General features: G+C 39.6%; 176 protein-coding genes and 1 tRNA gene (1 of these 177 running past the window's edge). 95 read left to right on the top strand and 82 right to left on the bottom strand.

The features are described from left to right. Positions 1-336: 336 nt before the first annotated feature. The 3 genes from B9Y87_RS11930 to B9Y87_RS11920 all read left to right on the top strand — a co-directional run bounded on the left by B9Y87_RS11930 (position 337) and on the right by B9Y87_RS11920 (position 5,125). Positions 337-2,052, top strand: a complete 1,716-nt coding sequence (locus B9Y87_RS11930) for an alkaline phosphatase family protein (RefSeq protein WP_085499228.1) — start codon at positions 337-339, stop codon at positions 2,050-2,052. Positions 2,053-2,145: 93 nt separating this feature from the next. After that, positions 2,146-3,510: a (R)-1-hydroxy-2-aminoethylphosphonate ammonia-lyase gene (gene pbfA, locus B9Y87_RS11925; RefSeq protein ID WP_085499227.1), complete on the top strand. Its 1,365-nt coding sequence runs from the start codon at positions 2,146-2,148 to the stop codon at positions 3,508-3,510. Positions 3,511-3,532: 22 nt separating this feature from the next. Beyond that, positions 3,533-5,125, top strand: coding sequence for a fibronectin type III domain-containing protein (locus B9Y87_RS11920; protein WP_085499226.1), 1,593 nt, complete (start codon positions 3,533-3,535; stop codon positions 5,123-5,125). Between the two features lie 585 nt (positions 5,126-5,710). On the opposite strand, the gene B9Y87_RS11910 is transcribed toward B9Y87_RS11920, so the two are convergent. Both B9Y87_RS11910 and B9Y87_RS11905 read right to left on the bottom strand, forming a co-directional pair. Beyond that, positions 5,711-7,519, bottom strand: a complete 1,809-nt coding sequence (locus tag B9Y87_RS11910; protein WP_085499224.1) for a hypothetical protein — start codon at positions 7,517-7,519, stop codon at positions 5,711-5,713. A gap of 337 nt (positions 7,520-7,856) precedes the next feature. Beyond that, the gene (locus tag B9Y87_RS11905) at positions 7,857-8,612 is read right to left on the bottom strand and encodes a sulfite exporter TauE/SafE family protein (RefSeq protein ID WP_085499223.1); all 756 of its coding nucleotides are present in this window, start codon (positions 8,610-8,612) and stop codon (positions 7,857-7,859) included. 83 nt (positions 8,613-8,695) lie between these two features. Here B9Y87_RS11905 and B9Y87_RS11900 point away from each other — a divergent pair, with 83 nt between their 5' ends. Both B9Y87_RS11900 and B9Y87_RS11895 read left to right on the top strand, forming a co-directional pair. Further along, a complete protein-coding gene (locus tag B9Y87_RS11900) occupies positions 8,696-10,507 on the top strand; it encodes a sodium:solute symporter family protein (RefSeq protein ID WP_085499222.1) in 1,812 nt (603 codons plus the stop codon). Between the two features lie 40 nt (positions 10,508-10,547). Next, positions 10,548-11,642, top strand: coding sequence for an acyltransferase family protein (locus tag B9Y87_RS11895; protein ID WP_085499221.1), 1,095 nt, complete (start codon positions 10,548-10,550; stop codon positions 11,640-11,642). Here the strand turns inward: B9Y87_RS11895 and B9Y87_RS11890 are convergent. The 3 genes from B9Y87_RS11890 to B9Y87_RS11880 form a co-directional block, all read right to left on the bottom strand. Further along, on the bottom strand, positions 11,629-11,955 hold the full coding sequence (locus tag B9Y87_RS11890; protein ID WP_139827214.1) for an alpha/beta hydrolase: 327 nt from the start codon (positions 11,953-11,955) through the stop codon (positions 11,629-11,631). The genes B9Y87_RS11895 and B9Y87_RS11890 overlap by 14 nt on opposite strands. 593 nt (positions 11,956-12,548) lie before the next feature. Further along, positions 12,549-13,277 carry a DUF3784 domain-containing protein gene (locus B9Y87_RS11885; protein ID WP_085499219.1) on the bottom strand — a complete coding sequence of 243 codons (729 nt, stop codon included), beginning with the start codon at positions 13,275-13,277 and terminating at the stop codon, positions 12,549-12,551. 101 nt (positions 13,278-13,378) lie between these two features. Further along, a complete protein-coding gene (locus B9Y87_RS11880; RefSeq protein WP_085499218.1) occupies positions 13,379-13,969 on the bottom strand; it encodes a riboflavin synthase in 591 nt (196 codons plus the stop codon). 70 nt (positions 13,970-14,039) lie between these two features. On the opposite strand from B9Y87_RS11880, the gene pdxA reads away from it, so the two are divergent. From pdxA to B9Y87_RS11835, 9 genes are all read left to right on the top strand, one after another. Next, positions 14,040-15,092 (top strand): 4-hydroxythreonine-4-phosphate dehydrogenase PdxA, encoded by a 1,053-nt coding sequence (pdxA, locus tag B9Y87_RS11875; RefSeq protein WP_085499217.1) that lies wholly within the window; start codon positions 14,040-14,042, stop codon positions 15,090-15,092. A 160-nt stretch (positions 15,093-15,252) separates the two neighbouring features. Continuing rightward, positions 15,253-15,786, top strand: coding sequence for a YceD family protein (locus tag B9Y87_RS11870; protein ID WP_085499216.1), 534 nt, complete (start codon positions 15,253-15,255; stop codon positions 15,784-15,786). A gap of 8 nt (positions 15,787-15,794) precedes the next feature. Further along, entirely contained in the window at positions 15,795-15,992 is a 198-nt protein-coding gene (gene rpmF / locus B9Y87_RS11865) for a 50S ribosomal protein L32 (RefSeq protein ID WP_031445940.1), read from the top strand. A gap of 174 nt (positions 15,993-16,166) precedes the next feature. Next, positions 16,167-17,162, top strand: a complete 996-nt coding sequence (locus B9Y87_RS11860; protein ID WP_085499215.1) for a beta-ketoacyl-ACP synthase III — start codon at positions 16,167-16,169, stop codon at positions 17,160-17,162. A 34-nt stretch (positions 17,163-17,196) separates the two neighbouring features. After that, positions 17,197-17,682 carry an acetyl-CoA carboxylase biotin carboxyl carrier protein gene (accB, locus tag B9Y87_RS11855; RefSeq protein ID WP_085499214.1) on the top strand — a complete coding sequence of 162 codons (486 nt, stop codon included), beginning with the start codon at positions 17,197-17,199 and terminating at the stop codon, positions 17,680-17,682. Positions 17,683-17,773: 91 nt separating this feature from the next. Beyond that, positions 17,774-19,126 carry an acetyl-CoA carboxylase biotin carboxylase subunit gene (gene accC / locus B9Y87_RS11850; protein ID WP_085499259.1) on the top strand — a complete coding sequence of 451 codons (1,353 nt, stop codon included), beginning with the start codon at positions 17,774-17,776 and terminating at the stop codon, positions 19,124-19,126. A 193-nt stretch (positions 19,127-19,319) separates the two neighbouring features. After that, entirely contained in the window at positions 19,320-20,435 is a 1,116-nt protein-coding gene (locus B9Y87_RS11845) for an NAD(P)/FAD-dependent oxidoreductase (RefSeq protein WP_085499213.1), read from the top strand. 44 nt (positions 20,436-20,479) lie between these two features. Then, a complete protein-coding gene (locus tag B9Y87_RS11840) occupies positions 20,480-20,935 on the top strand; it encodes a 3-oxoacyl-ACP synthase (protein WP_085499212.1) in 456 nt (151 codons plus the stop codon). 52 nt (positions 20,936-20,987) lie between these two features. Continuing rightward, a complete protein-coding gene (locus B9Y87_RS11835; protein ID WP_085499211.1) occupies positions 20,988-21,692 on the top strand; it encodes a cyclase family protein in 705 nt (234 codons plus the stop codon). Between the two features lie 15 nt (positions 21,693-21,707). Here the strand turns inward: B9Y87_RS11835 and arfB are convergent, their stop codons facing one another. From arfB to B9Y87_RS11800, 7 genes are all read right to left on the bottom strand, one after another. Beyond that, positions 21,708-22,112, bottom strand: a complete 405-nt coding sequence (gene arfB / locus B9Y87_RS11830; RefSeq protein ID WP_085499210.1) for an alternative ribosome rescue aminoacyl-tRNA hydrolase ArfB — start codon at positions 22,110-22,112, stop codon at positions 21,708-21,710. A 7-nt stretch (positions 22,113-22,119) separates the two neighbouring features. Continuing rightward, the gene (locus B9Y87_RS11825; RefSeq protein WP_085499209.1) at positions 22,120-23,094 is read right to left on the bottom strand and encodes an ABC transporter ATP-binding protein; all 975 of its coding nucleotides are present in this window, start codon (positions 23,092-23,094) and stop codon (positions 22,120-22,122) included. A 92-nt stretch (positions 23,095-23,186) separates the two neighbouring features. Beyond that, positions 23,187-25,346 carry a prolyl oligopeptidase family serine peptidase gene (locus B9Y87_RS11820; protein ID WP_085499208.1) on the bottom strand — a complete coding sequence of 720 codons (2,160 nt, stop codon included), beginning with the start codon at positions 25,344-25,346 and terminating at the stop codon, positions 23,187-23,189. A 130-nt stretch (positions 25,347-25,476) separates the two neighbouring features. Next, the gene (locus B9Y87_RS11815) at positions 25,477-26,466 is read right to left on the bottom strand and encodes an aspartate-semialdehyde dehydrogenase (RefSeq protein ID WP_085499207.1); all 990 of its coding nucleotides are present in this window, start codon (positions 26,464-26,466) and stop codon (positions 25,477-25,479) included. 228 nt (positions 26,467-26,694) lie between these two features. Then, positions 26,695-27,102, bottom strand: a complete 408-nt coding sequence (gene mscL, locus B9Y87_RS11810; protein WP_085499206.1) for a large-conductance mechanosensitive channel protein MscL — start codon at positions 27,100-27,102, stop codon at positions 26,695-26,697. Between the two features lie 146 nt (positions 27,103-27,248). Continuing rightward, positions 27,249-28,355 (bottom strand): alanine racemase, encoded by a 1,107-nt coding sequence (gene alr / locus B9Y87_RS11805; RefSeq protein WP_085499205.1) that lies wholly within the window; start codon positions 28,353-28,355, stop codon positions 27,249-27,251. Further along, entirely contained in the window at positions 28,348-28,992 is a 645-nt protein-coding gene (locus B9Y87_RS11800) for a thymidine kinase (RefSeq protein ID WP_085499204.1), read from the bottom strand. Before B9Y87_RS11800 ends, alr begins: the two co-directional genes overlap by 8 nt. A gap of 203 nt (positions 28,993-29,195) precedes the next feature. Between B9Y87_RS11800 and B9Y87_RS11795 the strand changes: the two genes are divergently transcribed. From B9Y87_RS11795 to B9Y87_RS11785, 3 genes are all read left to right on the top strand, one after another. After that, positions 29,196-29,882 (top strand): hypothetical protein, encoded by a 687-nt coding sequence (locus tag B9Y87_RS11795; RefSeq protein ID WP_072860266.1) that lies wholly within the window; start codon positions 29,196-29,198, stop codon positions 29,880-29,882. Between the two features lie 101 nt (positions 29,883-29,983). Continuing rightward, positions 29,984-30,655, top strand: coding sequence for a 16S rRNA (cytidine(1402)-2'-O)-methyltransferase (gene rsmI / locus B9Y87_RS11790; protein WP_085499203.1), 672 nt, complete (start codon positions 29,984-29,986; stop codon positions 30,653-30,655). Beyond that, complete coding sequence (locus B9Y87_RS11785; protein ID WP_085499202.1) at positions 30,655-31,245, top strand: uracil-DNA glycosylase family protein; 591 nt, start codon at positions 30,655-30,657, stop codon at positions 31,243-31,245. Before rsmI ends, B9Y87_RS11785 begins: the two co-directional genes overlap by 1 nt. 561 nt (positions 31,246-31,806) lie before the next feature. Here B9Y87_RS11785 and B9Y87_RS11780 read toward each other — a convergent pair. Beyond that, entirely contained in the window at positions 31,807-32,415 is a 609-nt protein-coding gene (locus tag B9Y87_RS11780) for a superoxide dismutase (RefSeq protein ID WP_085499201.1), read from the bottom strand. A gap of 119 nt (positions 32,416-32,534) precedes the next feature. Between B9Y87_RS11780 and B9Y87_RS11775 the strand changes: the two genes are divergently transcribed. From B9Y87_RS11775 to B9Y87_RS11760, 4 genes are all read left to right on the top strand, one after another. Then, positions 32,535-35,657, top strand: coding sequence for a UvrD-helicase domain-containing protein (locus B9Y87_RS11775; protein ID WP_085499200.1), 3,123 nt, complete (start codon positions 32,535-32,537; stop codon positions 35,655-35,657). Between the two features lie 417 nt (positions 35,658-36,074). Further along, positions 36,075-37,415, top strand: a complete 1,341-nt coding sequence (locus B9Y87_RS11770; protein ID WP_085499199.1) for an OmpA family protein — start codon at positions 36,075-36,077, stop codon at positions 37,413-37,415. Positions 37,416-37,503: 88 nt separating this feature from the next. Continuing rightward, positions 37,504-37,773, top strand: coding sequence for a hypothetical protein (locus B9Y87_RS22080; protein WP_085499198.1), 270 nt, complete (start codon positions 37,504-37,506; stop codon positions 37,771-37,773). 18 nt (positions 37,774-37,791) lie between these two features. Next, positions 37,792-40,542 (top strand): PD-(D/E)XK nuclease family protein, encoded by a 2,751-nt coding sequence (locus tag B9Y87_RS11760; RefSeq protein ID WP_085499197.1) that lies wholly within the window; start codon positions 37,792-37,794, stop codon positions 40,540-40,542. A gap of 2 nt (positions 40,543-40,544) precedes the next feature. Here the strand turns inward: B9Y87_RS11760 and B9Y87_RS11755 are convergent, their stop codons facing one another. Beyond that, positions 40,545-41,258 carry an SDR family oxidoreductase gene (locus tag B9Y87_RS11755; RefSeq protein ID WP_085499196.1) on the bottom strand — a complete coding sequence of 238 codons (714 nt, stop codon included), beginning with the start codon at positions 41,256-41,258 and terminating at the stop codon, positions 40,545-40,547. Positions 41,259-41,435: 177 nt separating this feature from the next. Next, positions 41,436-42,278 (bottom strand): universal stress protein, encoded by an 843-nt coding sequence (locus tag B9Y87_RS11750; protein ID WP_085499195.1) that lies wholly within the window; start codon positions 42,276-42,278, stop codon positions 41,436-41,438. Between the two features lie 255 nt (positions 42,279-42,533). Here B9Y87_RS11750 and B9Y87_RS11745 point away from each other — a divergent pair, with 255 nt between their 5' ends. The 3 genes from B9Y87_RS11745 (at position 42,534) to B9Y87_RS11735 (ending at position 44,052) form a co-directional block, all read left to right on the top strand. Continuing rightward, complete coding sequence (locus B9Y87_RS11745; protein WP_085499194.1) at positions 42,534-42,803, top strand: hypothetical protein; 270 nt, start codon at positions 42,534-42,536, stop codon at positions 42,801-42,803. Positions 42,804-42,947: 144 nt separating this feature from the next. Then, positions 42,948-43,400 carry a DUF2267 domain-containing protein gene (locus B9Y87_RS11740; RefSeq protein WP_085499193.1) on the top strand — a complete coding sequence of 151 codons (453 nt, stop codon included), beginning with the start codon at positions 42,948-42,950 and terminating at the stop codon, positions 43,398-43,400. Positions 43,401-43,596: 196 nt separating this feature from the next. Further along, on the top strand, positions 43,597-44,052 hold the full coding sequence (locus tag B9Y87_RS11735; RefSeq protein WP_085499192.1) for a DinB family protein: 456 nt from the start codon (positions 43,597-43,599) through the stop codon (positions 44,050-44,052). Between the two features lie 3 nt (positions 44,053-44,055). Here B9Y87_RS11735 and B9Y87_RS11730 read toward each other — a convergent pair whose 3' ends face one another. Both B9Y87_RS11730 and B9Y87_RS11725 read right to left on the bottom strand, forming a co-directional pair. Beyond that, positions 44,056-44,448, bottom strand: coding sequence for a DUF302 domain-containing protein (locus tag B9Y87_RS11730; protein WP_072860280.1), 393 nt, complete (start codon positions 44,446-44,448; stop codon positions 44,056-44,058). Between the two features lie 463 nt (positions 44,449-44,911). Next, complete coding sequence (locus tag B9Y87_RS11725; RefSeq protein ID WP_085499191.1) at positions 44,912-45,778, bottom strand: OmpA/MotB family protein; 867 nt, start codon at positions 45,776-45,778, stop codon at positions 44,912-44,914. 353 nt (positions 45,779-46,131) lie between these two features. Between B9Y87_RS11725 and B9Y87_RS11720 the strand changes: the two genes are divergently transcribed. The 3 genes from B9Y87_RS11720 to B9Y87_RS11710 are packed head-to-tail and all read left to right on the top strand — an operon-like array spanning position 46,132 to position 48,521. Further along, positions 46,132-46,641 (top strand): hypothetical protein, encoded by a 510-nt coding sequence (locus tag B9Y87_RS11720; RefSeq protein ID WP_085499190.1) that lies wholly within the window; start codon positions 46,132-46,134, stop codon positions 46,639-46,641. A 51-nt stretch (positions 46,642-46,692) separates the two neighbouring features. Next, on the top strand, positions 46,693-47,289 hold the full coding sequence (locus B9Y87_RS11715) for a CDP-alcohol phosphatidyltransferase family protein (protein ID WP_085499189.1): 597 nt from the start codon (positions 46,693-46,695) through the stop codon (positions 47,287-47,289). 14 nt (positions 47,290-47,303) lie between these two features. Beyond that, positions 47,304-48,521, top strand: coding sequence for a metallophosphoesterase (locus B9Y87_RS11710; RefSeq protein ID WP_085499188.1), 1,218 nt, complete (start codon positions 47,304-47,306; stop codon positions 48,519-48,521). 53 nt (positions 48,522-48,574) lie between these two features. On the opposite strand, the gene B9Y87_RS11705 is transcribed toward B9Y87_RS11710, so the two are convergent. Genes B9Y87_RS11705 through B9Y87_RS11695 form a run of 3 tightly spaced genes read right to left on the bottom strand, consistent with a single transcriptional unit; the run spans position 48,575 to position 51,135 of the window. Beyond that, positions 48,575-49,564, bottom strand: a complete 990-nt coding sequence (locus tag B9Y87_RS11705) for an MlaD family protein (protein ID WP_085499258.1) — start codon at positions 49,562-49,564, stop codon at positions 48,575-48,577. Positions 49,565-49,568: 4 nt separating this feature from the next. Then, a complete protein-coding gene (locus B9Y87_RS11700) occupies positions 49,569-50,351 on the bottom strand; it encodes an ABC transporter ATP-binding protein (protein ID WP_085499257.1) in 783 nt (260 codons plus the stop codon). 1 nt (position 50,352) lies between these two features. Continuing rightward, entirely contained in the window at positions 50,353-51,135 is a 783-nt protein-coding gene (locus tag B9Y87_RS11695; protein WP_072860286.1) for an MlaE family ABC transporter permease, read from the bottom strand. 157 nt (positions 51,136-51,292) lie between these two features. On the opposite strand from B9Y87_RS11695, the gene B9Y87_RS11690 reads away from it, so the two are divergent. Next, positions 51,293-52,246, top strand: coding sequence for a L,D-transpeptidase (locus B9Y87_RS11690; protein ID WP_245808696.1), 954 nt, complete (start codon positions 51,293-51,295; stop codon positions 52,244-52,246). 91 nt (positions 52,247-52,337) lie between these two features. Here B9Y87_RS11690 and B9Y87_RS11685 read toward each other — a convergent pair whose 3' ends face one another. The 5 genes from B9Y87_RS11685 to B9Y87_RS11665 all read right to left on the bottom strand — a co-directional run bounded on the left by B9Y87_RS11685 (position 52,338) and on the right by B9Y87_RS11665 (position 55,582). Continuing rightward, entirely contained in the window at positions 52,338-52,838 is a 501-nt protein-coding gene (locus tag B9Y87_RS11685; protein ID WP_085499187.1) for a hypothetical protein, read from the bottom strand. Between the two features lie 333 nt (positions 52,839-53,171). Then, positions 53,172-53,954, bottom strand: coding sequence for a patatin-like phospholipase family protein (locus tag B9Y87_RS11680; protein ID WP_085499186.1), 783 nt, complete (start codon positions 53,952-53,954; stop codon positions 53,172-53,174). 50 nt (positions 53,955-54,004) lie between these two features. Next, a complete protein-coding gene (locus B9Y87_RS11675; protein ID WP_085499185.1) occupies positions 54,005-54,238 on the bottom strand; it encodes a hypothetical protein in 234 nt (77 codons plus the stop codon). Between the two features lie 356 nt (positions 54,239-54,594). Continuing rightward, entirely contained in the window at positions 54,595-55,029 is a 435-nt protein-coding gene (locus B9Y87_RS11670; protein ID WP_085499184.1) for an Hsp20/alpha crystallin family protein, read from the bottom strand. A gap of 73 nt (positions 55,030-55,102) precedes the next feature. Then, positions 55,103-55,582 (bottom strand): Hsp20/alpha crystallin family protein, encoded by a 480-nt coding sequence (locus tag B9Y87_RS11665; protein ID WP_085499183.1) that lies wholly within the window; start codon positions 55,580-55,582, stop codon positions 55,103-55,105. Between the two features lie 405 nt (positions 55,583-55,987). Between B9Y87_RS11665 and B9Y87_RS11660 the strand changes: the two genes are divergently transcribed. Both B9Y87_RS11660 and B9Y87_RS11655 read left to right on the top strand, forming a co-directional pair. Continuing rightward, entirely contained in the window at positions 55,988-56,770 is a 783-nt protein-coding gene (locus B9Y87_RS11660) for an RNA polymerase sigma factor (protein ID WP_085499182.1), read from the top strand. 200 nt (positions 56,771-56,970) lie between these two features. Then, complete coding sequence (locus B9Y87_RS11655; RefSeq protein WP_085499181.1) at positions 56,971-57,546, top strand: peroxiredoxin-like family protein; 576 nt, start codon at positions 56,971-56,973, stop codon at positions 57,544-57,546. Positions 57,547-57,736: 190 nt separating this feature from the next. On the opposite strand, the gene B9Y87_RS11650 is transcribed toward B9Y87_RS11655, so the two are convergent. The 3 genes from B9Y87_RS11650 to B9Y87_RS11640 all read right to left on the bottom strand — a co-directional run bounded on the left by B9Y87_RS11650 (position 57,737) and on the right by B9Y87_RS11640 (position 61,580). Further along, positions 57,737-60,448, bottom strand: coding sequence for a hypothetical protein (locus B9Y87_RS11650; protein ID WP_085499180.1), 2,712 nt, complete (start codon positions 60,446-60,448; stop codon positions 57,737-57,739). Between the two features lie 185 nt (positions 60,449-60,633). After that, positions 60,634-60,710 (bottom strand) — tRNA-Ala (locus B9Y87_RS11645). Between the two features lie 72 nt (positions 60,711-60,782). Then, entirely contained in the window at positions 60,783-61,580 is a 798-nt protein-coding gene (locus B9Y87_RS11640; RefSeq protein ID WP_085499179.1) for a universal stress protein, read from the bottom strand. A gap of 245 nt (positions 61,581-61,825) precedes the next feature. Between B9Y87_RS11640 and B9Y87_RS11635 the strand changes: the two genes are divergently transcribed. The 4 genes from B9Y87_RS11635 to B9Y87_RS11620 are packed head-to-tail and all read left to right on the top strand — an operon-like array spanning position 61,826 to position 64,950. Continuing rightward, positions 61,826-62,326, top strand: a complete 501-nt coding sequence (locus B9Y87_RS11635) for a GNAT family N-acetyltransferase (protein ID WP_085499178.1) — start codon at positions 61,826-61,828, stop codon at positions 62,324-62,326. Between the two features lie 12 nt (positions 62,327-62,338). Then, on the top strand, positions 62,339-63,673 hold the full coding sequence (locus B9Y87_RS11630) for an MATE family efflux transporter (RefSeq protein WP_085499177.1): 1,335 nt from the start codon (positions 62,339-62,341) through the stop codon (positions 63,671-63,673). A gap of 26 nt (positions 63,674-63,699) precedes the next feature. Next, positions 63,700-64,470, top strand: a complete 771-nt coding sequence (locus tag B9Y87_RS11625; RefSeq protein WP_085499176.1) for an enoyl-CoA hydratase/isomerase family protein — start codon at positions 63,700-63,702, stop codon at positions 64,468-64,470. Between the two features lie 3 nt (positions 64,471-64,473). Further along, a complete protein-coding gene (locus B9Y87_RS11620; RefSeq protein ID WP_085499175.1) occupies positions 64,474-64,950 on the top strand; it encodes a DUF4199 domain-containing protein in 477 nt (158 codons plus the stop codon). A gap of 165 nt (positions 64,951-65,115) precedes the next feature. On the opposite strand, the gene B9Y87_RS11615 is transcribed toward B9Y87_RS11620, so the two are convergent. After that, a complete protein-coding gene (locus tag B9Y87_RS11615) occupies positions 65,116-65,760 on the bottom strand; it encodes a 2OG-Fe(II) oxygenase (protein WP_085499174.1) in 645 nt (214 codons plus the stop codon). 184 nt (positions 65,761-65,944) lie between these two features. Between B9Y87_RS11615 and B9Y87_RS11610 the strand changes: the two genes are divergently transcribed. From B9Y87_RS11610 to B9Y87_RS11600, 3 genes are read left to right on the top strand one after another with little or no spacing between them, the layout of a single operon-like run. After that, entirely contained in the window at positions 65,945-67,153 is a 1,209-nt protein-coding gene (locus B9Y87_RS11610; RefSeq protein ID WP_085499173.1) for a CehA/McbA family metallohydrolase domain-containing protein, read from the top strand. A gap of 40 nt (positions 67,154-67,193) precedes the next feature. After that, positions 67,194-67,643, top strand: a complete 450-nt coding sequence (locus tag B9Y87_RS11605; protein WP_085499172.1) for a 6-pyruvoyl trahydropterin synthase family protein — start codon at positions 67,194-67,196, stop codon at positions 67,641-67,643. Positions 67,644-67,663: 20 nt separating this feature from the next. Continuing rightward, entirely contained in the window at positions 67,664-68,431 is a 768-nt protein-coding gene (locus B9Y87_RS11600; RefSeq protein WP_085499255.1) for a UDP-2,3-diacylglucosamine diphosphatase, read from the top strand. 137 nt (positions 68,432-68,568) lie between these two features. On the opposite strand, the gene recJ is transcribed toward B9Y87_RS11600, so the two are convergent. From recJ to B9Y87_RS11585, 3 genes are read right to left on the bottom strand one after another with little or no spacing between them, the layout of a single operon-like run. Next, on the bottom strand, positions 68,569-70,287 hold the full coding sequence (gene recJ, locus B9Y87_RS11595; RefSeq protein WP_085499171.1) for a single-stranded-DNA-specific exonuclease RecJ: 1,719 nt from the start codon (positions 70,285-70,287) through the stop codon (positions 68,569-68,571). Positions 70,288-70,292: 5 nt separating this feature from the next. After that, positions 70,293-72,203: a peptide-N-glycosidase F-related protein gene (locus B9Y87_RS11590; RefSeq protein WP_085499170.1), complete on the bottom strand. Its 1,911-nt coding sequence runs from the start codon at positions 72,201-72,203 to the stop codon at positions 70,293-70,295. A 19-nt stretch (positions 72,204-72,222) separates the two neighbouring features. Beyond that, entirely contained in the window at positions 72,223-72,645 is a 423-nt protein-coding gene (locus B9Y87_RS11585) for an OsmC family protein (protein ID WP_085499169.1), read from the bottom strand. Positions 72,646-72,700: 55 nt separating this feature from the next. Between B9Y87_RS11585 and B9Y87_RS11580 the strand changes: the two genes are divergently transcribed. After that, on the top strand, positions 72,701-73,291 hold the full coding sequence (locus B9Y87_RS11580; protein ID WP_085499168.1) for a carboxymuconolactone decarboxylase family protein: 591 nt from the start codon (positions 72,701-72,703) through the stop codon (positions 73,289-73,291). A gap of 492 nt (positions 73,292-73,783) precedes the next feature. Here the strand turns inward: B9Y87_RS11580 and B9Y87_RS11575 are convergent, their stop codons facing one another. The 4 genes from B9Y87_RS11575 to purN all read right to left on the bottom strand — a co-directional run bounded on the left by B9Y87_RS11575 (position 73,784) and on the right by purN (position 77,945). Next, positions 73,784-75,682: an amidophosphoribosyltransferase gene (locus tag B9Y87_RS11575; protein WP_085499167.1), complete on the bottom strand. Its 1,899-nt coding sequence runs from the start codon at positions 75,680-75,682 to the stop codon at positions 73,784-73,786. A 44-nt stretch (positions 75,683-75,726) separates the two neighbouring features. Further along, positions 75,727-76,653, bottom strand: a complete 927-nt coding sequence (locus tag B9Y87_RS11570; RefSeq protein WP_085499166.1) for a PfkB family carbohydrate kinase — start codon at positions 76,651-76,653, stop codon at positions 75,727-75,729. An 87-nt stretch (positions 76,654-76,740) separates the two neighbouring features. Continuing rightward, positions 76,741-77,376: a ribonuclease H1 domain-containing protein gene (locus tag B9Y87_RS11565; RefSeq protein WP_085499165.1), complete on the bottom strand. Its 636-nt coding sequence runs from the start codon at positions 77,374-77,376 to the stop codon at positions 76,741-76,743. Further along, entirely contained in the window at positions 77,376-77,945 is a 570-nt protein-coding gene (gene purN, locus B9Y87_RS11560) for a phosphoribosylglycinamide formyltransferase (protein ID WP_085499164.1), read from the bottom strand. The genes B9Y87_RS11565 and purN overlap by 1 nt, the downstream gene beginning before the upstream one ends. Positions 77,946-78,104: 159 nt before the next feature. Between purN and B9Y87_RS11555 the strand changes: the two genes are divergently transcribed. The 5 genes from B9Y87_RS11555 to pyk all read left to right on the top strand — a co-directional run bounded on the left by B9Y87_RS11555 (position 78,105) and on the right by pyk (position 82,538). Next, positions 78,105-78,338 carry an acyl carrier protein gene (locus B9Y87_RS11555; RefSeq protein WP_008269813.1) on the top strand — a complete coding sequence of 78 codons (234 nt, stop codon included), beginning with the start codon at positions 78,105-78,107 and terminating at the stop codon, positions 78,336-78,338. A gap of 111 nt (positions 78,339-78,449) precedes the next feature. Next, positions 78,450-79,700 (top strand): beta-ketoacyl-ACP synthase II, encoded by a 1,251-nt coding sequence (gene fabF, locus B9Y87_RS11550; RefSeq protein WP_085499163.1) that lies wholly within the window; start codon positions 78,450-78,452, stop codon positions 79,698-79,700. A gap of 8 nt (positions 79,701-79,708) precedes the next feature. Beyond that, complete coding sequence (rnc, locus tag B9Y87_RS11545; RefSeq protein WP_085499162.1) at positions 79,709-80,452, top strand: ribonuclease III; 744 nt, start codon at positions 79,709-79,711, stop codon at positions 80,450-80,452. Positions 80,453-80,626: 174 nt separating this feature from the next. Further along, positions 80,627-81,091 carry an IPExxxVDY family protein gene (locus B9Y87_RS11540; RefSeq protein WP_085499161.1) on the top strand — a complete coding sequence of 155 codons (465 nt, stop codon included), beginning with the start codon at positions 80,627-80,629 and terminating at the stop codon, positions 81,089-81,091. A gap of 4 nt (positions 81,092-81,095) precedes the next feature. Then, on the top strand, positions 81,096-82,538 hold the full coding sequence (gene pyk, locus B9Y87_RS11535) for a pyruvate kinase (RefSeq protein ID WP_085499160.1): 1,443 nt from the start codon (positions 81,096-81,098) through the stop codon (positions 82,536-82,538). A 67-nt stretch (positions 82,539-82,605) separates the two neighbouring features. Here the strand turns inward: pyk and dinB are convergent, their stop codons facing one another. Continuing rightward, complete coding sequence (dinB, locus tag B9Y87_RS11530) at positions 82,606-83,703, bottom strand: DNA polymerase IV (protein ID WP_085499159.1); 1,098 nt, start codon at positions 83,701-83,703, stop codon at positions 82,606-82,608. A 60-nt stretch (positions 83,704-83,763) separates the two neighbouring features. On the opposite strand from dinB, the gene B9Y87_RS11525 reads away from it, so the two are divergent. From B9Y87_RS11525 to B9Y87_RS11515, 3 genes are read left to right on the top strand one after another with little or no spacing between them, the layout of a single operon-like run. Next, a complete protein-coding gene (locus tag B9Y87_RS11525; RefSeq protein ID WP_085499158.1) occupies positions 83,764-84,477 on the top strand; it encodes an NAD(P)H-binding protein in 714 nt (237 codons plus the stop codon). Next, positions 84,478-84,951 (top strand): CYTH domain-containing protein, encoded by a 474-nt coding sequence (locus B9Y87_RS11520; RefSeq protein WP_085499157.1) that lies wholly within the window; start codon positions 84,478-84,480, stop codon positions 84,949-84,951. Continuing rightward, entirely contained in the window at positions 84,939-85,442 is a 504-nt protein-coding gene (locus B9Y87_RS11515; RefSeq protein WP_085499156.1) for a YciI family protein, read from the top strand. Before B9Y87_RS11520 ends, B9Y87_RS11515 begins: the two co-directional genes overlap by 13 nt. On the opposite strand, the gene B9Y87_RS11510 is transcribed toward B9Y87_RS11515, so the two are convergent. The 20 genes from B9Y87_RS11510 to B9Y87_RS11415 form a co-directional block, all read right to left on the bottom strand. After that, positions 85,434-86,024 carry a TetR/AcrR family transcriptional regulator gene (locus B9Y87_RS11510; RefSeq protein ID WP_085499155.1) on the bottom strand — a complete coding sequence of 197 codons (591 nt, stop codon included), beginning with the start codon at positions 86,022-86,024 and terminating at the stop codon, positions 85,434-85,436. The genes B9Y87_RS11515 and B9Y87_RS11510 overlap by 9 nt on opposite strands. Positions 86,025-86,042: 18 nt before the next feature. Beyond that, positions 86,043-87,461: an efflux transporter outer membrane subunit gene (locus B9Y87_RS11505; RefSeq protein ID WP_085499154.1), complete on the bottom strand. Its 1,419-nt coding sequence runs from the start codon at positions 87,459-87,461 to the stop codon at positions 86,043-86,045. 5 nt (positions 87,462-87,466) lie between these two features. Further along, on the bottom strand, positions 87,467-90,604 hold the full coding sequence (locus B9Y87_RS11500; protein ID WP_085499153.1) for an efflux RND transporter permease subunit: 3,138 nt from the start codon (positions 90,602-90,604) through the stop codon (positions 87,467-87,469). 21 nt (positions 90,605-90,625) lie between these two features. Further along, positions 90,626-91,747: an efflux RND transporter periplasmic adaptor subunit gene (locus B9Y87_RS11495; RefSeq protein WP_085499152.1), complete on the bottom strand. Its 1,122-nt coding sequence runs from the start codon at positions 91,745-91,747 to the stop codon at positions 90,626-90,628. 79 nt (positions 91,748-91,826) lie between these two features. Further along, positions 91,827-92,309, bottom strand: a complete 483-nt coding sequence (locus tag B9Y87_RS11490) for a GbsR/MarR family transcriptional regulator (RefSeq protein WP_085499151.1) — start codon at positions 92,307-92,309, stop codon at positions 91,827-91,829. Positions 92,310-92,398: 89 nt separating this feature from the next. Further along, positions 92,399-92,794: a hypothetical protein gene (locus B9Y87_RS11485; RefSeq protein ID WP_085499150.1), complete on the bottom strand. Its 396-nt coding sequence runs from the start codon at positions 92,792-92,794 to the stop codon at positions 92,399-92,401. 142 nt (positions 92,795-92,936) lie between these two features. Further along, entirely contained in the window at positions 92,937-93,956 is a 1,020-nt protein-coding gene (pheS, locus tag B9Y87_RS11480; protein ID WP_085499149.1) for a phenylalanine--tRNA ligase subunit alpha, read from the bottom strand. Positions 93,957-94,034: 78 nt separating this feature from the next. Further along, positions 94,035-95,915 carry a SulP family inorganic anion transporter gene (locus B9Y87_RS11475; protein ID WP_085499148.1) on the bottom strand — a complete coding sequence of 627 codons (1,881 nt, stop codon included), beginning with the start codon at positions 95,913-95,915 and terminating at the stop codon, positions 94,035-94,037. A gap of 119 nt (positions 95,916-96,034) precedes the next feature. Further along, positions 96,035-96,664, bottom strand: a complete 630-nt coding sequence (locus B9Y87_RS11470) for a carbonic anhydrase family protein (protein WP_085499147.1) — start codon at positions 96,662-96,664, stop codon at positions 96,035-96,037. 15 nt (positions 96,665-96,679) lie between these two features. Next, positions 96,680-97,525 carry a universal stress protein gene (locus tag B9Y87_RS11465; protein WP_176225622.1) on the bottom strand — a complete coding sequence of 282 codons (846 nt, stop codon included), beginning with the start codon at positions 97,523-97,525 and terminating at the stop codon, positions 96,680-96,682. Between the two features lie 5 nt (positions 97,526-97,530). Beyond that, positions 97,531-99,123 (bottom strand): SulP family inorganic anion transporter, encoded by a 1,593-nt coding sequence (locus B9Y87_RS11460; protein WP_085499144.1) that lies wholly within the window; start codon positions 99,121-99,123, stop codon positions 97,531-97,533. Positions 99,124-99,206: 83 nt separating this feature from the next. Further along, a complete protein-coding gene (locus B9Y87_RS11455; protein ID WP_085499141.1) occupies positions 99,207-99,503 on the bottom strand; it encodes a hypothetical protein in 297 nt (98 codons plus the stop codon). Between the two features lie 58 nt (positions 99,504-99,561). Beyond that, positions 99,562-100,320, bottom strand: coding sequence for an SH3 domain-containing protein (locus B9Y87_RS11450; protein WP_085499140.1), 759 nt, complete (start codon positions 100,318-100,320; stop codon positions 99,562-99,564). Between the two features lie 3 nt (positions 100,321-100,323). Then, positions 100,324-102,102, bottom strand: coding sequence for a BatD family protein (locus tag B9Y87_RS11445; RefSeq protein WP_085499138.1), 1,779 nt, complete (start codon positions 102,100-102,102; stop codon positions 100,324-100,326). Positions 102,103-102,107: 5 nt separating this feature from the next. Then, positions 102,108-102,965, bottom strand: coding sequence for a tetratricopeptide repeat protein (locus tag B9Y87_RS11440; RefSeq protein ID WP_085499136.1), 858 nt, complete (start codon positions 102,963-102,965; stop codon positions 102,108-102,110). Positions 102,966-102,978: 13 nt separating this feature from the next. Further along, positions 102,979-104,016, bottom strand: coding sequence for a VWA domain-containing protein (locus tag B9Y87_RS11435; protein ID WP_085499134.1), 1,038 nt, complete (start codon positions 104,014-104,016; stop codon positions 102,979-102,981). 51 nt (positions 104,017-104,067) lie between these two features. After that, positions 104,068-105,066 (bottom strand): vWA domain-containing protein, encoded by a 999-nt coding sequence (locus B9Y87_RS11430; protein WP_085499132.1) that lies wholly within the window; start codon positions 105,064-105,066, stop codon positions 104,068-104,070. Then, on the bottom strand, positions 105,067-106,722 hold the full coding sequence (locus B9Y87_RS11425; protein ID WP_085499130.1) for a hypothetical protein: 1,656 nt from the start codon (positions 106,720-106,722) through the stop codon (positions 105,067-105,069). Between the two features lie 5 nt (positions 106,723-106,727). Further along, positions 106,728-107,594, bottom strand: a complete 867-nt coding sequence (locus B9Y87_RS11420; protein WP_072860347.1) for a DUF58 domain-containing protein — start codon at positions 107,592-107,594, stop codon at positions 106,728-106,730. 89 nt (positions 107,595-107,683) lie between these two features. Beyond that, a complete protein-coding gene (locus B9Y87_RS11415) occupies positions 107,684-108,685 on the bottom strand; it encodes an AAA family ATPase (RefSeq protein WP_031445757.1) in 1,002 nt (333 codons plus the stop codon). A 543-nt stretch (positions 108,686-109,228) separates the two neighbouring features. Here B9Y87_RS11415 and B9Y87_RS11410 point away from each other — a divergent pair. Continuing rightward, positions 109,229-110,002 carry an SDR family NAD(P)-dependent oxidoreductase gene (locus B9Y87_RS11410; RefSeq protein WP_085499128.1) on the top strand — a complete coding sequence of 258 codons (774 nt, stop codon included), beginning with the start codon at positions 109,229-109,231 and terminating at the stop codon, positions 110,000-110,002. Next, positions 109,999-111,135: an ATP-binding protein gene (locus B9Y87_RS11405; RefSeq protein WP_085499126.1), complete on the top strand. Its 1,137-nt coding sequence runs from the start codon at positions 109,999-110,001 to the stop codon at positions 111,133-111,135. Before B9Y87_RS11410 ends, B9Y87_RS11405 begins: the two co-directional genes overlap by 4 nt. Before the next feature lie 21 nt (positions 111,136-111,156). Here the strand turns inward: B9Y87_RS11405 and B9Y87_RS11400 are convergent, their stop codons facing one another. Both B9Y87_RS11400 and B9Y87_RS11395 read right to left on the bottom strand, forming a co-directional pair. Then, positions 111,157-112,104: a carbohydrate kinase family protein gene (locus B9Y87_RS11400; protein WP_085499123.1), complete on the bottom strand. Its 948-nt coding sequence runs from the start codon at positions 112,102-112,104 to the stop codon at positions 111,157-111,159. A 119-nt stretch (positions 112,105-112,223) separates the two neighbouring features. Next, on the bottom strand, positions 112,224-114,776 hold the full coding sequence (locus B9Y87_RS11395; protein WP_085499121.1) for an adenosylcobalamin-dependent ribonucleoside-diphosphate reductase: 2,553 nt from the start codon (positions 114,774-114,776) through the stop codon (positions 112,224-112,226). Positions 114,777-115,187: 411 nt separating this feature from the next. On the opposite strand from B9Y87_RS11395, the gene B9Y87_RS11385 reads away from it, so the two are divergent. Then, positions 115,188-115,913, top strand: coding sequence for a metallophosphoesterase (locus tag B9Y87_RS11385; RefSeq protein ID WP_085499117.1), 726 nt, complete (start codon positions 115,188-115,190; stop codon positions 115,911-115,913). Positions 115,914-115,976: 63 nt separating this feature from the next. Next, positions 115,977-116,975, top strand: a complete 999-nt coding sequence (locus B9Y87_RS11380; protein WP_085499115.1) for an acyl-ACP desaturase — start codon at positions 115,977-115,979, stop codon at positions 116,973-116,975. Between the two features lie 155 nt (positions 116,976-117,130). Here B9Y87_RS11380 and B9Y87_RS11375 read toward each other — a convergent pair whose 3' ends face one another. From B9Y87_RS11375 to B9Y87_RS11355, 5 genes are all read right to left on the bottom strand, one after another. Beyond that, on the bottom strand, positions 117,131-117,682 hold the full coding sequence (locus tag B9Y87_RS11375; RefSeq protein WP_085499113.1) for a hypothetical protein: 552 nt from the start codon (positions 117,680-117,682) through the stop codon (positions 117,131-117,133). 18 nt (positions 117,683-117,700) lie between these two features. Further along, positions 117,701-117,898 carry a hypothetical protein gene (locus tag B9Y87_RS11370; RefSeq protein ID WP_085499111.1) on the bottom strand — a complete coding sequence of 66 codons (198 nt, stop codon included), beginning with the start codon at positions 117,896-117,898 and terminating at the stop codon, positions 117,701-117,703. Positions 117,899-118,530: 632 nt separating this feature from the next. Next, positions 118,531-120,084 carry an L-piperidine-6-carboxylate dehydrogenase gene (amaB, locus tag B9Y87_RS11365; protein WP_085499109.1) on the bottom strand — a complete coding sequence of 518 codons (1,554 nt, stop codon included), beginning with the start codon at positions 120,082-120,084 and terminating at the stop codon, positions 118,531-118,533. Between the two features lie 152 nt (positions 120,085-120,236). Then, positions 120,237-120,782, bottom strand: a complete 546-nt coding sequence (locus B9Y87_RS11360) for a 3-hydroxyanthranilate 3,4-dioxygenase (RefSeq protein ID WP_085499107.1) — start codon at positions 120,780-120,782, stop codon at positions 120,237-120,239. A 94-nt stretch (positions 120,783-120,876) separates the two neighbouring features. After that, positions 120,877-121,353, bottom strand: a complete 477-nt coding sequence (locus B9Y87_RS11355) for a CAP domain-containing protein (protein ID WP_085499105.1) — start codon at positions 121,351-121,353, stop codon at positions 120,877-120,879. Between the two features lie 352 nt (positions 121,354-121,705). Between B9Y87_RS11355 and B9Y87_RS11350 the strand changes: the two genes are divergently transcribed. Together B9Y87_RS11350 and B9Y87_RS11345 are read left to right on the top strand one after the other, a co-directional pair. Then, positions 121,706-127,216, top strand: a complete 5,511-nt coding sequence (locus tag B9Y87_RS11350; protein ID WP_085499104.1) for an alpha-2-macroglobulin family protein — start codon at positions 121,706-121,708, stop codon at positions 127,214-127,216. A gap of 91 nt (positions 127,217-127,307) precedes the next feature. Then, positions 127,308-127,838, top strand: a complete 531-nt coding sequence (locus B9Y87_RS11345) for a DUF5004 domain-containing protein (protein WP_085499102.1) — start codon at positions 127,308-127,310, stop codon at positions 127,836-127,838. 70 nt (positions 127,839-127,908) lie between these two features. Here B9Y87_RS11345 and B9Y87_RS11340 read toward each other — a convergent pair whose 3' ends face one another. Continuing rightward, positions 127,909-128,457 (bottom strand): CvpA family protein, encoded by a 549-nt coding sequence (locus B9Y87_RS11340; RefSeq protein ID WP_085499101.1) that lies wholly within the window; start codon positions 128,455-128,457, stop codon positions 127,909-127,911. Positions 128,458-128,561: 104 nt separating this feature from the next. Here B9Y87_RS11340 and B9Y87_RS11335 point away from each other — a divergent pair, with 104 nt between their 5' ends. The 4 genes from B9Y87_RS11335 to B9Y87_RS11320 all read left to right on the top strand — a co-directional run bounded on the left by B9Y87_RS11335 (position 128,562) and on the right by B9Y87_RS11320 (position 133,368). Continuing rightward, on the top strand, positions 128,562-128,918 hold the full coding sequence (locus B9Y87_RS11335) for a hypothetical protein (protein WP_085499099.1): 357 nt from the start codon (positions 128,562-128,564) through the stop codon (positions 128,916-128,918). 2 nt (positions 128,919-128,920) lie between these two features. Then, entirely contained in the window at positions 128,921-129,232 is a 312-nt protein-coding gene (locus tag B9Y87_RS11330) for an antibiotic biosynthesis monooxygenase family protein (protein ID WP_085499097.1), read from the top strand. Next, a complete protein-coding gene (gene pbpC / locus B9Y87_RS11325; RefSeq protein WP_085499096.1) occupies positions 129,213-131,603 on the top strand; it encodes a penicillin-binding protein 1C in 2,391 nt (796 codons plus the stop codon). Before B9Y87_RS11330 ends, pbpC begins: the two co-directional genes overlap by 20 nt. Before the next feature lie 97 nt (positions 131,604-131,700). Next, positions 131,701-133,368, top strand: a complete 1,668-nt coding sequence (locus B9Y87_RS11320) for a glycerol-3-phosphate dehydrogenase/oxidase (RefSeq protein ID WP_085499093.1) — start codon at positions 131,701-131,703, stop codon at positions 133,366-133,368. Between the two features lie 50 nt (positions 133,369-133,418). Here B9Y87_RS11320 and B9Y87_RS11315 read toward each other — a convergent pair whose 3' ends face one another. Then, positions 133,419-134,420, bottom strand: a complete 1,002-nt coding sequence (locus B9Y87_RS11315; RefSeq protein ID WP_085499092.1) for an NAD(P)H-dependent glycerol-3-phosphate dehydrogenase — start codon at positions 134,418-134,420, stop codon at positions 133,419-133,421. A 326-nt stretch (positions 134,421-134,746) separates the two neighbouring features. Here B9Y87_RS11315 and B9Y87_RS11310 point away from each other — a divergent pair, with 326 nt between their 5' ends. The 3 genes from B9Y87_RS11310 (at position 134,747) to B9Y87_RS11300 (ending at position 138,529) form a co-directional block, all read left to right on the top strand. Continuing rightward, positions 134,747-135,673 (top strand): nicotinic acid mononucleotide adenyltransferase, encoded by a 927-nt coding sequence (locus B9Y87_RS11310; RefSeq protein ID WP_085499090.1) that lies wholly within the window; start codon positions 134,747-134,749, stop codon positions 135,671-135,673. Positions 135,674-135,896: 223 nt separating this feature from the next. Further along, the gene (locus B9Y87_RS11305; RefSeq protein ID WP_085499088.1) at positions 135,897-136,868 is read left to right on the top strand and encodes a phytanoyl-CoA dioxygenase family protein; all 972 of its coding nucleotides are present in this window, start codon (positions 135,897-135,899) and stop codon (positions 136,866-136,868) included. Between the two features lie 83 nt (positions 136,869-136,951). Then, a complete protein-coding gene (locus B9Y87_RS11300; protein ID WP_085499086.1) occupies positions 136,952-138,529 on the top strand; it encodes a SulP family inorganic anion transporter in 1,578 nt (525 codons plus the stop codon). A gap of 106 nt (positions 138,530-138,635) precedes the next feature. Here the strand turns inward: B9Y87_RS11300 and B9Y87_RS11295 are convergent, their stop codons facing one another. Then, positions 138,636-139,115 carry a c-type cytochrome gene (locus B9Y87_RS11295; RefSeq protein ID WP_072860368.1) on the bottom strand — a complete coding sequence of 160 codons (480 nt, stop codon included), beginning with the start codon at positions 139,113-139,115 and terminating at the stop codon, positions 138,636-138,638. Between the two features lie 42 nt (positions 139,116-139,157). Next, complete coding sequence (locus tag B9Y87_RS11290) at positions 139,158-140,120, bottom strand: YheT family hydrolase (protein ID WP_085499085.1); 963 nt, start codon at positions 140,118-140,120, stop codon at positions 139,158-139,160. A 251-nt stretch (positions 140,121-140,371) separates the two neighbouring features. Between B9Y87_RS11290 and B9Y87_RS11285 the strand changes: the two genes are divergently transcribed. The 5 genes from B9Y87_RS11285 to B9Y87_RS11265 all read left to right on the top strand — a co-directional run bounded on the left by B9Y87_RS11285 (position 140,372) and on the right by B9Y87_RS11265 (position 145,961). Then, entirely contained in the window at positions 140,372-141,754 is a 1,383-nt protein-coding gene (locus B9Y87_RS11285) for a 3-keto-disaccharide hydrolase (protein WP_085499083.1), read from the top strand. Positions 141,755-141,783: 29 nt separating this feature from the next. After that, a complete protein-coding gene (locus tag B9Y87_RS11280; protein ID WP_085499082.1) occupies positions 141,784-143,142 on the top strand; it encodes a Gfo/Idh/MocA family protein in 1,359 nt (452 codons plus the stop codon). Between the two features lie 18 nt (positions 143,143-143,160). Beyond that, positions 143,161-144,228 carry a DUF6807 domain-containing protein gene (locus B9Y87_RS11275; protein WP_085499080.1) on the top strand — a complete coding sequence of 356 codons (1,068 nt, stop codon included), beginning with the start codon at positions 143,161-143,163 and terminating at the stop codon, positions 144,226-144,228. Between the two features lie 7 nt (positions 144,229-144,235). After that, positions 144,236-144,841 carry a 3-keto-disaccharide hydrolase gene (locus B9Y87_RS11270; protein WP_085499079.1) on the top strand — a complete coding sequence of 202 codons (606 nt, stop codon included), beginning with the start codon at positions 144,236-144,238 and terminating at the stop codon, positions 144,839-144,841. Between the two features lie 70 nt (positions 144,842-144,911). Then, a complete protein-coding gene (locus B9Y87_RS11265; RefSeq protein ID WP_085499077.1) occupies positions 144,912-145,961 on the top strand; it encodes a substrate-binding domain-containing protein in 1,050 nt (349 codons plus the stop codon). Between the two features lie 115 nt (positions 145,962-146,076). Here B9Y87_RS11265 and B9Y87_RS11260 read toward each other — a convergent pair whose 3' ends face one another. From B9Y87_RS11260 to B9Y87_RS11250, 3 genes are all read right to left on the bottom strand, one after another. Further along, positions 146,077-147,741, bottom strand: a complete 1,665-nt coding sequence (locus B9Y87_RS11260; protein ID WP_085499254.1) for a RagB/SusD family nutrient uptake outer membrane protein — start codon at positions 147,739-147,741, stop codon at positions 146,077-146,079. A gap of 40 nt (positions 147,742-147,781) precedes the next feature. Further along, entirely contained in the window at positions 147,782-150,853 is a 3,072-nt protein-coding gene (locus tag B9Y87_RS11255) for a SusC/RagA family TonB-linked outer membrane protein (protein ID WP_085499076.1), read from the bottom strand. 429 nt (positions 150,854-151,282) lie between these two features. Continuing rightward, positions 151,283-152,257, bottom strand: a complete 975-nt coding sequence (locus tag B9Y87_RS11250) for an NAD(P)H-dependent flavin oxidoreductase (RefSeq protein WP_085499074.1) — start codon at positions 152,255-152,257, stop codon at positions 151,283-151,285. Between the two features lie 137 nt (positions 152,258-152,394). On the opposite strand from B9Y87_RS11250, the gene B9Y87_RS11245 reads away from it, so the two are divergent. Then, on the top strand, positions 152,395-152,871 hold the full coding sequence (locus B9Y87_RS11245) for an acyl-CoA thioesterase (protein ID WP_085499072.1): 477 nt from the start codon (positions 152,395-152,397) through the stop codon (positions 152,869-152,871). Here the strand turns inward: B9Y87_RS11245 and B9Y87_RS11240 are convergent. Next, on the bottom strand, positions 152,855-153,748 hold the full coding sequence (locus tag B9Y87_RS11240; protein WP_085499071.1) for a DMT family transporter: 894 nt from the start codon (positions 153,746-153,748) through the stop codon (positions 152,855-152,857). The two genes, B9Y87_RS11245 and B9Y87_RS11240, sit on opposite strands and share 17 nt — an antisense overlap. Beyond that, the gene (locus tag B9Y87_RS11235; protein WP_085499069.1) at positions 153,745-154,098 is read right to left on the bottom strand and encodes an arsenate reductase family protein; all 354 of its coding nucleotides are present in this window, start codon (positions 154,096-154,098) and stop codon (positions 153,745-153,747) included. The genes B9Y87_RS11240 and B9Y87_RS11235 overlap by 4 nt, the downstream gene beginning before the upstream one ends. Before the next feature lie 205 nt (positions 154,099-154,303). Between B9Y87_RS11235 and B9Y87_RS11230 the strand changes: the two genes are divergently transcribed. Next, complete coding sequence (locus B9Y87_RS11230; RefSeq protein WP_245808695.1) at positions 154,304-154,777, top strand: DinB family protein; 474 nt, start codon at positions 154,304-154,306, stop codon at positions 154,775-154,777. Positions 154,778-154,780: 3 nt separating this feature from the next. Here the strand turns inward: B9Y87_RS11230 and B9Y87_RS11225 are convergent, their stop codons facing one another. After that, positions 154,781-155,524, bottom strand: coding sequence for a DUF3298 and DUF4163 domain-containing protein (locus B9Y87_RS11225; protein WP_085499068.1), 744 nt, complete (start codon positions 155,522-155,524; stop codon positions 154,781-154,783). Positions 155,525-155,612: 88 nt separating this feature from the next. On the opposite strand from B9Y87_RS11225, the gene B9Y87_RS11220 reads away from it, so the two are divergent. From B9Y87_RS11220 to B9Y87_RS11205, 4 genes are all read left to right on the top strand, one after another. Next, positions 155,613-156,767, top strand: coding sequence for a cystathionine gamma-synthase (locus B9Y87_RS11220; RefSeq protein ID WP_085499252.1), 1,155 nt, complete (start codon positions 155,613-155,615; stop codon positions 156,765-156,767). Between the two features lie 104 nt (positions 156,768-156,871). After that, a complete protein-coding gene (gene gdhA / locus B9Y87_RS11215) occupies positions 156,872-158,215 on the top strand; it encodes an NADP-specific glutamate dehydrogenase (protein WP_085499066.1) in 1,344 nt (447 codons plus the stop codon). A gap of 134 nt (positions 158,216-158,349) precedes the next feature. Next, entirely contained in the window at positions 158,350-159,069 is a 720-nt protein-coding gene (gene recO, locus B9Y87_RS11210) for a DNA repair protein RecO (RefSeq protein ID WP_085499251.1), read from the top strand. 1 nt (position 159,070) lies between these two features. Further along, the gene (locus tag B9Y87_RS11205; RefSeq protein WP_085499250.1) at positions 159,071-161,479 is read left to right on the top strand and encodes a TonB-dependent receptor plug domain-containing protein; all 2,409 of its coding nucleotides are present in this window, start codon (positions 159,071-159,073) and stop codon (positions 161,477-161,479) included. Between the two features lie 55 nt (positions 161,480-161,534). On the opposite strand, the gene B9Y87_RS21920 is transcribed toward B9Y87_RS11205, so the two are convergent. Further along, positions 161,535-161,954 carry a hypothetical protein gene (locus B9Y87_RS21920; RefSeq protein WP_085499064.1) on the bottom strand — a complete coding sequence of 140 codons (420 nt, stop codon included), beginning with the start codon at positions 161,952-161,954 and terminating at the stop codon, positions 161,535-161,537. Between the two features lie 230 nt (positions 161,955-162,184). On the opposite strand from B9Y87_RS21920, the gene B9Y87_RS11195 reads away from it, so the two are divergent. From B9Y87_RS11195 to B9Y87_RS11175, 5 genes are all read left to right on the top strand, one after another. Beyond that, positions 162,185-163,132: a DUF4382 domain-containing protein gene (locus B9Y87_RS11195; protein WP_085499062.1), complete on the top strand. Its 948-nt coding sequence runs from the start codon at positions 162,185-162,187 to the stop codon at positions 163,130-163,132. Positions 163,133-163,258: 126 nt separating this feature from the next. Then, positions 163,259-166,660, top strand: a complete 3,402-nt coding sequence (gene ileS / locus B9Y87_RS11190; protein ID WP_085499059.1) for an isoleucine--tRNA ligase — start codon at positions 163,259-163,261, stop codon at positions 166,658-166,660. 4 nt (positions 166,661-166,664) lie between these two features. Further along, on the top strand, positions 166,665-167,048 hold the full coding sequence (locus tag B9Y87_RS11185) for a TraR/DksA family transcriptional regulator (protein WP_031445713.1): 384 nt from the start codon (positions 166,665-166,667) through the stop codon (positions 167,046-167,048). 33 nt (positions 167,049-167,081) lie between these two features. Continuing rightward, positions 167,082-167,702, top strand: coding sequence for a DUF4097 family beta strand repeat-containing protein (locus tag B9Y87_RS11180; RefSeq protein ID WP_085499056.1), 621 nt, complete (start codon positions 167,082-167,084; stop codon positions 167,700-167,702). Between the two features lie 33 nt (positions 167,703-167,735). Next, positions 167,736-168,386 carry a lipoprotein signal peptidase gene (locus B9Y87_RS11175; RefSeq protein WP_085499053.1) on the top strand — a complete coding sequence of 217 codons (651 nt, stop codon included), beginning with the start codon at positions 167,736-167,738 and terminating at the stop codon, positions 168,384-168,386. Here B9Y87_RS11175 and B9Y87_RS11170 read toward each other — a convergent pair. Further along, positions 168,358-168,918 carry a 5-formyltetrahydrofolate cyclo-ligase gene (locus B9Y87_RS11170; RefSeq protein WP_085499051.1) on the bottom strand — a complete coding sequence of 187 codons (561 nt, stop codon included), beginning with the start codon at positions 168,916-168,918 and terminating at the stop codon, positions 168,358-168,360. The two genes, B9Y87_RS11175 and B9Y87_RS11170, sit on opposite strands and share 29 nt — an antisense overlap. Positions 168,919-169,496: 578 nt before the next feature. On the opposite strand from B9Y87_RS11170, the gene uvrC reads away from it, so the two are divergent. The 11 genes from uvrC to B9Y87_RS11115 all read left to right on the top strand — a co-directional run bounded on the left by uvrC (position 169,497) and on the right by B9Y87_RS11115 (position 185,846). Next, positions 169,497-171,284, top strand: coding sequence for an excinuclease ABC subunit UvrC (uvrC, locus tag B9Y87_RS11165; RefSeq protein ID WP_085499049.1), 1,788 nt, complete (start codon positions 169,497-169,499; stop codon positions 171,282-171,284). Between the two features lie 17 nt (positions 171,285-171,301). After that, positions 171,302-173,557, top strand: a complete 2,256-nt coding sequence (locus tag B9Y87_RS11160) for a patatin-like phospholipase family protein (protein ID WP_085499047.1) — start codon at positions 171,302-171,304, stop codon at positions 173,555-173,557. A 249-nt stretch (positions 173,558-173,806) separates the two neighbouring features. Then, entirely contained in the window at positions 173,807-174,949 is a 1,143-nt protein-coding gene (gene hppD / locus B9Y87_RS11155; RefSeq protein ID WP_085499045.1) for a 4-hydroxyphenylpyruvate dioxygenase, read from the top strand. Positions 174,950-175,376: 427 nt separating this feature from the next. Further along, positions 175,377-176,204 carry a DUF3108 domain-containing protein gene (locus B9Y87_RS11150; protein WP_085499043.1) on the top strand — a complete coding sequence of 276 codons (828 nt, stop codon included), beginning with the start codon at positions 175,377-175,379 and terminating at the stop codon, positions 176,202-176,204. Position 176,205: 1 nt separating this feature from the next. Further along, a complete protein-coding gene (locus B9Y87_RS11145) occupies positions 176,206-177,165 on the top strand; it encodes a tryptophan 2,3-dioxygenase family protein (protein WP_085499041.1) in 960 nt (319 codons plus the stop codon). A 7-nt stretch (positions 177,166-177,172) separates the two neighbouring features. After that, positions 177,173-178,441, top strand: coding sequence for a peptidoglycan DD-metalloendopeptidase family protein (locus B9Y87_RS11140; protein WP_085499039.1), 1,269 nt, complete (start codon positions 177,173-177,175; stop codon positions 178,439-178,441). Between the two features lies 1 nt (position 178,442). Continuing rightward, positions 178,443-180,080 carry a glucose-6-phosphate isomerase gene (gene pgi, locus B9Y87_RS11135; protein ID WP_085499037.1) on the top strand — a complete coding sequence of 546 codons (1,638 nt, stop codon included), beginning with the start codon at positions 178,443-178,445 and terminating at the stop codon, positions 180,078-180,080. 171 nt (positions 180,081-180,251) lie between these two features. After that, complete coding sequence (locus tag B9Y87_RS11130) at positions 180,252-182,780, top strand: TonB-dependent receptor (protein ID WP_085499036.1); 2,529 nt, start codon at positions 180,252-180,254, stop codon at positions 182,778-182,780. Between the two features lie 10 nt (positions 182,781-182,790). Next, on the top strand, positions 182,791-184,440 hold the full coding sequence (locus B9Y87_RS11125) for a choice-of-anchor J domain-containing protein (RefSeq protein WP_085499034.1): 1,650 nt from the start codon (positions 182,791-182,793) through the stop codon (positions 184,438-184,440). Positions 184,441-184,683: 243 nt separating this feature from the next. Further along, positions 184,684-185,142 carry a hypothetical protein gene (locus B9Y87_RS11120; protein ID WP_072860394.1) on the top strand — a complete coding sequence of 153 codons (459 nt, stop codon included), beginning with the start codon at positions 184,684-184,686 and terminating at the stop codon, positions 185,140-185,142. A gap of 110 nt (positions 185,143-185,252) precedes the next feature. After that, positions 185,253-185,846, top strand: coding sequence for a 3-keto-disaccharide hydrolase (locus B9Y87_RS11115; protein ID WP_085499032.1), 594 nt, complete (start codon positions 185,253-185,255; stop codon positions 185,844-185,846). 4 nt (positions 185,847-185,850) lie between these two features. On the opposite strand, the gene B9Y87_RS11110 is transcribed toward B9Y87_RS11115, so the two are convergent. Then, positions 185,851-186,894: an endonuclease/exonuclease/phosphatase family protein gene (locus B9Y87_RS11110; protein WP_085499030.1), complete on the bottom strand. Its 1,044-nt coding sequence runs from the start codon at positions 186,892-186,894 to the stop codon at positions 185,851-185,853. 121 nt (positions 186,895-187,015) lie between these two features. Between B9Y87_RS11110 and B9Y87_RS11105 the strand changes: the two genes are divergently transcribed. After that, the gene (locus B9Y87_RS11105; protein WP_085499029.1) at positions 187,016-189,751 is read left to right on the top strand and encodes a TonB-dependent receptor; all 2,736 of its coding nucleotides are present in this window, start codon (positions 187,016-187,018) and stop codon (positions 189,749-189,751) included. A gap of 41 nt (positions 189,752-189,792) precedes the next feature. Continuing rightward, positions 189,793-191,163: a DUF5689 domain-containing protein gene (locus B9Y87_RS11100; RefSeq protein WP_085499027.1), complete on the top strand. Its 1,371-nt coding sequence runs from the start codon at positions 189,793-189,795 to the stop codon at positions 191,161-191,163. A 2-nt stretch (positions 191,164-191,165) separates the two neighbouring features. Here the strand turns inward: B9Y87_RS11100 and B9Y87_RS11095 are convergent, their stop codons facing one another. Further along, positions 191,166-191,429, bottom strand: coding sequence for a response regulator (locus B9Y87_RS11095; protein ID WP_085499025.1), 264 nt, complete (start codon positions 191,427-191,429; stop codon positions 191,166-191,168). 149 nt (positions 191,430-191,578) lie between these two features. Next, complete coding sequence (locus B9Y87_RS11090) at positions 191,579-193,774, bottom strand: PAS domain-containing sensor histidine kinase (protein WP_085499023.1); 2,196 nt, start codon at positions 193,772-193,774, stop codon at positions 191,579-191,581. 330 nt (positions 193,775-194,104) lie between these two features. Between B9Y87_RS11090 and B9Y87_RS11085 the strand changes: the two genes are divergently transcribed. Both B9Y87_RS11085 and B9Y87_RS11080 read left to right on the top strand, forming a co-directional pair. After that, the gene (locus B9Y87_RS11085; protein WP_085499021.1) at positions 194,105-194,575 is read left to right on the top strand and encodes an ankyrin repeat domain-containing protein; all 471 of its coding nucleotides are present in this window, start codon (positions 194,105-194,107) and stop codon (positions 194,573-194,575) included. Positions 194,576-194,697: 122 nt separating this feature from the next. Next, positions 194,698-195,468, top strand: coding sequence for an amidohydrolase (locus B9Y87_RS11080; RefSeq protein WP_085499019.1), 771 nt, complete (start codon positions 194,698-194,700; stop codon positions 195,466-195,468). Here B9Y87_RS11080 and B9Y87_RS11075 read toward each other — a convergent pair. Next, positions 195,452-197,089: an Ig-like domain-containing domain gene (locus B9Y87_RS11075; protein WP_317045131.1), complete on the bottom strand. Its 1,638-nt coding sequence runs from the start codon at positions 197,087-197,089 to the stop codon at positions 195,452-195,454. The genes B9Y87_RS11080 and B9Y87_RS11075 overlap by 17 nt on opposite strands. A 29-nt stretch (positions 197,090-197,118) precedes the next feature. Further along, positions 197,119-197,820, bottom strand: coding sequence for a ComF family protein (locus tag B9Y87_RS11070; RefSeq protein ID WP_085499015.1), 702 nt, complete (start codon positions 197,818-197,820; stop codon positions 197,119-197,121). Between the two features lie 43 nt (positions 197,821-197,863). On the opposite strand from B9Y87_RS11070, the gene B9Y87_RS11065 reads away from it, so the two are divergent. Beyond that, complete coding sequence (locus B9Y87_RS11065) at positions 197,864-198,760, top strand: AAA family ATPase (RefSeq protein ID WP_085499013.1); 897 nt, start codon at positions 197,864-197,866, stop codon at positions 198,758-198,760. 37 nt (positions 198,761-198,797) lie between these two features. Beyond that, positions 198,798-200,342, top strand: coding sequence for a glycine--tRNA ligase (locus tag B9Y87_RS11060; RefSeq protein ID WP_085499010.1), 1,545 nt, complete (start codon positions 198,798-198,800; stop codon positions 200,340-200,342). Between the two features lie 80 nt (positions 200,343-200,422). Here B9Y87_RS11060 and B9Y87_RS11055 read toward each other — a convergent pair whose 3' ends face one another. Further along, positions 200,423-202,504 carry a TonB-dependent receptor gene (locus B9Y87_RS11055; RefSeq protein ID WP_085499007.1) on the bottom strand — a complete coding sequence of 694 codons (2,082 nt, stop codon included), beginning with the start codon at positions 202,502-202,504 and terminating at the stop codon, positions 200,423-200,425. Between the two features lie 245 nt (positions 202,505-202,749). Here B9Y87_RS11055 and B9Y87_RS11050 point away from each other — a divergent pair, with 245 nt between their 5' ends. The 3 genes from B9Y87_RS11050 to B9Y87_RS11040 form a co-directional block, all read left to right on the top strand. After that, positions 202,750-203,511, top strand: a complete 762-nt coding sequence (locus B9Y87_RS11050; RefSeq protein WP_085499005.1) for an exodeoxyribonuclease III — start codon at positions 202,750-202,752, stop codon at positions 203,509-203,511. A 166-nt stretch (positions 203,512-203,677) separates the two neighbouring features. Then, positions 203,678-205,234, top strand: coding sequence for an FG-GAP repeat domain-containing protein (locus B9Y87_RS11045; RefSeq protein ID WP_245808694.1), 1,557 nt, complete (start codon positions 203,678-203,680; stop codon positions 205,232-205,234). Positions 205,235-205,307: 73 nt separating this feature from the next. Next, on the top strand, positions 205,308-205,865 hold the 5' portion of the coding sequence (locus B9Y87_RS11040) for an NADP(H)-dependent aldo-keto reductase (RefSeq protein WP_085499003.1). Its footprint extends 483 nt past the window's final position; only the first 558 of its 1,041 coding nucleotides appear in the window; the start codon lies at positions 205,308-205,310; its stop codon lies off the right edge, out of view.

Raw genomic sequence — 205,865 nt, 5'->3', positions numbered from 1 at the left:
AATTATCAGCAGGCCGTTACCCGTATGGGAGGAGACGACCTTAACACCAGGTTATGGTGGGATGTAACGAGTAACAATTAGCTATACAAAACCTAAGCCCATATATAATTTGCCCAAGGCCATAGCAAACTTCTGCTATGGCCTTGCCTTTTTATTTAATTAAGTAGCTGCAAGTATGCGAAGAGATAATAGGCGTTGTACGGTGTCGGCAATTCTAAACTTTTACATATAAATTATAGTTATAGTTACAAAAATTTAATATTATTAACTTTTTAACTTAACTTAGTCACATGATATTTGCACTTCTTCATTAATCAAAAATTAAAACCAATCTAAATGAACACAGCCAATTTTGTACTTAAAAACACCTTGTTTTCGGCTAATTCGGGCATTCTACAAAAAGTTTTCACTAGAGAGCTATTGCTTAAGACAATTGTATTTATGATTATTCTCGGGTCATTTTGGTCCTGTGCCGAAAACGGGCATGATAATACCCCCATTGTTAAGCATGTGGTGGTTATTGGTTTTGACGGATTGAGTCCCAATGGATTGCAAAATGCAATAACACCAACCTTCGATAAGGTAATAAGTGAAGGGGCCTACAGCATGCATGCCAGAGCGGTGCTGCCTACAAGTTCCAGTACTAATTGGGCTTCCATGATTATGGGTGCGGGTCCTGAGCAGCATGGGATTACTTCCAACAGCTGGGAGAAAGACAATTTTGTATTGCCCACGATTACCCAGAGTGAGGATTTTCTTTTTCCAAGCATCTTTCAATTGATAGATGACCAAAAGGAAAGTGCGGAAATAGGAGCTATATATCATTGGTCGGGATTTGGCAGGTTGTTTGAAAAAGGTGCGGTGGACTATGATATAAATCCAGAGTCGGAGGACGAAGCTGCAGCTTTGGCCGCTGCCTATATCAAGGAGAAAAAACCAACCTTTACCTTTATCCATTTTGATCATGTGGATCACGGCGGGCACGAATACGGTCATGGGACTCCGGAATACTATAAATCCGTGGAAAAGGCGGACGCCATGCTGGCTGAAGTCATGGCAGCTATCAAGGCATCTGGAATGGCCGATGAAACATTGGTTATCATAAGCGCAGATCATGGTGGTCTGGGAAAAGGTCATGGAGGGGAGTCCTTAGAGGAAATAGAAATTCCCTTTATCCTATGGGGAAAATCGGTCAAGAAGAACCATTTACTAAAATATCCGGTTTATCAGTACGACAATGCAGCCACTGTCGCTTTCGCTTTGGGTATAAAAACACCTATGGCTTGGATTGGCAGACCTGTAAAAAATGCCTTTGTAGGTTTTGATCTTAATGATGACTATCCAACAACTGAAAGGGTAAAGGGACCTGTTATATTACCTGCAGCGGAATTGAACAAAAGGGCCGGAGGATTATTTGATGAATCTGCGACTATTGTTATGGAAAACTTGAACAATTCAGGAGAAATAAGGTACACCATGGACGGTTCCATGCCCAATGCCAATTCTACACTATATACAAAAGCAGTGACCACTTCCGAAAATGGGGTTGTTAAAAGCGCTATTTTTAATAAGGGGAAAATAGTCAGTACCGTTTCGGAGGCTTTTTTTAGGGTAAAAAATAAGTCAATGACCGCACCCATTTCGTATGAGGTATTTTATTTGGAAAACTTGACCAGCATTCCTAGTTTGGAAAATAAAAGACCGGATGCCAAGGGAACTTGTTTTGAAATTACCTCAGATGAGGTAAAGGAAGAAATTAAGAGTAATACATTGGTAAGATTTAGGACCAACCTTCAGGTTGAAAACGAGGATAGATTTACCTTTTATACCAATTCTGACGATGGCAGTAAATTATGGGTAAATAATGAATTGGTAGTGGACAATGACGGGGACCATGGTGTCATTGAAAAGAATGGTAGTATTTCATTAAAACCAGGGACCTATCCTTTAGAGGTAATATGGTTTAATGGGGGTGGCAGTGGATGGTTAAATGTGGACTATAAAACAAAGACCATTCCAAAACAAGTGCTGCCTACATCAATATTAAAGTAATTTGTAGTGTTGGGAAGAGGATTTACAATGAAGCCCGGTATTCAACTCTTGTGGTTCCTCCCAAACGATTTATAATAGCAATATATGTACCTTATGAAGCAAGATAGTTTAAGCCTCAATGCCCAGAACAAAAAGACCGAAGGAGATATTAATTTTACTCCGGCACGTGCTGCCTGGATGGACTCACAGATAAGCGAAGAGACCAAGGAAATTTTGGAAAGGGATGCCAGATATTTTCTGCATCAGTCCATGTCCACTCCTTGTCTGGATGTTTTGCAAAGTTGTGAGGGACCCTATATTGAGAACATATCAGGAAAGAAATACCTGGATTTCCATGGCAATAATGTTCACCAAGTAGGCTACGCCAATCCGGAATTGATAGAAAAGATTATTGAACAATTAAAGGTTTTGCCTTTTTCCCCAAGACGTTATACCAACATTCCTGCCATTGATTTTGCCGAAAAACTGGCCTCTTTGATGCCATCCGACCTGAATAGGGTTCTTCTTACACCAAATGGGAGCTCTTCTATAGGGATAGCCTTAAAATTGGCTAGGGCAGTTACGGGCAAATTTAAGGTGGTTTCCTTTTGGGATTCATTTCACGGGGCCTCCTTGGATGCCATTAGCGTAGGTGGGGAAGCCGTTTTTAGGGAATCTATGGGACCTTTAATGCCTGGAGTAGAGCGCATTCCACCGCCAGTAACCTACCGCGGAATATTTGAGGACAATGAGGATAAATGTTTGGAATATTTGGAATATGTGTTTTCCAAGGAAGGTGATATTGGAGCATTTATTGCCGAAACCATCCGGAATACGGATGTACAATTGCCCTCCAAAACATTTTGGAAGAAAGCAAGGCAACTTTGCAACAAATACGGGGTATTGTTGATTTTGGATGAAATTCCGATAGCCTTGGGTAGAACCGGTAAAATGTTCGTTTTTGAACATTATGATATTGAACCGGATATATTGTGTATAGGCAAGGGATTAGGGGGCGGTATCTTTCCGCAGGCCGCAATAATTACCAGGGATGAATACAACAAATTTGGGGATATCTCCCTTGGGCACTACACCCATGAAAAGAGTCCGTTAGGCGCCGTAGCAGGGCTTGGTACCATTGCCTTTTTGGAAAATGAAAAAATATTGGACAAGGTCAAGGAAGATGAGGAATACCTTAGAACTTCCCTGGCAGCCTTACAGTTGAAATATCCTTTAATAGGTGATGTTAGGGGTATGGGTTTACTATGGGGAGTGGAATTGGTATTGGATAAAAAAACAAAGGAAAAAGCTATCAATGAGGCCGAAGTGGTCATGTACGAATGCCTAAAGAGGGGCCTTAGTTATAAGGTTTCCGCAGGCAATGTACTTCAATTATCACCGGCATTAACCATAAGTAGAAAGGAATTGGATTCGGCCCTTCATATTCTGGATGAAAGTTTGGCCATTGTACATTCTTAGTTAAAAATACATAGATTAAAAAATGAAAATTAGGATTAAAGTAGTAATGGTTTTTGCCTTGGCATTGCATTTGGTAGGAGGTGCCCAAAATGTGACGGGAGGGATTTTAATTCAACCCTATCTCCAGGATGCAGAGCCCAATTCCATAAAGATTATGTGGGAAACTTCGGTGGGGGAGGAAAGTATTGTGGAATGGGGATTGACGCCAAAACTGGGTAAAAAGACCAAGGGTATAGCCTATGATATCAATTTTAGTGAATCTAGAATTCACGAAGTTAAATTGGAAGGATTAAAACGTTTTACGGAATACTACTACCGTGTGAAGACGGGAAAGATAGTGTCGGACATATTCCAATTTAAAACCCCACCCTTTGCCAGTGACCATGAGTCCTTTAAAATTGTGGCTATGAGCGATATGCAAATTGACCATAATAATCCCAATAAGTTTTCCGAAGTAGTCAATGATGGCATATTGCAATACTTGGAAAAGGAGTTTGGGGGCAAACTTCCCAATAATTTGGCCATGGTGATGATACCTGGAGATCTGGTGGAGAATGGTACCAAATATTACCAGTGGAAAGACCATTTTTTTAATCCCGCCGAAAAATTATTTGCGGAGGTGCCGGTCTACCCCGTATTGGGGAACCACGAAAAAAATTCGGTATTTTATTTTAAGTATTTCAGTCTTCCAGAAAACGGTACGCCAGCCTATGCGGAACACTGGTGGTTTAAGGACTATGGCAATACCAGGATTATAGGGCTCAATTCCAACGATGGCTATAATAACAGTAGGGATCAGTATGAGTGGTTGCAAAAGCTATTGGATGAAACTGCACAGAACGATGAGGTAGATTTTGTTTTTGCTCAATTGCACCATCCCCACAAATCGGAACTTTGGATTCCCGGAGAAGAGGATTTTACAGGAAAGGTGGTAGCGCTTCTGGAAGCCTTTACCACTAAGACAGGGAAGCCCAGTATTCATTTTTTTGGACATACCCACGGTTATTCCAGAGGTCAGTCCAAAGATCATAAGCACTTATGGATCAACGTTGCCTCTGCAGGAGGGGCCATTGATAATTGGGGGGAATTTGAAGGCAGGGATTACGATGAATTTACGGTAACCCAGGACGAGTATGGTTTTGTGATGGTGGAAGTTGATGCCAGCCAGGAGGATCCTAAGTTTACGATAAAGAGAATTAGCCAGGGGAACGAAGAGTTGGAGCGCAAAAACGAACTTAGGGATAGCCTGGTCATTTATAAAAACGAAAGAAAGCCTGGAGCGCCCAATGTTATCTCACCCAATAACGAAACAGTTGATTTTACAGGAACTACCCTAAAAGCAGGGGATTTTAATAGCATCTTCAGCAATGCATTCCATGCGGCTTCCCATTGGCAGATTGCAGAGAGCAACGACTTTGAAAAGCCAATTTTTGACAGCTGGAAACAATTCGAAAATTGGTACTACAAGGAAAATAGGCAAAAGGATGATGACCTTACCGATGAAAATACCAATAGGTTAAAACCTAATACTACCTATTATTGGAGGGTCCGTTACAGGGATCAAAATTTAAATTGGAGCGACTGGTCCACTACCGCTACATTTGAGACTAATTAATGTTTAAACTGGATATTTTAGGACTATCCTTTTAGATCAAATTTCAAATTAAGGATAAATTAGGTCACCAACGCGGAGAAAAAAATTATTGGTATTTGCATTAATTCATAATTGCATAGTTTTTGTAACTTTATTCATACTTGAAGCAGGATTTGTATACGGCTGACAATTATGTTCAGTTATTACCATTCCAAGTGGAACTTAATAAACAATTAACTAATTCAATTTTGAAAAAAATCACGCTGATAATTATTGCCGTATTATGGATATCAAGTTTGCTTATTCTCATTATCTCACTTACTAATCTATATCCAGAAAATGTTTTTAAGGATTATCGTTCAATAGTTGGAATTTCGTTTATAGCAATAACTGGATCTTTAAAAACAGTTTATAATACAGTAATTAAAGAAAATAAATAATCGGAATGTTTACAAATGGACGATCTTTTAAACACATTTGTAAAACCAACATTTTTTGGATCCAGTTCCCTACAATAAACTTCTAGGTATTCTGCCTTACTTGGTAACTATTTAAAAGAATGTAATTGACAACTTTTATTCAATTCCCAATATTAAGTCTTCCTAGTTACACCTCCGATAAAGAAAGCGTTTCTATCTCCATTTTAAAACCTTCCAGTGTTTTTAATCCTTGTGTTAATTCTGTTAGAACAGATTCCTTTACGTTTCCAAATTGTCCTTTAAGGCTGCCAAATAATTGTTGGTAATAGACGATGCCCTCATTTAAATTATGGGTAAAGGTCAATAGGTATTTTTCCTGTTTTTTATTCATGGATTCCCTGGATTCCTCAATTTTATTTTTCAGATACTCCAAGTAAATTCCAAGTTCCTTAAGAAACATATGGGGTCTATCGGTTCTCTCAATAACATTGCCACGCCCGTAAATGTGGTCTACCATTTCCTTTAAGGTCATTATTTTGGAATAATAGGCCATATTGGGTCCGGGGCAGATAGAAACTCCACTGCCTTCTGTTTTAGTATCCAGCCCATAGGCCAATAAGGCAGAGGTGCCTAAACCTACACAGGTACATGATTTCTCTGTTATTTTATTCAATCTTCCGGTATATTCCTTTTCTGTTAAATCTTGGCCATCCAGTTCCTTAATTTTTAAATGTTGGTATTGCCTTGAGGCGGTACATAGCCCTTTTTCCGAATAATCCTTGTTCAAGGCCACGAATTTTTTTGGACAGGAGCTTCCTGGCCGATCCTTATCTATGTTTTTTTGTTTTTCCATATCCTTGGTGTTTCCACGAAGGTTGTGGAATGGCACTCCTAATGGGGATATATCGCTCAGGTACAAATCCTCTTCTCTTGCGGCTACCAATTGCTCCAAAGTGGCCTTATCTACGGTAGTAGCCTCTGGAACCAAGAGAAATGGGGTCCCCCAACCCACGGAATCCACTTTGTAATGGTCCATAAGAAATTGGTGTTCCTCAGCAGTACCAACACCTCCCTGGGCAGTAATTTTTAAGGATAGATTTAGTTTGGGTACCTCGCGACCCTTGTTGGCAAGTGCCGGAATTAAAATTTCGTGTATTTCATTGATATAGGTCTGTCTATTGTCCCTAAACTCGGCCATAATAGGTCCCATTAAATAACCATCTGTAGCAAAGGCATGTCCGCCACAATTTAGCCCAGATTCTATTCTGTACTCTGACACCCAAATTCCTTTCTTGGCCAAAAATTTGCCTTGGATCAATGCAGACCTATAATCGCTGACCTTTAAAACTATTTTCTTTTTAATATTGCCGTTTTCATCGGGGAAAAAGTCATCAAAATTTTCTAAATAACTATATAATCGGGGATTCATTCCGGCAGAGAGAATCACGGAGGAATTTAGTTCGCTCATGGCATATCCGCGTAAGGCGGCATGGGCATCATTAAATTCAGTGGGCAATTTGTCATTTTTTGTATAATTGTCCTTGTCCACTTTGGTCATAATATTGACGTCGATGCTGCCCATGGACAAATTCTCCTTTAAATATTTTTTAATTTCGGTAGATTTGAGATCGTTTATAGTAAGTTTTTCAAATTCTTCCTTTAGATGGGAAGCATTTGGCAGGAGACTTAAGTATTCCTTTATTTCTTTACCGGTGTTATGGGCAGAATTAATCAATTCCTCAAATTTTTTGTGTGCCACATCATTGATCAAGTTGAGATAACTGGTAATTCTTTTGGCTCTAAAATCCTCAAATTTATCTGAAATTTCCTGGTAGGGAAGTTCAAATTTTTCACAGTACATTTTCCTTAATTTTTCAATCAAGATGTCATCAACCAAAGAAATGACCGAATCTATTCCTAGGTGGGATACTTTTAGGGGGGTGTCTATGGTGAACCCAATTCCCATAACCGGTATATGAAAGCTATGTTTTTTCATTTTCTCAATTGTTGTTGGACCCTAAGGGTTATCCGTTCATGGGATAATTACCTAGTCATGGTATAGTCCAAATATGAATCGACAAATTTTAGGCGAAATGAGTTCTTAGAATATGATAATTATCAGGAAATGGATAAAATATACCTCTGGTGTCCAAGGGTTTGAAGGTGCGGCTTTTCGTAATGTATCGAAGCTTTTATTTTTGGTAATGTTAGCTTGAAGTTTAGTTAACCTCTGGACGGGTTATTAATACGATTTTTGTCTCGAAAAGTTTGAGTTAGTATTAGTTTGAGTTAGTCTAGTTGAAGAGCTGGTGCATTGCACCAGCTTTTTTTTATTATCTGAAAAGAATTAGGAAGGCCCCAATAGCGGTAAGGATCAAAATCATCTTACGATAGAATTGTTCTTTTATAATTTTTACCAAGCGCACGCCAACAATTAATCCCAAAACAATCCCAGGAACCAATTTTAGATTAATTATTAGGGTCTCAGGAGTAATGGTCTTCCATATAAAAATATGAAAGGGCAGTTTAAAAATATTCACTATAAAGAACAGCCAAGCCGCAGTGCCTATAAATTCGTTCTTTGGCAGCCTCATGGCCAAAAAATAAATGTTGGAAAAGGCTCCGGCCAAATTGCCTATCATGGTAGTAATACCCGCCATGGTTCCGATAAATCCGGCAAATGCCCAATGGGTAGGTACGTTTTTGGATTTTTTTCTGTCCCACCAGTACATCATTATAACCGTTCCCAAAATTATAACGGACATGCTGATCTTAAATGTGGTTTCCGGCAAATCCTTTCCTACGGCCGTGCCAATGAGTATGCCAAGGATCATCCAAGGCAAAAAGGCAACTATATACTTCCACTGGGCATGTCTGTTGTAATAAATCACGGCAAAGGCATCGCCTACAACAAGTAGGGGTACTATCAATCCCGTCGATTCCTTGGCCCCGAAGGCCAATGCCATTAAAGTAACATTGATTATAGCGATTCCCTTAATCCCAGCTTTCGAAATTCCTATCACAAATGCGGCAGTTAAGGCAAGTACCCATGCCGTTATGGTTAAATCTGGTGTTGTTAAGAGTATCATACGTTACATTTGGCGAACAAAGGGCAAAAGTATCCCAAAAAAATTTATCTTTAGATCTTAATTCTCAAACCTAAGCCAAACTGATGGAATTAAGTACCCTCGATTACAGTTTTATTGTCGTTTTTTTCTCAATTGTTTTATTTATCGGAATTTATGTATCCAAGAAATCCGGGGCCAGTTCTTCGGAATATTTTCTTTCGGGTAGAACCATGCCTTGGTGGCTGTTGGGCCTCTCTATGGTGGCCACTACCTTTTCTACCGATACACCCAATTTGGTGACGGATATTGTTCGTACCAACGGAGTTTCCGGAAACTGGGTTTGGTGGGCTTTTCTATTGACAGGTTTACTTACCGTTTTTGTATACGCCAAACTTTGGAGAAAATCCAATGTAAATACGGATTTGGAATTTTATGAACTGCGCTATGGCGGTAAACCGGCAAGCTTTTTAAGAAAATTCAGGGCCGTTTATTTAGGCGTTATATTTAATGTAATTACCATGTCTGCCGTTACCTTGGCAGCAATTAAGATAGGTGGTATTATGTTGGGATTGGAACCATGGGTAACCGTGGTGAGTGCTGGATTGATTACCGTGACCTTCAGTGCCCTGGGTGGATTTAAAGGAGTGGTTTATACAGATTTTCTACTGTTCTTTGTAGCTATGGGCGGTGCTATTGGAGCGGCCTACTATTTGGTAAATATTCCTGAAGTTGGCGGTATAACGGCATTGATGGCCAATGAACATGTTGCGGATAAACTTGCCATTGTGCCCGACTTTAGCAATACCAATGCCTTAATTACCCTATTTATAATCCCTCTGGCAGTTCAATGGTGGAGTTCTTGGTATCCAGGAGCGGAACCAGGTGGAGGTGGCTATATTGCCCAGCGTATGTTGGCGGCCAAAAATGAAAATCATGCCATAGGTGCTACTTTCTTTTTTAACATTATGCACTATGCCTTGCGTCCATGGCCATGGATTTTGGTAGCCTTGGCATCCTTGGTGGTATACCCTGACATTGCCAGTATACATGAGGCCTTCCCCAATGTTGCGGTAGATAAATTAGGTCATGATTTGGCTTATTCAGCTATGTTGACCAAATTGCCAAGTGGGTTATTGGGATTGGTATTGGCTTCCCTTATTGCAGCTTATATGAGTACCATTTCTACCCAATTAAATTGGGGATCTTCCTATATAGTTTATGACTTTTACAAACAACAGATAAACCCAAATGCTTCCGAAAAAAGATTGGTGGCCGTTGGTAGATTGTCCACGGTGGTGCTAATGGTATTCAGTGCGGCCTTGGCTTTGCTTTTGCAGAATGCCTTGCAGTTGTTTGAAGTACTCTTGGTATTTGGCGCGGGAACCGGTCTGATCTTTATTTTGAGATGGTTCTGGTGGCGCATCAACGCATGGAGTGAGATAACTGCCATGTTTGCTTCGGGAATTGTCTCTATTATCTTAAAATTAACAGCTGTGGGACCTTTCTTGTTTGCTGCTGAAACCGGTGTATTCCCGGATTGGGCGGAATATCCCTTTGTGGTTGTGGTTACTACGGTTATTTGGTTGACCGCAACCTATATGACCCAGCCAGAATCGAAACAGGTATTGCAGGATTTTTACAAAAAAATTCAGCCGGGTGGACCAGGTTGGTCCAAAGTGATCAAGGAGGCCAAAGATGAAAATGTAGAGATTGTGAACACCAAAGAAAAATGGAGTGTTCCTGCCGGTATCACTGCCATGTTGCTAGGTTGTGTGCTGATCTACTCCTGTATGTTTGCTACTGGGTATTGGATTTATGGAAAAACCACCAGTGCACTAATCTTAACAGCAGTCGCCATAGTTTCCGGACTTTTGTTGGCCCGGGCTTGGAATAAGATGAAGGATCATATTCTGTAGGTGAAGGTCTTATAAAAAGTAAGCAGGCACAAAACTAGGAATGAATATACAGAACAGAATAGTTTCCGTAGATATCTTTAGGGGACTCACCATTGTCCTTATGATTTTGGTAAATAATCCCGGTACCTGGTCCCATGTATACGCTCCTTTTTTACATGCTCCCTGGCACGGATATACCCCAACAGATCTTGTGTTTCCCTTTTTCTTGTTTATCGTGGGCTGTTCCATTGTTTTTGCGTATCAGCACAAACCAGTGGATGCCACTACCTATAAAAAAATCGCCATAAGGGCCTTGAAATTAATAGGCTTGGGTCTTTTCTTGGGGGCTTTTACCATTCACTTTCCCTTCTTTAAGGATTTTGAAAACATTCGATTTCCAGGGGTGCTACAGCGTATTGGTGTAGTGTTTTTCTTTGCCTCAATTTTATTTATCAATTTCAATTGGAAAACACTGGTTGGTATTTGTGCTTTTCTTTTGATTGGGTATTGGTTGTTAATGGGCTTTGTGCCGGTCAACGGTATGGCGCCTACCTTTGAGCGTGCACCCAACAATTTGGCCAATTATTTGGATGTCCTTGTATTTGGAACCCACAGCTATAAGGCAGATTATGATCCGGAAGGTTTGTTAAGTACTTTGCCTTCTATAGCTTCAGCATTACTGGGAATTTTTACAGGTCTTATTTTACGCTCCAAAAGAGCTAAAAAGGAAATACTGCTTATTGGAATGGGATTTTTGATGTTGGTCGTAGGTTATGTTTGGGGTCTGTTTTTCCCCATTAACAAGGCGCTGTGGAGTAGTAGTTTTGTAATGGTAACGGCTGGTTGGGCCAATATTATTTTGGGCCTGATATATTATTTTTCAGATGTAAAGGGAATTAAGTTTGGCAGTATATTTAAATATGCGGGGGCAAATGCCATTGTCCTGTATTTTCTTTCCAGTTTTATCAGTAAGATTATGGGTTTGGTAAAGGTAGATGGGGACACCTCCCTAAAGGGCTGGCTTTTTAATACTGTTTATGTACAGGATTTTTTGGCAATGGAAACCTCTTCATTGTTGTATGGGCTCTCATTGGTCTCTATATATGTGTTCCTGGGGTATATTCTTTACAGAAAAAACATATTTATAAAGGTCTAATACCGTCCTTTAGGAACGCCCATTTAATAAATTGTGGTAGGGCCGTGCCCCAAGTGGATAAATCATACTTTCCTCCTTCAATTTCTTTATAGCAAATGTCCCCGGGATAGGAATATCCTTTTAACTGCAGTTCATGAATTAGATACAGGGTGACATCTATTACATCTATAACGCCATTGTTGTTTCGGTCATTGGTTTTTTCCTCCGGACCGCACTGAAAAAAGTATTGCAGAGGCATTCGCTGCCTTAAACTTTTGATCATGTCCAAAGTAACCCTGCTCCTAACCTCCATAGCTACCAAAGGGAATCGCAAAAAACCCTACTTTACCAAAAAAAATTGGAGCAATTGAATACAATGTCAAATGCGGAAAAGCCTTTTAAGGGAAAGCCACTATACCCCTGTTGCGTACAGGAGGGGAAACCTTAAATTCCTTGCCCAAGAAGGGATTCAATTCTTCTAAAATAAATTTGGAATATTGAAGGGCCATGCTGTCCCTTCCTTAAAAATCTGCAGAAATGGTAGTGCTGTACACGTAAAGTCTATTTTGATCGGTTTCTATACCTATATAATAAACGGATTGGTTTCCTTGTCCTTATAGGCATCGGACAATATTTTTTTCTAAATTTAATCCCATATAATCCTGACCACCCTTCATTAAAAACATGGAAAATGGCATTTGGGACTCTTTTTAGTTCGGAGGTGCAACCAGTCTAAAGGCCGCCCTTCACCCTAAATTGAAAGAAAAAAAACACTACTTTATAAATTAATATAATTGTTCGTAAACTACATCAATAAAAATTCAAACCCTGTAAGTATAACGATTCTTGAAAATCAGATGGTGCGGTAAATAGGGATATTATCACGCGGGAAATGTTTAATCAGGAACCACGGATGCGATACTTCTACTATTCAAGTCGTTCTGGGTAGACATTTTTAAGCTCATTATAGAGATCAAGACTAGGTTTTTCCTTGGCCGAGAAGTAAATTTTATCTCCATTCGTTTTCGTAAAAAGGAGGTATGCTTTGCTTTCCGAGTTCAATATCAATTTCACGTTCTCCCCTTTGTTGGTTTTAAAATACCCCTTTTTGATGCTTCCCATGGCAAATCCATTGGTTTTTGATGTTATTTTAGGTAAATGGTCTACTAGGGCTACCGATTGTATTTCCGATGCATTTAGGATTTCCCCATAACTGCCCTGAAATTCAATATTATTGGTAGATATAATTACTTTGTTTTCCTTAAAACCCATGGCTAGGAGCCCAACTACAAGAATTAAGGTTGCCACAAGAACATAAAGACCAATTTTATTCCATTGGTTACTGGATCCTTTCCAGTATTTATTGCTTTCCCTCATGAAATAGATATAGGCAAGAATGGGATAAACACCTATAAAAATTCCGCTTGCGCTTTCCCCAATGGCAAAGTGCAATAAGAGGCCTATGGCAATAAAGCTAACTCCCAAAAACAGGTGGAACTTTTTAAAATAGGGGATGTACGATTTTATATCCACCTTTGTTCTTTCGGATTCACTCAAGGTGTTGTAGCCAGAAAGGAGGTATTTCGAATTGTTTTCCGTTATGAGGAACGCCATGGCTATAAATAGAAGCCCAGTTCCAATGATTATATAAAGCATAAGTTTTAAACCCTATAGTGTTCTAGTTGTTTAAATTAGCACAATTTTTATAATAATCGGTCTTGGTAGACGGGAAATTCCAAAAAACAATTACAGCATTATTAACCTCTGATCTCCAATAATCTGGAAACGTACTTACCAATTACGTCAAACTCCAGGTTAACCCGTGTTCCTATAATGTAACTTCCAAAACGGGTATGTTCATAAGTGTAGGGGATTATGGCTACACTAAAACTGTTTTTTTGGGAATCCACGACCGTTAAACTGGTTCCGTCTATGGTTATGGATCCTTTTTCTATGGTAACGTTATTTTGCTTTGGATCATAGCTAAAGGTAAAAAACCAACTACCATCCTTTTCTTTAATATCGATACATTCCCCTGTTTGGTCTACATGGCCCTGTACAATATGCCCGTCCAACCGGGCTCCAAGCACCATGGCACGTTCCAAGTTTACAAGATCTCCTTCATTAAGATCGTTTAAATTGGTTTTTTCCAAGGTTTCCTCTATGGCAGTTACGGTATACTGGTCATCGGCAATTTTTACGACTGTAAGACATACGCCATTATGTGCAACACTTTGGTCTATTTTTAGTTCTTGGGTAATCTTAGATCTTAAGGTAATATGAAGATTGCCTCCCTCTTTTTCCAATTTTTTTACTTCTCCCAAAGTTTCAATAATCCCAGTAAACATGTCTCGTTTTAATTAAGTAGTTTTGTGTTGTAAATTTAGGGGTTTATTTCCTATTAAACGAAAAGACAAAATGCAGGAAACTGGAAATATAAAATTGGGGATATCCATTGGGGATTTAAATGGGATTGGGTGCGAAGTGGTGCTTAAGACATTTGAAGATTCCCGAATGTTGGATTTCTGCACACCAGTTATTTTTGCATCCAACAAAACCATCTCCCACCAAAAATCGGAGTTGGGACTGGATATAAATTATAATGGTATCCAAGATGCCTCCAAGGCAATAGATGGCAAGATAAACGTGGTAAACGTTTGGAAGGAAACCCCGGTTGTAAGTTTTGGGGTGCCAACTCCAGAGAGTGGGAAGTATGCCATACAATCCTTAAGGGCCGCAGTAGAGGCGTTGAAGAATAATGAAGTAGACGTTTTGGTTACGGCACCGATTAATAAGAACAACATACAGGCCGAGGATTTTAAATTTCCGGGACATACAGATTATCTGGCCCAGGAATTGGAAGGGGAAAGCTTAATGTTTATGGTGACAGATGGTTTAAGGGTAGGTTTGCTTACCGATCATGTAGCGGTAAAGGATGTTGCAGCCAATATTACACCTCGATTGATACGCTCTAAAATTACCACTATTTCCAACTCCTTAAAGATGGATTTTGGAATTAGGAAACCAAAAATTGCACTTTTGGGAATTAATCCGCACAGCGGTGATAATGGTGTAATTGGAAAAGAAGATGACGATATTTTGAAGCCGGTGATCAAGGAAATGTCCGAAAAAGGTCATTTGGTTTTTGGGCCTTATTCTGCGGATAGTTTTTTTGGGTCTGACAATTACAAGAATTTCGATGCTATTTTGGCGGCCTATCATGACCAGGGACTTATACCTTTTAAAACGTTGTCCTTTGGGAAAGGGGTAAACTTTACCGCAGGCCTTAATAAGGTGCGCACTTCGCCAGACCATGGAACGGCCTATGAAATTGCAGGAAAAGGGGTTGCGGACAATAGTTCCTTTAAAGAGGCCGTATTTATGGCCCTCCATATATTTAAAAATAGAAAGGAATATAAGGAATTAACAGGGAATCCTTTAAAAAAACATAAGCTTAAAAGGCAGGGATAGCGTTTCCATAATATTAGGAAGCTACTCGGCTTTGGATCATTGAATTAAGTGAATTTTACCGGAATATATTTATTTCGTTCTATTTGTTGGCTTTTTACAAAATAATAGTATCTTTGCACCCGCCTTTATTGCGGCGGGTACGTTAAAACCAGTGTGGATCATGATGCAGCATAAGGAGTTTATTATTCCTTTTTCGGGACTGAAACAGGGAAAACACGAGTTTGAGTACACCATAGAGAATAAGTTCTTTGAGTCTTTTGAGTATGATGAGTTCAACGGTGCGAATATTAAATTGGACGTTACCTTGAATAAAATGAGTACCATGATGGAGTTGGAAATGAAGGCACGGGGAACTGTAAATGTTAATTGTGACCTCACCAGCGAACCTTATGACCAAAAAATAAAGGCCGATTTGGAATTGGTGATTAAGTTTGGTGATGAGTATAACAACGACAATGATGAGATATTGATTATTCCACACGGTGAATACCAAATCAATATTGCTCAATATGTCTATGAGATGTTGGTGTTGTCCGTACCTCTTAAAAAGGTTCACCCTGGGGTGTTGGACGGCAGCTTAAAATCAGAGGTGTTGGACAAGCTGGAAGAACTCCAACCAAAAGATACAAAGGAAAACAAAGAAGATATTGATCCCAGGTGGGACGCTTTAAAAAAATTATTAACGGATAAATAAGTTTCATAATGGCACATCCTAAAAGAAAAATTTCCAAAACCAGAAGAGACAAGAGAAGAACGCATTATAAGGCGGTAGCTCCTACAGTGGCACAAGATCCAACTACTGGAGAAATGCATTTGTTTCACAGAGCTCATTGGCATGAAGGTAAATTATACTACCGTGGAGAGGTTTTGATTGACAAAACTGAAGAAGCAGTAGCATAATTTAGGCTAGAACAATATTATTTGGACTCCCACTTCTTAAGAGTGGGAGTTTTTTTATGAAGGTGATGTAAATTTCAAAAACAAGGTATTTTTGGACTTAAAGTCATATAAAATCATTAATTTTCACAAATTTTCAATTGTTTTTGGAGGTTTATTGATAAAAATCAAATTTAGATGAGCAAAACAACAGCTGCAATTACCGCTGTAGGGTCTTATGTACCAGACTTTGTAATGACGAATAAGATTTTGGAGACTTTGGTAGATACCAATGATGAGTGGATTACGACAAGGACGGGTATCAAGGAAAGGAGAATCCTAAAGGGTGAGGGCCTGGGAACATCATATCTTGCCATAAAAGCTGCGGAACAACTTCTGGAAAAACGGAAATTGGATCCCAAGGAGATCGAATTGATTATTGTTGCAACTGCAACTCCAGATATGATGGTTGCCGCAACAGCTGCATATGTGGCTTCGGAAATTGGGGCAACTAATGCTTTCGCCTATGATTTGCAGGCTGCATGTTCCAGTTTTTTATATGGAATGTCCACCGCGGCCAGTTATATAGAATCCGGGAGATATAAAAAGGTATTGCTTATCGGGGCAGATAAAATGTCCTCTATTATAGACTATACCGATAGAACCACCTGTATAATTTTTGGGGATGGTGCCGGAGCGGCACTTTTTGAGCCAAATAACGAAGGTCTAGGTCTACAGGACGAATATTTAAGATCGGATGGTGTAGGAAGAAATTTTCTAAAAATGGACGCTGGTGGCTCCCTGCTTCCCGCCTCGGAGGAAACCGTTAAGAATAGACAACATTTTATTTATCAGGATGGGAAGTCGGTCTTTAAATTTGCGGTTACCAATATGGCCGATTCTGCCGCAAAGATAATGGAGCGAAATAATTTGTCGCATAATGATGTTAATTGGTTAGTACCCCATCAGGCCAATAAAAGAATTATCGATGCCACTTCCAATAGAATGGGGTTGGACGATTCCAAGGTAATGATGAATATACAGCGGTACGGAAACACTACTTCCGCAACCCTCCCTCTTTTGCTGAGCGACTATGAAAGCCAGCTTAGAAAAGGTGATAATTTGGTTTTTGCAGCCTTTGGTGGTGGTTTCACCTGGGGCTCCATATATTTAAAATGGGCATACAATTCTTAAATTTGAAGCAAACCTATAAACTAATACGAACTCTATGGATATTAAAGAAATTCAAAGCTTAATTAAATTTGTAGCCAAATCTGGGGCTAGTGAAGTAAAATTGGAGATGGAAGATATAAAGATCACCATCCGAACCGGTGCAGCTGGTCATACTGCAGAACCAACTTATGTACAACAAATTCCTATGGCAGGCCATATGCCACAACAGATGGCTGCTGCTCCTGCTAGTGCTCCTTCTGTTGAAGTGGAGGTAAAAAAGGAAGCTGATGAAAATTCAAAATATATTACCATAAAATCGCCAATAATTGGAACTTTTTATAGAAAACCATCACCTGATAAACCATCATTCGTTGAGGTAGGGGATACGATAGCAAAAGGTGATGTGCTTTGCGTCATAGAAGCAATGAAACTATTTAATGATATTGAATCCGAAGTATCCGGAACCATTGTGAAAGTTCTTGTAGATGATAGTTCACCTGTAGAATTCGATCAGCCATTATTTTTGGTAGATCCATCATAAGAAGTTTTAAATGCTAAATGTCGGATGACGATTTAATATGGTCATTTCGAATCATTTAAAATTTAGAATACAAAATTTAAAATTTCAAAAGATGTTTAAGAAAATACTTATTGCAAATAGGGGGGAAATAGCGCTGCGTATTATTAGGACCTGTAAGGAAATGGGTATAAAAACGGTAGCCGTATATTCCAAAGCCGATGAGGAAAGCCTACATGTGCGTTTTGCGGACGAAGCCGTTTGCATAGGTCCTGCCCCAAGTAGCGAATCCTACCTAAAAATACCAAATATTATTGCAGCGGCCGAAATTACCAATGCCGATGCCATACACCCGGGATATGGATTTCTTTCCGAAAACTCCAAGTTCTCCAGAATATGCGCCGAGCACGATATAAAATTTATTGGGGCTACAGGCGAACATATAGATAAGATGGGGGATAAGGCCACTGCCAAAGATACCATGAAAAAGGCTGGTGTACCTTGTGTGCCAGGTTCTGAAGGCTTGTTGAAGGATGTAGAGGATGCTAAAAAAGTGGCCAAGAAAATGGGTTATCCAGTTATGATCAAAGCTACTGCAGGTGGAGGTGGTAAAGGGATGCGTGCCGTTATGTCCGAGGACAAGATGGAGGAACTCTTTAACAGTGCGGTAAAAGAGGCTACAGCTGCCTTTGGTAATGGAGGCATGTACATGGAAAAGTTGATCGAGGAACCTCGCCATATAGAAATACAGATAGTTGGTGACCAGTATGGAAAGGCCTGTCACCTTTCAGAAAGGGACTGCTCTATTCAGCGTCGCCATCAAAAGTTGACCGAGGAAACCCCTTCCCCATTTATGACGGACAAGTTGAGGGACGATATGGGGAAAGCTGCAGTAAGGGCGGCCGAATTTATTAAATACGAGGGTGCAGGTACTATAGAATTTCTGGTAGATAAACACCGAAATTTCTATTTTATGGAAATGAATACCAGGATTCAGGTAGAACATCCCATAACAGAACAGGTAATAGATTATGATCTTATACGGGAGCAGATTCTAGTAGCTGGTGGAGTGCCTATTTCTGGTAAAAACTATCTTCCAAAGCTGCACTCCATTGAATGCAGAATTAATGCGGAGGATCCTTACAACGGATTTAGACCTTCTCCTGGCAAGATAACTACATTGCATACTCCAGGAGGGCATGGGATACGTTTGGATACCCACGTTTATAGTGGTTATACCATTCCGCCCAACTATGACTCCATGATCGCCAAGCTTATTACAACGGCCCAAACAAGGGAAGAAGCCATCAATAAAATGAAGCGGGCATTGGATGAGTTTGTTATTGAAGGCATAAAAACAACTATTCCCTTTCATAGACAACTTATGGATCACCCGGATTACTTGGCCGGGAACTATACCACAAAGTTTATGGAAGAATTTGTAATGGCACCACAACCAGAGGAATAGTCAGATTTTAATAATATAATTATTTCTTGGATGAGGCGGATTATACTGGTGGGCGACCAACAGTGTAATCCGCTTTTTTAGTTTAAAGGATTGTTGATTGAACCTTTCACCTTTCACCATTCACTATTCTTATCTAAATTAATAATACCTTTATTCCTCTTTTGTTATTTTGATCAAAACACAACTGCCCACTATGAACCTAAGTTATTGGGAATATAAAACCTGGTTGTCCAACATAGATTTTACTATTGTTGGCAGTGGAATCGTAGGGTTAAATTGTGCCTTATACTTAAAGAAACTGTTCCCCAAGGCAAAGATATTGATCTTGGAAAGAGGTCATCTCCCTCAAGGGGCCAGTACAAAAAATGCAGGATTTGCTTGTTTTGGCAGCATTTCAGAGGTTTTGTCCGACTTAAAGAAGCATTCCGAGGAGGAAGTCCGCCAATTGGTTCTAAAGCGTTGGGAGGGGATACAATTGCTAAGGGAGAACCTTGGCGATGAACAAATGGATTATCAAAACAACGGGGGACATGAGATTTTTTTAAAGGAACAGGCGGATCTATATGAGGATTGTCTTGATAAAATGAATAAGATTAATTCCCTATTAAAACCGGTATTTGGTGCAGACGCTTATGTAATGCATCCCAATAGTTTTAAGTTTAAGGGGGTTCAGAAAAATTATATAACCAATCCGTTCGAAGGCCAGATCAATACCGGTAGTATGATGAAAACCTTACTGGCCAAGGTACAGAACAGTGGGGTGACCATTCTGAATGCTATTGCCGTGGATGGCTACCAAGAGAATATGGATCATGTTGTTGTTAAAACCGATCAATTCGAGTTTAAGACCAACAAACTGTTTATTGCCACCAATGGTTTTGCTTCCCAATTAATCGGGGAAACGGTGAAGCCTGCCCGAGCTCAGGTGTTGATCACCAAACCTATTGAAAACCTTTCCTTAAAGGGTACTTTTCATTTGGATGAAGGCTACTATTATTTTAGGAACATAGAGAATCGAATACTATTGGGAGGAGGGCGAAATCTCGATTTTAAAGGGGAGGAAACCAGCTCCTTTGGCGAGACCACTTTGATCCAGAACAGGCTGGAGGATATTCTGCGTACTATTATTTTGCCCGATACCCCCTTTGGGATAGATTTACGCTGGAGTGGAATTATGGGGATGGGAAATCAGAAAAAACCTATTGTTAAGCAACTTGCCAATAATGTGTTCTGTGGGGTAAGGATGGGCGGTATGGGAATTGCCATTGGTAGTTTGGTAGGTAGGGAATTGGCTAATTTGGTAAAGTAGGTTTAAAGTTATAATGCCATTGAAATTTAATAATAATATTCTGAATGGATTCTTCGGTAAAACAACGGTTATACGAGTTTTGTAAATCATTTATAGAGAATAGGTTGATGCGCATTAATAGTAATATCGATTCCCTACAGGAAGCGTTGACCTCCGAGACCAAAAGTAGTGCTGGGGACAAACATGAGACTGGAAGGGCCATGATTCAATTGGAACGCGAAAAATTGGGCAATCAGTTGGCGGAAGCACAGTTGTTACAGGAGTTGTTTAAAAAGATTCCGCTACAATCAAGTTCTTCACAAGTGGGATTGGGCAGTTTAGTGCTTACCGACCAACAAAATTATTATATGGGAATCAGCGCAGGGGAATTGAAGTTGGAAGGAGTATCATATTATGCCATTGCACCCAATACACCTATAGGAAAACTGCTATTGGGGAAAGCGGTGGGGGATATGGTTGTTTTTAATTCTAGAAAAATTGTAATACGGCAGATCGAGTAGTTTTTAATGCCGCTGTATAAAGTATTTAATTTAAAAGGTATGATTTCTTATTATGGTAGAAATTATTGATCTAAGCCAAGAAATATTTTCAGGGATGCCCGTATATAAAAGCCTTCCTGAAGTGAGGATGGAGATGTATGCCTCCCATGAAGAATGGGACGGAATTACGGATAGCAATACGGTATCTCCAAGTGTCTACAAATTGGAGATGAGCGAACATTCTGGAACCCATGTGGATTCCCTAAGCCATATGGCAAGGGAATTTAGGGGGCAGTCCATAGACACTATGCCGCTCTCTATGTTCTATACAGAGGGAATTTGTTTGGACTTGTCCCACAAAGGGCTAATGGAATTAATAGAGCCGACAGATTTGGTATCGGCTTGTTCCAACGGCAATATGACTATTAAAAATGGAGATACGGTCCTGATCTACACAGACCACTATAGAAGGACCTACGGTAGTGCGGACTGGGGGCGCGGACCGGGACTTAGTGCTGCTTCGGCGCTTTGGCTGGGAGAACAGGGAATTTCCGCTTTTGGGGTTGAAATGATGTCTCCAGGAATTCCTGGGAAATCCAATAGGGAAGTACATCATGTTTGTGGGAAGATGGGCTTTACCCACTATGAAAATATGATCAATTTACAGCTCTTAATTGGTCGGGGACGCTTTAGATTTATTGCATTGCCTTTGAAAATCCGAGGTGGTACCGGATCTCCTGTTCGTGCGGTTGCCGTTTTTGGGGAAGGGAAGATTTAGGTAATTTCCGGATTATTAATCTAATTTTGGCTTACTTCGGTTTACTTTTTTAAGTGCAGCCTTTTTTTTGCTCTTTAACCGCTTTTCAATGGCCGACCTACTGGGTTTGGTCTTTCTTCTTCTTTTTGGGACCGTTAAACTGGCTTCGAGGGTATCAAGGAATTTTTTAATGACCAGTTCTTTGTTTTTGTGCTGGCTCCTGGTTTCCTCACATTGCATTATTAGTATGTTTTCCTTACTTATCTTGGTCGATAGTTTCCTGAGAAGTCGGTTTTTTTCAATATCGGTCAAGGCCATGGAGTTTTCTAGATCAAAGGTCAATTCAACTTTGGAGGACACCTTGTTTACATGCTGACCACCGGCACCACTGCTCCGCACCGCTTTAAATTTTAGTTCTTGTATGATGCCTTCCCTATTCAATATTTTATTATGGTTTTAAACGTTGGCTTATGGTTTCCAAGGCAATATTTAGGAATACTTTTTTGCCGGGGGTTAGCGCTTCCTCGGAATTGAAGCGTATTTTTTTTTCCCCGGACATGGCTTCAACCAAAAAATGACTGCCCATAAAATAACATTTTTCTACCGTTACCGGTATTCCTTTTTTGTTCGAAACCCTAAATTCATGGGCATAAACAATAATTTCCCTTTCCAAATCCCCATAAGATTTTATAATATTTATGGGTATTAGGTTGGCTTCGCCAAATAGGGTAGCGGTGTATATACTTTTTGGGTTGTTATATAGGTCTCTGGTATTGGCATTGGCCATTATGGTCTGATCCTTAAGGACAATGATCCTATTGGCATAGGGTAAAATATCTTGATGGTCATGGGTAGCAGTGATACAGCTAATACCCTCTTTTTTTAAATAATCAAAGAGATTTCTTCTAAGTTGATTCTTTCTAAAATTGTCTATATGTCCAAAGGGTTCATCCAATAAAAGCAATTCCGGTTTTTGTGCCAGAACCCTGGCCAAGGCTACCCGCTGTTGTTGTCCCCCACTCAGATTCTTAACCTTTACCTTGGCAAAGGACACCATATCTATCATTTCCAACAATTCCATTGTCCTGGCCTTTAATTCCTCTGGATAAAAAACAGATAAAAACTGACTTACGTTTTCGGCCACTGTGGTGAAGGGCATTAAATCAAAATCCTGGGAAAGGTATTTCATGTAGGACTCTCCAGGTACCAGATTAAAATCTGGGCCCATTACCTGCTTTTCACCCCAAAATATTTCGCCTTCACGTGGCTGCAATAGACCGTAAATAATTTTGAGCAGGGTGCTTTTGCCACAACCGCTTTCTCCAACAATGGAAATATGTTCTCCTTGGTCTACCTTAATGTTGATATTGGTAAGTACCGGCTTTTTATCATAAGCGAACGAAAGGGAATTTACTTGTAACATGGGCTAAAACTATATATGTAACTAGAGGGGATAAAAAAAGTCCATTTCTAAAGGAAACGGACTTCAAAACAAAATTATCGATTTTTTTTAAACTAATCCTCAAAATCTTTTAAAACTCCCTTGTTAGGGAGCTCCCTAAAGCCCATATTGAACAAGGTAAAACCGAAAATATCCACATTTTGGTCGATGGTCTTGCTCACGGGAGTTCCTGCACCATGACCGGCATTTACTTCTATTCGTATTAAGGTAGGGTTGGCTCCCGTTTGTTTATCCTGCAATTCAGCAGCAAATTTGAAACTGTGCGCCGGTACCACCCTATCATCATGATCGCCTGTGGTAATCAAGGTGGCTGGATATTCTATGCCTTTCCGAACATTGTGTACAGGGGAATAGCCTTTTAGATAATTGAACATCTCCAAATTGTCTTCAGCAGTTCCGTAATCATAAGCCCAACCGGCACCGGCGGTAAATGTATGATACCTCAGCATATCCAGAACGCCCACGGCAGGCAGGCCCACCTTCATTAAATCCGGTCTTTGGGTCATGGTAGCGCCCACCAGTAATCCACCATTGGAACCTCCCTTAATGGCCAAAAAGTCCGATGAGGTATATTTCTCGGCTATTAAGTATTCGGCGGCAGCGATAAAATCGTCAAAGACGTTTTGTTTTTTGGTTTTAATGCCGGCATCATGCCATTGTTTGCCATATTCCCCACCTCCTCTAAGGTTGGGCACCGCAAGGATGCCACCTTGCTCCATCCACACAGCATTTATAACACTAAAGGCCGGTGTAAGGCTTATATTAAAGCCCCCATAGCCATATAAAATGGTAGGATTCTGGCCATTTAACGGCAATCCTTTTTTATGTGTTATTGCCATTGGTACTTTAGTGCCGTCCTTGGAAGGATAAAAGATTTGTGTGGACACGTAATCGTTTGGGTTGAAATCTATTTCCGGTTTCCAATAAATGGAATAGTCTCCTGTTTTAATATCCAATTTATAAATAGATTCCGGGCTATTGTAATTGGTAAAACTGAAGTAAAGTTCCGTTTCCTTCTTTTTTCCACCGAAACCACCAGCACTTCCGAGCCCTGGAAGAGCTATTTCGCGTATCATTTGACCTTGGCTGTCATATTGATATACTTTGGAAATGGCGTCTACCATATACTCTGCAAAGAAATAACCTCCACCGGTACCAACAGATAGAATATTTTGTGTTTCCGGAATTAGATCTGTCCAATGTTCTGGTGCAGGATTTTCGACTCCCACGGTAACGACTTTCTTATTGGGTGCTTTTCTGTTGGTTAAAATGAATAGTTTGGATCCTATATTGTCTATGATTTGGCTATCGCTGTCCGTAGTATCCAAAATGGTAATCAGTTCGCTTTGCTGTTGTGTCAAATCCTTTATGAACAATTTGTTCCCGGAAGTGGAGACAGCGGCCGAAATTATGAGATACCTGTCGTCTTCGGTTACATAACCCCCGACATATCGATGCTTTTCCTCTGGAATTCCCCCAAAAACTACCTCATCGCTCTTTTGGGGAGTTCCCAGTTTGTGATAATAAAGCTTATGTTGGTCGGTTTTGGCAGATAGCTCGCTTCCTTCAGGCTTGTCATAACTGGAGTAATAGAAGCCTTCGTTTCCCTTCCAGGAAACTCCACTAAATTTAATGTCTACCAGAGTATCTTCAACAATCGACTTATTTTCTGCGTTGATAACGATTACTTTTCGCCAATCACTTCCACCTTCGGAAATGGAATAGGCGGCTATTGAACCATCCTTGGAAAAATTTATTCCGGCCAATGAAGTGGTAGCATCTGCTGAAAAGGAATTGGGATCCAGAAATACTTCTGCCTGCCCATCATCACCTTTTCTACGGTACAATACATTCTGATTTTGTAAGCCATCGTTCTTAAAAAAATAGATGTAATCGCCTTCTTTGAACGGAGACCCCAACTTTTCAAAGTTCCATAATTGTTCCAGACGTTTTTTTAGCTCTTTGCGAAATGGAATTTTGTCCAAATAATTAAATGTGGTCTCATTTTGTTGCTTTACCCAATTTTCGGTCTCGGGGCTTCGGTCATCTTCCAACCAACGAAATGGGTCGTGTATTTTTATTCCGAAATAGCTGTCTACGGCATCAACTTTTTTTGTGTTTGGATATTTCAAAATGATGGTGTCTTTTTTTTGGTTGGTCTCACAGGCTAACATTAGTATAGCCGTAAGAGGGATTAATATTAATCGCTTCATTTATCGATGTTCTTAAGCCAAAAATAGCATAAAAAAAACCTTTGTAAATGCTGGTTACAAAGGTTTTAACATCTTTTCCTTCTCTCCTTATTTCTTTTGAGGATTGAAGGCTGTTTATACTGTAATTCTACTACACCAGTTGGTTTTCAACCAAATATTCTGCAATCTGTACGGCGTTCGTTGCTGCTCCTTTTCTTAGGTTATCCGCAACGATCCACATGTTCAGGGTATTGGGTTGGGTTTCGTCCCTTCTAATACGTCCTACAAAAACATCATCCTTGCCATTTGCATAAATAGGCATTGGATAGGTATTGGTGTCTGTATTGTCCTGAACAACGATTCCGGGAGTTTCACTCAGCAACCTTCTAACTTCAGAAAGTTCAAAATCATTTTCAAATTCCACATTAACAGACTCCGAGTGCCCTCCAGAGGTTGGGATACGTACGGCTGTTGCAGTAACGGAGAATGAATTGTCATTGAATATCTTTTGAGGCTCTTTGGCCAACTTCATTTCTTCCTTGGTATATCCATTCTCCAGGAATACGTCGCAATGTGGCAATGCATTTTTCCCGATAGGATAAGGATATGCCATTTCTCCCTTTATTCCTGCAATTTCATTTTCCAATTGCTGAACGGCTTTTACGCCTGTTCCCGAAACCGATTGGTAGGTAGAAACAACGACCCTTTTCATTTTGTATTTTTTGTGAAGGGAAGAAAGTGCCAATACCATTTGTATTGTGGAACAGTTTGGGTTGGCTATAATCTTATCCTCTTTAGTCAATTCCGATGCGTTTATTTCGGGAACCACTAATTTTTTAGTGGGATCCATACGCCAAGCTGAAGAATTGTCTATTACCGTGGTACCAACAGCGGCAAATTTTGGCGCCCATTCCAAGGAAGTATCGCCTCCTGCTGAAAAAATGGCAACGTCCGGTTTGGCGGCAACCGCAGTTTCCAACCCAATTAAGGTGTACTCCTTGCCTTGGAAGCTTAACTTTTTGCCTACAGATCTTTCAGAGGCCACTACCAATAATTCCGTTACTGGAAAGTTACGTTCTGCCAATACTTTTAGCATTACCTCCCCTACCATTCCTGTTGCACCAACTACAGCTACTTTCATTACGATGAATTTAAAATTTCAGTTGGCAAATGTACTGATTATAGGACATTAAACAATACATAAAATAGAATATATTAAAAATATAACAAATTGTTATAAATACAACATTGTAATATAAAAGAACCGTCAACTTGGATAGCGAATCCCAATTGACGGTTTTTGTTGGTTAGTTGGTAGTGTAGCGGTTGTACTTTGATTTTAGGCCAAAGTACCTTATGTTTTAAAAAATTATTTTTTTAGTAAATCCCTGATCTGAGTCAAAAGCTCTTCTTGACTTGGACCTTTAGGTGCCTCAGGAGCTTCCTCTTTAGGTTTTTTGGTTTTGTTGTACGCCTTCACTATGATAAACAATACAAATCCAACAATAATTAAGTTAATGATAGAATTTATCCACGCCCCATAACGGATAGCACTGGCAGGTTTTTCAACCGTTCCGTCTGCAGCCAAGATTGCCTCAGAGAGTACAATTTGCATATCGGAGAAATCCACTCCTCCGGTAAAATATCCAACGATCGGCATCATGATATCGTTGACAAATCCACTGACAACCAAACCTGCAGCTCCCGCTAGCAGTACTGCAACGGCCAAATCAATGACATTGCCGGTCATAATAAAATCCTTAAATTCCTTTAACATAATTAGTGTTTTATTTGATTAATACTAGATGCAATTTAATTTAAATTGGCGTCTTAACAAAATGTTAAAATAAAAATGTTCGCGACATTGAACATATCTTATAAATATGGGTGCTAACTACTTGGTAAAATTTTATTTTTTAAACTTCAATCCTTATAAATGCGTTTCACCCGTTGCGAAATTCCGGTCAGCAGTTCATAAGTTATGGTATTGGCCGAAGACGCTAAGGCTTCTGCACTATGTTCCTGGCCAAAAACTATGACCTCGTCGCCTTCCTTACAATCAATACCGGTGATATCCACCATGATCATGTCCATGCAAACATTGCCAATAATCGGTGCCAATTTGCCGTGTATGGATACCTCACCTTTACGGTTTCCATATTGTCTGCCAATTCCGTCCGCATGGCCCAGAGGCAGTGTTGCCGTTACTTTGGGAGTTTTGGAAACGAACGCCCTATTGTAACCTACACTTTCATTGGCACCTATCTTATGAATCTGTGAAATTATAGTTTTAAGGGTGGCGACAGGAATTAAGTTTTCATCTTCGGCGGCCTCGTTTCCATAGCCGTAAAGTCCTATACCGCTTCTTACCATGTCGTACTGTGCCTCTGGGTAATTGATTATTCCAGAGGTATTCAACATATGCCTTTTGGGTCTATAATTCAATTTGGGAATTATAGCCGAACTAATTTTTTCGAACTGCCTAATCTGCGAAATTGTAAATTCTTTTTCGTTTAAATCCTCGGAAGCGGCCAAATGGGAAAAAAGGGAACTTACTTTTATGTGCTCCACCCCTTCCAGCGATGATACAATAAAATCTATATCCTTTTCCCCAAAGCCCAATCTGTTTAGGCCGGTGTTAAATTTTAAATGTACAGGGTAATCACTTTGGCCTAGGTCTTTGGCCATTTTTAAAAAGGAAGTGAAAATGGTACGCGAATATAGACTGGGCTCCAGGCATTTTTCTATTAAGGTGGCAAAACTTACCTCTTGCGGATGCAACACCAGAATGGGCACTTCAATTCCTGCTTCCCTTAAGGCAACACCTTCGGCAGTATAAGCTACGGCCAAATAGTCCGCACCAAGGGTTTCCAGTTTTTTTGCGATGGCAATGGAATCGCTTCCATAGGCGAAAGCCTTTACTACCCCAAGAAATTTAGTTTTCGGATCTATCTTGGATCTTAAATAATAATAATTGTGTTCCAGGGCCCTAAGGTCTATTTCCAGAACGGTTTCTCCGACCTTAGTCATTCGATTTTTTTTGAGGAGGCAATACCTCCTCGGATGTAACTTCTAAGGCGTTTACTTTTTCTTTTAACATAGCTTTGTAGTACGCTGCTCTACTAAGAGGTTCATATTCTTCTGTTTCTCCCAAAAAAACCAATTTGTTGTTGTTGGCCTTTCTAAAACTATAATTGGCAAGATTGCCGGTTCGAGTGCAAATGGCATGAACCTTTGTGACATATTCGGCCGTGGCCATCAACGCGGGCATTGGTCCAAACGGGTTGCCCTTAAAATCCATGTCCAATCCTGCCACTACCACCCGGATACCCTTGTTGGCCAGATCATTGCATACGGTAACAATTTCGTCATCGAAGAATTGGGCCTCGTCAATTCCTACCACGTCACAGTCATCGGCCAAAAGCCGAATATTTGCAGCTGCCGGTACCGGAGTAGATCTAATTTCGTTGGCATCGTGTGAAACTACCATTTCCTCATGGTATCTCTTGTCTACCATAGGCTTAAAAATCTCTACTTTTTGTTTGGCAAATTTGGCTCTTTTCAACCTTCGGATCAGTTCCTCGGTTTTGCCAGAGAACATGGAACCACAGATTACTTCGATCCAACCGAATTGTTCTTTAGGGTTAACAGTATTTTCGAGAAACATTTTGTAATTTTAGACGAAAGTAATTTGTTTTCCGTTTTTTATTAGGAGGCATAAAATTATTAAAAAAATAATCCTTCTGGTATTAATGTTGGTAAAAGTTGGTAATCTAGATTACTTGTTCTTTAACCACCCATTAATTGCCTGAAAGGAATTGCTATATTGGTGCTCCAATTGAGTCCCTACTAATTTTAAAATATATTCAGATGAAAAAGAGACTAAAAGAGGAATTGAGAAAATTATCAACAGAAATAATAACCTCGAGAAATTTAAACGATTACTCGGCCTTATATGAAACTGCTAGGGAATTATATGAAAAGTTGGCAGTTCTTAAATATATTGAGGAAAAATTAAATGAGGTGGAGATCGATGTTTCCAAGAATGCCATAGCGGCAAAATTTGAATCTATGGCCAACTCCGTGTTAAGTGCAAATTCTTCGGTACCTGAAAGTAACCCGCATGAAGAGGATATAATCATACCAGGGATAGATACCATAAAGGATATGGTGTCCGAGATGCCTGGAGCCACCACTATCGATGAGGTTTTATCACAGTTTACCAACAAACCGGATTTGATCAAAAACGATAAGGACCTCTTTATGCCCAAGGAGGTGAAAACCGTGAAAGCGCCAAGTACGGCCCAATCTGTTGAAAATGGTCCTAAAAAGGTGCTGAAAGTGGACTTGAACGATCGCTTGGCATTTGTAAAGCATCTCTTCAATAACAATATGGAAGATTACAACAGGGTATTGTCCCAATTGAGTACCATAGATAGTGAAGAAAGATCTATTTCGTTTATTACAAACATGGTAAAACCGGATTATAATAATTGGGAGGGAAAAGAGGATTACGAACAAAGATTTATGAACGTAATTGCTCGTAAATTTGCGTAAGGTTTTTTTAAGGGACAATAAAGAAAATTATCTTCTTGATTTTCGTTAATTTTGTCGCTTTCCACCTGCAATTGTAAGAAGGCTGGTGTTTAATAAAATGGATGGGGAAATTATATATAGTACCTACACCTATAGGTAACTTAGAGGATATTACATTGCGCGCCATAAGGATGCTTAAGGAAGTGGACCTTATTTTGGCCGAAGATACCCGTACCAGTGGAAAATTATTGCACCATTACAACATAGACACCCCTATGCAAAGTCACCATATGCACAATGAGCATAAGACGGTGGAAGGGATTATTAGGCGTTTGCAATCCGGGGAGAATGTGGCATTGATATCAGATGCGGGGACCCCTGCCATTTCGGATCCTGGTTTTTTGCTTACCCGTGCCTGTGTAGAAAATAATATAGAAGTGGACTGCCTGCCAGGGGCTACCGCATTTGTACCAGCCTTGGTAAATAGCGGTTTGCCCAATGATAAATTTGTTTTTGAGGGCTTCTTGCCCGTAAAAAAGGGCAGACAGACGAGATTGACCTTATTGGCCGAAGAGCCTAGAACGATTATTTTTTACGAATCGCCTCATAAATTGGTCAAGACCTTATCACATTTTGAAACCTATTTTGGTGCGGAAAGATTGGTTTCCGTTTCTCGGGAGCTGTCAAAAATGTATGAGGAGACTATTAGGGGTACGGTAAAGGAGGTCTTGCAACATTATACGGACACCCCCCCCAAAGGAGAGATCGTTATTGTGGTGGCAGGTAAGAAATAATGGAACGATTATTATCGGAAATAAGAAGTTGCCAGGTTTGTAAGTCCCATTTGCCCTTGGGTCCTAGACCCGTTGTAGCGGCACATCCCAATGCCAGAATTGTTATTATAGGTCAGGCGCCGGGGACCAAGGTGCACCAATCCGGCATTCCTTGGGATGACCCTAGTGGTAAGCAGTTGAGAGGTTGGCTCAATATTTTGGATTCCGTGTTTTATGATGAAAGTAAAATAGCACTAATGCCCATGGGCTTTTGCTATCCAGGAAGGGGCAAAAGTGGCGACTTGCCGCCGAGACCGGAATGTGCCCCTTTATGGCACAACGCCTTACTGACAAGTATGCCGAGCCTGGAACTAATTATTCTCATTGGCACCTATTCCCAACAATATTACCTTGGAAAGACCGCTAAAGCAACCTTGACAGAAACCGTAAAAAGCTATCAGGAATATTTACCGAAATATTTTCCTTTGCCCCATCCTTCTCCTAGGAACAGATTTTGGCAATCTAAAAATCCTTGGTTTGGGCAGGAAGTGGTACCTGTATTACAAGAAAGGGTCGCCCATATTCTTGAACTCGACAAATCATCCACATAGGGATATCTTATTTATCCAAGAACTTTCTCTCAATAATACCTTCCCAAAAGTATTTTGACCTATAATTGAGGCGTTTGTCTAAAACCTTTTTTACGCCACGGCTTTTGGTTTACTTTTGGAGGACCATAGCATAAGTAGGTTAAGTTCATGGTAAGATTTGGGGAAAAAAGGCGGAGCTTAGCTTCGCCTTTTTTATTGCTGAAAATCAGTATTTTAACTAATATTTAGTCACTTTTAACGATAATTGTTGATCATCATCGAAAAAAATTATGGTTAAAAGGTTCTAATTATTTTTGTTATTTCTCACAATACCAGTATTTTAGTATCGCCATAGCATAAGTAGGTTAAGTTTATGGTAAGATTTGGGACGAAAAGGGTGGAGGCTTCTCCACCCTTTTCTATTTTTAGGATACAAAAAAGCCCGCTCGTCATATTTTTGACGAGCGGGCTTTAATATATTCCCAGGAATACCATGAAAAATCTACAGAGAATTATTCTGTTGGCCAATTGGAGCATTCGCTTCTTGACCAAGAATTTTCAAAGTCCCGTTAATGGTAAGCCTTATTTATTGGCTTTGTAGGAAGCGGCTACCTTGTCCCAGTCAACTACATTAAAAAATGCGTTGATGTAGTCTGGTCTTCTATTCTGATAATTTAGGTAATAGGCATGCTCCCATACATCCAAGCCTAAAATTGGAAAACCGTCACATCCGGTTCCTGGCATAAGTGGGTTGTCTTGGTTAGGAGTTGAGCATATTTCCAGCTTCCCTCCTTTATGGACACATAACCAAGCCCAACCAGAGCCGAAGCGTGTTGCTGCGGCTTTGGAAAAAGCATCCTTAAATGATTCAAAAGAACCAAAAGCTGATTTTATAGCATCGGCAAGCTCAGCTGTAGGTTCCCCGCCACCATTTGGAGACATTATTTCCCAAAATAAAGAATGATTGTAGAATCCTCCTCCGTTGTTTCTTACCGCGGCATTGGACATGTCCAAATTGGTCAAAATATCCATAATGGATTTTTTTGCCAAATCCGTTCCCTCAATAGCATTATTTAAATTGGTAGTATACCCATTATGATGCTTGGTGTGATGTATTTCCATGGTTCTGGCATCAATATGTGGTTCCAAAGCGTCGTACGCATAAGGTAATTTAGGTAATTCAAAAGCCATAATGTTTTTGTTTTTATGTTAAAAAATGTTGTTTCCCAAAATTACGGTTTTATGATAGAAATTCAACTAATAATTTGTTAAGAACTGTTTAATATTGCTTATTTTGCGACTAAAATTACGTGCAGGACGCTCCTTATAAAATATATAACGCCTCTGCTGGGTCTGGGAAGACCTATACACTTGCCAAGGAGTATTTAAAAATTATACTTTCTTCAGATTTTAATAAGAACTATCGCAGTATACTGGCCATTACGTTTACCAACAAGGCGGTAAATGAAATGAAACAACGAATTTTAGGAAGTCTGTTTGCCTTTGGTAAAATGTCTGATAGTAATGAAATTCCATCCATGCTGGCCGATATTTCCCAAGAGTTGGGAATAGATTTGGGAACGCTGCGAAATAGGTCCAGAAAAGTCCTGAAGGAAATTCTGCATAATTATGCTTTTTTTGATGTCTCCACCATTGATAAATTTACCCATAGGCTTATAAGGACATTTGCCAAAGACCTAAAATTGCCCCAAAATTTTGAGGTGGTACTGGATACCAAATTATTGTTGGATGAGGCCATTGCCAAACTGATCAATAAGGCCGGTACCGATGCACAATTGACCAAAGTGTTGATTGATTTTGCTTTGGAAAAAATTGACGATGACAAAAGTTGGGATATAGCTTTGGATCTTCAAAAGATCGGGTTTTTATTGTTCAATGAAAATCAGGCTCCCCACCTTAAAAAGCTTGAAGAAAAGGACATCGATGATTTTTTGGATTTAAAAAAAGAATTGGTACTTCAAATACAGTCCAACGAATCCAAAATTTTATCTTGGGCAAAGGAAATACTCGATATCATTGAAGGCAATGATTTGGAATTCAATAATTTTAAATCCAGCTATTTTCCAAAATTTATTGCCAAAATTGCTTCGGGAGATCTAAATATGGATTTCAATGCCGGTTGGAAACAAAATTTTGAATCCGAGCCCTTATACACCAAGACCTGTCCCCAACCAATTAAAGATATTCTGGACGGACTACATCCAAGGTTTATTGGTTTGTTCAATGAGATTAAGGACCATTATAATGCATTGTCCCTGGTTAAGAACGCGTACAACAATATTGTTCCACTCACGGTCCTCAGTGCCATTCAACAGGAAATTAAAACCTTGGAACGGGAGCGCGATCTTCTGCCGATCTCTTCTTTCAATAGTATTATTTCCAAAGAAATCAAAGATCAGCCAGCTCCTTTTATTTATGAACGTATAGGGGAAAAGTACCGCCATTATTTTGTGGATGAATTTCAAGACACCTCCGAAATGCAATGGAACAACCTAATACCTTTAATAGGCAACGCCATGGAGAGTCAGGACGATCAAGGAAAAATAGGTTCCTTACTTTTGGTTGGCGATGCCAAACAGGCCATATACCGCTGGAGGGGAGGCAAGGCGGAACAATTCCTAAACCTCATAAATCTCAAGGAAAATCCGTTTGTGTTTCCACCAACCACCTCCAATCTCCCTGCCAATTATCGGAGTCATGAAGAGGTAATTAAATTTAACAACGATTTTTTTACGGTCACCAGTCCCTTTTTGGAGAATACGGTTTATAATAAGTTGTTTGTAGAAGGCAATAATCAAAACTACAATAATAAAAAAGGAGGTTTGGTACAGCTTTCCTTTATTGATGTCGATGAATCCCAGGAGGAAGATGGGGAATACTGTAAGCTGGTGATGAAAACCTTGGAAGAGGTTTTGGAAAAGAACTATTCACTTAAAGACGTTTGTATCCTTACGCGTAAGAAAAAGCATGGCATTTTGTTGGCAGATTTTCTGATGCAGAACAATATCCCCATTATTTCCTCTGAAACCTTGTTGTTAAATAGCAACCCCAAGGTAAGGTTCCTGGTTAATTTATTGCATTTTAGTCTTCAGCCAAAGGAAATGGAAAGGTGTTATGAAATATTGAGTTTCCTTTCAGAGGAACTTGAAAACAGGCATCAATTTATTAATGCCAATATGAACAAGGTATCTCAACTGCTAATGGGGACCTACGGTTTTAATATAGATATAATTGGACAATCCTCGGTTTATGATGGCTTGGAATATGCTATAAAAAAATTCGGAATGGGGGACAGCTCGGATGCCTATATAACATATTTCTTGGACGTTGTTTTGGAGGTGGAACAGAAGGAGGGAGCCAATACCCAGGCCTTTTTGGCATACTGGGATAAGAAAAAGGACAGTTTAAGCATTACGGCTCCCGAAAATGTGGATGCCGTTCAAATAATGACCGTGCACAAGTCCAAGGGGCTGGAATTCCCCATTGTAATCTTTCCATTTGCCAACACTAATATATACGAAGAAAAGGATGCCAAAATATGGCTGCCGGTAAATCCTATTTCCTTTGCGGGCTTTGAGGAGATACTGATCAACAAGAAACAGGAAGTTGTAGGTTATGGACCTCTTGCGGAAACCATTTATAATGAAGAACAGCATAAGTTGGAATTGGATGCCTTTAATCTTCTATATGTAGCCTTGACCAGGGCGATTATGGGGCTCTATGTAATTTCCAAAAAAGATCTAACTACAAAGGGAGAACATAAACCAAATTACTATTCCGGGTTATTTATTCACTATTTAAAGGAAAAGGGAATTTGGGAAGAGGCCAAGACCTGTTATCAGTTCGGAAATCTTGAAATACAGGATGAACCCTTTTACACAGGGGATCATCAGGAAAAGATAACCCATTTATGCACTTATAAAGAGCGACCTGAATTTAGAATCCTGACAAAGGCGGGTGCCCTATGGGACACGCAACGGGGAAAGGCACTGAGCAAGGGAAATTTGCTACATTATGTGATGGGGCTAATAGAGACCATAGAGGATATTGACGGTGCCTTGGATATGCTAATTAGAAATGGTGACCTCTCCCATGAAGATAGTTTGGAAATGAAGCAAAGAATAAATGCCATTGCAGAACATCCAAAATTATACGCCTACTTTTTAAAGGGAAGCTTAATTAAGAATGAACAGGACATCCTTACCAAAAATGGGAAGGTGCTTCGCCCGGACAGGTTGGTCATCAAGGGTAATAAAGTAACCATAATAGATTATAAGACGGGAAAAAGGAATCCGGTATACCATGAACAAATCTATACCTATGCAGATGCTCTGGAAGCAATGGGATACGAAATTGAAAACAAGATCCTAATCTATATCAATGAGGATATTGCGACAGACTTTATCCAGTAATGGGTATTATGGTCAGGATCCGTGGATCGTAATGGAGAAGAATAAGGCTGCGAGTTGTGGTAAATTTGATTGGGTTATTCTTAAATATTCGGTCCGCAATCCTGTCGGATTGGGTCCTTTTTTTAAGAGGTAAACCTACCAGATTGCGAGCCTGTAAGTTTTTATCCCATCGGATTATTCTTTCGGTGGTACTTAGGGGTAAAGCAAGAAGTTACCTACAGGGGTCATATTTAATGCTCTTTTGGACCTATGTTTTACAATAACCGTGTTTGGCAGGGTGGGAAAATTAGAAAATATCGATTAAATGCGGCTTTTTTGGTATGAAATACGTTAAAAAAATTAAGAGAATGATTTTGTTAATAATTTTTAACAACTTACATTTGCAGCTAATAAACACTTAAACTTAAAAAATTGAACATGAAACATCTTAGCAAATTATTGGTTGTTGCCTTACTTATTGTAGGTTTTAACAACGTACAAGCGCAAGACGAGAATAACCCATGGCAAGTAAGTTTCGGAGCTAACGCAATTGACGTTTTCCCTACCGAAGATTACAGCAGCTTTGGGAATGAATTCTTTAACGCAACAGACCATTGGAACATACTTCCTTCTATTTCTTATGTAGGAGTGTCAAAGTATGTAGGTAGTGGCTTTTCAATTGGAGCAAGAGGTTCTTTGAACCGTATTGATAAATTGGGAGATACAAGCGTTGACGATTTGTCTCACTATGCTGTTGATGGTACAATAAAATATAATTTCTTAAAAAGTACTGTAATCGATCCATTTATTGAAATTGGTGGTGGTTACACTTGGATTGATGAAGTTGGTGCTGGTACAGTAAATGGTGGTGTTGGACTTAATATTTGGTTCACTGAGAACATCGGTCTAACATTACAATCTTCTTACAAGCATGCTTTCGAAGATTATTTAGCTAAGCATTTCCAACATATGGCTGGTATAGCTATCAAATTTGGTGGTACCGATACTGATGGTGACGGAGTATATGACAAAGACGATGCTTGTCCAGAAGTTGCTGGTCTTGAGATTTTCAACGGATGTCCAGATGCTGATGGTGATGGCATTGAGGATAGCAAAGATGCTTGTCCTAACGAGGCTGGTTCCAAAGAAATGAACGGATGTCCAGATGCTGACGGTGACGGTGTTGCTGATAAAGACGATGCTTGTCCTAACGAAGCTGGTCTTGCTGCTTTAGCTGGTTGTCCAGATGCTGATGGTGACGGTGTTGCTGATAAAGATGATGCTTGTCCTAACGAAGCCGGTCCTGCTGCCAACAAAGGATGTCCTTACCAAGATAAAGATGGTGACGGTGTATTGGATAAAGATGATAAATGTCCAGATGTTGCCGGAACTGTAGCTAACCAAGGTTGTCCTGAAGTTACTGAAGAAGTTCAGAAGCAATTGAACGATTACGCTAGAACTATCTTGTTCGATACTGGTAAATCTTCTATCAAAGCAGAGTCTACTTCTGTAATGGTTGACATTATCACTATCCTTAAGGAGTATCCTACTGCTAAATTTACTGTAGAAGGTCATACTGATAGCGTAGGAAGTAACTCTTTGAACCAAAAATTATCTGAGTCAAGAGCACTTTCAGTTAAATCTTTCTTAGTAGAAAAAGGTATTGAAGAATTTAGATTATCTGCTGTAGGTTACGGTGAGGATAAGCCAATTGCTACAAACAATACTGCTGCTGGTAGAAAGCAAAACAGAAGAGTTGAAATTAACTTGGTAAAGTAATTTCCAAGTAGTTTTAAAACTATAAATAAGCCCCGCTATTTAGCGGGGCTTTTTTTTGTTTTATAGTCAACACGGATAAACTTCCAGAATGCGTATCCTGGACAGAAATTATTTTATTTTCTATAATGGAACCGAGCGCATGCTTTCGTTCTCTTTTTTTATAATTAAATTACCCCATATTTACAGAATTTTAATTTCTAAAATGAATTTTGGGATGGAGGTTAGTTTACTTGCTTTAAAGCTATTTTTTGGGAAGAGGCAGGAAGGTTTGGCCAAGGATAGTTATAATCTTGGCTATAACCAAAACCTGATCCGTGATTTGTACCAGGCTATGGCAAGGCAAGTCCTTACTTTATAATACATGATGATTTAACCAATGAAAAGTTTTCTCCAACAGGTAGTTGATGATTTATTAAAGACCTACGATTCCTTAGACGACCTAATTTTGGTTTTGCCTAGCAAGCGTGCAGGGACTATTTTAAGGACAACCATGGCCAATACGGCTGATAAAACCATTTTTTCTCCAAAAATATACAGTATTGAAGACTTTGTGGAACAAATATCCAGCCTGCAATCAGCTTCAAATATGGAGCAGCTTTTTACTCTTTATAAGGCATATTCGTCTATGGAATATGGAGAGAAGGATAACTTTTACACCTTCTCCAAATGGGGGCAGACCTTATTACAGGATTTTAATGAGATAGACAGATATTTAATAGATACCAAAGATATATTTTCTTATTTGGCCAATATCCAAGAAATAAACCATTGGGCCTTGCAGAAGGAAAAATCTGAAATAATAACCAATTACATTAAATTCTGGAATAATCTTGAGCCACTTTATAAGGCCTTTAATGATTTGCTAAAAGCCCAAAAATTAGGCCATCAGGGTCTCATTTATCGTACGGCCTGTGAAGAGTTGAAGGGCTATATAGATAATAACAAGAATTATACACATATATTCATCGGCTTTAATGCATTAAATACGGCTGAATCCTATATAATCCAGGAAATATTGGGCAAGACAAAGGCTGATGTTTTTTGGGATGGGGACACTTATTTTGTGGAAGATCCCATACATGATGCCGGATACTTTATTAGGCAACATTTAAATTCCTGGCCCTGGTTAAAGGGGAAGGCCTTAAAGGGCGTGGAGAGCAACTATTTATCCCAAAAGAGGATTAAAATAATAGGGGTCCCTAAAAATGTTTCCCAGGCCAAGTATGTTGGAAACCTATTGGTACAACTAAAAAACGAGGACAACAACATCCTTAAGAATACCGCTATAGTTCTTGGCGATGAAACCTTGCTGAACCCAGTTTTAAATTCTATCCCTCCTGAATTGGATACGGTGAACATTACCATGGGATATCCTTTAAAGAGTACACCTTTGGCCAGCTTGTTTTCGCAATATCTGTCCCTACATATTAAAAAGGATTCCCAAGGCTGGTATTTTCAGCAGGTGTTGGACTTTTTATCTCATCCCTACATTCAAATTTTGTGTACTGAAAATCAACAAAATAAGGCTAACCTGATAAGTGAGGCCATCAGAACAAAGAATTGGGCTTTTATTACCTCTGATAATTTAAGTTCCTTGGGGGAAGAAAATGAAGATTTGCTAAGTCTACTTTTTTTTCGGGAGGAGGTCACCGGAAAGGTTTTTTTGGATAAATGTCATCAAATTATCCAAATTCTCAGGGACAGGTTTGCCCAAGCCAAGGATTCCCTTGGATTGGAGTACTTGTACAAGTTTTACTCCATGTTCAATCAGCTTCAGGATATGGTAGAACAATACTCATTTGTCAATGACCTAAAATCATTGGAAAGCCTTTATTTGGAAATTGTAAGGAACGAAACCCTGGATTTTCAGGGAGAGCCCTTGGAGGGTTTGCAGATTATGGGAATGTTGGAAAGTAGGGTTCTCGATTTTGAAACTGTAATTCTAACCTCGGTTAACGAAGGTATACTCCCTTCGGGCAAGTCCAATAATTCCTTTATTCCCTTCGATCTAAAAAAATATTACAAACTTCCTACCTATAAGGAAAAGGATGCCGTATATACCTATCATTTTTATCGTTTATTGCAACGGGCGAAAAATATCTACCTGCTATATAATACGGAACCCGATGTTTTGGAGGGAGGGGAGAAAAGTAGGTTGCTGACCCAATTGCTAACCGATGAAAATAAATTGGCAGATATCACTGAGATTATCGCTGCACCAGAAATTACCCCTTCCATTAAGATGTTACAGACCATATCCAAGGATGAAAGCCTAATGGAAATGATCAGGGCCCATGCCAAAAAGGGGTTTTCCCCAACTTCCCTGAGTAACTATATAAGAAACCCTATAGATTTTTATAAGCGAAATCTACTTGGAATAGACGATATTCTGGAGGTGGAGGAAACCGTTGCCAACAATACTTTTGGAACAATTGTACACGATACCTTGGAGGACCTCTACAAGCCTTATTTAAACACCTATTTGGAAGTATCCATGTTAAGGGAAATGAAAAAGAATGTCAGGCCCCTAGTATTAGGCCACTTTGCAAAAAGCTTCGCAGATGGCGATATTTCCAGGGGAAAAAACCTAATTGCATATAATGTGGTGGTTAGGTATGTGGAAAATTTTTTAAAAATGGAATTGGCAGAGGTGGAACGGCATCAGATTAGGATATTGGGGGTAGAGGAAACACTGCGGATGAATATTAATGTTCCGGGGCTGGATTTTCCAGTAGCCCTAAAAGGAAAATTGGATCGGATTGATGAAAAGGATGGGGTCCTTAGAATAATCGACTATAAAACTGGAAATGTAACCAGTTCCCAAGTTGAAATTGTGGACTGGGAAGATGCCATTGGGGACTACAATTATAGCAAGGCCTTCCAACTGTTGTGTTATGCTATAATGTACAACAATAGTAAACCCATTGATAGTATTGAAGCTGGGATTATTTCTTTTAAAAATTTAAGTTCAGGTCTGCTCAAATTTGCCACAAAAGAGAAAAAGGGCAGTAGAAACAAGGATAATTCCATTACCCAAGATACTATTGCCCAATTTATGGAATCCCTTAAAACTCTAATTTTTGAAATTGGTAATCCGGAGATACCATTTACCGAAAAAGAGGTATAGCCCTATTTCTTATCGGGTCGCGTAGGTCTTACCTCAATCTTACTGGGCAAGGTCCTTGGATTCATTTTCAAAAGGTCTAAAACCAGTTCACCGATATCCTCAGGTTGTATCTTCCAAGCATCCCCTTTGGAAGGTTCATGACCATTAAAATTAGAGGCCACCGAACCGGGCATTATGGTAGAAACCTTAATATCGTAGGGTCTTAAATCCAACATAGCTGCTTGGGTAAAACCTACTACCCCAAATTTGGTGGCGTTATATCCCGCACCATTGGCAAAAAAGTTGGTCCCGGCCAAACTTGCCACGGTAATATAATATCCTTTAGATTTTTTCAGGGCTTCTACTGAAGCTTTTAGAGAGTGAAATACTCCGTTAAGGTTGGTATTTACCATCTCATGCCATAGAGTGTCTGAAATTTGATCTATGGGAGCAAAATGTCCCACTCCTGCATTGGCCACCATCACATCCAATTTTCCCCACTTATCCAAAATCTTTTTAACTGCCGCTTGTTCGTCCCCAAGTTTTGAAACATCTGAGGAAACGGCAAGTACCTTGTCTTCAGGGCCAAGTTCTTTGGCGGCTTTTTCCGCATTCTCCAGCAGCCTGCTACTAATGGCCACTTTCATTCCCGCTTTCAATAATGTGGACGCTATTCCAAATCCTATTCCCTTAGAGCCCCCTGTAATATAGGCTACTTTATCGTTCAAATTATTCATATGTTTAGTTTTAGGTGAAATTATAATTATATGGGCAAAAAATGAAAAAGTAAGCGTTATTGTTTTCTTAAACTCGGAATAAATAAGCCTAGGCAGGGTAGGGCCGATAGGGGAGTTTTTTACGGTAGAATCTTTTAAGGAAGTTTCATTATGGGAAATCCTGAATGTTGGGAATCCCTATAAATTAAGCTCGTTATAACTTAATAAGGGGATACCGATATGTTCTTCCATTTTTGCCACCAAGCTTGTATGGAATATTTTCTGAAAAAAACCTTTTTCCTCCCTCTCCAACAGCACTAGCATGTCGGCCCCAATAACATTGGCATGGGCTTTAAGTTTGTCCTGGATCTTGTCAGAAAAAATTATGGTGAAGTCTATGGAAGTATCGTCAACCTCTTGGCGAAGCATGTCCTTAAACCATTCCATCTGTTCTTTTCCTGCATACTCCTTTTCAGTGGATATATGTACTATTTGTATTTTAGCGCCAAGGGCCTTTGCCATTGGGACTAATTTCTTAAGCGCTAAAATATCCGCTTCCTCAAAATCTGTGGCATACAAAATTGTTTTTATAGACTTGGTCGCAACATTATTTGGAATAATTAGAAGGGGACAGGGAACCTTTTCCTGAAGCCCCTTTCCTATATTGCCCACAAATAGACCTCGATCTGTATGCTTGTCCTTTCTCCCTATGATTATCATTTCAGTTCCAAAATCCATGGATTTCTCCAATATAGCGTCGGAAACCAAATCGTTAAGGACAACCTCGGCCTGTAACTTTTTGCCATCTACGGCAACACCCAAATGCTTTTCACAATATTTGGTCAATATTTCGGTCTGCTCCTTAATTACATGGTATTCTATTTGCGCCGCCGGGCGGGAAACGGAAACCCTAATTTGTTCCATTTCATGAACATAGAGGACTACTAGCGAAGCCTTTAACTGGAGGCTTAATTGATAGGCGTATTTCAAAGCCGGTGAGGAATGTTCAGTGCGATCGGAAGCGTAAAGTATTGTCTTCATGTTAACTTTATTTATAGGTTAAATCTAAAAGCATTTGCCAATAATAAATATGATATCGGTCATAAGCTAAATTACACTGGGTTTTTGGGCATTTTGGATTGTTGTATTAATCATAAAAACTGTCTTCTCTGAGAAACCTTATTACATCTAAAGCCCTTCTATGGTATAAATTATACCTTAACTGATTTGTATCATTTCAAAGAAGAATTTACAGTTGTATTTTGGCATTCATTGGAAACTATAAACCTAAACTTCATGAAAGCTATAGCAAAAATTGGTAACCTAATCTCTAATAATGACAAGCTGATGATTCTTCGGAACCTTGGGCGTATTATGGATATTAGGGTAATAGACCTTGAAGTTGATACTGGAAAGCTTATTTTCCTTTACTATAGTCCAATAGCTTTGGAACAAGTAAAACAAGAACTTTGGAGGATTGGATACCCTATAAGACATTTTAAATTTCTTTCTACATTATGTCCCAATTTACAAGATGATAGTAGTACTGAGACTGCCTTTGCCTAATTCTTTCCGAAATAATTCATTGAGTAGCATACTAATGCCAATATTTCCTTAGCTAGATTCAAAGGGGTTTATCCATATGACCCAGGTCATTTTGCAATTGAATAGATTAGATCATTTTTGAGTATATCCTAAAAACAAGAAATCATGGCACTTAATTTTAATCACTACGCTACTGAGGGGCATACCTTCCTTAAGGATTATACCAAGCAAATGGATATGGGGAACGATACCGACAAAGCCGGTCGTATTTTAACTTCTGTACTTCATGCGTTGAGGGAAATTATTCCTGTGGAGGAATCCTTGCAATTTATTGCCCAGATGCCCATGTTTCTTAAGGCCGTTTATGTTAACGGTTGGACGGTAAAAAAGGGGAAGCCCAAAATTAAGCATATGGCCGAATTTTTGGATTTGGTTAGACAATTCGATGGGCCTGCAGCAATAAACGACTTTGAATACAGTGACGAAGTAGCTGAAGAATATGTAAATACCACATTTCTATATTTACGAAAATATGTTTCCCAAGGAGAAATGTCCGATATCCGGGATGCTCTCCCCAAAAATCTAAAGGGGATGATCTATAATAATTTAACATTCTAAATACCAATACCATGACCTTATTTTTAGCACTTTTAGTATATGTCTTTGTTTATCTAATATCCTTTGTATTAAAAAAATATTCCAGAAGGGTCTGATTTTTTGGATGCCAATTGTTTATTACGGCTTTGCAGAATCTTTATCAAATCCATAACTTTTTACTTGAAATAAATATTTAAATACATCAATTTTACTTTGAATGAAATCAAAAACACAATTATTTATTGAACTATGGAAAGAGGCCAGGACCCGGTTTTCCAACCAGTTGACCAATATAACACAAGAGGATCTAAACAAAAGATTGTTGCCGGCACCGAACAGTATTGGTTTTCTTATTAGGCACATTGGTGATGTGGAATTGCTTTTTGCCAAGAACGTTTTTGGTGCACAGGAGGTAAAGGTCATTGCAAAAACGGTTATTGCGCAGAAGGATACAGGGGAGTGGACCAATCTGACCCAATTATTGGAATATGTGGAATATTCTTTCCAAATGCTTGGATCGGTATTGGAAAAGCAACAAGAGAAAGATTGGGAGGCTACGGTTACCACCAAGGAATTTGGCACAAAGACAAAGACGGAGGCCTTTGGAAGAATCGTATCCCACACCGTACACCATTCGGCTCAAATGGCCATCATTAAAAAATATGGTTCTTAGTGCTTAATGGATTTTTTCTACCACCCTTTTTAGTTTCTCCCCTACTTCATCAGCAATATTCATTAAATCCAGGTTAATCACGGCCTGCATTGACGCCATGGGGTTTACCGCTGCAATTTCTACAAGCCCAGGTTCCTTTTCCATAACAATTACATTACAGGGCAACATGGTACCAATTTTATCTTCGGCCTGTAAGGCTTTATGGGCAAAGGGGGCGTTGCAGGCACCCAGAACGGTATAATTATAGAAATCTACATCTAATTTCTTCTTTAATGTAGCCTTCATGTCAATTTCTGTTAGTACTCCAAAGCCCTCTTCCTGAAGGGCCAATTTGGTTTTTTCCACTGCTTTTTCAAAAGGGGTATTTCCAATGGTCTTGTTAAAATAGTATTCCATAATAAAATTATTAATGTGTGTTTAATATAGTAATTTATGTACTATTTATTGATCCATTTAAATTGGTCTATGTCCTAAAGAAGGTAAGGTAGACCTTGTAAAAAAGGACCACTTATAAAAAAAGGATTGGGATACATAGATACCCCAATCCTTAATTTCCGGGCTTGGGCAGCACTTTTGCACTTATCCGACTCCCCGGCAATAACCTAAAATTGTAACGGTCGTGCAAGGGGTTAGGGTAATAAGGCTCAAGTAGTTGCTTGTGCACCGGTTTATGGTCGCTAAGGCATTACTGCTTAGAAACTTTATTTTTATTTCTTTCAAAGAGCGATTACTTTTTTAATAAAACTAATATATGGTTATCATATTGGATACGATATGACATAGATCAGTTGAGTGTTTTTTTCTGATTTTTTAATACAGGAAACAGGATTGCTTAATGTCCTGAATCCTTTTATGTCTATTATCCTTTTCCCTGTCCCTCCATATTTGTGGTCGGGGGTTCCAGCAACTCAAAGAATTGATCTAGTTTGGGCAAAATAATGATTTCCGTTCTGCGGTTAACGGCCCTGCCCTCTGCTGTTGCATTGGTGGTTTTAGGCAGATATTCAGAACGTCCCCCAGCGGTCATTCTTATAGGTTGAACGGCAAATTTAGTCTGCATTAATCGAACAATCGATGTTGCCCTTTTTACACTTAAATCCCAATTGTCGACCATACATTCGGTAGAAATGGGGACATTGTCTGTATGGCCCTCTACCAAAATATCCAATTCCTTATGGTCATTGATGATCTTGGCTATTTTACCAATAACTTCCTCTGCCCTGCTACTTATGTTGTAGCTACCGGAACGGAAGAGCATCTTGTCTGAAATAGAGACATAGACCACTCCTTTTTTCACCTCAATATTAATGTCCTCATCCTCAAAATTGTCCAAGGATCTTTTTAAGTTCATGACCAATACCAAATTAATAGAGTCTTTTCGCTGTATACTACTGGTAAGGTCTTTTATGTATTTATTCTGTTCGTTTAGGGCTTCCAAAGATTTTTTAATGCTTTCGGCCCCTGATTTGCTTACAACGGATAGATCAGAAAGTCGGGCCAACAAGTCTGTATTGGTACTTTTAAAGTATTCCATTTGTTGCTCCAAGGATTTGGACCTGTTTTTCTCATTGGCCAATCCGGCTTCCAACAAATTGATTTGGTTCTTGCTGGTATTTAATTCATTTTCACAATTTACTGCCCGGTTCTGCATAGCAGTATATTTTTTTTGGCTTACACAGGAAGAAAAAAGGATAAGAGCCAATACGTAAAGATATAGTGTTTTCATAGTTAGAGGTTTACAGAATAATAGTTGTCCCATAAAGTAAGTCACAATTCAAAAGGTGTCCAATGATAAATATCATGTAGGGGAATGGCATTTACGTTTTTGGATATTGGCATTCTTTCTCTAAACACTTCATCTTATAGGTTTAATGAACTGGTGCTACATATTCTTTAACTATTACGTGACTTGCATGTATTACTGACAATGGTCATAGGTTGGTGACGACTTAAGGTATAGCTTTATAAGCCTTAGTACGAATTAATGAAAGGGTGCTGCCAAAACCCTATACAAGAGGGATAGGGAACCGTTATACTTTTTCTTTTTACGGGCAGCAGGATTTTAAAAGATAGAATTCTATGAAAAAATTTAGAAAGATATTTCTTGTATTCTTATCGATTGCTTTGGTCTTCTTGGTATTTATGTTTTGGTATCAAAATGAATACGCTATGGACCATGCCCAAGAGTATGAGGTAAATTCTCCCGCGGAAAATTCCAGGTTGCTGTTGGCCACACAGGGAAGTGATTTTAAAAATGCCATTACGACCGCCATTGTGGATTACTACAAAACGGAGTCCGTATATATTAAGGTAATGGATATTTCCGCATTGGTAGGTGTAAATCCTAATAATTACGACGCCTTATTGATAATCCATACCTGGGAGAATTGGAAGCCACCCTCGGCGGTTAAATCGTTTATGGACAGAACCAAGGATTACAGGGATAAGACTGTTGTCCTGACCACCTCGGGCGAAGGATCCTACAAAATGGAGGGGGTTGATGCTTTTACGGGAGAATCTATTTTGGACGAAACTCCCAATTACGTGGGTCAAATTATAAACAAATTAAACCCTTTATTAAAGTTGTAAATGTTGCAATACGGTTTTTGGTTACTGAATATCAAATACGCATGAATAGTTATGTATAATTTTAAGAGCTTCAATATAGCGGACTGGTTTTCCTTTTATCGAATTTTGGCCGTACCGCTATTGCTCGGTCTCATCTGGGTTGGTGAACGGGAATGGTTTAGTTGGATGCTTCTTGTTAGCTACAGTACCGATGCCATAGATGGGTTCTTGGCAAGAAGATTAAAGATTTCCAGTGCCAGGGGATCACAGTTGGATTCCATGGGAGATCAAGTAACCCTTATTATGGGATTGATTGGTTTGATCTTTTTTGAAATCACTTTCATTAAGGAGAACCTTCTTCTTATAATTATTGCATTTGTACCTTACCTGATCCAGATGTCCATTGCCTTTGCCAAATACGGTAAAGCCACCGCCTTTCATACCTATTTGGCCAAGTTATCTGCCATTACCCAAGGGATATTTATTTTATGGTTGTTGTTCTTTGGACCTGTATATTGGTTGTTTTATACCATGATTGTTTTGGGGGTGTTGGAAACTGTTGAGGAAATTACGCTTATCTTAATGTATGATGACTGGGTAGAGGATGTAAAAGGTTATTTCTGGGCGTTGAAAGATAAAAGACGGCTTGTGAATAACAATAACCAATAGCAAAACCCCTATTAATGCGATCCTACACTTTTTTTTCAATAGTCCTTTTATGTTTGGCCATTTTATTGATCGATGCCCTGGCGTTCTACTGGCTTAAATCTATTATGGAGCCTATAGAATCTTCCAAAATTAAGAATATTATTTATATCGCCTTTTGGTTTTTTACCATAGGGCTCATTATTTCTATTTTGGTGTTGAAAATTAGATTGGAAAGTATATCGCCCTATAGAAAGCAACTGCTTATTTCATCCTTATATGGATTGACCGTTTCCTCCTTTATTCCCAAGCTGATCTTTGTAGTTGTCATTTCCATACTTTATTTCTCAAATTTTTTGATCTCAGGGGAAAAGTCCTTGCTGATCATTCCTTTGGTAGGTGTTTTTTTTGGGTTTTTGCCATTCTTCGTTATTGTGTATGCCGTCTTCAGGGCCGTATATAGATTTAAGGTCCACAAGGTGGTTATAAAAGCAGATTTGTTGCCTCAAAATTTTAATGGATTGCGGATAGTTCAAATATCCGATCTTCACTTGGGCAGTTTCAATTATCGCTATCATATATTGCAACGCGCCATCAATACCATAAATAATTTAAAGCCCGACTTTATTTTTTTTACCGGCGATTTAGTCAACAATTATGCCTGGGAACTAAATGGATGGGAGGATGTACTAAAGACACTGACCGCACAACAGGGAAAATATTCGGTTTTGGGAAATCATGATTATGGGGATTACAGTAAATGGGAATCGGAAGAAGAGAGAAGGCGCAATTTTGCGGACATAAAAGATTTCCATGCCAAAATTGGTTTTAAGCTCTTGCTGAATGAAGCAGAATGTATAGAAAACAAGGGGGATAAAATTGCCATTGTGGGAGTGGAAAACTGGGGGAATCCACCTTTTAAGCAATATGGGGACCTTCAAAAGGCCCTAAAGGGAGTTGATGGCATTGGGTTTAAAATTTTATTGTCCCATGACCCATCGCATTGGAGCGAGGAGGTGGTGGATAAGACCAATATAGCCCTTACGCTCTCAGGACATACCCACGGTATGCAGGCGGGGATCAACATTAAAAATAGAGAATGGAGTCCTATAAAATACAAATACAAGCATTGGGCAGGATTATATCGCTTGGGCCATCAATTTCTATATGTAAGTCGGGGATTGGGGTGGATGGGATTTCCAGGCCGATTGGGCATGCGTCCGGAAATTACCTTTTTAAAGCTTGAAAAAGAATAGAGCAACCATTTTTTCCATGTAATTGGGTCAAAGTATAACTGGATTAAAAGTATTTATTCATCAATTTTTTCCAGTTCCTTCTTTTGCTCTTTTTCCTTCTTTTTGAAATAGCGGCGGGTGAGAAAGTTATGCTTTAAGGCTTCCGTTACTTCATTGAAATTTTTTACTCCTTCCGTGACGTTTTCTATACTGGTTTCCAATTGCCCTACCAAAATGGTGTCTTTGGCCAAATAGTTAATGGCCCCCTTGCCTGTTTTAATATCCCCAATGACCGAATTTAAGTCCTTGGTCATTTTTTCGATCTCCATACTGGAATTTTCCAGATGGGAAATAACATTTTTCATTTTATCTCCGGTAATGGAGTCTTTTAATAACACACCTGCAGTACTATTATCGAAATCCAACTGCTTTACCATTTGGTTTATCTCGGCGATCATTATGTTGGCTTCATTACTGGTATGCTTCAGATTGGTTATGGTTTGGTGAAGTTCCTTTGCCATAAGGGAATCGTTCAACAACCTGCCAAAGGTGCCCTTGCCCTGGGTCAAGGATCTGGTTACCTTTAGCAGGTCTTCTGTTAACAATGCGGCATTTTCATTGGTTTGGTTAAGGGTGTTCAGCATATCTTGGGTGGCCACCCGACTAAAGGATTGTAATTCATCCCCTGGACCAATATGCGTAGCCTTTCCTTCTCCTGGAACGATATTGATAAGCATACTGCCCACAAGTCCATCAGAACCAATAGTGGCTACGGCATCTTTTTTAATGTGATTTTGCATTTTTTCCTCAATGATCATGTGCACGCGAATGGTGGTATCATTGATCATCTCAATCTTGTTCACGGTACCTACGTTTATGCCGGAAAAGCGTACATTATTTCCGTTCTGAAGTCCGTTGGCATTCTTAAAAATGGCCGTTATAGGAATGGTCTTTCCAAACATATTTTGTCTGTTGCCAATTAAATAGGCAGCAACAACAAGTAGTGCCGTGCCGAGGACCACGAATATTCCGAGTTTCAAATTTTCTAATCTTGTCTTTGCCATGTTCTTATTTTTTAAAAAACGCATCCACTTTTGGATCGGTGGATTGTGATAATTGTGAATAGGTACCTTCGGCATAATTAATACCATCTACCAAGAGTATCATTCGCTCCGAAATAACCCGGGCACAATCCACATCATGGGTAATGATCAGGGAAGATGTGCCGTATTTCTTTTGTATGGAACGCATAAGTTCTATAATCTCCTTTGAGGTAATGGGATCCAAGCCACTGGTAGGCTCATCATAGAGGATTACCTTTGGTTTTAGGATAAGGGTACGTGCCAAGGCCACCCTTCTTTTCATACCTCCGGATAATTCTACTGGCATTAGATCCATAGTATGGGCCAAACCAACATTATCAAGGGCTTCCCTTACCAAGGGTTCGGTATCTGCAACCACTCCCAATTTTTCCTTGTGCCTGCGCATGGGAAATTCCAAATTTTCACGTACCGTCATGGAATCGTATAGCGCACTTCCCTGAAAAAGAAATCCGATATCCGAACGCAACTCGTCCAGCTTTTGCTGGTCCAAGGAGTTGATTTCCTTGCCCAGAACCTTAACCGTTCCACTATCTGGTTTTACCAGGCCAACCAAGCATTTTATCATTACCGATTTCCCGGAGCCCGACTTCCCCATGACCACTAGGTTTTCCCCTTCCATAAGGGTCATATTAAATCCGTTCAGGACGTGGTTGTCCCCAAAACTTTTATAAAGGTCCTTGATCTCTATAACCGCCTTTCCGCCTTGGGCAGATTCGTTCGAACTTGTTATTTGGTCTTGGTCTGTCATGTTAAAGCTCATAAAAAATATCGGAAATAAATACCGCAATAAAATCTATTACAAACAATAGTAATGATGCCATTACTACAGCGGTATTGGCCGCTACCCCTACGCCTGCAGTACCTTTTTTGGAATAATAGCCTTTATAACAGCCTACCAATCCTATGGCAAAGCCAAAAAAGAACGATTTTATGGTGGCTGGTACCAGATCACTAAAGGACAGGGCATCGAATACGGTATTAAAATAAAGTTGAAAGGAAACATCCCCTTTTAAATTCTCTACAAGTGCGGATCCGTATAGGGCTACCAAATCTCCGTATATCACTAAAATGGGCAGCATTAAAGTGGTGGCCATTATCCGTGTTATTACCAAATATTTAAATGGGTTGGTCCCCGAGACTTCCATGGCATCAATTTGTTCGGTAACCCTCATGGAACCTAATTCCGCCCCTATTCCAGAGGCAATTCTGCCCGCACAGATAAGGGCGGTGATTACAGGTCCTATTTCCCTTACTATGGAAATCCCTACCATATTCGGCATCCAGGAAACTGCTCCAAATTGAATCAGGGTAGGTCTGGATTGCAGGGTAAGTACCAGTCCAATAATAAAGCCCGTTACCGTCACCAGGATCAGGGACCTATTTCCCATCTGATAGCATTGGCGCAAAAGCTCCTTAAACTCGAAAGGAGGTTTTAAGACCTCCTTAAAAAATCGGGCAGCGAAATGGGAGAGATCTCCTATCTCTATGAAAAATTCCTTCACCCCTTTAAATAATGTAGATGTTTCGCCCATACCCTTATCCCTTTGTAGGGGTCTATTTCATCAAAGATAGTATGAAAGTAAAGGGCTTAAAATGAGGAATGTCATATACAGGGGTGGTGACCGTTGTCATTTTATAATCCTTGGAACCATATTAGTTTTACTTAAAATAACACCAAATTTTACCCCCATGATTAAATTGAATGTAATCATCTTCCATGTATTTATTCTTTTGATAGTTTCATGTAATGTTAAGCGAGCTATTTCCGCAGAAAACCCATCCGCAGAAAATCCTCTCTCTGTTCAGCAACATATAGTACCAAATAATAGTAGCCCTGAGAAAGCCAAACCTACAATGGCATATGTTGATCGGGATATTACGGTGTCCAATTATTTTGATTTTATGGATGGTTTGGTGAAGAAGTATGATTCCATAGTGCCCTATGCCTTAACCGAACATGTGCTGGTGCGTGCCAACCCTTGGATTATGGATACTTTGGCCAATACGGATTACTACAGGCAAATGGCAAAAGATTCCTTTGTTTATGATCAACGCAAAATGATTGTACTACGGACCAATGATTCCTTGTTCATCCCGGATGCCGAAACGGGCCAGCAACTTATCAAGGATATGGAAAATACCTTGTTGGATATAAATATTCCCGAATATACGCTCCGCATTTATCAAGATTCCTTGTTGTTATTTACCTTTCCGATCAGGGTAGGGCAAGATAGAAAAAGGTATTTGGCCATGGGAGATCGCGTAACAGATTTAAGGACCAAGACCGGAAAAGGCAAGATAGTAAGGTTGGAGCGGAATCCTAGTTTTTATAACCCTGTTACCGGCAAGCGATTTTATGTGACCCGAAGGGATGATAAGAAAACGACCATAATGCCTAAAATACCATGGATAGAAACAGAAATTAATGGTATTCGCAATGGGCAAATGATACACCCCACCACCAATCCGGAAACCTTGGGTAAGGCGTCTTCCAATGGATGTATTGGAGTTACCAAGGCGGACGCTTGGATTATTTATTACCATGCGCCATTAAATACCGCTGTACAAATACGCTATGATTTGGATATTTTGGATGAAAATGGGGAAATACAGAAATTAAGGGACATCTACAACTATCAATAGTCGGCCCACTTTATTAGGAAGAAATATATCACTACCCTAAATTAAGTATCAATTGATGTAAAAAAACATAATCCCAAAAGGGATTATGTTTTTAACTCTTGTCTTGTGAGGGTTCGTTTTCAAGTTTCTCAAATTCTGATTGATACCTTTCCAAAAACCTTTGTTGCATCGTTTCCATTCTTTTCCGGATCCTATCAATATCCATAAAATCCTCCCCAAAATCACTGTCAAAGAAATCGTTGTCAAAGAACTTTTTGGTAAAAAGGGAATCATCGGAGAAAAGGTCTCCAAAACGCTGATTGTCTATATGCGAAAAATTCCTGTAAAATTTGGATCGGAAAGATTGCAGGAGACTATCCGGATTTCTTTGGGCCAATTCGCCCAGATTATCGGTAGATGACCAAGAATAAATTGAATCGTATCGAATAAGGTTTCCGTTTTCGTCGAATTCCTTATCTACCTTCCAAGTTCCTTTGGGCGGTTCCGCTTGGGCTATACTGTCCTTTTGTAGGTTGGCCTCTTTTTTATTCTCTTGGGCGTTGCAACTTAGGTTCAAAATTGCCACCATTGAAAGAATTGCTATTTTTTTCATGTTAAACAATTTTTAGTTACACATTAATTCATCTGAAATTCCGCAAAATTTTTGCCAAAACATCTGATAATCAGGGATTGTCAGGTTAAAAAATGTTAAAAATAATGGATTTTTAGGGGGTGTTGATCTTATAAAAATTCATGATCCTGCCATCTGGGAAATACATTGGCAATCACTAAAAAGGACCCTTAAGATTTTCTGGGTATTCCTGGAAATGTTTACAATCGTTATTTTGTTCACGGCATATTGCTTTTATTGTTTTAAGTAAATCAATTTAAGGGAACACTTCAATTGTATTCGAGGCCATTAGTTCTCCCAAAGACCCAAGGCCGTTTAAATATCTAGGAGATTATCTAGGTGCCTAGCGGCATGGTCGTATCCGATCATATAGGCCTTGTCAATTCCCTTTTCGTCCAAGACCTTGATATATTCCAGATCCTTTGGTTGGAAAAGGATGTCCGTGGCACATAGCTTTTCCCTGCTGTTAGCATGTAGCATAAGCCTGTTAACACGGTTGGCCAATTGGAGGGGACTTTTTAGAACCGTCTTTGCCATTTCTTTCATTCCAGAGGTGTAGCAGCCAATGATATAATCTACCTTGTTTGTTAGGGGTTCCAAGGGATAATTGTTCATTATCCCGCCATCGGCATAGAGACGTCCATCAATGGTGACCGGATTGAAAACTGGGGGCAGCGCTGCCGAGGCCAACAATGGCCATATCAGTTCACCAGAACTGAATACCTTAGGAACCCCGGATTGCAGGTCGGTGGCAGTAATGAACAACTCTTTTTCCAATATATCGAATGAATCCTTCCCAAAGTATTTGGAAAAAAAGAGATAATATTTTTCGGTATCGAACAGTCCTGGTGTGTTGATGGTAAAAAAATTGTATTTGAACAGCGGTGTTTCTTTAAAGAAGTCCAACATATTTAACGGACTTGTTCCATTGGCGTACAATGCACCTACGATAGCGCCAGCACTTACCCCTGAAATGATATCGGGGTAAATATCCCTTTCGTTCAGGGCCTTGATGATTCCTATATGCGCCATTCCCTTAAGCCCTCCTCCAGATAACACGAGGCCAATAGTCTTTTCCTTAAGTACCTGCAATTTCATTTTTCCAAATTCAATTCATTCAAAGTCCGTTTTAGGTCCTGCAACAATGGTTAAGATTGGTAAATACCTCCAGATTCGATCAACTTCAACAACCGGTTCTGATGTACGGTACGTGTAAATCGTTCTCCGTATCTATAGTGGACGCATTCCACAAAAGTGTTGTTGTTGATGGTACCCATTAACGGATCTTTTTTAGATACATATCTTACAACCTCCATTTTTTGGGAATTATTATCCCCTTTAATCTTTACCCAATCGCCGGGTTTGAATTTTTTAATTATCATACTCTTATAGTTTTTAAAGGTTAGGGTTTTCACAGGGAAGGGGACAGCATTTTTTGATACTTCCCCACAATTTATCTTTTGAATTAGCCGGGAAGTTCATAGGCTTCTTATGCACTCTCATTATTGAGGCCATTGGCGATTGCCTCGCTTGCTGTACCCTTTTATTTTGCATGACCTTCCCAACTTTTTCGGCAATTCTCTAAATAATAGGTATAACGCTAACCAGATCATATATCCAGATATTAAAGTCCTTATGGCATATTGGTAGCAGTTATGACTTTAGCTGCATAGATTATAGGCTCGTATTGTGCAAACCTTATATTTTGGGTTGCACATTAAGGCGACCAAACCATTTTCTAATTTACCTTAATGATCCTTTGGGCCTTTCGACTTTTTTTCTTGCCGATTTTTAGGGTCAACAGGCCGTTCTTCATTTTTGCTTCCAATTGATCGGGATCTACATTGTTGGGGAGGCTGAACGCCCTATAAAAAGAATTATGAACGAATTCTTGACGTACCCAGTTTCTGCCTTCTTCTTCAGTTTTATGTTCTAGTTGTGCACTTATGGTAAGATAATCATCGACCACTTCAATGCGCACGTCTTTTTTTTCCAATCCAGGCAGCGCCACGGAAAGCTCAAAGGCAATGTTGTCGTCACTTATGTTTGTAGAGGGTATCGTTACCAGTTCTTCGTCCTCTTTTTTAAAGTGTGGTAATAGCTTGTCCACAAAATTGTCCAAGAAGGGTGGAAATTTGATTGCCTTGCCCAATTCTTTGCCAAATATCTTCATATTCACCAATTTTTTAGGTTCAACAGTAAATAAGGAAAAGGGGGCCGAAGATTCGGCCCACCTTACCGCTAATTCAAGAAATCTGTATACTTCTGGCTGGTTTTTGCTTGGCCTCTTCCTTTTTAGGAAGGTTAATGCTCAAAATCCCCTCGTCATATTTGGCCTTGATCTTGCCTTCATCAACAGTTTCAGGTAGTGTAAAGCTTCTCTTGAAAGAAGCGTACCCAAACTCCCTACGAGTATAATTTTCCTCTTTCAGATCTTTTTGCTCCTCTGTTTCGGTAGAAATGGAGAGTACCTGATTGTCTAGTACAATGTTAAAATCGGATTTTTTGAGCCCTGGAACAGCCATTTCGACGAAATAGTCCTCAGCGGTCTCTTTTATGTTTACCATAGGTAGGCTCATGCCGGTGTTGAAGTTTTGAGAAAATACCGATGGCCATTCCCTATCAAAAAAATCATCGAATAATGACCACATAGGTAGATTCGATTTCCTGTAGGGATTTGTTTTTGTCAAACCCCCATTGTTAGAAACTTTTGCTAAAGTGCTCATAATAATAAAGATTTAAGTTAAACAATATTTTCACCTTTTATCGAGCAATAAAAATGCCAAAATCAATTGCTTAAAAAGTAACGGCAAAATTTTAAAATCTTTTTAAGAAAATTATATCGAACAACCCATGTAGCCTTAGTTCTAAAATGTCAAAATGACATTTTGAATGACATTTTTTATTACTTAAAGCGTTAAAAAACTGACACTTATAGTATTTAAGCCATTGGATAAAATTGCTTTTTCCATAACGATTGGAATTCTCTATGAACCTTATTAAAGATTTGGTTTTGGAACAGTATTTGAATATCGTAATGTGGTTATCCATTATCCAAATCTTTTTTGGATAATGATGTATTGCCCAAGACAATTTACTGAATAATTGTTTAAAATTTAAGTTCTGATGTCATGGAAAATATAGATGATACACATAGTACCCAAAGGGGCCTGCATGGACTTGCGGCCTTGTATTTTAAGGAATTGATACGTTTGAAGGAGGACGAAGATCGGGAAGCGTTCAACAAGTTGGTACAGACCATACTGCCGGATGTGGAAGGCTATATTGCGAGCCGCCTTAGTACTTCGGTTAGGAATGGTTATATTCCAAAGGGAAAGTACAAAGTAGAGGAATTTGTCAATGCACTTTATCTTCAGGCATTTGAGCGAATCTCCGAAATAGAGGATGAAAAAGATCTACCGTTCTGGCTTTTTCAAAAAGCAGACGAACTGTTGCAAGAAACCATAGTCGAGGAGGAATACAATACGCGTTTCCTTGATGACATAGAAAAATTTTCAAAAACCGAATGGATTCAAATGCAAGAGGATTATAGCGTGGACAGCGAAGGAGAGCGGACCTTATTGGAGGAGTTTGTCGACCCGTCCTATCCGAAATATGACTACCAATTGGCAGATGTTTTTATCAAAGACCCCGAAGACAAATGGATAGAAAAACTTAATGAGGAATTGGGCGGGGACCAAATGCACAAACACATTGATATGGTACTCCACCGTTTACCTGCTCCTATGAAATCTATATACGATCTGGCCGTAAACCAACGGTTTTCGGTTCAGGAAATTTCAAAGATTAAAGGTATTTCCTTTGAAGAGGTAGAATCATATTTGGAACGGACACGAAAACATATCCGAACCAGTTTTAAGGGTAGATATCCATCAAAGAACGTACAATCCTAAATAGGAATCTTTGCCTTATTTATTACCATGTGCCCTTAAATACCCCTGTCCAAATATGATCTAACCATTTTAGATGATAATGGTTAAAAACAGGAACTTGAGGATATTTATAAGTAGTCTTCCTAAATTATTGGTAAATTACCAATTCTAATTGTAGGCTCTTCATACTTTTTATTAGTTTGCACTTCAAACAATGTATTATGGGTGAATTACAAGATTTCCAAAAGTTGGTTATAGCCAATGCCGCTGAAGTAAAAGGACTTTCTGTGGGAGATAGGGCGCCCGATTTTTACTTGCCCAATGCTTTTGGTAAAAAAGTATCACTATCTGAAGCCTTAAAATCAGGAATTGTAATTATAAAGTTCTATCGTGGCGAATGGTGCCCAATTTGTAATTTGGATCTTCGGGAAATTCAGAATCACTTGCCAGAAATAAAGTCTTTAGGTGCCACCTTATTGGCTATTAGCCCTCAAAGGCCAGATGATGCACTTACGGCCACGCAAAAAAACGAACTGGAATTTGAGGTGCTTAGTGATGCGGATCAGGAAGTGATAAAGGCATATAACCTTCAGTTTGATCCTGGGGAGGATTATCACCAACGTCGGGATTTAACCCTTTTAAATGGAGGGGGTTTAAAAACCTTACCAGTTCCAGCTACTTTCATAGTCAATACTAATCAAATCATTGAAGCAGCCCATGTTGAGGCAAATTATACCGAAAGGATGGGCCCAAGGGAAATAATAGAGGTTATTGAAAAGATGGTTAATAAGTTGTAAAAACCTAGGTATTGTAATTTGGAAGGCTTCCATACCAAAATTATACATATACACCCTGTCTTGAGGATTGGTTTCTTCCATCTTCCTAATTTGTTCCATAATTTTTCCCAGAAAGTCCAGGAGTGGAGTTTACTAGGTTGGTTGTAGGTTTCTGGTAGGTACATATTGGTGTTGGAATTTTTCAATTCACTTAGTAGTCTTCCACTTCAACAGAATATTTTTTTTCTAGGTATCCAATGCGGCCATCCTCGGAAATTGCCTCCACAACAATTAGGTAATCTCCGGGAATGTCCCCATTGTAAAAACTAGCCGAAGCTTTACCATCTTGATCGGTCTTTATACTAGGAGCCCAATGAATCACCGATCTTAGATCCGGTTTTTGACTATCTTCAGCCGGTCTGTCATATTTCGGGGCATAGAATTCCTTTTCAGGGGAGAATATTTCAATAGTAGATTCCATTGTACCTGGTGCAAGTCTATCGGTACCATGAATGCCCACTCCTCCTTTGGTATAGACAGAAATAATATGGCCTAAAGTAGGAGCTTCCAAGGGATCTGTCTCAGGAAAAACTGTCAGATATTGTTTTACAAAAAATTTGGCGTATTTTATAATTTCCACACTCTCCACGATACCAGGGGGCATTTGGGGAACAAACTCATATTCCTCTTTAGTGAGTAATTTGCCGTCCACCACCAACAAGGTCGGTTCTCCTCGGCCTCCTATAACGTGGGCCAGCATAAAGCCATCGGAAAATTGCTCTATTGTTACCTGGTCCCCATATTCGAACATAAGGATACTGTACAGCCCGTAGGACCATTTCTTTTCTTTGGAACGCAGTACATCCCCTTCTATAATCACATCAGGTTCCCCGAATTGTTTGTAGGCCTTTTGCCGTTCAGGGGTCAATCGATAGCCCTCGACCACCACCTCGTCCAATTGGGTTACGCCATACAGGGAGTCAAATATCGCCTCCGTTTTTTGCCGCTCCTTCTGAGCCTTTACCACAGCCCGGGCAACGGGATCTACTTTTTCTACAGAAATAATAGGTTCATATTCCACTTTAGGACGGTTGAGGGTATCCATCAAAATGGTATAGTTGGTCTTTTTGCCCTCCTGGTCCTTGCTATTCAGCAATACCTTCATCCGTTTGCCATAGGCATCGTCCAATAAAAAATGGAACCTTCCCATACTATCCGTTTCCTGGGCATAGAAAGAAGGTGCCTCGCCAAAGGTGACCAGGGAGATATCGGCACCATTCACAAGTTCCCTTTTGGGAAAACCCGTACGTAGGGTACCCTTTATTTCAAGTGCCTGTTGGGGCCAATAGAACCTCCCACCCTGCCGCCTTATCGGATGTTTGTAGCGGCGCCACCCTTGGGTCAATAGCAATGCGTCCAGATCGTTGTAGTTAGTTGGCCCATCTTCCCTGAAGTAGTAATCGGGTTCTTCTAATTCTCCCCTTAGTTCAGAAGTCAATAAAAAATAGGAGCGAATGGTCTCTCCCTTCCCCTGATGCCAATGTTCCTTGTTTATGGCCAAAATGGATAGATCGGTGGTTGTTGGTGCCGAACCCTTTCCAGAAACCTCAATATCTAGTTTGGTTGCTTCCTTCCGTCCATAATGTTTTTTGTCCGTAGACAGGGAAATATCCAATCGGTCGTGTTCGGATTCGTTAAAGTATAAGCGTTCCGCTACAGGAATTCGTTCTTCGTCCATTAGGGTAAAGACTATGACTCCCTCGGGCAATTTGCTAGACGGCAAGTGGTAAGACAAGCGGCCTTCCCTTAAGGGCCCCTCCATTAAATAATAATCCGTTCCCCTGCAACTTGCCTTTATGAATACGCGATCGTTCAAATAATTGGATTCCACTTGGATGCGGATCTTATCCTTGGCCCTGCCCAAAGATAGGATGCTCCCTTTGGACACTACTTTGGGCAAGGGATAGGTTACTTCGGTTTCTAGGCTGTCCGAATAGACAATTTTTGCACTATAGGTGGAAGTGCTATCGGCCTCCACAAAGAAAAAACCCATACCCAAATGGTTGCTCTTAAAAGTGGCTATCTTTTGGCCTATGCCATCCAATACCTCGCCTTGGACCATCTTTCCCTTACCATCCACACCTACGGCCTTAAAACCGATTTTGTTACGGAATCCATGGATGATGTCACCACCTTCGGGAAGGAATTGTAAATCTATTGGGGGATTGTTCAGAACTATTGTTTTGGTATGGCGAAGACCTTGGCCAGTGGCCAAGGTGAGGGTAATCCAGTCCAATTTTTCTGGAATTTCGTAATCCAGTGTATATAGATCTCGGGACTTTCTGTTGACCTTGATCGTATCCTTGTCCTTGCCCCAGTCCAGATATACCTGGACCTGCCGTTCATTATCACTCCCCATTTTTTTTGGCCAGAGCTGCCCTGTTACGTTCCAACGCCCATGCTCTTTTTCCAGTACGGACAGTGCCTCAATAGGGGCCTTATCATTGTTTTGAGTTGGAGCATATAGGTCCACATAGGCCTTGAACATGAAATCATTGCCGAAATTACGGTTCCATTGGGTATAGGCGCGGATCAAATAGCGCCCTGTTGGCATGTCCTTGTTAAATTCAAAAGAACCCGTGCCAATACCTTGGGTAAGTTTCACTAATCTATGTGCTATAATTTGTTCATTGGGTCCGATCAGATCTACATAGAGTACCCGACTTAGGTTGGATGGAATATGGTTTTCCGAGTTGGTTACAATGGCCTTGAACCAAATGTCTTGGTCCATGGCATAGGCATTGGAATGGAGTTGAAGGTATATCTTTTCGGCTATGGATAAATCTATAATGTTGTTGTTATCTTGGGAAAAAATGGGTAGGGATAGCAAAAAATAGTATATTAAATTATACCAAATTTTCATTGTGAAAAACCGTTTTTAAAAATTAAATTACTGTAGTCCCGACATACAATTTAGTGATTTTTTTGTTCCTGATCCATCAAAAGATATCATTTGATATTAAATTAATTTTGTACATATTGCGCGTTCAAATTGCGTGCAAATAAAAAAGCTCCAAAAGTTAAAAACTCTTGAAGCTCTGTATTTATTGGTGGAGAATACCGGAGTCGAACCGGTGACCTCTTGCCTGCCAGGCAAGCGCTCTAGCCAGCTGAGCTAATCCCCCAAATTTGGCTGCCGCAAAGAAAATACTTTTTCCAACATAATCAAAGCACAATTTCAGCTATTTCCAAATTTCTTAGTCTTTCTTCACACTTAAGACCAATACAGGTACCGGGGCGTAGAATTCCGATTTAAGGATAGTGTTCCTTTCCCATAGTTTTTTGAAAAATCCTCTTTTTCTTCTAAAAACACATAATAAGTCCGGATGTTTGGCCTCAAAATGTTGCAGGACTCCCAAATAGGTAGATGGATTTTCAGATTGGGTAAGTTCAGAACTCAGACCCATTAAAGACATGTTTATTTTAAGATCTTCCTTGGTATAGCCTGGGGTCTTTACAAATAATAGACTCACCTTGGATTCGAATTTTTTCTTAATTTCAACCAAGGGGTTTAAAATACTCTTCTGCTTTAATACCCCCGATTTAAAGGCTGTCAATATGGTTTTAAACGGTTTAAAAACGGTCCCTTTTGGTACAATAAGGGTAGGAATATCTGTTTGTTTTACAATTTTACCAGAAGTATTTCCTAAATAATATTCTTCTCGGATGTCATTACTTCTAGGTGCCAAAATAATTAGGTCAATTCCTAGATCCCTATCAATATCTTTAAGTCCGTCAACAATGTCACCGTTGTAGGTAGCTATCTTTATATTTATATTCCTCGCATCCACCTTGTCAATGACCCCTTTTATATGTTCTTTGGTACTTTCGTCCAGTTTTTCCCTAATATTGGCCAAGCTGCTGGCACTGGCACTAACACTAAATACTTCCATTACATAGATGTTGGAGTCGAATTCGGTAGCAAAGTCAACCGCATATTGTAATGTTTCATGGGCATTTTCAGAGGTTCCGATGGGAACGAGGATGTTTTTCATCTGTTTAGGTTTATTTAATTATTGGTCAGATGTAATTCGCCATATTAATCATTTCAGTAAATATCCAAAATTGTTATGGCTCATTTCATAAGTTCAGTATTAATTGCTTTTAACGCCCATACTTGTTTGTTGGTCAGACATGGCGTAGTTAAACATCTTGGTTAATATCAAATAAAGGGTTGTTCCCTTTCTTTGATAGCATTATTCACGAATAGCATAAATTTACAAATTAAATTCAACCGTACATGATTCGATTGGCAAAGATATTGGAAATTCCGGATATTCTTAATATTACAAAGGCCTGTGCAAAAAGCATGATAGACCAGGGCATTTATCAATGGAACGAGTTTTATCCCTCAAAGGAAGCCTTTGAAAAGGATATTGACCGTAAGGAACTTTATGTTTTGGAGAAAAATGGGGAAATAATTGGAACAATCGTAGTATCCACGTTAATGGATGATGAGTATTTTCCAATTAACTGGTTAACTCCAAATACAAATAATCTTTACATTCACCGCTTGGCAGTGCATCCTAAGGAACAAAAAAAGGGTTATGCCCAAGATCTAATGGATTTTGCGGAAGATTATGCCCGTAAAGGTGGGTTTATATCCGTAAGGCTGGATACTTTCAGTAAAAACAGCCGCAATAATAAATTCTATCAGGCACGTGGTTACCGGGAGGTTGGGGATATATATTTTCCTAAGCAAAGTGAATTTCCCTTTCATTGTTATGAGTTAATTTTATAAAAGATTCTTTTTTTGAAAACCCCAATAAATTTTAAAACCATAAATAATCTTGCCATTCCCGCAACTATTGCGGGTATTGCCGAACCAATTCTGTCCATAACGGATACCGCCATTGTGGGCAACATACCCGAAGATGGTATGGAATCCTTGGCAGCAGCGGGAATAGTGGGTTCGTTTTTATCCATGTTGATTTGGATATTGGGTCAGACGCGTAGTGCCATCTCGGCTATAATTTCCCAATATTTAGGTGCTGGGAAGTTGGAGAGGGTTAAAACACTACCGGCACAGGCCATTTTCCTAAACATTCTGCTAAGTATTTTAATCCTTCTCTCCACGGTATTTATAGTGGAGGAAATATTTGTTTTGCTCAACGCCTCTGGAAAAATTTTGGAACTCTGTATTTCTTACTATTCCATACGGGTCTGGGGTTTTCCCTTAACCCTTTTTGTATTTGCGGTTATGGGTATTTTTAGAGGTCTGCAAAATACCTATTACCCAATGTTGATTGCCATTACGGGGGCTGTTTTAAATATAGTAATGGATTTTATCTTGGTTTATGGGGTAGAAGGGATTGTTTCCCCAATGTATTTGGAAGGGGCGGCATGGGCCAGTTTAATTGCCCAAGGTATTATGGCTTTAATGGCATTTGTACTGCTGATTACAAAAACAGATATCAGTTTGGCCCTTAAATTTCCCCTTCATCCGGAATTGGGCAGGTTGGTGGTCATGAGTTTGAATCTCTTTGTAAGGGCACTGGCCTTAAACATTGCCTTGATCTTGGCTGTTAGGGAGGCTACTGCCTTAGGGGACAAATATATAGGGGCGCATACCATTGCAATTAATCTATGGCTTTTTTCGGCTTTTTTTATTGACGGCTATGGGGCAGCAGGGAATATTATGGGGGGAAAGCTTCTGGGGGCCAAGAACTACGACGGACTTTGGGAATTGGCCAAAAAAATAATGTTGTATGGTTTTGTGATAAGTTTGATACTTGTTGTTGTGGGCTTTTTGTTCTATGGACCTATTGGGCGTATATTCTCCAATGATATAACGGTATTGCAAACCTTTTATTCCATATTTTTTATCCTTATTCTAGGAATTCCGATGAATATGGTTGCCTTTGTTTTCGATGGACTATTTAAAGGTTTGGGGGAAATGAAATACCTTAGGAATGTTTTATTGGTGGCCACCTTCCTAGGTTTTGTTCCTATGCTATTCCTTGGTAAATTCCTTGGATGGGGCCTATATGGAATATGGATAGCCTTTACGCTTTGGATGTTTATAAGGGGAGGGGCTTTGGTATGGAAATTTAGACGAAAGTTTCGTCCGCTTCTTCAAAACGCTTAAATTTGAAATACCACTAAGATAATAATATGGGTACAAGCCGATCTAACGGAAGTTTATATACAAGCATCATCAATGGCATAGCCACGGTAGAATTTGGTCATCCGGCCAGTAATTCATTTGTATCCGAACTATTGGAAAGACTCACAAAGACTTTGGGTGAATTATCCAATAATGTGGAGGTATCTGTCATTGTATTAAAATCCGAAGGGGATAGGGCATTCTGTGCAGGAGCCTCTTTTGATGAATTATTGGAAGTGAAAGACCTGTCCGAAGGTAAAATATTCTTCAGTGGGTTTGCCCATCTTATCAATGCAATGAGGACCTGTAAAAAGATAATCGTGGGCAGGGTGCAAGGTAAGGCCGTTGGCGGTGGGGTAGGAATTATTTCTGCATGCGATTATGTTTTTGCCGTTGAGGCGGCCTCCATACGTTTATCCGAGTTAACCATAGGCATTGCACCCATGGTGATTGCACCGGCGGTTCAACGAAAAATTGGCGTTGCCGCCCTATCCGAACTGTCGCTTTCCCCCAATGAATGGAAAAACGCTTATTGGGCGCAGGAAAAGGGGTTGTTTTCTAAAGTTTTTGATAAAACGGTGGAAATGGACAAGGGACTGGGAATATTCACTGAAAAATTGGCCAGCTATAATCCTGAGGCATTGGAGGAATGGAAAAAGGTGCTTTGGGAAGGGACAGGTCATTGGGACACTTTACTGACCAACCGGGCAGAAATAACCGGACGTTTGGCTATTTCAGAAGCAACTAAGAAAGCAATTGAAAAATTCAAAAATAACTAGATTATGAGTAAGTACCGTATTGAAATTAAATGGGCCATTATTTTTGCACTGGCTACCCTGCTTTGGATGGTCTTTGAGAAATCTATGGGCTGGCACGATGTACTCATTGAAAAGCACGCCATATATACCAATTTTTTTGCCATCATAGCTGTAGCAGTATATGTGTTGGCACTTTTGGATAAAAGAAAGGTGGATTATGATGGAAAAATGAGTTGGAAACAGGGATTTATAAGCGGTATTATTTTAAGTGTGATCATTGCCGTAATTAGTCCGTTAACACAATATATCACCAGTACATTAATTACGCCCGAATATTTTACAAATATTATTAATTTTGTGGTGGATTCTGGTAAAATGGATCAGGAAGCTGCGGAGAGCTATTTTAATTTAAAGAGCTATATACTTCAAAGTCTTTTTGGTGCATTGACCATGGGGATCGTTACTTCGGCGATTGTGGCGTTTTTTGTGAAGAAACAATAACCGGCACCGTTCACCGTTTTATTTTTTTAAACTTTTACAATGGATATTTTATCGTTCTTAAACGGGAACTTTGTTTTCCCTCTTCTCGCCTTGGTTTTATTGGTAGTTTATTTCGTTAATCGAATCAAAAACAATAGAAAATTCAAAAGATAAGTAAGTTGAAGGTTACCTGGTCTTTAACCAACCAGTGATGCTGAGCCTTTCACGATGGGCGGGTTTTACTTCGTGCTCCAATTCCTGACTTTCAAAAATAACGACCCTTCCCGGAAATGGGGCAATATGTTTTGCCTCTTCCCCATGTTCCGTTGGTAAGTATAGTACCAATTCACCACCATCTTTTTCTGGTATCCAGTCTGGTTCATTCAAATAACAGACCATGGAAAGTTTACGCCTATCGTCATTCTGAAAGGTATCCAAATGTCTCTTATAAAAAGTACCCTCTGGATAGATGGCATAGTGAAATTCTTTGAAAAGGATGCCCATAAAGCAGGTCTTGTTCAAATAGTTTGCCAATTCATTAATTTTCAGAAAAAATTGTTGTTCCAATATATCGTTGCTGCTTTCATCCATCCAAAGGATAAAATCGCCACGGATTGCCTTAATGATCAATTCGTTGACACGGTTCCCAATAGCCGCTTTTTTAAACTGGTCCTCTTCATATTTGGCCAGTAGGGAATTACGCAATTGGGCCACATCCCCGGGAGAGAAAAAATCATCCACAATACTGTATTTCTGTATTAGGATATCCTCTATCACTTTTTCATAAAGTGGATTCTCCTTAAACTCCAGTTGTTCAAATAATTCTACCAAGTTTTTATGGTTTTAAAAATCGCTCAAAAATAGATGAAAATGCAATTGGTTTTACACCGCATGTTACGTGATTCATATTTGTTATGATTGGGGTATTGTTTAATTGTAATGTTTATAGCTTATTCACTGATTTCTAATACATTTTCATTAACTTTCTCTCCTTAATTTCCAAACCAACCTAGATATGAGATTTATTTTATCCTCTATTTTATTGATTTTGACCTTTTTGATCGGAGGCTGCGGTGATAGCACTAAAAGTGCTAAGGGCGCTGTAAAGAAAAAATGGTATAAAGGGAATTTGCATACCCATTCCTTCTGGAGCGATGGGGACGAGTTTCCTGAAACTATTTTGGATTGGTACAAGTCCAACGACTACCAATTTATAGCCCTGTCGGACCATAATACCATTTCTATGGAGGAAAAATGGATACAGGTTAGGGAAGATTCTGTTTATCAAAACAGCTTTAAGAACTATTTGGCAACTTATGGGGAAGATTGGGTAGATTATAAAACAGACTCTGGAAAAGTGCAAGTAAAATTAAAGACCTATGCAGAGTATAGGGATCTTTTTGAAAAGCCTGAAGATTTTTTGGTGATTCATTCGGAGGAAATTACCGACGGGTTCGAGGGTAAGCATGTTCATATGAATGCTACCAATATTCAGCAAAAAATTGATCCCCAGGGAGGAAATAGCATTTCCGAAGTCATGCAAAATAATCTTGATGCGGTTCTAAACCAAAGGAAAGAAACGGGAGTTCCTATTATGCCACACATTAATCATCCTAATTTTTATTACAGCATAAGCCTTGAAGATATGATATCCTTGAAGGGAGAGCGCTTTTTTGAAGTGTACAACGGACATCCCGCAGTGCACAATATGGGAGATACTACCCATATTTCTACTGAGGAAATGTGGGATCAGATTAATATATCCTATATAGCGGCCAAAAAGCCCCTTATGTATGGATTGGCGACCGATGATTCCCATAGTTACCATAAAAGGGGCAGAAAATGGAGCAATTCCGGGAGGGGATGGGTAGTGGTGAAGTCTGATTCCTTATCGGCTCCGTCATTGATAGAGGCCATGGAGAGAGGTGATTTTTATTCCTCCACCGGGGTTACTCTTAAAACCTTGGATATTGACGATAGGAATATAAAGGTGGAAGTGGAACCGGAAGCTGGTGTTGACTATACCATAAGTTTTATAGGCTGTCTAAAAGAGGAAACGGAGGTTAAGGAATTGAAGACTGTAGAAGGGACTACTGCCAATTTTGAGCTAACGGATGATATACTCTTTATAAGGAGCAAAATTACTTCTACTAAGCTTCAGGAAAATCCAATAGAGGACATCAAATACGAAACTGCTTGGACCCAGCCATATCTAAACAATTAGTTTCGCAGAATAAATTACCTTTGCAGTCCAAATAAATAATATGGGCAACATTCGTATTACCAAACAGTTTAATTTTGAAACTGGACATGCTTTGTTCGGTTATGATGGTAAATGTAGAAATGTACATGGGCACAGTTATAAACTTTCCGTAACAGTAATTGGGAAGCCTATTACCGATACTACCCATGTAAAATTGGGAATGGTCATAGATTTTGGGGATTTGAAGAGAATTGTGAAGGAAGAAATTGTAGATCAATTTGATCACGCCACGGTTTTTAATAAAAATACCCCCCATGTGGAATTGGCACAGGAACTAACAGATAGGGGGCACAATGTTATCTTGGCCAACTATCAACCAACCAGTGAAAATATGGTATTGGATTTTGCGGATAGAATTAAAGCGAGGTTGCCTAAAAATATCAGCCTACATTCATTAAAGTTACAGGAAACCGATACCTCTTTTGCGGAATGGTACGCTTCTGATAATTAAAATGGCCCGTGATGAAAACCATAGACGTTCCCGAGGGTAAAAAAATCTACTTCTCTAGTGATAATCATTTAGGGGCCCCCACCAAGGACCTTAGTTTTCCACGGGAAAAAAAGTTTGTGGCATGGTTGGATAATATTAAAGAAGATGCTGCCGCTATTTTTCTGCTCGGGGATCTTTTCGATTTTTGGTTCGAATATAAAACGGTAGTGCCCAAGGGCTTTACCCGTACCTTGGGAAAATTGGCCGAAATTACCGATTCGGGCATTCCGGTGTACTATTTTGTGGGCAACCATGATTTATGGATGAACGGCTATTTTGAAGAAGAGTTGAACATTCCTGTATATCACCAACCCCAATCCTTTCTTTTAAATGGAAAGTCATTTTTAATAGGGCATGGAGATGGCCTGGGTCCTGGGGACAAAGGATACAAACGGATGAAAAAAGTATTCACCAACCCGGTATCCAAATGGCTTTACAATTGGTTGCATCCAGATTTTGGGGTGAAACTGGCCCAATATCTTTCCGTGAAGAATAAAATGATTTCCGGCGATGAGGATATAAAATTTTTAGGTGAGGAGAACGAATGGCTGGTGCAATATTGTAGGCGAAAACTGGAGCAGCAGCATTATGACTATTTTGTTTTTGGACATCGGCACCTACCTCTGGAAATACCCTTAAATGAAAAATCTACTTACGTAAATTTAGGGGATTGGATTTCGTACTATACCTATGGGGAATTTGATGGAGCTTCCTTGTCCCTGAAAAAATATGAACCTTCTGAGGGTTGAACTATCATAGGGGAATTTCGGAAACGTATATAGGCCTATTTACCTTCGCAGTAAAAAAGTAGTAAAATTCCTATTTATATTTGTAGTTATAGCCTATTAAAAGTATATTTTATTGATACCATCAAGTTATCAATAAATTAAAATTGATAACTATTATGTTCTTTTAGGTCTTTTAACTTCATTTGAAGGGCTATATTACCCTGCCATTCGTTTTCATCCAATGTAAATACGGCACTTACTGTTTTATCTAAAACCGTAGGTAAATACTTACCCAAATTAAATCCTATAGCATCAATTGCCGACCTCTTGGAGCCGTTATTTTTGTCAAAAAGTTTACATTTTAAATGTTTTCCTTCTTGGCCGACCACTTTTGCGTATCCGGTATCCCTGAGATTTTCGGCCATGAAAACGGGGGTCATATTTCCTGGGCCAAAAGGGGCAAATTGTTTAATAATGCGCATTAACTTTGGGGTAATTTGATCTATGCCAATTATAGCATCCACCATAATTTCAGGAGACATTAGATTTGGATCCATGGTTTTGGCAACCACTTCCTCAAATTTGGCTTTAAAGGCCTCGTAATTCTCTTCAAGTAAAGTTAATCCGGCGGCATACATATGCCCGCCAAATTGTTCAATAGTATCCGAACATCCCTCCAAAGCCTCATAAACGTCAAAACCTTTAATGGACCTGGCGGAAGCTGCTAATTTATTGCCGCTCTTTGTAAAGACCAAAGTGGGTCTATAATAGGTTTCTATGAGACGGGAGGCCACAATTCCTATCACCCCTTTATGCCAGGTTTCATTGTAAACGACGGAGGTAAATCCTTCCTCTTCTTTATTTTCTTGGATCTGTAAAAGTGCCTCTTGGGCAATGATCTGGTCCAGGTTTCTTCTATCCGTATTAAATTTCTCTATTTCGGCGGCAAAAAATTCCGCCTTTTCCAAATCGGTTTCCTTTAACAGGTTAACGGCGTGTTGCCCATGTTCCATACGCCCTGCAGCATTAATTCGCGGAGCAATTATAAAAACCACATCGGTAATGGTAAGGACTTGTTTTTTTATCTGATTGATGATGGCCTTGAACCCGGCCCTGGGTTCTTGGTTGATCACTTGGAGACCCCAATACGCCATGACCCTATTTTCCCCGGTAATGGGCACTATATCCGCGCCTATGGCCGTAGCCACCAGATCCAAATAAGGAACTAAATCTTCAATGGTTTCCCCTTTTTTGCTCCCCAGCGCTTGTATCAATTTAAATCCTACCCCACAGCCGCACAGTTCGTTATATGGATAGGAACAATCTGCCCTCTTGGGGTCCAATACGGCTACCGCATCGGGTAATGTATTCCCAGGTCTATGGTGATCACAAATAATAAAGTCGATACCTTTCTCCCTTGCATACTCAACCTTGTCAATGGCCTTTACCCCACAATCCAGAGCAATTATTAATGAAAAGCCGTTGTCCTCGGCAAAATCTATACCTTGATAGGATACCCCATAGCCTTCGTTGTAGCGGTCTGGGATATAGGTGGCCACGTTGGGGTAGGCACTTTCCAAATAGGAGGAAACTAAGGCTACCGCGGTAGTTCCATCCACGTCGTAATCCCCGAAAATCAGTATGTTTTCCTGATTCGCAATGGCCTTATCTATACGCTCTACCGCCTTGTCCATATCCTTCATTAAAAAGGGATCGTGTAGGTCCGAAAGCTGTGGCCTAAAAAACCTCTTGGCATCTTCGTAATTGGTAATGCCCCGTTGCAATAATAGTTGTGCAACCAAATCCTCCACCTTTAATATAGAGGCCAAAGCATCTATTTGTGCTTGTTCGGGTATTGGTTTAATGGTCCATCGCATGGTAATTACTCCTTAAGCCTAATTCTATTTTTAAATACCTCTTTGCCGTCAATAACCACTTTAAGATAGTAGCGCATTTTGGGCAAATAGGAGAGGTCATATGTAAAAATACCCTTTTTGAAATTTAGGTAGGTATGGGTCTCCACTATTTTAGTCTCATCCTCCTGTTGGGTAATAATGACCTCCACATCTTTTTCGACATTGGCAAAATAATCCAATGTTACCGGGCCCTCCGTTCTGGCTGGGAACATGTTTATGGACGGTTCGTTGTCCAAATGATAGGGAACTCCAGGTTCTACTCTAAAGTTATATATAATATGGCTCCCAAAATCGGAATTAAAATGTTTTATGGCTTGCCCCAAAGTATCCAATAGTTTAACGCTACCATTGCCATCTTTTGCCTTAAACCAAAACTCAAGTCCATCCCCTCCTTTATCATATACCTTAAAAGTATAGTTGCCCTTTTGTAGTCTGAGGGTATCCAAATAGACGGTATTAGGTTTAAGATCTACGCTATCTCTTTTGAATATTGGTTTTCCGTAGCTATCGGTAACGGAATATTCATTTTGACCGGGCTTACTGTTTGTCTTAAAATAGATAACAGCGGACTCGGGTAAGATATTAGGTTTGGTATAGACCGAGCTTTTGGAATTGTCCAATCCGTAACCATCTTTTTTGCCATTGGGTCTTTTTAACGCCACGTAAAATTTAGCGGAATCCTTTTCACTGTATATTTCTTCCGGTAATGTTAGTATTGCTGTTTCCCCAAAGGGAATGTCCCCTTTCCATTTATATTCCTTTGGTTTCTGTCCCTCTAGAAAATAATTTACTACCAAAGATTTTAAATTGTTCTGGCCATTGTTCTTTATCCGGATAACGGCCAAGGCTCCCGTTTCATTTTTTCTACTGTGGATTTTTTCATTGGAAGGGGATATGATATCCACTAAAGCTACGTCATTTTCGGCGTTTATCTTGCCGTATTCCAGTACATAGGCCACTAGAAGTTCTTTTGCACTGGGTTTTTCCGTTTCATAGGGTTCCATATTAAGGTCAATGGTAAATTCCTGTCCTGAATATAAGTCAAAACTTACCTCATCTGGTTGCAATAAATAACCGGGGCACCAGTTGGCCCGGTCAAAGATCCAGGTCCCGGCTTGTGGATATAAGGGGTTATCTCCACATTCCATCCACAATTGCTTTCTATTGATGACCTTGCCGTTATACAGTATGTCACGGTATTTATCACAAAATTCTCCACAGCCATTGGCATCCATTCCATGGCCGGTCTGATGTATTTTTACTTTCCCAAAAGTTGATTTGCTATGGGCATTTATGGTTACGGGTTGTAAATGATTTTCAATGGGGTTGGTTTTATCCCCATAACTATAATTACCATCGTAGACCTTATGTATGGCCAGTTGCTCGGCAACGGGAGTCCCATAAGTAATTTCAAAATCCACGGTAACCTTCCATCCGCGGGTCTTGTTGTCCTCGTAACCTGTATGTATATAATCTACCTCGAGGCTATCCCTTAAAATGGGACTAAAATCTGTAATGTCCACCTTCCAATCAAATCGCCAATCTTCCTGAAATCTCCCGCCATACGGAGTGAGCATTCTAGCAATTTCATAGTTGGTGGTGTCATTTTTTTGCCTCACTTTAATGTGATCCACATAATCCCAGTCGGCACAGCGCATATTGTCAGGGCATTCAAAAGTGAGATTTAAGACTATTTGGCGAATTTCCTTGCTTTGGGGAGGAAAGAGGGCCCAATGCTTATAACTATTTTCACCTTTTGATGGGTCGGTTACAATGGTTTCCTGGTTGTGGCTTATAATATTTTCGGTATGCTGGGCCTGTAAAATATGCAGGGAACATAGAAAACCATACATTAAAAACAAAATTCTATTGATCATTGGAAAGTTGAGCGCCTAATTATTGTTTGTTGAAATAGGTTTTGATTTCCAATGTTGAGAACTGCCGGAACATTTCCATTACGCCACAATATTTTTCCACTGAAAGGTCAACCGCTCTCTGTAACTTTTTTTCGTTGAGGTTATCGCCGGAAAAATGATATTCTATCAATACCTTGTCATAATATTTGGGGTCCTCCTCGGTTAGGTTGGCAATAGTCTCTATTTTAAAGGCTTCGACCTCTAGTTTCATTTTTTTAATTAGGGACGCTACATCCAGACCAGAGCAACCGGCCAAAGCGGTCAACATAAGAGCTTTAGGACGGTATCCCATGCCTTCTCCCCCATTTTCGGGGGCTACATCTATAATTAGGTTGTTTCCGGACGGATTGTTGCTTTCAAAGGCCATATTACCAAGCCATTTGGTGGTGATTTGATTTGTCATGTAGGTGTTTTTTTCGTTACTTGTATAGGTCAAAAATACGCATAATTCACAAATCATGTCCCTTGTAGACCCTTTAGATGCCGATCATGATTCAGCGACCAAAAAGTTGGCCGAATTTTTTAATGAAACTTTGGGTTTTTGTCCTAATTCGGTATTGACCATGCAGCATAGGCCCGCTATTTCCAAGGCGTTCATTAACCTGAATATGGCGGTGATGGCCAATGAGGGAAGGGTAAGCTCGGCTTTGAAAAGAATGATGGCCTGGGTAAGTAGTAATGCCACGGGTTGTCGCTATTGCCAGGCACATGCCATAAGGGCGGCAGAACGTTACGGGGCGGAACAGGAACAATTGGATAATATCTGTGAGTATAGGACGCATTCGGCATTTTCAGAGGCCGAACGGGTAGCCTTGGATTTTGCATTGGCAGCTTCCCAGGTACCCAATACCATGAATTCTAAAATAAAGAAAGCCCTATATAAATACTGGGATGAAGGAGAGATAGTGGAAATGCTGGGGGTCATTTCTTTGTTCGGCTTTTTAAACCGCTGGAACGACACTATGGCTACAAGCTTGGAAGATGATGCTATAGAAAGTGGTAAGCAGTATTTGGAAAAATATGGTTGGGATAGGGGAAAGCACGTTTAGTGAAAATATTTTCTGTTGCAATGTGGAAACCGTCCAAAGAATTTCGATTTGGCTTTAGGCAGTTCTTAATGCCTAAATATCATTACAGATCAGTACAAAAATAAAAAGGCAGAGCATAGCTCTACCTTTTTCCCCAAATCTTACCATGAACTTAACCTACTTATGCTATGGTCCTCCAAAAGTATACTAATGTAAGTTGTGGGAAAAAGGTTTTAGATGAATGTCTCTTTAATAAGTTGAAATACTCCTTATTCGATAAACAGTAATTTATATAGGATGTAATACAGCGCGGTCTGTATATAGGATTGGTACCAATAAAAAAGGTGGAGTAGTCTCCACCTTTTTTGCCCCAAATCTTACCATGAACTTAACCTACTTATGCTATGGCACTACTAAAGTACATGCGCTTAGTAGCTTTTTGATCAAAAAGACGTTAAAGAGTGTATTTCATCGATGAAGTGCATAAAATCCTACGCTTAAACGATGAAATGATTAGTATGCCCTTTCGTTTTTGCCTTCAAAAAAGTTTATAAACGCCCTGTTTACCACGCGGTTACCCCCAGGTGTGGGATAATTGCCTGTAAAGTACCAATCTCCCAAATTTTTGGGACAGGCTTCATGTAGGTTTTCAATATTTTGATATATAACCTGAACCTCGGCTTTAATGTCTGGCGGACTTAATAATTGCCCAATTTTATCGGAAATCTCATCTGCAGTAAAAGGAGCATAGAATTCCTTTACGTAATTGACCACCTCAGAATCCTGTGTTTTGGTCTGTAGCAAGCATTTTTTGTAGATTTCTTCCACAAGATGCATCGTGTTCCTTTCTTCATGTAGGGCCAAAGCAGCTTTAAATGCCACGAAATCCTCCAGTTTTGCCATATCTATTCCGTAACAGTCAGGATAACGTATTTGTGGTGCGGATGAGACAACTATAATTTTCTTAGGCAATAGTCGGTCCAATATTCTTAGGATACTCTTTTGAAGGGTGGTTCCTCTAACGATGCTATCATCAATGATGACCAAATTATCATTTTCCTTCACAGATCCATAGGAGATATCATACACGTGAGCCACCAAATCGTCCCTACTACTGTCCTGAGTTATAAAGGTTCGTAGTTTGGCATCTTTTATGGCTACTTTCTCAATCCTAGGCCTTACTTCCAGAATCTCATGTAGTTCTTCCCGTGTTATTTTTCTGCCAATAGAAAGAATTTGTTCTTCTTTCTTCTTGTTCATGTAGTTCTGTGCCGCGATTACCATTCCAAAAAAGGAAGTTTCCGCAGTATTGGGAATATAGGAGAATACGGTATTTTTTATATCGTTGTCTATTGCTTTCAGAATTATGGGAAAAAGCAGTTTTCCCAACATTTTTCTTTCCTGATAGATTTCCTTATCACTTCCTCTGGAGAAATATATACGTTCAAAAGAACAGGCCTTTCGTTCGGTAGGTTCTAAAATCTTCTTGATTTTAACCTTGCCGTTCTTTTTGATAATAATAGCGTGGCCTGGGTCCAATTCCTTAACATCGTCGAAGCTAACATTGAATACCGTTTGAATGGCAGGTCTTTCAGATGCCACTACGGCAATCTCGTCGTCTTTATAGTAATACGCAGGTCTAATCCCCGCAGGGTCTCTAAGTACAAAGGAATCACCATGTCCCAAAAGTCCGGCCATGGCATATCCACCGTCAAAATTTTTGGCTGCTCTTTTTAAGATCTTGGCAACATTTAATCTTTCCGCGATCAATGGCGAGGCCTCCCTTTTGTTAAACCCTTCTTTTTTAATATCCTTATAGAGCTGTGCAACGGCATCGTCCAGGAAATGACCAATTTTCTCCATAACTGTAACGGTATCGGCCTTTTCTTTGGGGTGCTGCCCAATTTGTACAAGGTTGTCGAATAGTTCATTAACATTGGTCATGTTAAAATTTCCGGCAACGATCAGGTTACGGTGCATCCAATTGTTTTGTCTTAAAAAAGGATGTACGCTCTCTATGCTGTTTTTGCCAAAAGTTCCATATCGAACGTGTCCCAAAAGTACTTCCCCGATGTAGGGAATATGCTTTTTTTGCTTGGGAACATCATTCAGATATTCCGGATTTTCTTTAAATGAAGTATTGATACGGTCATTTATTTGGGCAAAAATGTCCTGTATAGGTTGTTGGTCTATGGAGCGTACCCTACTCATATATCGCTCGCCCGCCTCCATGTCCAATTTAATACTGGCAAAACCGGCACCGTCCTGGCCACGGTTATGCTGTTTTTCCATCATCAGGTACATCTTGTTTACCCCGTAAAAGGCAGAACCGTACTTTTCTTGATAATATTCCAACGGCTTTAATAACCGAATCAGGGAAATTCCACATTCATGCTTAATAGCGTCGCTCATGGTAACTTTAAATTAAAAATGCCCTGTAAAATTAGGGCACATATTTATTGTAATTCAATATCAAATTGGGTAAGCTCCTTAAACTGGAGCAACCTGTTGTTGACCTCTTTCTTTTCTAATTTTTCCATTCTTTCGGTGCCAAAACGCTCCACACAGAATGATGCTAAATTGGAACCGTGTATCACCGCACTCTTTAGGTTGTTGAAACTTATGTTTTCCGATTCCGCCAAATATCCGGTAAAGCCACCTGCAAAGGTATCTCCTGCGCCCGTTGGATCAAATACCTCTTCCAAGGGCAGCGCCGGTGCAAAAAATACCTTGGATTTGTGAAACAATAGGGCTCCGTGCTCCCCTTTTTTTATGACCACAAATTTAGGGCCCATTACATGTATTTTTTCAGCGGCCCTTACCAAGGAGTGTTCTCCGGTTAATTGCCTGGCCTCTTCATCATTAATGGTGATCACATCTATGTGTTTAATAACTTCCTTCAACGCTTCAAGCGCATGGTCCATCCAAAAGTTCATGGTATCCAATACTATTAGTTTTGGTCGTTCTTCCATTTGATTAATTACACTCAGTTGCGTGTCCGGATGTAAATTTCCCAACATTAGTACCTCTGCGTCCTTAAAATTGTTTGGAACTACTGGTGTAAAGTCGGCAAGTACGTTCAATTCGGTAGATAAGGTGTCCCTGGAATTAAGATCGTTGTGATATTTTCCGCTCCAAAAGAAGGTTTTGCCCCCCTTAATAACCTGTAAGCCGGAAATATCAATATTTTTTTCGGTCAAAAGATTCAAATAATCCTGTGGGAAATCTTCGCCCACAACAGAAACAATGGCAGATTTAACTTTGAACTGTGAAGCTGCCAATCCAATAAAGGTGGCAGCCCCTCCCAAAATTTTATCAGTTTTGCCGAAAGGGGTTTCTATAGCGTCAAATGCAACAGTTCCTACTATTAAAAGTTTGCCCATTAAATTTCGAAATTTGCTGCAAAGATAGGTTTTTGAACTGCGAATTCCACAGCAATGGAAATCAAATTTTAAAAAATGATGATATCCCTATTTTCTGCCAAAATCTGCAGGTATTTCACCCCAGGCCTTGGTTTCCCATTTCACTATGGTTGTGGTGTAGGTGTTTTTTTCAAGCCACGTAATGGCGCGCCTTACCAAATCGAAAACTACTTTGTTTTCAGGGGTTTCGGGCAATTTGGAGTTACAGCTTTTTTTTCGGACCCAACTCATGGCCGTTTTGGAATCCGTGTATATTATTCGGTCGCTATTCTGTTGTTTCAAATAGGCCAATCCATGTACCAGGGCCAAAAACTCGCCAATATTATTGGTACCTTGCTTAAATGGCCCCTGTTTAAATAGCTCTTTTTTGGTTTTGGTATCTACTCCCCTGTATTCCATGATACCTGGATTACCACTAGAAGCGGCATCTACCGAAATGGAATTGTAATTGGGCTTGCCTATTTTACTAATTTGCTCCTTGCTCAGTGCAGCGGAAGTAATTTTTTTGCCTTTATAATCATCATAATTGCCGCTGTATGCCTTTTTTGCGGCCTCAAAGGTGGGGAAGGATTTGTATTGTGCCCCCTTGTAGTTGGTGATAGCCGCTTTACAGTCTTTCCAGCTGGTGTATATTCCTGGTCGACTTCCCTTCCAAACGGTATAGAATTTTTCTTTTTTGGCCATTATGTCCCCATTAAAACCTGCCCAATCACCTTGGGGAAATGTTCATATTCCAAGCGATGGACCTTTTCTGCAATCATATCCGGAGTATCCGTAGGGCTTAAAGCAACCTTTGCCTGCTTAATGATGGCGCCTTCGTCATAATTTTCGTTTACATAGTGGATGGTTATCCCCGTTTCCGTCTCATTATTGCTTTTAACCGCTTCGTGAACGTACATACCGTACATTCCCTTGCCGCCGTATTTTGGGAGCAATGCCGGATGGATGTTTATAATTCTATCGGGGTAGCTGGCGATGAGGTTGTCTGGAATTTTCCAGAGAAATCCTGCCAAAACGATGAGGTCCGGATCAAGGGCCTTAATTATGTTTAAAACGCAGTCCGAGCCATAAAACGAATGCCTGTTAAAGTATATGGCATTCAAATTTAATCGGTTACATCTTTCAAAAACTTGGGCGTCCTTTTTGTTGGATAGTACACAGCTAATGGAAACCTCGGGATTATCGTGAAAATATTGTGCTATGTTTTCAACGTTGGAACCGGAGCCGGAAGCAAATAGGACAATCCTTTTCATGTATTGTTTTGGGGTTAAGACGGAAAATAATTTTGGGCTAAAATAGCACTCTTGTGTTTAATTTTATTAAATTACATCACATTTTAACGACAAATAGTGTTATTAAACCAAAGTTTTTTATTTTTGCCATCAATTTAAATTTTTAAAACCGATATTATTATGTCAGACATTGCATCAAGAGTAAAAGCTATCATCGTAGATAAATTAGGTGTTGATGAGAACGAAGTTGTAACCGAAGCTAGCTTTACCAACGACTTAGGGGCAGATTCATTGGATACTGTTGAGTTGATAATGGAGTTCGAAAAAGAATTTGATATTCAAATTCCGGACGATCAAGCAGAAAACATTGCTACAGTTGGTCAAGCTATAAGTTATATAGAAGAAGCCAAGTAATTTTATGATTTCTTGAACAAGTTTCAAAATTATCCATGTGGTAAAGACGCTGCATGGATAATTTTTTTTAATTTACACCTAACTTAATAAGTTAAACAAAAATTTAGTTCAATGCAATTAAAGCGAGTTGTGGTTACTGGTCTAGGTGCTTTGACACCTATTGGCAATAATATTGAAGAGTATTGGGAAGGCCTGAAGAACGGAAAAAGTGGTTCGGCTCCCATTACTTATTATGATACAGAGAAGTTTAAAGTAAAATTTGCATGCGAATTAAAGAACTATAATGCCGAAGATTATTTTGATAGAAAAGAGGCGCGTAAATTGGATAGGTTTGCCCAATATGCCCTCATTTCTTCAGATGAAGCCATAAAAGACTCAGGATTGGATCTTGATAAGATAGATAAATTTCGAACCGGAGTAATCTGGGGAGCTGGTATAGGAGGATTGGAAACGTTTCAGAACGAAGTTTTAAATTTTGCCGCTGGAGACGGAACACCAAGGTTTAACCCATTCTTTATCCCAAAAATGATTGCTGATATTGCTCCTGGTAATATCTCTATAAAGCATGGTTTTATGGGTCCCAATTATACAACTGTATCCGCGTGTGCATCTTCTGCCAATGCTATTATCGATGCGTTGAACACTATTCGTTTGGGATATTGTGATGTTGTAGTGACTGGTGGTAGCGAAGCAGCAGTTACCATTGCCGGTATGGGAGGATTTGGGGCAATGCATGCGCTTTCCACACGTAATGACAGTCCAGAAACAGCTTCTAGGCCATTCGATGCCACTCGGGACGGATTTGTTTTGGGAGAAGGAGCTGGAGCGCTAATCCTTGAAGAATATGAGCATGCCAAAGCCAGGGGGGCAAAAATATATGCCGAGGTGGCAGGAGGAGGTTTATCCAGTGATGCTTACCACATGACGGCCCCACATCCTGACGGAATTGGTGTGGTTAGGGTAATGGAGAATTGTTTAAAGGACGCCGGATTAAAACCTGAAGATGTGGATGCCATTAATACACATGGTACTTCAACACCCTTAGGTGATGTTGCCGAATTAAAAGCGATAACCAAGGTTTTCGGAGAGCATGCGCATCAAATAAACATAAACTCCACAAAATCCATGACAGGGCATCTTTTAGGTGCTGCCGGTGCTATTGAGGCTATAGCTTCCATATTGGCCATGGAGCATGGATTGGTACCCCCTACCATAAACCATACAACGGTAGACGAGAATATTGATCCCAAATTAAACCTTACCCTGAATAAGGCTCAAAAAAGAGAGGTAAATGTTGCCCTGAGCAATACTTTCGGATTTGGGGGACATAATGCATGTGTAATATTTAAAAAAATTAGCTAAGTCATCATATGAACGCTTTTTCCAATTTATTTAATTCCCATTCAAAAAAGGATGGGGATTTTTTTTTGGGAATGAAAAAAATTTTGGGTTTTAAGCCGAAAAACCTGGAAATTTATCAAAAAGCGTTCGTTCATCGCTCTGCCAACAAAAAGGATAAGGCCGGTTTTCCTATGAATTATGAGCGCTTGGAGTTTCTTGGGGATGCCATGCTGGGAACCATAATTTCCAAGCACTTATACAGTAAGGTTCCGGATGGGGACGAAGGATATCTCACCAAAATGAGATCCAAAATCGTAAGTAGGGAGCACCTGAATGAGTTGGGGAAGGATCTAAAACTCATCGATTTTGTGGAGAGTAGAATTCCTAAATCACGTTTTGGCGACAATATACACGGAAATGTTTTTGAAGCCTTGGTTGGAGCTATTTATTTGGATAGGGGATATAAATTTTGCGAAAAGTTCATCAGCAAAAGGATAATAGATCCCTATGTAGATATCGAACAACTGGAGGGTAAGGTCATAAGCTATAAAAGCTTGGTGATAGAATGGTGCCAAAAGCAAAAAAAATCTTTTAATTACGATATCTACGAGGATACGGGTAATGATGTTGTTAAGCACTTTGCTGTGAAATTGTCCATCGCAGGCAAAATTGTGGCCAAAGCTAGGGCAACTTCAAAAAAGAAGGCCGAGGAACGGGCTTCCAAAAGGGCGTATTTTGCGTTACAGGACAAGATGGATAAATCCAATGAGTGATATCCTTAAATTAAAGGGCTATCTCCAAAATTTGGATAGAAATCCCTACAATGGACATAGGGGTTGAAAATTTTATTAAACTCCAACGTTTTCGTAGTCTGAACAACGTTTTATACTTGGAATGGATAGGCTAGTTTCGTTATTAATCCTATATTTACGCCTTTCACGGAAAGTATGGCAGCGATACACAAAATTTCGGAAGATTTTTATGAAGAAACTTTCACTTTAATCGCTTTGCACAGCAGTATAGAAGATTTTATGCTGGTATATGCACTTAATTCTTGCCTTAAAACCAAGTTAAAGAGGTCCGTGAACGATTTGGATTTGTCGCAAGGAGGCTCGTTCCCAATTTTTGATTGGAGAGATGAAGTAAATGATCGTTATTACACATTTGTAAGCAACAATGATGTAAGAGAAGAGGTGTTGGGTATAGGAAATCTGTTTCAGGATCAGCCAACTTTTACAAAATATCATTTGGTTCCTGAATATAGGGATGTCGATTATTTTTTAAAGATTGAACACGACGAATTGGACGTGGAAGATAATATTTTGAAGTCCGTACTAACAATACCAAAAGTCATAACGGCCTATTTGGTGGATGCAACTAAACTAAAATCTAAAAATAATTTAATTTTTTAAAATAATGCCAATAAATAAAAAGACAAAAATAGTAGCTACCCTAGGACCAGCTACTAGTACGAAGAGTGTTCTTAAGGACATGATTGAGGCTGGAGTGGATGTCTTTAGGATAAACTTTTCCCATGCCGACTATAAGGACGTAGCAGAGCGCATACAAATGATTCGTGATTTGAATGAGGAATTGGGTACTTACACCTCTATACTTGCCGATTTACAAGGACCAAAATTAAGGGTAGGCGTTATGGCCGGTGAAGTAGTGGTTTCCCCAGGAGATGAAATCACTTTTGTTACCGGTAAGCCTTTCGAGGGAAATGCGGAAAAAGTGTATATGAACTACACTAATTTTCCAAAAGATGTTAAAGCGGGTGAGCGTATCTTGTTGGATGATGGAAAGTTAATGTTTGAGGTAATTTCTACGAACTCCAAAGATGAAGTTAGGGCAAAAGTAATCCAAGGCGGGCCATTGAAATCCAAGAAAGGGGTTAACCTGCCAAACACCAATATCTCTTTACCGGCATTGACCGCAAAGGATATAAAGGATGCCATTTTTGCCATATCGCAAGACGTGGATTGGATAGCCCTTTCCTTTGTGAGATTTAGTCAGGATCTAATAGATCTTCAGAATATTATAAAGGAACATTCCGAGCATAAAATTCCAATTATTGCAAAAATTGAAAAACCTGAAGCGGTAGAAAACATTGATAAGATTGTGGCATATTGTGATGGATTGATGGTTGCAAGAGGGGATTTGGGAGTTGAGGTTCCGGCACAGGAAGTACCCCTTATCCAAAAGCAATTAGTACTAAGGGCCAAAAAGGCCAGGATACCGGTAATTATAGCCACCCAGATGATGGAAACCATGATTACCAGCCTTACACCTACCCGTGCCGAAGTGAACGATGTAGCCAACTCGGTAATGGATGGTGCCGATGCAGTAATGCTTTCAGGGGAAACTTCCGTTGGAAATTATCCTGTGCAGGTAATACAAAAAATGTCCAGTATCCTGGAAAGTGTTGAGAACTCAGAACTCATTAAGGTGCCACATGAGCCACCTCAGGTTAGGACCAACAGATATATCACCAAATCCATTTGTTTCCATGCCGCCAATATGGCCAACGAAATTAAGGCCAAGGCTATTTCTACTTTGACTAATAGTGGATATACGGCTTTCCAAATATCTGCATGGAGACCAAAGGCCCATATATTGGTATTTACCTCCAATAAAAGGATCCTTACCCAGCTTAACTTGTTGTGGGGAGTAAAGGCTTTTTATTACGATAAATATGTGTCTACGGACGAAACTATCGAGGATGTCAATAAAATGGCATGCCAGAAAGGATTTTTGGAAGTTGGGGACATGTTGATTAGTTTGGCGGCTATGCCTATAAAAGATAAGGGAATGGTGAATACCTTACGTGTTTCGCAGATAGAAAACTGTAATTTTTAGAAACGGATTCCCGAATACATTATTAAGGGCCTGTCTGGATGTTTAAACTGGACAGGTCTTTTTTTTATTACAAGTCGAATTTTAATTGTACGGTAAGTACCTTTTGTTCCAAAGGTTCATTTTTTTCCGTATTTAGATTGGATAGGGATATTCCTAAAAGGCGAACCGAATTTTCCAATTTTTCCTGGTAAAGCAGCGCTTTGGTAGTATCCAATATCAAGGATTTGTCCGCAATATAATAGGGTAGGGTCTTACTTCGCGTCTGAAGGCTGAAATCGCTATATTTTATTTTCAAGGTTACCGTTTTCCCTGATATCTTTGATTTTTTTAGGCGTTTTTCCAGTTCCGCGGCAATGTTCTCCAATCTTTGGAGCATAAAGATCTCACTGCTCAGATTTTCATTGAAAGTACGCTCGGCACCTACCGATTTTGGGATTCTATTGGGCTTTACCTCGCTGTTGTGAATACCTCTAACCACATGGTAGTAGTAATCCCCGCTTTTGCCAAAATGTTCCCTTAGAAATTCAACGGATTTCTGTTTAAGGTCTTTTCCCGTAAAAATACCGAGGTGATACATTTTATCGGCAGTTACCTTCCCCACCCCATAGAATTTTCTAATTTCCAGGTCTTCCAAAAAAGATATTACCTCTTCTGGATTAACGGTTTTTTGACCATTTGGCTTATTGTAGTCGCTCGCAACCTTGGCCAGGAATTTGTTAATGGATATTCCTGCCGACGCTGTGAGGCCCACTTCGTTAAAAATACGCTGTCTAATCTCTTCTGCTATAAGGGAGGCCGATGGATTTCCTTTTTTGTTGGTTGTAACGTCCAAATAGGCCTCGTCCAATGAAAGCGGTTCCACCAAATCTGTATAATCGAAAAATATATTTCTAATTTTAAGGGAAATCTCTTTGTAACGTTCAAAACGCGGGGGAACAAATATTAAACCGGGACAGTTTCTTTTGGCCAAATAACCACTCATTGCACTACGCACGCCAAATTTTCTGGCTTCGTAACTGGCGGCGGAAACCACACCCCTTTTTTCGGCCCCGCCAACGGCCAAAGGCTTGCCCTTTAGAGCAGGGTTGTCCATTTGCTCTACGGAGGCGTAAAACGCGTCCATATCTACATGGATTATTTTTCGTTGTGGGAAATCCAATTTCATACCGTAAATTTATAACAAGTTGGGGCTATTACGCCCAACCTAACATGTTAAACGCAGCAAATGGGGCAGGGACAAATAAAATTAAGCGGTAAAACGGCCATAGTATTGGGTGCAACCGGCTTAACTGGAGGGTATTTAGTGCAGATGTTGCTCAAGGATGAACGGTATATAAAAATAAAACTCTTTTCTAGGAGCAGTATTGGGTTTTCCCATCCAAAATTAGAGGAACATATAGTAGACCTCTTAACTTTGGAAAGTCATAAAGCCAATTTTCTAGGGGATGAGGTGTTTTGTTGTATTGGTACTACCAAGGCTAAAACCCCCGATACGGAAATGTACAAAAGGATAGATTTTGGGATACCGGTTTCGGCGGCCAAAATAGGTCGTGAAAACGGGATTGAAACCTTCCTGGTCATCTCGGCCATGGGAGCCAATTCCAAAAGCAGTGTCACCTACAACAGAATAAAAGGGGAAATGGAAGAGGCCGTGTTAAAGTGCGGGATCCCCAAAACCTATATTTTACAACCCTCATTGATAGGAGGTAAGCGAGAGGAGAAACGGATAGGGGAATGGTTGGCCAAGCAGTTAATGAAGGTTCTAAATTTGGTTCTCGTTGGACCCTTGGAAAAATTTAGGTCCATTGAACCGGAGGTTATTGCGGGCACAATGGTTTGGTTGGCCAATAATAATTATGGCAATGTCAGGATCCAATCACATGAAATTAAGAGAATATACCGTAGCCATTTTTTAAATATTAGTAACCAATTAGCATAAATGATAGAAATAGAGCGTAAATTTTTAGTGAAGTCGGAAGCTTTTAAAACACACGCTGTTCAAAAGGAAAGAATTGTACAAGGTTTTTTAAATACGGATCCCTTAAGAACGGTAAGGGTAAGGATCAAGGGAGATAGGGGTTATATAACGGTGAAGGGAAAGGGTAACCAGAATGGCACCACGCGTTTTGAGTGGGAAAAGGAAATATCCGTTAAGGAGGCGGATGCCTTGATGAATTTGTCCGAGCCCGGGGTTATAGATAAGCTGAGATATTATATTGAGGTTGGGAAACATATTTATGAGGTAGATGAATTTTTTGGTGATAATTCGGGATTGATAGTAGCTGAAATTGAGTTGGAACATGAGAATGAGAACTTTTTCAAGCCCAGTTGGTTAGGACAGGAGGTAACGGCAGATGTCAGATATTACAATTCTCAGTTGAGTAAAAACCCTTTTAAGTCATGGAAAAAATAAGATTCTTATGTGCTGTCCTATTAATGGGACAGTTCTTATCCTGTAAGGATTCAGTAAATGGTACACGTGTACATTTGGAGCAGCAAGTCGTTGAACCGGAGCCTTCCGTGGCCCAAGTGAAGAAGCGTTTGGAATCACTGGGATTTAAAACTTTCGAATATAGGGATGAAAAGACCAAGGATACCATTTTGATGCAGCAATATTTTATGGCCTTTTTAAAGAGTGGGCCAAATCGCTCCCAATCCAAGGCTGAGGCCGATAGTCTACAGGCCTTGCATTTGGCCCATTTGGGCAGAATGTACGAGGAAGGTTATGCCGATATTTCGGGTCCTTTTACGGACAATGGGGACATACGGGGCATTACTATCTACAATGTGCCTACCCAAGAAATGGCAGATAGTCTGGCCAATATGGATCCTATGGTAAAATCGGGCAGGTTGGCCATTGAGATACACCCATGGTGGGCTGCCAAAGGATTTAAACTAAGATAGTTTGGAGACATAACTTTTTGTTGCTATACCTCTAAGATTATTTATGATCAAATGTTCCAATAATTCTGAACTGGTGTATTGATCAAAGAGATTATTGTTTGAAAAGAGCATATATTCCAGTCTGTTCAAATATATATGGGAAGTAAGTGCCAAATTCACATTCTGTCTGATCTGCCCTTTTGTTTGGGCCTGTTGTAATAGCCCAAGCACACGATTATGAATTACGTTTGCCCTAAATTCATTGAAAAGTTCGTTGGCGACGGGATAGTATTTCTTTAGGCCCATTAAAAATGAGGGGCTAAATTTTTTAAGATTATTCAACCCTATCCTGTAAATAGAAATAATTCCCTGGATAGGGTTGTTTTTTTCTTTTTCCAATGTCCTTGTTATCTCATTTTTCACTTTGGCCAATAGGTATTTGAGACTTTCCTGAACAATTTCTTCCTTGCTCGTAAAATACCTATAGATCGTTTTTTTTGAGATACCCATTTCATGGGCCAGGTCATCCAAGGTAAATCTTTTGCTTCCAAATTTTAAAAATTTGGAAATGGCAAATTCTAAAAATTCTTCCTGATTCTCCATGGCCTGTAAATTTGCCTTTTATTTCCAGCCACCACCCAAGGAACGATACAATTCTACTGTAGCCGATAATTGGGACAGTTTATTGGTAATAAGGTTTAATTCAGCACTAAGGGCACTTTGTCTAGCCGTTAACAAATCTAGGTAATTGGCGTAACCATTTTTTAACAACTCCTCAGAATTGCTTTCTGCTTTTCGCAAAGCCTCTACTTCATTTTTTCTGAACTCGAATTTTCTGGTTTCAGCTTCATAGGAAAATAGCGCGTTGGACACTTCACTTCCTGCAACCAATAAGGTTTTCTTAAAATTCAATAAGGACCTTTCCTGATTGGCAAGGGCCACTTCTTTTTGGGTTTTAAGTTTTCTTTGGTTCAAAAGAGGTTGTGTCAATCCACCAACTACTGTTGCAAATAGGGAGTTTGCGTTTAGTAACTTATCTAATTCCAAACTTTGTAAGCCGCCTGAAGCAGTTAAGGTAAGGGATGGATAGAAACTACTGTTGGCTACATTGGTCAATTCAAAATCTTTTATCAGAGCATATTCTGCAGCCATAACGTCCGGTCTGTTTCTTAACAATCTTGCAGGTACGCCCAGCTTTATTTCCTGATCAATGATTTGATTGTCCAATCGACTTCTTTTGAACTCTTGGGGTGCTTTGCCCAGCAAAATACTTAATGTGTTTTCTGCGTTAAAAATTGCAGTTTCTATATCTATTTGGAGTGCTCTAGCATTATTGTACTGTGCTATGTTTTGGTCTACTGCCACCTGGGTAACCTGACCCGCATCTTTTAAGGCTTGAATGGTCTCTACACTACTCTCCCTGGTTGCTATGGTTTGTTTTGTTACTTCCAACTGTGCATCCAAAGCCAATAGGTTGTAATAGGTATTGGCAATGCTGGAAATCAATTGTGTTTTTACGGCCTGATGTCCCGCAACACTTTGTAGATAATCTGCCTGTGTTGCCCTTTTATTACTTCTTATTTTCCCCCAAATATCAGCCTCCCAAGATAAATTTGCAGTAATATCATAAGTGTCCAAACCTCCACTAAATATAGAACCAAACTGACTGTTTTCTGAATATTCTTGGTGTGTATAGTTGGGCCCTACACTTAATGTTGGCATATAACCCGCCTTCCCTTGTTTTGCATACGCTTCTGCAGCAATCATTTGCTGAATTGCCATGCGAATGTCCATATTATTTTGAAGACCTTCCTCTATGTATTGTTCAAGATATTGATCTGTAAACAAGTCTTTCCAAGATACATCTGCCATGGAAACACTATCTTTTGGAAGGTTTTCGGTTCTATAAAGGTTTTCGGTTTTTATATCCAAATCTGGTCTTACGTAATCCCGGGCCACAAAACAACTTTGTAATGTTATTGCAACTACTACTATAAGGGCACCTCTATTTAAATTTCTATATTTTATAATTGATTTCATTGTTTTTAATCTTCAATAGTTTGTATTGCTGGTTTACTTGAGACTTTTTCCTGTAGCCACTGAAACAAGATAAATAGGATAGGAATTACAAAGACTCCCAAGATGGTTCCAATAAGCATTCCCCCCGCTGCCCCTGTTCCTATGGAGTTGTTTCCTTCTGCCCCAACACCTTTGGCCAGTACCAATGGCATTAATCCTAAAATAAAGGCAAAAGAGGTCATTAAAATTGGGCGTAATCTTGCTTTTGCTCCATGGATAGCAGCGTCTACAATACTTTCACCATTTTTTCGTCTTGCCAATGCAAACTCTACAATAAGTATGGCGTTTTTAGCGAGTAACCCAACTAGCATAATTAAGGCTATTTGGAAATAAATGTTGTTTTCCAGCCCTAGAAATTTCGTGCTTATATAGGCTCCAAACACCCCAAATGGAAGGGAGAGAACTACAGTAAATGGCAGTAGGTAACTTTCATACTGCGCACTTAATAAAAAGTAAACAAAGAGAATACTTAATGCGAATATGAAAATAGTTTGGTTACCAGCATTTACCTCTTCACGTGTTAAACCAGAATAGGCTACCGTATAATTACTTGGTAATTTTGCTACCTCTTCTTCAATAACCCTAATGGCATCACCGGTACTATACCCTTCATTTGTTGCTCCTGTAATATTAGTTGAGTTAAATAGGTTAAAACGTGTTACCGATTGCGGACCATAAACGCGTTTTAATTGTACAAATTGAGTAATTGGTGTCATCTCACCAGTATCTGTTCTTACATACATACTGTTTAAATCATCGGTAGTTGCCCTATCATTTGGTAAAGCTTGAATGTATACTCTAAATTGCTTTCCAAATTTTGAGAAATCTGATGCATAAACACCGCCTATATAACCTTGTAATGTAGAAAAAATACTGTTAATCGGAACGCCTTTCTCTTTCGCTAAAGGTACATTTACCTCCATTTCATATTGCGGGTAATTGGTGTTAAAGGCAGATTGCGCATATTTAATTTCGGGATGACTCATTAAGGCCATGGCAAAATCCTTATTAGCTTTATCCAAGTCTGTAAATTCACCTCCAAATTTGTCTAACAAATTCACCTCAAAACCGGATGAGTTACCAAAACCACGAATACTTGGTGGTGAGAAGAAAATAATATTTGCTTCTGGAATGGTTGCTGCTATACCAAATAATTTTCCGATTATGGCTTGAGAAGACAAAGAAGGATCTTTACGTTCGCTCCAGTCATCAAGTTTAAAAAAGCCAATTCCGTAGTTACTTCCTGCACCACTAATTAAGCTTCGCCCCTTAATAAAAGAGACATTAACAACTCCCGGTAATTCTTTTGTTTTTGCATATAATTCTTTAGTTACGGCATTTGTTCTATCTAAAGATGCTCCTGCTGGTAATTCAATATTGGCAAAAATAATTCCTCTATCTTCATTGGGTACAAACCCTGTTGGTGTTGTTTTTGCTGCCCAAAAAATACCAACTGCAGCCAACAATAACAATAGGGCAGGTATCCATTTTCTTTTATAAAACACTTGAAGTGATTTTCCATATCTCTCTACTGTGGCATTGAAACCGCGATTGAAGAGTGTATAAAAGCGCTTTAAGGGTCCTTTACCTTTAAGTTCCTCCTCTTCTTTATGTGTTTTTAAAAATAAGGCACATAAAGCCGGACTCAATGTTAAAGCATTTACTGCCGAAATAAGAATGGCTATTATTAATGTCACCCCAAATTGCTCGTAAAAAACACCTGTTGGACCTGTAATGAATGTTACTGGAATAAATACAGCTGCCATGACTAAGGTAATGGATATAATAGCTCCAGAAATTTCATTCATTGCGGTCAGGGTTGCATTTTTAGGATTTTTTTCGCCCTCATCCATTTTGGAATGAACTGCTTCCACAACCACAATGGCATCATCTACCACAATACCAATTGCGAGAACTAGCGCGAATAGCGTTAAGAGGTTTATGGAATAACCAAATACACCAAGGAAGAAGAAAGTACCAATAATAGAAACTGGAACCGCAATTGCTGGAATTAATGTTGAACGGAAATCTTGTAAGAATATAAATACTACTAAAAACACTAGTAAAAATGCTTCCAGTAAAGTACTAACAACCTTTTCAATCGACGCATTTAAAAATAAACTGGTGTCGTAAGGTATTGAAATATGTAATCCTTCGGGAAGGTCTTTTTCAACATTGTTAAGTGTTGTTTTTATATTTTCTATAATTTCCTGAGCGTTTGATCCTTTGGTTTGAAAAATGCCCATAAATACTGCAGGCTTTCCTATAGTCATGGCGTTTGATGAATAGGATTGGGCATCCAGTTCTATTGTTGCAACATCATTCAATCTTAGAAATTCGCCATTTCCTAGGGCTTTTATAACGATATCTCCATATTGTTTTTCCTCTTTAAAACGTCCACTATATGTTAATACATAAGAAAAGGATTCCCCATTATTTTCTCCTAGTGCTCCGGCCGCAGCCTCTAAATTTTGTTCTTGCAGAACAGCAGAAATATCTGAAGGAATTAAACTATAAGCGGCCAATTTTTCTGGCTTTAACCAAATGCGCATCGCATAATCTTGTTGGGAAAACACACTAACATCTCCAACACCGTTAATACGTTGAACAGCAGGTATTACATTTATTTTTAAATAATTCTGAATGAATGTGGCATCGTAATCTTCATTTTCAGAATACATTGAAATAAACATTAAAGCACTAGTTTCCTGTTTCTGTGTTGTTACTCCAGTTTGAATTACCTCTTGTGGCAATAAGGGATTGGCTCTTGCTACCCGGTTTTGCACGTTTACAGCTGCAATATCTGGATCCATTTCTTGGTTAAAATACACTGTAATTTCTGCTGTGCCGTTGTTGGATGCTGTAGAGGTAATGTACGTCATTCCCTCTGCACCATTAATCTGCTCTTCAATAGGTACGATTACACTTTCTAAAACAGTTTCTGCGTTGGCCCCAGGATATGAAGCTGTTACTTTAATTGTTGGCGGAGCAATGTCTGGATATTCCTCTATTGGCAGACTCGATATGCTTATAACACCAAGTACAACTATGATAATAGAAATTACCGTTGAAAGTACTGGTCTTTCAATAAATGTTTTTAACATGATAATTATGTTTGTTTATTTCTAGTTTTTAAATAGGGTTGCTACTGGCTTAATAGCTGTCTCGAAAGGTGTTTTTTGTGGGGATATGACCATTCCGCTTCTAAGTTTGCCAACTCCCGATACTATAATGGTATCGTTTGGATCCACACCAGATTCTACAACATATAAGTTATCTACACTTGCTTTTACATTAATAATAGCGGTAGTTACTTTGTTGTCTTCGTCCAACTTAAACAACATAATATTTCCTTGTTGCTCAAATGTTGCTTCTTGTGGAACAACAATTGCATTTTCATATATGGTTGGTATTTGAACTTTTCCACTATTGCCATTGGTTAATAGTCGGTTTGGATTATTAAAGACAGCTCTTAAACTAACGGTGCCTGTATTTGTGTTGACTTGCCCTGAGCTGGTTTCAATTTTGCCTTTTTCAGAATATGTATTTCCGTTTGCCAGTATTAGGTTTATATCGGAATAATTAGCCAATTTTTCTTTTAAATTTTCACCTTTGGCATTTTGTAAAAAGTCGAAGTATTGAGATTCATTTAAGCTAAAGAAGGCATAAACTTGGCTAATATCGCTAACGGTTGTTAATGCCTTTTGGTCATTTGGACTTACCAAAGCTCCTTCCCTAAAATGAATGGCACCAACATAACCATCTATAGGGCTTTTTATTGTGGCATAGCCAATGTTTGCAGAAACTCCGCTATAGCTCGCCTTAGCTTGTGCTAAATTGGCCTTGGCAGTTTCCAACTGAACTGGACTAATAATGTTTTTTTCTACAAGTGGGATCAATTTATCAACTTCAACCTGTGCGGCATTGACCCTTGCTTTTGCTGCTCCTGCATCTTGATTTAATGACTGTGTTTCCAATTTAAAAAGTACTTGCCCTTTTTTTACTTTTTGACCTTCATCTACATATACTTTTTCAATGTATCCCGATGTTTTAGCTCTAACATCACTGTTTACCCTACCCTCAATCGTAGTAGGATATTCCGTATAACCCGTTACTGTCTTATGTTCCACTTGGGATACTGGAATTGCTGCAGGTGGTGCGGTTGGCGGTGGGGTAGCACTTTTGTTGACACAGGAAGAGAGTATCGTTGCAATACCGATTATGGTAAATGTGGTGATTCTTTTCATATTATAAATATTGATGATTTGTTAAGGTTTTGTTAATTCGAAATGTTCGGTACTAACCGAACTAATTTGTAAAATTTTTTTATTGTTCTAGTTTTGACAATTTTTCAATGGTTACTTCAAACGCATTTTGATTTTTCTTTAGGCAATCCATATAAATTTTAGTTTTTTCTTTGTTCGCCACATATTTATCGGGATTGTAGGTTTCGTTATATGCGACCACTTTTTGTATCATTTTTGATTCGTTTTGTGCTTTTTTGAGTGCTTGTTCTAATTTTTTAATAAAAAAGGTGTTTTTATCGGCAATTTTAAAATATCTTTTTCTATCCCCTGCTTTGGTAAAATATTTAATCATTCCCAATTGAAGTAATAGATTTATGGAGGTGGAGATTGAGCTTTTGCTCGCACCCCGTTTCAGTAGACATTCTTCGAATGTTAAGCCAATTTCATCTGTAAGGACCAAACTTGCAAAGATCCTAGCAGCTAATGGAGGTAAGGAATATTCATTTTCAAAGTGAATTCCTAATTCCTCTATTAACTCTTTTCTGTATTGCTCTTTGTTCATATTTTGAAAATTGAAATACAAAAGTACTGTTAGTTCTGTAAAAAACGAACTAAAAAAACGTTAATTTTTTGTTAACAACAATTAAGGGTCTATTGCGCCAGTATACCCTCCAATTCCATAACCGGGATAGGTCCTAGATTGGATTCGCTAATAGCGTATTTTTCGAAGAGGAAGCGCTTTTCGTACAGTTTGTCATCTGCGAAAAAAGTAACAAAGAATTCATTGTTGAAAGCTAGTATTTCTTCCTGAAGTATTTCAATTTTTCGAAAGCTTTTGGCCGGAATGTCACCCAATCCATGCCTCATGGTAGATGTTTTACGGTCTTCTTCATAACCGTTGGAGACAGCAATGACCGCTTCTATCTTGGAATCCCTATCGTTGATAATGTAAGCATTCCAATTTTTTTCCAAGAATTCATCGTTCCATTCATGTACAATGGCAACGTGTACATTTTTTGCAATTGGAATTTCTATATCTTTTTTCAATTGTACAGGAAATAATTCAGAATTCCCCCAACTAAGGTTGTCGAGGAAATTTTGTTAATACTATATTTTATAGATAGGCACCCTTTCCAAAAAAGGTGCTCTAAATATGATTGTCACATTTGCCGAAATGCCGGAATTAAAATTAAAAAGCACTCTTAAACTGTTCTAAAAAGCGAACATCATTTTCGCTCAAAAGTCTAATATCTGAAATTTGATGTAGCAGTAAGGCAATTCTATCGATACCCATACCAAAAGCAAATCCGGAGTATTCGTTGGCATCGATGCCACAATTGGTAAGCACATTGGGGTCTACCATTCCACAGCCCATGATTTCCAGCCACCCGGTACCCTTGGTCATTTTATAATCGGTTTCGGTTTCCAGTCCCCAATAAACATCTACTTCGGCACTAGGTTCGGTAAATGGGAAGTAGGATGGCCTAAGCCTTATTTTGGATTTTCCGAATAATTCGGTGGTGAAAAATTGCAATGTTTGTTTTAAATCGGCAAAGGAAACATCCTTGTCTATATAGAGTCCTTCTACCTGATGAAAAAAGCAATGGGAGCGGGCGGATATTGCTTCGTTCCGATACACCCTACCAGGCGAAATGGTCCTTATGGGCGGTTTGTTGTTTTCCATATAGTGCACTTGTACCGATGAGGTATGGGTACGCAATAAAATGTCCGGATCGGTCTGTATAAAAAACGTATCCTGCATATCTCTTGCGGGATGATATTCCGGAAGGTTTAGAGCAGTGAAATTATGCCAGTCGTCCTCTATTTCCGGTCCTTCCGAGACATTGAACCCTATGCGGGAAAAGATGTCAATAATCTGATTTTTGACTATCGAAATAGGATGGCGGGTTCCAAGGCCCAAGGGCTCCCCAGGTCTTGTTAAATCACCATAGATACCTTTTTCCTCTTTCTTATTTTCGAGGGCTTCCTTTAAAGTATTTACTTTTTCGGTAGCGACGGTCTTTAGTAAATTGACGGTTTTCCCAAATTCTTTTTTTTGCTCATTGGGAACGTTTTTAAATTCGGAAAAAAATTGATTGAACAATCCTTTTTTTCCCAGGTACTTTATGCGAAATGCCTCTATGGCCTCAATATCGGTAGATGAAAAATTTTCTACCTCGGTAATATGCTTTTTTATGCTATCGATCATGTTGTTCGGCTAATGCCGCAAATTTAAGATATTTACGGCATTACCGACTACATATTTTATCATAAATTGGCTTGTAACCTAGGCTGAAGCTTCGGCCTTTTGTTCTACTGTCTTTTTGTTTAAGTAAGAAATGCACTCATCAAAAGTGTTAAAAATACGTTCTTTTGGTATTAGATCTGGTATTAGATCTACCCTTTCCATCATGTAACGTGGTTGATCCAGCACATCTACCAACAAAACTTCAATGTTGGAATTAAGTAAATCTATAAGTACATCTTCCAAAGTGTAAAGGCCGGATTGGTCCATATACTGCATTCTGTCCATGCGAATTATTACCGTGGATGCAGTTCTTGGAATTTGGTTTGCCAAGGCTTGAAATTCACTGGTGGAACCAAAGAACAGGGGGCCTTTAATGTGCTTTATAAATACTTTTTCCTTTAAATGTTTCGGGAAATTGGCCTCATCTGCCCATCCTTTTTCATGTTCCAAGGTTTTTACATCCGATCTTTCTGCCGTAAGATCTCCCATTTTTTTCATGAACATTAAGGAGGCAATTACAAGACCCACACCCACGGCATAGACCAAATTCCATACGGATGAAAGTACAAGTACCACGAGCATGATGATAACCTCAGAACTCAATTTAATTGGTCCAAGGCTTATGTCTTTCGGTAAACTTGGGATGGCTTTTAATCCTTTATAATCCATAACACCTATACCTACCGTAACCAATATCCCAGCAAGTACTGCTGCAGGTATTTGCGATGCCACTGGGCCCAAAGCCAAAAGAATGATAAGAAGCAAAATACCTGCGACCATACCGGACAGTTTGGTTTTGCCCCCTGCGTTTATGTTCACTACGGTACGAATGGTGGCACCGGCTCCAGGGATTCCCCCAAAAATAGCGGCTATACTGTTTCCTATTCCCTGACCTACAAGTTCCTTATTGGGCTGATGTTTCGTTTTGGTCATGTTATCGGCCACAACGGAGGTTAAAAGTGAATCTATGGCTCCCAATAATGCCAAGGTCAATGCCGTAAAGAAATAGGGGGTTATGGAGCTAAGTTTAAATCCGGTAAATATTTCGAGGTTGGGAACGGGGAAGCCACTGGGTATTTCTTCGATAGGGCGATAGTTGAGTCCAAAACCGTAGGCCACTCCTGAAACAACGATCAAGGCTACCAAGGCGCTAGGTATGGTAGTCGTAATTTTTTTGAAGCCATAAATAATGGCGATGGTAGATAAGGCTAGGATAAGTTCCATCCAATTAATGTTTTGCATGGCCCTAGGTAGGACTTTTAAGGTACCCAAAACCCCTGAAGCCTCACTCTTGGCTAGGGTTCTTGCCTCTTTGTCCATATCCTCTTGGGTAATGGATTTTGAACGTTCTATAGTTTCTTCAAAATCTTCCAAAACCAGAATACCCTCGCCAGCTTCTTCTTTAAGAATATTTTCTAAGATGATTTCCTCTGCCATTGGTTTAAATTGCGATACATACTCATCATCTTCCTTAGGATAATACCCTACGGATGGTAGAATTTGGGTCACCAAAATAATGACACCAATGGCGGTCATAAAACCGGAAACCACGGGATAAGGAATATATCTAATGTACTTACCTATACCTATAAGACCCAAGCCTATTTGCATAAGGCCGGCCAATAGAAATATGATAAGAATGGCTGGAAGCGCCTTTTCTATGCTTCCGTCATTAACAGCCACTAACCCTGCAATAACCACCATACTTACGGCTGTCATTGGAGCCGTTGGGCCGGAAATTTGAGTGTTGGTGCCTCCAAAAAGCGCAGCGAAAAAACTGATGAAAATAGCTCCATACAGTCCGGCGCTGGGTCCAAGCCCGGAACTTACTCCAAAGGCTAAAGCCAGTGGGAGAGCAACAATACCTGCTGTTATTCCGCCAAATAGGTCTCCTCTAAAATTTGAAAAAAAATTTTTCATAATATTGAATTTAATGCTGGGTTAGTTTAAGCAATTAGTACTAAAGATTGAAACCAACCTTTGGTTTCAATAATAAGAAGGCCAGTATAGCTATACTGACCTTCTGGGTCATTAGGGTATTAATCGTAGAAAATAACTTCGCCATTGGAAACGTCGTACATGGCGCCAACAACTTTAATTTCCCCCTTTGTTTCCATTTCGGTTAACACAGGGCTATCCTTGCGAATGTTGCCTATAGTTAAATGTACGTTCTTTTCTGCAACTTTATCTACGAATTCTAGGTTTTTGGAGTTCCTTAAACTCTCATCAGCGGGTTCTTTAACGGCCTCCACTGCTGGTTCTATCTTGTTGATCAGGGCAGTAAGATTACCTAATCTTGCATGATCACAAGCTCCCTTTACAGCACCACAACTGGTGTGGCCCAGAACAACGAGTAGTTTAGTGCCTGCAAGTTTGCAAGCAAACTCCATACTGCCCAAAATATCTTCATTAACAAAGTTGCCAGCTATTCTAATGCTGAAAATATCACCTAATCCTTGGTCAAAGACCAATTCTGCGGAAACTCTGGAGTCGATACAACTCAAAATGGTTGCAAAAGGAAATTGACCTTCACTGGTATCGTTCACCTGTTCAAGTAGGTTTCTATTGGCCTTTAGATTGTTTTGAAATCTTTGGTTGCCTTCCTTCAAGTATTGCAATGCCTTTTCGGGGGTCATTGTGGCTTGGGTTTCTCTTGTATGCGCTTTCATATTTATTTGTTTTTATTAAGCAATTTTTAGTGTTGTGTTAAAATTATAATGGGTTTGTTTTTCCCCGGTAATCATAATATTAATATCCGATTTCCTTACCTTATCATATATATTCAATAGTCTGGAAAGATCTTCTTTTTCCTTATTTCCTCCATCCAAAAGCAACAGATCTATGTTGCTTATGGATAAATAGACGGGAAGATTATTCACCGTATTTTCATTGAGGTCAAAAACAAAGTTGATGGTCTTGCGTCCTTCTGAACCGGCTGTTTTTGGTATGAAATTTGAAGATTCACCAATGTTAAAAGACTTTAGAGGACTGTTTGAATGTTGAAATAGCTCTTCGGTAAAGGATGAGCCAAATATTCCTTCGGAACAATTAAGGGAGCCAATCCCGATCTTTCTGCCTGGTTCAAGGCCTTTGTCATGTGGAACGATCAGGACAGGGCCCTTAAAAACACTTAGAACAAAGTTGATTACTCTATTTTCGGCAGTATTAAAATGTTTGCTCTTATGTCTTCCCAAGACTATAATGTCCGGGTCGTTTTCGTGTAGATATCTATCAATCTCATTTCTAATATTACCAAAGGTACTGGAATAATGAATAGCTACCCCGTAATTATCAATTATGGGCGACAATATATTCTTCATTCTTTTTTCCGTCTGAATATATTCACGGTTTAATGTACGCATGGCCGACAATTGGTTTTCTTTCCCAATAACTGCCGTTGGCTTCGTTACATTTAAGACTTCTATTTCACCATTGATGATTTGGGCCAAACTAACAGCACTTTTTAGCAGGCTGGAAATATCTCCCTGTAAATTAGTGAATAAAGCTATTTTGTGTTTATTTCTTGTCATTTCCATTAGCTTAAACTTAATTTGGATTTTGGTCTAGTTCTAAAGAATTCTGTAAAACTTGACGGATTTTCAATTACCCCGCGCTTAGAAAGTAGTTGAATATCTATATTGCGCTCTTTTGCCTTTACGGAAAAGTTGTCCAAAATTTCAATGATATCAGGATCTAGATACCTAGTCTTAAGCAGATTTATTTCCAAATAGGTGTCCCTGGGTAAGCTGTCCAATTCTTTTAGGATGGCACCTTTATTAAAGAAGGTAACTTCTTCTGCAAGTGTCATTTTTATCTTGTGCTTACCGTTGCTTACATCTTCCATATGAAGGAAATGGGAATTCTGGTAGCTTTTTAGTAGGATAATAAACACCCCTACAACAAGACCTAGGCAAATACCAACAAGCAAATCTGTAAATATGATACCAAATACGGTAACGGCAAAGGGTACGAACTGCTTCCATCCCAATTTGTACATTTGGACAAAAAGGGCCGGTTTGGCCAATTTATAGCCTACTATAAAGAGTATTGCCGCCAAAACCGAAAGGGGGATCATATTCAATAACTTAGGAATTAGAATAACGGAAACAAGTAACAGGAAACCATGAAAAATGGTCGATAGTTTTGATTTTCCACCAGATTGAATGTTGGCAGAACTTCTAACGATTACTTGGGTTATGGGCAGTCCTCCGATTAGACCGGATATAATATTACCGGTACCTTGCGCAAGTAGCTCGCGGTTGGTAGGCGTTACGTTTTTTTCAGGGTCTAACTTATCGGTGGCCTCAACACATAATAGGGTCTCCAAACTAGCTACCAAAGCAATGGTAAAGGCGGTAACCCATACATCCGGGTTGGTGATGGCAGCAAAATTAGGCAAACTGAACTGCCCAAAAAATGATGCCGTGTCTTCGGGAATGGGTACGCTTACCAAGTGATCCGATGAAATGGATAAGTATGAACTGTTCTGTGTCAACACAAAGAATATGATACCAACTGCCACGGCTACCAATGGCCCTTGGATAAGTTGAAAGATTTTTCCTTTTTTGGAAAGTACTTTATCCCACAACAATAGTATGGATAGGCCCATTACGGCCACCAGTGTTGCTCCGGGGCTAATATTGTTTACGGTATTTAGGATTTCCGAAAAGGTATTCTCCCCATCTACCTGAAAAAAGGCCCAATCACCTTCGGGGTCTGGGTCATAACCAAAAAAATGTGGAATTTGTTTAAGGATGATAATGATACCTATACCTGTCAGCATTCCTTTTATTACGGACGAAGGGAAATAGTACCCAATAATACCAGCTTTTAGAAAGCCAAAAATCAACTGAATAATTCCACCTAATACAACGGCAACCAGGAAGTTTTCAAAACCTCCCAGTGCGCCAATAGCGGTTAACACAATAGCGGCCAGACCAGCTGCCGGTCCACTAACACCAATTTTGGAGCCACTTAGCCCTCCAACAACAATACCACCGATAATACCGGCAATTAGACCTGAAAACAAGGGGGCACCACTGGCCAGGGCAATACCCAAACAAAGGGGTAGCGCAACGAAGAATACTACGACACTTGCGGGAAGGTCGTTTTTAATATTTTTGAACATATATAAAAAAAATAATTTAGTCCTTAATGGGATTCAAGGACAAGTTTTTAATTAATCGAAAAAGTTTTACTTAACTGATGGGATTAACTAATATGTTCAGGTGGTGGCAGAAGAATTTTTTGGGTGAAGTTAATATGTCCCATGGGGTGGTAAACACCCAAAATCGATTTTTGGGACAGGGCAATTAAAGAAAAATCTGTAAAACCATCGTTTACGAACTTTTCCTGTAAGGGAGATTTCTTACCGGTTTCTTGCTGTTCTTCTTCGTTAAGGTTGGTTACAATAACGGGATCGTCAATATCTAGCAAAGTAATTGCGCTCGGAGCTACTATGGCAAATAGCCAAAGTGAAAGCAAAAGTACACGAGCGAAAACTTTCATAGTTTTATTAATTATGACAAATATAACACCAACGGTTTGATTAGACGTTAAAGAAATATTAAAAATCCTTAAGTACTTTTATGTCATCTGACGGAATCCATCCCGTGGTGCCATCGGCGATTTCAATTTTTTTCCAGTCATTTAATTGTTCAAGTACATTGATTTTGGTCCCGGCGTGCAAAGTAAAAATAGTCTGACTCCTATTGTTTGGTTCGGATTTAATGCCAACTTCTTCCGTAAAAACAATGGCAGGTTGTTCCGATTCAAATTTAGAAAATTGTAAATAGGCCAGTACCACCGATAATAAGGTAAAGAGCAGAAAAATAAGGCTGCTTATGAAGGCTATTCGTTTTTGGGTAGAAAATTTGAAATAATAGAAGGCGATATAACAGCATACAAAAAGCATCATAAAGCCAATGGCCAAATAGGCCCATTGATCAAATGAAAGGTAGTTGGTGAGTCTGTTGTACATTTTGGAAATAGAGGTCTGGGGCAGGGGCTCAATGGCATCCAAAGTCATATTTTGGGCATATGACAAGTTGTTCCTAATGTCCTGATCATTTGGTTTTAACAATAAGGCCTTCTCGTAGTAATAGATACTGGGGGCAATTTTGTCTAGTTTATAATAGGTGTTCCCCAAATTGAAATAAAGTTCTGCGGAATGCTCCCCATTTGCCAAGATCTTTAAATAATTGTCCGCCGCTTTAGTATACTCTCCTTGGTTGTACAAGGCCGTAGCTTCCTCAAATAGCTGTTCATTTTGGGAAAATCCCAAGGTACATACCAAAAACGCTAAAATAGTCAATACACGTACCATTGTTTAAATTTGTTTGTCCAGTTGTGAAATAACCTCACTGGCTTTGTTGTAATCCTGTTGCATCTGAACATCTGAGAAAGGACTATATCTAGCCATTTCGCAGTTCTTAAGTAACCCTACAAAACCTTCCTTCGTAGTTTCGTCTACATTTTTTTCACTTAATAAGGAGGCTATTTTATCCTTGCTGAATTCTGATGTCTCTATTTTAAGTTTGGCCTTTAAATAATTGTGCAATGCCTTTTCCAAAGCCACGTAAAACGATTCTTTGGATCCCAGTCCTTTTTTGGCCGCGGATAGGTATTTCTTGGCCAGTCTGTTGGCTCGTTTAATTTTGTTTCCTTCCACGTCACTGGCAATAGCCTCTCTTTTTTTACCAAAGAGGATGGCCAATGGGATTAATAAAACCGGTAGTAACCACCACAGAAAGAAGCTTTTGGATCCAAAAAAATATTTATTACTAATGGCTGTGAGATTTGGTTTTATTTTATTGAATACAAATTGATCTCCCGTAGCCACAACCCTTTGTTTATTATTGGAAATAGGACCAGTGTTATTTGCGGCTCCACTTGTTGGGCCTTCCAGTACATTGATCATAATTTCCCCGGAACTCAAGGTTTGATATTTTTCAGTCTTAGGGTTGAAGAAACTAAAAGTTATACTGGGAATGGGATACTTGCCTTTAAATGTAGGCACTACCGTATAACTATTACTAACATTTCCTTCCATACCGGATAGGGTGGTACGGACACTTTCATTGAACTCCGGATCATATACTTCCAAGGAACTTGGTAGGTTTAAACTTGGAATTTCGAAAAGTTTTAAATTTCCCTTGCCATTTATGGCCACTTTGGCCTGCAGGGATTCGGATGCGTTAAGATGTGTTTTACTGCTGGTCACCGAAAATTGGAATTCTCCTACCGCACCACTAAAATCTGCCGGTTTACCTTCTGTGGGCAAAGGTTTTACATTAATTTTCCTATTTCCGGCGGATACCGTCTTGTTGGTCTGTGCAAATATTCTACCCCCAAAAAAATCGCGTTTGTTGGTGGGAACCTGTAGACTTACATCCAGGGAAAGTGGTTCAATTTCCAATTCTCCTGTTTTCTGAGGGTATAAAACTACCCGCTTTAAGATTACTGACCTATATGCCTTGCCATCATAGGTGGTATTCTGTACATCGTATTTGGTGACCGGAATATCCTGGCTCCAGAAATTGTTGTACTTGGGGTTGTCCAGCGCCCTAAAATTGGTTACGTCTATAGATGGACTTGCATAAAGCTTATAAACTACCGTAACGGCCTCATTTAAATATGGGCTGGTTTTGGATATTTCGGCAACCAGGTGTAAACTTTCATCCGCAACATCGTCTACTGTTTTTTCGCCGTCCGGTCTTTCAACCGCAGCGGTAACCTCCACTTCTTTGGGGAGTGATTTATAGGTCTCTCCCTTGATAACAATGGTGGCCTGTTTAATAGTGAATTTGCCCCTTGCCGTAGGTGCCAGCGTATAGGTATAGGTTTTGGAAAAGCTCCTTACCCCGTTCACCCATGAGGAACTAATGGATTGCGATGGACCCATAAGTACCCTAAAACCTTCAAAATCAGGAGGAACAAAATTATCTCCATCCCTGTTCATGGTAAAGTCTACCCTAAGACGTTCGTTAATGCCCAATACCTCCTTGCTGAGATTCATCTCGAAGGTGACGGGCTCATCGTTCTGGGCATACGAGAGTATGCCGAGGAACAATATTGAGAATAACGATATGTATCTTTTAATATTCACGTGTATTACCAGTCTTTTTCATTTTGGATTTTTGCACCTTTTACTTTTTGTGCATCAATTTTTTCCTGTACTTTTTTCTCCTCGTTCTGCATGGCCTCCAATAAGTTTTTCACTTGTTGGGGGGATAATTGGTTAGGTCTAGGTTGTTGTTGCTTCTGCTCTTCTGCCTTATAGGGCTCGTCGTTTTTCTCTTCATCATCTCCTTCACCCTCTTTATTGTCTTCTTTCTGTTCCTCTCCTTTATCTCCCTCTTCCTTATTGTCGCCCTGGTTCTCCTCTTCTTGGTCTCCTTTATTGTCTTCGTTCTGGTCCCCTTCCTTTTTATCCTGGTTTTGGTCCTGCTGATCTTTTTGGTCTTCCTGGTTCTGGTCGTCCTTATTCTGATCGTTTTGTTGCTGTTCATCCTGCTGTTTTTTCAGCATTTCTTTGGCCAACGCCAAATTGTAACGGGTCTCCTCATCCGTAGGGTCATTTCTTAAGGATTCTTTATAGGCATCTACAGCTTTTTGGTATTCTTTGTTTTTCATAAAGACATTGCCCATGTTATGGTAGGCCATGTGCTTGTCTTTTTTGTTGGTAGCATTTTCTCCCGCCTGCTTAAATCTGCCAAAGGCTTCGCTATAGGTTTCGTTTTCATAATAGGCGTTCCCCAAATTGTATGGCGCTATACTGTTTTCTACACTCTTGGAGATGGCCCTCCTATAGTTGGCTTCGGCATTTACAAAATTACTTTCGGACAGATCTTTATTTGCCTCCCAAGTATAGTTGTTGGCAATTTTAAGTGATTTTTCCTTTTCCTTGTCCACTTCCTGCGCTTGGATAAGGCCTCCGATCAAAATAATGATAAATGCTATCTTTTTCATAATCCTTCTGCGTTTATCGCTCGTTAAACAGATTCAATTTTTTAAGCCACTTCGTTTTTCTATCCAAGACAAAAATGTCTAAAAATAAGAATAAAAGCCCTGCAGCCAAAAACCATTGGAACTGATCCTTGAATTCTGCAAATTGTTTGGCCTCAAATTCTTTCTTGTCCATTTGGTTTAATTGCTCCTTAATAAATTCAACGGCTTCATCCGTGTTTTCTCCGTTTATGTATTCTCCATTGCCCTCATCGGCAATTTCCTGAAGCACCTCTTCATTTAATTTTGTAATGACCACCTCACCTTGGCTATCCTTTTTGAGACTTTCAACAATACCATTTCTTTTAAGGGGTATGGGTGCTCCTTTTGTTTTTCCTACCCCAATGGTAAATATCCTAATGCCTTCATTGGTGGCGTCCTCTACGGCATTGCTTACATTGCCTTCGGAATGGTCCTCCCCGTCCGAAATAATGAAAAGTACACGGTTGGTTTGTTCCTCATCGTCATAATAGGTCGATGCCAATTCAATGGCCTGATCAATAGCTGTTCCTTGTGAGGAAAGCATATCGGTGTTCATGTTTTGAAGGAACATTTTGGCGGCCCCATAATCGGTTGTTATTGGGAGTTGGGGAAATGCCTGTCCGGCATATGCAATTATTCCAATTCTATCACTCGCCAATTGATTGATAATTTCGGAAACCAAACGTTTGGCCTTTTCCAGTCTATTAGGGGCTATATCCTCGGCCAACATACTTTTGGAAACATCCACGGCAAATACGATATCTACCCCTTCCCTTTTAACCGTTTCCAGTTTGGTACCCATCTTTGGGTTGACCAATGCCATTGTTAATGAGGCCAATCCCAATAGAATGAAAATTAATTTTAAGGTGGATTTAAAATTGGATCTGTCCGGAGTCAATCGCTTTAAAAGACCAAGGTCCGCGAATTTTCTCTGGGTTCTTTTTTTCCAAATTTGAAGGAGCACAAAAATAACTACCATCACCGGAATGACGGATAACAGATATAAATACGATTTTTCGTCTAACTGAATCATTTTGTATACTTCCTTTTTAAATCAAATTCCTCTAAGCCTATTTTCTTGATATTAAATAAAACTTCTATATAAGGTGTTCCTTGCCAGCCATTCCAACAAGAGCAAAACCCCTGCCAAATACACCCAAGGTCTAAATTTTTCTTCGTATTTGTAGTACTTAAACTCCTCCACTTCAGTTTTTTCCAACTTATTGATCTCCTCGTAAATGGCTTCCAGCTTTTTATTGTCGGTAGCCCTAAAATATTGCCCTCCGGTTGTTTCCGCAATAGATTTTAACAGACTTTCATCTATTTCTACTTCCCGCATACCGTATCGGAAGGATCCGTCGGCGTTATATGCTATAGGCGACATGGCATTTCCATTGGTGCCAAGACCGATGGTGTAGGTTTTTATACCGAACTCCACTGCCAGATCTGCGGCAGTTTGGGGCTCTATAAACCCCGAATTGTTTACCCCATCTGTAAGCAAAATAATTACTTTGCTCAAAGCCTTGCTCTCCTTTAGCCTATTTACTGAAGTGGCAAGTCCCATTCCTATAGCTGTCCCGTCATTTAGTTGCCCATAGGTTATTTCGTCCAATGCCCTTAAAACAATGGATTTATCACTTGTAATGGGTGTTTTGGTATAGCTTTCCCCTGCATAGGCTACCAAACCTATCCTGTCGTTAGGTCTTTCATTAATAAAATCGGCCGCTACTTTTTTAAGTGCTGCCAATCTGTATGGCTTTAGATCTTTTGCCAGCATACTGGAGGAAACATCAATGGCCATAACAATATCGATTCCTTTAGTTGTTTTGGTCCTTGTGGAAATATCCTCGGTCTGTGGTCTGGCCATGGCAACTATGATCGCGGCCAAAGCCAATAAGCGCATGGCAAACAGCGCCGGTTTTAATTTGGGTAATATGCTACCTTTTTGAAAGCCCTTGATGCTCGACATTTTTAAGGAAGCGGTCTGTTCCTTTCTTTTGAAGAAATACCAAAGCATTGCCACTGGAAGTAATAGAAACAACCAGAAAAATTGTGGGTTCGCAAAGGAAATATTCTCAAACATCTATAAGCTCGTTTTTACTTCTACTGAGTTTAAAATTCGGTCTACTATCTGGTCGGCATAATGGTCGTCTTCCAACCATGTTAAGATTACATTTTGCTGAAAACCTTTTCCTCCAAAAAATAGGACCACATAGTTTCCAGAGATCAATTCTTTGGATTCGGGCACGGCAAATTTTCCACTTCCGTACAGCTTAACCCCTTTTACTCCAGAGAGGGTAGAAAAAGGTTCTTGCTTGGTGGTGATGTTCTTGGCACCTTGGTTCTCAAAATTTTTCAAAATTTGTTCGGAGGCCTTTTCAAAATCCGGTTCCTCTGGTTGTGCCAAGGTAATAGAGGTGGCTCCAATGGTAAACAGTCCAATGGAGCTCCTGTAGGCAAATGCCTGCATTTCTTTAATAGTAGCCTGTGCCTCAGGTGGCAGTTTTACCGCCTGGCGCAATAAGACTTCCGGGGTATGTAAACTAATAGGTGGAAAACCGTAATCGCTTTGTACCCACTCCCCTTCCAATAATTCTTTGGTAGGGTGGCCCAAAACGGTATCCTTTACCTGTCCAAATCCGTAGTAACCTATTGCTGCTACAGTGGAAAATAAAAGTACAAGGACCGCAGTGACGGCAACAATGACCAATTTTTTCTTCTGTTTCTTGCGTTCCAACTCCTCCAAGTACTCTTCCCTTTGCAATAATTCCTCTTCAGTGGGTTCTGGAATAGCCTCTTTGGTCTTGATCACAATCTGTTCAACAGATTTTCTATCCTGTTCGGCCACGGAGGACTCCGGCTTGGATTTTGCAAATTTCACCAAATCGGAGGTTTGTAAAACCTTTTTGAACTGTTGTATGGTCTCGTTGTCAAGTTTCAACTGTCCAGCATCCTTCATCATTTCCAATTTGTCTATCAATTGGTCCGTAGTACTTTCCAATGCCGTGACATGAACATCCTCTTCCAAGTAGGACCGCACAATGTCCGTTAATTCGGAATAATAGGATTTATAATCGTCCTGAATTAAATATTTTGATTTTTCCAATTGCTTTAAACCTAGAATTGCACGGTCAAAAGGAGGTAGAAGGGCTACCTTTTCCTCTTCGCTCAACGGTTTTTTTCTAAAAACGAACCAATACAGGGCCGCTCCGGCCAAAATAAGGATGCCCAATATCCAAAGGAGTATTTTCCAGAGGGTCCCGTTCGATTTTTCTACATTGATAATGGGTTTTATGTCGTACATCTTCTGTGCCAAGGTGTCGACCGGAACAGTAGCAACATCAATTTTTACGGAATCGGTAAAAAACGGTTTTCCGTTTACCATAATCTGTTGCCTTGGCAGCATATAGGTGCCGGAATCAAATTGGGTGAGGGCATAGATTTTTTGCAAGGTCATCCGGTCCAATTTTTTAACCGTATCGGTCTTTAGTGCTTCCACGGTTTCCAATGGCGAAAAGGTCTGGCCTTCCGGAAATATTACCTGGGAGGTAGAATCTGTTTCCACGGTGACCTTAAAATTTATCTGTTCGCCAATCTTTATGTAAGTGGTATCCACCTCCGACTTAATGGTGGGGTTACTCTGGCTAAAACCATGGGCCGTAACAAATAATAGGCACCATGTTATACAACCTAGTAAATACGAACAACTATTTTTAATGCTCAAATTTAAGTTCCTCATTTAAATCAACCTCTTCTCTTAAAATAGCCCAATAATTTCTTTACATAACTTTCATCCACCCTACAACTCAGAACCCCGCAACCAGATTTGGTAAAAGTCTCCTGAAAATAGGCAACGCGCTCACTATAGTGTTTGCCATAGGCCATCCTTACTTTTTTGGACTGGGTATTTACCAATTGAATGGCGCCCGTTTCGGCATCCTGCATTTGTACCATGCCTAGATTTGGAATGGTTTCCTCCCTTTCATCAAAGACCCTAATACCGGTGAGGTCGTGCTTTTTGCCCGTAATACGCAATGTTTGAAGGTAGTCATCGGTTATAAAATCCGAGAGCACAAAGACAATGGCTTTCTTCTTCATTACGTTGGTAAGGAATTTTAAGGCTGCTCCCAAATCGGTCTCACTGCTCTTGGGTGAGAACTCCAGCAATTCCCTTATAATTCTAAGGGCATGACTTTTTCCTTTTTTTGGTGGAATGTATAGTTCTACCTCATTGGTGAACAAAAGAAGTCCTACTTTATCATTGTTCTGAAGTGCGGAAAATGCCAGCGTAGCAGAGATTTCTGTAATAATTTCCTTTTTAAACTGATTGCTGGTACCAAAAAGTTCCGAACCACTTACATCTACCATAAGCATCATGGTAAGTTCCCTTTCTTCTTCAAATACCTTTACATAAGGTTCATTATAGCGAGCGGTTACATTCCAATCTATAGACCTCACATCATCACCGAATTGATATTGGCGAACCTCACTAAAAGTCATACCCCTACCCTTAAAAGTCGAGTGGTATTCCCCGCCAAAAATATGGTCGGAAAGACGTCTCGTCTTTATTTCGATCTTACGAACTTTTTTTAATAATTCCTTGGTATCCATTTTCAGTTTGCAGTTTGCAGTAAAAAGTATTCGGTTACAGTTTTAAGGTTTAAAGACCAAAAAGCTGTATACGGATAACTGTAGACTGATTAAGGTACTTCAATTTCGTTTACGATCTTGTTTATTATTTCTTCCGAAGTAATGTTTTCCGCTTCGGCCTCATAGGTTATGCCAATCCTGTGGCGCAAAACGTCATGTATCACTGCCCTTACATCCTCAGGTACCACATAGCCCCGTCTTTTAATGAAGGCATAACATTTGGCAGCAACCGCCAAATTTATACTACCCCTTGGCGAAGCTCCGAAACTAATCAAAGGTTTTAGGCTTTCCAGATTATACTTTTCTGGGTATCGGGTGGCAAAAACAATATCTAGAATGTATTTTTCGATTTTCTCGTCCATATACACATCCCTAACCGCCTTTTGGGCACTTAGAATCTGCTTAACGCTAACCACCGGTTTTACCTCTTCGTAGGCACCTTTAAGGTTTTGCCTAATGATTAATTGTTCCTCGCTAAGTTTGGGGTAATCAATAACGGTTTTTAACATAAATCTATCTACCTGGGCTTCTGGTAGGGGGTATGTTCCTTCTTGTTCCACCGGGTTTTGGGTGGCCATAACCAGAAAGGGCTTGTCCAATGTAAATGTTTCGTCACCTATGGTAACCTGTTTTTCCTGCATGGCTTCCAAAAGGGCGGATTGCACTTTTGCAGGAGCACGGTTAATTTCATCTGCCAGAACAAAATTGGCGAAAATAGGACCTTTCTTAATGGAAAAATCGTTCAATTTCATGTTGTAGATCATGGTACCAACAACGTCTGCTGGTAGAAGATCGGGAGTGAACTGAATCCTACTAAAACTTCCTTGAACTGCTTTTGCCAATGTGTTTATCGCTAAGGTTTTTGCTAAACCGGGTACACCTTCCAAAAGAATATGGCCCTGCCCTAAAAGTCCAATGAGCAATCGTTCCACCATATGTTTTTGTCCTACGATTACCTTATTCATTTCTAAAATAAGTAGGTCTATAAAAGCACTCTCCTGGGCAATTTTCTCGTTCACGGCACTGATATCTACCGAAGTATTTTCTTCCATATAATCCTTTGTTTTGTTTTGTTTACAGTGGTTTACTCCAAAAGTGGATGCAAATTGAAAATTTATTTAGTTATTGGCTGTTAATGTATGGTTAAAAGTTAAGCAATGCGTCCAGTTTTATGAACTAATTAAGGGAATTATTCATATTTTCACAAACATATGAAAAATAAAACATCTTATTTCAAATTCGTTGTAGGTACAATTACTTGTAGCGATTGGGGTAAGATGATTCCTAGCGGGGGAGGATCTAGGCTCAGCGGTCATTTATAAACCGGGGAAACACCTTTTTTAATTTGACTGAAATTTAGGGTCAAATGGAACAAACCATTTTTTTTGAATAGCCTTTCTGCTGCTAACATCATGGCGTGAAATTTAGGTTATGATGACCCTCTATCCTTTGAAGATGATTCATATCTTGAATGTTCCGGATATGAACAATTTATAGTAAGATTGGGTATTGTTTCCATGATACCGTCACAGGATAAAAGGAATATAAGTTGCTGTTAAACGACATTGTTAGAAATAAAATAAAGAACTATTTTTATGAGTACTACCATTAATGAGAAACCAACCGCATTTATAACCGGGGCTACAAGTGGAATTGGACTTGCAACCGCTAAAATCTTTGCCGCCAATAAGATTAATTTGATTATTTGTGGCAGGAGAAAAAAGCGATTGGACGAACTGAAAAAGGAACTGTCCAGACATACCAAGGTTTTCATTTTGGAATTTGATGTACGGGATAAAAACACGGTTTTTGAAGCTATTGCTTCCCTTCCAGAGGAGTTTTCCAATATTGATATCTTAATCAATAATGCCGGTAATGCCCATGGTCTTGACTCCATAGAAGAGGGAAGTTTGGATGATTGGGAGGCTATGTTGGACATTAACGTCAAGGGTCTTTTGTATGTTTCCAAGGCCATTATGCCAGGAATGATCAAAAAAAAATCCGGACATATTATCAACATTGGTTCCATTGCAGGAAAGGAAGTATATCCTATGGGGAATGTGTATTGTGCTAGTAAATATGCTGTGGATGCCATAAATCAAGGGATGAGAATAGATTTAAATAAATACGGCATACGCGTTGGGGCCATTAACCCTGGATTGGTGGAAACGGAATTTAGCAAGGTACGGTTTAAGGGAGACGATGGTAGGGCCGACGCCACTTATAAGGGGTATAAGCCGTTGCAACCAGAGGATGTTGCGGATGTAATCCATTTTATGGTTACTAGGCCCTCTCATGTCAATATAGCAGATTTATTAATTTTGCCTACCGCACAAGCGAGTGCTACTATTGTCAATAAGGAATTATGATCAATAAACGCCTACTCGTAAAAAACCTACTTGCCCATAACGACGAAAATAGCTTTTATGATAAAAAGCGCTTTATAGATATTGGGCAGAGGGAGGGGAAGGCCAAATTTTTAAAGCATGTCTGTGCACTTGCCAATAGCAATCCCAAAAACAATTCTTTTATAGTTATCGGGGTCGAGGACGAGGATAATGAAATTGTAGGAGTCGATTTTTTTGATGACAGTAAGATTCAGAATTTGGTAAACGCCTATTTGGACAATCCCCCTAGGATTACCTATGAAAACATTCCATTTCCGCATTTGCCCATGGGAAAAGTAGTGGGTTTGGTAACCATAAAATCCAATGGGAAGGTTTGCTCCTTAAGAAAGAACATCTGGAAGTATTACGGAGGGTCGGTATTTTTTAGGGACGGCAGCATAAGTATGCCTAAAGCTTATGGAATTGAGTTGACGGATGTAAATGCGGATATTGTGGCAAACTTAGAAAATCATGCCAAAAACAATATTGAACTTACCTTGGATGGTGTAATCGATTTTTTAAACGAAAGGCATAAGGATCTTACCAGTAATTATAAGGTTTTTAAGGAACAATTTGTGGTTTGTTGGGCGGGGCATCAGAAAAAAGTCAAAAACGAAACCTATTATTCCCGTGTCGACATCGAGTTGATCAATGAACAGGTAAAGTTGTTTTTTTCGGAATTCGATGAAATTACGATTGCTTATGATGAAAACTCCTTTACTACCATAGAATACGTACAGTTGGGGTTAAGCAACCAACAAAAATATTATCCCTTGGAAAAAGTAGTTATTACATTTCTTGATAATGGCACTTATACCATTCAAAGCGATTTAATATTTGAACCTCCCTTATATGATAAGAAAACACTTCATCACATTTACAACGCCAACGTGGCCCTGATTAAGAAAATTGAAAAGCAAACTCCATTGACTCCAAATGAGGTGAGGGACCTGGACTTGTTATCCGATACTTTTTTAATATGCTATGTCAATGGTTTTGAAGAAGCCAAGGATATAATGGAAAACGCCAAGCCTATAATGAAGAAATATAATCTTCCGGTGTATCAATCCATTAAAGAATCCCTCCGCATTATTAGAAAGATGAAATATAATTAGGAATTGCCAGTCATTGGATTTTTAGAGTTGGTTTAATTGCTGTTGGGTGGGCAAGGATTCTATAGCCCCATAGTTGGTGGTCGTAATTGCACCTGCCTTATTGGCTTGTTGCACCATATTTTCCAAAGGTTCGGAACCGGATGTAAGCGTATCCAGTTTGGTGGTCAGGGCAATTTGTTTAAGCAAACATCCAATAAATGCATCTCCGGCACCAGTGGTATCAATAGGGCTTACCTTTATGCTTGGAATTATTTTTTTAACTGCCGGTGTACTTAAATAGGTGCCTTCCCCTCCTAAGGTTATCGTAATAATCTTGGAGCCCAGCTTATGTAAAAAAGCACATGCCTCTTCCAAATTTTCCTTTCCTGAAAGCAATTGGGCCTCTTCCAAACTAAATTTGCAGAGATGGGATTTTTCTATAAATGGGATACATTTTTGAACAAATATGGCTTCCGTTCCTTTCCACAGATCCGCCCTAAAATTAGGGTCAAAGGATATAAAGCTATTGTTGGATACGGCTTCTTGTAGATATAGTGAATAAGCCTCTTCCAGATACCCTCCCAAGAATGAGGTGGCGGCTCCAAAATGCACAATATGATCTTTAAATAGCTTGCTTAAACGGCGATCGTATTTTAATTCTTTGTCGGCTCCACGGCTAAAAACAAAATCGCGCTCCCCATCCTCTGCTATGGAAACAAAGGCCAGGGTGGTAAAAGTGTCTGACCGTTGTGACAGGGATACGTCCACCTGTCCTTCCGTTAAGGTATTGATCAGGAAAGTACCAAAGGGATCTTTGCCTACGCAGCCAATGAAAAAGCTTTTGCCTCCCAGTTTGGCTATTGCCGATGCTACATTTGCCGGGGCACCGCCTGCTTTTTTTGTAAAATTATTGGCTTTTGATAGATCGCTACCTTGCTTTTCCGCTACAAAATCTATTAATAATTCCCCTATACAGAAAACGTTTTTCATTCTTTGGCTTTAATTGATTTATCTAAAATAGATAGAAAAATGCAGTAATGCTAAAAACGTCCCCAAATGCCTGCATTTAGGGACGTAACTTTTAAGCTGTAATTAGTCTTTTTACTGGTTTATCCGCATTTGGACGAACCACAATCCTTACAGGTGAGGCATCCTTCTTGATAAATCAGATTTTTGGAATTACAGGAATCACATTTTTGTCCCTTGGCCTCCGTACCATCGGCAACGTATCTCTTAAGAGCCCTTGCAACACCATTTTTCCAGGTATTGATAGATTCGCTATCCAGTTGTAGACTGTTGATGAGGTCTACCACTTTTTCAATTGGCATGCCATGGCGTAGGGTGCTCGAAATTAATTTGGCATAGTTCCAATATTCCGGGTTAAATTTATGGGATAATCCCTCAATGGTTGTTTTATAGCCACGCTTGTTCTTGTACTGAAAATCATAACGGGAAGAACCGTCTTCGTTCCTACTTTTTATAATTAATCCGTTATTTACCCACCTAGGAATTAGTATACCGTCCTCGTCATCGGCCATACCAGTAAAAATTTCATAGGGTTGGTCGTTGATCAGGCCAATGAAAGCGATCCATTTTTCTTTGTTGTTTTGAAGTCGTACTACATCGGCCTCCAAAATTTGGGGACGTTTTGTGGGGAAAAGGGTTAGGGATTCCTCATTTTCCGATTTTTTTGAATCATTGGAGATCAATACCCCAGATCTAGAACCATCCCGGTAAACAGTGACACCCTTGCAACCTGCTTTCCAAGCTTCCAAGTAGAGTTTACCGACCAATTCTTCGGAGACATCGTTGGGAAGGTTTATGGTAACACTTATGCTATGGTCTACCCACTTCTGAACAGCACCTTGTAAACGAACTTTGCTCAGCCAATCCACATCATTGGATGTAGCCTTGAAATAAGGGGAACTTTCTACAATTTTCTGTAACTCCTCCTGGGAATAATTTTTTTCGGTATCAATTCCCTTAACGGACATCCATTGTTTGAATTTATGGTGGAATACCAAATATTCTTCCCAAGAATCCCCAACCTCATCCACAAAATCAATACGGACATCCTTGTCGTTCGGATTAACTTTCCTGCGCCGTTTGTAAACCGGTAGGAAAACCGGTTCTATGCCAGAGGTGGTTTGGGTCATTAAACTAGTGGTGCCGGTTGGTGCAATGGTCAATAGTGCAATATTTCTACGGCCGTATTCCAACATTTCATAATATAGTTTTTCATCGGCTTCCTTTAGTCTTAGGATAAAGGGGTTGTTCTTTTCCCTTTCCGCATCAAAAATTTGAAAGGCCCCTCTGTCTTTGGCGGTATGTACCGAGGCTCTATAAGCTTCCAAGGCAATGGTCTTATGCACTTCAATTGAAAATTTGTTGGCCTCTTCACTTCCATAACGCAAACCAAGTGCCGCCAGCATATCCCCTTCGGCTGTAATGCCGATTCCGGTTCTGCGCCCCTGTTCGGCCTTTTCTTTGATCTTGTTCCATAAGTTGAATTCTACGGCCTTGGTGTCCTCCAATTCCGGATCCGCTTTTATTTTTTTCAGTATTACATCTACCTTCTCCAATTCAAGGTCAATAATATCGTCCATAATGCGCTGGGCCGCCGCAATATGTTCCTTAAATAGTTTAAAATTAAAGGAGGCATTATCCGTAAAAGGCTGGTCTACATAGGAGAAGAGGTTAATGGCCAACAAGCGGCAGGAATCATAGGGACAGAGCGGGATTTCTCCACAGGGATTGGTAGACACGGTGTTATAGCCCAAATCTGAATAACAATCCGGTACGGATTCCTTTATTATAGTATCCCAAAACAAAATGCCAGGTTCTGCCGATTGCCATGCGTTATGGACTATTTTGCCCCATAATTTTTCGGCGTCTATAGTTTTGGAAACCTTAGGGTTTGGGCTTTGAACAGGAAATTTTTGGGTATAGGGTTCTCCACTTTCAACGGCCTTCATAAAATCATCGTCCATTCTAACGGATACATTGGCTCCCGTTACCTTGCCCTGTTCCATTTTAGCATCTATAAAATCTTCTGCATCCGGGTGGTTTATAGAGACCGATAACATTAGGGCTCCCCTTCTGCCATCTTGGGCTACTTCCCTAGTAGTATTGGAATATCTTTCCATAAATGGGACCAAGCCGGTTGAGGTAAGGGCCGAGTTTTTTACCGGCGACCCCTTGGGACGTATATGGGATAGGTCATGACCAACGCCACCGCGGCGTTTCATGAGCTGTACTTGTTCTTGGTCTATTTTCATGATTCCCCCGTACGAATCGGACTGGCCCTCATTGCCTATGACAAAGCAGTTGGACAGGGATGCAATTTGAAAAGGATTGCCAATGCCAGCCATTGGGCTGCCTTGGGGGACTATATATTTGAAATTTTTGATCAGGTCAAAAACTTGTTCTTCATTGAGTGGGTTTGGGTATTTTTGTTCAATTCTGGAAATCTCCTTGGCTATCCTGTGGTGCATATCATCTGGGGTTAGCTCGTAAATATTCCCTTCGGAATCTTTCAGGGCATATTTATTTACCCATACCCTGGCCGCAAGGTCATCACCTTTAAAATATTTTAACGAAGCATTAAAGGCTTCTTCCTGACTGTAGGTCTTTTGTGGTCCTTGGGCGATTTTTGTTGGCATATGATGATTTTTTAGGTTGTAATACAAATGGAATAAAGAACAAAAGTATTAAAAAAAATAGAAGGTAAAACATGATAAATATCATGAAAGTTTACAGTAAAAATGATTTATATTATTGAAAATGAATTAATTAAAGATTTATCAACATGAAAAAGTTAACAAATAAATTATACTTTTTTTTAAATTTTATTTCGTGAATGTTGCCGACCTGAATAAGAATTCTTGCACTAAATGCCTTGTAGGCCTTTTGTTTTGGCGGATATGTTTTTGTTGGTTTTAGTCTTGTTTGGGGTCTATAAGTAGCATCCAATTTTCTATTGGGTTTGGGATAGGTGCTTAAATTATTCGGGTAAATCCAATTTTAGGTCCTTTTGCCATGGATATTAAAGTGGTATTTGCGATTTTTGCCAAATGAGAACATTGGTAATTGGAGACCTGCATTCTGGGTTAAAGGCCTTGAAGCAAGTCTTGGAAAGGGCAAAAGTGAGTCCCAGTGACCATCTTATTTTTTTGGGCGATTATGTGGATGGTTGGAGTGATGCCGTGAATACGGTAAATTTTTTAATGGAGCTTAGACTTACGCATAAATGCTCGTTCATAAGGGGAAATCACGATGAACTATGCAATGATTGGTTGAAAAGTGGCGATCATAATCCTGTTTGGCTACAACATGGAGGTACTGCAACTCAAAACTCTTATCGGTTGGTTGGGGATGAAATAAGGGAAGCCCATATTCAATTTTACGATAATTTGGAAAATTATATTCTGGACTCCGAGAATCGTTTGTTTATCCACGCAGGATTTACTAACTTAAGGGGTGTAAGCCATGAGTATTTTACCAAAACCTTTTATTGGGATAGGACACTTTGGGAATTGGCACTGTCTTTAGACCCATCATTGACCAAAGAGGATGAAATTTACCCTCAAAGGTTAACACATTACAAGGAGATTTTTATTGGTCATACCCCGGTAACGAGGATTGGGAGGACCACGCCAAAGAATGCTGCCAATATTTGGAATGTGGATACAGGGGCGGCCTTTAGGGGGCCATTGACGATTATGGATGTTGGTTCCAAGCAATATTGGCAAAGTGATCCAGTATATTTGTTTTATCCCACCGAAATGGGAAGAAACTAAAATTTACCGTTTAGAGGTACAGATTATCAAGATTATTAAGGATATTTACATAAAATTTGAAGAATGTCTAATAAGAACGTTAGAATAGAAGTGATGAAGTCCATTGAGGATAAGGTAGATGGTTTTATAGACCAGTACCTTATTCCAATACAAGATATTTGGCAACCCACGGATTTTTTACCAGACACACAAAGTGAAGGCTTTATGGATCACGTAACCCAGATACGTGAGGAAGCCAAGGAATTGGGGTATGATCTTTGGGTCACCTTGGTAGCCGATACCATTACCGAGGAGGCATTGCCTACCTACGAGTCTTGGCTTATGGACGTAGAGGGAATAGATCAACATGGTGAAAACAAGAATGGTTGGTCCAAGTGGGTACGTCATTGGACCGCTGAGGAAAATAGACATGGAGATGTGCTTAACAAATATCTTTATTTGGCAGGAAGGGTCAATATGAGGGAAATGGAAATTACCACCCAGCACCTTATTGCCGATGGTTTTGATATAGGAACGGATAGAGATCCGTATAAAAACTTTGTATATACTTCTTTTCAAGAATTGGCCACCAATATTTCACACAAAAGGGTAGGTCAAATGTGTAAAAAGGGAGGGAATACGCTTCTTGGTAAAATGTGTACCATTATTGCTGGAGACGAGATGCGCCATCATTTGGCCTATAGGGAATTTGTTAAGGTCATATTTGAAAATGACCCAAGCCAAATGATGTTGGCCTTTGCTGATATGATGAAGAAAAAAATTGTAATGCCGGCCCATTTCTTAAGGGAGTCAGGCGGAAGTATAGGTACCGCATTTGAAAATTTTTCCAATTGTGCCCAAAGATTAGGGGTTTACACTGCTCAGGACTATATAGACATTTTGAAAAAATTAAATAGTTATTGGGAATTGGATAGCATTAGAAGCCTTAATGATGATGCGGAAAGGGCAAGGGATTATTTAATGAAGCTTCCTGATAGATTGGAGCGAATTGCCAGTAGGATGAAATTCCCGGAGGACAACTATAGGTTCAAGTGGGTGGAGGCCAACGGCAGAATGGTCTAGTAAATAAAGTATTAAAGGGTACTAACGCCCCACTTATGACATAGGTGGGGCGTTTCCATGGTATCTTTCTCCAATAGATTCTAGATGTATGGTGTGCCAAAAAAACCTTCAAGTGTTTCGCTGAGGTGCTGTATGGAGAGTACCCACCGCAGGGGCTACAGTTTTCCTCTTTTGTGTTCTTCCTGCCATTTGTGCAATTCTTTCCATTTGCCTTCATAGGCCATTTTGGCTTGCATTGGCCAGGATGCTGGATCGTGAATTTTATAAGGGGCTCCTCCACTGTCCAGTATCTCCTGACATTTGGCAACGGCAGTTTCAGACAAGTCTTTCCAGGTTTTAATATCAAAGGAATTGAATAGTTGCTGAATTTTAGGACCAATGCCTTCCACAATCTTTAGGTCGTCCCGTTTTACAGTTTTCCCGAGGGCGGCTTTTGCTGCCTGTGCATTAAATGGAAGTAGGGCTTCAGCGGCAATTATTGGGGCAATGGGTTCATCCGGAACAACAAGATCCACTTTTTGGGTTAATTGTTTTTTGCATTGCTCCAAATCGGTTTCCAATTTTGCGTTTTTATTCTTTAGTATATCCAATTCTGAAGTATGGCTTATTTGGGAATTGGTGCCTTTTCCGATTAAGTAGCCAAATAGCGCGCAGACTACACCTACTACGGCAGGTATAAACCAGCACCAAATACTTAGGTTTTCCATGTGCTTTATCGTTTTGGGTTAGTTGTTTTTATCAAGGTTCTGAAAATCGTTTTTTTTCTCTGCCAGCAGTCCAATATTAGCAACCTCTTCTGTGCTTTCAACCGATGGAGTATCCTCTGCTTTGGTGTTGCATGTATTGCACAACATGATGTTAAAATAGGTTCCGGCAACAATGGCGATAACAATACCCAATAAATTGGTTGTTTTCTTAGACATTTCGGATAGCTAAATGGGTTTTGTCTAAATGTATTAAAAAATTCGCATAAATGTTAAAATAATGGTATTAAATATTCCGGTTCAAGTAGTTAGCAAAAAAATGCAGTAAGTGGAAGTTCATCTTACTTTGGCTAAAAATAGAGGGATTATGTAGTTCAGGGCTAGTGACTAAAATTTTATAATCCTGCGATAAACATCTTTAAACGAGGGAGATGGTGATGTGAAATTAAGGGCAGTGGCTGCAAAATTTACCAATTATACACGTTTTATTACCATCCATATAGTTTTGCTTTTAAACATGGAAAGAAATACAGACTTTAGCGTAAATATTAGAATAATAAAGACCTTATTTCTCCCGACTAAGTTCCGGCATTGAAATAGGTCTTTTTCACCATAATTATTTGAGTTAGTTTGGTTAAACCCGCAGCTATTTCTAATGGACCTATTCGGGGGGAGGGGAAATTTTCAAGTGGCTACGGGTTTATTTTATATCGAACCATTAGATATTAATGTTTTGTCTTGGAGTATAGAGCTATTCTTCAGGATGTAATTTGGTTGGTTAGTTTAAAACCCGCTATGTTCTGGATACAAACCAGAACATAGCGGGTTTTTTCAATGGTCTTATCTTAATCTTAAAGATCAAACTTTATACCCTGCGCCAAAGGCAAATCGGTAGTGTAATTGATGGTATTGGTCTGTCTTCTCATATAGATTTTCCAGGCATCCGAACCGGATTCACGCCCTCCACCAGTTTCTTTTTCCCCACCAAAAGCTCCTCCTATTTCAGCACCGGAAGTTCCAATATTTACATTGGCAATGCCACAATCGCTACCTTGGGCGGATAAAAATCGCTCGGCTTCCCGCAGATTATTTGTCATTATGGCCGAGGATAGTCCTTGGACAACTCCATTTTGTATGGCAATGGCATTTTCTACGTCTCCTGAATATTTTAATAGGTAGAGTACTGGTGCAAAGGTCTCGTGTTGTACAATCTCAAAATTGTTGTTTGCTTCGGCAATGGCAGGTTTTACATAACATCCGCTTTCATATCCTGCCCCTTCCAGTACACCTCCTTCAACAATTAGCTTACCACCTTCTTCCACTACTTTCTTAAGTGCCTTTTGGTACATACTTACGGCATCGGTATCAATCAATGGGCCTACATGGTTCTTCTGATCCAGTGGATTGCCTATACGCAATTGTTTGTAAGCGGTAACAATAGCTTCTTTTACCTTGTCATAAATGGCGTCGTGTATAATTAATCTTCGTGTGGAGGTACAACGTTGTCCTGCCGTACCAACGGCCCCAAAAACGGCTCCAATAACGGTCATTTTTATGTCGGCATCCGGGGTTACAATAATGGCATTGTTTCCACCAAGTTCCAAGAGCGATTTTCCAAGTCGGGCTGCTACCGCCTGGGCCACGATTTTTCCCATGCGTATAGATCCTGTGGCAGATACTAGAGGCACCCTTTTGTCATGGGTCATAAATTCACCTACCGTATAATCGCCATTGATCAAACAGGAAATACCTTCGGGAAGGTTATTTTCCTTAAAAACGGCTACCGCTATATTTTGACAGGCCACACCGCATAAGGGTGTTTTTTCACTTGGTTTCCAAACACAGACATCTCCAGATATCCAAGCCAAAGCGGTATTCCAGGCCCATACGGCCACTGGAAAGTTGAAGGCCGAGATTATGCCAACCACCCCTAATGGATGATATTGTTCGTACATTCTATGTCCTGGTCTTTCGGAGTGCATGGTAAGTCCGTGCAATTGCCTGGATAGGCCTACTGCAAAATCACAGATATCTATCATCTCCTGCACCTCTCCCAGTCCTTCCTGATATGATTTTCCCATTTCATAGGAAACCAACTTTCCTAAAGGTTCCTTTAGTTCCCTAAGTTTATCGCCAAACTGCCTCACTATTTCTCCCCTTTGGGGTGCGGGTTTTGTTCTCCAAATTTTAAATGCATTGTTGGCCGCCTCCATTACTTTTTCATAGTCCTCTTTGGAGGTAGTTCTTACTTTACCAATTAGGGCACCGTCAACTGGGGAATACGAACTTAACTCCCCTCCGGAAGAAAAATTATTGGAACCCGTAGAGGTTCCATTATTTATTGCTTCAACTCCTAATTTTTTCAAGGCTTCTTGGATTCCGAATTCCTGTACAATTTTTGACATTTATAACTATTTTATCGTGAATTGTTATATTTTTCAAATTTACAAATTAATGTGCAGTTTAGGGCGTAACTAACCATAAATGTTTTAAAGTAAGTTCTACGGTTTAGGCCCAACTTAGCTTAAAGGAGGCTATACGGGAAAATGAACACAATTTATTGGTCTTCCTTGGCAATAAATCTTTCGTCAACGGGCATTACAGTGCCACAATTACTGCAGGTTCTAAGGTCTTCCGAACCATAAAAGGTTTTAAAATGTCCCAAAAAGTCCTTCTCAATATTATTTAGCGTGAAGTATACTTCATATAGTTTATTGTTGCACTTATCGCAAAACCAAAGTAAGCCATCATCAACGTTCATTTCGGCACGTTTGCGTTCTATAACCAGACCTATGGATCCTTCTTTTCTAACCGGCGAATGAGGTATTTTGGCAGGGTGCAGGTACATATCCCCAGGTCCCAAATACATCGTTTTTTTTTGGCCGTTTTCTTGAATATGGACTTCAATATTACCTTCCAATTGATAAAACAGTTCCTCTGTTTCATTGTAGTGATAATCTTTTCTGGCGTTGGGGCCGGCAACTACCATAACAATGTAGTCCCCTGATTCCGCGTACAGGTTCTTATTTCCTACGGGAGGTTTTAAAGTGTCCCTGTTTTCGGAAAGCCATTTATTTAGATGGAAAGGTTGCTTTATGGACATAGTCTATCATATTGAAGTTAATATTATAATGCCGCCCAATATTAAAACGCGGTTTAACATCAAAAATAATAAAAGAAAACTGCTTTTAAGAAGACTATCTATAGAAGAGTTGTGTAAAATATAGAGTGCCGTCGGTATTTCTCTTTACACTTACCGCGGTGTGGGTAAATTCTCCTTCCATAGTTTTTCTATGGTCGGAACTGGCCAACCATTTTTGAAAAGTCTCTAGGGCAGAATCATAATCCTTCGCTACATTTTCGGAGACAAAAGACGCATTTACTGCTTGGGAAATATCCGATGCCCGGGCGCTAAAATTGTCATGGTTAATAGCGCCTTTGGCTATCATATAATCTGTATGTTTGTTAGCGTACTCATACGCTACGGTACTAAAATCCAAATCGTTATATCCTAGGGAAATACGATGTTCGTTAACGATCCCAAGTAATTCCTGCTCCACTTCAACCGCATTTTCGACTTCGGTAATATTTGCCGGCTCAATAGACTCTGTACTGCAAGAGGCTACTACAAATGCGAACAAAAGCATTACAAAATAATGCAATTTCATTTTCATATAATGTTCTATTTGTAAGTAGGAAGAAAGGGAAGAATGGGGAATTCTTGTGTTCTCGTTATTGGCGTCTCGTAACCAACAGTTGTAATATTAAAAAAATAATTTTGCAAGTAGTCTTATTAAGTGATTTATTCGATGAAATGCATGTCTCATATGAAAATCTGTAATCCAAAGATTACTTCGATAGTAAACTCCAACTTTATTATTGAAATGCATTAAGTATTTTAATTATTGATGATAGAATTGCCATTGCCATTATATAAGCACAAAATTGTGTCAATCCTAATTAAAACAAAAAATATTCCACAAAAGGAAAACCTTATATCTTTACTGTACTAAATTGGTTCTTCTCATGAAATTAATTGTCCGTGCCTTAATATTTCTTTTTATAGTTGGTTGTAACCCTAAAAAAGATACCGGCAAAGCTCCAGTAGATAATTTAAATCTATATCAGGAATATATTACGGAAGTGTCCCATGGAATAATTTCTGTAAAAGCAGATGTAAGGGTAGTATTGAACCGTCCATTTGACTCTTGGGAAAGCGGGAAAGAATTGGATAGTGATTTATTGTTGGTAACTCCAAAGACAAGTGGTAAGGTCATAGCCCTGGACAGTAGAACCATTGCATTTGTACCCGAAGTTGGATTTCAGCAGGACAGCAACTATACATTTACTTTAAATCTTGGATCTTTGATATCTGGGGTTCCAAAGGAGTTGCGCAAGTTTAATTTTGAAGTAAAAACTTTAAAACAACAGTTTAATGTCTATACCCAGGCGCTGCAGTCCTATTCCAAGGATTATCAATATTTGGAAGGTCAATTAAGAAGCGCTGATCAATTAAGTTTGGAAATTGCCAAGCAGTTGTTGGAGGTTAGGCAGAACGGGAAAAAGGTCCCTGTTAAGTTTGATACCTCCATAGCTGAAGGAACCCATTTTTATTTTAAAATTGATAGCATTCAGCGATTTACCGAGGATACCAACTTGGAGGTCGCATGGGATGGGACAGGGATGGATATTGAAAGTGCTGGTGAAAATACGATAAAGATACCTGGCAAGAATAATTTTACAATTCTGGATGTTGGCTTGGAAACAGGCGAAAAACAAATCATCAATATCAATTTTTCGGATCCTTTAAAAAAAGGGCAAAACTTTAAGGGTCTTATAGTGTTGGAGGGCGATGCCAACCTTAAATATGATGTAGTGGGCAATACCCTAAAGGTATATCCTTCCAAAGAGATGAGTACAACTTTAAGTCTCGAGGTTTTTGAAGGTATTGAAAGTGTTGATGGGTACAAACTTAAAACAAAGTTTACAGAGCGCGTAGCCTTCGAACAAATAAAACCAGAGGTCCGACTATTGTCTAATGGAACCATTTTACCATCCTCCAATAATCTAAAAATTAATTTTGAAGCGGTAAACCTAAAGTCGGTCAACTTAACCGTCTATAAAATTTTTGAGAACAATATTTTGCAGTTCCTACAAGGTAATGATCTTAATGGGAGTTATAATTTAAAAACGGTGGCAAGGCCCATAGCCTCCAAGAAATTGGATTTGGAAACCGGCCTAGGCAATAACCATGGTAAATGGTCCGCTCATGCCGTAGATTTAAGAACGCTTATTGCACCCGAGGTAGGTGCAATTTATAGAGTTGAATTTGGTTTTAAGCCCTCCTATAGTCTTTACAAATGTGACGGCACCAATTTTGATCAAGAAGCCTCGCCGGAAGAAGATTATGATCAGGAAACGGAAAACAGCTCTTGGGACGGAGTGGAATCCTATTATGAGGATTATTACTTTAACTATGACTGGAATCAACGGGATAATCCTTGTCATATTTCCTATTACTATGATAAGACGGTAGGGGCCAATGTATTGGCTTCGGATTTGGGGGTTATAGTAAAACAAGGGGCGAACAAGAGTTATTTTGTAGCGGTCAATAATATTGTAAGTACCGAACCCATTGCAGGGGCCAAAGTAACTTTCTATAATTACCAACAACAGCCCATTGGGCAGGTAATAACGGAGTTGGATGGTACCTCTATATTTGATAGTGAACACTTAGCGTACTTTGCGGTAGCCGAAAGTAATGGTCAAAAGACCTATGTTAAACTAAATGATGGAAACGCGTTGTCCGTTAGTAAGTTTAATGTTGATGGAGTAGCCCTCCAAAAGGGAATAAAAGGTTTTATTTTTGGGGAAAGGGGGGTCTGGCGTCCTGGTGACAAACTTTTTCTTTCGTTTATGTTAAACGATAAGGCCAATAAACTTCCCGCAGGGCATCCCGTTAAATTGGAATTGATAGATCCCTACAACAAGGTGGTGCAAAGGGAAGTAAGGACAAACTCCCTCAACAATTTTTACAGTTTTATTTTAAGGACGGATGAAAATGCACCTACAGGTAATTGGTTGGCAAAGGTCTCGGTAGGTGGGGCAACCTTCACAAAGACCGTTAAGATTGAAACTATAAAGCCAAATAGATTAAAGATCAAGACAAAGTTTGAAGATGAGGTTTTGTCCGCTGGCAAACCCATTAAAGGGATGCTGGAGGTAGCTTGGCTTCATGGTGCGGTGGCCAAAAACCTAAAAGCGGATATTACGGCAAAATTCAATGTACAGACAACAACCTTTAAGAACTTTCCGGCTTATGTTTTTGATGATCCTACCAGGGCGTTTGTCACCGAGGACCAGATAGTATTCAATAATGCCGTTAACTCCGAAGGCAAGGCAGGCTTTTCTATAAACCCACAAATTAACAGTCAGGCGCCAGGAATGCTTACAGCTGCATTTATTACCAAGGTGTATGAAAATGGGGGCGATTTTAGTACGGACGTGTTTACAAAGCAATTTTCGCCATTTAAAACCTATGTAGGCCTTAATGTGCCCAAAGGTGATAAAACCAGGGGTATGTTGCTCACAGACCAACCGCATAAATTTGAGGTGGTAACCGTAGATGAAATGGGCAATGCCATAGCTACCGGCAATTTAAAGGCAACTATCTATAAAGTGGGTTGGAGATGGTGGTGGGAGACTTCTGCCGATAATCTTTCCAGTTTTAGCAGTAGTGAGTATCAGGAAAAAGTTTTTGAGGAGACCATAAGCACTAATTCCAATGGTAAGGCATCATTTAATTTTGAGCTAAAATACCCCGAGTGGGGCCGATATTTGGTTAGGGTGGAAGATCCAAACGGAGGGCATGCAACTGGCAAAACAATATATGTAGATTGGCCGGGATGGGCTGGAAAAAGCATGAAAAATGATCCTTCAGCTGCCACTATGTTAGTGTTCTCCACGGATAAGGAAGTGTACAAAGTAGGGGAAACGGCTATCGTTACCTTTCCTAGTTCGGAGGGTGGCAGGGCATTGGTTACCGTTGAAAATGGTAGTGAAGTACTGCATTCACAATGGGTGGAATCCCAAAAGGGGGAAACAAAATTTGAAATTCCTATATCCGAAGTGTTTACTCCCAATGTGTATATCAATATAAGTTTGCTGCAACCCCATGCCACCACTTTAAACGATTCCCCTATACGAATGTATGGGGTAGTTCCTATATTGGTAGAAGATCCTTTGACCAAGCTGCAACCAGAAATTACTATGCCGAATGTCTTAAGGCCTGAGGAAAGTATAACCTTAAAAGTAAATGAGAAACAAGGCAGGGCCATGACCTATAGTATTGCCATGGTAGATGAAGGACTGCTGGATCTAACAGGTTACAAAACTCCAAATCCGTGGAATACTTTTTATGCCCGGGAAGCATTGGGGGTCAAGAGTTGGGATGTTTACGATGATGTAATAGGAGCCTTTGGAGGGAGGATAAACCAGGTATTTGCTATAGGTGGTGACGGTGAATTGGCCGGAGCCAAAAATAAAAAAGCCAATCGCTTTGAACCTATGGTGGTTTATCTAGGTCCCTTTAACTTGAGTAAAGGGGAAACAAAATCACATAAGATAGATATTCCCAAATATGTTGGTTCAGTCAGGACCATGGTCATAGCCGGGAATTCTGGGGAGGCTGCCTATGGTGTGGCAGAGAAAACTACCCCCGTGAGAAAACCACTTATGGTATTGGCCTCCTTACCAAGGAAAATCACTCCAGGGGAGATGGTAACCTTACCGGTAACGGTTTTTGCTATGGAAAACAAGGTAAAGGAAGTGACCTTACAAATTAAACCAGATCCTTCTTTTACAGTAGAAGGTAAGACGGTACAAAGCGTTTCCTTCACCCAACCCGATGAGAAAATGGCCTATTTTCAATTAAAGGTGGCCGATTATAATGGCATAGGTAAAGTTGTGGTGGAGGCTTCGGGAAATGGGGAAAGGGCATCTTTTGAGGTGCCAATAGATGTGGTGAATCCAAATCCTTTGACTACGGTGACGGAAGATATTGTTCTGGAGGCCACTAGTAGCAGAAAAATTGACCTTGAAACTTTTGGCATTCCGGGCAGTAATAAGGCGGAGGTGGAATTCTCTACGTTGCCACCCATGAATTTTAATGGAAGAATGCAATATTTGATCCAATATCCGCATGGGTGTTTGGAGCAGACCACCGCTAGTGCCTTTCCCCAGTTGTTTATTACGGATATCTTCGATATTAACACAACTAAGAAAAAAGAGCTACAGCAAAATGTTGAAAGTGCCATAAAAAGAGTGGGCAACTATCAAACGCCAAGTGGGGGGTTCGCTTATTGGCCAGGACAAAATTATGCCGATGATTGGAGTTCGTCCTTTGTGGGCCACTTTTTATTGGAAGCTGAGAAGAAGGGATACGTTTTGCCATTGGGATTTAGGTCTTCTTGGCTAAATTATCAACAGAACATAGCTAGGCAATGGAGATCAGGAACAGGGTCTTCGGATTTGGCCCAGGCGTATCGCTTATATACCTTGGCACTTTCAGGTAATGCGGATATTGCCTCTATGAACAGATTAAGGGAAACGCCCAAGCTATCCAATGAAGGGAAATTCCGCTTGGCGGCTGCTTATGCACTTGTTGGCCAGGAAACTGTGGCCCAACAGATAATTAAATCCGCAAATTATGATTTTTCCGATGGTAAACATGATTATCAAACCTTTGGGTCTTCCGATCGAAATAGGGCGATGGCCTTGGAAACATTTGTGGTTTTAAAGGACAAGGTAAAGGCTCAGGAAATGGCCAAGACTTTGGCACAGCGTTTAAGTTCGGATCAATGGATGAGTACCCAGACTACGGCATATTGTCTCTTGGCATTGGCAAAATTTGCCCATATGGTAGGGGGCAAGGGAATTAAGGCCAACATAACCGTAAATGGGGGCAATACAGCAATTAATACGGACAAAACCTTGGCCAATACGGGATTGGGTATTACAACGGGGACCAATTCCATCAATATAAAAAATACTGGCGAAAATGTGCTCTATGTGAGTATTGTTAAGAGTGGAATTTTGCCTGTAGGAGAGGAAAAGGAATTGGATCGGAATTTAGTGGCCAATATGGCCTTTAAGGGAAGAAACGGTATAAAATTGGATCCTTCCTCTATAATGCAGGGCACGGATTTTGTTGCTGAAGTATCGCTTACCAATACCAAGGCAGAATCGATTAAAAATGTGGCACTTTCCGAAATATTTCCCAGTGGGTGGGAAATAGTAAATACCAGGTTCACAGATTTTGGTGATTTTGCTGAAAACGACGTGACTTATACTGATTTGAGGGATGATAGGGCCAATTTTTATTTTGACATGAAAAAGAACGAAACAAAGGTATTTAGGGTATTGTTGAACGCCTCTTATTTGGGAAGATATTACATGCCGGGGATACAGGCCGAGGCTATGTACAACAATGATTTTGCAGTACGAACCAAGGGCCAATGGGTAGAAGTAGTACAGTAATAGTTCTTGGCGGTGCTGAAAAAATGAACGCTCGTTAACGCAACCATTTTGTGTTTTTTGCATTTATGAATAAAAATATAAACAGTATCATATGAAAAAAATAATTTGGTTTGGGCTCTTTGGAGCAATTGCATTTAACAGTTTATTGGTAGGATGTAGTACGGATAATACCATTGAATGCCCTGCTGATTACGAAGGGACACTTGTTACGGAGGAAAATGGCCTGCTAGGAACTTGGGAGTTGACAGCCATTGTTGCGGCAAAGGAAGTAGATATTACCAAAGACGACGTGCAGAATCCAAAAAAGGATATTTATGTGCAATATACGGACTGTGAAAAGGATTCCGAGTATACTTTTGGACCTGGTCGCGCCTACGAATTCGCCCAGGGTCAAAATGCTTCCAACTGTAGTAATAAACTTAAGATTGAAGGGACTTGGAAACTTTCCAGTGACATCCTAGGTTTAATTGGGAATTGTTCCGCCCAAAATTTGAAAATTGTTTTTAATGAGGGCAAATCGGCATTTACTACCACTTCCAATTATACCATAACGGATGTAAATGGTTTGACCGTACAAACAGATGTTACATTTACCTATACCAAAACGGAAGCGACCAATTAATTGAATTTGAGTTAAACATTATATCGTCCTATGGTTGCCAAATTGTTTTTGGTGCCACAGGATGATATAATTACCAACGAACTTTTAAGAAGTCGTTTTGCTCCTCGTTCTGGGATGGTTCTACTTCAAGAGGTTCATTTTTCTTTAGTACCTTACTGAAAACGAGGGCCCCAATTTCCTTTACGGGCATATATAGTTTGGATTCGTCAATTGATTCTTGTTTAACAAACCCCAATTGATTGTTGGTTTTGTCAAAAAAAATCAAAAGGGCGCCTAGGATTACAGCAACCTTGAGTGCGCCAAATATTCCACCCGCTATTTTATTCAGTAAGCCCAACATGGCAAAATCGGCAATTTTAGTCAATAGTTTCCCCGCCATATTTACCACCAGGACAATAATTATAAAGGTGATCAAGAAGGAAGCAGTGTTCATATAACGTTCGTTCCAATCCATATTTTTGGCAAGATATTCCCCCACGATATAGGAAAAGTGAATGGCACCGTATAAACCGGCAATAAGTGCAATTAAAGATGCCAATTCTACCAAGAGACCATTTTTTATCCCCTTGTATAGGCCGTATAGTAATAGTAATCCAATAATAATATCCAAAATGCCCATACAAAAGTCTTTTGACAAATATAAAACTTTGATTTGTACCTTTGAACAATTCTATTCTGTTTGGATAAATGAACCCGGAATAGTTTAAATTAAGATTGATTGCAATGTCTAGAGATACACAGTTAAAGGATAGGTGGGAGACTTTGGTAAAAAAATTATCTGCCCAATTTGCGGACAACGATCCATTGGAATTGGATGCCATCATATATCTGGTAGGCGTCCAGGAATTGGGGCAGATTCATAGAACCTACAAAAAGGATGAAAAATTAAATCTAATGCATATAGCTATTTGTAGGCTGTTGGAACCATATGGGTATTACGAGTTCGATTTTTTTGATGAAGATGGTTGGCCGCATTATAACATAAAGGAAGAACTTCCCCCTTTAAAAGCGGGCGAACAATCTGTGTTAATGAAGGAAGCTTTGGTGAGCTATTTCCTGGAAAAGGAATATATCATATAGTTATGGAACTTACAAAACCCTATTATGCCGTAATTTTTACCTCCATTACCACTGAAGATAATATGGGGTATAAGGAAATGGCCCAGCAAATGGAGTCACTGGCAAAAAGACAAACGGGTTTTCTAGGTTTTGAAAGCGCAAGGGACCAATTAGGGATTAGTGTAAGTTATTGGGATAGTTTGGGGGCCATAGCGGATTGGAAAATGCAGACGGATCATTTGTTTGCCCAAAAAAAAGGCAGGGAACAATGGTACAAATGGTACAAGGTCCGTATTTGTATGGTGGAAAGGGAGTATGAATTTGGGAACGGATAAGGATTCGAAAAAGGGAATAACAACCTTTCTACGGTTGAAGGGGCTAATTCAAAAGCATCCTAGGAAATTACTTATCCTTACCTCACTGCTGATTGCCTATTATTACTGTTTGCCCAAACAATTATTCCATACCCCCCATGCCACTGTTGTTGAAAGTAAATCGGGCAAGCTCTTGGGAGCACTTATTGCCGAGGACGGTCAATGGAGATTCCCCGTGGTGGATAGCGTGCCCTTTAAATTTGAGACCTGTATTTTAAATTTTGAGGACGCCCATTTTTATTGGCATCCCGGTTTTAACCCTGTTTCCATAGGCAAAGCTCTTATAGCAAATATTTTGGCTGGGAAAACAGTAAGGGGGGGCAGTACCCTTACCCAACAGGTAATACGCTTATCCCGCAATCACAAGAAACGGTCCTACTGGGAAAAAATTAAGGAACTGGTCTTGGCCACTAGATTGGAGTTGGGGTATTCCAAGCATTATATTCTAAAATTATATGCCAGCCATGCCCCGTTTGGAGGAAATGTGGTAGGGCTGGAGGCAGCATCTTGGCGTTACTTTGGCATGCAGCCCGATCAATTGTCATGGGCAGAAGCAGCTACCTTGGCCGTATTGCCCAATGCCCCTAGTTTAATTTACCCTGGAAAGAATCAAACAGAATTGCTAGGCAAGAGAAATAGGTTGCTTCATAAATTATTGAATAATAATTATATAGATAGTACTACCTACCAGCTTTCCCTTTTGGAAGAATTGCCCAAAAAGCCATTTCCATTACCGGACACAGCACCTCATTTGGTTCAATATTTGGCCAAAAAATATAAGGGCAAGAGAATTTCGACCCCTGTGGATGAAAACCTTCAGGCAAGTATAAATAGTATTGTACATAAGCATTATAAAAACTTAAAACAGAATCAGGTTTACAATGCGGCAGTTCTGGTGATGGATGTTAAGACACGTAAAGTACTTTCTTATGTGGGCAACACACCAACGGATAACGAACACGAAAAGGATGTGGATATGGTGCAGGCCAATCGCAGTACCGGCAGTCTGCTAAAGCCATTATTGTATACCGCCATGATGAATGAGGGGGAATTATTGCCCACTATGCTAATTCCGGATGTTCCTACCCAAATAGCAGGTTATACCCCCGAGAATTTTAACGAAAGCTATAGTGGCGCAGTAGAGGCAGACAAGGCGTTGGCCAAGTCACTTAATATTCCTGCAGTGCGGCTGCTACGTTCCTACGGATTGGAAAAGTTTAGGGATCAACTGGATTTGTTCAACCTAAGGGGCTTGGATAAATCGGCCGATCATTATGGCTTAACATTAATTCTTGGCGGAGCGGAAAGCAATCTCTGGGACTTGTGCAAGACCTATGCCTCCTTGGCATCAACTGTAAATCACTTTAATGCCACTTCTAGTGAGTATTATAACAAGGAATTTATAGAACCAATCCCAACAGCGGAAACCAAGGTGGATTTTGGTGCTAAATCTACTGAGGTGACCATTTTTGATGCGGCCAGCATCTACCTTACTTTTGAGGCCATGAAAAAAGTCAACCGGCCAGAGGGCAGTGAATCCTGGGAATTTTTTGATTCCTCCAAGCAGATAGCTTGGAAAACGGGAACCAGTTTTGGCAACAAGGACGCATGGGCCATTGGCATTACTAAAGACTACGTAGTTGGGGTTTGGGTTGGAAATGCCGATGGCGAGGGAAGACCAAATGTAACCGGACTTAGCAGTGCCGCCCCTGTGCTATTTGATGTGTTCGATGTTCTGCCCAGGTCCTCCTGGTTTCAAAAGCCACTAGATGAGTTTACTGAAATGGATGTATGTTCGGAAAGTGGTTACTTGGCTACTGATATTTGTCCCAAAACAGTACTTTCTATCCCCAGAAAGCAAAATTTCGTTAAGTCATGTGCATATCATCAATTGGTGCATTTAGATGCTGAAAAACAGTTGAGGGTCAATTCCTCCTGTGCAGATTTGTCACAAACTGTCAGCGAATCTTGGTTTATATTGCCGCCATTAATGGAATACTATTATAAAAAAGGACATCCTTCATATAAAACTTTACCGCCTTTTCTGGAAAATTGTAGGGATTCCAATTCGGAGGCAATGGAGTTTATATATCCCAGAAACGGAAGTAGAATTACCTTGGCGAGAAATTTTGAAGGTAAGAAGAATGAATTGGTGGTTAAGTTGGCCCATGTTAAACCGGCAACACCTGTTTATTGGTATTTGGATGAGAAATTTATTGGGCAGACCTCAGACTTTCACGAAATAGGATTGATACCGTCCCTTGGAGAACACCGAATTATGGCAGTTGACGCCTTGGGCAATGAAGTTGTTGTTATAGTAACCATAGAGTAACATTAGCACTTTGATTTGGGCCTATAATCCATTATCTTTAAAGACATTGGTCGGAGCAAAATAAATGCAACTTCTATAAACGGATACCCTCTAAAAGATGACAAAAAATATTCGATTTTCTAATTTGGATAGGAAAAAAACAATAGCCAAACTACAGGAAGAGACATTCGATCTAGTGGTTATAGGTGGTGGAATTACAGGTGGTGGTATTGCCCTGGATGCAGCATCCAGGGGCTTAAAGGTTGCCTTGGTTGAAAAAAACGATTTTGCATCCGGGACCAGTAGTAAATCAACAAAGTTGATTCATGGTGGACTGCGATATCTAAAACAATTTGATTTCTGGTTGGTAAAAGAGGTGGGTTCCGAAAGGGCCATAGTACATAATTTGGCGCCACATCTGGTGTTACCGGAGAAAATGTTGCTGCCATTAATAGAAAATGGGTCCTATGGCAAATGGCTTACTTCCATTGGGTTAAAGGTTTATGATATTTTGGCCCAAGTTACCGGAGATGATAAACGTAAAATGTTGGAGAAGAAAGAAGCCCTGAAATTAGAACCCTTGCTGCCCAAAAAGATCTTAAAAGGAGCCGGGTATTATGCGGAATATAGGACAGATGATGCCCGACTCACTATGGAAACTATAAAGACCAGCCTTCAATATGGCGCCGTAGCTCTCAATTATGCCGAGGTGACCGACTTTATTTATGAGGAGGATATGGTTGCAGGGGTGAAGGTAAAGGACACGGTCCTGGACACGGAACTTTCAATAAAGGCCAAATATGTCATAAGCGCTGCAGGACCTTGGGTGGATGAGCTTAGGGGCATAAACAATTCCAAAAAAGGAAAGCGCCTACATCTTACCAAAGGGGTGCATCTGGTTTTCCCATATGAGAAATTGCCTATAAAGCAATCTGTTTATTTTGATATACCTGACGGACGCATGATGTTTGCCATACCAAGAGGCAAGATTACCTATATTGGAACCACAGACACCAATTTTAACGAGAACAAGGACAAGGTAAAAACAGATGTGGCCGATGCTATTTATTTAATATCTGCCGTAAATAATATGTTTCCAAAGATAAATTTGGAAATGGAAGATATTATTTCCTCTTGGGCCGGACTGCGCCCACTTATACATGAGGAAGGCAAGTCTGCCTCGGAACTATCACGGAAGGATGAAATTTTTACTTCAGATACCGGCCTTATAAGTATTGCTGGTGGTAAACTAACGGGTTATCGTAAAATGGCGGAGCGCGTAGTGAACAGGGTAGCCAAAAAAATGGAGGAGGATTATGGAATTACTGTAAAACCTTCGGATACGGAACATATTCCTTTATGTGGTAACGAGTTTAAAAAGTATAAATACGTTAAGAAATATATTGCGGAAATCCATGAAAGATTAACGCCTGAAGGATTTTCTCAATATGATGCCTGGTATTTGGTGACCAATTATGGAAAACAGACCGAAACAATTTTACAGTACTATGCCAAGCAGAAAGAAGATGATCATGAGTTGGGTATGGCCAAGGCAGAGCTGAAATTTACCATAGAAAATGAAATGGTACATACCCCCATGGATTTTTTTATCCGCAGAACAGGAAGGCTGTATTTTGATATAGATAGTATTAGAAAGTTGATGGAACCTATACTGGTCGAGTTTAAAACTATCTATAAACTAAATGATAATGTCATTGATACCTACCGGAAAACCTTGGAAAGTGAAATCGAAGAACATTCCAATTTTTCGCTAGACCGAATTTAAGGGCATTGGTTAAAGTGATCCTTGATGGCCCAGCAGGTTAAATCTTTTGGCTAGTCCAGCTTTTCGGTGAGTTCCTTGAAAACTTTTTTCGGGTTTTTATTTTCATAAAGTACCTCGTAAACGGCGTTTAGAATAGGGGTTTTCGATTTATTCTTGTGTTTTGAAACTATTAGGAATGCACTTTTGGTGGCATAATATCCTTCGGCCACCATTTTCATTTCCATCATGGCACTTTTTACAGTGTAACCTTTGCCGATCATGTTTCCAAACATACGGTTACGACTAAAAACGGAATAGCCCGTAACTAATAGGTCCCCTAAATAGGCAGAGTCGTTTATGTTGCGCTTCATCTTGTGCACCCGTTTTATAAATCGCTTCATTTCCCTTATGGAGTTGCTCATAAGTACACTTTGAAAGTTGTCGCCGTAGCCCAATCCATGGGCAATACCAGCAGCAATAGCATAAATATTCTTTAGCATGGCCGCATATTCCGTCCCAATAATATCATCCGATATTTTGGTTTTTATGTAGTCGCTACTTAGGTGTTTGGCCACTAATTTGGCTTTTTCCGTATCCGCACAGGCTATGGTTAAATAGGATAAGCGTTCCAAAGCTACTTCTTCGGCATGGCATGGGCCTGTAATGACCCCAATATTTTGGAAGGGAACGTTATAATTAACATGAAAATGCTCTCCCACGATTAAACTGGATTCTGGTACAATTCCTTTAATGGCCGAAAAAATAATTTTGTCCTTGATATCAACGGTCAGTTGCTTCAATTCGTTATCCAAGAAAGCCGAGGGAATGGCAAAAATAAGGACGTCGGCGTCAGCAACGGCCTCATTAATATTGTCCGTCAGGTTTAATTGTTCGGTATGAAATTCTACAGAACTTAGATAATTGGGGTTGTGTTTCTGGGTCCTAATGTGTTCAATGGCATCTGTATTGCGCATGTACCAATTAACTATATCCGCATTCTCTGTCAACATTTTAACAATGGCAGTTGCCCAGCTACCACCACCCAACATTGCAAACTTTATATTGTTCTTCATTTATCTAATATTTTTTGTTGTACGCCAAGATCCAATAACCAAGGTATCTTGCTAAAAGAACATTAATGGCCCATCAATTTCCCGGGACTATTAAGGAAGAGCACATGGTTCAACAAAATCTATGGCAATGTAGGACTGTTTTTTGGAGATTCAAAACAAGAATTTAATAGCATAGGTATAAGGGATGGTGCAATCTAGGGAATCCAAATTTTTGGTCCAGTAGACATTTCTCATTGTTTTTCGGTTATAACATGTTGATAATTAGCCTTTAAAATTATTGGCATAATGATTGTTTTATTGTAATAGTCAACATCAATCTATATGATATGAGAACTATAAAACTACTATTTACAACTTTAGCCCTCGCTATTTTGGCAACGGGTTGTTATACCGAAGTTATTATTGAGGACGAATACATTGATGAACCCTTTCTAAATGTACATGCCTTATTAAAATCCTATGAGCTTTGGTATGTGGATATCAATGCTACTTCCGGCAATGGGGAGGTTCCATTTTTGCAACGTGCATTTACCATTTCCTTTGTAGGTGAAACGGTTTTTACCAACAATAATATAGTAGGCATTGGTAAAACAGGGAATGGCTTTGGATTGGATGTTGGGTATTTCGATACTGCTAATGGAAGGCTACAAATTAACCATGATATGGATGGATATTGGGTTTTGGAGGTATTCGTCCTGGACAACAATACCATTGAATTATATGATGCCGATAGTGGAACATCATATTTTTTAGAGGGATATCAAAGAAATAACTTTGATTATGACATGGTATTCTATGACAATATTGAATATCTATTGCATGAATATAATGTTTGGGAAAAGGTGGCTACAAGTGTGGAAGGAACGGTAAACGATTTTGATGGGGAAAATTATTTACAGTTCTATTTTGATGGAAACAAAAGTGTATTTAATTCCTCGCTAGACCCCACGGGGATGCATTTCAACGACATTTTGTGGGATTATCGAGGTGAGTATTCATTATTTGATGTTTATAACGATGAAACGCTCAAAACTTTAACACTGGATTATGACTTCATGGGCAATGATTACTTTGAGTTGTACGTTATTAATGATAGTACAATAGAGCTGTATCATTCCAGTAGTGGAACAGTTTACAGGTTTAAGGGAAGGGGATTTATTACCTATTTGAAATCTGGAATGTCCCAAGTGGACAGAAAGAGGACAAAAACCCAATACGGAACCATGAAGGTGGTTAGGAAAAGAAAGATATAATTATTGCCGTAAGCTTTTACGGTGCCGATATAAAGAAGTTTTTGGTTGGTTATTTAGTTAAAGACCGCTTTGGAGTAATTACCCAGGGCGGTTTTTTATTTACCATAATTCTACGTATGCCAAAAGATTTATTCCAAATAGAATAGGCGGTCTGGCCAAAAGGAAAAACTCAAATAAATTCCTTAAATTAAGGTGTTGTTCGAAGCGTTAAAAAAACCAGCTTATGGGATCCAAGTACAATAAGGTTGCCAACAAGAACCCTCATGAGAAGATACCGGGGAACCCTTCCACTTCCACTACCAGTAAAATTGTTTTGAACGACCGAAGTAACGGTAGGCCTTTACGGATTCTGAGTGAGGAGGATTGGAAATTTTGGTTGTACAACGGGTATATTGTTGTTAAAAATGCGATCGCAAAGGAGCAAGCACAGGAAACCGCACAATTTTTATGGGAATTTGAGGAAAAGGATCCTAGGAACCCAGATACCTGGTATACGCCTCCCAAGGCTGAAATAAAAATGAAGGAATTAACAGGTACGGGAATGGTGGAGGTGTACAACCATCAGTATCTTTGGAACAATAGGCAACAAGAAAAAATTTATGATGCTTTTGTGGATATTTGGGGTACGGAAAAACTTTGGGTAACTATTGATAGGGCCAACCTAAACTTCCCAATTCGGCCAGGATTTGAACAAAAAGGGTTTATACATTGGGACTACGACCCGGAAACCAGACCACAGAATGTACAGGGCGTATTAGCTTTGGCAGACCAAACCGATGAGAATATGGGAGGGTTTCAATGTATTCCCTGGTTATACCGGAATTATGATTCATGGAAACTTCATCAGCCAGCCGATAGGAACCGTTTTCAGCCAGATGTAGGCGACTTGCTGGATATGATAGTAAAGGTGAAGATGGAGACGGGCGATCTTTTGATTTTTAATAGTACGCTTCCTCATGGTATAAGGCCAAATCATTCAAAAAACAAAGTTAGGATTGCCCAATATATCTCAATGATGCCGGCCGAGGAGGATAATGGGCCCCTTAGAACTTGGCGCATCAATTCTTGGAAAAATAGATTGGCACCAGCCGGATATGCTTTCCCTGGCGATCCCAGAAATTGGGAACAGACCAAGTACAGATCGGCTGACTTAAATGATTTGGGCAAGAAATTATTGGGACTTCAATTTTGGTAATTTGTTGTATATGTCACATTTAGGCATATCATGCACCTTAAAACAAGAAAATCCCCTACTTTTGCACCCTCAAAAACAAAAGCGTGAAGAAGTATTTAAATCTATTCGATTTTAAGCAAAAAGTAGATTATAAGACCGAGATCTTATCTGGTTTAACCGTAGCCCTAGCTTTGGTACCTGAAGCTATAGCCTTTGCATTGATCCCTGGGTTTTCTCCGTTAACCGGATTATATGCAGCCTTTGTATTGGCATTGGTAACTTCTATTTTAGGAGGTAGACCAGGAATGATTTCCGGAGCTACAGGTGCCGTGGCGGTTATTTTTGTGGGATTAATTTTGGAATTGAAGAATACTTTCCCCGGGATTACTCCAGAGACTATTTTGAATTATGTCTTTGCCACCGTGATCATTGCAGGCCTATTACAAATTACAGCAGGAGTTTTAAAATTAGGAAAGTTTATACGCTTGGTGCCACATCCGGTCATGTTTGGATTTGTCAACGGATTGGCCATTATAATTTTTATGGCGCAATTCCCCAATTTCTATGTTAAGGGAACATCAGAATTGATGTCGGGAATGCCTTTTTGGACCATGTTGGGACTAACCTTATTGACCATGCTGATTATTTGGGGCTTCCCCAAAATAACCAAGGCGGTTCCCTCGTCCTTATTGGCTATAGTGGTGGTGTCCGCAATAGTTTTGGGTTTTGGTATAGATACGCTAACAGTAGCCGATACTATGTCTGAAGGAGAGTCCATTAAAGGAGGCTTTCCCCCTTTGTCCATTCCTAATATTCCATTTACATGGGAAACCTTTCAAATAATATTTCCCTTTGCGGCCATTGTAGCCGGAGTTGGCTTAATTGAGAGTTTGCTTACCCTAAATATAATAGATGAAATTACCGATACTCGTGGAAGTGGAAACAAAGAATGTATAGCGCAGGGAACAGCGAATATTTTCTCTGGATTCCTGTCAGGGATGGGAGGTTGTGCTATGATAGGGCAAAGTTTGATCAATACTTCCGCTGGTGCCAGGGCTAGATTATCAGGAATAACCGCTGCTGTAATGTTGCTGGTATTTATAATGTTCGGCTCTAACTTAATAGAACAATTGCCCATGGCCGCTTTGGTTGGACTAATGTTTATGGTGGCCATCGGAACCTTTGAGTGGGCAAGTTTTAAGACATTTAGAAAAATGCCTACCTCAGATGTTGTCGTAATGGTATTGGTTACCTTAATTACAGCCATTACCCATAATTTGGCGGTTGCCGTATTGTTCGGGGTAATTATTTCTGCCTTGGCCTATTCCTGGGAAAATGCCAAACGTATTAGGGCCAGAAAATCTATCGATGAAAACGGGATAAAACATTATGAGATATACGGACCCTTGTTTTTTGGGTCAACTACCGCCTTTGCTGAGAAGTTCGATATACAGAACGATCCCAACGAAGTAATTATCGATTTCAAGGAAAGTAGGGTTGCAGATATGTCTGGAATTGAGGCCTTGAACAAATTAACGGAACGTTATGCCAAGGTGGGCAAGAAGGTGCACCTAAAACATTTAAGTCGGGACTGTATTAGGTTATTGGAGAATGCCAATGAAATTATTGATGTGAACGTAATAGAAGATCCTACCTATAAAGTTGTTGTGGATAAGGTATAGCAGTTATACTTTTAATGGATCTGCTCCAATGGATTATCAATAAAAAAGCGTTTGCACATCCCATCTATGGGGGCAAACGCTTTTAATTTTTTAAAGAATTTATAAACTATAAGGTCCTTAAATATTCTGCTACCGCACGAGCATCCTCTTCGGAAAGATTCTGGTTCAGCATAACGGCATTGTTGTACTCCTTCAATAAAGCCTTGGCTATAGGGTCTTCCTTAAGCATACCATCTGGGTTTAAGATCATGTTCATTACCCATTCTGGGCTTCTTCTTTCAAAAACACCCTTTAGAGCAGGTCCAATCAAACGTTGCTCGGCCATATGACAAGCCACACAAATGGTACTGAATGTTTTTTGTCCTTTGGCAGCCAGTTCGGTATCAATTTCATCTGCGAACGTTACAGATTTAATTGGGCCTACACCTTTGTTGCTCATGTCTACAGGGACTCCCTCACTTACGGGTTCTGCTTTCACTTCTTTTTTGGTACGGTTCATTTCAAAACCTTCCTTTTTTTCTTCTTTTTTTTCGCCACAGCTAAGGATCAATCCAGCTAGGGCCAAAGGGATAAATAATTTTCTCATCGTTTTGGTATATTATTTCACGAAGATAATAAATAGATTATTTTAATATAATTCTTCAACAAATTTTAATGCCCTTTTTTCTGTATAGGTAATATTATTTTGGCCATAAAACCCTACATGGCCTCCGTATAAGGGAAGTTCAAAATGTACGTTATTATTTTGTTCAGCTTCCTTAAAAGGATAACATTGGTCTCCCAAAAAGGAATCATTTTGAGCATTTATAATCAGGGTGGGAGTTCTTATGGCATGGATAAACTGTAATGAACTGGATTTTTGGTAGTAATCAATAGCATCCTTAAATCCATGGGCCTTACTGGTATAGATGTCATCGAAATCTTTTAGGGTGTCTATCTTTGCAATGTCCGTATCGCTTATCCTTTCTGGAAAAAGAAGTTGTTTTGCACGCAGTTTTTCTATAAGATGTTTCTTGAACCTAATGGCGTACAATCTATTTTTTGGTTTCAATAGTTCCAATAATGAACTGTATAGGTTGCATGGGACAGATACTGCGATGGCCCCTTTTATTTCCTCAGGGATATATCTTCCTTCCCCTAAGTATTTTAGGGTCAAATTGCCACCTAGACTAAATCCCTTTAAGTAAATATTGGAGTAGTGTTTTTCTTCCAATATGTAGTGTACAACGGCCTCCAAATCTTCCGTGGCCCCAGAATGATAAGATTGGAAAAGGCGATTGGTCTCACCGCTGCAACCCCTATAGTTTACGGCGCAGGCATCAATACCAATGGCATTGAATTGTTTTGCACTACCAGTTATATAAGGTCTTTGTGCATTGCCTTCCAGGCCATGTAAGAGTATTACCACTCCGGTAGAGGGGCGGGAGGCGTAGCTCCAATCCAGATCCATAAAATCCCCATCGTTAAGTTCCAAACGATCCCTATGTTGTATTAGGCCATGTACCTTTCTAATCAATCCAGAATAAATAGTGGATAAATGTCCATTTTTAAAAAGTAATGGTGGGTTGTAATCGGAGGTGATAATAGGCATGGAAAGAGTTCTATATGGAGTTGGAACAAAGATTTAAGGATAAGGAGACAAGATAGGTTAATCCTATAATTTTTCAAAGATTGGCGGCCAGGATAAATATGGATGTCAATATTACGGGCTATGTTTTAGTAATGCCTTATAAAATGGACCGGAATTTTACTAAATTAATACTTATTGTAAATTAATATGTTGTTGTTTCAACATATTTTTATATTTTCGTTAACGTTAACGAAAACTAATATCCAAATATTATGGCTAATAAGAATCTAAGGGGTTTAATCTTGGTGTTGCTACTTCACTTTACTTTTTTCAATGCTTTTGCCCAAGATGGATGGGAAACACTTTTTAATGGTAAGGATTTCTCCAATTTTGAACAATTGAACGGGAATGCAAAGTATAAAATTGAAAATGGGGAAATGATAGGAACCTCTAAGTTAAATACTCCCAATAGTTTTATGGCCACGAAAAAGACCTATGGCGATTTTATTTTGGAATTTGATGTATTTGTGGAAAACGGACTAAATTCTGGGGTCCAATTTAGAAGTTTGAGTCTTCCGGAGTATATGGAGGGAAGGGTACATGGATACCAATGTGAAATTGAGACCAGTGATAGAAAATGGGCAGGGGGAATATATGACGAGGCCAGAAGGGGATGGTTATATCCGCTATCCAGAAACGCTAAAGGACAAAATGCTTTTAAACCGGGGGAATGGAACCATTATAGGATTGAGGCCATCGGCCAAAATATCAGAACTTGGATAAACGGGATACAGTGTGCCAACCTTGTGGATGATGCTACAGCGAAAGGGTTTATTGCCTTTCAGGTGCATTCCATACACGATGCTAGTTTGGAAGGCAAAATAGTGAAATGGAGAAATATTAGGGTCAAAACCACTGATTTGGAGAAGGAGCGTAAGGAGGTAGCCGTATATGCCCCGGAAATAAGCTATTTACAAAATCAGCTCACTGCTGATGAAGTTAGAAAAGGCTGGAGGTTATTATGGGATGGCAAGACAACGGCAGGGTGGCGAGGAGCAAAATTGGATGCTTTTCCAGAGAAGGGCTGGGTTATGGAAGACGGTATTTTGAGTGTTCTGTCCTCTGATGGTGCAGAGTCTAGAAACGGAGGGGACATTGTAACAACCGAGGCATTTAGCAATTTTGAGTTGAGTATTGATTTTAAGTTGACCAAGGGGGCCAATAGTGGCATAAAATATTTTGTTGATCCGGGTCTTAATAAGGGGCAAGGTTCTGCTATAGGTTTGGAGTTTCAAGTGTTGGATGACAAGGAACATCCGGATGCCAAAATGGGGAAAAATGGCAATAGGACTGTGGGGTCCCTGTATGATCTGATCCGTGCAGAGAACTTTGAAAATTCTAGGGGCAAGAATTTTAATGGGGTGGATAAATGGAACAATGCCCGCATCGTTGTTAGGGGCGGCCATGTTGAACACTGGCTTAATAATGTAAAGGTGGTGGAATATGATAGGTTTAGCCAAGCTTTTAAAGCATTGGTAGAAAAGAGCAAGTATGAGAAGTGGGAAAATTTTGGAACAATTCCGGCAGGGAAAATCCTTTTACAGGATCATGGTGACCATGTTTCCTTTAGAAGTATAAAAATAAGGGAGTTTTAAGGTAGGTTTAATTTAAAAAATTAAGGATCATGAGTGAAGGACGTAGAAATTTCATCAAAAAAACAGCATTGGCATCAGGAGGTCTAGCTTTGGGGGTCAACTCCATGAGCGCGAAGAGCTATAGTAAAATCATTGGAGCCAACGATCGGGTAAGAGTAGGGATTGCAGGGTTCTCCAATAGAGCCAAAGGGGCATTGATACCTGCATTCTTGGGGCATTATAAAAAACAGAATTTTGAAATTACCGGAGTTTCGGATATATGGAACCGCCGAAGGGATGAAGGAGCAGCTTTCCTGAAGGAGAAAACTGGGAACAAGATGCGCGTTTGGAGAAATCATGATGAAATGTACGAGGAAAATAAAATAGATGCCGTTATAATTTCTACTCCAGATTTTCAACATGCCTTGCACACCGTGCAGGCGGCCAATGCAAAAAAAGATGTGTATGTTGAAAAGCCGTTTGCGGAAACCATGGAAGATGCCAGGGTAGGTAAAAAGGCGGTCGAAGATTCTGGAATTGTGTTTCAAATTGGTTCCCAAAGGCGAAGTGGTCGCAATTATCATGCCGCCAACGACTATATTAAGTCTGGTAAATTTGGAGATATCGTAATGGTTGAAATGAGTTGGAACGTGAATCAACCGGACAGATGGCGCTTACCGGAATTAACTAGTCAAATCAAGGAATCTGATACCGATTGGAAGCGCTATTTAATGAACAGGCCCTATGAGGCTTGGGATCCTAGAAAGTATTTGGAATATAGATTATTTTGGCCTTTTTCATCGGGTATTCCAGGTCAATGGATGTCCCATCAGATTGATACCGTTCACTGGTTTACTGGCTTGAACCATCCAAGAAGCGTCGCTGCCAATGGAGGAATCTACCTTTGGAAAGACGGAAGAAAAAATTACGATACCATGACCGCAGTATTCGACTATGGCCCCTTGGATGATCTTTCCAAAGGCTTCCAAGTGGTCTATTCATCCAGGTTTACCAATTCGGCCGGCGGTACCAAGGAGATCTATTATTCCAATGGAGGAGAATTGAACTTGGACACCAACAAGGTGAGTCCCAATGGAGGATTAAAAGCTTCCCATGCCAATAAAATGGGTATGCAGGAGAATTTATTGCCATCATTTGATCTCTCGGATAGTGACGTACAAGTAGTTACATCCGCAGACACTGGTGCAGATAACATGACCTCATTGCATATGTTGAATTGGATGGAGTGTGTTAGGAGCAGAAAAGAAACAAATGGGCCAATAGATGCCGCCTACAATCATTCCATAGCCAATATTATGACCACCGCAGCCCTTAGAACTGGACTAAAGTCCACCTTCGATGACAAGGCTCAGGATGTTTTGGCTGGGGATAAGGTTTTCAAATATTAATCTAATAACATCAATAACATGAATAGAATAAATATTAGTTGCGTACTCATTCTTTTAATATTTTCTTCCTGCAAGGAAAAGGTGAAAAAAGCTATAGTTGAGGAATCTTCACCCAAGATGGATCAAGTCACCTTTAGGACTGATGAAGAGAACCAAAAGGTAGATGTTCTTATAGATGGAGATTTATTTACAAGTTATATATATGACGGAAAAACACCTAAACCTGTCCTATATCCGGTAATTACCAAAAGTGGCACAAAAATAACCAGGGGCTTTCCTATAGAACCTTTAGAGGGAGAAAGGGTAGATCATCCGCACCATGTAGGGATATGGTTTAACTACGGTGACGTAAACGGATTGGATTTTTGGAACAATTCTTATGCCATAAAGGAAGAGGATAAACATAAATATGGAACCATCAATCACCGGGAGGTTACGGAAACCAATGCGGCAACGGGTACCCTAGTTGCCACAGCTAATTGGGATACTTCGGACAATACCACGCTATTGGAAGAAACAACGGAATTTTCCTTCAGTCAAGAAGGGGATACTAGGAAGATTATTAGGACCACTACCTTAAAAGCCTTGGAGGATGTATCCTTTAAGGACAATAAAGAGGGAATGATAGCTATCCGAGTTACCAGAGGATTGGAGCTTCCTTCAGATCAACCGTCCATATTTATGGATGCCAATGGGATACCGACCGAGGTGAAAGCTCTGAACAATGAAGGGGTTAATGGTAATTATTTAACGAGCGAAGGAAAGACTGGGGAAGAGGCCTGGGGTACTAGGGCCAAATGGACAACTTTATATGGTAAGATTGCGGATGAGCCAGTTTCTGTAACCATTATGGACCATCCAGGGAATGTGGGTTACCCCACTTATTGGCATGCACGAGGTTATGGCCTTTTTGCAGCCAATCCACTGGGACAAGAGGTATTTTCAGATGGTAAGGAAAAATTGAATTTCAGTTTGGCCAAAGGGGATTCGGTTACTTTTAAATACGCCATTTTGGTTCATAATGGGGAGCAACTTAGCGAGGATTCATTAAACGGATATTTTTCTGATTTTAGTAAAGACCAATAAGCCCTTCATGAAATATTTTACGATTTTGTTGCTTTTCCTAATTTTTGGCAACATTGGAATGGCTCAAGAATTGGAAAAGAAGGCCATGCACAGTTTGTTCAATGGAAAAACTTTGGATGCCTGGACAATCCCTGATGGAGGGGAATGGTCCGTTAAAAACGGAAAAATAGTGGCCAAGAATAATTCCGAAAAGAAGGGGTCCATACTTTGGACCAATGAAAGTTATAATGACTTTGTGGTAGAATTGGATTTTAAAATGATTAGTGGAAATATTGATTCTGGTATATTCATGAGGGGAGAGGATAAAAAAAATCCCCAGATTCAAATTGGCATATCTGGCTCACTAAAAAGGGATATGACGGGGTCGCCTTATGTGCCCGGAGCCGGTTACCCTGTGGAAGCAAAGAATGTAATTAAATTACTCCGTGTAAAGGGGTGGAATACTATTAAGGCGCGGGCAGTGGACAATACGTATACGGTATGGTTAAATGGGGAGGAAGTCATGAACTATACTATGGATGATGCTAACCTGCAAGGCCCGGTGGGGTTACAATTGCATCCCGGGAGGGAAATGGAGATACACTTTAGAAAAATAGTTTTAGGCAGGCTTTAAACCGATTCAAGTTGTATTTTTGCCGCCGTTTCGTATTTGCCTTATTATATTAATTTAAGGAAGTTGGTCTATGGACAATCTTATTGGAATTAAACAGATTGCCAAACTGGCCAATGTATCCATTGGTACGGTAGATAGGGTGTTGCATAATAGGCCAGGAGTTTCAAAAGCTACACGCGAAAAGATAAAGGCAATTGTTAAGGAGACAGGATATAAAAAGAATACTGTGGCCAGTCGCCTTAATTTGGCGGGTAGAAAGAAATTAAAAATAGCTGTACTTATACCGGAGGCATCCAGTAACTGGAGTTATTGGGAACTTCCAAAAAAAGGCATAGAAAAGGCGGTGGAGGAATTAAGTGAAATGGGCATCCTTGTTTCATATTACTACTTTAAGGATCCTTTCTCCTTCATGAAAATGGGCGATGCCGTTGTGAATAAAAAATTTGATGCATTGGTGACAGTCCCATTTTTTATGGCAGAATGCAACCATCTATTAAGCAAGGCCAAAACCGAAAAAATTCCTGTTGTGTTTATGGATACGGAGATTAAATTGGATTATCCGTCCTATTTTATCAGGCAAAATTCGCATAATGCAGGAATGGTAGCGGCAAGGTTATTACATGGATTGGTTGGGAACGATGGACTCTATTTTGTAATCAATATTGTAACGGATAGGGGATTGCACGCTAATAACCAACAAAGGGAAAATGGATTTAGAGAATTCTTTACAACCAATTTCAAGGGCAAGTCAATTTCCATAATGACCATAAATCATCCTATAGATCGGCCATTTGAAATTGATCATGAAATGGAGAATTTGTTCAAGGATCCTAGGAGAAAAGGTATTTTTGTAACTAATGCAAGGTCTTATTTAATTCCCGGTATCCTAAAAGCGCATAATGTTTCCAATGTTTCTGTGGTTGGGTTTGATCTTCATAAGGATAACCTAGAATGTCTAAAAAGGCATGAAATTGATTTTTTAATCAATCAAAAACCGGAATTTCAGGGGTATACCGCCATTAAGGGAATGTTTAAATTCCTTACGGAACAAGATCCGTCAGATTTAAATATGAATGTTCCAGTAGAAATAATTGTGCAGGAAAATTGCGAATCTTTTTAATCTTACTACAAAGAAACATTAAAAATCCTGCTATACTAACCTTCTTTACTTCCAAAAAAAGGCCTCCATTAATGGAGGCCCTAAACTAACTAATATAAAAAACAACTATAAGAAATTATTGTGGATATCCTGGATTTTGAGGATAACCACCCAAAGTCCTGTCTATTTGTTCTTGGGGAATAGGTCTTAAAACATGGTAATCCTGAATGTTGGGCGCCGCAGAAGGATTATGTAGTCTAGTACGTTCTACCAACTTTCCTGTCCTGGTCAAGTCCCACCAGCGCCATCCTTCACCTATTAATTCACGCGCACGCTCATCTAGAATAAAATCTATATCAACATCACTTGAAGTAATTTCAATTGCGGCCTCTTGTCCTGGAACTGCCGACCTTACCCGAACAACATTAATGTCAATAGCGGCACCCGAAGGATTATTTTGCTGTAATCGTGCTTCGGCGCGCAATAAGTACGCATCGGCCAAACGCATTAAAATAAAATCGCGTTGTCCTTGCTCTTTCTGACGATCGGGCCTAGTAGGGTCGATCCATTTATTCATTGAAGGGAACAAACGTTCTGAATATTCGTCGTTTGTTATAGTAATATAGGGTTTTGTGTCCTGTCTAGATTGTGGCCAATCTATGTCTTTTCCAGGTCCAGGAATGAAAATAGCAGTATCTCCAATGGCCAACGCCGCTCTTGCCGGTTCGCCATTCTCTGGGTTTGCCGGTGTGGCAGGTTCATTTTTGTTTGCGTACCATACATGTTTAAATGATTTGTCGTAACGCGTATCTATATCCCTATCCCATAAACTTAGTGTAAAATTGGTAGGTCTAAATCTTTTCCAAGGTCTACCGTTTTCAATATCCCGGGTCATACCACGACGTACATCGTACTCCTGTAGGAAATAAAGGTGCCCTCTATGTCCGTAGGAGTCGATTCCACTATCAACTTGTGACTTTGAATTAGGAACAACAAAAACCATCTCACTGTTTTCTTGGTTGTTAATATCCCATAAATCAGCAAAATCGTCCAAAAGTGAAAAACCATAATTGTTGATTACATTACTGAACAAAGTTTCGGCCCTTGAAGCATCGCTTCCGTCAGCAAATGATTTGTAGCTGCGCGTTAATAGTACTTTACCTAATAAAAACTCTGCCGCAGCTTTTGTGGCACGACCATAGTCGGATTGCGAGTTAGGTAAAGTGGCTATGGCAAACTCGAGATCAGGAATGATGGCCTGGTTATATATCTCTGCCTGGGGAGTTTTATTCGCTTCCACTTCTATACCCTCTGTTTCCTCTAAACTAAGATGGGCATCACCATAGGTAGTAACAATATTAAAGTAATAAAGTGCCCTTAGGAAACGCACTTCTGCTATACGCGAAGTTTTTTCGGCCTCATCCATTTCAATTCCGGCCGAACGGTTGATAACGCCGTTGGCTTGGTTGACTCCCCTGTACCAAGTGGCCCAAGCATCTCTCACCATTGAAGATGATGCGTTCAAACTGGTGTCATAGAAATTAAAAAATTTATGGCTACCATCTGCTCCATTGTTATAGGTGTCTGTTCCGAAGACCGTCATCGTAAAGCCGATTTCCTGGCCATAAAAAGGCTTTAAGAGTGAATAGGTTGCATTCACGGCATCTTGAAAACCTTTTTCCGTTGTATAATATGAAGCAGCCGAAACGTCTGTCACAAGCTCTTCTTCCAAAGATTTATCGCATGAATTGATTATGAACCCCAAGGTCAAAAACCAAATACAATATATTTTTCTTTTCATAATATTTTCAATTATCATTTTAATCTGATTTTTAAACTCCTTAAAACTTAGCACTCAAGCTCAATGAATACATTTTATTACTTGGTACTATACCAGCACCCAAAGAACCTGCATCTTCGGAAACTTCAGGGTCAAAAGTATCATAATTAGTAATGAACCACAGATTTTGACCGGCTATTGAAAGTTTTAGTTCTTCCATACCCAGTTTGTCCACAAATGAATCTGGAAGTTTATAACTCAAGGACACGTTTCTTAATTTAATAAAACTGCCATCAAAATATCTCAACGTAGATCCGTTTCTCGGGCTCTCTTGATTTTCATTGGGCCTAGGATTCGCATTTGTCGGATTATCTATGGTCCAGTAATCAACATCTAGGTTGTTGTATCTGGCAAACAATGAGTTATTGCCCCCATGGAAGTCGGATTGTATGGTTTGTCCTTGTCGGAAGTAAAAGAATACACCCAATTCCAAACCTTTATAAGAGAACTTGTTGGTTAAACCACCATAGTAATCAGGTGTGTCCGTACCCAATACCTTACGATCTTCTGGGGTAATAAGTCCGTCCCCATCCAAATCATTTAGTCGAATTTCTCCAGGAACTTTTTGTTCTTGAGAGGTGGCCAAAGCCACTTCGTCCGCTTGGTAAATCCCAATTTTCTCATAGTCATAAAATACTTTGATAGGCTGGCCAATAAACCAATTGTTACCAATATCATCTATTGGATTGCCATTTTCGTCCTTTAGGGCCAGTTCAACAATCTCCTCTTTATAACCTGCTATGTTGAAATCCATTTTCCATGAAAATGCGTTTGGGTTATCAAAAATTTTGGTACTGATGGCAAATTCAAGTCCCTTAGTACGTGTGGCACCAATATTCTGCAAAATACTACTGTATCCCGATGTAAATGGGAGACTTCTATTTAGCAGGATATCTACCGTATTGGTCTTAAACCAATCGATTGCACCATTAACACGGCCATTAAATAAACCATAATCAACACCAATGTCCAAGGTTTTGGAAACTTCCCAGCCCAAATCTGGATTTGGAATTTCAGAAAGAGCCCTTCCAAGAGCGTTGCTTTCTCCCCAAGCATAAACCGATGGGGCCAACCTACCTGCAGTTTGATAGGGACCAACAGAGGTATTACCCACTTCTCCGTAGGATGCCCTCAACATTAACTGTGATACAGATGATTCTTTTAAGAAAGCCTCTTCGGACAATCTCCAACCAACGGAAGCCCCTGGGAAATAATTCCATTTGTTTCCTTCAGCCAATCTTGAGGAACCATCAGCCCTGAGTGATGCTTGAAAAAGATATTTTCCTGAAATATCATAATTTAAACGACCCATAAAGGAGTTCAATGTCCATTCTGTGAGTCCAGATCGGGCCAAGCTATTGTCTGCAGAACCTAAATTATAGAATTTCTGTGACTCATAGGGAATCCCAGTTACCGATGCAAGAGAGAACTCGGTTTTGGAATTCTGGGTACTTTGTAGCAAGGTTACCTTTAAATTATGTTTATCCGTAATGGCCTTTTCGTACGTCAATAAGTTTTCAATGGTATATGCAAAGTTGTCAATATGTTCTATAGATGCATCACCTGGGCCACCACGGTTGTCATTGGTTAAACTGCCTCTAAATTGACCTCTTCTACCCAACCTGATATCAGGACCGAACAAAGTTCTCCACTGAAGACCTTCGGCAATATCTATGTCTAAAAAAATGGGCGCAAAAATACGGGTCCACTTTCTTTCATCAATATAAGCTCCATCTACCAGTTCGCTTAACGGATTCGTTCGAATACCATCATTGGTAGGCAAAAATAACAGATCACCATTGGCATCGTAAGGAACACCCAACGGATTGTTCGCCAATGCTTCACCAATAGTTGCATTAGATCCCCAATTCTGTACGGAATTGGAAATCATAAAAGAGGCCCCAATTTTAAAAATTTTGTTGATTCGATGATCAATATTTATCCTACCGGTAAATCTTTCATAGTCTTGATTACTGATTATACCTTGTTCTTTAAAATATCCTATGGAAGAATTAAAGGTTGTATTTTCAGATCCCCCACTCACTCCTAACTGATGGTTGGTCTGGTATCCATTGCCTACAACTAGATCCAGGTAATCTGTTGAACGGCCTAAAGCCAGAGATTCTAGTTCTACAGGGTCAAAAAATACGGCGGCATCATCAGGTATCGTACCGTTCCAAGAAGAACGTCGTGCCTCTCTCTTAAGAGCCGCATACTCTTCGCCGTTCATCATATCTACCAATTGTGCTGCGGATGTTAACCCGACTTGGCTACTGTATCGAACTTGGGTCTTTCCGACTTTACCGCGATTCGTGGTTACCAAAACCACCCCATTGGCTCCACGAGATCCGTAAACAGCCGTTGCTGCTGCATCTTTTAATATTTGCATTGAAGCAATGTCCTGTGGATTGATATCGGACATGGATTCCGAACCATCAATTAGTGGAATTCCATCCACCACATAAAGTGGATCATTGGATGCGGTAATAGAACGTCTACCCCTTATCCGAACGGTTGAGGTTTGTCCAGGTCTTCCTCCCGATGCCTGAATATCTACCCCGGATATTTGCCCTTTAACAGCATCTATACTGCTAGATGTTTGGACAATACCAAGTTGTTCGGCATCTACAGATGCTATAGCAGCCGTAACTTCCCCTTTCTTTTGGGTACCATATCCCACAACTACCACCTCATCCAATAAACTGGAATCAATTTCTAAAGAAACGTTAATCGTAGTGTTGCCGTTTACGGCAATTTCTTTTGCTGTAAATCCAACATAACTGAATACCAATACACCGTTGGAGGCAACATTGATGGTATAATTGCCGTCAAAATCTGCTACCGTACCTGTTGTAGTTCCCCTTACAACGATACTTGCACCAGGCAAAGGCACTCCCGAATCATCTGTTACCGTACCCTTCACCTGTTGTTGAAATATTAGGTCCGGGTCCGTTATGGCATAGGAAGTGCTAAATACCCCCAAACATGCCAATAGGGTTAGCTGCAGAAAGATTTTCTTCCAAACAGGCACACCCTGACGTGAATGAATTACTTCATTAAATTGTTTTTCCATAATCTGAGTTTTGAAGAGTTAGTTAAACATTAGATTTTATTCGTTAACGTTAACGAATATAGTAATATATTTTATATGCAATGCGATTTTTATAAAAATTTAGTGTTAAATGTTTTGAATACCAATATATCATGAGGTATTATTACATATTTGATATTTATTAACATAAATTAACTTAATGTTTTAACAAGAAGCATTAGTAAAGTTTAGGGGTTGCTACTACGGGATTTATTGGATTTTTGTAAGTACTGGTGACCTGGAAGAGGTTGAATTATGCGATAAGTTTCATTCCCCTATTTGGAGTTTGACAAAGTATAGTCAAAAACAAAATGAAGATGGTAATAGAAATGCAGCAGCAGAATCTATGGATCTTTAAATATAAGCGCTACAAATAGATGGGGAGAAAATTACTGGGTATTACCATGGTCGTTATTTTGGATAAATTTCCAAAATCTTGATCTGGTCTTCAATGGCCGATTTAAATTCCGATTTTAGGTTTGCTACCAATTTCGACACGGATGTTACATTGTCGATTGTTGTAACTCCCTGTCCGGCAGACCAAATGGTTTTCCACGCTTTGGCTTCCGTGTTCAGCTCTTTTCCAAAATCTATTTTTCGATCCTTTTTTAAATCCTCTTCCGTAATTCCTGCTGCCTTTAAACTTGCTCCCAAAAAATTGGCATGAACACCAGATATGGCGGCAGTATAGACCACATCGCCGGCCCCGGCCCCGATAATCATTTGGCGATATTCCTCGGTGGCTTTACTTTCTTTGGTATTTATAAATCGAGTGCCCATATAGGCCAAATCTGCTCCCATCTGCAAGGCCGAGGCAATATCCCTACCGGTACTTATACAGCCGGAGAGTAAAATAGTTTTGTCGTAGAATTTCTTTATTTCGGCAACCAAGGACATAGGGTTTAGGGTACCAGCGTGTCCTCCCGCACCGGCAGCGACCAAAATTAATCCGTCTACCCCTGCTTCTGCAGCTTTTTCCGCATGTCTTTTCTTAATAATATCATGAAATACCAGGCCACCATAACTATGAATGGCATTTACCACTTGGGCAACTGCACCCAAGGAGGTAATTATTAGCGGGACTTTATGTTTTATACAAACCTTTAAATCGGCTTCCAATCTGGGATTGGTAGGGTGTACAATTAGATTCACCCCAAAAGGCGCAGCCTTTTTTCCAGTTTCCTTTTCAAACTTCTTTAGTTCGGTTTTTATTTCCACCAGCCAATCCTCAAAACCTTCCGTACTGCGTTGGTTAAGGGCTGGAAAAGTGCCCACTATTCCGTTTTTACAGCATTCAATGACCAATTGTGGACCAGATATAAGAAACATGGGTGCAGCTACTACGGGTAGTGCCAGTTCTTTTATGAAAGCGGCTTTTTTGCTCATTTGGATTGTGGTTTTAAAGAATAGGATATACTTGGATAACCCAAAAGTTCGTAACTATTATAATTGATTTTTTATAAAAAACTGTACATTTGAATTGTTATGCATGCATAACAATTCAAATGTACTAAATAAAAAGGATGTATTTAAAAGAATTTGAAATTCGATGGAGCGATGTAGATGCCAATCGCCATATGGCTAATTCTGCCTATTTAAATTTTATGAGCCACACAAGAATGTCTTTTTTGCTGGAAATGGGTTTTAATCAAAAGACAATGTCACAGAACAATATTGGTCCGGTGGTATTCCATGAGCATGTCTATTATTTTAAGGAAGCATTTTTAGGAAAGCCGGTTAAGGTGTCCTTGGAGCTGGTTGGACTTAGTGAGGACGGAATGTTCTTTGAATTTCATCATAATTTTTACGATGGCAATGGAAAGAATTTTGCCCATTGCCAAATAATGGGTGCATGGATAGATTTAAAAACGAGAACCCTGACCGGTTTGGGTAAGGAGTTTCTGGATGCATTTAACAAGGTGCCAAGGGGAGAGGGATTTAAGGTACTTACGAAAGCGGATACACGAAAGTTTTCGGTGCGACCTAAGGATTTGGTCTAACTTTTTTGCTCACCAGATATACGCCGATCAGTACCAGGACTATTGCAAAGAATTTAACCAAAGTAAGATGGTCCTTACCGGCTACTATGGCAAATATGATGCCTATCAAGGGTTGCAGGTACATAAAAACACCAACTGTTGAGGCCTTAAGTTGTGTAAGTGCAAATACATTGAACAAATAGGTTAAAAAGGTAGTTCCTATGATTACAAAAGCAATGGCTCCAATAGCCTCCATAGGAAGTTGGCTCCATTGTATCTCTGTAAATTCCGAATATGTTATGGGGAGCGTGATGAAGAATCCAATTCCGAACATCCATTTCATAAGAGTGAAGGGGTGGTATTTTTCTAGGAGTTTCTTTACTATTATAAGGTAAAGTCCATAGGAAGTGGCGTTTACTATAAATAGCAGGTTCCCCAAGGGAATATTGGTGGCATCCTGTCTAATTTCGGCCCCAAATAAAATTAATGCAAGTGCTCCTATCAAGCCCATAAAAACGCCCATACCCCGGCGAAGGGTAATTTTTTCCTTGATAAATAGTGCAGACAATATTACCACAAGGATCGGGGTAATAGTAATGAGCACAGCACTATTGATTGGGGTGGAAAGGTCCAATCCCTTAAAGAAAGATAGCATATTGATACCCATCCCAAAGAAGGCGCAAACCAATAATCTGCCCCAATCCCGCCGTTCCAGTTTTTCTTGTGGTCCAAAAAAGGAAATACCCCAGAATAACAGGCTTGCCCCTAAAAGGCGTAGAAAAATAAATCCAAAAGGTTTTACGTAGGTAGGCATTACCCCTTTGGCAATGGTGTGGTTTATGCCATATATAGTGGTTGCTCCCAGTGCGGCCAAGATAGCTAGGGTTCGTCTACTCACGAATTTATTTTTGCTTTGGCAGCGGCTACCACAGCTTTGCTATTGCCCACAAAAATGTCGTTGTCCATTACGATAACCGGGCGTTTTAAGAACGTATAGTGTTCCAGAATAAGTGCCTTATAATCTGCTTCGGATAATTTTTGTTCCTTTAAATTCCGTTCTTTATAAAGTCGCGCCCGCTTGCTGAACAAGCTCTCATAGCTCCCTGACAACTTGGCCATGCTTTCCAGTTGGTCCAATGTAATGGCCTCGGTTTTTATGTCTTGAAGCTTAAAATCCTTAGAGGGGTCCAACTCTTTCAAAATCCTTTGGCAAGTATCACAAGTGCTTAGGTGAAATATCTTTTTCATGTAAATTTTTATTGCTGTTAGGGATCACAAGTAACTATTTGTGGATAAAATAACTATTAAATGTCCAACGAAAAGGTTATTGTAATCCCGTTGGTTTCATTTTATAAATCTGTACTTCCACATAATTTCGCCTTGCAAAGAAACCTAATTACATTGAATTGTACTATTTTTAGCGGCAATTGTAAAAAAATATCAACCCAAAAATATGTCAACTTTGGAAAACGCATTTGATGTTACCCTTCAAAACAGAAAAAGGTTATATAAATTTTTAAAGGAAACTCCAAAGGAGATTCTTCTACAAATCCCCCAAGGCTTCCGCAACAATATTTGGTGGAATATTGCCCATGTAGTAGTTACCCAACAACTATTGGTCTATAAATTTAGTGGACAAGCCATGAAGGTGAATGAAGCCCTGGTAGAAAAATTTAAAAAGGGCACCGTGCCGGATGGTACTGCTACAGAAGAAGAGATGAAACAAGTGGCCGATTTATTATTGCCTACTGTTGAATGGATGCAAGAGGATTATGGGAAAGGATTGTTTGGTGGTTATACCGAATACACTACAAGTGCCAATGTTACTCTAAGCTCGGTGGAGGATGCCATTATTTTCAATGTTTATCATGAAGGACTTCATCTTGGAGCCATTTTATCCTTGCTGAAGGTTGTATCCAAGGCATAGTATTTATGATTCCTTCTTGAATTTCAGGTAGGGCTCTAGCTCATTGTAGGCCAAGGTTAAAATAATTGGTCCGTCTGCATAGGAGGCTACTTCATATTGTTCGTAGAACAATTGTAGGCCTTCTTGGGTAAAACCAATATTTTCGGGCAGGTAAAATTTATCGTCCTCAAACATAAACCCAGTGGCATTTATAGAGCCGGTAGCCGGAATTTTTTCCTGTTCCCTAAATTTGCCCTCGGCAAAACTTTGAAATTCCAAGGGGTCCTTAAATAATTCCATGGTTTCCATTTCTATTCCTTTTGCTTTGTCAAAATTTAAAAACCGGGTAGAGGAAAATCCGTGTGCCCCGCCGGTAAAGGAATAGGAATTGACCTGAATGGTCAGTATATTTTTATCTTCATAGGTTACTTTGCCTTCAATATCGGCCTCCCAGCCAACCGGCTCATCGGGATACATTTTTTTTAATTCCAAATATCCGTTCTTAAAGGATTGGATGGCTTCCTCTATGTTGGTGGCTTCTATTTCATCATCGTAAATGAGCAAGGAAATTACCTCTTCCCGCACCGAATTGTTTATGATGCTGCTAATGGGTTTGTCATCCAGGGCTTTAGGGATGTGGATGGTTACCTTTGGACAATGGCTACAATCCTCAGTGATAAAACTAAGGGGTTCAAAAGTGAGCCTGTCATCCTTTTTACAATTCCACAATAATAAAACGATCAATAAATAGGCGAATCTAATCTTCATAAAGGCAATTACTTAAGATAGCTGCAAAGCTACAATATCATTGTATTCCCAAAAAGATAAAGGTACATTTGTATACAGAAATTTAGATATGGGTAAAAAACAATTAAAATTCAATAGTAGGACAATTCACGGAGGTCAGTCACCTGATGAAGCATATGGTGCGGTGATGCCCCCAATCTATCAGACATCTACCTATGCCCAAAGTACCCCGGGCGGCCATAAGGGATATGAATACTCCAGAAGTGCCAATCCAACAAGGACGGCATTGGAGAATTCCTTGGCCAGTATTGAGAACGGCAATTATGGTTTGGCTTTTGGTAGTGGCTTGGCGGCCATTGATGCGGTTATTAAATTATTGGGTCCTGGGGATGAGGTTATATCCACAAGTGACCTATATGGAGGCAGTTATCGTATTTTTAAAAGTATATTTGAGAAATACGGAATCGTTTTCCACTTTGTTGGTATGCAGGATATAGAAGAAATAGCCCAACACATTAGTCCAAAAACCAAGCTTATTTGGGTGGAGACCCCCACCAATCCAATGATGAATATTATTGATATTAAGTCGGTTTCCCAATTGGCAAGAAAATATAATGTACTGCTTGCAGTGGACAACACTTTTGCCACACCTTATCTGCAGCTACCTTTGGATTTGGGGGCCGACATTGTAATGCACTCCGCCACAAAATACCTTGGGGGGCATAGTGATGTGGTTCTTGGGGCACTGGTAGTCAGGGATAAGGAATTGGCAGATCAATTGTATTTTATTCAAAATGCAAGTGGAGCGGTGTGCGGACCAATGGATAGCTTCTTGGTGCTTAGGGGAATAAAAACCTTGCATGTAAGGATGCAGAGACACTGCGAAAATGGGAGAGCAGTGGCAGAATATCTGGCAAATCATCCAAAAATCGAAAAGGTATTTTGGCCAGGGTTTTCTGATCACCCCAATCATGAAGTGGCAAAAAGTCAAATGAAGGATTTTGGGGGAATGATTTCCTTTGTTCCAAAAGGGGGCAAGTACCAAGATGCCATTAAAATTGTTGAAAAACTACAACTTTTTACCCTAGCAGAATCCTTAGGCGGGGTGGAAAGTTTGGCAGGTCATCCGGCCAGCATGACCCATGCCAGCATTCCGAAAGAGGAAAGGGAAAAAAGTGGAGTGGTAGATGCCTTGATTAGACTAAGTGTGGGCATAGAGGATAAGGAAGATTTAATGGAAGACTTACGCCAAGCTATAGAATAAATATTTTGCCAAATTTTGAAAATAATAGGGTTTACATTATAGAAATAATATAATTTTGCCCTTAAACTCAATATTTATCAACAATTAGCAATAAATCAGATTTTATGGAAGACAAGATAAATGCTTTTATGGAGGAGGTAAAAGGTCGTAATAGCCATGAGCCGGAATTCATTCAAGCTGTGCAAGAAGTTGCCGAAACCGTTATTCCCTACATTAGTAATCATGAAATTTACAATGGAAAGAATATTTTATTAAGAATGGTGGAGCCCGAAAGGTTAATTTCCTTTAGGGTTTCCTGGGTGGATGACGACGGTGAAATACATGTCAATAGAGGTTATAGGATCCAAATGAATTCTGCCATAGGTCCTTATAAAGGGGGTCTTAGGTTTCATCCTACAGTAAATGCAAGCGTCCTAAAGTTCCTGGCCTTTGAACAGGTTTTTAAAAATAGCCTTACTACCCTGCCTATGGGAGGAGGAAAAGGAGGATCCGATTTTGATCCAAAAGGAAAATCGGATGATGAAGTTATGCGTTTTTGCCATGCGTTTATGACAGAGCTTTGTAGGCACATTGGTCCCAATACGGACGTTCCTGCAGGTGATATTGGTGTGGGTGCAAGGGAAATAGGCTTTCTGTTCGGAATGTATAAAAAGATCAGAAATGAGTTTACCGGGGTATTGACTGGCAAGGGTCTTTCTTGGGGAGGTTCTAAAATACGACCAGAAGCTACAGGATACGGAACCGTTTATTTTGCCCAAAGTATGTTGCAATCCAAAAAGGATGATGTAAAGGGGAAGACTGTGGTAATTTCCGGATCGGGAAATGTGGCGCAGTATGCTGCCGAAAAAGTGATTCAATTGGGAGGTAAGGTGGTTACCCTTTCGGATTCTGGCGGCTATATTTATGACAAGGATGGTATTGATGAGGAAAAGCTGGCCTTTGTTATGGAAATAAAAAATAAAAAACGCGGAAGAATTTCCGATTATCTGGATAAGTATACTTCCGCAGAATTCCATAAGGGAAAGACACCGTGGGAGGTTCCATGTGAAATAGCCTTGCCATGCGCAACCCAAAACGAGTTGGACGGGAAGGATGCCAAGATCTTGCTGAAAAATGGATGTATCTGTGTGGCGGAAGGCGCTAATATGCCATCGACCCCTGAAGCTATACATGCTTTTCATGAAGCTAGAATATTGTTTGCCCCGGGAAAGGCATCCAATGCAGGTGGGGTGGCCACCTCAGGTTTGGAAATGTCACAGAACTCCTTACGTATTAGTTGGACCCGTGAAGAAGTGGACGAACGTCTTCAAAAAATAATGAAGGATATTCATGATTCCTGTATAGAATATGGCATGGACGACGATGGCTATTGCAACTATGTAAAGGGAGCAAATATTGCCGGGTTCGTAAAAGTTGCCGATGCTATGTTGGCGCAAGGAGTGATTTAAGGTTTAATAAGTAGACAGCCAATCACCGTATTTGCCGGTAGTTGGAATTGAAATCCTATCGATTTCCAAGGCCCTTAAGGTTTTATGATCTTAAGGGCCTCTTTGTATTATCTTTGAACAAAGATATATTTGTAATGCAGGTTGCTACCAAAGGAATTGTTTTAACGTCCATTAAATATGGGGATACCAGTTTAATAGTTCGGATATTTACCTTTTCGGATGGGATAAAATCCTATCTATTGAGAGGTATTCTGTCCTCTAAAAAAGGAAAATTAAAAACCGCTTACTTTCAACCTTTGCTTCAATTGGATCTGATTGCCTCCCATAAGAACAAAGGAACCTTGGAAAGCATTACCGAGGCCAAGGTATATTTTCATTATCAGTCGCTGCACACGGATATTGCCAAAAATGCGCTAACATTTTTTTTGGCAGAAATGTTGGGCAATAGCATTCATGAGGAAGAGTCCAATGAAAGTCTTTTCAACTTTATTGAAGCGGCCTTGCAATGGTTGGATGCCCATGATGAATTTGCAAACTTTCATCTCTATTTTGTACTGTCTTTGACCAAATATTTTGGTTTTTATCCGGACACCAATAATATGGACTATTTGTACTTTGACCTACTGGAGGGAGAGTTTGTAAAATCGCCCTCATTAAACCCAATCTTGGAAGGGGAGAATTTAAAACACTTTAAAGAGCTTTTGGGCATAAATTTTGATGCATTACATACTATTAAACTTAACAAAAAGAACCGTCAGGAGCTCTTGAAAAATCTTGTCCTTTATTTTGAATTACATTTGCAGGGATTTAGAAAACCGAAGTCATTGGCCGTGTTAAATGAAGTTTTTAGCTAATATGCAAAATATAGTTTTCATTGTTGTCCTCTTAATTTTTACAGGTGCGCTGGGACAGGAAATTGTTATTTTGGACCAAGAAGACCATCAGCCGATACCCAATGTCATTGTTTATAATTGGGACAGGTCCAAAACCGCACTTTCGGATTTTGACGGCAAATGCGACCTATCTAAATTTGATCTGGGAGAACGGATTACCTTCACGCATATTGGTTACCAAAACTATAGGACTACCAAATCACAAGTACTTAGAAAGGGTAAGCTCTACCTGGCATTGACTGCCGAGCAGTTGGATGAGGTGGTGATGTCTATCTCTAAATGGGAGCAGCAGAAAAAGGACATTCCTCAGAAAATATCCCTATTGAATGCCAAAACCATAGAATTTACGGCCTCCCAAACCTCGGCAGATCTCCTTCAAAATAGTGGAAAAGTCTTTGTTCAGAAAAGTCAACTTGGAGGTGGTAGTCCAATGATAAGGGGCTTTGCAACCAATAGATTGTTGCTTTCCGTAGACGGAGTTCGTATGAACAATGCAATTTTTAGGGGGGGCAATATTCAAAATGTGATTTCAATTGATCCCTTTACCATTAAAAGTACCGAGGTTATTTTTGGTCCTGGGTCGGTAATTTATGGTTCCGATGCCATTGGAGGGGTCATGAATTTTTACACCTACAATCCTCAATTTTCTAAGACGGATAGTTTACAGGTTTTTGGGAAATCAAATTACAGGTACTCTTCGGCCAATAACGAAAATACTTTTCATGTAGATTTCAATTTGGGCAAAAAGGAATGGGCGTTTCTGAGCAGCCTTACCTATAACCACTTTGGGGATCTTAAAATGGGGTCGGACGGACCTACTTCCTATTTAAGGAACAATTACGTAGTTATCGAAAATGGGCAGGACGAACTAAGGGAAAATAGGAACGCCAAAAAGCAAGTGCCTTCTGGATACGATCAAATTAATGTTATGCAAAAAGTGCTTTTTAAGCCCAATAACAATTGGAATATCAATTTAAGCGCATATTATTCCGAAACTTCCGATTATTCCAGGTACGATAGGCTTATTAGACCGTCCAAGGACGGACTTGGCCTACGTTCGGCAGAATGGTTTTACGGCCCACAGAAGTGGTTTATGGGGAATCTTCAATTTTATAAAAATGGTAAGGGAAAGTTTTATGACGGACTCAAAATAACCACCGCCTATCAAAATTTTGTGGAGAGTAGGTATGATAGGGATTTTGGAGAGGCCATAAGGTATGGGACCCAGGAGAATGTGGATGCTATTTCCGCGAACGTGGATTTTGAAAACAAGCGTATTGGAAACCTTAGGCTTTACTATGGGGGGGAATATATATTTAATAAAATTGGTTCTATAGGTAATGAGTTTAATTTAGAGACCATGATTACCATGCCCAATGCATCCAGGTATCCGGATAATTCTAGCTGGCAAACCCTTGCAGGTTATATTAGCGGTGAACTAAGGGCCAAGCCTAACTTTACATTGCTATCCGGGCTCAGATATAGCCATGTTTGGATAGATGCAATTTTTGACCAAACTTTTTATTCTTTCCCCTTTAACGATGCCGATCTTAGTACAGGAGCCTTAACCGGAAGTTTGGGATTTAGTTGGTTTCCAAAATCGGATCTGCAGTTGACATTTAATGGATCTACGGGCTTTAGGGCCCCGAACATTGATGACGTTGGTAAGATATTTGATTCCGAGCCCGGGTCTGTCGTAGTTCCCAATCCAGATTTGGAGCCGGAGTATGCCTATAATTTGGAGGTGGGGGTCCAGAAAAATTTCAAGGATAAATTAATGTTAAAGGGGGCCTCCTATTATACTTATTTGGTAGACGCCCTTGTGCGAAGGGATTTTCAATTTAATGGTAACACCGAAATAAATTACAATGGCGAACTACATAATGTACAGGCAATACAGAATGCCGCAAAGGCATATGTTTACGGTTTTGAATTTGGATTGGACGCCTTTCTAACAGAAAGTCTATCCGTGAACGCCAACCTTACCCTTACCGAGGGGATAGAGGAAGAGCAAGACGGTACGGATACCCCGGGCAGACATGTAGCGCCAACTTTTGGCGATTTTCATATCGTTTGGAAGAATCAAAAACTAAAAACAGATCTTTTTGTCAATTATAATGGGAAAATCAGTTTTGGGGATATGTCAATGTCCGAAAAAACAAAGGACTATATATATGCAGTAGATGCAGACGGCAACCCTTACTCCCCATCTTGGTATACCTTAAACTTTAGATCACAATATCAACTCTCCGAGGCCTTTAAGTTTACTGCCAATTTGGAAAATATTACCGATCAAAGATATCGGTCCTATTCTTCCGGAATCGTGGCGCCGGGAATCAATTTAATTTTGGGAGTGGGCTATTCGTTTTAATAAAAAAGTCCAGCATCTAAATGCCGGACCTACGTTCTTGTGAAAACAGGGAGAACTATTCCTGTATTTTCTCTTGTGCTTCCTCGGCAGCGGCCTTGGTCTTCTCCGCAGCCTTGGTAGCGGCATCTTTTACGTCGTTTCCTACCTCCTTGGCTACAGTTTTTGTTTTATCTACTGCATCGGTTGCCGCACTCTTAATATCCTCTCCTACCTCTTTGGCAGCGTCACCAGCCTTATCAATGGCTTCATTGCCGGCCTCTTTCATGTCATCTCCCATTTCCTTTGCATCTTCCATAGCTTCTGAGGCGGCGCCTTTAACTTCCTCCCCAACTTTTTTCATATCCTCCCCAACTTCTTTTAAAGCTTCATTAGTTTCTTCCATAGCATCCTTGGCCTTATCCTTTGTTTCTCTGCAGGATACAAATGAAAGGCTTAGAGCTAGCATCAAAATTGAACTTAAAATTACTTTTTTCATGTTGTTAGTTTTTTAGAAATTAATGTGAATCTGATATTACTATATACGCAAGAACTGAGGATTTAGACCATTTTAAAGGTACCATGTTCAAAAAAATTGTAGGAAAATTAAACGTTTAGGTTTCTGTAAATCAGGTTTCTAGACAAGAATCAAATTTTTGGGGAAATTTTGATGGTAGGGGAAGATTGGATTCGATTGTTCTATAGACAAATGCTTAAAACTAGATTATTATGAAGAATTATTTAAAGATTTCAGGATTAGCTTTAATTGCTTTAGTAGGAATGATGTCGTGTAGCAAAAACGACGATGCTGCCATGGAGGGGGAATCGTATAATACCTCCTTTGAAGTGACCGATGCACCCATAGATAACGCCGAGGTAGAGGCAGTTTTTGTTACCATTACCAATGTTTCCGTAGACGGAAAGTCTTTAGAGGGATTTAATGCAACAACAGTAAACCTGGCCGCTTTGGTAAATGGTAAAACCGAAGCTTTGGGGAATTTGGATCTACAGGCAAAATCATATTCCAGCATTGTTTTTGAATTGGATTTTGATAAGGATGTGAATGGTGATGCTCCAGGTTGCTACGTAGAAAAGGCAAATGGAGAAAAAGATGCCTTGGTGGCTTCCTCAAACAAAATCACCATAAACGATACCTTTGAGGTGTTGGCCAATGCCACCAATGTAATCGTAATAGATTTCGATCTTAGAAAAACCATTAAGGAGGAGAAAGACGGATTGTCCAGCGATTTCAATTTTGTTACCATGGCAGAGCTCACAGCCGGGATAAGAACGGTAAATGCGGAATTGACCGGAAAAATATCAGGGAGCGCCAATGATGCCAACAATACATCGGACAAGATTATTGTCTATGCCTATGAAAAAGGAACCTTTAATGCCGATGTTGAAACACGGGGAAAAGGGGAGAGCGAAGTTACCTTTGCCAATGCCGTAACCAGTGCAGAAGTAAAAGGCCTAAGTGGATCCTATAGTCTGGATTTTTTGGAGGAAGGGGAATACGAATTGATTTTTGCTTCCTATAAAGAAGATGATGACAGCGAGTTTTACTTCAATGCATTGTTGAATGTGGAGTCTACCACAGGGCTTAATTTAGGGGCTATAGAGGTAAGCTCGGCCCTTCAAATAAGCGCAAATGTTACTGTAACCGGGACAAAATAATTTTAACAACGACCAAAATATTTAAAAAGCTCCTTTTCAAAGGGGCTTTTTGCTTTTAACGGAATCATTTTACGCTAAAAATCATTAGTTTTGCAAACTTAAAATGTAGCATTAGAAGCTGTTATTATGAAGTTTGCAGAATACAAGGGATTAGATTTACCGAAAGTCGCTGAGGAAGTATTGCACTATTGGAAGGAGAACAATGTTTTTGAGAAAAGTGTTACAAGCAGGGAAGGCAAGGATAGTTTTGTTTTCTATGAAGGACCACCTTCTGCAAATGGATTGCCTGGTATTCACCATGTAATGGCCAGGACCATTAAGGATATTTTTCCACGTTATAAGACCATGAAGGGCTTTCAGGTTAAACGCAAGGCCGGATGGGATACCCACGGACTCCCCATAGAATTGGGTGTGGAGAAGGAACTGGGAATTACCAAGGAAGACATCGGTACCAAAATATCTGTTGAGGAGTACAACGCAGCCTGTAAGAAGGCGGTTATGCGCTATACAGATGTGTGGAACGCAATGACCGAAAAGGTAGGATATTGGGTAGATATGGAGGATCCGTATATCACCTACAAATCCAAATATATGGAATCTGTTTGGTGGTTGCTCAAGCAGATTTACGACAAAGGACTTATTTATAAAGGATATACCATACAACCCTATTCCCCTAAGGCAGGAACAGGTTTAAGTTCACACGAGTTAAATCAGCCAGGGACCTATCAAGATGTTACGGACACTACCGTAGTTGCACAGTTTAAAGCGGATAAAACTACCTTGCCACAGAATTTGCAGGAGATAAGTGGAGAGGTTTTCTTATTGGCATGGACCACCACGCCCTGGACCCTGCCATCCAATACGGCATTGACCGTAGGCCCAAGGATTGATTATGTTGTGGTGAAGACCTTCAATCAATATACCTTTGAACCTATGCATGTTGTCTTGGCCAAATCTTTGGTAGGAAAACAGTTTAGCGGTAAATTTTTTGTGGCGGAAAGCGATGCCGCTTTTGATAACTTTTCATCAAAGGATAAGAAAATCCCTTACCAAATAGTAGCTGGAACAAAAGGGCTGGACTTGGTTGGGACAAGATACGAGCAGCTGTTAGACTACGCACTGCCATATCAAAATCCAGAGAATGCCTTTAGGGTCATCGCTGGAGATTTTGTTACCACGGAAGACGGTACGGGTATTGTACACACGGCACCCACTTTTGGGGCAGATGATGCCTTGGTGGCCAAACTCGCTGAACCGGAGGTGCCACCTATGTTGGTTTTGGATGAAAATAATAATCCAGTTCCCTTGGTAGATCTACAGGGTAGATTTAGGCCCGAAATGGGAGAGTACGCCGGTAAGTATGTAAAAAATGAATATTATGATGATGGCGAGGCCCCGGAGCGGTCGGTAGATGTTGAAATAGCTATTAAATTAAAGGAAGAGAACAGGGCCTTTAAGGTAGAAAAATACGTTCACAGTTATCCAAACTGCTGGCGTACGGATAAACCTATACTTTACTATCCCTTGGATTCTTGGTTTATAAAGGTCACCGATATCAAGGATAGGATGTTCGATTTAAACCAGACCATTAATTGGAAGCCAAAGGCTACCGGAGAGGGACGATTTGGCAATTGGTTGGCAAATGCCAACGATTGGAACCTGTCACGTTCCCGTTATTGGGGAATTCCCCTGCCTATTTGGCGTACGGAAGATGGCAAGGAAGAATTGATGATAGGTTCTGTGGCCGAACTTAAGGAAGAAATGCAAAAAGCCTTAAATGCAGGAATTCTTGAAAAAGATATTTTTGAAGATTTTGTTGTAGGCAACATGGATGAGGAAAACTATGACAAAATAGACCTGCATAAAAATATAGTGGACCAAATTACCTTGGTGTCGCCCTCTGGAAAACCAATGAAACGAGAAAGCGACCTTATAGATGTGTGGTTCGATAGTGGTTCCATGCCATATGCCCAATGGCACTACCCTTTTGAGAATAAGGATTTAATAGATGAAGGAAAGACTTTCCCGGCCGATTTTATAGCCGAAGGTGTCGATCAGACCCGTGGTTGGTTTTATACCCTGCATGCTATAGCCACTATGGTATTCGATTCCGTGGCTTATAAAAATGTTGTATCCAATGGCTTGGTTTTGGATAAGGAAGGTAAGAAAATGTCCAAGCGCTTGGGCAATGCCGTAGATCCTTTTGAGACCATGGATGAATTTGGGGCAGATGCCACACGCTGGTACATGATCTCCAATGCAAATCCTTGGGATAATTTAAAGTTCGATATAGAGGGGATAGCAGAGGTAAAGCGTAAGTTTTTTGGCACCTTGTACAACACCTATTCTTTCTTTGCACTGTATACCAACATTGATGGTTTTAATTATTCGGAAGCGGATATTTCCCTAAATGAAAGACCGGAAATTGACCAATGGATTTTATCGGAACTGCACTCCCTGATCAAGACTGTGGACGAGGCGTATGAAGAATATGAACCTACCAAGGCAACAAGGGCCATATCGGACTATGTGCAGGAAAATCTAAGCAATTGGTACGTGCGTTTAAGTAGAAGACGTTTTTGGAAGGGGGATTATCAAAAGGATAAAATATCGGCTTACCAGACATTGTATACTTGTTTGACTACTGTAGCTAAACTTTCTGCACCAGTAGCTCCATTTTATATGGATAGACTATACAAAGATTTAACAATTACAACACAGAAAGAGCCGTTTGAAAGTGTACATTTGGCCGATTTCCCTAAATATGATGCCTCATTGGTAAATAAGGATTTGGAAAGTAAAATGGCAAAGGCTCAGACCATTTCATCCTTGGTCTTGTCCATTCGTCAGAAGGAAAAGATTAAAGTAAGGCAACCATTGCAAAAGATAATGATTCCGGTTTTGGACAATAAACAAAGGTTGGAAATTGAAGCTGTGGCCGATTTAATAAAGTCGGAAGTGAATGTGAAGGAGATAGAATTGCTGGATGACGCTTCGGGTATTTTGGTTAAGCAAATTAAGCCTAACTTTAAAACTTTAGGCCCAAAATTTGGAAAGGATATGAAGTTGATTGCCAGTGCTGTGGCACAATTAAATCAAAATGATATCCAGAAAATTGAACAGGAAGGCGAAATTTTGCTGCATTTTGATAATAAAAGTATTACTTTACAGTTACAGGATGTAGAAATTTCCTCCCAAGATATAGAAGGTTGGTTGGTAGCAAGTTCAGGTCCAATAACAGTGGCCTTGGATGTTTCTATCAATGAGGACCTCAGAAAGGAAGGTATTGCTAGGGAACTAGTCAATAGAATTCAAAACCTTAGAAAGGAATCTGGTTTTGAAGTGACAGATAAAATAGAGATTAAATTATTGAAAAATGGATTTGTCCAGGACGCGGTAGAAAGTAATATGGCATATATTAAAACCGAAACCTTGGCAGCAGAACTTAATTTTGAAGAGAGCATGGACAATGGAATTGAAGTGGCTTTTGACGAAGTTAATACCAGATTGTTTATAGTAAAACATTAAGATTATGGCCGAAGAATTAAAAGTAAGGTACGCGGATAAGGATTTAAATGAATTTAAAGTCCTTATCGAGGAAAAAATTGAAAAAGCAAAAAGTCACTTGGAACTTTTAAAGAGTTCTTATATGAATGATGGCAATAACGGAACGGATGATACCTCCCCAACATTCAAGGCTTTTGAGGAAGGCTCTGAAACAATGAGCAAGGAAGCAAATACGCAATTGGCCATTCGTCAGGAGAAATTTATTAGGGATTTAAAGAACGCCTTGTTACGAATAGAGAACAAAACCTATGGCATTTGCCGAGTAACTGGAAAGTTGATCAGTAAAGAGCGACTTAAGCTAGTGCCACATGCTACGCTGAGTATTGAAGCGAAAAACATGCAATCCTAAGTAAAAACGCCTTCAAAGGCGTTTTTTTATGATATGAAACTAGTTGCCGTTGTTTTCTTCCTATTGAGCAATTGTATTTTACAGGCCCAAAAAAAAGTCGTCAAAACCATTGAAAACACTAATGTCTCTTTTGTTCAGATAGATGGTAAAAATTGTTATTCCTTAGTTTTGGCAACTGTTGATAATCCAAACATAAGCGTTGAGGCTTCAATAGACGGGGAGTATTTACGGGATTTATTGGTAAATGTAAAAAGGGAGGGGGCCACCATATTGATAAGTACCGGTTTTCAGCCCAATTTTGTTTTGCCGAACGATAAATTAAGTGCCCATAAGGTTATTTCCATTTCCTTGAAGATATCAATCCCCAAAAATCTTGATGTTAACATATACGGTACTAGCACCAATGTTAGTGCTTCAGGGCATTACGGCAACCTAAAAATTAGATTGTCCGATGGCAAATGTACCTTAAATGGCAGGGGGGAAAATGTGGATATCAATACCCAAAGTGGAAATATCGACCTTATTACAGCCAACGCCCAAATTAAGGCTACTTCAAAATATGGAAAAATTATAAGGGAAGTGATTGCCTCCGGGGACGATCATTTTACGCTGAATTCGGTAACAGGAAATATCAGCATAAGGAAAACCGAATAATATGTTTATTTTTGCCGAATCTATTTTTGAATAATGAGTTTAAAAAAATCACTAATAATCATAATAGCAATTCTTGCTATAGACCAGATAAGCAAAGTATATATTAAGACAAACTTTGTTTTGGGAGAGTCTGTAGATGTCTTTAGTTGGTTCAAGATTTTGTTCATAGAAAACGAAGGGGCAGCATGGGGAACCAAACTAAGCGATTTATTGCCCATATCTGATGAAGTAGGAAAACTGATACTTACTATATTTCGATTGTTTGCGATAGTTGGGATAGGTTATTGGTTGTTTGATACTATAAAAAAGAATTCTTCCAAAACCTTAATACTGGCGGTATCCCTTATTTTCGCGGGAGCACTCGGGAACATATTGGATTCTGTTTTTTACGGCATGATCTTTAACGATAGCTATTCCCAAGTAGCCACGGCATTTTCTTCGGAACCCTACGGCAGTATATTTCACGGCAAGGTGGTAGATATGCTCTACTTTCCTATGATAGACTCCGTTTGGCCAGATTGGGTGCCCGTGGTAGGGGGCAAAAATTTTCGTTTTTTCGAGCCGGTTTTTAATATAGCGGATACGGCAATTAGTACCGGTGTGGGTATATTAATTGTATTTAATAAAAAGGCTTTTGGGGAAGATAAGGAGGAAGTTAAAACGAATAGACCCGATCAGGAGTAACGCAAAAGTTTAAAGGAATATCGTGGGGTTCCAAATCCTCAATATTTTCTTCAGCCTTAAAAAAGGAGAGTCCTATCTTAACAACATCGGACCTGCACTTGTTCAGTAGAACATCATAGAATCCTTTGCCGTAACCAACTCTGTGACCCTTTTGGTCAAAAGCCATTAACGGTAAAAAAACAACATCTATTTTTTCTGGGGGCACCTCAATGCCATCTACCGGTTCAGGAATGTTCCAGCGATTTTTCTTTATGTGCGTACTATCGGTAAGTAAATAATTGATAAGATTTTGGTCATCCACCATTTTCGGAAGTAGGATATTTTTATCCTTACCCTGTAAAATGGACATGATATAACTGGTGTCGACTTCCTTTTTCTCGGTTATGGAAAGGAATAGATGATAATAGGAATAATTCCAAATGGGTAATTGAAGCAGCCGGTTGGCTATCAATAAGCTTGAATCTGATATGGTTTCTGAAGTAAGATTTTCTCGGCGTTCGGAGTAGATTAAACGCAAATCTTTTTTCAACATAGGGGTTGGTTAAACTCGGGGCTTTTTTGGGGGCAGGGTTTAATTGGGAAAACTATTCCTTGGAGGCCACTGCGTAATAAATTTTGAAAAAAAGCATAAGAATTAAATATGTGCCCAAGGTTATTATATAGTTGTCCATGCGTTAAATAATTTAATTTTCTAAATATAATTAAAAAAATATAAAAAGCTCCATAAAGGGTATCGTTTTATCGATGAAATACATCATTTTTAACAAATATTTTGGTTTTTGAATTATTTGTTAATTGAAGTTTACTGTAATATTTTTGTAAAATATTGTTTATCAGGGTGTTATAAAATAGTGTACGATAACGTTAAATTTGGGCAACTGTGTATTTGGTCGATAATTTTTTTTGACTTATCGAATTTTATTGGATGAAATGTTGGATTTAGACTAAAGGAAGTCCTGCTTTTTGCTCGAGGAATGCCATTATAAAATTGGGAGGTTTTCATAATTTTACTATGAGATTGCAGTAGCGTAGTTAAAAAACTATAATCTTTGTGTCCTTTGGGAAAAACACTGTAATTTTCCTTTTTAAAGAAAAAATTTATCTGAATACATGTCCCATATACCTATAGAAGTACAGTTAAGTTCGCTTCCTGCCACTCCCGGGGTATATCAGTTTTATGATGTGGAGGACAAGATTTTATATGTTGGCAAGGCTAAAAATCTAAAAAAAAGGGTTAGTTCCTATTTTAATAAAACGCACGAGCAAGGAAAGACCCGTGTTCTGGTAAAGAAAATTAGAAGTATTAAGCACATAGTGGTGCCAACGGAGTCCGATGCCCTATTGCTGGAAAATAATCTAATTAAAAAATATCGTCCTAGGTACAATGTTTTGCTCAAGGATGATAAGACTTTTCCATGGATTTGCATAAAAAATGAAAAATTCCCAAGAATCTTTCCTACCAGGAAATTTATCAAGGATGGATCGGAGTATTTTGGACCGTATACAAGTATGAAAACCATTCATACCCTGTTGGATTTGATAAAAAGTGTTTACCCACTGCGGACCTGCAACTATGATCTTGCCCAAGATAAAGTCGCCGCTGGGAAATATAAAGTTTGCTTGGAGTACCATTTGGGAAATTGTAAGGGGCCTTGTGAAGGGTATCAAACGGAGGAGGAATATAACCGGCAAATACAGGAGATAAGGGAGATTATAAAAGGTAATTTCAAGTCATCACTCCACTATTTTAAAAGTCGCATGAAATTGCTGGCACAGGAGATGAAGTTTGAAGAGGCTCAGCTTGTTAAGGATAAGATAGAGGTACTGGAAAATTATCAAGTAAAGACCACTATTGTAAATCCTAAGATCAATAATGTGGATGTGTTTACCATAGTTTCCGATGAGGCTTTTGCTTATGTAAATTTTCTGCAATTGTCCCATGGCTCCATTATACGTAGTCATACCTTGGAAATCAAGAAGAAATTGGATGAAACTGATGAAGATTTACTCCAATTGGCAATTACCGAAATTAGGCAGCGTTTTAATTCCCATTCAGACGAAATTTACGTTCCCTTTGAGGTTACTTTGGAATCGCACCTAAAGGTGGTAGTTCCTAAACTGGGAGATAAAAAAAAGATCTTGGAGCTATCCGAACGCAACGCTAAATTCTTTAGACAGGATAGGTTTAAGCAGATAAAGATTATTGACCCGGATAGGCATACCAACAGGATAATGGGGCAAATGAAAAAGGATTTGCGACTTTCTATGGAGCCTAGGTATATTGAATGTTTTGATAATTCCAACATTCAGGGCAGCAATCCTGTGGCAGCCTGCGTTGTTTTTAAGGATGGAAAACCTTCAAAAAAGGAGTATCGGCATTATAACATCAAGACGGTAGAAGGTCCGGATGACTTTGCCTCCATGGAAGAAGTTGTTTTTAGGCGTTATAAGCGACTTTTGGAGGAAGACCAGCCATTACCGCAACTTATTGTTATTGATGGCGGTAAGGGCCAACTGTCATCTGCCCTTAAAAGTTTGGATTCCCTTGGGTTAAGAAGGAAGATAGCCATAATAGGTATTGCTAAAAGATTGGAGGAAATTTACTTCCCGGAAGATCCCATTCCTTTATATTTGGATAAAAAGTCCGAATCGCTAAAGATAATTCAGCAGTTGCGAAATGAAGCCCATAGATTTGGAATAACCTTTCACAGAAACAAGAGAAGTAAGGCCGCCATTAATTCTGAACTGGAAAGTATTGATGGCATAGGGAATAAAACCGTGGAAGAGTTGTTGAAAAACTATAAATCCGTAAAAAGAATAAAAGAGGCCAGCTTGGAAAATTTGGCCCAAACCATTGGAATGTCCAAAGCCAAGAAAATATATGAAACCTTTCATTAAAACACTGTATTAACTTTATGTTGAAGCCGCTTCTTATATATTGTGTATTGATTTTCCCGTTGCTCATCCTTTCCCAGGAACCATTGGAAAACAAGGATTTAAAGGTTGGTCTGGTCTTGAGTGGGGGTGGTGCTAAAGGCTTGGCGCATATTGGTGCCCTTAAGGTAATTGAAGAGGCAGGGGTTAAAATAGACTATATAACCGGAACCAGTATGGGTGCCATCGTTGGAGCACTCTACGCGTCAGGGTATTCTGCGAACGAATTGGATTCTATATTTAAGAATACAGATTTTGAGTCATTGATTCAGGATAACGTGCCTAGAAGTGCCAAAACATTTTATGAGAAGGAAGATTCGGAAAGATATGCCTTAACGCTCCCGTTCAACAAGTTTAAAATTTCCATACCCCAGGCCATATCGGGCGGGCAAAGTATTTATAACGAGTTTGTTAGGTTGTTGTACCATGTTAAGGATGTAGATGATTTTAGTAAGCTGCCCATTCCATTTTTATGTATTGCCACTGACGTGGAGACCGGGGATCAGATATTGTTGGATAAGGGGTATTTGCCAGAGGCAATTTTAGCCAGTGGTACTTTTCCTTCACTTTTTAGGCCCGTTGAGATCAATGGTAGGGTGTTGATTGATGGTGGCGTGGTGAATAATTATCCTATTGGTGAATTGAAGAAGATGGGTGCCGATGTGGTTATTGGTGTGGATGTACAGCATGGGTTGTCCGATAGGGAATCTTTGTTGAGTGCTACGGAAATTCTACTGCAAATCAATAATTACAGAACGGTTAGGGATATGCAAACGAAATCGGCCCAAACCGATATCTATATCACACCGGATATCAAGGATTATTCGGTAATCGATTTTGATATGGGCAATGTGATCATTAATAAAGGTGAGGAGGCAGCCAGATTGCATATGGGAGAATTACTGAAAATTACCAAGGGGAGCAAAATTTTGAAGCCTAAGATCAAAGCTGCTAAAATTAAGGATACCCTATTGGTCAATGAATTGACGATACAGGGAAATTATAATTATTCCAGGGCCTATATTAGGGGTAAGCTGAGATTTAATGTGGACGACAAAATAACCTTTGATAAATTGCAACAGGGAATCAACAATTTGTCAGCTACAGGAAACTTTAGGGCCATTAAATATGAATTGCTCAATAATGGGGAAGGGGTAGAGTTGCTGTTGAATGTAAAGGAAAACCCGGATAAGATGTTCATTCGTCTAGGGGTTCATTTTGATGATCTCTATAAAAGTGCCGGCATTGTTAATCTGACCAGAAAGAATGTATTTATGGATGATGATGTGGCCTCGGTAGATTTTATCATAGGGGATAATCTAAGGTACAATTTGGAATATTATGTGGACAAGGGTTTTTATTGGAGTTTTGGGGTTAATTCCAGATTCGACGATTTTAATAAAGAAATAAATTTTGACCTGATAAAATCGAATTTTGATGTCGATAATAGTTCCAATATAAGGAAGATTAACCTAAGTGCTTCGGATCTGACCAATCAGGTGTATTTACAAACCGTTATAGAAGAGGAATTTGCCTTTACTATTGGGCTGGAACATAAATTGCTGAAATATAGTACCAAAACCTTGGGGCAGATAGATACCATTAGTACTTCCCCTTCAGTCAATAAGAGGACCTATTTTGAAAAAAGTAATTATTACAGTACCTACGGACAGCTTACCTTTGACACCTATGATGATGTTTACTTTCCTACCAAAGGACTATTCTTCGACGGGGATTTTCATTTTTATATCCTATCATCGGATTTTAATGATAATTTCAAGGAATTTTCTATTGGTAAGGCCAGAATGGGCGGAGCGTTTTCCTTAGCCAAAAACCTGTACCTTAACTTGGAGACGGAAGGGGGCTTTAAATGGGGCATATCCCCTGTTACCTCCCTCGATTTTATTTTGGGAGGATATGGAAACCACATGGTAAATAATGTAGTGCCGTTCTACGGTTACGATTTCTTAAGTTTGGTAGGCAACAGTTATGTTAAGGCATATGGCAGACTGGATTACGAGTTTGTTCCAAAAAATCATATATTGATGGCTGCCAATTTGGCCAATGTGGGCGATGACCTATTTAGAACGGCCGATTGGTTCAAAGCTCCCCAGTATTCCGGCTATGCTCTGGGTTATGGGTTCGAATCCTTTATAGGGCCAATTCAAGTGATCTATTCCTATTCCCCCGAAATTAAGGAAAACCACTTCTTTTTTAGTATTGGATATTGGTTTTAGGAGGTGTCAGTGGAAATCAAATGGCAAGCTCTTAACACTTTAAGCCAACAATAATTCCGATATTTGTTAAACAGGATTTTGATCATGCTACAATTTAGGATTGATATTTCCGCCCATCTAAGGGCAATGTGGTGATTTAAGGCGATTTGGAATTGTTCCAAGTTTCGTTTTCTGCTGTTTGGGCAACTTTCATATATTGGCTAAGGACTTGGCCAAAAATGTATTAAATCAATTCAAAAATCTATTACTATGGCAACTACCGATAAAACCTCATTAAAATTAACAAAGGAAAATCTGGAGGCTCAGGATTTTTTACCCCTGCTTGGCACAGATTATATAGAATTATATGTTGGCAATGCAAAACAGGCCGCCTATTACTACATGGCTGCATGGGGGTTTAAACCCGTGGCATACGCGGGATTGGAAACAGGGTTAAAAGATAGGGTTTCCTATGTGGTACAACAGGACAAGATTATACTGGTATTGACTTCACCATTAAAATCCGGGGGGGATATCAATAGACATATAGATGCCCATGGCGATGGGGTAAAGGTAATTGCATTGTGGGTGGATGATGCTAGGGAGAGTTACGTGGAAACAATGAAGCGTGGGGCCGAAAGCTACTTTGAGCCCAGGGCAAAAAGGGATAAACAGGGGGAAGTAGTTACCTCCGGTATCCATACTTATGGGGAAACTGTTCATGTTTTTGTGGAGCGCAAAAATTATAAGGGCGCATTTATGCCAGGCTTTAGACCTTGGAGTCCTTTTTATAAGCCTACCGATGTTGGGTTAAAGTATATAGACCACATTGTAGGCAATGTAGGATGGAACGAAATGAACAAATGGTGCCAGTTCTATGCTAAAGTTATGGGTTTTGCCCAATTGGTCTCCTTTGATGATAAAGATATATCAACGGAATACACCGCTCTAATGAGCAAGGTAATGAGCAATGGAAATGGGCGGATTAAATTTCCAATAAATGAGCCGGCGGACGGAAAAAAGAAATCGCAAATTGAAGAGTACATAGAATTTTATAACGGTGCAGGGGTGCAGCATATGGCATTGGCAACCGACAATATTATTGAAACCGTGAGCGCCCTAAAAAATAGGGGTGTCGAGTTTCTTAACGTACCATCCAGTTATTATGAGGATGTATTGGATAGGGTAGGTACTATAGATGAGGATTTGGCGCCTTTACGTGAGCTGGGAATACTAATAGATAGGGACGATGAGGGATATTTGCTCCAAATTTTTACAAAACCTATTTTGGACAGGCCTACCATGTTCATTGAAATAATCCAGAGGAAGGGTGCAAAATCTTTTGGGAAGGGAAATTTTAAGGCGTTGTTCGAAGCAATAGAGCGGGAACAAGAGTCACGAGGAACCTTATAAAAAAGGTCCTTTTCTTAACTTTTTGCCAATTTTGGATGCCTTATTATTAAATTGTGTTAATAGAATCGTTAAAGTAAGTTAAATCCTATTTTTAAAGCGAATCTTGTATTAAATTTGTCCTCGTAAGGGGTGGTTCCCTTACAACTTTAAGTATTGGTTTTTCATAATTTAAAGTTTGGTTGGTTATTTAGGAAAAGCCCAGTTTTACGACTGGGCTTTTTTTTGTGGGCAAAATTTTGGAACAAAATTTGTTTACTAATATCAAATAAAAGAAAAGTAAAATCGTTTTTATTAATTTTACAGAAGTAATAAGGTGTCACATAGGCTATTGCAATTTATGGCCTTGGCCATTACCATCAAGAGCGCCTATGTATTGAATAGGCAGAAAGTACATTAATGCCTGCTGTAATTAGATGAATTTAAACAGATGAGAAAGATTTGCATTGTACTGGTATTAATTTTTGGATTTACTATCAATTCCCAGGTTCAACAACTGGAAAACGATGGCAACCTTCATTTGCCGGAAAATACAGAAAATACATCTGCTTTTAAAATTGGTGAATGGCTAAAGTTTAGGATTCATTACGGATTCCTAAATGCCAGCTACGCCACCTTGCAGGTAAAATCACATGAATTGGACGGTGTTCCGGTATATCACGTGGTGGGGAACGGTAAAACTACCGGTTTTGCCAGTATATTTTTTAAGGTGGATGACACTTATGAGAGTTTTTTTGATAAAAAGGATGGCAAGCCCTATAAATTTATCAGAAAAATTGATGAAGGCGGATATACCAAGGATATTGAGGTGAATTTTGACCACGAGAAGGATATTGCGGTTTTAAACGATAAAAAAAAGGATAAAAAGTTTAATTTTACCATTCAAGAGGGTATTCAGGATTTGGTGTCGGCCTTTTATTTTCTCCGTAACAACTACAAAGTAGAGGAGTTGGTTGAGGGCGAGTCCATAGAATTGGATCTTTTATACGATGATGACGGGGTTTTTAAGTTTAAACTTAAATACTTGGGTAAGGAGGTTTTAAGAACTAAGTACGGGAAGGTCGAATGTCTGAAATTTAGGCCCTATGTACAATCCGGACGGGTATTCAAGGAACAGGAAAGTTTATCCCTTTGGGTTTCCAATGACAATAATAGAATTCCCATAAGGATACAGGCAGAATTGAGTGTTGGGTCCATAAAGGCCGATTTGGACGGATACAACGGACTCAAACATCAATTTAAAATAATAATGGATTAAAATGAATAAAGAGCATATTGATTCCCAGATTTCCAAACTAGAAGAAAAATACAAGGATTCTGGACAAGACTTAAGCTCTTATTTGGACGGTCTATTATATCAGCGATATCTCACATATTGGGATTATATCCATCTGGATACTTTGCTAAGTATCCAAGTGCCCAGAACACATTTTCCGGACGAGGAGATCTTTATAATGTACCATCAGATTACCGAATTGTACTTTAAGCTTATCCTACACGAGCAAAAACAGATTGTTGACGATAAGACCCAGGATGTTGACTTTTTTATTGAGAAGGCAGATCGGATCAATAGTTACTACAAAGTGTTGATATCTTCTTTCAGTGTTATGATAAAAGGTATGCAGCGGGAACAATTTATGCAGTACAGAATGGCGCTGCTTCCGGCAAGTGGCTTCCAGTCCGCCCAATACAGGATGATAGAGCTTTATGCTACCCCTATGGAGAATCTTGTGCATTTCTCAGAACGGGATAATTTTTCCTCAAAAAATTCTATTGAGGATTTGTACGAGCATATATATTGGAAAAAAGGAGCTACGGATGTGGTTACAGGTGAGAAAACTTTGACCTTAAAGCAGTTCGAATATCGCTACACGCCTAGGTTGATACGTATAGCAAATGAAGTAAAGAACAGTACTATATATCATAAATACCAGCAGTTACCACAAAAAAGTAAGGATAATAAAACCTTGGTTGAGGCGTTAAAAGCTTTAGACGTAAATGCCAACATAAATTGGCCTCTTATGCACATGGGGTCGGCATACCGTTATTTGACCAAAGACAATGCGCAAATTGATGCCACCGGCGGAACAAATTGGAAGGAATATTTGCCTCCAAGTTTCCAGAAAGTTGTATTTTTTCCAGAATTGTATACAAAACAAGAGTTAAATAATTGGGGAAAACAATGGGTAGACCATATCTTTAACCCAGAAAAAGTATAGAATAACAATGCAAAAATATTGGGGCCTATTTTTTAGTTTATTATTTATTGTTTCCTGTAAGGAGGATAAACCGGTTACAGACGAAATAGCTGAGGTGGTAACCATAGAGAAACCTGTAGTGGTAAAAGAATTCGGTTTTAATCTGGACGATTTTGAAGTCTTGCGCGACACCGTCAAAAATGGGGATAGCTTTGGTGAGCTAATGTTGAGAAATAGCGTGGAATACCCAAAGATTGCAAGAGTATCGGAACATTTCCGCGATACTTTCGATGTTAGGAAAATTGTTGTTGGCAAACCTTATCTTATTTTGAAGTCCAAGGACACGGTCAACAATGCTCAGGTTTTTATCTATCAAAATGATCCCATTAACTATACGGTGGTCGATTTTAGGGACAGTGTCCTAGCCTATAGAAAAAAGCAAAAGGTAAAATATGTGGAGCGCGAAGCCTCTGGAATTATTGAATCTTCATTGTCCGAAGCAATTTTGAAACAGGGTATTGATTACAACGTTACCAACAGTTTATCTGAAATTTACGCATGGACCATAGATTTCTTTAGACTTCAGAAAGGGGACCGGTTCAAGGTTATTTATAAGGAGAAATATATCAATGATACTATTTATGCTGGTGCCAGCGGTATAGAAGCCGCTTATTTTGAACACAACGGAGAACCGTTTTACGCCTTTAATTTTGTGTCAGATTCCACCAAAAACATCAATGACTATTATGATGATCAGGCCAAAAACCTTAGACGTACATTTTTACAGTCGCCTGTTCAGTTCAGCAGAATATCCTCCAGATATAATTTAAACAGAAGAATTGCCTATTATGGATACAAGGTAAGACCACATAAGGGAACGGATTATGCCGCTCCTATTGGAACCCCTATCCTAGCTACCGCCAACGGTACCGTTACAGAGTCTACTAGGAGAGGTGGCAATGGTAAATATGTCAAAATTCAGCACAATGGTACTTATAGTACCCAGTATTTGCATATGAAGAACCAGAAGGTGAAGAAAGGTGATTTTGTAAAGCAGGGCGATGTTATTGGTTGGATAGGAATGACGGGTAATACCGGAGGTCCGCACGTATGTTATCGTTTTTGGAAAAATGGGCAACAGGTAGATCCGCTAAAGGAAAAATTACCAGCTGCCGAACCTATTGCGGATAGCCTAAAAACTGCTTATTTGAATTTTGTAGGGCCTAAGAAAAGTCAATTGGATTGTATTGAATACATAGAATTACCAGAAGAAGATTTGCTAACACTCAACGAATAACATGGCTTTACAGAATACCGACCCGACCAAAACAGAAGCTTGGAAAAAACTTTCACATCATTATAAAGAGAATACTAATCTTTCCTTAAAGGACTTGTTTTCCGACGATGCCGATAGGGCTAATAACCTCAGCATTCGCTGGAATGAATTTTTTGTAGACTTTTCAAAGAATAGGATAACCCACGAAACCCTTCAACTTCTTTTGCAATTGGCAAATGAGGTTGGTTTAAAGGATGCTATCCAGAAACAGTTTGAAGGCGGTATTATCAATAAAACAGAAGGAAGGGCGGTTCTTCACACGGCATTAAGGGCAAAAGAATCGGATGTCATCATGGTAGATGGTGTAAACATTGTCCCAGAAGTTTACAAGGTAAAAAAAAAGATAAAAACCTTTACGGATTCCGTTATTTCAGGGTCTAAAACCGGATTTACCGGAAAGGCCTTTACCGATGTAGTTAATATTGGTATTGGTGGATCGGATCTTGGTCCGGCGATGGTAGTGGAAGCTTTAAAATTTTATTGCAACCATTTAAAAATGCATTTTGTAAGCAATGTTGATGGCGATCATGTTTACGAAACCATTAAGGGTTTAGATCCTGAAACAACATTGTTCGTCGTGGTTTCCAAGACGTTTACTACCCAGGAAACTTTAAGCAATGCCACAACCATAAAAAAATGGTTTTTGGAACACGCTACCCAGGCAGATGTAGCCAAACATTTTGCCGCGGTTTCCACCAATGCTGAGAAAATTTCGGAATTCGGGATTGATGCAGATAACGTATTCCCTATGTGGGATTGGGTAGGTGGTAGGTTTTCATTGTGGAGTGCGGTTGGATTATCTATTGGCTTGGCGGTGGGGTACGAAAATTTTGATGCCATGTTAACTGGCGCCAATGAAATGGACCAACATTTTGCAACCACTCAATTTGAAGAAAACATACCCGTAATCCTTGCACTTATAAGTATTTGGTATAATAATTTTTACGGGGCCGAGACAGAAGCCATTATTCCCTATACCCAATATTTAAGCAGATTTTCAGCTTATTTACAGCAAGGGATCATGGAAAGTAATGGGAAAAGTGTTGACAGAAATGGAAATAGGGTATCTTATGAAACAGGTACCATTATATGGGGAGAGCCCGGAACTAATTCTCAGCATGCCTTTTTTCAATTGATCCATCAGGGAACTAAATTAATTCCGACCGATTTTATCGGGTTTAAGTATTCCTTGCATGGAGACAAGGACCACCACAATAAATTAATGGCCAACTTTTTTGCACAAACAGAGGCATTAATGAACGGAAAGACGGCTGATGAGGTTAGAAAGGAATTGGAAGATAATAAGTTTTCGGAAAAGGAGATAGGGGAAATCCTGCCATTCAAGGTTTTTGAAGGGAACAAACCCACCAATACCTTATTAATAGATAAGCTGACCCCCAAAAGTCTGGGATCCCTTATTGCCATGTACGAACATAAAATATTTGTACAGGGCATAATTTGGAATATTTTTAGCTACGATCAGTGGGGAGTGGAATTGGGTAAGCAATTGGCAAATGCCATATTGAACGATATTGAAGGGTCCACTATTGCGAATCATGATGCTTCTACGTTAAATCTTTTACATTTATTTAAGAAATAATTGGCAATTTTGCCAATTCCAAATAAACGGTATTAACTTACTGTATTTCAGGAGTTATTAAGCTATTTAATGTTAATTTTGCTTCTACTAATTTAACATTATAGTAATGTATTGTTGTAAAAAAATATTCATTTTTGCAGCCATTATTAAAACTAATTAACTCTTAGAAAGATGAAAAAAAAGTACTTTGCTATTGTCGCATTTCTAATAGCGGCAATCGGGATTTCTCAGGAAACAATTACCGGTACGGTCTTGGACAAAGACCTTAACGACCCCCTACCTGGGGCCAATATAATGGTTAAGGGTACAACCAAGGGTGTGATGACTAATTTTGATGGAAAGTATTCCATTGTGATTGATGATCCAAATGCCGTCTTGGTTATTTCCTATATAGGGTATGTTACCCAAGAGGTTCCCGCATCTACTGCCAATTCGGGGATCGTTTTATTAGAGACCAGCTCCGTTGGATTGGAGGAGGTTTTGGTAATTGCCAATGTAGCAGTTGATAGGAAAACTCCTGTTGCCGTTTCTACCATAAAGTCGGAAGAAATAGCCTTAAAGTTAAGTACTCAAGAATTTCCCGAGGTGCTTAAAGCCACACCGGGGGTATACGCCACCAAATCTGGGGGTGGATATGGCGACGGTAGAATTAACCTTAGGGGGTTTGCCTCCGAGAATATCGCCGTTATGATCAATGGTGTTCCTGTTAATGATATGGAAAACGGAGCGGTATATTGGAGCAATTGGGCCGGACTAGGTGATGTAACTTCTTCAATGCAGGTTCAAAGAGGTCTTGGTGCTTCCAAGGTGGCCGTACCGTCCATAGGGGGAACAATCAATATTGTAACCAAAAGTTCAGAGGCGATTGAAGGTGGAAATGTATATTCCGGAATATCAAATGATGGGTATTTAAAATATGGAATGACCTATTCAACAGGTTTGTCGGAAAAAGGTTTCGCAGCTACCGTTTCAGCTTCAAAAATTTCAGGTGACGGCTACGTAGACGGAACAGAATTTTCCGGGTATAACTACTTCGCCAGCTTATCGCAACAAATTAATGATGATCACAGATTGTCTTTCACGGCATTTGGCGCACAACAGGAACATGGCCAACGCTTTAACAGAAGGACCATTGCCGAATATAGGGCCACTGAATCGGGACCAAAAAAGTTCAACCCGGATTGGGGGTATAAGAACGGAGAAGTTTATCACCAATCTTATAATTTTTATCATAAACCCCAAATGGCAATCAATCATTTTTGGGAAGTTAGTGAGAATACCGTGCTATCTACTGCTGTATATGCCTCTTTTGGTAACGGTGGAGGTAGAAGGGATGCCGGCTCCAAAATTGGTGATAATGCATATCGCTTAGGTGATTCCGACCAACCAATAGATTTTGATAAAATTGTTGAAGAGAACATGGCCAACGGTGCCAACGGTGCCACAGATATCATTTCCGCTTCCTTTAACACGCATAAGTGGTATGGGGTATTGTCATCCTTTAAAAATCATTACTCAGATAAATTGGTTCTTTCCGGAGGACTGGATGCTAGGTATTATGTTGGATCCCATTGGTATGAAATTACTGATCTTTTAGGGGCCGATTTTTATATCGACACAAATAGTGCGGATGTTACCTTCAATCAAGCTTTGAAAGTAGGTGATAGATATAATAAGGATTTTGATGGAACAGTACTAAGAGGTGGCGTTTTTGCGCAAGCAGAATATGAGGTGAATGAGGATATCAATGTATTTCTTGCTGGAGACATATCCCAAACTGCCTATAGTAAGGTAGATTATATGCGTTACGAGGCCGATGACCCCAATAGGGAATCGGACACGGCAAGCTTCACTGGTTTCGGAATAAAAGGAGGGGCCAATTATAACTGGGACGCCAATAATAATGTTTTTGCGAATATTGGATACTTTTCCAAAGCGCCATTTATGGACGGAGCTGTTTTTGAAAGTGATTATACTACAGCTATAAATGACAAGGCCACCAATGAGAAAGTATTCAGTGCCGAATTGGGGTACGGCTATAGAAGTTCGGACTTATCTGCAAATATTAACCTGTACAGGACCTCATGGCTGGATAAGGCCATTACTGGAGGTATACCAGGCACTGATAACAATAGATATTATTACAATATTTTGGGAATGAATGCCCTGCATCAAGGAGTTGAATTGGATTTTGTCTATAACTTTACCGATAGGTTAAGGTTTACTGGAATGTTATCTATTGGAGATTGGCAATGGAAAAGCAATGTAGCCACAGACGTATTGGATGAAGAGGGCACTGTAGTTCAATCCGTTGAAGTTTTTGCCAAAGACCTAAAAGTTGGTAATTCGGCCCAAACAACATTTGCTCTAGGTGCTAATTACAAATTGGCAGATAATTCCAGGATTTATGTGGATTATAACTTTGCTGGGGATATGTACGCTGATTATGATGTCACTAATAGAGGTAGTTCGGATTTGCCGGATACCTGGAAAGTACCCTCTTATGGGCTATTCGATCTTGGAGTTTTTCATGGTTTTGACCTAGGGCCCTTTGATGCCTCTTTAAACGGGAAAATCAACAATGTTTTTAACACAGAGTATGTGTCCGATGCAAACGATATTGATGGAACCGCATCTACCGCTTTGGTTTATTACGGCTTTGGCAGAACATATAGTGTAAGTTTAAAAGTTAATTTCTAAAAGAATAAAAATGAAAAATATAGTTTATTTAACAGCAATTATTCTGGGGTTGGTGGTTTCTGGCTGTAATCCCATGGAAGATATTTACGACGAGCAAGGTCCAAGTGAAATTGAAGTTTTGGGCGAGGTAGAATTTACCCTTACTGATGATGATTACGATGACTTGGACAAGAATTTTGGAAATTTTGACTCTGAAGAAGAAGCCAAAACCTTGTTGCCAGGCTTGCTAAAGTCAAAGTATCCGGCTTGGGGCCAGGGTTCTTCTGCCTTGGTGGGTTATAATTTATATGTAGGATCTGCTGAAGGAATCAGCGATTATTCAGGTTCTGACGTATATGAGCTTACCAAGACAGATTATGAGGCTGCAGGAAGTGATGCCTTAGGTTTTTATCCTAATGTAGATCCAAAGGAGTTTTTGGGAGATATTTTGGAAACGGAAATAGATTCTCCTGAAGAAGGACAGATTGTACTTGCAAAATATAATCAGTATATCAATGATCCTGTTATAGGCCTTGCTAGTATTGTGGATTATGACTTTGTTGGTAGTTTTGAAGGATGGTCCATTACCGATGTTGTCGGCGCTCAAGGTTGGACCTCGGAAGCTGCCTATATTCAGGGCAACGGTTTTGACGGCGGGGCCCAGGAAAACGATGATTGGTTGGTTTCCCCAACCATCGATTTAAGTGGGGAGAGCGATGTGAAATTTCAAATTAGTCAGGCCATTAACTATGCCACTGATCTTTCCTTGATGAAGATTTTGGTAGCTACCGATTATAGTGGAGATGTAACAACAGCTACTTGGAATGAAATTGTTTTGACCAATACGCCAGCAGGAAATAGCAACGACTTTATTGTATCCGAAGATTATGATTTTTCAGCATATGATGGTCTATCCATTAATATTGCGTTTCACTACACCTCAACAGCCACCGATGCCGGACGTTGGAGAATTAATCAAATGATGCTAAAAACCATAGGGGTAACTGGCGCCACGAATCAAAAAGGCGACTATTTCGTTTACACTGAAGGTGCCTGGGAGCCTTCTTCTGGACTTTATTATTTAAGTTCGGCCGATTTTAATTCCATGGGGACAGGATCTGGACAGCCTGGCGAAAATGATACTTTTGGAAGCTCCATTTCTCCAGATAACTACTTGGGCACATTCTTGAAATTGAAATTTCCTTATGCACAGGAAGAGGATGAACTAATTGTAATATATGATTATTTCTCCAGCTCTTCAGGAGCTCAGAGGAGAGGGAATCTGTATACCTTTGGCAATGGCGAATGGACAGGACACCAATCAGTTATAGCCACTACCCTCCAATTTGGATTGGACAACGGTGTTTGGGTTCCGGATAATACCATTAGATATACGCTAGCTTCCAATGATTATGCAACTATTGGTGCTGCCTTGGCCTCTAAATATCCTGATGCTGCCTCTAGCGCGTCCAACTATGGCAACTTTGATAGGCGAGTTGGGAATGCCGCCTATTGGAGCAATGAAATGTTGGCTGAAGCGTTTGCTGTACTTTTGGAGGATCTCGCACCAAATGCGGCTGAAGGACAAAAATATGTATTCACATTTTTGATCTATAATGGATCCTCTGGAGAGGAAAGCCTCGCATTGATTAAAAGTGGGGATACCTGGATTCTTAATTAAGAAATAATATCATATTAAGGCCTCCGTCAAATTAAATGGCAGAGGCCTTTTTTTTATGCATCGATTTGAATGATGTTATGCCCATTGTTGGATATTTGTCTGAAAGGGTGTAGTAAGGGGGGGATAATCTTTTTAGGGGGACATGGAATAATATGAAATTAATATGTCCAAAAAATAATCACCTACTTTGATAAACTTTTTTATTCCCAAAAATCCTTACATTTATAAATTAAAATATAAACTATGGAAGATTACGGATTAGCACATCAATGGATTCTCGCCTTACATTCTTATTTTGCCTATGTGGTATTGGCTGTATTATTTTTAGCCGTGGCCAATGGTATTTTGGGATGGACAGGAAATAAGGATTTCACTCTTAGAAAGGATTTTAGAATTAGTCTATTTGCGCTAATTTTATCACATCTACAACTTTTGGTGGGCCTAGTACTCTATTTTGTGTCTTCCAATGGCTTGAATGCCATTAAAACTTTGGGTATGGGTGGATTAAACTCGGCATCCCGTTTATTGGCCGTAGAACATCCCTTTATTAATATTATTGCCATTGTCTTTATAACGGTTGGCTGGTCCAAGCACAAGAAAGTCTTGGAAGGAAAAAGAAAGTTTAAGACCATTACCATTTTTTACGGTTTGGGATTGATTCTTATCCTTAGCAGAATTCCGTGGGCACAATGGCTCAATTAATTGTATTTGAAAGGCTAAGTTTATTGGGACACGAGTAGGCCTATGGGTAACTATATTGATCTCAGCGAATTAATAGTAACAATATATCATAAACCAAATTTATGTACCGTATGAAAAATTTAGTAGTAATTGTTTTGGCACTTATGGCCATACCTGGGGTGTCTCAGGAAATATCCCTTTTTAATGGTAAAGATTTATCGGGCTGGACGGTCTATGGGACTGAAAAATGGTACGTGGAAGATGGATTGCTTGTTTCTGAAAGTGGGCCGGACAAACAATATGGTTATTTGGCCACCGATAAATATTACGATGATTTTGAACTTACCTTGGAGTTTAAGCAAGAAGCCAATGGGAACAGCGGCGTGTTTGTTAGGTCTACCGTAGATGGCACTAAAGTTAGTGGTTGGCAGGTAGAAGTTGCGCCCCCTGGTCATGATACGGGAGGTGTCTACGAATCCTATGGTAGGGGTTGGCTAATTAAGCCCGATCCGGAAAAGGACAAGGTACTAAAGGAAGGGGAGTGGAATACGATGAAGATTAAGCTTTCTGGGAATAAGTTGACTTCTTGGCTCAATGGTACGGAAATGGTAAGCATTACGGACGATAAAATTGGAGCAGGTAAAGGTTCCATAGCCCTTCAGATACATGACGGTGGCGGAATAAAGGTAAAGTGGAGAAATATCAATATTGTACTTCCTCAATAGGTATTTAGTCTATAGCCTTAATCAGGTGGATGTATACTGGGAAATGGTCACTGTAACCCCCAATATAGTTTCCGCCTGCATAGGTCCGTAAGGGATATCCTTTGTATTGGCCCTTTTTATCAATTAGGTGGGAAGGACTGTACACTCCAGCTTTCCAGAAACGATATCGGCCAGGCGATTCATGGGTAATGTTGGCGGTGAAATATATTTGATCAAATAGGTTCCATTGGTCCCTATAGGCCAAGGAGCCGATTCCTTTTTTATAGAGTGTTTCCATGGGGTTATAAAGATCCCTATTTTCAAGGTCTGTGAGACTTCCCTTGGTTTTCAGGATTTTTTTTAAACTATCATCTATAGGGTCGTCGTTAAAATCTCCCATGCCGATGATTTTTGCTTCCGGATTCAATTTCGTAATGGAATCTATAATTTTATTGTTCAGTCGGGCTGCGGCTATTCTGTAAGGCTTGCTTCTTGCTTCCCCTCCGCTTCTTGAAGGCCAGTGGTTTACAATGAAATGCATTTCTTCCCCGTCTAAAATGCCACCAACTACCAATTGGTCCCTAGTGTAATCCCTATATTCGTTTTCATTAGTGAGCAGTAGTCTCAGACTGGCGAATGATGTGGGGAGAAACACAGTTTTTTTATACAAAAGGGCCACATCTATGCCCCGTTCGTCCGGCGAATCAAAATGAATTATTCCATAGTCCTTTTCCCTAAGAGTTGGATGGTTCGTTAAATCCTCAACTACCTGTCTATTCTCCAATTCGCACAATCCAATAATGTCTGGGGAGTTTTGGGAATCGCGACTGCCTATTTCCGATAATACCTTGGACATATTGTATATTTTTTCATCATATCGTTCCGTGGTCCAATTGTCCTTTCCTTCCGGGGTGCGATCGTCGTCCAAGGTCAACGGGTCGTTAATAGTGTCAAATAAATTCTCCAAATTGTAAAAGGCAACGGTCCTTATATTATAGGTCTTGGCCTCCTGAGACAGCACCCCACTAATTGTAAAAAAAGCCACAAATAAGGTGAAGGGAATACTCATGGATTACATAATTACTTAAATATTGTAAGTTATATATTAACTTTTCTTGGAATAAATTAAGAATAATCTGTCAATTATTAATATCTTATAACCAAATTGTTAAAATATTTCATCTTTATCAATGAAAAATGGTTTGGCAATATCCTTTTTTCTCCTGCAAGGCATCTGGAGTTATGCACAGGAAATCTATTACGTAAAAGGTTTTGTAAAGGATATGGTTACCCAGGAAACCATTGAATATGCCAAAATTGAAATTTTAGGGTCCACTCCAGTACAACCCGATCCCATGGATGGGAGTTTTGTGATTTCTTTAAAACAGTCGGGAAATTATATATTATCCATTACCGCTCAAGATTATCTAATTAAAAGAATCCCCATTTCTATGGACAAAGGGGATCTGGATTTGGGAATTATCTATTTGGATCGTGATATTGTTCAGGAAAAAACGGACAATTTAATAACATTAACAGATGCCGATCTGTTGGAAGATGAAAGTATTTCAATGACATCTGGCATGTTGCAGGCCACTAAGGATATTTTTCTAAGTAGGGCAGCATTCGATTTTGGTCAGGCATTTTTTCGTGTTAGGGGTTACGGTTCGGAAAATGGTATTATCCTTCTAAACGGCATTCCTATGAACAAATTGATGGACGGACGTCCTCAATGGAACAATTGGGGCGGCCTTAACGATGTAACAAGAAATCAGGAGTTTTCCTATGGTTTACAGGCTTCGGATTACTCCTTTGGAGGTATTTTGGGAACTACCAATATTAATACCCGGCCATCTTCTTTTAGAAAAGGAATGCGATTGTCCTCGTCGGCATCCAATAGAACCTATGCAGGTCGAATCATGGCAACCTATTCCTCAGGCCAAAAGGGCATCAATTACAGTGTGTCGGCCTCCAGGAGGTGGGCTAAGGAGGGATATATTGATGGAACCTTGTACGATGCCTATTCTCTTTTTGGTGCTGTCGAATATAAATGGAATGACGCACATAGCATCAACCTAACAGGTATATGGGCTCATAACCGCAGAGGAAGTTCTTCCGCAATTACTGAAGAGGTTTTTCATCTGGTAGGAAAGACATATAATCCTTATTGGGGCACTCAGAATGGCAAAATTAGAAACGCCAGGGAACGAAAAATTGTGGAACCCATTTTCATGTTCAATCATTATTATAATTCAAAAAAACTGAACCTCAATACGGCAGTATCCTATCAATTTGGAACCATTTCCAAAGGCCGTTTGGGATACTATAATTCTCCAAATCCAGATAAAACTTATTATAGGTATTTGCCAAGTTATTACATTAATAGTCCTATTGGAGCCAATTTTATAGCCGCCAATATGGCCAAAGAGGGCTTCTTGGAAAATCCCCAATTAAATTGGAACAATTTGTACCAGGCAAATTCCAGTTTGTCCCTGCAAGGCAAAGCGGCCTATATTTACTACGATGACACTTATAAGGACCTACAGTTCAATGTAGCCACCATTGGCAATTACACCCTAAATGACCATCTCAAAATTGATTTTGGCGGACATTATACCAATTTGGACTCTGATAACTATGCGGAAATCAACGATTTGTTAGGTGCTGAATATCATGAGGACATAGACCCATTTTCCAATACAAAAAATGATTTGGATGGAGGTCTCAATAAAGTAACATCCAACCTATTCAATTACCATTATAATATTAAAGCTGAAGTCTATGATGCCTTTGCCCAAATTAATTTAAGGTATCCGAAATGGGAGGGGTTCTTGGGGGTTAATTATGCATCCACAAACTACCAAAGGGAAGGTAAATTTAGGAACGAACGTTTTTTGAACACCTCCTTTGGAAAGGGTGGAGAACTTGAATTTTCGAACTTTGGATTCAAGGCGGGATATACTTATAAGTTTAGCGGTAGGCATTGGGTTGCTTTAAACGGGGCGTATTTGACCAAACCCCCTGTTTATCAAAATGTATTTATAAATCCTAGGGAGAACAATCAGTTGGTAAATGATATTCAGAGTGAAACCATAACAACAACAGACCTTAACTACTATATAAGACTACCTAATTTAACAGGGCGTTTATCCGGCTATTATACGCGATTTCAGAATATTACCGATATTAATTTTTTCTTTGTGGATGCAGGGGTAGGCAGTGATTTTGTACAAGAGGTCCTTACGGATTTGGACGAGCTTCATTTAGGGACGGAACTAGGATTGGAGTACCAACTTTCATCGGCGGTGAAATTATCCTTGGTGGCTTCCGTAGGCAAATATCTTTATGCCAGTGATCCTTATGTAACCATAAATTTTGATACGGCAGGAGCGGAGGAAGATATCCTTAATCCTGAAGGCAATATAGATTTAGGAGTTGCAAAGGTGAAGGATTACAAATTATCCCAAGGTCCTCAAAAGGCTTTTGCCCTAGGGGTGGAATACCGGGATCCCAAATATTGGTGGATAGGGGCTACGGCCAATTATTTGGGTAATAATTATGCCGGTATTTCTACGATAACTCGAACTCAGAGTTTTTATTTGAATCCAGAAACAGGTACTACATTTCCTGATGCCACGGAGGAAAATGTGGAAAGCCTTTTGTTCCAAAATAAATTGGATAATTTTTATTTGTTGAATATGGTCGGAGGCAAATCGTGGTTGAAAAAGGGTAGGTATATTAGTGTTTTTGCAAGTATCAATAATGTATTTGATACCGTATTTAGAACTGGGGGATACGAGCAAAGTAGGAACGGAAATTTTGGACAATTACAACAGGACAATTTAAGCGGTAACCCCTCATTTGCTGCTAAATATTGGTATGGCTTTGGACGCACCTATTTCATAAATTTTGCGATTAGTTTTTAATATTCACTTTTATATTTATTCTGGATAAAAGTAATGGCTCAATGATTTTCAGGACCAAAAATAGTATATGTCTATCTGCCCTTTTGGGATTATGCCTTATAATGGCCTGTGTTAAGGATAAAAATTTTGACACACCCGAATCCGATTGTGTATCGGATCTTAAGGCCAATTATACCATTGGAGATTTAAAGGCGCTTTACGTTGATGAATTGATTGAGATTCAGGAAGATTGGGTTATAGAGGGTTATGTGGTATCGTCAGATCTGGCCGGTAACTTTTTCGGAACATTGCACATCCAAGACCATCTTGTCGATCCCGGCCAGGGTCTGCAATTGGAAATTGACCTTAGGGATTCACATTTGTTTTATGAAGTGGGCTCTAAGATCCTTATTAAGGCAAAAGGACTTTATTTGGGAATGAGTAAAGGAGTATTTAAATTGGGTGGGGTTTTCAGTGCTTTTGGCAACCCCGCGGTAGGTCGATTGCCTGCTGCCGTAGTTGGGAAACATTTATTTAATTCCTGTGATCCATTGGGTTTGCCCCAGCCAAAAAAATTAGGTGTTAATGAGTTGGATGATTCTATGATAAGCACCTTGGTGCAGTTTACCAATATGGAAATGTTATCATCTGAATTGGGACTGACCTTTGCTGTAAAGGAGGAGGAAACGATAAGGACCTTGACCAATTGTGAAGATTTGGAACTTGAGCTACTGAACAGTGGGTATTCCGATTTTCAGGCCCATCTTATGCCAGACGGTAATGGAACCATAACCGGAGTTTTAATTAAGGACAATATGGATTATCAATTGGTAATTAGGGATACCTCGGATATTACTTTTACGGATATTCGATGTGAGGATTTGGTGGATGAATTTACCTCAACAAAAATTTTCATATCGGAATTGGCAGATCCGGATAACAATGCGGGAGCAAGGTTTGTTGAGTTTTATAATTCGGATTCGGAACCCCTTTCTTTAAAGGGTTGGACTTTAAGAAGGTACACCAATGATAATACGGAAATTAGTTCTACCTTAAATTTGTCGGGATTCATAATTGAAGGCAATACTACCTTTGTTATTTCACCTAATGCCTCAGAGTTTGAAAGCGTTTACGGCTTCCCTCCCAATCATGGTGTTTCAATAAATAGTCCGGCAGATTCCAACGGTGATGATAATTTGGAATTGGTGGATCCTTTTGGGACTGTAATAGATATTTTTGGAGTTATTGGTGAAGATGGGTCTGGTACCAACCACGAATTTGAAGACGGCAGGGCAATTCGAAATGGAGAGGTCTCGCAAGCCAATCCAATTTATACGACTAGTGAATGGACGATTTATAATGATTCTGGGGAAGCGGGAACTATCAATGAACCTCAAAATGCGCCGGACAATTTTACTCCGGGTATCAGGTAAATTTAGTTGTTGCCGCCAGCAGAAAGTAATTTAAGCGGATCTGCGGAATTCATGGGTTTTGTTAGGCCATTGCTTACCATCCTATAATCTTGGGCCTTGATTACATACCCTGGATCTATGGAGGAACTGATAATATAAATTGGTACTGCTTTGGTACTGTTATTCGGAATTTTAATAAAATCGTCCAGAAACTCCCACCCATCCATGATGGGCATGTTTAGCTCCAATAAAATAATGCAGGGAAGCGATATCCCTTCCGCAACCATATTATAAATCCGTCTAAGGCATCCTGCCTATTTTATGGACTACTACTTTCGTGTTGTAGAAATCTATTTCTCTCACGGAGTTTTTTTTAATCCATAAAGGAAAGTAGTAGCGTCATCTATGATATAACTACTTTCAAATAGCCATATATCTATGCAGCAACCAAGGTGATTCTAAAAAGTGTTCCCTTGTCAACTTCACTTTCCACTTCAATTTTTCCGTTCATTGCCTCTATTTGATTTTTGGTAATGAAAAGCCCAATACCTTTCGAATCCTCATGTTGATGAAACGTTTTGTACATTCCGAACAGCTTTTTTCCGTGTCGCTGAAGATCGATTCCCAGTCCATTATCCCTAAAGTTTAATATAATGTACTTCCCGGCATTGGTGGCCTGTATCGTAATCTTAGGAATCCTATTGGGGCTGCTGTATTTTATGCTGTTGGTAAAAAGATTAAGAAGAACACTGTCTAGATAGGCACGAATGCCTTTTACTTTAATGGATTGGTCTATGGAGATATGGCATTCTACATTTTTCTGTTGTAGAAGGGCGCTAATGTTCTTTTCTACGTTTTTAACAATATTGTTTAGACAAACATCCTGTAATTGTCCTTCGGCTTGGGTGCTGATCTGTACCACTTCATTTAAATGTGCAACGGTTTCGTTTAGACTTTCCGACGCGTTGACTATCATGGTTTCAATTTCCCTTTTTTCACTTTCCTCTTGCTCCTCTATTAAATACTTGGACAGCACGGAAAGGTTGGAAGAGTGCGAACGTAGATTGTGGGAAACAATATGGGCAAAATTTAAAAGGCTATTATTTTGGTTTTTGGTCAATTCCAAGAATTCTTCGGATTTCTTTTGGGCTTCAATTTTATCGGTAATATCTACAACCTGGGAAATAAAATGGGAAATATTACCTTCTATTTCCTTTACGGCCGTAACCGTGAGGACAACGTACACGATTGTTCCCTTTTTATGGAAGTATCTTTTTTCCAATTGATAACTATTAATCTTCCCATCCAATAGCCTTTGCAGTTGGGATAAATCTTTCTCAAGGTCTTCTGGATGTGTAATTTCCTGAAAGGAAAGCTGAAGTAGTTCCTTTCTTGAATATCCCAAGCTAAGACATAGGGTGTCATTAACGTCCATCCATGAACCATCCTTAGCAACCAATGCCATTCCTACAGCGGAAGACTTAAATGATCCTTTGAAAGATTCTTCACTTTTGTTCAACTTTAATTGAGTGTTCACCAATTTGGTTATGTCCCAATTGGTCCCGACCATTTTAATTATTTTTCCTTCATTGTCTTTAAAAATGCCGGCATTGGCCTTAATGTGTTTTATTGTGCCATCTGGATGGACAATTCGAAACTCGGTTTTAAAATCCTTGATTCCGGACACTGCCATGTCAAATTCCTGTAGGCATCGTTCCAGGTCATCTGGATGTACAGTGGCCTTCCAGGATTCGAAATTGCCCTTGAAGTCTTTGCGTTTTACTCCAAATAGAGGAAACATTTCGTCGTTCCACTCCAGTTCATCTTTATGTAAATTGTATTCCCAAATGCCTATATTGGCCACTTCGGTAGCCAGATCCAGCCTTTCCTTAATTTGGGCATTCTTGATTTCGGCTTTTTTCTTTTTGTCTATATCTTGAAATATTCCATAAAGTCTAACACATTTTCCATTGACAAATTCTGGCATTCCCTTGGCCCTTACCCACAATTCTTTGCCTTTAGCGGTAACAATCTGTAATTCGGTATCCCATTCTTCTCCTGTGGTAATGGCATTTTGAATCAACTCGGTAATTTTTTCCCTATGTTCTCCTTCCTTATAGAAATTAATTCCTGTCTCCAAATTCGGTATATAATCCAAGGGCACTTCATGTATCTCCTTTGTAATTCTGGACCATTGAATGGTATTGGTAATCATATCCAAATCCCAGCCTCCCATTTTGGCTACATTTTCGGCTGCAATCAATAGATCTTTAGCGCGTTTTACTTTGGTAATGTTGGTACAGGTTATTATAAGGCCTCCAATTGTACCGTCTATTTCTTTCCAAGCTTTAATGCTCCATTGATACCATTTATTGCTGCCATCCGGCATTAAATGTTTTTGTTCTCTAACAATATTATCGTTTACAGAAAAACTGTTCTCCAAGATATTTCGAAATACCGCAGGCGCGCTTGGGACAACCTCAAAAAAAGACTTTCCAAAGATTTCTTTATCGTTGGTTATGAATTCTTGCCGCCAAGGGCTTGAACAATTTATAAAACAGAGGTTGGTATCTAATGTGGCAATGGCTATAGGGGCTTCTTCTATAGTAATCGTACGCGTTAATGTGTTCAAAATTGTGTATGCTTTTAGGGGAATATATTAAGAAAACGTAGCAATATGTCTATAAATTGTAAAAAATGCAAAAATACCAACAAAAAATCCAATTTCCTGAATAGAATAGGTTCCATGAAGTTTCAAGTTGAATATGAATTAGGGCTATTGTAACAAGTTTAACTAAATGACAAATGCTTATGAACCAATTTGGTATAGGTATTGTTCCTTTTTCTAGAAATGGCACTTTACAGGGTATGCTATGTATATTTTGAGTTTTAATGGGAATTAAACTTTTTACTTTTATTAAAGTGATTGTTTTTTTATACATTTAACTAATGGCATATAACTATGAACGAGTTTTTCTTTAACGAAATTAGAAACGGTAACTTTGATGAGGTAAGGGCCATGTTGAAGAAGAATCCCCTGCTCTTGGACAGTAAAGATCAAAGGGGGTCTACTCCACTTATTCTTGCCACTTATTATGACCAGGAGGAAATTACCGATCTATTATTGGAAATGGGTGCTAAAATAGATGCCAAGGATGCCTCTGGCAATACGGCCTTGATGGGTGTCTGCTTTAAAGGTTATACAGATACCGCCAAAAAACTCATAGATAAGGGGGCCAGTGTCAATGAACGCAATACCATGGGGGCTACCTGTCTCATTTATGCCGCAACATTCAATAGGGAGGAGATTGCTAAAATGCTATTGGACAAGGGAGCAGATACTACGATCAAAGACGTAAGGGGGCTTACCGCTTTTGATCATGCCAAAATGCAGGGAATGCCATCACTAATGGCTTTGTTGGAAAAGGCCTAGAATAGAGCTAAAGGCTCAAGGCAACAGTTCATGCGGATTATTATTGGGAATCTGTATTTGTAAAAACTGGTCATTTGGAATCATCCGTAAAAATAATTTGATTAGAGCTATAGCACATAAAAATGGAACTTAGGGTAGCGCTTATACAATCTCCGCTGGAATGGGAAAATCCATCAAAGAATAGAGAACACTTTTCTAAAAAGCTCGACACCTTAAACGGGGAGGTAGACTTGGTAATACTTCCTGAAATGTTTACCACGGCATTTACCATGACCCCTTGGAATATAGCCAAAGAGGAAGGGGAGATAACAGTTAAATGGATGCAAAAGGAAGCGGGGAGAAGAAATGTGGCCTTAACCGGAAGTATGGTCTATTTTGAGGATGGGCATTATTATAACCGACTTTGGTTTGTAGAGCCCGATGGAAAATCGGGTTATTATGACAAGCGGCATACCTTTACACTGGCCGGTGAGGACAAAATATATAACAAAGGTGGAAGAAAAATCGTAATAGACTATAAAGGTTTTAGGATATGTCCGCTTATTTGTTATGATCTGCGCTTCCCTGTTTGGGCAAGGAACACCGAGAATTATGATGTACTTATATATGTTGCCAATTGGCCACATCCAAGAGTTAATGCCTGGGACGCACTATTAAAAGCGCGGGCCATTGAAAATATGGCTTATGTAATAGGGGTAAATAGGATTGGAACGGATAATACGGGACACAATTATTCCGGCCATTCCACTGTAAACAATGTCTATGGCGAACCAATAGCGTTTTCGAAAGAGGAAAAGATACTTTATGCCACTTTGGTCAAAAGACATATTTCCGAAGCAAGGGAAAAATTAAAGTTTTTGGAAGATAGGGACCATTTTAGTTTGAAAGTGTAAAGGTTTGTTCCAATTCCCAATTGGCCCTAACTTCCAAGGCATTTGGGTAATAGGTAACTTTTTCCGGCTGAATTCGTTGAAGATAATTTCCCGTATCCCATTTTTGATTGCCGTTACTATCAAATATGATCCTTATCAGGTATTTTGCCGGCTTAATATTGGTGAATTCGAAGACTTGATATTCTGAGGCGAAAAGTTCCTTTGCCGTAACCCCTTTCTCGTCTGTTAATTGAACTATCAAAGGGTAGGTGACTGCCCCATCCAAGGTAAGTCTTAAATTCCCGAAGTCTGCGTAACTTTTGGTAGTTAAGTTAATGGATATGGTGTCGTTTTCAGTTTCAAAAAAATCTACTATCGCTCCCGGGAGCAGTTCCAAAGCGTAATTCTCATTGGGCTCCACTTCAAAATCAAAATCAATTTTGTTGCCAATAGTATCCAGTACTGAATTGAATGTAACCAGGGTTGAGTCCTTGCGTGCCAAACTTATCTTCGAACTGTCCATATGGGTAATGGGGGTGTTGGCACCAATGTAAAAAGGCTTTCCAAACTCTAGGGTTCCTCGTTGGTTAGGCTGCACTATAAGGGTGTCCACGCCTACTTTTTTGGTCTTAACGGTAAAGGTGTCTATTAGGTTTTCTTTATCATTGGCAACAGTAAAAACCAGTGAATCTGCCTTAAAGGGGGTAAACCAATAGTTTAGGGTATCCTTATCCCGCTCTTTGGTGATTTTGGTTTTTACGGTATCCGGAATGTTGCTCAGGGCTTTAATCGATATATCTTTTGCATTGCCCTGATACCCAAAAATAATTTTATTTTTCGCCGCAAAATTGGGAACAGAAACGCTGTAGTCGGGCAATTCTTTAAACATGGTCAATAAATAAACAGAATCTGTAGGGAGGCTTACAGTATCCTTTATAAAGGCAATTTTATCTACTTTTTGATTAAAAATATTGTTCTTGGCCTCATCTTTTACCCCGAACATGGCATATTTTCCTTCTTTAAGGTTTTTTAAATGAAATATGGGTGTACTGTCCAGTGTGTTGGTAATATAGTTTGGTGGTTGTCTATAAATAGTAGAATCCGTGTAGGTACTATCAATCTCGTAAAGCATAATACTAATAAAAGTGTCCGCATTCTTGTTAAATGCATCCTTGACCACACCGGAGACCATTAAGGAATCTATATAGTCCCCTGTCGAAAACACGTACGTAAAATAACTTAAAGGGTTGCCCTCGTTGTTGTCAATTATACTTTGGCCGAAATTGAAGGTGTAGGTGGTATTCTTTTTGAGTGTGTCTTTTAGGATTATCTCCACATATCTGTTGGCTGAACCCTGTGGGGATATTAAGGGAGTGTACTTTAAAGGTGGGGAAACAATAAGTTGTTTTTCAATATCCTTGAGTTTAACGTACTCATCAAAATACAATCGGATTTTATTGGTATTAAAGTTGATGGACATGTTTTTAGGCTCTGCCTTTACCAACTTCGGAGGGGTAACATCCTTATCACCTCCGGTGGGTGTGCCTCTGCGCGCGCACTGAATAAGGGCGGAAACGGTCAATAATAGAAACAAGAACCCTAAAATGCGTTGAATCATAACAATAACGAAAATGTTCAACAAAGAAACAACTTATTTGTAGAATTGTAAAATTAAGGTACAATGGCCATAGAGGCAATATAAATGTTAACTCCCTTTGTTGCAGATAGGGCCGTGGCACAGACCTCCATGGTAGCTCCAGTGGTAATTACATCGTCCACTAGCAGCACATTTTTATCCTGAAATATTTCATGGTCCGTTAGGATATAAAGTGCCTGTTTGTTTTGCCACCTCAGTAATCTAGATTTTTTGGTTTGGGTCTTGGTATTGGCGGTCTTAATAAGGATACCCTCCATGTATTTGGCCCCTATGTGTTCTGCTATCAATTTGGCAAATAGGGAAACTTGGTTATAACCTCTTTTTTTTAATTTTTTTCGGTGAAGGGGAACAGGTACTACGTAATCAATGTGGTTTAGAAAGTTGTTTTCCTTCAAAATATGGCCATACCAATTTCCTAGAAATGCGCCTATTTGTTCTTGGTTTTTGTATTTTAGGTAGTGGATTATACTTTTAACAATTCCTTTTTCAGTAAAAAACAGAAAAGAACTGGCCTTTATAATGTTAATTCTTCCATAAAATATACGGTCAACAGGGTTTACAGCGTTAAAAGTATACTCGGTGAGTGGTAATTGATTTCGACAAACGGTACACAAATGTTCTTCTCCTCTATATAATAGCGCATTACATCCAAAACATAGCTTAGGTAGAAGGACCGTGTTGATATCGTTTAGTATATTTGAAATCTTGGAATACACAAATCTTTATTACTATTAACCTACTTAATACGCATGCGTTTAGATGGATACTGAAGATAATAAATTTAATTATAAGATAATACTTGCCGCCTTGGCAGCTATTATACTGGGTATTCTTATTGCCTTCTACTACAGTTATGCGCAATCCAAGAGCAGAATTAGTTTTTTGGAGCAGGAAAAAGAATTACTTGTTAAGGACCTTACCTTGATGAAATCAGATGTAGATAGGCTCTCTGCCCTTAATGAGGTAAACGAAATAGAATTACAGGACTCCAGATATAGGGTGCAACAGTTGTTGGATTCCGTGGGTCGCTTAAATTTCACGGTAGAGAAATTAAAGGAATACAAAACCGAACTTAGAAAGCTCGAGGCCAAGAATGATAGCCTAAAACTTAAGAACAATTTTCTTAAATACAACAATATGCTCCTTGGGGACAAATATGAAGAAACCAAGAAGATGATAGAGGATCTCAGGGGAAAAAGTAGTTCGTTGGCAGAGGCGGAAGCTTTGCTAAGAAGGAAGAACAAAGAACTTAGTCAGGAACTTAAGACCAAAAGCTATCTAAAATTGGAAAACTCCGAGGGTAGTGGTTTTAGGTATAGAAGTGGCAAACACATCAAAACCAACAAGGCGAATATCATATCCAAATTAAGGGGCTGTGTTACCGTTATGGGCAATCCGAATTCCAAAAATGAGGAACGGGTAATATACTTTCAATTCTTAGGTCCAAATATGGGAGTTATAGAGGATAATGCCAATACTATTTCCGTAAATGGAAATATTTATAGCAAACGTGTAGAACTGGTTTTTATGGGGCAGGAATTTAGCGTTTGCGATGCCATTTCTGTACCTGAAGGATCCTTGGCGGAAGGAACCTATACTCTAAATGTTTTCGAGAATGAAAAATTATTGGCCACTTCAGAATTTCAGTTGAAATAAATCTCTTCATTTTCCGCTAATATTATATTTTTGCCAAATGGTGAAACAAGAAGACGATTTTAAAAAAGTAATCTCGCATGCAAAGGAGTATGGATACGTTTTCCAATCCAGCGAAATTTACGACGGACTAAGTGCCGTATACGACTATGCCCAAAATGGGGCCGAGTTAAAAAAGAATATCCGTGAATATTGGTGGAAGGCCATGGTTCAGTTGAACGACAATATCGTAGGCCTCGATTCCGCAATATTTATGCACCCAACCGTTTGGAAGGCATCCGGACACGTTGATGCGTTTAACGACCCGTTAATAGATAACAAAGATTCCAAAAAAAGATATAGGGCAGATGTTTTGGTGGAGGATTATACCGCTAAAATTGAAGCTAAAATAGATAAGGAAGTAGCTAAGGCGGAAAAACGTTTTGGAGATGCTTTTGATAAAAAACAATTTTTGGAGACCAATCCAAGGGTAGTAGGTTATCAGGAACAGATCAATGCCATCTTGAAGCGTTTGGGAAAATCTTTGGAGAACGAGGATTTGGTAGATGTAAAAAATTTAATTGAGGAACTGGAAATTGCCTGTCCCTTGTCTGGTTCAAGGAATTGGACGGATGTTAAGCAATTTAATCTAATGTTCGGTACCAAATTGGGAGCCTCTGCGGATAGCGCCATGGATCTGTACCTAAGACCTGAAACTGCACAAGGTATTTTTGTAAACTTTCTTAATGTTCAAAAATCCGGAAGAATGAAAATTCCGTTCGGGATTGCCCAAGTGGGCAAGGCCTTTAGGAACGAGATCGTAGCAAGACAATTCATCTTTCGTCAAAGGGAGTTTGAACAAATGGAAATGCAATTTTTTATACGTCCCGGTTCCCAAAAGGAATGGTATGAAACCTGGAAGGAAAAAAGGATGGCTTGGCATTTGTCCTTAGGGATGGGCCCCGAGAACTATAGATTTCACGACCACGAAAAATTGGCGCATTACGCAGATGCCGCTGCAGATATAGAATTTAAATTTCCTTTTGGATTTAAGGAATTGGAAGGGATTCATTCCAGAACCGATTTTGACCTAGGTAGCCACGAAAAATACTCGGGCAAAAAATTACAATATTTTGATCCTGAACTCAATGAAAGTTATGTTCCCTATGTGGTGGAAACTTCCATAGGTCTGGATCGTATGTTCTTAGCCGTGTTTTCAAATTCCTTGGTAGAAGAGGAGTTGGATAACAACACTACAAGAACCGTACTTAAATTACCTGCTGTTTTGGCACCTGTGAAGGCCGCAGTACTGCCCTTGGTAAAAAAGGATGGTTTGCCAGAATTGGCCCAGGAAATCATAGATGACCTTAAGTGGGATTTTAATGTGGTTTATGATGAAAAAGATGCCGTAGGCCGTCGTTATAGAAGACAGGATGCCAATGGAACCCCTTTTTGCATTACGGTGGATCACCAGTCTCTAGAAGATAAAACGGTTACCATACGTCATAGGGACACCATGGAACAGCAACGCGTTGCCATTTCAGAGGTAAAGGCAATTATCCATAAGGAAGTGGATATGAAAAGTTGGCTACAGCGAATGCTCTAATTTGATATAACCGGAATAGAAAGGTCTAGTAAGTTGATTTATTGGTAACCCAATTTTTTCAACTTTTTAGACCTTTTCTTTTATAAGGAATACCCCAGCCTTAAGCTTCCATAATAATTTCTATCATTACCGGGATAGTAGTACCTGGGCTCGGCCCCGCCAAATCCTGTTGTATTTATAAGTACGGATTGGGCATAGTTGCGGTCAAAGATATTGTTGATGCCAAAGGCTATATCCATAGAAAGCTTTTTGCCCAATTGGTTTTTATACCCCACTTTACTATTCACCACGTTAAAGGCTTCACTGTAGAGTTCATTAGCGTCCGTTAACGGAATTTCCCCTACATACTGATGGGTGGAATACCAATAAAACCTATTGTTAAGTTGGGCTTGTAGGCCAGAATTTAACCGGTGTTTTGGCACCCCAGTCAATGGATTTCCGGAATAATCGTCATCCCCATCCACAAATGTCACAAAACTGTGATCGTTATACGTATAGCTAATAAAAGGGGTTACTCTAAGCTTTGAGGAAATGTCAATTTTATATTCGGCATCCAATTCCAAACCTTGGTGCTGGGTCTTTCCCGCATTCTTCCCAATATATTGATCCTCACCTACCCGTTGGGCTACCAGTAGATTTTTAATATCCATTCTGTATAAGGCAAGATTCATGATTAATTTTCTATCCAACAGAAGTAACTTGGAACCAATTTCATAGTTCACGCCCGTTTCTTGGGCTATATCAGGGTTAATTACGCCATCCGGTGTTAGGGTTTCCTCTACCGTAGGATTGGAAAAACCTCTGCTGATATTGGCATAGATTGATTTTGTGGCAGAAAAATTATAGTTGAGGTTTAGGCTGGGTAGCACTATGGCGTCAAAATTCCTTTCTGCACTCTTATTGTCTGCCCCTTGATTAAATTCGTCCCTGAAGTCGTAATAGGTTTTGTTTACATTTAACCCAATTTGGGTGGAAAAAGCTTTCCCAAAAGGTATAAGTAGATTGCCAAAAGCATTGAACTGTCGTCTAAACTCTTTGTTATCGGCAAATTGATCGCCCTGTAAACTTCCTTGTCCGTTGTTATCTTGATATAGATTTTCGAACTCGCTCCATTGGTATTCATCCTTGTATAATTCAGCGCCAAAATTATAGTCGATTTTGGAGTTGTTGGCAGCCCATTGGCCAGCGAATTTTGTTCGGAAACCATAACCGTTGGTGTATTCCTCCAAAATTCCAAATGGTCTGGGCTCGTAATGATCCAAATAGGAATAGAAAATACTAGTGGTATTGCTTATTTTGACTGAAAAAGCATGATTTAAGGTAAGGCCGGCAAGGCTATATTTGTTATCCTCGTATCCTTTGGCAGATTTCCATGTAAAGGCGGCCTTGGTAGGGTTTTCCCTAAAATCGGTTTCTCCCAAAGAGCTAGGTATTTGGGCGTTATAATCAACGTGGTTAAAAAGAAGGCCAATATTGGTTTTGGGAGTTATTTGGTAATTCATATCCAAGAGTAAACCTTCGCGTTTAAATCTGTTGTTTTCCCTATAGCCATCGGTCTCCAGAAATCCATAATGAAAGTTAAGCGCAACCTTGTTTTCCTTTAGACTAAATTGCAGATTGTTCTTAACCAAACTGTACGAGCCTACAGTAAAGTTATTCCTGAAATAGGTGGACTCGTTGGTGGGCTGTTTCGAATTCAGTAAAATTGCACCTCCCAAATTGGCACCATAATTAGTAGCTTTTGGACCCTTGATTACCTCTACGGAACTAAGATTTTCCAAATCGAAAGATTCAATGGTAGAAAAGCCCGAACCGTTGGTTATTGGGATATCATTATAGTAAAGGCGCAGTTTATCCGTTCCGAACAATGTTCTTGCACCCACTCCTCTGATGGTAATCCTGTTGGTGTTCAAAGCCCCGGACAATATATAAACTCCGGATATCTGATTGATGGCCGAAACCATATCAACAGGACTGTAGTTCTGAAACACCTTGGTACCTATAATTTTAGTGGTTATAATGCCATTATCCGTGGCCGATTGCAGGGAATCCAAGAGGATTACTTCGTCCAATTCGGTGATGCTGTCCCTTTGGATAGGTTCCTGGGCAATGGATACAAATAAGGAAGTTAAGGCCAATAGTAAATGGAAGGAGGATTTCATGCATTTAATTTAAGTCTCAAACTTAAGGATTATTATCTAATTTTTTTTCTACCGAAATTAAAGGGACCATGGTTTGGGTATTTTAAAATAAGTATAAATATCATGTATTTTACGCTGCCTTTTCGGTTACAAAAAACATTGGCTATTTTTAGCACAATTATAGTGAAGTACGCATTGAATTAAATAAAGGGGCATGGGCTTTGCTCGGAATTGAAACAGGGGAGGTGCCGCATAAATATAATTAAATGAAAATAGTTTCTTATAACGTAAATGGAATCAGGGCTGCTGTGAACAAGGGATTTTTGGATTGGTTAAAAACTGTAAATCCGGATGTGGTATGTTTACAAGAAATCAAGGCCAATCGGGATCAATTGGATCTGGCAATTTTTGAGGCCTTGGGCTATCACTATCATTACTGGTACAGTGCCCAAAAGAAGGGATATAGTGGAGTGGCCATTCTTGCCAAAACACAACCGGACCATGTAGAGTATGGAACGGGAATAGACTATATGGATTTTGAGGGTCGGAACTTAAGGGCCGATTTTAATGGGGTTTCTGTTATGAGCCTCTATTTGCCCTCGGGCACCAATATTGCCCGCTTGGACCATAAACTACAGTATATGGCCGATTTCCAAGACTACGTGGATCATTTAAAAAAGGAGAAACCAAATCTTATTATTTGCGGGGATTATAACATATGTCATGAGGCAATAGATATTCATGACCCCGTTAGAAATAAAAATGTGTCCGGATTTTTACCTGTGGAAAGGGAGTGGATCGGCAATTTTATGGATAGTGGGTTTATTGATAGCTTTAGGCATTTTAACAAGGAGCCCGACAATTATACGTGGTGGAGCTATAGGGCAAACTCCCGTGCCAATAATAAGGGTTGGAGATTGGATTACGGTTTGGTCAGCAGGCCATTGGAGAGCCGTCTAAAACGTTCCGTTATTTTGTCGCAGGCCGTTCATAGTGACCATTGTCCCATTCTCATAGAGTTGGAGTAGTGACATTGGCTTGGGAAAATTATAATGGGTGTTTGCCAATATCAAGAATTTGGGAACTTGGTGTATGGCAAAATTAAATTTTAATATTTAAATTTAGATGTAATTATACATCATAGGAACTTTGATCGGTAATTGAACAAGGCTAATTTAACAAATAAGAGCGGGCATGAAAATGGTTGGAGTTTCTCGATTGATTTATGCACTTTGCTTGTCATTGCTTTGTTTGGCATTCTTTTTTCAAGGTGAAAGTATATTCCCGCCACAGAAACAAATACCCAAATTAAAGTCTTCCGGCAAGGAATTGGCAGAACGGTATTGTCAAATGTGCCATACTTTTCCAGAGCCAGGATTATTGGATAAAAATACCTGGGATAAGAGTGTTTTGCCCAATATGGGTATGCGCTTGGGCATTAGGACTAATGGAACCGATCCTTTTGAAGACCTTGATCCTATAGATGAAAGTATTGTAAGGAATCTTAATATCTATCCGGATGCTCCATTGATCTTAAAAGAGGATTGGTACAGGATTGTAGATTATTATGTTCAGAATGCCCCGATTAAACTGGAGTCGCAACAAGTAACGGTTAGTCGTGCCAAAGAAAAGGCCCCTTTTAAATCACAATTTATAACCATAGGGGATAACAAGCTTCCAAAAGTGTCATTGTTGAACTTCAACGAGGCCACGTCAGAGCTTTATATAGGCGACAATAATAATCTTTATGCCCTAAAAAACACGGGTGAAATTAGCAATAGTTGGTTGTTGAATAGTCCTGCGTCGCATATTGAGTTCAACGATAATTCGGATCCCTTGCTCTTGACCATCGGGCAATTTAGGCCGTCCGATCAGGAGTTGGGTAGGTTGGCCAATTTAAAAACAAGAGAAAATAGGGAGAGCGCCATCGTAGATGTTACAAAATTGCGAAGACCGGTTTATTTTGCTTCGGGCGATCTAAACGGAGATAATATAGTGGATGCAGTGGTTTGCAGCTTTGGAAATTACGGTGGCAAATTATCATGGTTTGATAATTTTGAACCCTCCAAGGAACATGTATTGAGTAATTTGCCAGGGGCCCGAATGGTGGCTATCAAAGATCTAAATGGGGATAAAAAACCAGATATTGTGGCCTTGATGGCCCAGGCCTTCGAGCAAATTTCAATTTTTTATAATAAGGGAGAAGGGGAATTTGAACAGGTGAAGGTTCTGGAATTTTCCCCGGTCCATGGTGTTAGTTATTTTGAATTGGTCGATTTTAACAATGACGGATTTCAAGATATTTTACTTGCCAATGGAGACAATTGGGATTATTCCAACGTGGATAAACCATACCAAGGACTTAGGATATACATGAACGACGGACATAATTATTTTAAAGAAACATTCTTTTACCCCATGTTTGGATGTAGTAAGGCCGTGGCCAGGGATTTTGATAATGATGGGGATTTGGACATTGTAGGCGTATCATTTTATGCAGACTTAAAAGACCCTAGGGAAAGTTTCGTCTATTTATCAAACAATGGAGATTTGAAATTTACCGCGTCTTTTCATCCGGACGCCGTATATGGTAAATGGTTGACTATGGAAGTGGCCGACTTTAATGGGGATAGTAGGCCTGATGTAATGTTGGGTTCCTTTATGTTTAATTTTAATGAAATGGCCAAGGTGGGGGCTTCTACCGGTATATCTTCATTTCCACAGGTTTTATTGTTGACGCAAGTGGATTGATATACCTAGAGTTGGGACATTTATTTGCTTTAGTAGATATTAATTATTTTTTTTACACTCAAAAAGCAACTGAATGAAGTATACCTATCTCCCCCGGACCGAAATTGAAGTAAGCAAAATATGTCTTGGCACCATGACCTGGGGCAGACAAAATACCGAAGAGGAGGGTCACGAGCAGATGGATTATGCCTTGGAACAGGGAATCAATTTTTTTGATACTGCAGAAATGTATCCTATTCCGGCCACAAAGGAGCGATATGCGGACACCGAAAGAATTATTGGCAATTGGTTTAAAAAGAAAAAGAACCGCGATAAGGTAATTTTGGCTTCCAAGATTGCAGGAAAAGCCGAAATGACCAAGTTCATCAGAACCACCGGAATAAACCGCGACACCATTAAACAGGCCGTTGAGGGTAGTCTTTCACGCTTGCAAACAGACTATTTGGATCTTTATCAGTTGCATTGGCCGGACAGGACAACCAATTATTTTGGAAAAAGAGGGTATAAGCACAGTATCAATGACCATTGGGAGGACAATATTCATCAGCTATTGGAAACTTTGCGAGACCTTGTTAGGGAAGGAAAAGTTAGACATGTGGGTATTTCCAATGAAACCCCTTGGGGAGCTATG

It is taken from the genome of Arenibacter troitsensis, from assembly GCF_900177645.1.
GTDB lineage: Bacteria > Bacteroidota > Bacteroidia > Flavobacteriales > Flavobacteriaceae > Arenibacter > Arenibacter troitsensis.
This window is presented reverse-complemented; position numbering and strand designations above follow the sequence as displayed.

Coding starts and splice junctions, on each gene's coding strand:
- B9Y87_RS11500 (WP_085499153.1), bottom strand. CDS start 90,604: ATGTTAAAAACATTTATTGAAAGACCAGTACTTTCAACGGTAATTTCT.
- B9Y87_RS11895 (WP_085499221.1), top strand. CDS start 10,548: ATGAATATACAGAACAGAATAGTTTCCGTAGATATCTTTAGGGGACTC.
- B9Y87_RS11195 (WP_085499062.1), top strand. CDS start 162,185: ATGAAGAATTATTTAAAGATTTCAGGATTAGCTTTAATTGCTTTAGTA.
- pyk (WP_085499160.1), top strand. CDS start 81,096: ATGCCAATAAATAAAAAGACAAAAATAGTAGCTACCCTAGGACCAGCT.
- B9Y87_RS11220 (WP_085499252.1), top strand. CDS start 155,613: ATGGGTAAAAAACAATTAAAATTCAATAGTAGGACAATTCACGGAGGT.
- B9Y87_RS11470 (WP_085499147.1), bottom strand. CDS start 96,664: ATGAAAGCGCATACAAGAGAAACCCAAGCCACAATGACCCCCGAAAAG.
- B9Y87_RS11725 (WP_085499191.1), bottom strand. CDS start 45,778: ATGAAAACACTATATCTTTACGTATTGGCTCTTATCCTTTTTTCTTCC.
- B9Y87_RS11660 (WP_085499182.1), top strand. CDS start 55,988: ATGGAAAATATAGATGATACACATAGTACCCAAAGGGGCCTGCATGGA.
- B9Y87_RS11465 (WP_176225622.1), bottom strand. CDS start 97,525: ATGACAAGAAATAAACACAAAATAGCTTTATTCACTAATTTACAGGGA.
- gdhA (WP_085499066.1), top strand. CDS start 156,872: ATGGAAGACAAGATAAATGCTTTTATGGAGGAGGTAAAAGGTCGTAAT.
- B9Y87_RS11730 (WP_072860280.1), bottom strand. CDS start 44,448: ATGGAATACTATTTTAACAAGACCATTGGAAATACCCCTTTTGAAAAA.
- B9Y87_RS11250 (WP_085499074.1), bottom strand. CDS start 152,257: ATGAGCAAAAAAGCCGCTTTCATAAAAGAACTGGCACTACCCGTAGTA.
- B9Y87_RS11320 (WP_085499093.1), top strand. CDS start 131,701: ATGACAAAAAATATTCGATTTTCTAATTTGGATAGGAAAAAAACAATA.
- B9Y87_RS11145 (WP_085499041.1), top strand. CDS start 176,206: ATGAATAAAGAGCATATTGATTCCCAGATTTCCAAACTAGAAGAAAAA.
- B9Y87_RS11055 (WP_085499007.1), bottom strand. CDS start 202,504: ATGAAATCCTCCTTCCATTTACTATTGGCCTTAACTTCCTTATTTGTA.
- B9Y87_RS11820 (WP_085499208.1), bottom strand. CDS start 25,346: ATGAAGCGATTAATATTAATCCCTCTTACGGCTATACTAATGTTAGCC.
- B9Y87_RS21920 (WP_085499064.1), bottom strand. CDS start 161,954: ATGAAAAAAGTAATTTTAAGTTCAATTTTGATGCTAGCTCTAAGCCTT.
- B9Y87_RS11885 (WP_085499219.1), bottom strand. CDS start 13,277: ATGCTTTATATAATCATTGGAACTGGGCTTCTATTTATAGCCATGGCG.
- B9Y87_RS11710 (WP_085499188.1), top strand. CDS start 47,304: ATGCGATCCTACACTTTTTTTTCAATAGTCCTTTTATGTTTGGCCATT.
- pgi (WP_085499037.1), top strand. CDS start 178,443: ATGGCTTTACAGAATACCGACCCGACCAAAACAGAAGCTTGGAAAAAA.
- B9Y87_RS11125 (WP_085499034.1), top strand. CDS start 182,791: ATGAAAAATATAGTTTATTTAACAGCAATTATTCTGGGGTTGGTGGTT.
- B9Y87_RS11260 (WP_085499254.1), bottom strand. CDS start 147,741: ATGAAAAGAAAAATATATTGTATTTGGTTTTTGACCTTGGGGTTCATA.
- B9Y87_RS11825 (WP_085499209.1), bottom strand. CDS start 23,094: ATGTTACAAGTAAATTCCCTTTCGTTCGCTTATGATAAAAAGCCGGTA.
- B9Y87_RS11920 (WP_085499226.1), top strand. CDS start 3,533: ATGAAAATTAGGATTAAAGTAGTAATGGTTTTTGCCTTGGCATTGCAT.
- B9Y87_RS11515 (WP_085499156.1), top strand. CDS start 84,939: ATGGAAAAAATAAGATTCTTATGTGCTGTCCTATTAATGGGACAGTTC.
- B9Y87_RS11740 (WP_085499193.1), top strand. CDS start 42,948: ATGGCACTTAATTTTAATCACTACGCTACTGAGGGGCATACCTTCCTT.
- B9Y87_RS11110 (WP_085499030.1), bottom strand. CDS start 186,894: ATGAGTATTCCCTTCACCTTATTTGTGGCTTTTTTTACAATTAGTGGG.
- B9Y87_RS11105 (WP_085499029.1), top strand. CDS start 187,016: ATGAAAAATGGTTTGGCAATATCCTTTTTTCTCCTGCAAGGCATCTGG.
- pdxA (WP_085499217.1), top strand. CDS start 14,040: ATGCAGGAAACTGGAAATATAAAATTGGGGATATCCATTGGGGATTTA.
- B9Y87_RS11705 (WP_085499258.1), bottom strand. CDS start 49,564: ATGGCAAAGACAAGATTAGAAAATTTGAAACTCGGAATATTCGTGGTC.
- B9Y87_RS11420 (WP_072860347.1), bottom strand. CDS start 107,594: ATGGATACCAAGGAATTATTAAAAAAAGTTCGTAAGATCGAAATAAAG.
- B9Y87_RS11235 (WP_085499069.1), bottom strand. CDS start 154,098: ATGAAAAAGATATTTCACCTAAGCACTTGTGATACTTGCCAAAGGATT.
- B9Y87_RS11460 (WP_085499144.1), bottom strand. CDS start 99,123: ATGTTCAAAAATATTAAAAACGACCTTCCCGCAAGTGTCGTAGTATTC.
- B9Y87_RS11405 (WP_085499126.1), top strand. CDS start 109,999: ATGATCAATAAACGCCTACTCGTAAAAAACCTACTTGCCCATAACGAC.
- B9Y87_RS11355 (WP_085499105.1), bottom strand. CDS start 121,353: ATGAAAATGAAATTGCATTATTTTGTAATGCTTTTGTTCGCATTTGTA.
- B9Y87_RS11840 (WP_085499212.1), top strand. CDS start 20,480: ATGGATTCTTCGGTAAAACAACGGTTATACGAGTTTTGTAAATCATTT.
- B9Y87_RS11140 (WP_085499039.1), top strand. CDS start 177,173: ATGCAAAAATATTGGGGCCTATTTTTTAGTTTATTATTTATTGTTTCC.
- B9Y87_RS11755 (WP_085499196.1), bottom strand. CDS start 41,258: ATGAATAATTTGAACGATAAAGTAGCCTATATTACAGGGGGCTCTAAG.
- B9Y87_RS11745 (WP_085499194.1), top strand. CDS start 42,534: ATGAAAGCTATAGCAAAAATTGGTAACCTAATCTCTAATAATGACAAG.
- B9Y87_RS11760 (WP_085499197.1), top strand. CDS start 37,792: ATGAAAAGTTTTCTCCAACAGGTAGTTGATGATTTATTAAAGACCTAC.
- B9Y87_RS11370 (WP_085499111.1), bottom strand. CDS start 117,898: ATGTCTAAGAAAACAACCAATTTATTGGGTATTGTTATCGCCATTGTT.
- B9Y87_RS11750 (WP_085499195.1), bottom strand. CDS start 42,278: ATGAAGACAATACTTTACGCTTCCGATCGCACTGAACATTCCTCACCG.
- B9Y87_RS11835 (WP_085499211.1), top strand. CDS start 20,988: ATGGTAGAAATTATTGATCTAAGCCAAGAAATATTTTCAGGGATGCCC.
- B9Y87_RS11230 (WP_245808695.1), top strand. CDS start 154,304: ATGTCAACTTTGGAAAACGCATTTGATGTTACCCTTCAAAACAGAAAA.
- B9Y87_RS11330 (WP_085499097.1), top strand. CDS start 128,921: ATGGAACTTACAAAACCCTATTATGCCGTAATTTTTACCTCCATTACC.
- B9Y87_RS11440 (WP_085499136.1), bottom strand. CDS start 102,965: ATGAAAAAGATAGCATTTATCATTATTTTGATCGGAGGCCTTATCCAA.
- B9Y87_RS11180 (WP_085499056.1), top strand. CDS start 167,082: ATGAAACTAGTTGCCGTTGTTTTCTTCCTATTGAGCAATTGTATTTTA.
- pbfA (WP_085499227.1), top strand. CDS start 2,146: ATGAAGCAAGATAGTTTAAGCCTCAATGCCCAGAACAAAAAGACCGAA.
- B9Y87_RS11870 (WP_085499216.1), top strand. CDS start 15,253: ATGATGCAGCATAAGGAGTTTATTATTCCTTTTTCGGGACTGAAACAG.
- B9Y87_RS11505 (WP_085499154.1), bottom strand. CDS start 87,461: ATGAAATCAATTATAAAATATAGAAATTTAAATAGAGGTGCCCTTATA.
- B9Y87_RS11280 (WP_085499082.1), top strand. CDS start 141,784: ATGAGTGAAGGACGTAGAAATTTCATCAAAAAAACAGCATTGGCATCA.
- B9Y87_RS11700 (WP_085499257.1), bottom strand. CDS start 50,351: ATGACAGACCAAGACCAAATAACAAGTTCGAACGAATCTGCCCAAGGC.
- fabF (WP_085499163.1), top strand. CDS start 78,450: ATGCAATTAAAGCGAGTTGTGGTTACTGGTCTAGGTGCTTTGACACCT.
- B9Y87_RS11905 (WP_085499223.1), bottom strand. CDS start 8,612: ATGATACTCTTAACAACACCAGATTTAACCATAACGGCATGGGTACTT.
- B9Y87_RS11655 (WP_085499181.1), top strand. CDS start 56,971: ATGGGTGAATTACAAGATTTCCAAAAGTTGGTTATAGCCAATGCCGCT.
- B9Y87_RS11800 (WP_085499204.1), bottom strand. CDS start 28,992: ATGTTTCTCGAAAATACTGTTAACCCTAAAGAACAATTCGGTTGGATC.
- B9Y87_RS11045 (WP_245808694.1), top strand. CDS start 203,678: ATGAAAATGGTTGGAGTTTCTCGATTGATTTATGCACTTTGCTTGTCA.
- B9Y87_RS11120 (WP_072860394.1), top strand. CDS start 184,684: ATGGAAGATTACGGATTAGCACATCAATGGATTCTCGCCTTACATTCT.
- B9Y87_RS11410 (WP_085499128.1), top strand. CDS start 109,229: ATGAGTACTACCATTAATGAGAAACCAACCGCATTTATAACCGGGGCT.
- B9Y87_RS11245 (WP_085499072.1), top strand. CDS start 152,395: ATGTATTTAAAAGAATTTGAAATTCGATGGAGCGATGTAGATGCCAAT.
- B9Y87_RS11345 (WP_085499102.1), top strand. CDS start 127,308: ATGAAAAAAATAATTTGGTTTGGGCTCTTTGGAGCAATTGCATTTAAC.
- B9Y87_RS11065 (WP_085499013.1), top strand. CDS start 197,864: ATGGATACTGAAGATAATAAATTTAATTATAAGATAATACTTGCCGCC.
- B9Y87_RS11880 (WP_085499218.1), bottom strand. CDS start 13,969: ATGTTTACTGGGATTATTGAAACTTTGGGAGAAGTAAAAAAATTGGAA.
- B9Y87_RS11305 (WP_085499088.1), top strand. CDS start 135,897: ATGGGATCCAAGTACAATAAGGTTGCCAACAAGAACCCTCATGAGAAG.
- B9Y87_RS11690 (WP_245808696.1), top strand. CDS start 51,293: ATGATTAAATTGAATGTAATCATCTTCCATGTATTTATTCTTTTGATA.
- B9Y87_RS11780 (WP_085499201.1), bottom strand. CDS start 32,415: ATGGCTTTTGAATTACCTAAATTACCTTATGCGTACGACGCTTTGGAA.
- pheS (WP_085499149.1), bottom strand. CDS start 93,956: ATGATCGATAGCATAAAAAAGCATATTACCGAGGTAGAAAATTTTTCA.
- B9Y87_RS11095 (WP_085499025.1), bottom strand. CDS start 191,429: ATGGTTGCGGAAGGGATATCGCTTCCCTGCATTATTTTATTGGAGCTA.
- B9Y87_RS11225 (WP_085499068.1), bottom strand. CDS start 155,524: ATGAAGATTAGATTCGCCTATTTATTGATCGTTTTATTATTGTGGAAT.
- B9Y87_RS11115 (WP_085499032.1), top strand. CDS start 185,253: ATGAAAAATTTAGTAGTAATTGTTTTGGCACTTATGGCCATACCTGGG.
- B9Y87_RS11265 (WP_085499077.1), top strand. CDS start 144,912: ATGGACAATCTTATTGGAATTAAACAGATTGCCAAACTGGCCAATGTA.
- B9Y87_RS11720 (WP_085499190.1), top strand. CDS start 46,132: ATGAAAAAATTTAGAAAGATATTTCTTGTATTCTTATCGATTGCTTTG.
- B9Y87_RS11350 (WP_085499104.1), top strand. CDS start 121,706: ATGAAATTAATTGTCCGTGCCTTAATATTTCTTTTTATAGTTGGTTGT.
- B9Y87_RS11415 (WP_031445757.1), bottom strand. CDS start 108,685: ATGGAAGAAAATACTTCGGTAGATATCAGTGCCGTGAACGAGAAAATT.
- B9Y87_RS11670 (WP_085499184.1), bottom strand. CDS start 55,029: ATGAAGATATTTGGCAAAGAATTGGGCAAGGCAATCAAATTTCCACCC.
- B9Y87_RS11050 (WP_085499005.1), top strand. CDS start 202,750: ATGAAAATAGTTTCTTATAACGTAAATGGAATCAGGGCTGCTGTGAAC.
- B9Y87_RS11340 (WP_085499101.1), bottom strand. CDS start 128,457: ATGGGCATTTTGGATATTATTATTGGATTACTATTACTATACGGCCTA.
- B9Y87_RS11100 (WP_085499027.1), top strand. CDS start 189,793: ATGATTTTCAGGACCAAAAATAGTATATGTCTATCTGCCCTTTTGGGA.
- B9Y87_RS11845 (WP_085499213.1), top strand. CDS start 19,320: ATGAACCTAAGTTATTGGGAATATAAAACCTGGTTGTCCAACATAGAT.
- B9Y87_RS11555 (WP_008269813.1), top strand. CDS start 78,105: ATGTCAGACATTGCATCAAGAGTAAAAGCTATCATCGTAGATAAATTA.
- B9Y87_RS11570 (WP_085499166.1), bottom strand. CDS start 76,653: ATGGGCAAACTTTTAATAGTAGGAACTGTTGCATTTGACGCTATAGAA.
- B9Y87_RS11510 (WP_085499155.1), bottom strand. CDS start 86,024: ATGGAGAATCAGGAAGAATTTTTAGAATTTGCCATTTCCAAATTTTTA.
- B9Y87_RS11315 (WP_085499092.1), bottom strand. CDS start 134,420: ATGAAGAACAATATAAAGTTTGCAATGTTGGGTGGTGGTAGCTGGGCA.
- B9Y87_RS11205 (WP_085499250.1), top strand. CDS start 159,071: ATGCAAAATATAGTTTTCATTGTTGTCCTCTTAATTTTTACAGGTGCG.
- B9Y87_RS11930 (WP_085499228.1), top strand. CDS start 337: ATGAACACAGCCAATTTTGTACTTAAAAACACCTTGTTTTCGGCTAAT.
- B9Y87_RS11335 (WP_085499099.1), top strand. CDS start 128,562: ATGTCTAGAGATACACAGTTAAAGGATAGGTGGGAGACTTTGGTAAAA.
- B9Y87_RS11605 (WP_085499172.1), top strand. CDS start 67,194: ATGGGCAACATTCGTATTACCAAACAGTTTAATTTTGAAACTGGACAT.
- B9Y87_RS11290 (WP_085499085.1), bottom strand. CDS start 140,120: ATGCCTATTATCACCTCCGATTACAACCCACCATTACTTTTTAAAAAT.
- B9Y87_RS11385 (WP_085499117.1), top strand. CDS start 115,188: ATGAGAACATTGGTAATTGGAGACCTGCATTCTGGGTTAAAGGCCTTG.
- B9Y87_RS11490 (WP_085499151.1), bottom strand. CDS start 92,309: ATGAACAAAGAGCAATACAGAAAAGAGTTAATAGAGGAATTAGGAATT.
- B9Y87_RS11185 (WP_031445713.1), top strand. CDS start 166,665: ATGGCCGAAGAATTAAAAGTAAGGTACGCGGATAAGGATTTAAATGAA.
- B9Y87_RS11255 (WP_085499076.1), bottom strand. CDS start 150,853: ATGGAAAAACAATTTAATGAAGTAATTCATTCACGTCAGGGTGTGCCT.
- rpmF (WP_031445940.1), top strand. CDS start 15,795: ATGGCACATCCTAAAAGAAAAATTTCCAAAACCAGAAGAGACAAGAGA.
- alr (WP_085499205.1), bottom strand. CDS start 28,355: ATGACTAAGGTCGGAGAAACCGTTCTGGAAATAGACCTTAGGGCCCTG.
- B9Y87_RS11665 (WP_085499183.1), bottom strand. CDS start 55,582: ATGAGCACTTTAGCAAAAGTTTCTAACAATGGGGGTTTGACAAAAACA.
- B9Y87_RS11565 (WP_085499165.1), bottom strand. CDS start 77,376: ATGGCCAAAAAAGAAAAATTCTATACCGTTTGGAAGGGAAGTCGACCA.
- rnc (WP_085499162.1), top strand. CDS start 79,709: ATGAACGCTTTTTCCAATTTATTTAATTCCCATTCAAAAAAGGATGGG.
- accC (WP_085499259.1), top strand. CDS start 17,774: ATGTTTAAGAAAATACTTATTGCAAATAGGGGGGAAATAGCGCTGCGT.
- B9Y87_RS11060 (WP_085499010.1), top strand. CDS start 198,798: ATGGTGAAACAAGAAGACGATTTTAAAAAAGTAATCTCGCATGCAAAG.
- purN (WP_085499164.1), bottom strand. CDS start 77,945: ATGAAAAGGATTGTCCTATTTGCTTCCGGCTCCGGTTCCAACGTTGAA.
- accB (WP_085499214.1), top strand. CDS start 17,197: ATGGATATTAAAGAAATTCAAAGCTTAATTAAATTTGTAGCCAAATCT.
- amaB (WP_085499109.1), bottom strand. CDS start 120,084: ATGTCAAAAATTGTACAGGAATTCGGAATCCAAGAAGCCTTGAAAAAA.
- ileS (WP_085499059.1), top strand. CDS start 163,259: ATGAAGTTTGCAGAATACAAGGGATTAGATTTACCGAAAGTCGCTGAG.
- rsmI (WP_085499203.1), top strand. CDS start 29,984: ATGGGGAAATTATATATAGTACCTACACCTATAGGTAACTTAGAGGAT.
- B9Y87_RS11635 (WP_085499178.1), top strand. CDS start 61,826: ATGATTCGATTGGCAAAGATATTGGAAATTCCGGATATTCTTAATATT.
- B9Y87_RS11575 (WP_085499167.1), bottom strand. CDS start 75,682: ATGAGCGACGCTATTAAGCATGAATGTGGAATTTCCCTGATTCGGTTA.
- recJ (WP_085499171.1), bottom strand. CDS start 70,287: ATGCGATGGACCATTAAACCAATACCCGAACAAGCACAAATAGATGCT.
- pbpC (WP_085499096.1), top strand. CDS start 129,213: ATGAATTTGGGAACGGATAAGGATTCGAAAAAGGGAATAACAACCTTT.
- B9Y87_RS11900 (WP_085499222.1), top strand. CDS start 8,696: ATGGAATTAAGTACCCTCGATTACAGTTTTATTGTCGTTTTTTTCTCA.
- B9Y87_RS11815 (WP_085499207.1), bottom strand. CDS start 26,466: ATGAAAGTAGCTGTAGTTGGTGCAACAGGAATGGTAGGGGAGGTAATG.
- B9Y87_RS11425 (WP_085499130.1), bottom strand. CDS start 106,722: ATGAGGAACTTAAATTTGAGCATTAAAAATAGTTGTTCGTATTTACTA.
- B9Y87_RS11150 (WP_085499043.1), top strand. CDS start 175,377: ATGAGAAAGATTTGCATTGTACTGGTATTAATTTTTGGATTTACTATC.
- B9Y87_RS11360 (WP_085499107.1), bottom strand. CDS start 120,782: ATGTCCATAAAGCAACCTTTCCATCTAAATAAATGGCTTTCCGAAAAC.
- B9Y87_RS11080 (WP_085499019.1), top strand. CDS start 194,698: ATGGAACTTAGGGTAGCGCTTATACAATCTCCGCTGGAATGGGAAAAT.
- B9Y87_RS11590 (WP_085499170.1), bottom strand. CDS start 72,203: ATGATCAATAGAATTTTGTTTTTAATGTATGGTTTTCTATGTTCCCTG.
- B9Y87_RS11400 (WP_085499123.1), bottom strand. CDS start 112,104: ATGAAAAACGTTTTCTGTATAGGGGAATTATTAATAGATTTTGTAGCG.
- B9Y87_RS11375 (WP_085499113.1), bottom strand. CDS start 117,682: ATGGAAAACCTAAGTATTTGGTGCTGGTTTATACCTGCCGTAGTAGGT.
- B9Y87_RS11910 (WP_085499224.1), bottom strand. CDS start 7,519: ATGAAAAAACATAGCTTTCATATACCGGTTATGGGAATTGGGTTCACC.
- B9Y87_RS11540 (WP_085499161.1), top strand. CDS start 80,627: ATGGCAGCGATACACAAAATTTCGGAAGATTTTTATGAAGAAACTTTC.
- B9Y87_RS11680 (WP_085499186.1), bottom strand. CDS start 53,954: ATGAAATTGCAGGTACTTAAGGAAAAGACTATTGGCCTCGTGTTATCT.
- B9Y87_RS11395 (WP_085499121.1), bottom strand. CDS start 114,776: ATGCCAACAAAAATCGCCCAAGGACCACAAAAGACCTACAGTCAGGAA.
- B9Y87_RS11735 (WP_085499192.1), top strand. CDS start 43,597: ATGAAATCAAAAACACAATTATTTATTGAACTATGGAAAGAGGCCAGG.
- B9Y87_RS11310 (WP_085499090.1), top strand. CDS start 134,747: ATGAGAACTATAAAACTACTATTTACAACTTTAGCCCTCGCTATTTTG.
- B9Y87_RS11270 (WP_085499079.1), top strand. CDS start 144,236: ATGAAATATTTTACGATTTTGTTGCTTTTCCTAATTTTTGGCAACATT.
- B9Y87_RS11650 (WP_085499180.1), bottom strand. CDS start 60,448: ATGAAAATTTGGTATAATTTAATATACTATTTTTTGCTATCCCTACCC.
- B9Y87_RS22080 (WP_085499198.1), top strand. CDS start 37,504: ATGCGTATCCTGGACAGAAATTATTTTATTTTCTATAATGGAACCGAG.
- dinB (WP_085499159.1), bottom strand. CDS start 83,703: ATGAAATTGGATTTCCCACAACGAAAAATAATCCATGTAGATATGGAC.
- B9Y87_RS11380 (WP_085499115.1), top strand. CDS start 115,977: ATGTCTAATAAGAACGTTAGAATAGAAGTGATGAAGTCCATTGAGGAT.
- B9Y87_RS11275 (WP_085499080.1), top strand. CDS start 143,161: ATGAATAGAATAAATATTAGTTGCGTACTCATTCTTTTAATATTTTCT.
- B9Y87_RS11295 (WP_072860368.1), bottom strand. CDS start 139,115: ATGAGAAAATTATTTATCCCTTTGGCCCTAGCTGGATTGATCCTTAGC.
- uvrC (WP_085499049.1), top strand. CDS start 169,497: ATGTCCCATATACCTATAGAAGTACAGTTAAGTTCGCTTCCTGCCACT.
- B9Y87_RS11475 (WP_085499148.1), bottom strand. CDS start 95,915: ATGAAAAATTTTTTTTCAAATTTTAGAGGAGACCTATTTGGCGGAATA.
- B9Y87_RS11860 (WP_085499215.1), top strand. CDS start 16,167: ATGAGCAAAACAACAGCTGCAATTACCGCTGTAGGGTCTTATGTACCA.
- B9Y87_RS11495 (WP_085499152.1), bottom strand. CDS start 91,747: ATGAAAAGAATCACCACATTTACCATAATCGGTATTGCAACGATACTC.
- B9Y87_RS11430 (WP_085499132.1), bottom strand. CDS start 105,066: ATGTTTGAGAATATTTCCTTTGCGAACCCACAATTTTTCTGGTTGTTT.
- B9Y87_RS11715 (WP_085499189.1), top strand. CDS start 46,693: ATGTATAATTTTAAGAGCTTCAATATAGCGGACTGGTTTTCCTTTTAT.
- B9Y87_RS11585 (WP_085499169.1), bottom strand. CDS start 72,645: ATGACAAATCAAATCACCACCAAATGGCTTGGTAATATGGCCTTTGAA.
- B9Y87_RS11160 (WP_085499047.1), top strand. CDS start 171,302: ATGTTGAAGCCGCTTCTTATATATTGTGTATTGATTTTCCCGTTGCTC.
- B9Y87_RS11175 (WP_085499053.1), top strand. CDS start 167,736: ATGAGTTTAAAAAAATCACTAATAATCATAATAGCAATTCTTGCTATA.
- B9Y87_RS11625 (WP_085499176.1), top strand. CDS start 63,700: ATGGGTACAAGCCGATCTAACGGAAGTTTATATACAAGCATCATCAAT.
- B9Y87_RS11455 (WP_085499141.1), bottom strand. CDS start 99,503: ATGAAAGTTTTCGCTCGTGTACTTTTGCTTTCACTTTGGCTATTTGCC.
- hppD (WP_085499045.1), top strand. CDS start 173,807: ATGGCAACTACCGATAAAACCTCATTAAAATTAACAAAGGAAAATCTG.
- mscL (WP_085499206.1), bottom strand. CDS start 27,102: ATGTTAAAGGAATTTAAGGATTTTATTATGACCGGCAATGTCATTGAT.
- B9Y87_RS11770 (WP_085499199.1), top strand. CDS start 36,075: ATGAAACATCTTAGCAAATTATTGGTTGTTGCCTTACTTATTGTAGGT.
- B9Y87_RS11580 (WP_085499168.1), top strand. CDS start 72,701: ATGTCCCTTGTAGACCCTTTAGATGCCGATCATGATTCAGCGACCAAA.
- B9Y87_RS11620 (WP_085499175.1), top strand. CDS start 64,474: ATGAGTAAGTACCGTATTGAAATTAAATGGGCCATTATTTTTGCACTG.
- B9Y87_RS11795 (WP_072860266.1), top strand. CDS start 29,196: ATGAAAAAGAGACTAAAAGAGGAATTGAGAAAATTATCAACAGAAATA.
- B9Y87_RS11170 (WP_085499051.1), bottom strand. CDS start 168,918: ATGTTGAAAAAAGATTTGCGTTTAATCTACTCCGAACGCCGAGAAAAT.
- B9Y87_RS11685 (WP_085499187.1), bottom strand. CDS start 52,838: ATGAAAAAAATAGCAATTCTTTCAATGGTGGCAATTTTGAACCTAAGT.
- recO (WP_085499251.1), top strand. CDS start 158,350: ATGCAGGTTGCTACCAAAGGAATTGTTTTAACGTCCATTAAATATGGG.
- B9Y87_RS11695 (WP_072860286.1), bottom strand. CDS start 51,135: ATGGGCGAAACATCTACATTATTTAAAGGGGTGAAGGAATTTTTCATA.
- B9Y87_RS11435 (WP_085499134.1), bottom strand. CDS start 104,016: ATGATTCAGTTAGACGAAAAATCGTATTTATATCTGTTATCCGTCATT.
- B9Y87_RS11610 (WP_085499173.1), top strand. CDS start 65,945: ATGAGATTTATTTTATCCTCTATTTTATTGATTTTGACCTTTTTGATC.
- B9Y87_RS11525 (WP_085499158.1), top strand. CDS start 83,764: ATGGGGCAGGGACAAATAAAATTAAGCGGTAAAACGGCCATAGTATTG.
- B9Y87_RS11130 (WP_085499036.1), top strand. CDS start 180,252: ATGAAAAAAAAGTACTTTGCTATTGTCGCATTTCTAATAGCGGCAATC.
- B9Y87_RS11450 (WP_085499140.1), bottom strand. CDS start 100,320: ATGGTACGTGTATTGACTATTTTAGCGTTTTTGGTATGTACCTTGGGA.
- B9Y87_RS11785 (WP_085499202.1), top strand. CDS start 30,655: ATGGAACGATTATTATCGGAAATAAGAAGTTGCCAGGTTTGTAAGTCC.
- B9Y87_RS11520 (WP_085499157.1), top strand. CDS start 84,478: ATGATAGAAATAGAGCGTAAATTTTTAGTGAAGTCGGAAGCTTTTAAA.
- B9Y87_RS11085 (WP_085499021.1), top strand. CDS start 194,105: ATGAACGAGTTTTTCTTTAACGAAATTAGAAACGGTAACTTTGATGAG.
- B9Y87_RS11285 (WP_085499083.1), top strand. CDS start 140,372: ATGGCTAATAAGAATCTAAGGGGTTTAATCTTGGTGTTGCTACTTCAC.
- B9Y87_RS11640 (WP_085499179.1), bottom strand. CDS start 61,580: ATGAAAAACATCCTCGTTCCCATCGGAACCTCTGAAAATGCCCATGAA.
- B9Y87_RS11675 (WP_085499185.1), bottom strand. CDS start 54,238: ATGATAATTAAAAAATTCAAACCCGGCGATTGGGTAAAGATTAAAGGG.